We start from the raw sequence: 230,686 nt of genomic DNA on the forward strand, positions 1-230,686 counted from the left end.
AGAAGGATTTCACAGAGCAAAAAAATCGAGATGGATATGGAGATATAAGCTCCGCTGAGCCATTGGAAAATCGACAAAAAGTCGACATGCTCTACGAATTTGCCCAGCTTTACGAGACGCCACTGTTCATAAGCCGGGTATCGCTGGAGACCCATTTCTTCAGGTCCAAATTCGGCAATGCCGCCAACGGTGGGTCCAAACGTCAGGAAGATCAGAACCAGATGGATGAGCAGGATCGTAACAAAACTGGGCTTTTTCTGAAGGTGGGGGCGTAAGAATAAAATCAATATAAATTGGGACAGTCCTCCGAACATGACGGGGATTCCGCTTAGAACCGGCTGGAAGCCCTCTTCAAGGACGGGCAGCAAATAATTGTAGTTTTTCACTTTCAGATTGGCCAAGGATACGAATATCCCCAGCAAAACGACAAAAGGAAGCAATATTCCGGCAGAAACGCCAATGGTCTTGATGCCGTGATTTGCGCTGACAAGACATAACACTAAGAGTACTAATGCGGTGGCAATGATAGGGGTTTGGATCATATAGGTCGACTTTGTCCAATCGATGACCTCTTTTAAGGTATAAAAGGCAAAAGTAAAAAAATATAAACCGGACAAACTCATCGCCAATATTCGAGCCCCTCTGCCGCTGCTTTCGTCAAGTGCCTGCGTGATGGAACGATTGCCGATTTTTTGGATGATCCCGTAAATAAGCAGAACCCAGGGCAGGAATAATACGGCCGATACGATAATGGTGATCCAGGCATCCCGTCCGGATTTCTCCAGAAGCACAGGTATGATCATGACATGATTGGTCAAGCCGGCCGTAAGCATCATAATCATAAACGCCTGATTCGTTGGAATACCGCGAGTTCCTGACATGTGTGATCCCCCAATACAGGTTTCTTCCGTTTAGAGTTCTCGGGGAACAACCAAAATATGCGAGAGAACCCAGCCACAGACTGGATATGAGCATAATTCCATGGCTTCTCTCTTGCCAAAAGGCATTTTTAGGTTGAGATACGCGGTACATAAATCACGGAGGTTCCCTTCATAATAAGGAAAGATTTGAACGAACCCATAACAATAATCTGGAGGACAGAACCGTGAACAAAGGGGCGAAGACGAAGGCAGGGAACTTGAGATGGTGGCAGCTATCGCTGCTGGGAGTTGCATCAACGATCGGCACAGGGTATTTTCTCGGATCCGCTTTAGGTATTCGGCTTGGAGGACCGGCTTTTCTTCTTTCCATTATATTGGCTGCGACAGCCACCTTCTTTGTGTTTGATGTGCTGTCACGGATGACGGCCGAGGACCCTCAGAAAGGCTCGTTCCGAACCTATGCCAAAAAAGCCTATGGCCGATGGGCAGGCTTCTCTACAGGGTGGATGTACTGGTGCTCCGAAGTGTTGATCATGGGGAGCCAGATGACGGCGCTGGCGATTTTCTCTCGCTTCTGGTTCCCTGGCGTTCCAATGTGGATATTTGCGTCAGGTTATGCCGTATTGGGACTGTTTGTCATCTGGATTGGCAACAAAGGCTTCGACCGGCTGGAGAATGTATTGGCTATCATTAAGGTCGCCGCGATTGTCATGTTTCTCATCATTGCTGCTGCCGCCTTGATGGGGTGGTTAAAAGGAGGGTCGAAGCTGCACGTTCCGGGCAGCATGAACGCATTTTTTCCGGCAGGTGGTATGGGCATGTGGTCGTCCCTGATTTTTGCGTTTTATGCCTTTGGCGGAATTGAAGTCATGGGGGTCATGGCGATTCGCTTGAAGAATCCGAAGGAAGCGCCCAAAGCGGGTAGAGTGATGATTCTGCTGCTATCCATCGTATACGTTCTTTCTATTGGCATGGCCGTGATCATGGTGGCCTGGAATCAATTCTCCACGACGAAAAGTCCCTTTGTTGTGGCGCTAAGCTCCTATCACCTTCCTTTTATCCCGCATATATTTAATGCTGTATTGATTATAGCCGGTTTCTCGACCATGGTTGCCTCGCTTTATGCAGTGACCACGATGCTGGTTACCCTATCCGAAGATAAGGACGCTCCCAAACTGTTTTCCAGGAAAAAGTTTAAGCGGGATACGCCCATATATGCACTTTCCCTTACAGCTATCGGATTGATTGTATCCATTGTGTTGTCTCTGCTCATGCCAGGCAAGATTTATGAGTATTTGACCACGGGTGCAGGACTTATGCTGCTGTATAACTGGTTCTTCATTCTCATATCCGCTGGCCGACTCATAGAGCTTACGGTTTGGAGCAAAATCAAAAGATATATCGGGATGCTCTTGATCGCGGCTGCTGTCAGTGGAACCGCACTGCACCCTATGAGTCGCCCGGGGCTTTGGATCAGTATTGGGTTTATCGTGGTAATCGGTCTGGTTGTCCTATGCATGCGCTCCGTGTGGAAGAAATCCGGTCAAGGCCACGCCAGGGAGGCGGACAAACCCAAGTTTCGTCCGAAGCCGGCCCGTTAGAATATGAGTGGGTATAGCAGTGCGAGAGCCCGAATTCCAAAATAAACGCCAAAGACGATTAACGAGATGCCGGAAAGTATGGAGATCAGAGAGAGCGCTCTATTGCTCAAATATCGGCGGAATACACTGCCGAGCGCAGCCATGAACAAATCCCATATCACAACCCCGGCGATGACGGCCACGCTGTAGAGAAACAGATTGGCGGATCCGTTGTCCGCTGCGGTTTTAACGAGAATAGAGCCGTAGATTCCGAGCCAGAACAGGATCGTCATCGGATTGGATACGGACAAGAGAAACCCGGAGAGCATGCTATTCCATAACGAATCTTCATTGCTGTCTTGACTGATCGTCACTTTATTGGCATTCAGGATACTTTCCAGCCCGGAATAGATAAGAACAAAGGCACCGAACAGCCACAGGAAGGTCTGCATGAACGGCGTATTCAGAAAGTGAACAACGCCCAGGTAGACCAGGATCATATAAAGGATATCTGCCAGGACCGCACCGATTCCAAACAACCATGCATGCCAAAACCCTTTCTTAATCCCCTTATCGAGCTGTGCTGCATTGACCGGGCCTACGGGGGCTGATAGAGAAAGTCCCAGAATCATGTAGCTAATAAAAATACTCATTGACTTCCACCTCTCGTCATGAACATGGATAAGAAAGCTTGTACCTTCATGCTCGTACATTCTATTCAGCACCCGGACAAACTAAAACTTATGATTGGAAATTTTTTCTGTCTGAAACAGACCAACAAACCGCGCAGCTCACCTGCGCGGTTTTATTTGAATTCGTTTATTTGGTAGGATATAGATTAGTGTCAGAAAGCAGGTATCTCAGCATTTAATATGATGAAGAAGGGGTCGATCAAGATGAGTTTTCCATTTCGGATTACGGTATTGTCAGACACCCATATGCCAAGAAAAGCGAAAGAGCTGCCAGCCGCACTGCTTGAAGATGTAAGGCATTCGGATCTTATTCTTCATGCTGGCGACTGGTCCAATTGGGAGCTCTATGAACAGCTTAGTCAATATGCTCCGGTGGAATGAGTAGCCGGAAATGTGGACGACGAGCGGATCATAGAACGGCTAGGTTACAAGAAGCTGGTCGAAATCGAAGGTAAACGCATCGGTATTGTGCATGGGCACGGACAGGGAGGAACAACCCCCTCCCGCGCAAGAAAAGCTTTTGCGGACACGGAGGTGGATTGCATCTTGTTCGGCCACTCCCATATCCCGTTTAAAGAACATGTGCAAGGGGTGCTGCTGTTCAATCCCGGTTCTGCCACGGACAAAAGACGGCAGCCCCGGTATTCCTATGGAAGGATACATATCGTGAACGGAATGCTGGAGGCACATCATATTTTTTACGATGAGAAGTGATTGTGATGATAGCAGTTGGTAAAAACAGTAAGGGGTTGCCTGCTTTTGAAATTTCCCGTATGCGGTTAATTAATAGAAGTCCCCGATATGGTAAATCATGTGGATGAGAGGATTGTTATGTTAAAGGAAGAAAAGCATGAGCATGTAATTCAGGTGGGTCTGTCCGGATGGGGAGATCATGACAAGCTGTATGATGAAGGGGCGAGGGCCGCAGACAGGCTGGAAATGTACAGCCGACATTTTCCCATCGTGGAGATGGACAATTCGTTCTATGCCATACCGTCACCGGAACAAATGAATAAGTGGGCAACTGCCGTCCCAGACCACTTTGGTTTTATTGTAAAGGCTTATCAAGGCATGACAGGTCATGCACGCGGCCAGGGCAAGGACAGATACCCTAGCGTCAAAGCGATGTTTGATCATTTGCTCACGTCAGTTGAAGAATTGCGGGCTGCTGACAAATTAAGGACCGTTCTGTTTCAATACCCGCCCTGGTTCGGGTGCGAACGCAAACATGTGGACATTCTGAAGCGCACGCGGGAGTGGATGAAGGATGTACCCGTAGCTTTGGAATTTCGGCATCAGAGCTGGTATGCGCCAGAGTTTCGGGAGAAGACGCTTGAGTTTATGCGAAGCGAGGGCTGGATTCACAGCATCGCCGACGAGCCGCAAGCGGGCATTGGATCCGTTCCGGTCGTGCTTGAGACATCGGGTACAGAGGCTGTGATGATCCGGATGCATGGCCGTAACGCCGAAGGGTGGCACTCCAGCGGTCAGCCCAACTGGCGTGAGGTGCGGTATTTATACCGTTACAGCTTAGAGGAATTGGAGCAGTGGAAGGTATGGATAGAGCAATTGCTTGAGAAGTCGAAGCAATGCTGGATTATATTCAATAACAATTCGGGAGGCGATGCTTCCGACAATGCCAAACAGCTTCTCCAGCTGCTAGGCATGGATACCGGACCTGAACCGCTGCGGCAGATGGACTGGCTGGAAGTGGATATTTTTTCGGATAACTGACTTTAATTGGAATCCTATACAGAGAATTGGAGGAGCGTGAGCAAATCGTCAAGAAATTGACGCAAATTCATCTGTTTCTGAGATCATTATTATATATAAAGGGTATTTTCGGTATTGAGGCCAAGTGTATTATAATGTAATCGTAAGAAAACGTTTATTTAATGTAAAATTAGAAATTCCGTCCTTGAGCAATCAAAATAATCTGACGGAGGGAGTCAGCGATGAAGACCCTTGACAGAATGACAGAGGGACCTTGGCAGAAATATCACGGTCCGAACTTGGGGTACATTCAAGATCAGTATGAGAAGTTTTTGCAAGACCCGCAATCTGTGGAGCCAGGATACCGTGAGCTGTTCGCCAGCTGGGGACCGCCACCATCTTTGGAAAACAATGAAAAGAAAGCGGATTCGCAGGGACAAGGTGTTAGCTATGACCCGCAATTACTGAAAAAAGGGGTAGCTGCCGGCAAACTGGTATGGAACATTAGAACCTATGGTCATCTGGCCGCCGACATTGATCCAATTGGAATTGGAAACGAAGCTGACACGCGTCTGCTTCAACCAGAAAGCTACCAACTCAGCCAAGCGGATTTGGCAGCCCTGCCTGCAGAGATCGTCTGGGAGGAGGCTCCTAGCGATATCAAGAATGGCTTAGAGGCAATCCAGCGGCTGTTACAACTATATACAGGCTCCATTGCCTATGAATTTAGCCATGTTCACGATGAAGAAGAACGCAAATGGCTCAACGAGCAGGCCGAATCGGGGCGTTATTTGTCCGCCATGAGCGTAGAAGAGCGCAGGGGGCTTTTGAAGAAGCTGCTTGAGGCCGAGCAATTCGAGGAGTTCCTGCACCGCACATTCGTAGGTGCGAAACGCTTCTCGGTTGAGGGCAACGAAGCACTCGTACCGCTGCTTGACGAAATCGTTCGCCAAATGGCCGAGGTGGATGTCAACTCCATCCTCGTAGGGATGGCGCACCGCGGTCGCTTGAACGTACTGGCTCATGTACTGGGCAAGGATTACAGTAAGATTTTCTCGGAGTTTATGCACTCTCCAAACAAACATCTCGTTCCATCCGAAGGCTCCATGGGCATTAACTACGGCTGGACAGGTGACGTGAAGTATCATTTGGGTGCGGACCGTTATATGAAGAAGGATGAAGCACGGCAGGTTCGGATTACCCTTGCGAACAACCCGAGTCACCTGGAATATGTCAATCCGGTGGTAGAGGGCTTTGCTCGTGCTGCTCAGGAGGATCGCAGTGAAGCGGGATATCCGAAGCAGGATGTAAACAAAGCGCTGAGTATTCAGATTCATGGTGATTCCGCGTTCCCTGGCGAAGGGATCGTGCCGGAAACCCTGAACTTCAATAAATTGCCAGCGTTCCGTACAGGTGGATCGATTCACATTATCGTGAACAACCGTATCGGATTTACGACAGAAGGCAAGGATTCGAGATCGACTCACTATGCGAGTGATTTGGCGAAAGGATATGAGATTCCGATTATCCACGTGAATGCCGATGATCCGGAAGCGTGTATCGCGGTTGCTCGTCTTGCGAGCGATTATCGCAACAAGTTCAAGAAGAGCATTCTGATTGACCTTGTTGGCTACCGGAAGTATGGCCATAACGAAACCGATGATCCGGAAACCACCCAGCCGCTTATTTATCAGAAGGTGAAGAACCATCCAACCGTCAGCACGATTTATATGAAGAAACTGGTGGATGGAAACATTCTGACCCAAGAACAAGTGGACGGTTTGAAGAATAGCGTTCTGGAGGTCTTGAAGAATTCCTACGAGAGCGTGAAGTCGAAGGATCCTGTTGATCAGATCCTGCTTGGTCTGAACGCGACCGACGGTAAATCCAAGACGGAAGTAGCTACGAATGTATCTGCAGAAGTGCTGCGCGGGATTAACCGCGAGCTCCTGCAGTGGCCGGAAGGCTTTACGGTATATCCGAAGCTTCAACGTATTCTTGAGCGGCGCAGCAATTCGCTCGACGAAGGCCAGAAGGTGGACTGGGGCCATGCCGAAACGCTGGCTTTCGCTACGATTCTTGCAGACGGCAAGCCAATCCGGATTACGGGACAGGATGCCGAGCGTGCAACATTTGCCCATCGTAACCTCGTGCTTCACGATGCGGTTAATGGAGAGACCTTCTGCCCGCTGCACCGGTTGCCGCAAGCTAAGGCTTCGTTCGCGATCCATAACAGCCCGTTGACTGAAGCAGCCGTTGTTGGATTTGAATATGGCTACAACGTGTACTCTCCTGAGACTTTGGTTATCTGGGAAGCGCAGTATGGCGATTTCGTTAACTGTGCCCAAGTTATCATTGACCAGTTCATCACAGCCGGCCGCTCGAAGTGGAGACAGAAGTCCAGCTTGGTGATGCTGTTACCTCACGGGTATGAAGGGAATGGTCCTGAGCACTCCAGTGCAAGACTGGAACGCTTCCTCCAGCTGAGTGGTGAAGATAACTGGACGGTTGCGAATCTGACTTCCGCTGCCCAGTATTTCCATCTGCTGCGCAAACAGGCTTCCCTGACCGAAACGGAAGATGCCAGACCGCTGGTGATCATGGCTCCGAAGAGCTTGATTCGTAATCCGCGCGTGGCATCGCCTGTGAACGCGTTCAGTGAGGGTGGTTTCCAGAAAGTGATGGAGCAGCCGGGTCTTGGCCAATCACCGAAGAAGGTGGAACGTCTTGTTCTTTGCTCGGGGAAAGTTGCAATCGATTTGGAGGACGCACTGGATAAGCAGAAGGATCAGGATCAGTCCTGGCTTCATATTCTTCGTGTGGAACAGCTGTATCCATTCCCGAAAGAAGAAATTTCCCGTGTGATGCAGAGGTATCCGAACCTGAAAGAGATTCTCTGGGTTCAGGAAGAACCTCAGAACATGGGCAGCTGGAGCTTCATGGAACCAAGAATTCGTGAAATTGCACCTAAAGGCACAGAGGTCCGTTACAGCGGACGTCCTGAGCGTTCGAGCCCTGCTAGCGGCTATCAGGATGTTCATGCTTATGAGCAACAGACCATCATTTCTTTTGCCCTTAATCGTAAAACTATAAATCAACAGATCTCATTGGGGAGGTAGCGGCTGTGAGCGAAATTACTGTACCAGCTATGGGCGAATCCATCACCGAAGGAACGATATTCAAATGGCATGTTAAAGAAGGGGATAGCGTTAACATCGGTGATGTGCTGCTCGAGTTAGAAACGGATAAGGTTAATCTTGAAATTAGCGCAGAGTCTGAAGGCGTTGTGGAAAAAATCCTTCGTCAAGAAGGGGAGAATGTAACGATCGGTGAAGTGCTCGGTCAAATTTCTCCACAGGAAGGCGTTGCAAGCGCACCGGCACCGAAGGCTGCTGAAGCTCCTGCATCCGCGCAAACGGAGACTGCTCCGGCACCCGCGGCAGAAGCACCGAAGCCGCAAGCTCCGGTACCGGCTCAGAACGAGGAAGGAGCGGGTCTGACTGCATCGCCATCCGCACGCAAACTGGCTCGTGAACGCGGGATTGATCTGGACCAGGTACAGGGCCGCGACCCGATCGGTCGGATTTACCATGATGATGTGAAGAATCATAATGAAGCCAAGCAGCCTGCAGCACCAAGCAAGTCTGCAGCTTCCACAGCTGCTCCGGCAGCACAGGCTCCGGCTGCTGAGTACGGAAAGCCGGTAGAACGCACTCGCATGTCTCGTCGTCGTCAAACGATTGCGAATCGTTTGGTCGAAGCGCAGCATACGGCTGCCATGCTGACTACCTTTAATGAAGTAGATATGACAGCGATCCTGGATGTACGTAAGCGTCGTAAGCAAGCTTTCCAAGAGAAGCATGACGTAGGCCTCGGCTTCATGTCCTTCTTCACCAAAGCGGTTGTGGGTGCGTTGAAGAGATTCCCGCATCTTAATGCTGAGATCGATGGCGATGATATTGTTGTGAAGAAATTCTATGATATCGGTATCGCGGTATCCGCGAAAGAAGGACTTGTCGTTCCAGTCGTTCGTGATGCAGATCGTCTTGGTTTTGCCGAGATTGAGAAGGAAATCGGGAATCTTGCTGCGAAAGCTCGTAATAATGCCCTGTCCTTGTCTGAGTTGCAAGGCGGTACATTTACGATTACGAATGGCGGCGTGTTCGGCTCGCTGTTGTCTACGCCGATCCTGAATACGCCTCAAGTGGGTATCCTCGGCATGCACAAAATCCAGCTTCGTCCGGTAGCCATTGATGCAGAGCGTATGGAGAATCGTCCTATGATGTACATCGCACTGTCTTATGATCATCGGATCGTTGATGGTTCCGAAGCGGTTCGCTTCCTGGTTACGGTTAAAGAGCTCCTTGAAGATCCAGAGTCGCTGCTATTGGAAGGTTAATATCCGCCCAGAGATGTGCATAAATAAGAAGGCCGTATGGATATAACCATGCGGCCTTCAAAGTATCCAGAAACCCAGGTCATTTTACGACCATGGGTTTCTTTTTGCATTCAGGTAAAGATTCAGCGTGTGCTAATGATGAATCTAGAGATAAAAAAACAACTACTGCCAATATATTTTTTATAAATTTTGAACCAAGTCTCTAAATCTGCCCTCCTATGGGTATATATGTTATATGCTGGCGCCTTTATGGGACTATATTACCTTTGATTTGGTAAATTCAAACATTTTAATATTTTGCGTGGAGGAGTTGATGGGTGAAATGAAGAACAATAAAGCTTTGTGGATTATCTTAGGAGTTGTTGCTTTGTTTATTATTATCTACTTTCTTGCCACAACTAGCTAATCCTATATAATTAGGCTGAGAGTTTTATAGACTAATAAGATAGTCTTTAGTGACTGTCTTCAGAGTTTCGAGAAAGTCCAGGGGACTTTTCGATACTTGATTTTTTATATGGGGGAAACTCATCTTTTAATACAATAATAGATTTAATACGATCTGAGGCTCCTAGTTTTGAGACTATTAAGGAAAAACTTACTACCTGCAAAAAACAGGGGGGTTCTCGACAGCCTGAAGGCCGCATGGACATTGCCATTGCCATGCGGCCTTCTTAACTAGTTCATCATGATTGAGATTTTTTATCGTTTGGATCGGGAAGACCCCGAGGGTTCCAATTCTCAGCCTGAGGCTCCACATCCTGGTGTTTCTTCACCTTGTCCCTTTGTTCCTGAGAGTCATTCTCCCAGACATCCAGACGTCAAGTCATTTGATTTTCATTGGGGTTGAAGTTAACATGGTAACTGAAAGTACACTACATAAAACATGATAAGTATAGATAAATGAGAGGAGAGATAGGCATTATGGCGAATCCATCACAGCGTACGCTGCTCTTTACAGGTGCGTATGCGGAAGACAACCAAAGCGGAGTATGCGTATATGAATTTAACGAGGATAGCGGCGAACTGAAGCTGCTTGATGAGGTATCCGGTATTAAGAATCCGACCTTTCTGAACGTGGACCCGGAAGGCAGACGTTTATATGCCATTGGCGAAATTTCAGAGGATGGCGGTAAGGCTGGCGAGATCATCAGCTTTGAGATTGACCCTATGGCCGGCAAACTGACCGAGCGGAACCGTGTTCGCAGTGTGAGCAGCTCGACTTGCCATATCCAGCGTGATGAAGCGAGCAAGTATCTGATTGTTTCGAGTTATCATGGAGGTTTGGTAGGCCTTCATCCGATTGGTAAGGATGGACAAGCCGGAGAACTGCTGGATGAGAAGAAACATGCGGATCTCGTGTCTGTTGTACGCGAAGATCAGCAATCCAGAGCGCATTCGGCGTTTTACAGTCCGGATGGTAAATACGTGTTCGTACAAGACTTGGGACTGGACAAAATTTTCGCTTACACAGTAAATGAGAATACACAAGAATTGAGCTTTCATGGCGAAACCCAGCTGGAAGCGGGTGTAGGCCCTCGTCATCTGGCGTTCCACCCAAGCGGTGCTTACGCATATGTCATCAACGAGTTGAATTCCAGTGTCACGGTGCTTCGCTACATCCCGAACGAAGGTCGTTTAGAAATACTGGAAACGATATCGACACTGCCTGCGGATTTTGACGGAGAGAGTTACTGCGCCGAGATTGCCGTGTCGGCGGATGGCAAAACGGTGTACGGGTCCAACCGCGGACATGACAGCATTGTCGTATTCTCCGTGCATGAAGATACCGGTCGCTTAAGCCCGGTTCAATATATTTCGACAGAAGGTGGTCATCCGCGTCATTTTACGCTGATGCCTGGGGGCAAGTTCTTGGTTGTCGCCAATAGAGACGGGAATAATCTGGTATTGTTTAATGTGAATCCGGAAGACGGCAAGCTTACCTTTACAGGATATATGGTCTCGCAATCCAGACCGGTATGTGTAAAACCGGCAGTGTTCCAGCTTTAGGCAGCCAAGATTCAGACACCAACTCGTTGGGTTATCTATAATCAGGAAACTTAAACGAGGAGGTTGTGGCAATGTCAACAAATCAACGTTTGGATGGTAAAGTAGCCATCGTTACCGGTGCTGGTTCCGGAATCGGCCAGGCCGCAGCCCTTCTTTTGGCGGAGCAAGGAGCGAAACTGCTGTTGATCGACATCGATCGTGAACGCGTGGAGAAGGTGAAGCAAACGATTGAGCAAGGCGGAGGCGAAGCGCTGACCGGCAACTGCGATATTTCCAAAGCGGAATCGCTGAAGGAATGCTTCAGCCAAGCTGCCGAGAAGTGGGGAAAGATGGACATCGTGTTTGCCAATGCCGGGATCAATGGGACCAAGGCTCCGATCGAGATCATGGAGCTTGATGAATGGGATGCTACGATCAATACCAATCTTAGAGGAACGTTTGCCACGGTAAAATATGCGATTCCCTATTTGAAGGAGCATGGAGGCAGCATCATCATTACCAGCTCCATTAACGGTAACCGGGTGTTTACCGGTTTTGGTTTTTCAGCATACAGCACCACGAAGGCCGGACAGGTTGCTTTCATGAAGATGGCGGCTCTGGAGCTCGCACGTTATAAAATCCGAGTGAACGCCATCTGCCCAGGCGCGATTGCAACTAACATCGATGAGAGCACGATCGCGAAGCCAGAGCTCGACGAGGTGACGATCCCGATTGAATATCCGGAAGGTGACCAGCCATTGGCGGATGGACCTGGGCAACCAGCACAGGTTGCTCAGCTTGTAGCATTTCTTGCATCCGATGACGCTTCCCATATTACCGGTACTGAAATCTATATAGACGGAGCGGAATCCCTCATTCATTGATCTTCCATGAAGACCGATTTGACAAAACCGGGCGTTTTCCTCATAATGAATGAACATATTGTCAAATGGAATAGTGGTGATAAAGATGGGGATGGGGATTGTTGTTGTGGAAATATGCGACAGCAACTTGATGAGTGCTTTGGAGCTTGAGCAACTTGAGGAATTGTATCCCGAAATCGCTGTCCTGCGGGCGGATTGCATGAATCTTTGCGGTCTGTGCAAGCTGCGGCCATATGCACTGGTGAATGGTAAACGTGTATTCGCGGCAACGACGGAAGAATGCGTCGAGAAGATCAAAGCTGCTATCGAAGCTGAACTGGCTGTTTTCCATGATATTTAATACGTCTGAATGCAGACGAGATCGTATAGTAAAAGGGCAAGGAGCGAGTGAATCGCACCTTGCCCTTTCTTTAGTTATAACATTTATGGCCGGGTTGGCTCAGGAAGCATTGTGGCTTGCAGCAACAATCTCTTCACACTCCGCAGAGCAGCAGCCATGATGAAGCTCCTCACACTCTTCGCAGCATACATGCTGCAGGTGGCAAGCGTCATTATCGCAGTTGATATACCGGTCTTCCGGCTTTCCGCAATGGTGGCATTTACCAACGATGACATCCTCGTCCGTTTGATTGATCGGCACGGCAATACGCTCATCAAATACATAACATTTCCCGTCGAACAGACGGCCTTGTACTTCAGGGTCTTTACCGTAGGTGACAATGCCGCCCTCAAGCTGGGCAACGTCCTTGAAGCCTTCCTTCAGCATGAAGCCGGTCAGCTTCTCGCAGCGGATGCCTCCTGTGCAGTATGTCAGGATGGTTTTATCCTTGTGCTCGCTCAGGTTCTCGCGAATCCAATCCGGAAACTCACGGAAGGATTGAACCTCTGGACGTATCGCATTGCGGAAATGGCCGATATCGTATTCGTAGTCATTCCGTCCGTCGATGACGATCACATCATCACGCTGCAAGTATTCATAGAATTCTTGAGGCGCTAAGCGGGTTCCGCTGATCTCATTAGGGTCGAGCTCATCCTCCACCCGGAAGGTAACGAGTTCTTCGCGGTGACGGACAAACATCTTCTTGAAGGCGTGCCCTTCGGAAGGGTCAATCTTAAACACCATGTCCGCAAAGAGCGGGTTGGCGTGCATATCCTGCATATATTGCTCAGTCTGTTCAATCGTACCGGATACCGTGCCATTGATGCCTTCTGAGGCAACCAGGATACGTCCTTTGAGTCCAAGATCTTTGCAGTATTGCAGATGCTCGTCTTTGAACGCTTCAGGGTCCGGGATTTGAACAAATTTATAATAGAGAAGGATCTGATAGTTCTGTTGCTCTGACATGATTTAATCACCTGTTCTTTTATATATTCAGCCATACGTGTACCTATAGAATTGTAGTGAATTCACTCCACATAGTCAACTTAAATGTATAGAAAGTTTGCCATAATATGTGAATTTGAGGGGTTTCACGATTGCAGGAAAGCGGTTATGATGAAGGGGTGAGCTTGAGAACACTTTCAATTATTGGAGGCGTTGAACAGCATGGTACATATCGAGCAAAATGCACTCGTATTGTTTCAAGGCGACAGTATTACCGATTGCGGGCGAAATTACGAGGAGTCGGACAGTTTGGGGCATGGATATGCGCTGATGGCCGCTGCCCGGCTTGGTATGGAGCTGCCTTTGAAAAGGTTGCGTTTTGTAAACCGCGGAATCAGCGGTAACCGGGTTGTCGATCTGCGGGGGCGCTGGGAGGAAGATTGCATTGACCTGGATCCGACATGGGTATCCATTCTGGTCGGTATTAATGAGACCGGCAGGAAGTATAACCGTGGTGAAGCAACGTCCGTGGAAGCCTACTATGAAGGGTATCGTGAGCTGCTTATCCAAACCCGCGAGTTAACCGGCGCGAATTTTATTCTCATGGAGCCGTTCTTGCTGCCTGTTACGGAAGCGAAGAAGGAATGGCGGGAGGATCTGGATCCCAAAATTCAGGCCGTTCGCGAATTATCGCGAGAATTTGAGACGTTGTACGTTCCGCTCGACGGCATTTTTGCTGCAGCCAGCTCCAAGATAGAGATGAGTTATTGGGCATCTGACGGTGTTCATCCTTCCCCGGCAGGTCATGCGCTCATGGCAGAAGCGTGGTTAGCGACGATGCAGGGCCGGTCCATTTTGTAGACGCTCCGGATTATATAAATAATATTTCGTTTAGTTGACATCCCCGGAAGCGTGTAACGTCCGGGGATGTTCTTTATGTAAACCATTACACGCTTTATAAAATCTTGATTGACGAAAACAATTGGGTACATATAAAATGTTCATAATAGACCGTTGTTCAATAGGAACGACTTATTTTTTGACTTTAATGCTTTCGTCTATGAAAGCGGGGAAGCGTTGTCGCTTTATGCAGAAAATTATTGAAGCGGTTAACAAATGAGAGGGGAATCATGATGAAGAGAAAAATGTGGTTATCACTTACACTCTCCGCACTGCTGGTTACAGCGGTAGGATGCGGGGACAAGCCGGAAGGCGGCGGTACGACTCAAACGGGAAGCGGCGGAGAAGCGGAGAAGAAATCCTATAGCATCGCTATTTCGCAGATCGTAGAGCATCCATCCTTGGATGCAACGCGGGAAGGCATTCTGGCAGCACTGAAGGACGCTGGAATTTCCGAGGAAGACAATACGCTGAAAATCGATTACAACAATGCGCAAGGCGATCAAGCGAACAACCTGTCGATCGGCCAGAAGCTGAAGGATACGAAGTCGGATCTGGTGGTCGCTATCGCAACCCCGTCCGCGCAGGCAGTGGCTGAGAACGTGAAGGAAAAGCCGGTACTGTTCGCAGCGGTGACGGATCCGGTTGACGCGAAGCTGGTGAACGACTTGCAGAAGCCGGGTGGCAACGTCACCGGGGCATCGGATACCAACCCGGAGGCAGCTAAACAGCTGATGGATTTCATCAGTACCAACTTCCCGGACGTGAAGAAGATCGGCCTTGTCATTAATGAAGGGGAAGCCAATGCAGTGGTTATGGCAAAGACGGCTGAAGAGGCGCTCGCCGAGCATGGCATCGAGCTGGTTAAGGCGGCTGTAACGAACACATCGGAAGTGAAACAGGCTGCGGAATCGTTAGTTGGCAAGGTAGATGCTTACTATATCACGTTGGATAACGTTGTGGTCAGCGGCGTTGACGCGATTATCCAAACGGCACAAAAGAATAAAATTCCGTTCTTCTCCAGTGACCGCGATACGGTGGAGAAGGGGGCTTTTGCAACCGTCGGATTTAAGTATTACGACCACGGCTATCAGGTTGGACAGATGGCTGTAGAAATCCTGAAAAACGGCAAAAATCCGGCGGACATGGAAGTGACGAAGCCGGATAAGCTGGATCTGATCTTGAACACGAAGGTTGCGGCTGACTATGGTATTGAAGTGACCGACGCCATGAAACAGGAAGTCAAAGACCCGGATAACAACATCATCGAGTAACTGTAAGGCGCGGAGATAACAGCCCGCGCCTTACTTCTTAATCCTTAAGGAGGTCAATGGCATGCTGGATTTCGTGATGAGGCTGGATGGTCCGATTGAATTGGGGCTGCTGTATGCGCTGATGGCACTCGGGGTATATATCACGTTCCGAATTTTGGATTTTCCGGATTTAACAGTGGATGGAAGTTTTACGACAGGCGCAGCGATTGCAGCGATTCTGATTACCAACGGTGTGAATCCATGGCTTGCTACGCTGGCTGCGTTTGCCGGAGGTATGTTAGCCGGTATCTGTACAGGCCTGCTGCATACCAAGGGTAAGATCAACGGTTTGCTTTCAGGCATTATTATGATGATTGCCCTGTATTCGATCAATATGAGGATTATGGGTAAGCCTAATATTTCGTTGAGCCAGGAAGCGAATATCTTCGGATCGATCGATCCGATTTATATTATGTTAGTGATTGTGATCATCGGCAAGCTGCTGCTCGATGCATTCTTCCGCACGGATCTTGGTCTAGCGCTGCGCGCGACAGGGGATAACAAGCGGATGATCCGCAGCTTTGGTGCGAACACGGACACCACAACCATTCTGGGGCTCAGCATTTCAAACGGTCTGGTGGCCTTATCCGGCGCAGTGGTTGCCCAGCAATCCAGTTTTGCCGACATTAGCTCCGGTATCGGTATGATTGTGATCGGTCTGGCATCCGTTATTATCGGCGAAGCCGTTCTTGGAACCGGCTCGGTATTCCGGACGACGCTGGCTGTCGTCTGCGGATCGATCATCTATCGGATTGTCGTTGCCGCTGCCTATGAGATTCCATGGCTTGAAGCTTCAGATTTAAAATTGATCACCGCGATCATCGTCATTATCGCTCTCGTGGTTCCGACCATCAACCGGGCGATGAAGCAGCGTTCACAGGCACGGAGGCGCTCAACCGAACTGTTAGCTACGCAAGGGAAGACAAAAGGAGGTGCGCTCTGATGCTGGAAATGAACCATGTGTCCAAGCTGTTTAATCCGGGAACGGTGGATGAGAAGATTGCCTTGATGGATGTCAATCTTCACTTGAATCCGGGGGATTTCGTAACGGTTATCGGAAGTAATGGTGCAGGCAAATCCACGCTTATGAATATCATTTCCGGGGTAATGAGACCGGATGCAGGCGAAGTGCGCATTGACGGCACTTCGATCGGCCATCTGCCGGAATTTCGTCGCAGTCGCTGGATCGGCCGGGTATTCCAGGATCCGATGGCGGGCACTGCGCCGCATATGACCATTGAAGAGAATCTCGCGATGGCATATCGTAGGGGCCAGTCCCGCAGGCTCAGCATAGGCGTTACAGCCTCCAAGCGGGCGGGCTTCCGCAAGCACTTAGAGCGGCTTGGCATTGGACTCGAGGATCGGCTCCGAGCCAAAGTCGGGATGCTGTCGGGAGGGGAGCGTCAAGCACTAAGCTTGCTGATGGCGACCTTTACGCAGCCGCAAATCCTGCTGCTGGATGAGCATACGGCAGCGCTCGATCCGGCGCGTGCGGAGCTGATCACCCGAATAACCGATGACATCGTGCGCGACATGAAGCTTACCACGCTCATGGTCACGCATAACATGGAGCAAGCCATCCGTCTTGGCAATCGCCTCATTATGATGGATAAGGGACGCATCATTCTGGATGTAGACCAAGAGCGCAAGAAATCCCTGACGGTGGCGCAGCTGCTCGGGGAATTTGAGCAGATTAGCGGCCATAAGTTGTCGGACGATCGTTTGGTCCTTGGGTAAGCATCTTGCGTTGAGACGGGAAACATGATAATGAATATAACGCTAAGCCTTCAATCTTGACAGGCTTAGCGTTTTTCTATACGCTAATTTCTTCCTGGCCAGTTAACTACTGAGGTCGCTTAATGATAGGACTGTTTTCAATTCCATCGCTTTTTGCATGGATTCCTGATAACGTGTTAATGTTGGGTGAGCCACATCTTTAATCCGGAAAAAGATCAAGAGTGTGCTTTAAAAATGCCTGACGACCGCTAGTCTTAAACTAGCGGACATTTGAATGTAGGAGGCTTATTCTTCCATGGTCGTTCGTAAAGAAGATCTACAGATGAAAATATTGTTAGTGGAAGATGATAAAACGATTGCGTCCGGGCTGGAGTATTCGCTGCAGCAAGATCGCTTTTCTACCGTTCTATGCCATGATGTCGTTTCTGCAAAAAAAGTGCTCGCTGAAGATATAGATCAATTCGCTTTATGCTTATTTGATTTATCGCTCCCGGATGGAAGCGGTTATGAATTATGCAAAATGGTGAAAGAGCAACGAGATATTCCGGTCATTTTCTTAACGGCGATCGACGATGAGGTCAATGTCGTGATGGGGCTTGACATGGGAGCGGATGATTATATTACAAAACCATTTCGTATTCGCGAGCTTCTCTCGCGGATCAAGTCCGTCTTGCGGAGATACCATAAGTCGTCTCAGACCCAAGGGATCATTAACATTGACCAGGTTCGCATGAATACGCTGGAAGGAAAAGTGTATAAAAACGGCGCCGAAATTTCATTGACCGCTCTGGAGTATCGCTTATTGTTGATTTTTGGTAACCATATTGGACAAGTTCTGTCAAGAAATCAGCTTTTGGAGCAGATTTGGGACGTGGCAGGCGACTTCGTGAACGACAATACGCTAACGGTATACATCAAAAGACTAAGGGAAAAGCTGGAGGATGATCCGCAGCATCCCACGATGATCAAAACGGTACGCGGTTTAGGATATAAGGTCGGTGATTAGATGCTGCGAAATCGAGAGATTCAGATATTATTGTTGATCATGGGCTCCATCAGTTTAGTGGGGGGCGTTGCCGCTGCTTTCATTTCGTCTGTAGCTGCGGCGCTCGTTTTCATCATGTCTATATTACTTATTGGAAGCAGTCTGTTATTCACGAAATGGAGATACCGCGAACTTGAACAGCTGTCCGTCTATTTGCGTGAAATAAGCAGAGGCAATTATTCACTTGACGCTCGTGATAATCAAGAAGGCGAGCTTAGCATTTTAAAAAATGATATTTATAAAGTGACACTCATGCTATCGGAGCAGCGATCGCTTCTTCAGCGAGACAAAACGGGGCTGACGGATGCCATTTCCGATATCTCGCATCAGCTTAAAACGCCGCTTACCTCCATGACGGTGATGGCAGATTTGCTAAGCAAACCCGACCTGCCTCCAGCGAAAAGAACGGAGTTCACCCGCAATATCCGTATTCAGCTTGAACGAATCGATTGGCTTGTTTCTTCTTTGTTAAAGCTATCGAGAATCGAGGAAAAGACAATCCAGTTCAAAAGAGATCAAGTATTCGTTCATAAGCTTATACAAAAGGCATTAGAACCGGTGTTGATTCCGATGGAAATCAAGGACCAAACGGTTTCCATCAAGGGCGATGACAGCGTCTCTTTTGTCGGTGATTTCAAATGGACGGCCGAAGCGATTATCAATATTTTGAAAAATGGCGTTGAGCACACGCATGAAGGCGGACTCATAGCCATTTCTTTTTCCGAAAATGCGCTATTTACGGAAATTGTCATAGCTGATAACGGAAAAGGAATTCCAAAAGAAGATTTACCTTATATTTTCAAACGTTTTTATAAAGGGAAAAATGCGAGCGAGGGGAGCATCGGCATTGGTCTTGCGATGGCTCAGAGCATCATTGCCAGCCAGAACGGCGTGATCGATGTGACGAGTGACAGCGAGAAGGGTACGCAGTTTCGGATTAAATTTTATAAGCACGTGATTTAGCGGCACTCCGTAAGTGACTGAATTGTCACCTCCATCGTCACTGAAAAGTCATTTTATACAGATACAATGATATTCAACAGATGAACGATGGAGGTACGACCATGCATTTGAAACAACAACGTAAAATTATTTTTGCTATCACGATATTCTACACCCTGTTTATTCTTTATTTTTTGTTTTTCGCTTTCGGCAGAGTAGGTAAGGTAGATCAAATCTCCGAGTACACCTTTATGTTTTTACCTGACAGTTTTTTCAGGGTGCCAAGTCTATCAGATCTTCTACATCCTACGCTGATTGATTTTGTGGGTTTCGGGAACATCGCCGCTTTCATTCCTTTTGGCATATTGATTCCGTTGTTATATCAGACTAGCTTTGTTCGCTTCATGACATTGTTCATCCTATCCATCCTTCTGCTGGAGACGATTCAGGCACTAACTTTCCTCGGCAGCTTCGACATGAACGACGTCATACAGAACTCAACGGGCGCAGCCATCGGATTCGGGGCGTACAAACTTGGCTTTCGTACAAAAAACGACTGGAGAAATATTGCTGCTACGGGTATTTCCAGCGTTGTTTTGATGCTCGGGGTGTGGGGGATCTTCGGGATGGTTGACCAAGCGTTCACCAAAGAGATGGGCCCCTTTGTGGCGATAAACGAATGGAAGGATAGTAACGGCAATCCATCAACGGGAACGAAACCGAACCGTCTTAAGATAGGCGGTCAAGACGTGGAACCCCAATATAATGTGTACAGCATTGAAGGCAAAAACAAGGAAACGTACAGGTACACGTTAGGCAATAAGAAGGAGGTGTACCTCTTTTTGAATTATGGAATTCCCGATCAGGAGGATTCCCGAGGCAGCATTAGGGTTACCGCCCATGGACATGAGTTCCTGACTGTATCTGTAGAAGCCGGACGCCATGAGCCGGATATGAGCTCCATTTATCTCTCTCAGGCCAATGAGCTTACGATAACCATTGAGGGAAATGTAACCCTGTGGGATGTTGGATATAAAGAGATGGTATAAAGCTGGAGTTGAGCATGAAGGGAGGGAGATATGACAATGGAAATTTTAAAGATAGATCATCTGTCTAAAATATACGGTAAAGGCGAATCGGCGGTAAAGGCGCTTGACGATGTTTCCTTTTCGGTTCGAAAAGGTGAATTTGTCGCCATCATTGGCCCGTCCGGATCGGGGAAATCGACGCTGCTGCATATGCTGGGCGGTGTGGATCGGCCGACGAGCGGCAAAGTCCTCGTAGAGGATACGGACATGTATAACTTGGACGAAACGCAACTGGCCATCTTCAGGCGCAGACAAATCGGACTGATCTACCAGTTTTTCAATCTGATTCCCGTCCTGACGGTGGAAGAGAATATTACGCTCCCGCTCTTGCTTGATAACCAAAAGGTAGATAAGAAGCAGTTGGATGGTCTCGTGAAGACTTTGAATCTGCAACATCGCTTAAACCATCTGCCCAATCAATTATCAGGCGGACAGCAGCAAAGGGTGTCGATCGGCAGAGCGCTCATTAGTAACCCTGCCATTATGCTGGCGGACGAGCCGACCGGGAATCTGGACAGCAAGAATAGCAGCGAAATCATCGATTTATTACAAATGTTGAATAAAACTTATCACCAGACATTGATCGTGATCACGCATGACGAACGAATCGCTTTGCAAGCTGACAGGGTCATTTCGATTGAGGACGGAAGGATTGCCAAAGACGAGGTGATTCGCCCTTGAATATTGTCAATAAACTCACCGTCAGATATTTGCGGCAAAACAAGAGACGAACGCTTGTAACCATCATAGGTGTCATCATGTCAGTTGCCATGGTGACGGCTGTTGCAACGCTTGGTTTTTCTTACGTGGATTTAATGAAAAGGCAAACCATCGCGGATGAAGGGGAATGGCATGTCCTATATCATGATGTAAACAAGGAACAGCTTGCAGCGATAAAAAACGATGACGCAACCAAGACCCTTGCGATCACAAACGATCTGGGTTATGCCCCATTAGAAGGGGGACAAAATCCCAATAAACCCTATTTGTTCCTCAAGGCGTATGATGCACAGGGTTTAGCGCAATTTCCGATTGAATTGAGCAAGGGGCGTCTGCCGGAAACCGACAAGGAAGTTGTGATTTCTGAAGCCGCTGCGACAAACGCCAAGGCGAAATATGAAATCGGGGATCGTCTCACTCTCCGCGTCGGCGAACGATTCGAGGAAGGGAATGATCAACCGCTGGGTCAAACCGAATCGCTGCGTATGGTAGATAACGAAAAGAACGAAACGCTGCAACATATTACGACAAGGGATTACACGATCGTAGGCTTCATCAAGCCTCCCGTATGGGAACCGGCGTGGGCCCCGGGGTATACGACCATTAGCTATGTCGATGAAAACATCATCGGGGCAAACGATCGAGTCCATGCAGCGGTAGTTTTGCAAAAAGTCAATCAGTCCTTGTTCGCACATGCAGAAAACCTGGCAGAGAACAACCAGATCGAAACGGTCCAATATCATCACGATTTGCTTCATTATTATGGCGTCTCCAAAAGCGAAGCCTCGTACAGCACGATGTTCTCCTTATCGGTGATCCTGATGGCGGTCATTATGATCGGATCGGTTTCGCTCATCTATAATGCTTTTGCGATTTCCGTCTCGGAACGTTCTCGCCATTTAGGGATGCTTGCAAGCGTGGGGGCTACGAAAAGGCAGAAGAGAAATTCGGTGTTTTTTGAGGGTGTCATCATTGGCTTTATCAGCATTCCCGTTGGGATCTTATGCGGTCTTGCCGGGATCGGCATTACCTTTCAGTTCATTAACGTTATCATTCAAGGGGCTTTAGGAATTACTGAAAGGCTAACGGTAATCGTCACGCCGTTATCGATTTTGATTGCCTGCACTGTTTCGATGTTGACGATCTTTATTTCGACGTATCTCCCGGCCGTCAAAGCATCCCGGATTTCCGCCATGGTTGCGATTCGCCAAACAACCGATGTGAAGCTTTCGGGCAAAAGCGTGGAAACGCCGAAATGGATTCGAAAGCTCTTCGGAATCGAAGCGGAGATCGGATTGAAAAACTTGAAAAGGAACAAGCGGAGATACCATGCTACCGTATTTTCGCTCGTGATCAGCATCGTTCTGTTTTTAACGGTATCATTTTTTACCGGTAATCTGAAACAATCCTTGGCCATGTCGCAGGAAGGTGTCAACTATGATATTGAACTATCATACGGCAATGGAGCAAGAATAGACGATCGATTGGTTCAATCCATTGCATCTCTTTCGGATGTGTCGGAATACAGCGTGATTCATGAGTTGTACAGGAACGCTTGGATCGAGGAAGCGTCCATCGCCGATGAATTGCAGGAGGCGGTCAAGAAGGATAAGAGTATCCTGAAGGACGGAAAATATCCTTATGATATTAAAATCGCTGCATTAAACGATTCGAACCTGCGGGCTTATGCCAAAGCAGTCGGAGCAGATTACGAGTTACTGACGGATCCGGAACATCTCTCCGCCATCGTGATCGATACCATCGATTATAAAGATATGGATACGGGAAAATATGTCCATACGAAGGCTATTCATGCGAATGTTGGGCAAAGTCTCGATTTGACAACGATCGATGAGAAAACGGAAAAAGTGACGGATGTAAGTGAAGTGTACATTGCGGCGTTGACGGATCGATCTCCGATGGGGATGAACTTAGTCGGAACAGGCGGGTTAAATATCGTCATCTCGGAACGAGTCCTAAATCAACTGGCAGACGATAAGAGCGGGGAGTTCGTTCAAACCTTTCTCTATCTGAAAAGTGTGGACCCGCTGAAAACGCAGCAGGAAATCGAAGAAATGAAAGAGCCTAATCTGTATGTGTACAATGTGTACCAATCCAGAAAACAGGAAGAACAGATGATACTATTGATGTCCGTCTTTTCTTATGGCTTTATCGTATTAATTTCAGTGATTTCGATTGCGAATATTTTTAATACGATCTCAACGAGCATCGCTCTTCGAAAGCGGGAATTTGCGATGCTGAAATCCGTTGGAATGACGCCAAAAGGCTTTGCGAAAATGATGAACTACGAAAGTGTTTTTTATGGGGCCAAATCGCTGCTGTTCGGGCTTCCTATCAGCTTCGTCGTGATGTATTTGATCTATATGGCCTTTGCGAACAAATTTAGCTACGGATTCGTCCTCCCCTGGATGAGTATTCTGTCTGTCATTGCCGCCGTATTTGTCATTGTCGGTTCTGCCATGCTATATTCCAGCGCGAAAGTAAAAAAGGAAGACATTATCGACGCGTTAAAGCAGGAGAGTATATAAAAGTAACCGGCTCTGACTTGAAGCTGCAAGGAAAGACAGTGTCAACTATCATTATAATAAAGTCATAAGGGGGGCCTCGTCTTGGGGATCGATGCAATGTATACGAATCTACGTTTTTTAATGCTGCCGGTCATCGTAATTATCGGGATCGAATTCGTTCTAATCATGTTATATTATTATCTTTATTATAGAAAACAACAATCAGAGGGAAAGCCACGGATTCAAATGAACAAGCTTTTTCTTGGCGCCTTGTTCATCGGATATGTTGTATTTGTACTTGAGCTAACTATGTTGGGCCGCGGCAATTCTCATTTCTTGCAGATGAATCTCCATCCATTCAGCGATTATGTTGAAGCATGGAACAAATATTCCTTACGTGATCTTCAGAACGGTATATTTAATATCATCATGTTTATCCCGATGGGAATATTGCTGCCTTTCATCAGCCGAAAATTTAAAGCATTCAAGTGGCTTCTTCTTGTCGTTGTAAGTTCTACGCTCTTTATTGAAACCTATCAGACGCTTTCAGGCGCAGGACTGTTTGAGCTTGCTGATATCATAAACAACACGCTTGGTGGTATTTTTGGATACCAGTTATACAGACTGTCTGCTTCCATTGTTTATAACAAAAGAGTAAGAATGAAAAGCCTGCTGGGAAACCTGGCGATCCCTTTATTGATGGGTTTGTTATTTGTCGGCATGAATATCGTCTACTTCCAGCAGGAGTTCGGAAACCTGGCCATAAACTCGTTTACCAAATGGAATATGAAAGATGTTCATGTAACAACATCCCTTCAGTTAAGCTCGGCACCTGCAGTCGCCCCCGTCTACAAGAAAATCACTCAGCCGGATGGAGTAGAAGCCCTGCTGCAGCAGAAGTTAGGATTATCTGAATTGAAGGTTAAGGATTGGGATGGCGATCGAGAGGTTCTATTGGAAGATAAATCAGGAACACCATATACATTCTATCAATCCGAAGAGGGAAACTGGTCGTTAACCGAGAACAATGATACACCGGAGCGAACTTCATTCAATGACCAAGAACTGCTATCACAGAAGGCCAAAACCATAATGGCCGATCTTGGCCTACTCCCTCAAGACGCTGATTTTACAGCATTGGAGAACGGGGAATTTCAATGGTCCCTCCCGGATAAAGCGGGTCTACACGAGAGTTATTGGACTGGCGAACTGTTACTCGGTCTTAAACAAGATGGCAGTATCTATTCGATAAATAATGGGCTCCAAGAGAATCAATTTATGAAGGAAGTGGATATACTGTCTCCTGCAGAGGTGTATGATCGTATCAAAAATGGTGAATTTCCACAAATCAAAAGAAATGCAATATTAACGGATGATCAACTCGTTATTAAAAAGGGTGACCAACTGGATATAACAGGAATTGAGCTATCGTTCATATATGACACGAAAAACTTCTATCAGCCTGTATACACAGTATACGGTGTATTTAATGGGGATTCGAATTGGTTCACATTAATTCAGGCAAGAAGGAGCTAGGAGAGGATATAGTAAGTAAGGGCCCTGACTTGGTTGAAGTCAGGGCCCTTATTGTTGTCCAACAAAGCGCTTCCGAAAATTTCGGAGCGCTTTTTCTCATCGTGGTGATCAAACTGACGATATATAAATCATAAAGAAAAGTGTTGAATTTGGCATTTTTAAATTGTATTGGTTATTTTTTGTAAAAAAATGACGTAAATAAGTATTGACCGCTGGAATATTAATCAATATGATTAATGTATAGAGAAATATACTAATATTTGGGTTCTGATCCTAAAGGGTGGTGTTAGCTTGGAAATGACAGCCACGATTCGCGAACAAATGGAAGAGTTTCTACATAAGAACGAAATGACGATTAATCGGTTTGCTGAGATATCGGGGGTCAATAGCGGCACACTCAGCAACATCCTGAATGGCAACCGCCCGATTTCCATGCAGCAATTGGACCGGATTACGTTAGGTATGGGTCTGGAAGAGGGTTACTTTTACGAGCTGTATATCGATGAATGCATATTTCATGCTACGCCGGATTGGCGTCGGCTGGGTCCGTTTCTTCACCGATGCGCGGAGCTGGGGAAGCTGAATTGTCTGGACAAGGCTGTCCGGATGACGATGGATAATATCTCTTATTCACCCTTACTCTTTGAAACGGCAGAGTTTTTTTTCAAAGAGGGAAAGCATGAAGCGGCAGTTCTGCTCTACAAAAGCGTGGCTGAGAGTGAACGATTTCAGCATTCGGAAAGGTTGGCTCTGTGTCAGTACCGGTTGTTTGTTTTAGAACTAACGGATGATCAGGATGCAAATTTGCAGGCAGCCGTTTATTTTGAGCCATACGTGGATCGGTTGGATGAGATGTACCAGTTGGATGCGCTTAAAGAATTAGTAAATTTAAATCTATCTTTGCATCGTTGGGATAAGGTTGATGCAATAGCTTTAAAAATGGGTACTAAAGCGACAATTCAATACCAACATATTGGTAAAATTTTCAAAAAGCAAGAAGGACGAAATAAACCACTTATATTTTATATTCTATATTCGCATTTAATTCGAGCAACTGTTTGTTATGAGTGTGGTGATTATGAAAAGGCATTAGAATTTGTAACCTTATATGAAGATCCTACCTGGATTGATGATCCTGATTATGAGGAAATCAGAGTCATTGAGCAGTTTAAAGAGTGGGCTGAGGCAAACAAATATCTATACAAGTTAATGGCAGGAGATGATGATTTACTAGTTGATTATGTAGATTTTATTACTGATAGAGAAGATGAGATATTTTTAGGGCTTTGTAGCATCATGATTGCAGCTAATCGATATCAGTTAGATGTGGACTATATTCTGGATAAGTTTAAAAAATATATTGTTCATAAGGAACAACGAAATCATATTGGAAAGATAATTCAGCAGGTTACAGCAGATCGATATACAAGATTACTCGCTGAACTTGGTATTTATTATCTGAACACTAATCGCTATGAGAGTGGACTTGAGTTTATTTTAGATAGTTTAGAAAACTCGATTAAGATAAATAGTGATAAGGGGATGCTTAGATGTATGGGGGTTTTCGAACAATTTCGTCCTTATTCCACAAACGATCTTCAACTAAAGTATAAATATTTAGTGAAAGATGTACAGATATTAAATAATAAAAAAATAGGAACATCTATTGGTTACCGATGATATTGTATCGCTATGATACTTTGTTCATGGAAAGTTTTCTTTTTTTGGTAATGTCAAGTAGACTCAATTTATGATACAGTAAGGGGGAATATGGGAATATCACCATGTTCCATCAATGAAGAACAACTATCAAGAAAATATTAGTTAGAGAGGTGCAAAAAATAATATGAAAAAGAAACTTGCGTATCTATTTACAATTTGTAGTCTTGTTTTGCTGTTCGAAGTTTCATCAGTAATTATAAATGCTGATCCTAATACTACCCCCGAGGCATCAGTTCATAGTCATGGGTCAGGAACACCTATGAATTCTTACTCTCATGGTGCGGGAACGAGCTAATACATATTATTAATAGATTTAGTCAAAAGATGGTTCCAGACATAATGGAGCCATCTTTATTTGATTAATTAAATTATTGACCTTCCGAATGTAAAATAATAGCATGTAATTAAATATTTATAGTACTAATATTTGTTTTTCCATCTGGGGGTGTTGTTACTTGGAGACGACAGCCACGATTCGCGGAGAGATAGTTAAATATTTGCAGAATCATTGTATGACGATTAACCAATTTGCAAAGATATCGGGTGTCAATAGCGGAACACTTAGTAATATCATAAATGGTAATCGTCCCATGTCTATGCACCAGCTAGACCGGATTACTGAAGGTATGGGGCTGGAAGAGGGGCAATTCTATGAACTTTACATAACGGAAAGCATTTTTCATACGACTCCGGATTGGCGAAGGCTTGGACCTTTTCTTGAGCGATGTGCAGAGCTGGATAAATTGGACTGTTTGCATAGAGCTGCACGAATGACGATGGAGAACATCAATTACGCGCCGATGCTTTTTGAAATGGCGGAGGAATTCTTCAACAGGGAAAAGTATAAAGCGGCGGCATTATTGTATGAATGCGTGGCTGAAAGTGAAAAGTTCCAGCATTCAGAAAGGCTTGCATTATGCCAATATCGGCTCTTTGTAATGGAGTTAAGTGACAATATGGAAGCTAATCTAAAGCTGGCAGTATCTTTTGAGCATTATATTGATAGATTAGAGGATGAATATCAATTAGACGCTTACAGAAAGCTTATTAATGTGAATATTTCTTTTCAGCGGTGGGACACAGTGAAAGTTTTGGCAAAAAAAATGGGTCATAAAGCAAGACTTCAATATAAGAGTAACTGTGAAACCTCGATTATGAGTGATGGACAGGAAAAGCATGTAATTTTTTACATACTATATTCATTTCTAGTTCAAGCGAGTGTCCTTAGTGAGGCGGGGAACTTTGAGGAAGCATTAAGTTATTTGTCTATGTATGAAAACCCGGATTGGATAAAGGCACCTTCCGATCAGGAAAAAATAATTATCAATCAGTTTAAAGAATGGGCAAGAGCGAATCGATACTTATACAGGCTAATGACTGGACACTCTGACGTTCTTTCTGAATATGTAAACTATGTTGAATCCAGACCAGATGAGATTTTTACTGCCTTGTGTAATATTGTTGTAGCAGCAAATCGACATCGCTTCAACATAGATCATATTCTGGAGCAATTTCAGGAGTATCAGACTTATAAACCACAAAGAAACCAACTTGGCAAGATAAGTGAGCAAGTGACGATGAACCAATACGCTCGCCTCCTTACTGAGCTAGGTATATACTATTTGAACACCAAAAAATTTAATCGTGGTCTAACTTTTATTGTGGATAGTTTGGAGTATTCAATAAGAATCAAAAGCGACAGAGGGATGCTGCGGTGCATGGGGATCTTTGAGCAGTTTCGTCAGTATTCTTCCAAAGAAATACAGAAACGGTACAATGATTTGATTAACGATGTTCAAAAATTATCTGTATACGCTTGGAGCCCTCAAGTGTAAAGGGAAATGCTATTTAATAGATTTTTCTGGGGGGTTGTTACTTGGAGACGACAGCCACGATTCGCGGTGAAATAGCTAGATATTTGCAAGAACATGGTTTGACAATAAATCAGTTTGCGAAAATATCAAATATAAACAGTGGATCTTTAAGCGGCATACTTAATGGAAACCGCCCAATGTCCATGAGTCAACTGGATAAGATCACCTCCTGTATTGGATTTAAGGAAGGTCACTTTTACGATAAATATATTTTTGAATGTATATTTCATGCTACCCCTGACTGGAGGCGGCTAGGCACTTTTCTTGAACGATGTGCAGAGTTAGATAAACTGGATTATTTACAATTAGCTGCCCAAATGGCAATGGAAAACATTACTTACGCACCGATGTTATTTGAATTAGCAGAATCATTTTATAACGAAAAAAAATACAACGCAGCGGCAGCTTTGTATGAATGTATTGCTGAATGTGAAAAGTTCCAACACTCTGAAAGGCTCGCCCTTTGTCACTACCGTCTTTTTTTACAAAGATTAAGTGAGAATCAAGAATCTAATTGGCAGGCCGTTGTGTTATTTGAGCCGTACATTGAACGGTTGGATGAAGAGTATCAACTTGCAGCATATGTAGAGTTAATAAATGTCAGCGGTTCATTGGGTCAGTGGGATAAAGTGGATTATTTAGCTGTAAAAATGGGATCTAAAGCCATGACTAGATATCAGAATCAAAAAATTGAGTACTCAGGTAATCATCCATTAGTTTTTTATATCTTGTATTCATACTTAGCTCGAGAAAATAGTTATAGTGAACGTGGAGATTATGAACAAGCTTTGTCCTATACGGGCTTTTACGAAAGTCCTGATTGGATTATTGACCCTACCGAAGATGAATGTAGAGTCATAAAGCAGTTTAGTGAATGGGCTGAAGCCAACCGATACTTGCATTCCATACTGGCGGGAGACTATAACGTTTTGCTTGATTATGTGAAATACATCGAATCAAGAGAAGATGAAATTTTTGTGGCACTGTGTCATATTGTGCTCGCAGCAAATCGACATCGGCTCAATGTGGATTATATACTTGAACGTTTTAAAATATATCTCACCTACAAACCTCAGAAAAACCAAATCAGCAACATTAATGTGCACGTCACATTAAACCAATACACCCGCCTCCTCGCCGAACTAGGGATATACTATTTGAATGCTAAACAGTATGATTGGGGGTTATCCTACATCTTGGACAGCCTCGAGTACTCGATCAGAATCAAAAGTGATAACGGGATGCTGCGGTGCATGGGAATCTTCGAGCAGTTCCGTCAGTACGCATCCGAGGAAATACAGAAACGGTATAATGAATTCATTCGTGATGTCCAAAAATTATCCGTGTATGCTTGGAGCCCGCTTGTGTAGGGCTCTATCTGTGCGTCTACAGGCTAATGTACAACGCTGAATAGGCGACACAATAGCCCTAAAAGCTGCCATGATAGCCTCCCGAGGCTATGGCCTAATGCCCGGGTTTGTGATAAACTCGGATAAGTTTATTTTTACATATCGCATGAAAGTAAGGAGTCCATGTCATGACATCAAGAACATTAATAGATCAAAACACAAATTCCGCAGGGCGCACATGGATGATTTTTGCAGGTATCATCCTTATTGCTATTAACTTGAGAGCGGCGATTACTTCGGTGGGTCCGCTGATCGGGATCATTCGAGAGGATATAGGAATTTCGAGTACATTGGCGGGCATGCTGACGACGCTGCCGCTGTTGGCTTTTGCTCTATTATCGCCGATGGCACCGGCCATGGCCAAAAAATGGGGACTGGAGAATACCCTTTTGCTGAGTATGGTGGTGCTGACATTCGGAATCGGCATACGCTCGATATCATCACCGTATACACTGTTAATAGGTACCGCATTTCTTGGAATGGCCATAGCCGTAGGGAACGTGCTGCTTCCAAGTCTGGTCAAGCGGGATTTCCCGCGGCATATCGGATTGATGACGGGCACGTACTCTGCCTCGATGAACCTGCTCGCCGCGATCGCATCCGGGATTAGCATTCCGCTGGCTACCCAAGCAGGGCTTGGTTGGCAAGGGTCCCTGCTCATTTGGGGTTCATTGTCCGTCTTAGCTCTGATCGTGTGGATCATCCAGCGTCGCAGTTCCGGAAAAACAGCTGAGGTCAGTTCGACTTCTACCAAACAACAGAGTGTGCTGAGGTCACCGCTTGCTTGGTACATTACTTTATTTATGGGACTTCAATCGTTTACGTTCTACGTGAACGTCTCATGGCTGCCCGAGATTCTGAGAAGCCAAGGCATGGATTATAGTGAGGCGGGATGGATGCTCTCGATTCTCCAATTTGTCAGCTTGCCGTTTTCTTTCATTATTCCTGTTCTGGCTGGCCGGAATCCCAATCAGCGTTTGCTGGTGACGATCTCTGCATTATCCATGCTGACCGGATATGCAGGCTTATTTTCCGGCATGTCTTCATTGAATCTGCTATGGGTGATGCTGGTAGGTATTTCAGGCGGGGCCAATTTCAGTTTATCCCTGATGTTCTTCACCCTGCGTACCAAAACGGCTCAAGAAGCTGCCGCGTTATCTGGAATGGCTCAGTCACTGGGTTATTTATTGGCTGCCGTCGGTCCGATGCTGATCGGGTTCCTGCATGATGCGACAGGAGGGTGGAAGGTGCCCCTGGCGATGCTGTCCGCCGTTGTTGTGGTGTTGTTTATCTTCGGTTTTGGTGCAGCGAAACCAGGTTATCTCTCCGTACCGAAAGATGCGAAGCCGGAGGCTTACCGATAGAGGTCATCATGACAACGATGAATACCTGTGAGTAAATAGGGCTTGCTGAAAGCGGAAGCGCGGAATCCACCACTGCTGTCGTTCAGGAAGCTCTTCAATTCCTGGGAGGTTGGGGATTCCTTCCAACGTCCCCCATCTGTAATAAAAGCTTCTGCAATCATGGTATTTTTTTTGCCATGCGCCGTTTGTTTTCTATAATGGTTCTGTACATTGTGTTATCGGAGAGTTGAGTAAACAACCTATGGCCGGGATATGGATTAGCTTCAAGGATCCAAATGTAGCCATTCTTGTCTATGGCAAGATCAACCCCAAATTCACGAGTCGATTTCCATTTATTAACCGTCTCGGCAATGGTAATGGATAGTTGTTTTATTTTACGAGAACAGGCGTCCACTTTGGTTTGGTTATTCTGAAAGAGCTTTAAGAGAACCTCTTGCAATGGTTCTGCATGCCCTCCTTGATGATAGTTGGTCACAAATTTATGAGGAGCAGCTACACGGGCGACCATACCCGAAATGATCCATTTGTCCTCTGGCTTCTGCAGGTATACACGGATATCAAAGATTTCCCCATGGTACTCCGCCATTCGCAGGCCTTTCTGCACCAAATACCGACGCTTTGAATTCCGATATGAATCAATTGCTTTTAAGACAGAGTGAACTCCAACAATCTTCAGACTTGGGCCGCAGCGAACTTCATATCCCCTACTCAATTCATTGACACGGATGATTCCGTTGCCGCCACTTCCGAGATTGGGTTTTATGAAGACGGATGAATATGTTTTCAGCATCCGTAAGATCCTTGAACCTGTCATCCATCGAGTTTCAGGCAAATGTGGACGCAAGATATGATTCTGTAACATTCCCCAATGATCCTTCATTTTTCCAATTGTCATTGAAATCCACCCCTCTTGTTGAATCCCAGGTATAAAGAGCATATTCATCAACCATCCCTGCTGTATAGACTGGTCTCCAATAACTAACAAAAATCAGAATGAGTGATATCAGAGGCCACAACACGGTGCTCTCAATAATGGATCAAACAGCAAGAAGGCATCTCGCAAGATCTAAGATCTTTTGAGACACCCTCCAAGCCGAATCCATTTCATTGGCAGCAGTGCCGGGTGTAAAGCTCGATCTTTCCACCTCAGCTAGAGCAGGAGATGATTAAGTTTATCACTCAACATAAGGACCACGGCAAATACTTTGTTGCGGGTCCGGAGTCCATGGTCGAGTATATATCCACTTTTCTGCAAAACCCAAACATTACGAAACAAAATATCAAAAAGGATGCTTTTTTTGGATTGTAACGAAGCTTCGAACAAAAATGAGCCAAAGCTCGGTTGATGACCGAACTTTGGCTCATTCGTTAATTTCGAACGAGACATTCTTCAGATCGTAGCATTCAAGATCCTCTATAGATTTTACATAGCGTTTACATAAATGGGTAGATTGATAATGAGTATTTGTTATAATCTGAAATTTGATGATGTTCTTTATACCTTGGGATGCACGAATTAACCGTTTCATTTCATTAATCAAGCATATGGGGAGCGATGGATTTTGAATCCGGAGACAGAGAAAGAACAAGTACAAGCTCAAGTCGGCAATAGGCAGCCCTCTGGCAGGTGGCGTGCCCTCGGCGAAACCTGGTGGACCGCTCTACAGTTGGGACTCACTTCATTTGGCGGACCGATCGCACATCTTGGATACTTCCACCAGACTTATGTGCGGCGCAAACAATGGCTTGACGAAAAAAGCTATGCGGATCTGGTGGCCCTCGCCCAATTTCTTCCCGGACCGGCTAGCAGCCAAGTAGGTATTGGTGTTGGGATGATGCGAGCGGGATTATGGGGCGGTATCGTCGCCTGGCTCGGCTTCACGTTACCATCCGTGCTCATGCTCATGATCTTCGCCTATTTAATGCAAACTTTCGATCCCGGCTCGGCAGGCTGGATTCAAGGGCTGAAAATTGTCGCAGTGGCCATCGTGGCGCAAGCGGTTCTGGGTATGGCAGGAAAACTGGCCTCGGGTCCCGTACGGGCGGCCATAGCCTTAATAGCCATGGCAGTTGTTCTGCTGTGGCAGAGTCCCATTTCTCAAGTGACGGTCATCGCTCTGGCCGGCATTTCGGGACTGTGGTTGTTTAGGCGTCAAGTGAACGAAGAAACTGCACCCGAGATCAAGATGCCGATTGGACGGAAAGCCGGACTCTTTTGCTTGGGCATGTTTGTTGTGTTATTAGTGGGTCTGCCGCTCCTGAAAGGGCTGACCGATAATGGTTGGGTAGCCATTGTGGATAGCTTCTACCGAGCTGGGTCGCTTGTATTCGGCGGAGGCCACGTCGTTCTCCCGTTGTTGGAGAGTGAGACGGTGTTGAACGGATGGATGTCCAAAGAGGATTTCCTGACGGGTTACGGAGCAACACAGGCTGTACCCGGTCCGTTGTTTACTTTTGCCGCGTACCTCGGGGTCTTGATCCAGGGGATTCCTGGAGGTGTCGTTGCTACACTCGCTATCTTTTTGCCTGGATTTCTGCTCATCGTAGGGGCAATGCCGTTCTGGAACAGCATCCGTAGAAACCCTAAACTGCAAGGCATGCTGACAGGCATGAATGCGGCAGTGGTCGGGATTCTGCTGGCCGCTTTGTATCATCCGATATGGACATCCTCCATTCATAGTCCGCTTGAATTTGTGATCGGAGCGGGTCTGTTCGGAATGCTGATGTTCTGGAAGAGTCCTCCGTGGCTGGTTGTGATTACCGGTGCATTAGCCGGACAGCTGTTTCTGTGATTCATTGCTTTGGACCTCGGGGCTTTGTGCCGGGGTCTATTTGATTTTTCAGGAGTAAATCACGGCGGATTGGTTAAATATTTAGGGTGTACCTCTCTTCTTGAAGTAGATCTTGATGCAATGAGTTCCTGCTCTTAATTCGATATAGAAATGAGTGGATAAACCTACATGTTGGATACCGAAGTGAAAGATTGTATTATCATTGGCGGCGGAATTGCAGGTCTGCAGGCGGCTATACAGTTGGGGCGGTATTCTGCCTACGATGTCCTGGTGATAGACCGTGGAACGGGGCGGTCCGCCATATGCAAGAGCTACCGCAATATCCTCGGATGGCCGGATGGGGTCGCTGGTGAAGAGCTCAGACGGCGGGGACGCCAGCAGGCGGAATCTGTTGGCGTAACGTTTGCTGCCGATGATATTCGGAAAGCGGGGCGAGATGAAGCGGAGTATTTTGTGTTAACCGGTAAAGATGGAGTTCAGTACAGGGCCAAAACCCTGCTGCTCGCAACAGGCGTGATGGACCGTTTTCCCAAGCTGCCAGGCCTGATGCCCACGCTGGGCACATCCGTCTTTGTATGCCCTGATTGCGATGGTTATGAAATTCAAGATCGAAGGACCGTCGTGATGGGATCGGGGGATCCTGGTGCCAGTATGGCCGTACTGCTATCGGAGCGGACCAAGGATATTCTCTACATCAATCATGAGGGGGAGCCAGCTTCTTCCGAGCATATGTCCCAATTGGCGGAGCTCGGGATTCCGTATATAGAGAAAAAGGTGTCGGAAATTCGTGAGGAGGGTGGCATCCTATCGGCCGTCGTGCTGGAGGATGGGAGCATCGTTCCCGCGGAGCGGGGCTTCATTTCTTTTGGCGGGAATATGATCTATTCCGAATTGGCTGAGCAGCTGGGTGCAGAGCTGGAGCACAACCGTCATGTCAAGACCGATCCAAGGTCCAAAATGACGAGTGTCGAGTTGCTCTGGGCCGCCGGTGACCTGGGCGTCCATTCTGAATTAACCACCGTGGCGATGGGGGAAGGCGCGACGGCTGCGATCTGGATCAACAAGACACTAAAGAAGATGACTAGCGGGGCTGTTACTTGATGTTATAGAAATAGACCCGAATAATTAGAAAACCACGATACGATTCCGTCGATAAACATTCTAAAAAACCCGCCTGATCAGGCACGGCATGAGCAAGAATGGCCGTGGATCAAGGCGGGTTTTGTTAAAAAGTACGCCGATAGGCGTTTACAGACCGAATCGGGCGATATGATCTTCGAGCCTATACTTTTGCAGTAATTCGGTTTGCTTGGGACCGATCAGATCAAAGTGTGGGTAAGGCAGGCGATAATGGATATATTCCGGATTAAGTCCGTTGGATACACACCAGTCCTCAAGGCGCTGGGTGTTCGAGCAGCCTACTTTGGTTACGGTATGGAACTCCGGAAACCGCTTGTCATACCAATAATGGGTCAAAAAAGCGATGTCTCCTTGTGCGACCTTCTGCTTCCATTGCTGCAATTCCTGTCTCGAGATGCCGAATGCCATGTTTGTCTCATCCTTATAAGTGTAATCATGCTTCTCATTATATCAGCATATACTTGACTGCACCTACTTGTTTTCCTAGCATGGCGCTGCCAAATACAAGCGTTACTTCTTACCGTTGATCGGATGGATATCGAAGAGGGGGATACGATATGATACTGGAATCAGCGATACTTTATATCAAACCGGGGCTGGCAAGCGAGTTTGAAAGTGTCTTTCGGGAAGTTTCCGGCGTTCTGTTAACGAAAAAGGGATATGTAAGCCATGAGCTTCACAAGTGCGTAGAGAACCGGGATGAATATATATTCCTCGTCCGTTGGAGCGGTATTAAGGATCGCCTGATCGGCTTCCGCGGACATCCGGATTATAAGCTATGGACTGCGTCTCTGAAGCCGTTTTATGCCCAGCCGCCTGAGGTTAGGCATTATATCGATATCCGGATCGATAGTCGCGAGCAGGCTGAGGCGGAGCTGACTAAACTATTGTTCGCTGACAGCGGGACGGATTCGGTTTCCCAGGAAGAACGGACGACAGAATAATCAGATCTTCAAATATCGGGCGTGTCGCAATAAGGGTGCATTCTCGGAAGCTGTCCTTGGACAGCTTCTTGGCGTCGGAAGTGCGGGAGATCCGTAAATATCCTCCTGGTAACGGAAAGAGAAGCCATATTTGAGGCAATCGGTCTTATTTTGTCCCGAATAACAGGAATTATGGGATGTCATGACGAACTTTGTTGTAAAGTTAAACTACATAAGGAGTGGTTACAATTACTATCGATTATCATGGCGTTCGCCGTCTTGCCGAAGACATTCGAGCAAACGTTTCCAAAGTTATGGTAGGTAAAAAGCAGCTGATTGACAGACTGTTTATTGCCATGGTTACTTCAGGTCATGTTCTGCTGGAAGATGTGCCGGGTACAGGTAAGACATTGCTGGCTAAATCCATCTCGAAATCGATTGATTGCACGTTTAAGAGGGTGCAGTTTACGCCGGATTTGCTGCCGTCGGATCTGAGCGGCATTTACTTCTATAATCAACAATCCACGACGTTTGAATTCCGTCCGGGTCCTTTGTTCACGAATATCCTTCTAGCCGATGAAATTAACCGGGCGACACCCCGTACGCAGTCCAGTCTATTGGAGTGCATGGAGGAACGCCAGATCAGCATTGACGGGGTAACCCATCAGTTGGAAGAACCGTTTCTGGTCATCGCGACGCAGAATCCGCTAGAACAGCAAGGAACATTTCCGCTGCCGGAGGCACAGCTGGACCGCTTTCTGTTCAAACTGAATATGGGATATCCTACTTCGGAGGAAAGCGTGAATATTCTGAAGCGATTTAAAGATGATCAACCCTTGGAGTCATTAATGGCAGTTGCAACGTCTGAGCGGATCGTACAAGCCAGACATATCGTCAGCAAAGTACATGTCAGTGACGAGATGTTATCCTATATCGTTGCGCTTTCCGAGCAATCGAGACGGGATGAAGCGGTTGCCTCCGGGGTAAGCCCAAGGGGCTGCCAAGCCTTATTGAAGGCTGTGCAGGTACAAGCAATCCTGAAGGGCAGGGAGTTTGTTACCCCTGATGATGTGAAGGATCTGGCTGTCCCGACATGGGCGCATCGGTTGAAGCTTCGCGGGACGCTCCACAGCCGCGGCGGTGCTGCAGCAGCGGAAGAAGTGATCGAACGGTTGCTGAAGCAGGTTTCCGTACCGACTGAAGAAGGCATATCGTCGTAGGGGGCGAATAGCTATGGGAGCCTACTGGATATTGTTCATCGCCGCTGTGGTCGTCGTCGTGCAGGGCAAGCTTTTCAAACGGATGGCATTGAAAAGGCTGAACTACAGCCGTTCCTTCAAGGTGTCTACCTGCTATGAGGGAGATTCCGTGGAATTGATCGAAATCATTGAGAACCGCAAAGCATTGCCTGTACCCTGGTTAAGGGTAGAATCCCAATTTCGTTCGGGCCTGGCTTTTGATAACCAATTGAACCTGGATATCAGTGAGGGGCAATTCAATCAGAACCACAAGAGCTTCTTCAGTCTTCTGCCATGGACCAAAATCCTTCGCAGACATCGGATTATCGCTAAGCGCAGAGGTCTGTACAAGCTGGGTACGGTATCGATGACGACGGGTGATCTGGTCGGAATGGAGTCGATTGTGGAGAGTAAGACGTTGTCCGGGGGAATTATCGTGTACCCGATGCCGATGGATGTGTCGGACATGGCCCTCCCGGTCCAGACTTGGATGGGCGAAATGCTGGTCCGAAGATGGATCTTGGAGGATCCTTTCCTGATATCGGGCGTACGGGAATATCGCGACGGCGATCCGCTGAAGGATATTCAATGGAAAGCGACCGCACGGACGGGCACGCTGCAGGTCCACAGGCGGGATACCACAGCGGACAGCCGACTCTTGATCTATCTAAATATAGAGGATCATGAGCAGATGTGGAGCAAAGCGACGCGGCCGGAGCCGATCGAGTATGGCATCCGCCTGGCGGCTGGCATTACAGCTCACTTATTGTCGCAGGGCATGGAGATCGGAATGGGGACGAACGGAACGCTTGGCGAGGATTCAACCGATGAAGCATTCGTCCCGGTTGCAGGCGGCATGACGCAGCAGCAGCTGATATTCGAAATGCTGGCGAGACTGGAGCTGACGCGAAAGGCTTCTTTTCATGATTATTTGGTCCATGAACTGTCCCGGCATGAAGAGGCAAGGGATATCCTTATTCTGAGCACTTACGTCAGCCCTAGGCTGGAAGAGATGTTTCAGCGATTTCGGGACCATGGGCACACGATTCAGGTATTTCCTCTCGATGATGTGCCGTCTCCTGCAAAGGAGGTGTCTGCATGACCTCTCGAGGCACTGGATTTATAAAGGCTATCTTGCAGGGATTCGTGGAATGCGTGCTCTATTTTCCGGCACTCTTTATTCCGGCGTTCTATCTGCTGCCTGAATCGTACCGCTGGGTATGGCCTGCCCTAGTATTTGGCGGGTACTTGCTTGGCTATACAGGTGCGCGATGGTTCAAGCTGGATCGTCAATTTAAGGCAACCTTATGGGCTTGCCTGGTTTCCATTACGGTATCCATCGCATTCATAGGCGTTGATTTGACCCTTGCTTATTTCATCCCTCTGATGTTTATTGCCAGTTATCGCGGAAGTCGAATGGAGCAGGTAAGCTGGAATTTGATGTTTCCGGGGACGTATTTCTTAATAGGCTTGATTTTGTACGGGGTCAGCAGTTTTATATTAAGTTTCATGGATTCGTTCCGTGATGGAATATCATCTCTGACCTGGATGGGGGCAGCGGCGTTAGGATTAACCCTGTTGATTGTCAATCGGCAGTTGGTGTTGGATGAAACACTGCCAGGCAATGATCAGCCCGTATTGGAACGGCGTGTTCTGCGCTACAATCGCTGGTTTATCATCGTATTGCTGCTTCTGGTCGCGGTGGTCGCTTTTCTTCCGCAGCTGCAGCAATGGGTCTCTGATATGGCGCGGGGGATCGCTGCATGGATCTCCGGATGGTTCGGCTCCGGAGCGGAGCAGGCCCCGGAGCCGCCTTCGATGTCGGAGCCTCCGCCCGAAATGCCATTCCTCGATGAAGAAACCAAGCCGCCTAGCCCCTGGATGAAAGTACTGGAGCAAGTGCTGATCTATGGCGTGTTCACCGCTATCGGGATTGGGATTTTGTATGTTCTGTTCAGGTTTGGCAAAGTACTGCCTAACATGTACCGAAGATTCTCTGCATGGATGAACAGGATGATGAACAGACAGAACGTTCAGCCCTCACTAGGTTATGAGGATGAAGTGGAGAATATTGAACATGACCCGGCATCCAAACGACTAAAACGGCTGTTGTCCGGTATGCGTATCGGCGGAAAGTTTCGGGCGGGAGAAGGATCAGAGCATCTGAATGAGAAAATTCGCCAAATGTATCGGATGATACTTTCCCGGAGTATCAGGGAAGGCTATCATTGGAAAGCATCGCTAACACCGCGGGAAACCGAAAGCGATCTTAAGGAATGGGACGGAAGGAAGGATCGTATTCCACAATCCTTGATCGAGCTTTACGAGGAAGCCCGATACGGTACCCGTACCATTACGGAAGAAGAAGTTGAACGGTTACAATTGGATAGGAAGCATACATGAGGAGTGGACATCTTGTCGGTACAAAAAGAAAGCAATGCTGTTATTCACTACGGAGATCCCGCGGTCACCGGGGGAATCTCCGTCTTTGATAAGGAATTTGACAAGCTTTTTTATTACGATGGAACGGATCTGGGTTTAACCTACCAACCGCAAGAGTCCGCGTTTCGCCTATGGGCACCGACAGCGAGTGAGGCCTACGTCCTGCTCTATCCGGATTGGCAGGCAGTAGAAGCCCGGCGAATCGCGATGACTCGTGATGTGAAGGGAACTTGGCTGCTGAAAGTAGGAGAAAATCTTCGAGGGATGTTCTACACCTACCAGGTCCTTATCGGGGATCAATGGAACGAAGCTGTTGACCCCTACGCTGCCGCTGTAGGCGTCAATGGGGATCGTGCTTACATCTTGGACATGGCCTCGACTGATCCAGAATACTGGACAGAAGATAAACCTTCATTCCATAGTCCTCTAGACGCCGTGATCTATGAACTGCATGTTCGTGATTACACCATTCATCAAGGCAGCGGAGTGGAGCATAAAGGCAAGTTTAAAGGTCTAGCGGAGACAGGTACCCGTGGTCCCGGAGGGATTCGTACAGGGCTTGATCATATTGTCGAGCTTGGAGCCACGCATGTGGAGCTGCTCCCGATCTATGATTTTGCAACGGAAAGTGTGGATGAAACCAGGCTTCATGAGCCGCAGTACAATTGGGGATACGACCCGAAGAACTACAATGCTCCTGAAGGCTCGTATGCTACGGATCCGTATGTGCCTGAGGTTCGGATTCGTGAACTGAAGCAGTTGATTCAGACATTCCACGATCATGGTCTTCGGGTCATCATGGATGTGGTGTATAACCATGTATATGACGGGTATCTGATCAATTTCACGAAGCTGGTCCCCGGATATTATCTGCGCTATACGAAGGACGGCAAATTCTCCAACGGATCCGGGTGTGGTAACGATACGGCATCCGAGCGTCCGATGATGCGGAAATTCATTGTGGAATCCGTCCTGCATTGGGTGAAGGAGTACCGGATTGACGGTTTTCGCTTTGATCTGATGGGTTTGCTGGATGTGGAGACGATGAATGAAATCCGGGCGCGCCTGGACCAAATTGATCCGAGTATCATCACGATCGGTGAAGGTTGGGTCATGAATACCGAGCTGGATGAGAAGAAGCGAGCGAATCAGCAGCAGGCACCCGTGATGCCGCGCATCGCTCATTTTAACGACGGATTCCGCGATGCGATCAAAGGGGACATCTTCCAGTTTGATTATAGAGGCTTTGTGAGCGGCGGAGATGGATATGAAGACAAGGTGAAGCAAGGCATCGTGGGCGGCATTCCGTATTCCAAAGATATCAAGGCGTTTGCTTCCGAGCCGGATCAGTGCGTAAATTACGTGGAGTGTCATGATAACCATACCTTATGGGACAAAATAATGCTGTCCACGGAAGGGGAAAATGATGCCATACGTCGCGATATGCACCGGCTGTCATCGGCGATGATTCTGACCAGTCAAGGCATCCCTTTTCTGCATGCTGGTCAAGAGTATTATCGCTCCAAGAATGGAGTGGAGAACAGCTATAATGCTAGTGATGAAGTAAATCGGCTGGATTGGGGTATGGCATCGGAGCACCAGGATGGAGTGAAATACATTCAACGGCTCGTTCAGCTCCGCAAGAAACATCCGGCATTCAGATTGAAGGATGCCGCGTCGATCCGTAAACATCTTCAGTTTGAACCATGTCCCGAGCATACTGTTGCTTTCACGCTTCGTGATCATGCAGGCGGTGATCCAGAGAAACATATTTATGTGCTCTATTATGCAGCACGGAAAGAGTCCTCTCTGGCTTTACCTGAGCTGGGCGAATGGAGGATTCTGCTAGGCGAAGAGCATATTAGGCGTCTAACCCGGGATTCCCTTGTCGTAGAAGGGATCGGTGCGGTCATTTTATCCTGTTAATGCGATACCGGAAGCGAATATTACCAAGAAATGAATAATGCCTGATTCTATGATCATCTGATATGCTGATGGTATCAGATGATAGAATCGAGGCGTCCCTTTGAAGAAATATTTCCTGTCACTTTGTTTGCTGCTGTCATTTACATCGTTTTTTGGACTTTTTCAGGCAGCAGCGGCTCAAGCTCCTAGCCCGACCGATTTTCACGATATCTCGGCAAGCTTTGCCAAAGACGCGATCCAGCGTCTGGCCAAGAAAGGTATCGTAAGCGGGGATGGCACAGGAGCTTTTTTGCCGCGAAATCCGGTGACCCGGGCCGAATTCATGGCCATGATTGCCAGAATGCTCAAGATGGAGCCCGTTCAGAATGACTTGCCCGCGTTTCGGGATGTTTCCCAATCAGCATGGTATTATGGCTGGGTTCACGCGGGACTTAATTTGTCCATTGTTGAGGGGAACGGTTACCGGTTCTACCCCAATGCATCCATAATAAGGCAAGAGGCCGCTTTGATGGTGATTCGTGCCATGAAAGAAAATGGATATATGAACGGAAATACAGCCGGCCAATACATGGATTCTGCTTCCATCGCGGAATGGGCTTGGAATGCCGTTGGCAAAGCGACTGATACAGGCTGGCTGCAAGGGAGTAAGGGACAGTTTCGGCCGCAGGACGCGATCACCCGTGAGGAAACGGCTATGCTGCTGGATCGGATCCTGCAGTCGGGAAATGTGCTGTCCCAGATGAACCTCCAGACGCCTGCAAATATTCATATGGGCTGGTTATATAACGGTACAACGAATCAATACATCTCCTATGCCAAACGGGCCGGATTGAATGTTCTGGTACCGCGCTGGTACTACATGGAAGCTAACGGCAAGCTGACGGACCATACCGACAAGGAGCTGTTGAATTGGGTTCATAACAACAGCCGGCAGGTGTGGGCAATGGTGGGGAACCGCGGGAATGCGGAAGGAACTCATCAAGTTTTAAGCAGCGCACAGTCCCGGAAGTCTGTCGTTGACAGTATTACAGCGAATGTCTCCCGGTATCGATTGGATGGGATCAATATTGATTTTGAGAACGTCATGCCACAGGATCGTCAGAATCTGACGGCCTTTATTACGCAATTATCCATAGAGATGAGGCGGCTAGGAGCTAAATTATCCATCGATGTTTCACCTGATCTGAATACGGATTGGACGGCTGCATTCGATTACGCAGCGCTTGGCACTCAGGTGGACTATATGGTGCTCATGAGTTATGACCAGCACTGGGGTGGTTCGCCAATAGCAGGCTCGGTTTCCTCGGTCCCTTGGAGTGAATCCGCGCTGCGCAAGCTGCTGACTCAAGTTCCGGCTAAGAAGAGCATCATCGCGTATCCGCTGTACACGAGGGATTGGAAGACCGCTTCGTCGGTATCCTCGGAGGACATTAGTTTGGCCGAGCAAGGACATCGCATTCGCCTGAACAAGGCTTCATTAACATGGAATGCCAGCGTGGCGCAGTATGAAGTTGCTTATAGCAGCGGTGGCATTCCGCATCGCATATGGACCGAGGAGTCCCGCTCTTTATCCATGAAACATCTCATGGCGGCCAAATACCATATTGCCGGTTATGCCTACTGGTATCCGGGGGCTGAGACGACGGACGTATGGCAGGCCATTCATAATGCAGAACGTTATGCTTATTATTCGTTCCGGATCTAAAACATCAGATATATTGATTTGAAGACCAACCTCGATGAGTGAGGTTGGTCTTTTTCTACTTGTAAAAAGGTCATTCCGTGATACAATAGTTGGAATTTATATAGAATAATTTTCCTGTAGGAGTGATCACATGACCGTTCGTGCGGAGGGACGTCTGAAGCGCCTGGGCATCAGCTTGCCTAAAGCCTGCTCGCCAGCAGCGAAGTATGCCAATTATGTCATTGTTAACGGATTGATGTATGTAAGGTGTTGAATGGCTTCTCGGACTTGATGCTTGAGGTGTTCGGAGACCAAGGGATTCACGCCAGATCCGTATTCGGAGCCGTATCCTTACGGGATCAGCTGCCTGTCATTGTAGATTCAATCTTTCAAGTGGAGGAATAGGCATGGTATTAGTGTTAAGGGAGCTGCAGGTGAAGGAGGATGAGAGCCTTCTGCTCATGGTCCAGGAAATCGGCCAGGGCGGGAATGGCTTTGTTAATGGTCTAAATAGCGGAGGCATGGAAGAGTTCGTCTCTAAGGTCCAACGCAACTATGAAATGGCCAGAGGCATCGATCTTCCGGATGAGTATGTTCCTCAGACGATATATTGGTTATACGATAACGACAAGCCTGTAGGATACGGTAAGCTGAGACACCGACTGAATGAGAATCTGCTAGAGCTAGGGGGACATATCGGGTATGTCATCAGGCCGTCGGAGCGTGGAAAAGGATATGGCAAGCGGCTGCTGGCGGAGTTGGTCAAGAAAGCCTATGACAAAAACATAAGCCGGGTCCTTCTGACCTGTGATGAATCCAACCTGGCTTCCCGTTGCATCATTGAATGGAATCACGGTGAATTAAGTTCCATTACGAACGGGACGTGTAAATACTGGATTGAGACGGCTGCTGGGCACAAGCTAGGTGGAAGCAATGCCAATCAACACGCGCTTGGAGAGAGATAAGTAGAAGTGAGGAGCGCTCCTCAACTTCTACTTATTTCTTCAACCAGTCGAACATCCGGTTGATCGCCGCTGCATGCTGCAGCGGCGGGAAATGATGCCCAAGACCTTCGTACAGATGGGCATCCGGCTGATGTCCCTGCTCTTGAAGCTTGTCCAGCATCCGGTAACTATGTTCCACCAGGACCTGTTCGTCCCGCGTCCCATGGACAATCAGGACAGGACATTGGATTCGGTCCGCATAATGGATCGGAGACCGGAGAAGGTATCGTTCCGGAAACTTGGTTGGCGTACCGCCAATGATGCGTTTCATCATTCTGCGAAGATCGATTCGTTCATCGTAGGTTTGCGCTAGGTCGGAGACGCCGCTCCAGAGGATCAATTTGGATACATGCGATGACAGGGCGGCTGCCACGGCTGCATTGATCGCCCCGCGGGAAAAGCCTAACAGATGAATACGATTGTTATCTATCCATGCAATGCGCGATAGCCATTCAATTGCGGAGATCACGTCCATCGTATCGGCACCGCCGAATTCATCCCTGCCCTCGCTGCCTTCATTCCCGCGATAGGCTGGAGCAAACACCGCATATCCTTGCGCTGCGAATTCTTCGACCCACTTCAACCTTACCGCGCCAACCCGTCCAATGCCGCCGCGGCAATACAGAACCAGTGGCAGCTTAGGCTCAGTTGACCCGAAGGATCCTTCCGGGACAGTGTCCTTATTCAAGGAGCATGCAAGCGTGCCGGTTACCGTTACGCCGGGTATGGCGTCGACCGCTTCGGACATCTCATGGGTGCTTGAACAGGGCAATTTCGGCGGCAAACCTAGATACCCCTTGACATGTAATCCCTCTGAGACGTAGTCAATATGATAGATCATCGATGTCCTACCTCCTATGCTTAAATCATATTGTATCGTAAAAAGGGCTCTATTCTCAGATGTTGGAGTTCAAGTAAGTATAGTATGTTCTTTCCGTTGAAATCAAGAATGGACTGTGAAAAATTACAATTTGCCAAATGGATAAATGTCTGCAAAAATGTCTTCTCGAGAATATGAAATTCTCATTGTCTTGGCGGTCGTGGCGAAGGGGTTAACGCACCGGATTGTGGCTCCGGCATTCGTGGGTTCAAGTCCCATCGATCGCCCTCAAAGTAAAGTATGCATAATGGGAAGGAGAGCCGAGAGGCTCTCTTTTTTTCATGATTATTTCAAACAGATATAGATGCCAGACCGTACATAAGATGATATAATGAAGTGGAAATCGAGGTGAATCATCATGGCAAAAAAGAAACGAACGTCTCCCTTGCCGCGAACCGAAGCTGCCGATAAACCCGCAACGTTAAAGGATATGCTGGACCCTCAAGTTCTGGCGAAGTTGAAGGCAACGACCGAATCCTTGAAAGCCAATGAAGCCGAGCGGCTTGAGCAGGAAAGGCAGGAACGGGAAGCAGTGCGTAAGGCTGAACAGAAGCGGCGCGATAATGATTTTGAATATTTACTGGAACACAGCGAGATGGATTGGAAAAAATATAAGTGACAGGCGGCGGTATGCTGTCTGTTTTTTTGTTACCACGGTCTGTCTTGTGTGAGAGTACGCCGGTTGATGTGTTTCTTGTAACGCAGGAACTTTCAACTTCCTTGGATCGGTTGTATAATAATGGAACCTATACATTGGACATACATGCGGAGGAAGATGAAAGGATATGGAGCATAGGCAGACTTTAAGGATCGGGATTGGCGGAGGTTCGGGCAGCGGCAAGACAACGCTAAGTCTTACGCTCAAGGAGAGGTTAAGCGAGTACAGGGTGACCATCTTCCATATGGATAAATACTATAAGTCCATTAGGCCCTTGGCCAAGGCACCCTTCACGAATCAAATATTTGAGGATTTTAACCATCCGGATGCCGTCGATATCGAGCGTCTGACCGAGGATTATGATCACGCCGTCCATAGTGGCAAATATGATGTAATCGTCATGGAAGGATTTCTCCTGTATCAATTCGAATATCTTCGGAACACCCTTGATTTGAAACTGTTCGTAGACTGCCCTGCAGATGAAAGAATGCTTCGCAGAAACCGCTGGTTTATCGATAAGGGACATAGCGAGGAAAGGGTGCTTCAGGAATATTTGCAGCTTGTGAGATACAGGCACGATGAATATGTTGAGCCTACCCGCTGGCATGCGGATTTGGTGATGAATAGTTCCTTGACGGGAAATCAAGGCGTCGAGGTTGTGACGGCTTGGATTCTAACCAGATTACTGGAGAACAGAAAACTGCTTTGATAACTGGCGTGCCTGTACGCGGTATCCTAAACATCCTTCCAAGACCTCTCCATATTCATGTGAGGTGTTGATGTCATGCTGAAAGCGGGTTACAATAAGTAAGTTAGTATTCATACTCGCTAGGAGGCGAAAAGAATGAAAGTTGAAATATGGTCGGATTTTATGTGTCCGTTCTGTTATATTGGCAAACGCCGTTTCGAATCGGCACTGGAGCAATTCCCTAATAAAGATCAGGTTGAAGTGGTATACCGCAGCTTTGAGCTTGATCCCAATGCATCGTATAAGGCCGGGGTTTCCATGGATGAGATATTGGCATCCAAATACGGCATGAGTATCGAACAGGCCAAGGCTGCAAATGCCAACGTGACCCAGCAAGCGGCAAGCGTCGGGCTTACTTATCACATGGATCGCGTCATCCCGGCCAACTCATTTGATGCTCACCGCCTGGTTCATTTTGCATCCGGGCATGGTAAAATGAAAGAAATGACGGAGCGTTTGTTCCGTGCACACTTTACAGACGGCGAGAATCTTGGTGATAAGAATCGGTTGGCCGATCTGGCGGCTGAAGTCGGCCTGGAGCGGGATCAGGCAGTGGCTGCGCTCGAGAGTGGCGATTTCCAATCGGAAGTAAGGGCAGATGAATCCGCTGCAACAAATTTGGGAATTCGGGGAGTGCCGTTTTTTGTGCTGGGAGGCAAATACGCCGTGTCCGGCGCGCAGCCGCTGGAAGTGTTCACGGACGCTCTAAATAAAGCTTATCGTGAAGCGAATCCGCTAGTGATGATGAATGATTCCGACAGCAGCGACGGCATGTGCGCTGACGGATCATGCGATTTGCCGGGCAGCGCGAAATAAAACATACACAGCAAGTAAGAGCCCGAAGCATCAGTAAACGATCTTCGGGCTCTATTTTTCCAATTACTAATCATAATACATAGGAGGCCATATGCGGCATCTTCCATCTGAGGAACTTATCCATCGAATTCAGGATTCGGAAACGGATTATATGTTGGATCGAATGAAAGCAATCGAAGGTCGGACCGGAAATCCCGAAGGGGTCGAAATGAAACGCTTCGGCCATGCGCTGTGCTTGTACAGCAAGACGATGCCTTGGCTTTCTTTTAACACGGTGAAAGGACTGCGTTCAGAGGATCTGAATAACTTGGACGATATCATCGACTTTTATCAATCGAGGGACCGCAAATTCCAGTTTGAGATCGTACCCGGCCTGGTGAATCAGGAAGTCCTGACTGCGCTTGCCGATCGCGGATTCTATCAATCGGCTTTTCATAATTCCATGTATATGAACCCGCAAGAGCTGAAGGGGGTGCAAGGTAATGGAATTGTGATCAGAACAATAGACAAAGATGAATTTGAGGATTATGCTAAAGTTCATTGCCGTGGAACAGGATTGCCTGATCAAGGAATTCCATCTGTAGCCGCGAATAATCGTGTATTGTATTCACGCCCGGGATGGAGCTTCTATATCGCTTATGTCGAAGATGAGCCGGCTGCAGCAGGCGTCATGTATGTAAATCAATCGACAGCGTCACTAACATTTGCGGCAACACTCCCGGAGCATCGTAGACAGGGCTTGCAGCAGGAGCTGCTTCGCAGGAGAATACAGGATGCGAAGCTTGCAGGATGCGATCTGATTGCCTCCCAATGTGCCTTCTTATCGCAGAGCCATCGTAACATGGAATCGATTGGCATGAAGCTGGGCTATGTTCGGACGACGTGGACCGAGCGCTAGCCTGAAAGTTCAGAGCAGTAAGGCAGGTGGTGGCAGCCATGCAAGAACATATGGATTTTCTTAATTTGGAGTACTTACGACTAGGCTCTGCTAAACAGAAGCAAGCAGCCATGGTTATAGACGAGCTTAGACTATGGGATCATTTGAAACCCTGCAACCCGATATTGGTGGGTACGATCCCTATTGGGATTGACATCGCTTCAAGCGATCTCGATATCATATGCCATGTGACGGATTTTGCCCGTTTTGAGCGAGAGCTCACGGAGCATTATAGTGAACTTGTTTCGAATTTCACATGCTCATCCCGTACGGTCAACAACGTGGATCGAACGGTAGCGCGTTTTCGGTATAAAGGATGGGAATTCGAGATTTTTGCACAGCCATTACCTTCGACGAAGCAGAATGGTTATCGTCATATGATTGTGGAATACAAGCTTTTGAAGCGACTCGGTGAAACCGCAAGACAAGGCATCATCGAGCTGAAGAGGTCGGGCTACAAGACGGAGCCTGCCTTTGCGAAGCTGTTACATATCACAGGCGATCCTTATGAGGAGCTGCTCAAGATGTATCACTGGCCGGAGGATCGACTGGACGCCTATATTAAATCTTATATGGACAAGGAGAATGGATATGAGTGACAAACAGCAGCTGCTGAATGAGTATTCCGCATGGATCGGCAAAGTGAGAGAATTCGCGGAACAGGAAGAGGGATACTGGAGCACCCCAATTGCAGAGGGGAAATGGGCCGTACGTGATGTGGTATGCCATATCATGCGCTGGGATGAGTATTTTTACAAAGAAGCCATTGCCAAAATTTCCACAGGGGATGCATTGACCGTCCGGCATATGGATTATGACACTTTCAATGAACAGTCGAGGCAATATGCCAAGACGTTATCAATAGAAGCGCTGGTGGATCAGACGATAACCGCAAGGGAGAAGCTGATTCGGGCGATCGAAGCCCTGCCTGAAACGTCATATGAGTTGCGGTACTCGGACGGGGATGGGCATCCCTTTGAGGTAGCGCAATTTATGCGGGATTTCATCTGGCACGACAACCACCATCTGGCTCAGTTGAATCAGGTGCTTCAGTCAGCTAGTCGCAATACTTAGCAGAAATGGGTGAAGTCATTGATTGGCTACTTGGACATCATGTCTTACTTTACAGAGAGCAATCTGGAATGGTTATTAGAACAATTTAGAGCATTAGGCCCTTTACCGGGCATCCTTCTGACTTTTCTGAAATCCTTCATTCCACCGATGCCTACAATCGTGATCGTAGGTGTTAATGCGGCGGTGTATGGGCTTTGGGCAGGGTTTCTTTACTCCTGGATCGGTATGGTGGCAGGATGCTTAACGACCTTTCTCATCGTGCGCAAAATATCCGGTACGGCCCTGATCGAACGCTGGGCGAATAAACCTAAAGTTCAGCGTGGTATGCGCTGGATTCAGCGCAACGGATTCAGTTACGTTTTCCTGCTTGGCATACTTCCCGTAGGGCCGTTTGTCGCTGTCAATGTGGCCGCCGGGCTGGCCCGAATGAACCTGATGTCCTATCTGATGGCTGTAACCTTGGGCAAGGGCATTATGGTGTTCTGTGTCTCTTACATCGGTGCCAACCTGTCCGATTTTATTGCTGAACCTTTTAAATTGTTAGGTGTCCTTGCCTTTATCGTGCTGTCCTTGTGGGTCAGTCGGAAGCTGGATTCATACTTTATAAGGAAACAATCGGTACACGATCAACAAGCAGAGCTCGAGTCCCATTGAATAGCATCATTGCTGAGGAAAAAAACGGACGGTATGGTTCTTCATGACCATATCGTCTTTTGGCATATCTCGATCTCGCCTTTTGCTGTATAATGGAAAAATAGTAATGTCAAAACCAGCATGTTTGAAAAGGGAGTAAGTGTTATGACCAAAATGGCCTCATCCATTCTCGAAATGATACGTATGATGATCATTATGATGATCTTTGTAACGGTTCTGGGCAACATTGAACATGAAATACTGAAGGCCTGGATACCTTGGAACGGACTATATTTCCTGTTCCTGTTCGTGGGGAATGTCCTGTGGTTTCTTGTACTCTACCGAAATCGCCTGCAGTTCAGCGGTTGGTATCGTTCAATCGCGACCCAGCACAAGCTGTCTAGAAATACGACGAGGATCGTCATGGCGCTGGGCATGATCCTTATCGGAGCGCCCATCATGATCACGTGGTTCATTGTATAATTGTAGGACGATCGATACTCCGGCGTACAAGGTCTCCTTGGCACTGCCTTTATCCTCGGCAGCCCCGTTTGACCAATCGCCTGGCCGGCCCATTCCCCGGCCTCCCTGCATTTGACCGCCAAACTCGCCGCCGAATCCGTTCTCCATCTGCCCCTGAGGGAAATCCGGCATCTGGCCTTTACCATTAAGGCAGGAGGTCCCGCAGCTGTCGCAATTGTGGTAGGATGAAACTATAATCGGGAAGAGAATGGACGATGTGTCATGATATATTATGTGGTAGCGCTTTGGAGCGCGGCCGCTGTGCTGCTGTTCAATCAACCTCGGAGCGAGGTGAACCGCTGGGCGGCTTTTTTTCTATGGAGCGCAGGGATCGGCGGCTTGACGGATTTGCTTGCCCCTTCCGGTTTTATTCCGGTTCGGTACGAACCGTGGATACAAGTTCTCAACCATACCCTGACACCGTACGGCGTGTTGATATTTTGCATGGTGTATACCCGCAGACCTCAGCATCATAAGAGAAAACGCGATTTCAAGCTAGGCTTGTTTCTGCCAGTTCTCGCGATGCTGGCACAAGTGCTCTTGACGGAAGATTACCGAATTCATTATGGCTGGTTATTCGTGTGGACGGTTCCCTATTATGTGGCCGCATGTGCCTTGCTTATTCGCGCGTTGTCGCAAGAGATGAATCCGCAAAAACGCAAAAGCATGTGGATCACCACCTGGATTATGGTGCCTACCTTGCTCGGTGTGATGCTGCTGATTAATGTGGGAAATCTGATCTCGCCCGGTTATGATTCATTTCGGTACGTGTCCCTGTTCATTCTGTATTCGATGGGCGTTGCCGTCATCTGTACCTTTGTGTACGGCGTCCTGGGCGTACGCCTGAAATTCGAGCGCGATCCGCTGGATCGCACGATGCAAGCTGTCAGCTCGGGGACATCGATGCTGAATCATACCATCAAGAACGAGATCGGGAAGATTGCGATGAGCACGGAAAACGTAAAACGGCTGCTGCCACAGGACAAAGGCGTTGCCATCGAACAGCTTGAAGTGATAGCGAACTCATCGGAGCATCTGCTTGCCATGGTGGGGCGCATGCAGCAGCAGATGAAGGCATTCAAGCTGGTGGAACAGCCTGTCCGCGTGGATCAGCTGCTTGCGAAGCTGCAGCTCCGCGAACAGGATCTGCTGCGCAGGCATGGTGTTGAGTTAATGGTGATCTGCCGCCAGCGGCCGTGGCTGCTCGCGGATACCGTCCATTTGAAGGAAGCGATCAGCAATCTCATTCGCAATAGTGTGGAGGCGATGCCTGATGGAGGAGTGATCACGTTGACGGTAATGGCAGACCGCAAAGGAGCTGCGATTTCCGTTAAGGATAACGGGATTGGCATTCCGAGAGCGCAGCAGGCACTTGTGTTTGAACCTTTTTACAGCACCAAGGGTCATAAGAAGGATAACTTCGGGCTTGGTTTGTCGTATGTGTATAACGTGATGAAGAAAAGCGGAGGTTCCGTAGGTCTGGAGAGCCGTGAATCGGTGGGTACGGAGATTACGTTATATTTTCCACGTAGTAAAATTATTCGTTTATCCGGGAGGGAAGAAGCTTGAATCGCATACAAATCTTCTTGGTAGAGGATGACCCGGATTGGATTAAATCGATGACCGTTTTTCTAAATGCGCAGGAAGATATGATCGTTGTCGGGACAGCCGAGTCGCCTGAACAAGCAATTGCGATGGCGCAAATCCTCTCCTTTGACATCGTACTTATGGATATTCAGCTGACTGCAGGTCGACTTGACGGGATATACACGGCCGCCGAAATTCTTGAGCGTAAACCGCAGGCCAAGGTCATCATGTTGACCTCGCTGGGTGACGAGTTGGTAATCACGCAATCCTATACGGCTGGAGCTGTCAATTATATTGAGAAGTCGAAGTTTAAAGAGCTCCCGGCAGCGATCCGAAGCGCGGTGCTTCATCCAGGGTCGATGGAGGTGCTGCTCAAGGAATTTGCCCGCCTCAAGCGCGAAGAGCAGTTGCGCGGCTTAACGCCTGCGGAGCGTGAGGTGTTTGATCTGTTGGATGAAGGGTACACCCATTCCCAGATGGAGAAGAAGCTGTTCAAAACCGAGAGCACGCTCAAGAACCAGATCAATAAAATGTTGAAAAAGCTCGGAGTAAGAAGCAGCAAGGAAGCCGTGGAGAAGGTCCGCCGCAAAGGGATTGTGAGAGAGAACGACAACTAGCTTTAGTGCAGATTATGACTGGATCATATAGAAGGATTGGAAGAGGTACTACGAAACGTAGTACCTCTTCTTGGCATGTTCTACAAAAGTGAGGTCTAACGGCGAGTCCCCGGCGGCTGTAAAATAACTTGTAAATAGAGAGGTGTCCAGCTTAAGAAGCTAAAGGACATCCCAAGGGGAGCTGAGCGTATGAAGAGAAATCCGATCTATGTTGAACTCGATATCAAGACAGATATGGATAAGCTGTGGACGTTGACGCAAAGGCCTGAGCTGCATCAACAGTGGGATCTGCGATTTTCCGAGATTCATTATTTACCGGAGGCTGATTCAGACATCCAGCGGTTCTTATATAAAACCCGCATTGGGTTCGGACTGGAAGTTACAGGGGCGGGAGCCACGAAAACGGCTGTCCACCCGAAGACGGGGAATCGGATCTCGGTGCTGCGCTTTGGCTCGGATCAACGCAGCTCGCTGATTCGGGAGGGAAGCGGCTATTGGAAGTATGCGGACAAGGGAAGCGGGGGCATAAGCTTTTCTACCCATTACGATTACAAAACGCGGTTCGGCATGGCGGGCGCCTGGTTTGACCGCTTGCTGTTCCGGCCTATATTCGGCGCGGCGACGGCATGGAGTTTTGATGTGCTGCGTTTATGGGCAGAGAAGGATATTCCGCCTTCGGCAACGATCCAAAAGGTACTCATCCATGCCTTGAGCGTACTTATGCTGGTCATTCTATGGTGTTATGAGGGGTTGGTACCGAAGCTGTTGTTTCCGGAAGCCGGGGAGCTTGATTTATTGAGGCAGTCGGGCTTGGCAGGAGGCCAGGAGGGCTTGGTGCTGATATTGCTCGGCATCACCGAGATCGGAGTCGGATTATTGACGTTGCTCTTTCATAAGAGTCGGTTGTGGTACAGGCTGCAAATTCTCTTGCTGGCGATCTTGATGCTTGGAGCATGGATAACAGACCCTCAATTAATGAAAGCCCCGTTCAATCCGTTAACGCTTAGCGTATCCATGATGGGATTATGCTTCATGGCTTTGCTGTCTTCTGAAGATTTACCGAGTGCCTACCGCCCGGCACGAAGACCCGTCCCCGGGCATAACTCCCGCAAAGGAGGGGAGATGCATGACATCGATCTATGAACAAGCGCTAGGCTTGCAATTTCAAAAGCTCCATCCCAAAATTCGGGAGCGGTTCGGGTTTGACAGCAAGGATCACATCGCTTCGATTGGCGAAGGCATCATGGAAGAGATCTGGTACGCGCCTTGGGCCGCGCTGCCTCTGTATATAGGCACGAAGCGGCATATTATGTTTCCGAATCGAGGAAAAGGGATTCCGTTTCGGATTGAGAACTATGCGTATCGTGACGAATGGGGAAGAGAAACAGTGACGTGGTGTCGCCGCTTTGATTTTCCGGGTATTCAGCGGCGGTTTGATGCCACGATGATCTATAGTGCGCAGCGCAGCCGTGTCGTGGATTATTTAGGGAATAAACAGCACTTGGCGGTCGATCTCCGGATAGCCGCGGGGACTAACGGCGGAATTCGCATTCAATCGGGGGAGCAGAGGTTTTATGAGGGGCTTTTGCAGTTTCGAGTTCCCCGGTGGTTCACCGGAACAGCCGATGTAAACGAATGGTATGATGACGGGAGTCAACAATACCGGATATCCGTTGAGGTGGACAATCCGATATGGGGGCCTGTGTTCCGGTACAAGGGAAGCTTTCAGGCCCGGACCATGGCTGTAGCTGATGGAGCTGTTCCGCTCCATGTGAAACCTCTGCGGGTTGAGGTTAGAGAGTAGCGGTGGTATCGGAGGAGGAGAGGCTGCTGCTCTTGCGCTCACGGAACATTCGGTAGTATAGAAACGAAGATACGACATATAGCGTTCCGGTAATACAAAATGTGATCGCATATCCCCAATAGCTGCCGTAAGTGGTGACGAGTTTAGATTGTACGGGTCCCATGGTAGCCCAGCCCAGCATGAAGGCTGTTTGCGTGACTGAATTGGCGATTCCTCTTCGGTGATCCGGTACGCGGTCGATCAGAATAGAGGACTGTATCGGATTGGCGGCATTCATCAGAGCTTGGCGGAACAGGAAGCCGACCGATGCAATGAGGAGTACGTTCGTGAACCCGGTTAACAGCAGGAAGGGCAAGGATAGGACTTGAAAGAGCACCACGGCCCTAACGGCTCCCACCCGATTCACCAGTGTAGGTCCAATCAGCATCGATACGATTGTCATGACTTGTCCGAGTGATATCAGAATTCCGACAGCTGATAACGATACCGAGAAGCGGTTGGTAAAATATAAATTCAAATAAGGCACGACAAGCCCTGATCCCAGGCCGATTAACAATTGGGCAAGCGCGAACTGACCGATGACTTTGTAATCCCCCAAACCGGAGGTGTTAACAGCTACTCCTGCCTGAGCTGGTTGATGATCCGTAAGCGGTGCATCCAGTGCCTGTATCTCCTCGGCCTTCTGGTCGGTTGTGAACAAGAGCGGGATAAACGCCGCAAAGGTTGCCAGGCCACCTATGAACAGCGCGGTTTTCAAGCTGCCGACCTTGTTCATACCAACGGCCTGCAGGGCATCCGCCAAGAATCCGCCTCCCATGCTTCCGAGCACTTGAGAAGCAAGAACAAGCGAGGCATGGATGCTAAAGATCCGCATGCGAGCCGCTTTCGCCGTGTTTTCCGCTAAAAAGGGGATAGCCAGCACCTGAAAAAAGGAAGCGAACAAACCGGTATATATCGCAAGACCAAGCAAGCTGAACTCGCTTTCCAGAAAAGAGCGCGCGATCAGTCCCGCACCGCTTAACAATGCCCCCAAGACGAGGATTCGCTTGCGGCTGCCACGGTCTCCGATCAGGCCAATCGGAATGAACATCAGTGCCGTTGCCAGGGATTGAATACTGACCACTGTTCCATTCATGGAGTCATTATATCCAAGGCCTTGTATGTACAAATTGTAGAGCACGCTAAACATGCCGGTACCGATCTGATACAGCACGTTAGCTAGAAAAAACAGCTTGATGTTACGCGGCCAAGAATGCATTTCTTTTGCCGACTGTTGAATGAAACCCATGATGATACCTCCTAAATTTTACAGCAACCTCTATTCTAGCAGGTTCAACATAAGGGAGGAAGAAATTTTATATCGGGATGGAGCATGATTGACATGTCATAGACAAAAATATAAAATGTCTATATAAATAACTAATTGAAAAGTGGTGTTTGCATTGGATCCGAACGAGCGTTTCTGGAATGCTTCTATAGATGAACTTAAACAAGGCTATATTGACGAAGGCTCTGTATGGGTATGCCTCCTGTGCGGCAAGATGATTGAGAAAGGGATCATCTACCCGGACCAAGATGTGTTATATGAGTCAGAACGATACATGACTGTTCATATCCGCCGGGAGCATGGCTCCGTGTTTCAGTATCTGTCGGGCCTCGATAAGAAGCTGACTGGACTGACCGAGCATCAGAATCGATTGCTGCAGCTCTTCTATCAGGGTATGAACGATAAAGAGGTCCAACAGGAGCTCGGCATAGGGAGTGCTTCGACGATTCGCAATCACCGGTTTGCCCTGAAGGAGAAGGAAAGACAGTCCAAGGTGCTGCTGACTTTAATGGAGCTGCTGAAGGGAAAGGATGACCATGCACCGGCATTCGTGGAAATTCCCAAGCAGGCCAAAATGGTGGATGAGCGCTACAATGTCACCGAAGAAGAGAGGCAAGCGATCCTGGCCAAGGTGTTTCCCGAAGGGACCGATGGCCCGCTGAAGTCATTTAAGCTCAAAGAGAAACAGAAGTACGTCGTTTTACGAGAAATCGCTGCCCGTTTTAAACCGGATGTCTCGTATTCCGAACAGGAAATCAACGATACGATCGGAAGAGACAATCCCGATTATGTGACCATTCGCCGATATTTAATCGAATATGGTTTTTTGAATCGCAAGGATGATGGAAGCCAGTACTGGTTAACGACATAAACGCTAAGATTAGGAGGTTTTGACGCCATGAATCGCAGACAGGAACTAAATCAAATGTATAAGGAAATCAAGATTGAAGCAGGTGTGTATCAAATTCGAAACACAAAGAACGGCAAGGTATTTGTTGCCGGAACGAATAACTTGAAGACCATGAACGGCAAACGATTCGAGCTGCAGATGGGAACAAGCTACAATAAGACACTTCAGCGGGAATGGAATGAGTATGGTGAGGATGCTTTTGCCTTCGATATTCTGGAGACGATTGAGCCGAAGCAAGATCCGTTCTATGATCTGAAGGACGCTGTCAGCAAACGGGAGGCATATTGGATTGAACAGTTGGAACCTTTTGGAGAAAAGGGGTATAACGCAGAGCGAAAATAAGGCTTTTGTGTGGCGAACCTATGTGTAGGATATGAATTCACATTTCTTTCGTTTGCAATGCGCTGTAAGGGTAAGATATGATGAATTTAGAGGCTTAAATCGCTTCCTTTCTACTTCTTACTACACGAAAGCGAGACGTGAACACGATAATGAGATCCATAGCTTGGGTAACCGACAGCACGAGTACAATCGATCCTGAATTCGCCAAGGAAAATCATATTTATATTGTACCTTTGAGGTTGATACTTGGACAGGAGGCGTACAAGGAAGGAATTGACATCTCGGCAGAGACCTTTTATGAAAGAATGAAAGATGAACCGAAAGTCAGCAGCTCACAGCCTCCAATCGGTGAATTCATCGAATTATATGAATCCCTGAAAGTGAAGTATGATGATATTATCGCCATTCACTGTTCATCCGAGCTCAGCGGAACATTGAATTCATCTATGCAGGCAGCAGAGATTGCCGAGGTACCCGTGGTTGGCATCGATTCTCAAGCGGGAGCGTTTCCGGTACGTGAAATGATCATGTCCGGGATTCACTGGCACAGCCAAGGGGATACCGTGCAGATCATAAAAGATAAAATCCAGTCCATGGTGCAAAACATGTCGTTCTACCTTATTCCGGCAAGCCTGCACCGGCTTCACAGCAGCGGCCGGGTATCCGGTACCCAGCTTCTTCTCAGCAACCTGCTCCGCATTCATCTGCTGCTGCGTTTTGATGAAGGCAAGGTCATTGTGGAAGAGAAGATCCGGACGTTCAAGAAGGCCAAGCAGAGAATGCTGGAACTTATGAAACTGGATTTACAGAAAATTAAAAAGGTCTGCATCATGCACGCAAACAACGTAGAAGTTGCCGAAGAAATCCAGAAGGAAATCAGCGGGGCCCATCCGGCGTTGAAAACCGAAATCATGACCTTTATTCCCGTTGCGGGCATCCATGCCGGCGAAGGCACCATTGCGATGTCGTGGATTAAATATCATCCAGCTTATTCCTAGTTATAGTACAGATCCTGCCTGCAGATACTATCTGCAGGCTTTTGCTTGTTTTTCGATTCTATACGACCTGTGATGGTTGTATATGTAGTAGGAGATGATTCCAAGGAAAGGAATGACGTTCACATGAAGGTGATTATCACGCAAGCTGAGGCGATGCAAAAGAATATTTGGGATGATATCATGCTGATGTTCGGAAGAACGGATGAGGATGAAGTATGGGACACGGAGCAGTTTATATTAACCGAGGAGCAAGCCCGTAAGCTTGGACTGCTTAAATAGGCGAAGAAGGGCCGTTGTCGATGCGGCTCTTTCTTCTTTCTTAGGCGGGCAGTTTAGGCTTGGTTTGGGCTGTAAGGAAATCATGTTATGATGGAAGGACTCTGTGGAACAGAGGACGAATATAATAGTGTGAATTTGAAGGAAGGTGACAAGTTGAAGCGTAGGACAAAATGGATGTGCTTAACGATGCTGGTTGTCATCTTGCTATTAGCTGTGGCAGGTTGCCGGGGCGGAGCCGAATCCGGTAGCCCTGGGGACAACGAACCAGGAGCTTCGCCTTCGGAGCAAGTGCAGGAGCCGCAGACTCCTTCTCCAGATGATGAAGACGGGACACCGCCTCCATCAAGCAGCACGGACAACGAAGGCGAGGACGGGGATTTGCCTGAGAACGAGCCTGAAGATGCGGTAGCTGAGCTTCTGAATAGCATGACCGTCAAGGAGAAGATCGGCCAGCTGGTGCTGGTTGGAATCGAAGGGACTGCCTTGGATGATACCTCGCGCAGATTGCTGGAGGATTACCATGTAGGCGGATTTATCCTTTTTAAGGATAATATCGAGAGCGTACAGCAGTCAGTAGACCTATTGAATGAGCTGAAGAAGGCAAATGCTGTGAATCCTGTGCCTCTATGGCTGAGTATTGATGAGGAGGGTGGACGGGTTACCCGTTTTCCCGATGAGTATGTTAAGCTGCCGTCAAGCGGCAAAGTCGGAAGCAAGGGGGATCTTGCGCTGACGAAGCGTGTTGGCGGTCTTATCGCGCAGAAGGTAGCGGGACTCGGGCTCAATATGGTATTCGCCCCGGTGCTGGACATTAATAGCAACCCGAACAATCCGGTCATCGGTGATCGAGCCTTTGGCACCACAGCAGAAACAGTAAGCGCGCAGGGGATTGCCTCCATGAAGGGGATACAGAAGGATGGTGTCGTTCCTGTCGTGAAGCATTTTCCCGGGCATGGCGATACTTCGGTCGATTCCCATCTCGGTCTGCCTGTTGTTGACCATGATCTAAAGCGTCTGCATGAAGTGGAGCTTGTACCGTTTCAACAAGCGATTGATGAAGGGGCCGATGTGGTCATGGTTGCGCATCTGCTGATGAAGGGCATTGATCCGGATACGCCATCCTCCTATTCGAAACCCGTCATTAACGATTTGTTAAGGGAAGAAATGGGGTTTAAGGGTGTCGTTATAACGGATGATATGACCATGGGGGCTATTTCCGGCAGCACGGACGTAGGAGAGGCTTCCGTGAAGTCCGTCGTCGCAGGGAGCAACATGATTCTGATCGGACATGAATATGCATTGGAAGAAGCGGTCATTCAGGCATTGACCAAGGCTGTTGATAGCGGCGTGATCCCAGGGGAGATGCTGAACGACCGGGTAAGGGCAACGCTTGAATTAAAGCACAAATATCTGCTGAGCGATGAGCCCGTGAAGACTCCCGATGTGAAATCGTTGAATCAGCAAACGAAAGCTGTACTAGATCAGCTCAAATAAACGTAGCATATGTAGTGTAAGAGGATGGTCTTGTACTTGTACGAGGAGGTAATGTCTAGTTCCCCAAGACAAAGACGGACTTGGAGCATATAAAAACCCGATCTCAGGCTGAGATCGGGTGAAATGGACTAGAATATATTAGAAGTTGATATAGTGTGAAAAATATGCTAGAATGAAGGATAAATAACTATTGGCTTAATGTCATAATAACCTAATGCTAGATTAGCATGAAAATATGGGATTGTCAACAGGGGGGCATAGAATGGAGAACCGTCAAAGTGCGGATTTTGCATTGGAACGAGAGGTTACGGATACAGAGAAAGCGGCTAATTCTCCGACAGAGGATTTTTCGGTTCATGACGATCTCTCACTTCCACCAGGCATCAAGATTAGCGATCCGGTTCGCATGTACCTGAAAGAAATCGGTCGGGTTCCCCTCCTTACAGCCGATGAAGAAGTGGAACTGTCCAAACGAATAGAGGAGGGAGATGAAGAAGCGAAACGCCGTTTGGCCGAAGCGAATCTTCGTCTCGTTGTAAGTATAGCAAGACGCTATGCTGGTCGGGGAATGCAGTTCCTTGATCTGATACAGGAAGGCAATATGGGCCTGATCAAAGCGGTGGAGAAGTTCGACTACTCCAAGGGCTTTAAGTTTAGTACGTATGCCACCTGGTGGATTCGTCAGGCGATAACTCGCTCGATCGCTGACCAAGCAAGAACGATCCGGATTCCGGTGCATATGGTAGAGACGATTAATAAGCTCGTCCGTGTCTCCAGGCAGCTCCTTCAGGAGCTGGGGCGCGAACCGACGCCGGAAGAAATCGGTAAAGAGATGGATATCACGCCGGAAAAAGTACGTGAGATCCAGAAGGTATCCCAAGAACCTGTGTCCCTGGAAACGCCGGTCGGCGAGGAAAGCGACTCCAACCTGGGTGATTTCATTGAGGATCAGGACGCATTGGCTCCGGCAGATGCCGCGGCGTTTGAGCTGCTGAAGGAACAGCTGGAGGAAGTGCTGGATACGCTCACCGAGCGTGAAGAGAATGTACTCCGGCTGCGCTTTGGACTTGAGGATGGTCGGACCCGCACCCTGGAGGAAGTAGGGCAGGTGTTCGGCGTTACGCGTGAACGCATCAGGCAGATTGAGGCGAAGGCGCTTCGTAAATTGCGTCATCCGAGCCGCAGCAAACGTCTCAAGGATTTCCTCGAATAAATCCTGGGCACGAATAAAGAGATCATGAATGAATCCCTTGGTTACGGTCTAATGGCTGTAATCCAGGGATTTTTTGCTATTTAGCCAGGATTCCACTCCAGATTGACACCGCCTAAGCAGATGGATCATAATGATGTAACATCCCCACATTTAGTAAGGAATGTTGTGCCTAATGTGAAGAATAGGGAGTGACATGTCTACGATGACTTTACATACATCTGCTATCGACCGATTGTGCAAGCGCAATGTGGAGCTGTCTGCTTTTTCTACGTATGGGATCGGCGGTTCAGCCAATTATCTGGCCATGCCTGAAACGGCAAATGACCTGGCGGATCTGCTGCAGGACTGCAGGAAACGCGGGATGCCATGGTACATCTTCGGGATGGGCTCCAATATCCTGTTCCCGGATGAACCGAACCATGATCTGGTGTTTATATCGCTCAAAAACCTGGTGGATCTTCGGGTGTCAGGAGATAAATGGTACGTTTCATCCGGCGCGCCCATGTCGCTACTGTCCTTGATGGGTTTAATGGGTGGAACGGATTTGCTCGACTTTACTTTTTTGCTGCCAGGCTGCGTAGGGGCCGGCATCTATATGAATGCCAAATATAATGCGCGCCAAATCTGCGATATTCTGGACACGGTTTATTATATCGATACAACGGATTCGAGCTTAAAGGTACAGTCCATTCCCCTGGCGGACTGTTTATTTGCATACAAGCAATCCATTTTCCAGCAGCACCCTTGGATCATAGTTGGCGCCGATCTCAATATTCCGGTCAGCTCGGAGGAGCAGATCAGCATGACGTCCGAACTGCTTACAGAATGGAAGACCCGCGGCAGCCATCCATCATCCTTGCCGTCCTTTTTCTCATTCTTCCTGGGCGAGGTGCACGCGTTAGCAGGAAGAGGAATCGAGACGCCGCAGTCAATGCTTGACATCATCAAGTACCGGACGAGTAAACGCCATTTCGATTACCCGTCCTGCGGTTCCGTATTCAAAAATAATTATGATTATGGGGTAGCCGTCGGCTCGCTCGTGGATCAGCTGAATATGAAAGGAACCGAATATGGCGGCGCAATCATTTCTCCGCATCACGGTAACATGATTCTGAACCAGAAGCATGCCAAGGCAACCGACATCCTGTACTTGATGAATCTGATCTCGGATTCGATTAACAACCATTTCGGATTCGTTCCGGAACCTGAAATTGTACTGGTATAAACACGACCTGAAAATAATCTCTGTAAAGGAATTGGAATAAGTAGAATTTAACGATATAATCAGATAGGTGATCATCTGTTTATCGATATAAACGATGAAATTTATGTTGCGAGAGGGGCATTATATATGGCAAAAACATTAATTTTTGGACACAAAAATCCGGATACGGACACGATCTGCTCTGCTATTGCTTATGCTGATTTGAAGAACCAGCTCGGCCTTTCCGCTGAGCCCGTACGTCTTGGTGACGTTAACGGTGAAACGCAATATGCGCTCGATTACTTTAAGGTAGAAGCGCCTCGTTTCGTTGAGACAGTTGCAAGCGAAGCGCAAGACGTTATTCTCGTGGACCATAACGAGCGTCAGCAAAGCGCAAGCGACATTGATCAGGTTCGCGTGATCGAGGTTATCGATCATCACCGTATCGCGAATTTTGAGACAAGCCACCCGTTGTACTACCGTGCTGAGCCTGTTGGCTGCACAGCCACCATTCTGAACAAGATCTACAAGGAAAAAGGCGTAGCCGTTCGTAAAGAAATTGCTGGTCTGATGCTGTCCGCCATCATCTCGGACTCCTTGTTGTTCAAATCCCCAACCTGCACGGACGAAGATATCGCAGCAGCTCGCGAGCTGGCTGAGATCGCTGGCGTGGATGCAGACAGCTATGGGTTGGAGATGCTTAAGGCAGGCGCCGATCTGAGCGACAAAACCATCGCGCAATTAATCTCCCTGGACGCCAAGGAATTTCAAATGGGCGGAGCCAAAGTGGAAATCGCACAGGTTAACGCGGTCGATACCAATGATGTATTGTCCCGTCAAGCCGAACTCGAAGATGCGATTCAAGGGATTATCGCCGACAAAAATCTTGATCTGTTCGTCTTCGTCGTGACAGATATTCTGAACAACGATTCAATCGCTCTTGCACTCGGTAAAGAGTCCAAAGCCGTTGAGAAAGCATATAATGTGTCTCTGTCGGAGAACAAGGCCCTGCTTAAAGGCGTGGTTTCCCGCAAATCGCAGATCGTTCCTGTTCTGACCGAAGCATTCAATCAATAATATCTGGATGAGTATCAACAAGCCTGACCATCGACTGAGGAATCAGCGGGGAGGGCTTGTTTTTTATTGTGTGTATTTCCGGGTTCATCCATAATTAGAAGACCCTTCAACGCCCACGAATGTTAAGCGCTTACGAAGATTGAAATATTGTAATGAATTTACATCGAATTGACATCCTTTTTACCAAATGGGTTCGTATAATAAAGATATGAATGATAAAATACATATACGTTTCAAATATCCAGGAATTAGGTTAATGATGTTTAATGTACACTAAGTCGGGTTCACGAGCTGAATCTATTTAATAGAAGGATGAAGAGGGAGCGATGAGAAGATGAAGAAGTCGGCTTGGAAATTGGGAGCAATGATGCTGCTTGTACTGATCATGATGACAACCGTTGGCGTAGCCTCAGGCAACAATTATGAGCCGGTTCCGAAAGCTTCGAATCAGGAAGCTGTCTACATCAACGGCCTTGAGATTAGAGACGGCAAGGTCTATCTGCAAGTAGATCCGATTGAATGGTATGAGGGAGAGGAAGCGAATCAGGTATTCCGCGAACGGGAACAGGACCCTGAGATGACGGAAGCTCTGGACGGCTATTATATCATAAACGATACGGAAGAACAGATTGAACTTCCTGTGGCAGGCGATGCAGAAGTGCTGCTTCAGTTGTACGATCATACCGGACGGTATGAGGATGCCCAGATTTCCTGGAACCAGCTGGTAAGTCTGGACAAATTCACGGACATCTACAAAAAGGATGATATCGTAGATATGAAATGGTTTCCATTTCATATCACCGTCGAAGATGGCGTCGTTGTGAAGATGATCCAGCAATACGTGCCTTAAATGGATGATAAATAGAATAAACGGATGATAAAGAGCCGCTCCATTGGTTATTCCTAACCGCTGTAGCGGCTCTTGTGCTGTCCAATGACAACGGTTAAGCGCAAGCGGGTACTTTACCGACTGTGTTTCATCGGTTTGAGTTTACCATTCACCACATCGCTGACGAACGGAGCAATCTTGGATTTGCGCTCCTCGTATTCTTCCTTCGTCAGTTTGCCTTCGGTCAACTTCTGATCCAGTCGCTTGGTGAGTGCCTGGACTTGTTGATCAATGACGGACTGGACGGGCACGCCTTGCTCCTTCGCGATCTGAGCCAATGATTTTCCGGATTGGAGCGACTGCTTGAGTGCTTCCGGCGTCGTCTTCAGAAGCTTGGCCAACTCGACGCTATCCGAGATTAAACGGCCATGACGCTGATGCATCCGCTGCTTATGCCATCCGCCTTTGGCGTCAAGCAGCTTGTCTGCGGCAGCGGAGTAATCGATGGATTTACCCAGTTGCTTCGGATGCGAGGCGATTTTATCCTTCAACAGCTCAACGATCTTGGCTTTCATGGCATCTCTAGATATACCTTGTTCCTTGGCTATTTCCGCGAGTGTCGAGGTTTTGAGTTTATCCTGAAGAACTTGCGGTTCCAGCTTCAGAAACTGGGAGATTGCCTTGAACATATGACCTGGTTTATATTGCCCGCGTTCGTCTTTGGACGAAGGAACAGCCGGTGATTCTGTTTGCTGTCCAATCGGTTCCGCTGAGACCGAGACGGGAAGATAAGCGAGGCCCATGACTACAGCGATGGCGACAAGCACCAGCCGCTTCACTGACTTCAAGTGGGTTGTCATTGTTGTTTACCGCCTTTCTTGATGTTGGTCTTACAGTTCATCATTCTTTCCTGCTAAACTGAAATCATCCTTAAAGTAACCTTAATATAGGATGAAAATACATAAATTTCTGGTCAAATGGTGAAAATTGACCATTCTATGAAACTATCGACTCTTCTCTGCTAATATGGTATCATGGAGTCTTGATAACGTATTAAAGTGAAAAAGCAGTTTGCATATGAAACGGATTCCTATACATCCTGAATATGGCTGCGTTTAATGTCTACGAGGGGGATTTTTTGGTGAAAAAGATAGCATCCGTATTAGCAGGCTTCATGCTTCTATTAACCGTAGTCGGCTGTTCAAGCTCAGCAAGCGATGGCAATGAGCTGGTTGTCGGGATTGACGACAAGTTCGCGCCCATGGGTTTTCGTGACGAGAGCAATGAAATTGTTGGCTTTGATATCGATTATGCTCGTGCAGCCGCCGAGAAGATGGGCAAGGAAATCAAGTTTCAACCCATTGACTGGAAATCGAAGGAGTCCGAACTGAGCAGCGGCCGTATTGATTTGATATGGAACGGCTATACCATTACTGATGAGCGCAAGGAGAAAGTGTTGTTCACCAAGCCTTATCTGGAGAATAGCCAGGTCGTCGCCGTGCTGGCTGATTCGGATATAACTTCGATCAGCGATTTGGCAGGCAAACAGGTCGGGTTGCAGTCGCTATCCTCAGCTGCCGATGCGTTAAGTGCCAATGAGATTCACGCGCAAGTGAAGAAGACCAACGAATACCCTGACAATATGCTGGCTCTGAGCGATTTGAAGAATGGACGCGTAGAGGCTGTGATCATAGACGAAGTCGTGATGAAATACTTCATGTCCAAGGAAGAAGGAACGTATAAGATTCTCGAGGAATCCCTGGCACCAGAGCAGTACGGCATTGGAGTTAAGAAAGGCAACGAGGAGCTGCTTCAAAGTCTGCAAAAAGCACTGGACGACATGAATGCCGATGGTACGGCAGCCAAGATTTCCGAGAAATGGTTTGGCGAAAACAAAGTGTTGAAGTAGGATGTTCCCACAAGGATGGCTATTCATCCTTCCATAGGTATTCCCAGAAACCGGACTTTGACCAAAGGCTCCGGTTTTGTGTTCCCTGCTATGGGTCTACGATATTTTTGAAGAACTTCAAGCATCTCAAGAAGTTTTTCCATTAGGAGTTAAGAGTATATGAGTATGGATTACATCGTTCAAATCGGCAAACCGATGCTGGAGGGCGCACAGACAACGATCCTGTTGTTTTTAATTGCCATCCTGGTCTCGATCCCGCTCGGGTTTGTGTTCACGTTAATGGTTCGAAGCGCAATCAAGCCGCTGGCTTGGTTGGCCAATGCCTATATTTATGTTTTTCGTGGTACCCCGTTGCTGCTGCAGCTGTTGTTCTTTTGCTTCGGGCTGCCGGTGCTGCCCGTGATCGGCGAATATCTCGTTTTGGACCGTTTTGTAGCCGCATCCTTGGCTTTTGTGCTAAACTATGCTGCTTATTTTGCGGAAATCTTCCGGGGAGGTCTCTTGGCGATTGACAAGGGTCAATACGAAGCGTCCAAGGTGCTGGGCCTGAACCGCTGGCAAACGACCACGAAAGTGATTCTGCCCCAAATGTTTCGCGTGGCCCTGCCGGCGGTATCCAACGAGTCCATTACGCTGGTGAAAGATACGGCGCTGCTGTATGCCGTGGCGGTTCCGGAGCTGCTGCACTTCGCCTATACGGCGGTCAATCGCGATTTTACGATTATGCCGTTTTTCATCGCGGGTGTTATTTATCTACTGATGACGCTAGTGTTAACCATGTTGTTTAAGTTTCTGGAACGCCGATTTAAATATGAATAGAAGGACTGTCGTGTAATGGCAATTATCGAAGTAACCCATGTAAAAAAATCCTTCGGCCAGCTGGACGTGCTGAAGGACGTCAGCTTTGAGATCCAGAAGAATGAAGTGATTGCCGTCATCGGACCTTCCGGCTCGGGTAAGAGCACCATGCTCCGGAGCCTGGTGCATCTGGAGGAGATCAACGGCGGCTCGATCAAGCTGCAGGATCAATATCTCGTGAAGGATGGCGTGTATGTCAGCCCGCCGCAGATCAAAGTGATCACAGCCCGGATGGGTATGGTATTCCAGCATTTCAACCTGTTTCCTCATCTCACGGTACAGGAGAATCTGGGGCTGGCGCCCAAACATGTGAAGAAACAATCGAAGGAAGAAGTTAGGTTAAACAGCGCCGCGCTTCTGCAGAAGGTCGGTTTATCTGATAAGGCGGATGTATACCCTGGGAATTTGTCGGGCGGGCAGAAGCAGCGTGTGGCCATTGCGAGAGCGCTGATGATGAATCCGGACATTATGCTGTTTGATGAACCGACATCGGCGCTGGATCCCGAGCTGACAGGCGAGGTGCTGGCGGTCATCAAGCAGCTGGCCGAGGAGCATATGACGATGGTGATCGTGACGCATGAGATGAGTTTTGCCAAAGAAGTGGCAGACCGAATTATCTTCATGGATAACGGACAGGTCGTCGAATCCGGCACGCCGGATCAAATATTTAACCAACCGAAGGCAGAGCGGACCCGGGAATTTTTAATTCGGGCGACGCGTTGAACAGTGACTGGCTCAGAGCCCGATCGCAAGATCGACTTTGGGCCGGTCTTTTTTTGGCGAAAAATAAGGCTGTTTCGTGAAAGCGTTTAAATTACGGGTTGACGGAATCCAGTTTGGTCGATATCATTATTTTAAAGTTTGTTAAACTATTTCATATAAACATCTATAAAAAACAGCGAGGAGCGGAATAAGTCATGAGTCATGTTATTACCATTCATTCGGATGTATCCAAAGGTAAAATTAACCGCAATATTTATGGTCATTTCTCCGAGCATCTGGGCCGCTGCATTTATGAGGGCATATGGGTGGGTGAGGATTCACCGATTCCGAATACGGAGGGGATCCGCAACGATGTGCTGGAGGCGCTGAAACAGCTTAACATACCGGTGCTGCGCTGGCCCGGCGGTTGTTTTGCTGACGAGTACCACTGGAAGGACGGCGTCGGTCCGCGCGAGAATCGGAAGCAAATGGTCAATACGCACTGGGGCGGCGTTGTAGAGAACAACCATTTTGGCACGCACGAATTCCTGCGTCTTTGCGAGCTCTTGGGTTGCGAACCTTACATATCCGGCAATGTCGGCAGCGGTACCGTGCAGGAGATGTCGGAATGGGTTGAATATATGACCTTCGATGGCGTGTCGCCGATGGCTGCGTGGCGTCAGGAGAATGGCCGCGAGAAGCCATGGAATGTGAAATATTTTGGCGTTGGGAATGAGAACTGGGGCTGTGGCGGCAATATGCGGCCGGAGTATTATGCGGACCTATACAGACGCTATCAGACTTATGTTCGCAATTATGGCGATAACAAGATCTACAAGATTGCCTGCGGCCCGAACGTGGATGATTACCGCTGGATGGAAACCGTGATGAGAGAAGCGCATCCGTTCATGGATGCTATCAGTCTTCACTATTACACGATTCCGGGCGAATTCTGGACAGGCAAAGGCGCTGCTACCGGATTCAGCGAACAGGAATGGTTCACCACGATGAAGAAGGCGCTTCATATGGATGAATTGATTACCAGACACTCGGCGATCATGGACCAGTATGATCCTAACAAGCGGATTGGCCTCATTGTAGATGAGTGGGGGACCTGGTTTGATGTAGAGCCTGGCACCAACCCGGGCTTCCTGTATCAGCAGAATACGATCCGTGATGCTTTGGTGGCGGGGTTAACGCTGAATATCTTCCACGAGCATAATGATCGGGTGGTCATGGCGAACATTGCGCAGGTTGTCAATGTCCTTCAGTCTGTCGTTTTGACCGAAGGCGAGAAGATGATCCTGACTCCGACCTATCATGTGTTTGATATGTATAAAGTGCATCAGGATGCAGAACGTTTGGCAACCAACTACAGCGGCGCCGATTACGAGATGGACGGCGAGAAGATTCCGCAAGTATCCGTAACGGCCTCGAAGGATGAAGCTGGCAAAATCCATGTGAGCCTGTGTAATGTGAGCCACATGGAGCAAAGTGATGTGACGATTCAGCTACGGGGATTAAGCGGAGTGGTGTCCAAGATCGTAGGCCAGCAGCTTGCCTCTGATTCGCTGGACGCTCATAACACCTTTGAATCGCCGGGGACCCTGAGACCAGCAGCATTCCATGCATTTGAACAGGAAGGCGACGTTCTGCGTGCGAAGCTGGCACCGATGTCCGTTACCGTTCTCGAGATCACGGCAGGATAAACGAAGGTGATGGCGGATAATCGGTGTAAAGGTTGTCATGACGATTACCAGGTTAACGATGAACAAATTACACGCGTCCTATCATCTCCCATGTTTGCGTCTGACCGGTGCGTGTCGGATGGTGAGTATGACGCCCGTCTGCGTGCGTGCTTCTCTTGCCCAAAGCTGCAAGGGGACACGACGTGCACGCTGTGTGGCTGCATCGTACAGATCACTGCAAAGCTGAAAGACAAGCGATGCCCTTATCCGGGGCAAGACCGTTGGTTTGTTGCCAGTAGCGCTTCATAGCAGATTATAGTCAGGCCTGCTCTCATGGATGGATCGTGGGAGCAGGCTTTTTTAGTATGGGAGACTTCCACATCTTTACAGAAGCTTTTAACCTATGTTATGACTATTAGAAAAAAGATCATCAGGATAGGGTGTGAACATGAAAAGAGGAGGCTTTCTATACTACTGGACCGCGCACTCGAGCATTTCACTGGCAGGCGTTGTCTACATCATGGTACTGACTACCTTTATGTATCAAGAATCCGGATCGGCCTTTATCGCCGCGTTGTTCCCGCTGTTTAACGCAGTCGCAAGGTTTGTCGCCGGTCTTACGGCTCCGCTTGTCATGGAGAAATTCGGCTTCTCCAAGCCTCTGGTAAGGCTTCAAGTCATGAAAGCTCTGTTGTTAACCGCATTGGTCATTGCATTCCCATACATATCATCTCAGGTTTCCATACTATGTATGTTTATCTTGTTCATTGCTTTTACCGAAGGATGGGGAAACCCGCTCATCCAGTCCATGGTTCCGAGATTAGTTGCACCTGACCGATTGGTTAAGGCCAACAGCTCACTATCCGTGACTAGCCAATCCTTGCAGATTGCAGGATATACCTTTACGGGCTTTCTAGTTGTACGGTTTGGACATATGCCGACTTTAATCATGAGCTGCGTACTCATCTGGGTATCCGTCTTGTCCCTTTGGATCGCAGCGCGCTCCATGAAGGCGAAGGAACCGGCTGCAGCTGGACGAGCGAAACCAAGCTGGGAAGTGATTCGTGAAGGCTGGTTTTACCTGTGGAGAAATCCTACATTAAGAATCGTCACGATGATGGATATGATTGAAGGAATTGCTGGAACCATCTGGGTGGGAGCGATCACGCTGGTGTATGTCAAGGAAGTGCTGCATCAAGGCGAAGCTTGGTGGGGATTCATTAACGCCAGTTATTATGTCGGCGCCATTGTGGGCGGGTTGCTAATGCTGCTGCTGTCTTCCTTTATCCAGAAAAATTTGATTCCATGCATGGCTGTAGGTTCAGCGGTGTTCAGTTTGCTTACCCTGTGGTATGGCCTGAACAGTATCCCGATCGTGGCTTTGATCCTGTGCATTGCGATGGGACCAGCCTATCAGCTGCGGGATGTGGCGCAGCAAACCGCGCTCCAATCCAGTGTAAATCAAGAGATGCTGCCGAAAATTTACGCTTCGCGTGATATCTTGCTATCCACGGTAACGAGTTTATCAATTGCCATAATTGGTTTAATTGCGGATACACTCGGCATTCGCATGGTGTACATTGCAGGTTCAATCTGTATTGCGATATCCGCAGGGTTGTCGTTTACGCTCCTGAGATTGCAAAGGAATTCGGCTTTAGCGGCAGAAACGGGCGGCAGCAACTTTTCATAAAAATGTTATAAAAAGAGCCGTACCTGGATCAGCATCATGGGAGACTGATCGTCAGGTACGGCTTTTTCTAAGATATCAGAAAGTATAAACTTCGGAGGATCTGCTGCCTGATATCGCAAAAGAAACTACCGCTAAACGCGGTCTGTTTTCTTTGAGAATACGTCGATAGACGTCTTACTTTCATGAGGTCGTCGCCTCGGATTACCGTCAAACCTTTGCGTTACTTTAGGCTTTGTTCTTCTTGCTAAACAATGAATCAACCGAGAGAAGGCTGCTGCCGCTAAGGGCAAGGTGAACAGCCATTGCCAGCAGCGCTATATCCAATTCATAGCCATTTAGGAAGCCCATGCCCAGCTTGGCCTGGAAAATAGCAACGACAAGCACAACGCCAAGAACAAGGGAGGCAATTCTCGTTCCCAAACCGATAATCAGTGCAATACCACCTACAATTTCGATAATGGCCACAACGGTTGCCATGAATGCGGGGATACCCAAACTTGCGAAAAAGCCCTCGATATTTCCGATGCCGCTCTGGAATTTATCCAAACCGTGAGCCAAAAAGATGACCCCCAGAATAACCCGAATAATAAATGTACCCGTAGAAGAATAACTACGCATGAATGGTAACAGCTCCTTGTTTTTGTTTTTAATTGTTATCAACTAACTTTTGTATAGCTGAAACTATAGATTGTATCATACTCAATTATGCTGTTAATTGTCAAGTAACTTACTAAAAATAATCAAATTCCACTATTTAGTGCCTGGGGCGGTATTCCGTCGGCGACTGTCCGGTCCAGCGACGGAATTGTCTTGAGAAATGGCTGGCTGAGCGAAAACCGAGTTTGTCGGCAATCGCCGTCATTGGCAGATGGGTCGTGACCAGCAGTTCCTTGGCCATGGTGAGCTTTTGACGGCTGATATATTGTCTTGGCGAGATTCCGTATACTTGGCGAAACAGCTTGCTGCATTGGCTGCGGCTTAAATTAAGCTCTTTGGATACCGCTGCGACAGAGATTTCCTCTGTGAGTCCCGAAGATAATTTTTCTTCAATGGCATGCGCCGCATCGACAGCAAGCAAGGAAGACGGTTTATGCGAGCCTGCTGCAGACTGTGTAGACGAAGGCAGCTTGACTTCATCCTGCACCTTCAGAAGTGAAAGTACATCGTGGATGATGAGCAATGTATAGGACTGGAGCAGCAGCCTGTCTTCAAAGGTGAGATTGTATTGGGCTCTCGGGTTCTCCGGGTGAAGCGAATGGGCTGCCGGTTGACTGCGCCGAACGATTCCCTCCAGCTCTTGGACGTATCCCTTCAGATTGCTGTGTTCGCTTTCCTGCTGGCGAATGTGGCGGTAAGGGGCGGCGGACAATAAACTCCGAATTTCCTGATCATCGAGATCAAAATGAACGTTGAAGTATCCATACGGACCGCTCGCCAGATTGGAGGTTTGATGGGGCACCCCGGATTTAATCAGAAGCCATTCCCCTTGCCGCAGCGTGAAGGACTCCCGATGAATTTCCTGCAGGACCGCGCCCTCCAGACAGTACAGCAGCTCGAACAGATGATGATGATGCCTCGGATAACTCCATCCGGGTGGCTGGGAGTCAAAGAGGCATCCTGTTACTTGAAGCGTGTGAATCATATTTGGAAAGCGAAAAGCGATATCCGTCATCTTCAGACTCCTTTGGCATCGAAAATTCCAGTGATTATGCCATATATATTATCATAATAGGAGCTAGCAATTCTGAATATTCGGCACAAAAGGTATAAAGAATGATCCATTTGGAGATTGAGCAGCACGAGCTTTTGATAGATGATGATAATAGAAAGCGAAATGATACGAGCAGGGAGGAAACAGGTTATGAAAGCTCAATTGAAAGCGGTTAATCAACAGTTCGTGCTCGGGGATGAGCCGATCCAGATTCTGTCGGGTGCCGTACATTATTTTCGGATCGTACCGGAATATTGGGAAGACAGGCTGATGAAGCTGAAAAGCTGTGGATTGAACACCGTGGAAAGCTATATTCCGTGGAATTTGCATGAACCCAAGGAAGGACATTTTATGTTTGATGGTATCGCCGACTTGGAGAGATTCGTCCAAATCGCCGGTGATCTCGGGCTGCATGTGATACTTCGGCCAAGCCCTTACATATGCGCAGAATGGGAATTTGGCGGGCTTCCGTCCTGGCTGCTGCAGTATCCGGATATCCACCTGCGGTGCATGGACCCGGTGTATCTGGAGAAGGTTGACCGTTATTATGATGAACTGATTCCGCGTCTGGTTCCGTTATTAACCTCCAATGGAGGTCCGGTAATTGCCATGCAAATCGAGAACGAGTACGGGAGCTACGGAAATGATACGGCATATCTGGAGTATCTGAAGGATGGCTTGATCAAGCGGGGCGTAGACGTATTGCTGTTCACTTCGGATGGTCCCACGGACGGCATGCTGCAAGGCGGAACCGTTCCGGGCGTGCTTGCCACCGTCAATTTTGGTTCAAGAACCGAGGAGGCTTTTGCTAAACTGCGGGAATATCGGGCGGAAGACCCTCTGATGTGCATGGAATACTGGAATGGATGGTTTGATCATTGGCTGAAACCGCATCATACCCGTGACGCGGAAGATGCCGCCGCCGTGTTCAAGGAGATGCTGGACTTGAATGCATCCGTGAACTTCTACATGTTTCATGGCGGAACGAATTTCGGATTTTATAACGGGGCGAATTTTCACGAGAAGTACGAGCCCACGATAACTAGCTACGATTATGATGCCCCTATCTCGGAGTGCGGGGATGTGACAGCTAAATACGAGGCCATTCGCAGCGTGATTGCGAAGCATCAGGGGAAAGAGCTCTCGGATTTCCCAAGTCTGCCTCAGCCCATCAAGAAAAATAGCTATGGTTCGGTTCGCATGACGCATTATGCCGACTTGCTGGAGCATCTGCCGGTTCTATCCGAGCCGGTGAAACGTACGACACCTGTACCGATGGAACTGCTGGGCCAAAGCTATGGCTTCATCGTTTACGCAACGGATATCTCCGGACCTCGTCAAGGAGAATCGCTGTATCTGCAAGAGGTGCATGACCGGGCACAGGTATTCCTGGACGGTAAGTATCAGGGGACGGTTGAACGCTGGAATTCCCAAGCCCTGCAGATCGATGTTCCGGCAGCCGGGGCTCGGCTTGAGATCGTTGTCGAGAATATGGGGCGTATCAATTACGGCCCGAAGCTGAAGGACAATAAAGGAATCACTGAGGGAGTCCGGATGAACAACCAGTTCCTGTATGACTGGAGCATCTATCCTTTGCCGCTTGAGAATCCGAATGCGGCACCGTTTCAACCGCTTGCGGGTCCGCTTGAACAGCGGAATCGCCCTACCTTCTATCGGGGTGAATTCTCGGTGGATGACATTGGCGATACGTTTATCCGCTTGGACGGATGGGGAAAAGGGGTCGTCTGGGTCAATGGATTTAACCTGGGGCGTTACTGGGAACAAGGACCGCAAGCAGCGCTTTATTTGCCTGGACCGCTGCTGAAGCAGGGGCGTAATGAAATCTTGGTGTTTGAGCTGCATCATACCGAAACAGCAAGCATCGAACTTGTTGATCAACCGGACTTAGGCTAATGAGGTGGGTAGTCAAACGATAATAATGAATAAAAGGGAGCCCTCTTGTACTCATGAGAGGGCTCCCTTTAGTGTTCATAGGATTAAACCAATTGCTTACGAACTTTTAAATAACGGTACAGAATGATGCCGAAGAGTGAGCATAGGATGGCACACAATCCGATAAAGCCATAGCCAGCCTGCAGCCCGCGCAGCAATCCGAGCTCTGTCCCGCTGCCGTACATTTGCTTGAATCCGTTCGTGATCGCTCCGATTGCGTAGTTGCCGATAACGCTGCCGACTCCCATCATCGTGACGATGAACGTAATCGCGGTGTCGCTCTCGTTCGGATATCTTTTGGCAATAAGAGCCATGACCGTCGGATAAATCGGAGCAATTCCAATACCGGCAGCCGCAAACAGGAAGGCATAGGATTCCCCGCCAAAGATTGCGACAAACGTACATACTCCGGTCAACGCCGACAGGATGATGATGGACAGCGTGAAGCCGATCCGGTCCGTTATCGGGCCAAGCAGCAGGCGTGCTGCCGAGAAGCAGAGGAAGAAGGCGGACAGCATCCCGGCTGCTGCCGTAGGTTCCCATTTGTATGATTTTTCAAGAAAGTTTACGAGCCAACCGCCAACCGCCATCTCCGATACGACACCGAAGGATAGAATCATGACGACCAGCCACAGCGCGGGATCTTTAACTAATAACTTAAGCGGAGTTCGTTCCGTTTCGGACAGATCGTCACCGGGGAACTTACTCATGAGTGCCGGGATCATCGGCAGTATGGATAACATCAGCATAGCCAGATACATGCCTCGCCAGTCCAGCGTGTAATTAAACACGCTTACGGTCATGAGGCCGGATGCAATCATTGGCGCCACGGTTGAGCTGATTCCGTAGAAGAAATGGGACAGGTTCATCATCGTGCCTGTGTTTCGCACAAAGATCCGGGCCGCCAATATAGCGAGGCCGATCTCCAGCATACCGTTTCCAATGTACATGAAGAAGTAGGACGCGGTAAACATTGGGTAGCTGTGCGACAGGAAGATGAACACACCCGAGAGAGCCATCGAACCGAAGGCAGCCATGCTGACCCACTTGATCCCGATCTTCCGGGTTAACAGCGCGGTGAAAGAGCAGGCAATTAAGTACCCGAGCGCGTTCAGCGATAGCAAGGTACCGATCTGCATTTCATCCAGGTTGAAGTCGAATTGAATTCTTGGAATGGCGGGTCCCTTAATATTTTCCGATATTCCGAAAATGATAAAGCCGAGAAAGATGGTTGCCAAATGAAGGGTGTAGTCTTTGCTGAATTTAGGTTTTGCTTTCGTTTGAAGGTCTGTATTCACGGTTATTCCCCAATCGTCATCGTTGAATTTTACATTGCACTTGTATCGGATATCATCATATCCAGAGCAAGCCGTTGCAGGCCGGCTATATAGTCATGTTCCCACTCGCGAAGCAGCATTTCGGGCAGATGCCGCTTCGGTACGTAGGCGGAAGCCCGGTCTTTAACGGAGAGCAGGGTGGAGGGCAGGAGGTTATGCTCACACCACAGAATGGCATCCGGATTGAGAATCGCGGTGAAGGCGGCGCTTAATCGGCTTAACGCATCGATTTGCTCCTCATCCGGCTCGATGAGACTGCTCATGACGGAACTTTTACGTTCCAATACATCATGAAAATTGTTGTCTTTGCTCATCGGTACATAGCCGATCTCACCCGTGAAGAACGTCCTGCCCCGAACGACGTTTCCATTGATCAGCAGCCCCGCCCCCGGACCATTATGTCCCAGATACACGTATACCAGGGAAGCTTCCTCCGAGCGGCTCAAATTCTGATAGCCAAGCACGGCCGCATTCATGTCATTCTCCACGATGACAGGAATGGAAAACAGGTTCTCCAGGTAAGATTTGAGGTCGTAATCCTGAAATGTCCCGTACAGCGGTACGTGAAAAATGACGCCATCTCGCACCGCAGCCGGCATGCCGACCGCAATCGAGCGGATCTTAGGATAACGGTGGATCCAGCTTCCTAGCTGGGAAGCCAGCGCTTCCGGTCCAAGCTGGAGTATGCCGTCTTCAGCTTTCCGTTCGATCAGATCGCCGTTCCAATTAATAATGGTATATACGCTCTGCTCCTTCTCATAATAAACGGCGAGACCCAGCATATAGTCCGGGTTAAAAGCGTAGCGGTTTGCACGCCTGCCGCCGCTGGACTCATCCAGTCCGAGCAGGGTGACCTCGCCTTCCTGCGCCATCTGTTCCAGAACTTTGCTCACCGTAGGAAAGCTGATGCCGAGCCGATCACTTAGCTCCGCTTTGGTTCCACTGCCGAGCTCCAGCAGGGAAGATCGGAGCGCGCGCCGCACGGCGTATTTCATGGATTGCGGTGTGGGTAAAGCTTCTTTGCGCGTTGTCATCACCACTACCCCTCTTTTTAAACGAGTTTAATAAGTGTCTGGAGATGATTATTGCATATCTCAAATGATGGTGCAAGAACAATTTTGCAGCATGAAATCGGAGGATATCAGGAGGACAGAAAAAGAACGTTCGCAACAAAGGATAATGGATGCGGACGCTCTAATACTAGAAGCAGTATGAGATTATCGCAGAAGCATGATGGTACCGCCGAGGATTGATCGGCATCAGGATCATGGAGAACCGCAGCAGCGTTCTGGGTGCCCTATTATACATGAAATTAGATCAAGGCGGTTGACAACAGTAAGGCTCCATGAGAAAATGTACGCGCGTACATAAATTGCAGGAGGCTTGATGAATATCGCTAGTCGTAAAGAAGTTGCACAGCTTGCCGGCGTTTCGGAAGCAACGGTATCCCGTGTACTGAACGGGGTCGGACCAATCAAGGAGGAGACCAAGCAGCGGGTGCTGGAAGCGGCGGATCAGCTCGGGTATACCCCGAGTGCGCTTGCCCGAAGTTTTGCCCGTCGAAGAAGCGGTAACCTGGGCGTCGTTATGCCCTATCTGCCGAAGGCTCGTATATTCTCCGCTTACTATTTTTCCGAAATATTGAGCGGTATTGGCAGTAAGGCGTTGGAGAGTCAATATGACCTGTTGATGCTGTTCCGCGAGCCTGGCGGTTCGATGGACTACTTGAACCTGTTCCGAACCCAGAAAGTTGATGCCTGCATTATTCTGGGCGCCCGGGATGATGAAAGCGAACGTGCGGCCATCAAACAGTTGAGTGAAGCGGATCAACCCTATTGCCTGATTAATCAATACTTTGACGGTGAGGCGTTTCACGTTATGGATGCCGATCATGTGGATGGAAGCTATCAAGCCGTTCATCACTTGACGCAGCAGGGATTCCGGAAGATTGCTTTTCTGAATGGGCCACCTCAGTATTCCAACAGTCGCGACCGGTTGAAGGGGTACGCCCGGGCACTGAATGAAGCGGGAATCGTGCTGGATGAATCCTTGCTGTTCGAAGGCAACTTCAGCCGCAAAAGCGGTTATGCCGCAGCCGAGTTAATCGCCGGGAAGTTGGACCGGATTGAAGCCGTATTTGCCGCCAATGACCGCATGGCGATTGGACTTCAGCAGGGCCTGCGTGCGTTAGGCATTTCAGAAGAGCGAATGCCTGCTTTTGTCGGGTATGACGATTCGGATGCCGCCGAGCTGTGTACTCCGCCGCTTACCAGCGTGAGAGTTCCGTTCTATGAACTGGGATGCCTTGCTGCGGAGCATGTGCTTCGCATGCTGGACGCCTCCGATTTGCCAGAAGGTACCGTTACGAACGCAGTGCTTCATCGCCAACTGCCAACTCGCCTGGTAGTCCGTGGATCTTCGCTTCATCGAAATCAATGAACCCTTATTCAAGGAGGAATGAAGGATGAAACAATTACGTGTCGGCATGGTTGGTTATAAATTTATGGGTAAAGCTCACAGCAATGCGTACCGGAGCCTTCCGATGTTTTTTCCGGAGGCGCTGAAGCCTGAAATGGTGGCAATCTGCGGCCGCAATGTGTCGGCCGTGCAAGCAGCAGCGGATCAGTTGGGCTGGAGTGAAAGCGTTACCGATTGGAAGGAACTTGTCCATCGGGAAGATATCGATCTGATCGATATCAATGCTCCAAGCGATGCCCATAAGGAGATTGCCATTGCCGCGGCCAAGGCGGGCAAGCATATATTTTGCGAGAAGCCGCTTGCTTTGACCTTGGCGGACGCCAGAGAGATGCTGCAGGCTGCGCAAGAAGCGGGAATCACCCATATGGTCGGGTTTAACTATAGATTTTCGCCAGCCGTAAGACTGGCCAAGAAGCTGATTGAAAGTGGAAGATTGGGTCAGATCTATCATTTTCGCGCCTGGTTTTTGCAGGATTGGATCATGGATCCGCAGTTCCCGTTGGTATGGAGGTTGCAGAAGGAAGTGGCCGGATCCGGATCGCACGGGGATCTTGGCGCTCACCTGATCGATCTCGCCCATTATCTGGTCGGCGATATGCAGGAAGTGATTGGAATGAGTGAGACCTTTATCAAGGAGCGTCCTATTGCCAGCGAAATGACCGGGTTAAGCGCAAAAGGAAGCACAGGCGGTCCCATGGGGAAAGTGACAGTAGATGACGCTACGCTGTTCATGACCCGCTTTGAGAACGGGGCGCTGGGCAGCTTTGAGGCGACGCGCTTTGCTGCGGGTCACCGCAGCACCAACTCCTTTGAGATCAACGGCAGCTTGGGCAGTGTTAAATTCGATTTTGAACGGATGAATGAGCTGGAGGTTTACTTTACATCCGACGCTGAGGACGTTCAGGGCTTCCGCCGCGTATTGGCAACCGATCCCGTTCACGATTATATGGAAGCATGGTGGCCGCCGGGACATACGATCGGTTTCGAGCACACCTTTACGCATGAAATTTTGGAGCTATCGACCGCTATATCGGAAGGAAGGCAGCCTGTGCCCAATTTCGAGGATGGCGTGAAATGTCAGGCAGTGCTGGAAGCCGTTGATAAATCCATTGAAGAGCGCCGCTGGGTGCAGCTGTCGGAAATGTAATCAAGTCATTCGGCCAATCTTAGCCGGACACATAAAAAAAGGAGTGCTATCATGAAAAAGGCTTTAATTGTATGGGGCGGCTGGGACGGACATGAACCCGAGCAGGTTGCCGGCATTTTCGCGGAATTGCTTCGGGATGAGCAATATGAGGTAGAAGTATCCGACACGCTGGAAGTTTTTAATGATGCAGAGAAGCTTCAAGCCTTGGATCTGATCGTGCCGGTATGGACGATGGGGGAAATATCGAAGGAGCAGGTGGAGAACGTATCGCTTGCCGTGCAGAAGGGAACCGGTTTGGCGGGCTGCCACGGCGGCATGTGTGATTCGTTCCGCAACAATGTGGATTGGCAGTTCATGACAGGAGGAAACTGGGTTGCGCATCCAGGCAACGACGGCGTGAAATACCGGGTTGAGATTAAATCGAGCTCCAGCCCGCTGGTAGCAGGAATGCAGGATTTCACGGTGGCCTCCGAGCAGTATTATCTGCATGTGGATCCGGCCGTTGAAGTGCTGGCAACCACTCGTTTTCCGGTTGCGGCCGGACCACACCTGCTGAACAAAGCGGTCGACATGCCGGTGGCGTGGACGAAGCGTTGGGGATATGGACGGGTCTATTACAATTCCCTCGGCCATCATGCCGATATCGTGGAGATGCCGCAGGTGAAGGAAATGATGCGCAGGGGATTGCTTTGGGCTGCTGAAGGCAAAGCGTTGTATTCGGGTTCGGACATGAGTGTGTTTACGGAAGGTCAAGGCTACACAGGCATGGGAGACAGCCAATAAGGCAGAAGGAGACTTGGATCATGAAGAAAGTAAAGGTTGGCATCATCGGCTGCGGAAAAATCAGCGGCATATATATGGAAAACTGCCATAAGTTCGATATCCTGGAACTGACGGCTTGTGCGGATATCGATCGTGCCCGTGCCGAGGAACAGGCTGCCAAGTATAATATCCCGAATGTATACACCACCGAGGAACTGCTTGCAGATCCGGAGATTGAGCTGGTCATTAATCTGACGATACCTGCGCTTCACGCGCAAATTATGCTGGATGCACTGCAAGCCGGCAAGCATGTGTACGTGGAAAAGCCGCTTGGCGTAACCCGAGAAGAGGGTAAGGCGGTGCTGGATATGGCTGCGTCCAAGGGGCTGCTTGTCGGATGTGCTCCTGAGACATTCCTTGGAGCCGGTATCCAAACGGCACTGAAACTCATTGAAGACGGACGCATCGGCAAGCCGATTGCAGCGACCGCATTTATGATGAGCCGCGGACACGAGCATTGGCATCCTGATCCGGAATTTTATTATGCCGCTGGCGGTGGTCCGATGTTTGACATGGGGCCTTACTACCTAACAGCGCTGGTTCAGCTGCTGGGACCAATCCGCCGTATTAGCGGCATGACCGGAACGGCCCTTACGGAGCGGATGATTACCAGTGAGAAGAAACAGGGTCAGAAGATTCAGGTGGACATTCCTACTCACGTGGCTGGACTTATGGAGTTTCATAACGGTGCGATTGGCACACTGATTACGAGTTTTGATGTATTTGGAGGGAGCACGCTTCCTAATATTGAAATCTACGGCACCAAGGGTACAATGCTCGTCCCAGATCCCAACGGCTTTGGCGGCTCGGTTCAATATCGGTTGACCGGAGAAACCGAGTGGACGGAAGAACCATTGCTTCCGGGGTATAACGAGAATACAAGAGGGATCGGCCCAGCGGATATGGCCTATGCTATCCGCAGCGGGAGAGCTCACCGTGCGAGTGGCGAGCTTGCCTACCATGTGCTTGAAGCTATGTGGGGATTCCATGATGCTTCCGATGAAGGCAAGCGCTATGAGATGGTCAGCACCTGTGACATCCCGGCACCGCTGCCGCTTGATTTGCAGAAGTATACGCTTGATCAATAACAGGATGATCTAAAAAGCGGCTTAACCCGAAAGGTCCAAGCGGACCTCGGAGTAAGCCGCTTTATGCTGCGCACGGATACGTCCATCATATAAACGAAGATGATTATTGAGAGCACGTATAACTTACGGTCATTCTTTGACGACAAGACCGAATATTTTGGTTAACGGGATAGCTTGATGCGGTGAAATGATGCATCCTTGAAGATCCTCCAGGGTCACGCCAATATTATGGAAATCCGTTCGGCTTAAGTCGATCCCCGCAAGCTTCGTACCGGAGAACTGCGATTGGTCGATCTGACAATCCACAAATTCCACCTTGCTTAATTCGGAATGATAAAAATCCGACTTTAAGAGCGAGGTGGATTGGAATGACACCTGCTTCATGTTAGCAAAACGGAACGTAGCGTAGTCGCCCGTACAATGATCGAAGACGACATTACGGATGGTGGCTGCCGTCAAGTCGAGCCCCAGAATTTTGCAATGATTGAATTGTACGCGGTACATAATGGCCTCACTGAGATCTACGTTGGACAAGTCGCAATGGTTAAATACCAGATCCGTTAGTTCGGCATGGTGGAGCGTGACGTGCTGGAACGTAACGTTATGGAATATCATTTGATCGAATTGAACCTTATCGGCTGAAATATAAGACAGGGTCTCGTCCTGACAAGTGGATTGAATGAACGAGGATTCATCGTCAACGCCGGCATCGGATAGAATCATAGGCTCAAGCTGTTTGGGGAGCTTGGGTTTCACAATTTTGACTGGAGGGGATGGACTGGCTGTATTGCTGTTGGTATGGTTTTCGCTTTTGGATGACATGATTTCTCCTCCGAACATAGAAATAAGTATAGAGATGAGAACTTATAAGAATAACTTCCATCGACGTACTTTCTCAGAAGACAGACCGCATACACGAGTTCTGAATAAACCTGATTATGTTGTATAGAAGTATATCATGTCCTTATCCGATTGTCCGGTCCCTGGAATTGATGGCGGCGTCCAAGGTTCCGCCGAGCCGATTCGGAGACCATGCCAGCAGACTGACACGGCCATTGCCCGTTAGATCGCCAATGAGAGGTGTCATTGATTCACCGGCAACCCAAGGCCCAAACCGTACTTCCTGCCGCCCGAAGGCGGTTCCCGAGCTATAGAGAACGAGCCATTTCCCTACGATATGTTCAACGAGAATCAAATCTTTCAGCCCATCCCCATCCACGTCACCTAACATCACAGATATGGGTGAACCGATGGAATCTTTGTCAGAATACCAATTTCCGGCGTCCACGAGCTGTTTTCCGCTGCTTAACCAGACCTGGCATGTGCCTGAGTCGGAGTTCCACACAACCAGGTCATCCAGTCCATCGCCATTCACATCTCCTATGGAGGGAATCACGCCTTCACCCTGTACGGAAACCTCATGCTGAATTAGGGGAGAATAAAAATGACACCCGGAGCTATAAGCAATGGCGGCTTTTCCTGTGACAGGGTCCCATAGAAATAAATCATGTCTGCCGTCCCCGTCCAAATCCCCCGTAAGAGCTTTCCAGTCCACGGCTCCAAATTCACAGAGCCAATGACCCGATGGTACTAAACGGCTGCCTGAACCTAAGGCAACCTCACAGATCCCCAGCTCCGCATGCCATACAGCCGCATCGACGCTGCCATCTCCATCATAATCGCCTGCCATCGCAGTTCCACCGGGGTAAAGCGGCCAGTCTGCCAACAGCGGGCGTATATACTGTATGCCATTATGGATTTTAATGGGGGACAAGACCCCAAAAGTAGCGGCGTACCATAGGTTGTTGGCCTCGTCCCGGACGATCCATCGATCCGGCTGCTCTTTCCTCGTGGCGTGCAGAAACTTAGGGCGATTCATGGTCGACCTGTCCTGCCATCGGGTTTCCCTGAAATCCGGTATGAAGGGCAAGATTGAGGTTATGGTCACAAACGATTTACGCTCCCTATTAAAGGACTGAATGATTCTTCTAAGGGGCGAATGCTCTTCATAATGTACAGTGCCGTCAGCAAGGAAACGGATATAGGGGAATTCGAGATAGGGGTGGTAGAAGAACGAGGCCAGTTCACGATCGCCTGTGAAATCCTGTAATGTCCGTTCCATACGAGTGACTTCTTCCTCGATCTTGTCACCTGCCACATAATAAAGCGGAGTGGGAACGTAGATCGTTCCGTTTGTCATCGGATCGTCCGGGGTGTGCTGGAGTGCGGCTCTCCTTGCATCAGGGCTGGAAGGCGGAGATTCATAGAGGATGCCGTTACATATCTCAATAATATGACGCTGGACAGATGAAGCGGTATAATGGGGAGTTTCGTACCAGACCGCTGTAAGACCAGCCGCTTGAAACCTTTTATGAGCTCGTTGTACCCGCTGATAAGCATAGGATTGCTGCAGCTGCCGGAGCGAATGGAGCGCCTCGGGCGGATCATCCGGAGGACAATTGGTGCAACATTCGGGATAAGCAAATTCGAATCCGTCGCCGCTTACCGATTCCCCGTACTGATGCGTATATCCATGAATACCTAGCGAGGCTCCAAGGGCTACCATCCTTCGTAGCAGCCTTGCAAATCGAAGGGGAACTTCATCATGCAGATCATCTATCGATCGATCCACACGGTGCACCGGATCGACATATCGCGGAATGACGGCCAGGTGAAAGGGGATCTGTTGATGATGCAGGAACTGTGCGATGACCAGCAGCTTCGCCTGTTGTTCCTCCGTCTCATACCAGCCGCCCGGTCCGATATCTTCAAGCCGTATCAATGCTTTATTCATCAAGATGCCCTCCTTCCATGGGTAGCTGCTCGGAGTACCGATCTCGATATATGTATGCCGGGAATGGGCATTGCGTCATCAGGGATGAAGCGTTCATAAAAAAGAGGATCGCAGACTGTGTCCGCGAATACATAGAGATTAAGATATGAGCAGGAGGAAGAGGAAGTTTATGCATATTAGACACGCAAATGAACATGATGTTGCAGGCATCGCTAACGTCCACGTGAATAGCTGGAAAACGACGTATAAAGGAATCGTGGATGATAGCTTCTTAGAAAATTTGTCTGCTGCGGATCGGATAGAAGGCTGGCGCTGGAAGCTTGCCAATATGCCGGAGGACGAACAACTGCTGGTCATTGCAGATGAAGATGGCGAGGTATACGGGTTCATGTCTTACGGCACGGAGCGAGAGCAGAAGATTTCTCATGAAGGAGAACTTTACGCGATCTATCTTTTGGAAGAGCTTCAGGGGAAGGGCTGGGGGAAGCAGCTGTTTGCGAGGCTGAAGGAATTTCTGCAAGTTAGAGGATATCGTTCATTATTGGTCTGGGTGTTGGAAGGCAATAAGGCTGAGCATTTTTATAAATATATGGGCGGCCAGGAACTGAAACGAAAAGAGATTGTCATCGGCGGAAAAACACATACTGAAACGGCGCTGCTGTGGAGTTCCATTGACCGTATTCGGTCCTTCTCTTAAAAAGCGCTCCGCTTAAGTTTACATTGGTGAGGGAATCTACTATGATGGAAATATACCCTGGTGGGTAATTGCGATGCTTACAATTGCTTTGCCGACCTGAGGAGGTTCGCATTTGAGTATAATTCCGATAGGTCCTTTTATGGTGAGGGCCGACATTGTGATTTTTCTGATCTGCGCGGCGGCTGGTTTCGCTGCGCTTCGAATTCGTTTGCGTCAGATGCCGGAGCGGGAATGGATCCTGGACACCTATTTATCTGTACTTATCATCGGTTTTATTTCATGGAAATTCGGGATGCTGGTGTTCGATCCGATCCGCACCTTGCAGCATCCGACCTCGCTTATTTACATGACGGGCGGAACGAAGGGGATATGGCTTGGGGTCGTTCTATCCCTGATCTACATAGCTCTGCGCTGGAACAAGAATAGAAAAGATTCAGGTCTACTGCTGAAGTCCGCTCTGTTGTCGGCATTCGCGAGCGGATGGGCCGGGTATGTATTTCAGTGGTTGTGGGCGGACGGGGCTGGTCTAAACTCTTCCTTATTCTATATGCTATTATTCGGTACATTGCTGACGATGAGCTGGCTTCAATTCCATTCCCCTCTCACCCGTTTTCTTACCCTGGGATTAGGGAGAAATGGAGCGGTGCTGCTCATCATAGGCGCTCTTTTCGTGTGGGTAATCTATGACTTCGCTTCTACCTCGGTAAGCCAGCGAGAAGCGATCGTATCTCCGAATGTAGAAGGCAAACCGGAAGCCGTTGCTGAAGGGTTGAAGCCCGGGCTTCGCGCACCGGATTTTACGCTGATGAATCGGGAAGGGCAGGAGATCAAACTGTCCGATTATCGAGGGCAAACCGTTCTTCTGAACTTCTGGGCATCCTGGTGTCCGCCTTGCAAGGTAGAAATGCCTTATATGCAGGATTTTTACGATAAACATCAGGATGAGAACGTGATAATACTAGCTGTAAATATGACGCATCTGGAAAATAGCATGAGTGAGGTACAGTCTTTTGTCGAGCAGAACGGTTTAACCTTTCCTGTCCTATACGACCCGAACGGAGCAAGCACCAGACGGTACGAGGTGGTAGCCTATCCGACCACCTACGTCATCTCGCCGGACGGTCTGATATCTGAGCGGTTTCAAGGCGCGGTTGACGAAGATTTAATGGTTAGAGCCTACCGAAAAGCTAGCGCGATTAAGTGAGGTTAAATGGCGGATTTTTGGAGATGTGGTCACCTATCTCTGCCGCCTTCTCCCCAGGCGGAATATAATACACAAACGCTGGGGAGGGGGAAAATAAGTGCAACCAATACCAATTTCGGCAGAAGGATGCAGAGGTTACGTCGGCAAAACCGTTTGCTGCGTCATGCGTGATGGAAGGGAAGTCGTGGGGACTATTCGCGGTGTACATGATCGAGGTCTTGAACTCGAATTTGCGAACCCATCCGTATTTACATTGTCGACAAAGGGTAAAAAGGGCAAAAAGGGCAAAAAATCTTCGAAATCAGCAAAAGGCGGTGTACAAACGTCCGCATTTGGACCTTACGGCTACGGCGGTGGCTATGGAGGATACGGTGGATACGGCTGGGGAGCCAATGTGTTTGCTTGGGAAGCCATAGCGCTGTTGTTCCTCATTCCGTTCTTGTTTATCTAAACGGGTCATAGACTTTAGATCACTGGCGCAGTGTTTTTATAGAAGAGACAGGTGGGAATATCCCAGTACTGTTTCTTTTTTTTTTGCAAGTCTTATACATTACGTGTGGATTGGGCATGGTGGACGGGTTCAGCGGTTGCATTGGCCATATAACTGGCGTGAATGCGACGAGAAGGCAGCTACCCGCCAGAATTGGAAGCAAGGACCATTCGGCGATGGAGTATCCAAGAAACGTCTGCCATCCGATGGCGATTAATCCGAGCAAATATGCCAGACCGCTAATATGGATGAGGATCGGTTTAACTGCAGGATTGACGGATTTCCTCATAGACAGCCACGCCACAAAAGGGATCGCTTGCAGTGCATGAAACCCTAGTCCGTGCAGCCAGATGATATTGCCGCCGATCCCGGTAAAGCGTCCCGCATTGATGGAGATCCATATGCCGGCTGCAAAAGATACCAGCACCGCGATCATGGCATAACGAATGCCGAGTCCGAGTTCCGGATGGGCTTCTATTACACGCTTGCGGAAGTACTGGGTGCCAAGGATCAGGTAGAACACGACAAGCAGCATCGCAACGGCAGGGAAAATAGTTGAGATGACATGATCAAAGGTCGAGCCGTTCTGAACGAATCGCGGATCGACACCGCGGAAATTTTGAACGGTTTCGGCGAAGTAGGAGAACAGAACGAGCGGAATATAGCACCAGCGGTAGAACGATTTGCTTCGTGGCCTCATACCGGAAACCGGCAAAATGATTGCGGTTGAAACGATGAAGATCCCCAGGGCCGCGTTGAAGGAAAACGCTTTGGAGATATCTCCATCCGGCGAGACAGGCCCTCCATTCAGCAATACCCATATCCCGCATACTCCGGCTAACAAAAACCCGAGCAGCCCCGTCAGCAAAAGCCAAGTCTCCTGCTTATACAGCTTGAACGCCCAGTTCGTCGTTTCACGTGCAAGTTGATTCATATGAATGACACCCTCTCCGTAATGATGAATTGTTTATAATTTACAGGAGAATGGGGGTGACTTTAACGGGCTGGGGATGTAACAGGACCCTGTACCCCGGAATGATCTCTGGGCTGGACTAAAGCCGGGGATGAAGCAAGTGTTATTCAGGATAGGAGAGAAAGGATGCCAGTTCTTTTTTACTAGATTAGCCACTAAGAAATAAACCTCTCGCTTGATTGCTCCTTTCCTGTATACCTACTAAAATTGTAAAATGTGGTTATTCACGCGGTAGAACGGATTAAGTAGGTTATGGAATTGAAATTTGCACGTAGACTGCCTAAAGAGCAGAGGCAGTAAGACAGAAGGGGCGTCCATATTTATGTCCAATCGAATTTTAGTTACACCCGAGCAATTGGAGTACCGCTCGTAGTGTCGATTGTATATTGGATCGGTAAAAAAATATTGAAGGGTTGATATATATGGAACAGCATGATGAAACGGAACAGAAGCTGCTGCCAATTGGATCTGTAGTCAAGTTCAAAGAATGGGACCAGACGCTGATGATCTATGGCCGAATGCAGAACGATTCCAAGACGTTGAAGCGTTGGGATTACGTGGCCTGCTTCTATCCTCACGGGAATCTTACCGCAGATTCCAATATCTTTTTCAACCATAAGGACATTTCGGAAGTTGTCTTTATGGGTTATGTCAATGAGGATGAAATCGCCTTTCGTGCTGCCTTAATGGAAGGAATTGCGAAGGCGGATCAAATGGCAGCCCAGCCGCAGGCTCAGACCCATAGTAAATCGTAAAATAGCAGCTCTGTCTAGAGGTAACTCTGGCAGGGGTGTTTTTTTGTTTGCTACAGATTTATAAGATGGAATTCTGAATATACGCATATAAATCTTTGTTTATTTTTGAAAATACACTATTCAAAGATAAACGGGCGTGATATTATGGGAAACAAATGAAAGCAAATTCATATGGTCAATCGGAGGGGAAACTTCATGGTTCAAAGCTTATGGGAACAGTCAAAGGCACAGCAGGCACAACATACATTGGATGAGCTCGTCTACCGTTCGAATTTGATCGGTTCCGACCGGCGCGTATGCAACTGGGGCGGCGGCAATACATCCAGCAAAACAACAATTCAGGATTTTCGCGGCAAAGACATAGAGGTTATGTACGTGAAAGGCAGCGGATCCGATCTGGCTACCATGAAAGCGGGTAATTTCACAGGCTTGCGCATGGAAGATATTCGGCCGTTATTCGAAAGGGATTCGATGTCGGATGAGGAAATGGTGGCTTATCTGGGGCATTGCATGGTCGATGCGAAGCACCCGCGTGCATCCATTGAAACGCTGCTGCATGCGTTCTTGCCGTTTCAGCATGTGGACCATACCCACCCGGATGCCATTATCAGCTTATGCTGCGCCCATAACGGCAAAGAATTAGCACGGGAGATCTTTGGCGACCGATTTGTGTGGGTTCCTTATGTTCGTCCCGGATTTACCTTGTCGAAGATGATTGCCGAAGGGGTGTTGGCTAATCCGAAGGCCGAGCTGGTACTGATGGAGAAGCATGGACTTGTCACTTGGGGTGATACATCGGAAGCCTGTTACGCGCAAACGATTCGTATCATTAGTGAAGCGGAAGCCTTCATCGAAGCTCGAGTAGATAACGACAAGCTGTTTGGCGGCCGGAAGCATACACCGTTTGCCTCGGAAGTGCGTCGCAGCATCGCTGCCAAAGTGATGCCTGCCGTTCGCGGCGCCGTCAGCGACGTGAAGAAAATGATCCTGTCCTTCGACGATCAAGATGATGTACTGGACTTTGTCGGGGGTGCCGATTCGCCGAAGCTGTCCCAGATAGGCGCTGCTTGCCCCGATCATCTGGTTCATACCAAGGTAGTGCCTCTCTTCATTGATTGGACTCCTGACGCCGAAGATGTGGAAGGTCTTAAGGCAAAGCTTATCTATGGGATTGCTGCTTACAAAGAGCAGTATAAAGCTTATTTTGAACGCAACCATCATGAAGGGGACGTCATGTTCGAGGCGGCTCCACGCGTCATTCTTATTCCCGGTATCGGAATGATCAACACGGGCAAGAGCTGGGCGATGTCACAAGTCAGTGGCGCCCTGTATCATCGGGCGATTGCGGTCATGCGCGGTGCGACGGCTCTGGGCGATTTTGTATCCCTGAGTGAAAATGAATCCTACAACGTGGAGTATTGGCCGCTAGAATTGTATAAATTGAGTCTTGCACCGGCTGAGGCGGAGTTTTCCCGCCAGATCGCTTTTATCACCGGGGGAGCAGGCGGTATCGGAAGTGCCACAGCCCGCAGGCTGGTAGCTGAAGGCGCGCATGTTGTTTTGGCGGATTTGAACCTGGAAGGGGCGCAGCAGGTTGCCGAGGAGATCAACGCAAAATACGGGGAGAATCGGGCATTTGCTGTTAAAATGGATGTAACCGACGAAGAGGCCGTGAAGCGAGCCTATCGAGAAACCTCCATCACTTATGGCGGTGTTGATATTATCGTCAACAATGCGGGCCTTGCAACATCCAGCCCGTTTGACGAGACATCGCTGAAGGAATGGAACCTGAACATGAACGTGCTGGGCACAGGCTATTTTCTGGTTGCGCGGGAAGCCTTCTCGTTGATGAAGACACAGGGCGTTGGCGGAAGCATGGTGTTTGTCGGATCGAAGAATGCTGTCTATGCCGGCAAGAACGTGACCGCATACAGCTCTGCAAAAGCACTGGAGGCTCATCTGGCGCGCTGCATTGCTGCCGAAGGCGGAGAATACGGCATCCGTGTGAACACCATTCTGCCGGACGCCATTCTGCAAGGTTCCGCGATCTGGAATTCGAACTGGAGAAATGAGCGGGCAGCAGCTTACGGGATTGAACCCGATCAGCTGGAAGAGCACTATCGTAAACGCACGACGCTTCTTGTCAACATCTATCCGCAGGATATTGCCGAAGGCATCGCTTACTTTGCATCATCAAGATCTTCGAAGACGACCGGCTGCATGCTGACGATTGACGGCGGAGTGCCTGCTGCGTTTACTCGTTAATCGATTGAAGTTGTGTCGCATCTACCGCAAGGAATCAAGATTTCTTATTAAGATGGGGCGCTGGGTCTAATATGGTCCGGCTATCCTCATCATACGGGAGGATATGTGATGAGGCAGGATGTTGCAAGGAACTTTGAAGAGGCTAAAAAGCTCTATGGGCAGCATGGCATCAACGTGGACGAAATCTTGACGGAGCTTGAGCGCATCAAAATCTCCATACACTGCTGGCAAGGAGATGATGTCCGAGGATTCCTGTTCCGTGATCAGGAGTTGTCCGGAGGCATCTCCGTGACCGGGGAATATCCCGGGGCTGCAGGTACGCCGGATCAGCTGCGGGCCGATCTGGAAAAAGCGATGTCGCTCATTCCTGGATCCCACAAAGTGAACCTTCATGCAATCTACGCGGATACCGACGAGTCCGTTGATTTGGATCAGCTCGAGCCGAGGCACTTCCAGTCTTGGGTGGATTGGGCCAAGGAACAAGGCATTGGTCTCGATTTTAATCCGACCTGCTTCTCCCACGACAAATCGCAGGATGGGTTTACGCTGAGTCATGCCGATCCAGCGATCCGTCAATTTTGGATTGAGCATTGCAAGGCGTCGCGAAGAATCGGGGCTTACTTCGGGGAACAGCTGGGTCAAACCTGTGTAACGAATATCTGGGTTCCAGATGGATACAAGGATATGCCGGTAGACCGAATGGCGCCGAGGCAGCGGCTGAAGGATGCGCTGGATGAGATTTTTGCTGAAGAAATGAATCCGCAATGGAACCTCGATGCCGTCGAGAGCAAGCTGTTCGGACTAGGCTCCGAGGCTTATGTTGTGGGTTCCCACGAGTTCTATATGGGGTACGGCATTCGAAACAACAAGCTGATCTGCCTGGATGCGGGCCACTTCCACCCAACCGAGAGCATTGCCGGCAAACTGTCGTCGCTTGCTCTTTTCACCGATGGACTTCTTCTCCATGTCAGCCGGCCAATGCGCTGGGACAGCGACCATGTCGTCATCATGGATGATGAACTGATCGAGATTGGACGCGAGTTGGTTCGCAATAACCTGCTGGATGTAACGCATATCGGACTGGACTTTTTCGATGCCAGCATTAACCGCATCGCGGCGTGGGTTATTGGCACACGCAATACGATAAAGGCGCTGCTGCGTGCCAAGCTGGAACCCAACGATAGGCTGAAGCAGGCTGAACTTGAAGGTGATTACACGACCCGCCTGGCGATATCGGAAGAGTTTAAGTCCTATCCGTTTGGAGCGGTGTGGGATTATTACTGCGAACGCATGGGTGTACCTATCAGAGAAGAGTGGCTGTCCGAAGTGAAACAGTATGAGCAGGATGTATTGCTGAAGCGTTCGTAAGCATGAGAAGAAACGGAGTACCACTCGGGTTCGTGCCCGATTCGTTGATTTTGATCTGACAAGGAGGCTGGGGAGTGTTGAGCATTCTTGCATTTGATTTGGGCGCAAGCAGTGGCAGGGCCATGCTGGGTCAATGGAACGGCCGTACCATCGACGTAACGGAAATCCACCGTTTCCCGAACGATCCGGTTCGAATCGGCGACCGTTTCCAATGGGATATATTACGGATCTACCACGAGATGAAGCAGGGCTTGCTCCGGTTGAAGGGTCAGCATAACTTGCCGTCGAGCATCGGCATTGATACCTGGGCGGTGGATTATGGTCTCCTGGATCGGAGCGGGGAGCTGCTCATGAATCCGTATCATTATCGGGACGCACGCACAGATGGCGTGATGGAACAGGTCTTCCGGGATGTGCCGCCTGCCGAAATTTTTGATCGGACGGGGATTCAGTTCCTCTCGTTTAACACAATCTATCAGCTGGCTTCATTGCAGCGGCAGAAGCCCTACGTGCTTCAAGAAGCCGAGCGTTTTCTCATGATTCCCGATTTGCTGCGGTACTTCTTGACTGGCGAGATGGCAAATGAATTTACGAATGCTACCACGACGCAGCTGTTTAACCCGCTTTCGGCCAGCTGGGATGATCATCTCTTGAAGTCATTAAATATCCCTCCTAAGTTATTTCATCCTGTTGTTCAACCCGGTACGCTTGTTGGGGCTTTGAGGTCATCCGTAACAGAGGAGCTGGGGATTCCATCCATTCCGCTCTATACGGTTGCAGAGCATGATACGGCTTCCGCCGTTGTCGCGGTTCCGGCACTGGAATGGTCGTTTGCTTACCTAAGCTGCGGTACCTGGTCGCTGATGGGAACCGAAGTCGATCAGCCTGTCATTCATGAACGGGCGAGAGAGCTGAACTTCACGAATGAGGGAGGAGCGTACGGTACGTACCGGCTGCTCAAGAACATCATGGGACTTTGGATTCTGCAGGAATGCCAGCGGACCTGGGGACGGGAAGGGTTAACGTACTCCTACCCCGAATTGGTTAATATGGCGGATGCGGCGCCAGCATTTGCTTGTTTCATTGATCCCGATGATCCTGTATTCCTCCCTGCAGGTGATATGCCGAAGCGGGTAGTGGAATATGCGGCCCGCACGAACCAGAGCGTTCCGCAGGGGATAAGTGCTCTTGTGCGCTGCATAATGGAGAGCCTGGCTATGCAATACCGTTATGTGCTGGAGTTGACTGAGGAATTATCCAGGCAAAAATTTCAGGGCTTGCATATGGTAGGCGGTGGCATTCATAATGAAACATTATGTCAGTGGACTGCGAATGCGATAGGGAGGCCCGTATGGGCGGGTCCCGCGGAGGGCAGTGCTATCGGCAATATGGCCGTGCAGTGGATCGCGCAAGGCGAGCTGTCCGATATATGGGAAGCACGCGCAGTCATTAGAGAGTCCTTCCCGGTCAAGACTTATGAGCCGAAGGATGTTCCCTTATGGGAGGATGCTTACGGAGTGTTCGGTCAGCGGACCGGGAAGCGATAGAATATATGAACAGTAAGGATGGGCGGTATGATGCTGGTTGCAGAACGATATGAGAAAATAGTACAGTTGGTCAACGAAAGAGGGAGCATCCGAGTCTCTGAGCTGAGTCAGCTCTGCGGTGTAACGGAAGAAACGATTCGCCGCGATCTTGACAGGCTGGAGCAGGCAGGGCGCCTGCGCCGTTCCCATGGCGGAGCGGTTAGCGTGAAGGATCAACCGGAAATTCAGCGGTCGCAGCCGGAAATACCGTATGCTGAGCGGGAAATCATGCATGCGCTGGAGAAGCAGCGGATCGCGGAGGAAGCGGTCAAGCGAATCCATCCGAATGATCGCATCCTGCTGGATGCAAGCTCTACGGCTTGGTACATGGCGAAAATCATACCGGATATTCCGATTACCGTGTTGACGAATTCGATTAAGGTGGCTGCTGAGCTGAGCACCAAGGAGAGGGTTCAGGTGATCTCCACAGGCGGCATTCTGGCTCATCGCTCCCTGTCCTTTGTCGGTCCGCTTGCGGAACGCTCGCTGGATGCTTACTACGTGGATAAAGCCTTTCTGTCATGCAAGGGTGTGCACATCGAGCGGGGCCTTAGCGAATCCAATGAGCTTCAAGCGAGAATCAAGCATAAAATGATCGGAATGACGGATGAGACCATTCTGCTCGCCGATGCCAGCAAATTCGGCACGCAGGCTTTTGCGCAGGTTGCCGATCTCTCCCAAGTGAATCTGATCATCACCGATCGCAGCTTGAAGGAAGAGGAAGCGGCACCTTATCGAGCATTGGGCATCAAGATCGAATCTGTATAGAGCAAGCTGCTATAACATATCAACATGGAATCCCCCCGTTCCGGGGGGGTCTTGCTAGAGGCCGATTCTTCGGTCCATATCCTGATGATTAGCGGGGTGAAGAGGTTGAAGATTTCATTATTTGTCACTTGTCTCAGCGATGCCTTGTTCCCGCGGGTAGCTGAATCGATGGCAAGATTGCTGGCAAGGTACGGGGTGCAGCTGGAATTCCCGGAAATCCAGACTTGCTGCGGCCAACCGGCCTACAACAGTGGTTATTGGGATGATGCGCGCATAAGTGCCAAGACGATTCTGGACGCATTTGACGATAGCGACTTCGTTGTGTCCCCTTCCGGCTCCTGCACGTATATGATTCATCATTATCCGGATTTGTTTAAGGACGATCCCATATACCTGGATAAAGCGAAAGCGCTTCAATCCAAATGCTACGAGTTTACGCAATTCCTTGTTGACGTGCTGGGCGTGACCGATGTAGGCGCCGTTTATCCACAAAAGGTAACCTATCATCCTTCCTGTCACGGAAGCCGTCTGCTCGGCGTTAAGGAGCAGCCAATGAAACTGCTCAATCACGTCAAGGGGCTGGAGCTTGTACCCTTGCCTTTTGCCGAGGATTGCTGCGGGTTCGGTGGAACGTTTGCCGTGAAAATGGCGGACATTTCTGGGGCCATGGTGACAGAGAAAAGCGATCATGTGCTGGAGACCGAGGCGTCTGTGCTTGTCGGTCTCGATATGGCCTGCCTGATGAATATTGCCGGCAATCTGCGCCACCGGGGCGAGAAGGTTCAGGTCAAACATTTGGCCGAGCTTCTGTATGAGGGGGTGAGTCTACATGAGCACAGCTGAATCGAAAGCGCAGACAGTTAAGGAACGTGCAGGCTACGCGCTTAATAATGATTTTCTGCGCAATGCGGTGAAGTTTACGACAGAGCGGCTGCGGCTTGGCAAAAAGCTTGCGTCGGAGGAGCATGGCAACTGGGATGCGTGGAGGGAACGGGGACGCCAAATTCGGCTTCATACCATCGCTCACTTGGATTATTACTTGAATGAGTTTGCTGAACAGGCCAGGGCGAACGGAGCCCATGTCCATTTTGCGGAGACGGCGGAAGAAGCGGTCGCGATCTCCCTGCAGATTGCGGAGCACAAATCGGCCAAGTCCGTCGTAAAATCAAAATCGATGGTGACCGAGGAACTGCATCTGAACAAGGCGCTCGACTCGATCGGGGTGGAGGCCGTTGAAACGGATCTCGGTGAGTATATTATTCAGCTTGCGGATGAAACGCCATCTCATATCATCATTCCTGCCATCCATAAGAACCGCTATCAGATTGCGGAGCTGTTGTCCGCAGAGGCAGGCGAAACGCTGCCGCCCGATACGGCGATTATGGCCGGCTTTGTCCGCATGAAGCTGCGCGAGAAATTCCTTGAAGCGGACATTGGCATGACGGGTTGTAATTTTGCGATCGCCGAGACGGGCTCGATGGTATTGTTCGAGAATGAGGGCAATGCCCGCATGGTGACGACGGTGCCAAAGACACAGATTACCCTGATGGGCATGGAGCGGATTATCCCGTCATGGGCAGATCTCGAAGTGATGGCTACCTTGCTGCCGCGCTCGGCGACCGGTCAGAAGCTGACGGTCTACATGTCCGGAATCAGTGGTCCGAAGAGAGAATTGGATGCCGATGGACCGGACGAAATGCATATTATCATCATTGATAATGGACGTTCTCTCCAGCTCGGCGACCCCGAATTTCAGGAGCTGCTCAACTGCATACGCTGTGGCGCATGTCTGAATGCTTGTCCTGTATATCGCCATATTGGCGGGCACGCCTATGGAGGCACATATAGCGGCCCCATCGGTGCCGTATTAACACCGGCCTTGAACAAGAATGTCGCGGAATGGGACGATATCGCCAACGCATCCAGCCTGTGCGGCGCCTGTTATGAAGCATGCCCCGTGAAGATTCCGCTGCATGATATGCTGGTATCTCTGCGCCGCCGGAAGATTGAAGCTGGGCGCGGTGACAAGCTGGAAGCGATGGGAATGAAGGGCTTCTCGGCGATTATGGGGAATGCCAAGCGTTACCGTAGTGTTGTATCCCTTGGAAAGTGGGGGCAGAAATTGGTGGTGCGAGGCGGGGAGATCCGAACGCGGATCGGTCCTTTGAAGGGGTGGAATTCGTACAGGGTAACGCCGAGTCTCCCTAAGGAATCCTTCCGTGACCGATGGCCGGAGATGGAGCAGGATATTCGCAGAACCGCCGGGTCGATGGACCCTGAAATCGCAAACCGATTGAAGGAGCGGCTTCAGCAGCAGAAGACCGGAAAGGGGGAGAATGCCCATGACTAATGTAACCGATCGCAGCTGGCTGAACCGACTTGAAGAACAGTCTCGCAAGAAGCAGGAGCAGTTCATGGATGGAATCGCCGCGAAGCTGGGGAGAGACCGGGTTCGCACCGCCCCGGAGCACCCTTTCCGCGGTGCCCCCGACTTCTGGAATGAATTTGAGTGGCCGCTTGAGGGGAGGATTACACAGTTTACCGCCAACTTTGAAGCGGCCGGGGGCCATGTGGTAAGGCTGAGCAATCGCGAAGAGGTCAGCCGGTTTATCAGGGACAAAGCGAAGGAGATGAGTGCGGCTACGATTCTTCGTCAGCAGGAAGAGGCGCTGGACCGCCTGGGGCTGGAGGAAAGCCTGCCGGAGGCACTTGTTCTCTCCTGGAATGATGCAGCCGACACGGACTGGAGGGCTGTAGCGGCCAGAGCCGATTTTGGCGTCGTCATGGCGGATTACGCAGCGGCTTATACCGGTTCAATTACGGTGAAATCGGCCCCGCATAAAGGCAGATCCGTCAGCCTGCTGCCGACCGTGCTGATGGCTATCATCCCCGTAGAGCGGATGGTTACCCGACTAGGCGAGATTCTGGTTCAGTTCGATCAGGCTGGACGTGAGCAGCTGCCAGCGGGAATCCATTTTATCTCGGGTCCGAGCCGTTCCGCCGATATTGAGAACGATCTTACGATTGGCGTTCACGGACCAGGTATCGTGTACGCCCTGCTGGTTGATTCCTATGAGTATTAACGAATAACACAGAATACAGGATTAGCCCCAAGCGAGAGCAGTTACGACATGCTCAAGGCTTGGGGCTAATTTATGATGATGGATGTATTAGTTTGCAGTAAACTGAAAATTTCGATAAACATCCTCCAAACGCAGTCTGTTTAATGGGAAAGCGCGTCGATAGATGTTTTTCTTCATATGAGGTTATTTGCCTTTACGTGTCAGTTCGGCCAGATGGTCCCATTGCTCATGCGTTACTTCCGCCAAGTCATTGAATTGCCCCGCACCCCTCAGCCATTCGCCGCCATCGATAGTGATTACGTCGCCATTAATATAACCGGCATAATCGGATATGAGATACGCGGCCAGATTCGCTAGTTCCTCTGCATCCCCTACGCGTCTTAGGGGAATGCGGTCGATCATTTTTTGCTCCAGGTCCGGTGTGGGCGATAATCTTGACCAGGCGCCTTCGGTCGGGAACGGACCTGGGGCGATCGCTACCTGACGGATACCGTAAGGGGCCCATTCCACCGCGAGAGAACGTGTCAGCGCAAGCACGCCCGCTTTTGCGGCTGCCGAAGGGACCACGTAGCCAGAGCCTGTCGAGGCATATGTTGTGACGATGTTGAGCATCGTTCCGCTTTTGCCCTGTTCAATCCAGCGTTTGCCGACTTCAAGGGTTGCGTAGAAGGTGCCGTGCAGCACAATGTTTAGCACGGCATCTACAGCCCGAGGGGAGAGACGCTCCGTGGGGCTGATAAAATTCCCGGCTGCATTGTTGACAAGCACATCAATGCCTCCGTAATGCTGCTCTGCGGCTTCAACAAGAGCCGAGATCTGCGCAGGGTCCCGTACATCGCAGCTCTTGTACCATACCTCGCAGCCCTGCTGTCTTAGTTCTTCAGCAGTTTGCTGCAGAACTTCCTCACGGCGTCCGCAGATGGCGAGTTTGGCGCCAAGCCGGGCGAATTTCTCCCCCATGGCGCGCCCCAGCCCCGTGGCGCCTCCTGTGATCAATACGACTTTATTTTGAAGCAAATCGTCAGTGAACGGTCCCATCGATGGTTCTCCTTTCAAGCAGATATGGAGTAGCGTAGCGAATCCTCTGTACACATCCTTTATTGGCAGGCTGCATTAACATCTGGCAACATTGGTGTTGCAACCGCTTACTTCCAGCGTAACATGGTTAACGCTTCCAGTCATCACATTCTTTAAGTGATTCCCGATTGCAACCGGACAAGGTGATGGAGCGAATACCCTCCACTAAAAAAACCTCATTATCCAACGAGGGATATAGAGAATAACATCCAGAACCAGAGAGGCGTTACCAGATGAATTTTCTAACTTGGTTCGTCCGGGCCAGTTAATCTTTCTCATGATATATTTACCTCATTTCAAATGAATTTGTTGGAATTAAAATTCCAAGTGCTTGCAGCTTTTAAATGTCATGATCGTTAATTTCATTATCACACCAACTAGTATTGGAAACAAATGATCTACCTCTCTACCCAATATGTGTAACGATGGCCTGCAATACCGAAAACGAACCCATGATCAGACCGCCTATTATGATGATCACAGCCCTGAATTTAATTTTCAATAAATCAATATCATCTTGTTCTACATCCTCAGGAATTCCATTGAACATTCGTAACCAATCATTATCTGGATGATTGAAGACATACAGGCCGAACAAAACGATCAGAACGTTGACCGTTATGATCAGAGTATAGAGTATTAGTAAATACATTAGATCAACCCCTTAAAGTTAAATACGCAGGAGTCAAATGGAGGTTCCAGTATATGGGGGGGAATGGAATCCGCCTTTTTCAGTTTCAGAATGGGTTTGCTTGGTTAGGTTAATAAGAAATGCTGGTTAAAACGAGACATCGTCGTAAATTCTACATCTTATATATCACACTGCCACTGACCATGGGATTTTGATTACATCACGAGATGAGGAACCTGACATGATTCTGAAATCACTGACGGAGCAGCTGATACTTAAGACGATAACGGGCAGTACTTCCGTGGATATCACGAACCTGGAAACAGATTCAAGAGAGATCCGGCCTGGTGGCCTGTTTGTCTGTGTTCCGGGCTTTAACGTGGACGGCCATGACTATGCCCGGCATGCGATACGCAACGGCGCTGTTGCCATCGTAGCTGAACGGGAGCTGCCAGTGCTTCCAGGAAACGTAACGCGTATAACGGTACCGGATACCCGAAGAATCCTACCGATTCTCGCAAACGCTTTTTTTGGAGATCCCACGCAGCGTTTGAAACTGATCGGAATTACCGGGACGAACGGCAAGACAACGACAACCCATATGGTAGAAAAAATACTTAATGACGCTCACCGCAAAACGGGCATTATTGGCACACTGTACATGAAGATCGGAGATCATATGGAGAAGACGCTGAATACCACGCCGGATACGATCCAGCTGCAGCGTTATTTTCACACGATGGTCACTCATGGCGGGGCCTATGCCGTGTTGGAAGTGTCTTCGCACGGATTGGATATGGGGCGAGTGCGTGGATGTGATTTTCAAACCGTGGTCTTTACAAATTTATCGCATGATCATCTGGACTTCCACCAGAATATGGAGAGCTATCGCAATACGAAGGAGCTGTTGTTCGCCCAGCTCGGTAACAGTAACCGTGATATGCTGAAGAAGGCCGTCCTGAATGCGGATGATGAAGCATCGTCCTATTATGCAAAACGTACATCCGCACAGATCGTAACTTATGGCATTCATAACGAGGCTGATGTTCGGGCGACGCACATTCAAAACATGCGGGAAGGCTGCACATTCCATGTAGAAACGCCATGGGGACACGGCGTTTTCAGTCTGAAGGTGCATGGTGTTCATAATGTGTATAACGCACTTGCTGCCATGACCACTTGTTTGCTGGAAGGGGTAACGCTTGAAGAAATCCGTAGAAGTCTTCACCAATTTGCAGGGGTTCATGGACGATTTCAAGAAATAGAAACAGGACGAAGATTTCACGTGGTTGTGGATTATGCGCATAATCCAGGTGGACTTAAGGCAACTTTGCAATCCGCCAAAGAAATCACTTCAGGCAAAATGATATGCGTGATGGGCTGCCGGGGCGAAAGAGATCGCTTGAAACGTCCGCTCATGGCGGACATTGCAGCTTCGTATTCGGATTATGTATTGTTCACGACAGACAATTCGTTCTCGGAGGATCCGGAGCAGATTATGGCTGAGATGCTGGGTGGCTTAACCTCGCATGAAGCGGGAAATTGGGAGGTTATCCTGAATCGTAAAGAAGCCATTCAACGAGCTGTGGAATTGGCCGGTGACGAGGACAGAATCATTATTACCGGACGAGGACATGAGACCCATTATGTAGCAGGCAGCCAGATCGAATCGTTTAGCGATGAAGATATTGTGTTGCGTTCCTTGCAGGACATGGAACAAGGCATCCAGATGATGACACCGGAGCTATAAAATTACCCGGGAGGTGCTGGATTTTGAAAAGAATGGTGGTTGGGGCAACTTTGATTGCTGTTTTGCTGCTTCTTGCTGCCTGTACACAGTCTTCTCCTTCTAAGGAAGAAGGGAGGCAGGAAGACCGTCGGGAGGAAAAAAATGATTCCGCTTATCAAGCGCTTGCAGAGCAGTTGAGGACACCTTGGTCTATCGATTTTGACGGCGATACGATTTATATCAGCGAGCGAGAAGGAAATATCGTTCAGATCAAGGACGGCACTTTTACCAGACAGTCGGTACATACCGAGAAGCCGGTCGCCCATCAAGGAGAAGGCGGATTTCTGGGCTTTGCGTTAGCTCCTGATTTTCAGAATTCCGGCAAGGCCTTCGCCTACCACACCTACAATCAGGGGGAAAAAGTCATGAACCGGTTGGTCCTTCTGAAGCAGGAGGGGAATCAATGGACAGAGTCGCATGTTTTTCTTGAACGCATTCCCGGCTCCAACGTACATAACGGCGGCAGAATTGCGATCGGACCCGACGGGATGCTCTACGTAACGACGGGAGATTCGGGTGAAGGAGAGCTTGCGCAAAACCAGGAGAGTCTGGCAGGCAAAATATTGCGATTGACGCTGGATGGCAAGGTCCCGGCGGATAATCCGACTGCAGGCTCTTATGTCTATACGTTAGGGCATCGGAATTCGCAAGGCTTGGCTTGGAATTCGGAAGGTGAATTTTACAGCTCAGAGCATGGACCGTCCGGTACACCCGGCGGACATGATGAGATTAATGAGATCACGGCTGGCAGCAATTACGGCTGGCCCGAGATTATCGGAGATGAACAGCAAGAGGGCATGAAATCCCCGCTCTACCACAGCAGCGAAACGGCCATTGCTCCTTCAGGCATCGCTTTTGATGAGGAGGATGCTATGTACGTGGCCACCCTTCGCGGCCAGAAGCTGTACCGATTTCAGCCGGAGAATGCCTTCCTTGAGTTGGTATTGGAGGGTGAGGGTCGATTAAGAGACGTCAAAGTCCATGACGGCAAAACCTATGTCATTACCAACAATACCGATGGTCGGGGGGTGCCCTCCGATCAGGATGATCGGCTGCTGGTACTGAAATAATTCAAAGAATTGTACATGTCTTGCAATTTGAGAGAATAAGATAGGGCAAGTACAATACAAAAAAGGCCCCTTCCTGTATGGAAGGAGTCTGAAGTGGAAATAACAGATATTATGTTTGTTTGGCTTCGGTTTGTTTTCGAATACGGTAGACGCATTTTTTGTCGCCCTTGGCAAGGCACTCGGTACGTTCCACATCTGCCTCCAGCAAGGATTGAAACAGGTCAAGCTCACAGCGGCATGCGTGTTGGTACCGGTTGGCTACCTGGGATATGGGGCAGTTCAGTTCTTCGAGGAGATATTCTTCTTCGTTGACTTTTTTGTAATCCACCATATATCCATTGTCATTCTGCACCTGGGCCAGGGCTGCAACCCGATCTTCGAGCGCATCGGCTTTCACCGTAGGCGTGTACTTGTTCAGCAATGTATCCTTACGCTTGTCGAACAGCCGTGAAATCATTTCATCACCGGCCTCGTCCTGCAGCTCGTTCAGCAGATCGAGTGCAAGCGCATGATAGTTCTTAGGGAAAAAATCTTCGGCGGATTCCGTAAGACTATATAAGGAGACGGGTCTTCCCATCGGTTGTTTCACGGTTCGATAGGTGATGTAACCCTCGCTCTTCAAGCTCTCCAGATGGCGCCGAACGGCCATCCCTGTTATGCCCAGTGCCTCGGTAATGGATTTTGTGCTGAGTTCACCATTTATTTTTAACATTTGCATGATATACTCGCGAGTACTGTATGCGACTTCTTGATCCACTATAATCACCGCCTTGTTTCTCGATGAATGCTTTCTTTTTTAACAAAAAAGGTTAAAAAGCAATATGTCTCATCTTATGTCTTTACTTTCTATAAGTCAACCGGAATGGCTGTTTTGAGGCTATCATCACGCGGTTTATTGACAATTGGCATGATTAACCACATAATTATGATATATTTTAGTATAAAAAGTATAGAAAAATAAGGAATTGATGAAGTTTAAGCTTTTTGCAATGATAGCCAGTCGAATGTTTGAAAGATTATTACACTCGGGAAGGTGGAATACGGATGTACGTTATTGGCTCAGCTTGTATTGAAGAGAAAGCGGGAGAATGCGTTGACGTTTGCCCTGTGGATTGCATAGAAGAAGGAGATGACCAGTTCTATATCGATACCGATATTTGTATCTCCTGCGGGGCTTGCGAAGCGGCTTGTCCGGTTGCGGCCATTTTCTATTTTGAGGATCTGCCGGAAGACCAGAAGCATTATTTCGATAAAGCGGTTGAATATTACAAAAACAAGTAGGGCGCTCCGGTTTGAGTCTATCGGGCGCTTCGGTTTGAGGCTATCCGCTCTGTTGTCCGTCCGTTTCCAGAATGAAATGGTAAGGTAGAAACGGACTCCCAAAGGATCTGCTATCCTCAAACCTCCGCTGGTGGGAAAGATCAAAAGATTAAAGATAAAGAGATAAGAGATTAAAAGATTAATTAAAGATAGAAGACTAGACATTAAGAGCAAGTAAACAAATAAAGGCGGCTAAGATAATTAGTCGGAAAATTGAGCGTTATTAACCTGCTTCATGATAATCAAAATGCGTGTTCTCTATACATAAGCCATCCGGGATCATTTGAGGGTCAACCTCGAATTTATTTCTCGGGTGGTTTAATTCGTTTTAGGCGGATCATGCAGGGAAGCAACTAAAGGACCTGGGATAATACCGAAATAATCATATATTTCCTCCTTTTGAAGCCATCCGGGATGAAGAATGTTCCAATCATTCGTTTCTCGGATGGCTTTATTTATGAGGTGGAACGACGTTGTTATCTACATTTTAGGAGACTCCGTGTTAAGTTGATGTCATGTTGTGCGCGAAGTGTGGTCATCTGTATGTATGCACGAGATTGAATTTCTTTCGCAAAACATTGAAACACTTACATTTCCAGAAACAAAAAAATAATAATTTAAATGTGTCATATATATTGACACATTTACAAAACACGTTTTATTATTAATATCACTGGAGAATAAAAATAATAAATTTGATAATAATCACGGTTTTTTGATGATTTCGGATCGTTTTATTTGGAAAAATGATCTAATTAATCTACTGGTGAAATTAAATAGGGGATGTCTTCATGAAAAAGCATGATCAAGACTTTATGAAGCGGCAGAACAGACTCACAGTATTCCAAATCATCAAGAACGAACAGCCGATTTCAAGAGCAGCCATTGCCAAACAGACGGGAATGAGTCCGACAACGGTCAGCCGGATCGTGTCAGAGCTGACGGAAGAAGGGTACGTTCACGAAACGGAAGAACAAGCCTCGGCCGGACGCGGAAGAAAGTCTTCCTTAATAAGACTGCTGGATACGGCGGTCATCTCGATTGGCGTTGAGCTCGATCGCCATCAAGCCAATATTGGCTTCATCGATGTTCAGGGAAATGTACTGTGCAGCGGAAGTTTTCCGAGATCGTCGGAGGATACGGCAGAAGCCACGGTGGCTCGAATTGCAGACACCATTGAAGAACTCATCGCGGAATGCGATATCGATCGCAGACGGGTGGTGGGCATGGGCGTGGGACTGCCGGGCATCATCGATGTTGATGCCGGGGTCGTCAATTTCTCGGTACAGCTTGGTTGGAAGAATGTGAGGCTTGCCGAGAGGCTCAAGGAATTAACCGGGCTTCAAGCGGTGGTAGACAATGAGCTGAAGGTAAAGGCATTGGCGGAGCAGCTTAAAGGCTCGGCATACGGCTCCAACCGGACGGTTCTCCTTGGGTTCGGTAATGGCGTAGGCTCAGCGCTGATCCTGGAAGGGGAGATTTACCGCGGGGTGACCAATAGCGCGGGGGAAATCGGACACACGACCGTTGATCCTGAAGGTATGATGTGTGACTGCGGAAAAGCCGGTTGCCTCCAAACTTATATCAATATACCGTCCTTGTTGTCGGAAGCCAGCAAGATTCAGCCTGTTCGTACGATTGAGGAACTGTATGCGGAAAGACGGGCTGGAACACGATGGGCGACCTATTTAATCGATAGGGCACTCGCGTATATGGCGATTACAATTAATAACGTCGTCAGCATGTACAATCCGGACAGCGTCATATTGAGTGGTGAGATTCTGGACAAGTTTCCTGAAGTATATGAAGAGATCATCGACCTGTGCTACTCACAGTATATCTGGGAACCGCTTCAGGATTCCTTCACGATTGTCCGCTCCGAGCTTCACGAGCATGGGGTCATCATAGGGTCGGGACTTGTCGCACAGGATCGTTATTTTCGATTGAATTAATACAACTGGAGATCGGGGGAGCAAAATCATGGGATTTGTGCCATTGGTAGAGGAGTATCGCGGAAACGTACTGGAGAACATCCACTACGGAGCGATCAGTGTTGTAGACGAGAACGGAAAGGTGGTTTATGCAGCGGGTGATCCGCATCATATGACCTTTCTGAGATCGGCGGCTAAACCGTTCCAAGCAATACCGGTAATGAAACGCCGGATTGACGAGGTGTACGGACTTACAGGGGAAGAAACGGCCTTGTTTGCCGCTTCCCACCGGGGCGAACGATTCCACATTGATGCCTTGGAATCTATTTTGAAGAAAACCGGGATTCAGGAAGATACGCTACACTGCTGCGCAACTTATCCATTGAACGAGGATGCCAAGGCGCAGCGTCATCGCGATCATGAGGACAAGCGGCGGATCTTCCATAACTGCTCGGGCAAGCACAGCGGCTTGATCGCTTTGTGTAAGCATATGGGCTGGGACGAGAGCACGTATTACAAGCCGGAGCATCCGGTTCAGCAAGAAATCATCGAGACGCTGGCTTATTTTGCTGAAGTTCCGGTTTCCTCGATTCCGCAAGGCATTGATGGCTGTGGACTTCCCATCTTCGCGCTTCCGCTGGACCGTATCGGATACGCTTTCCTTAAGCTGGCTTGCCCTGATTTGATCAAGGACGCAGAGACGGCGGATGCAGCAGCCAGAATGGCAAAGCTGATGAATGAGTATCCGGATATCATTGCAGACACGAAGTTTGTGTGCTCCGCATTGCTCCGGGACCACAATCTGGCAGCCAAGGGCGGCGCCAAGGGTGTGTACGGCATCGGACTTCGGAAAGAACGCTTGGCGATCTCGCTTAAAGTGTCCGATGGCTCCGAGCAAGTATGGCCTTGCATTATCGCTTCCATCCTGGAGCGTCTCGGCTACAGCGATCAGGCTACGATCGACCGGTTGTACGCGCTTGTTCCAAATGAGATTTTCAACGATGGCGGTACGCTGGTCGGGAAGCGACGCGCGGTGTACGAATGGAATGTTTAAGCTGTGAGGAACTCAAGGCGATTGGCAGGATGTTATATGCTGAAGCGGCGAGTGAATCTATAGATATTCACTACATCAAAGGGGGAGTAAAACAATGAGATTCAAAGGTAGAACATGGTCGCTGCTCATGCTGCTGCTCGCATTTACGATTGTTGCGGCAGGCTGCGGCGGAAACAGCGGAAGCGGCAAAGGGGCAAGTGAAGGCGGCGGAGAGAGCAAGCCGGTGACAAAAGATAACAAAGATGTTGTCATTGCGATTAACGCCAACTTCATTACGCTTGACCCTCACAATGCCGGAGACACGCACTCCATTTCCGGTGCACGCACGATGTACGAAGGTTTAATGGGCTTCAACGAGAAAATGGAACTTGTTCCTGTGCTGGCTGAAGACTACAAGATCAGCGAAGACGGCCTGACTTACACATTCAATCTGCGCAAGAACGTTAAGTTCCATGATGGAACGGATTTCAACGCAGAAGCTGTAAAAGTCAACCTGGATCGCATCATGGATGAAAAGAACAACCTTAGAATGCGTAAAAGCTTTTCTACCGTCGCCGATGTTCAAACTCCGGATGACCACACGGTTGTCATCACCCTTAGCCAACCGTACAACGCTTTCTTGAACAAAACCGCGATGGCGCCTATGATCAGTCCGAAAGCGCTCAAAGAAAGTGCTGACATCACGAAGAACCCTGTAGGTACGGCAGCATACAAGTTCAAGGAATGGATTCAAGGTGACCGCCTTGTTGTTGTAAAGAATGAAGATTACTGGCAAGAAGGTCTTCCGAAGGTAGACAGCATTACGTTCAAACCGGTACCGGAGAACGGTTCCCGGATCGCAATGCTGAAGACAGGCGAAGCGGATTTTATCTATCCAATGCCAACCGAACAAGTCTCTGAAGTAGAAGGCGATTCCAATATTGTCATTGATAAGATCGATTCCACCATCGTTCGTTATATTACACTGAACACCATGAAGAAGCCTTATGACGATCTGAAGGTTCGTCAAGCCATCAACTATGCAATTGATAAAGATGCTTACATTAAAGTGGTTAAATCCGGACTGGGTTCGAAGCTGAAGTCTTCCATGTCCTCTATGACACAGCACTACTCCGAGCAATCCGGTTATGAGTATGATCTGGAGAAAGCTAAAGCTCTCTTGGCGGAAGCAGGATATCCAGACGGATTCGAAGCTGAGATTTGGGGAGAGAACGATTCCGAAACGGTAAAAGGCATGCAGTTCATTCAGCAGCAGCTGGCTCTGGTCGGAATCAAAGTGGATCCGAAACCGATGGAGGGTGCTACCCTGTCCGATCAGATTAACTCGGCTGCGCCGGAAAACGCAAAAATTCAAATGTGGTACGTAAGCTGGTCCCCTTCGTCAGGCGATGCCGACGGCGCAACAAAAGGTCTATTCAGCAGCGAGTTCTTCCCGCCGGCTGGTTCCAATACGGCTTACTACAAGAACGACAATGTAGACCAATGGATCAAGGATGCTAACGCATCCGTAAAAGCTGAAGATGCAAAAGAAATCTATGCGAACATCCAAAAACAAATCTGGGAAGACGCTCCTTGGGCATTCCTCGGGGTCGATCAGGTCATCACCGGCAAGAGAGCTTATCTTGAAGGCGTTAAAGCCCTTCCGGACGGATCGATCAGCGTGATCAACGCAGAAGTCAAATAATCAGGCAGCGAAGAGCTTGCTAAACGTATACCTTGTGGTGGGCCGCCTCTTGAATCAATAAGGAAGCGGCCCATCGTATTTTAAAAAGCTGGCATGTTGAAAGGAGGCACATCCTTTGGGAAGATATGCAATTCAGAGGCTGCTGGGTGTTATCCCGCTGTTGTTCGTTGTATCCATTCTTGTATTTATGTTCATTCACCTTATTCCTGGAGATCCGGCACGACTTGTTGCAGGTAAGGATGCCACCCTTGAGGAGATCAACGGGATTCGAGAGCAGCTAGGCTTAAACTTGCCGCTATGGCAGCAGTATGTGAACTACATGAGTGATCTGTTGAAGGGTGACTTGGGTGTATCCGTTACTTCCGGTTTGCCGGTGACGGACATGTTGGAAAGCCGCTTTTTCCCGACGATTGTCCTGACCTTTACCAGCCTTGGCTGGGCATTGGTTATTGGTCTGATCATTGGTATCATATCTGCCGTCAACCGCGGAAAATGGCCGGACTATATCGGGATGTTGACTGCGATATCCGGTATTTCCCTGCCAGGCTTCTGGCTTGGACTTGTACTTATTCAAATTTTCTCCGTTGAGCTGGGCTGGTTCCCGACCGGCGGTGTCGACAGCTGGCAGTCCTATATTCTGCCTTCCTTTACGCTGGGGGCCGGGATTATGTCCATGTTGGCAAGATACTCTCGTTCTTCGATGCTGGAGACGATGCGTGAGGATTATGTCCGGACGGGACGCGCGAAGGGTCTGCGGGAATTCGTCGTTGTCGGCAGACACGCGCTGCGCAACTCCCTGATTCAGGTCGTAACCGTTGCGGGGCTGCAGTTCGGATTTTTGCTGGGCGGCTCGGTTATGGTTGAGACGGTATTCAGTATTCCTGGCATGGGGCGTCTCTTGGTAGACTCGATCGCGTTCCGGGATTATACCGTCATTCAAGCGCTTTTACTGCTGTTTGCAGCCGAATTTATCCTGATTAACCTGATTGTCGATTTATTGTACGGTGTACTGAATCCAAAAATCCGGTATGCATCGAAATAGGAGGGGGAACCCATGAGCGACAATTCAACAGTGACGGTCAATTCCTCCGTACCGGAGGATACGCTTGCGAAGAGTCAGGCGACTGGCAAATTCAAAGCGTTTACGTCTAAATTCATGAAGCAAAAGCTTGCCGTTATATCAAGCGGATTTATCTTGATATTGTTAGTGCTGGCGGTGATCGGTCCGCAAATCGTTCCGTATCCTCCGAATGAGCCGAACTATGATGCGATGATGCAAGGCCCGTCGGCTGCCCATTGGGCAGGCACGGACGAGTACGGCCGTGATATTCTGAGCCGCTTGATCGACGGTACCCGGTTGACTATGGCGGTCAGCTTAAGCGCGGTATTTATATCCGCAGTTCTCGGTACGATTCTCGGCCTGATTAGTGGCTACTATGGCGGCTGGATCGACCGTCTCATTATGCGGGGAAGTGACGTCATGTTCTCATTTCCTGACCTGCTGCTTGCCATCGGAATCGTGGCTATTTTGGGGCCGGGCTTATCCAATGTGGTGATCGCGGTGGCAGTCTTCGGGACGCCGTCGTTTGCCAGAATCATTCGAAGCGTGACACTCTCCGCGAAGGAGTCTTTATATGTAGAGGCAGCACGGTCCATGGGCGCCAAACATAACCGGATTATATGGAAGCATATTTTTCCTGAGACGGTTCCCAGCATCATTGTCAACGTATCGATGAGAATCGGCGGCGCCATTCTGGCAGCTTCTTCGTTAAGCTTCCTCGGACTCGGTGCCAAGCCGACGGAACCGGACTGGGGCGCCATGCTTAGCATGGGGCGCGATTACTTGAGTATTGCACCTCATATCGTGTATTACCCGGGACTTCTCATATTCCTGACCGTGCTTGCATTTAACCTGATCGGTGACGGACTGAATGATGCCCTTGATCCGAAAACGAAAAACTAATAGGGGGGATAGATCGTGACGCAAACATTGCTTGAAGTAAAAGGCCTCAAAACCGAGTTCAAACGCGATGGTTCATCGGTGCTTGCCGTAGCAGGGGTCGATTTTCACATCAATAAAGGCGAAGTGCTCGGACTCGTGGGTGAATCCGGATGCGGCAAAAGCGTGACCTCCCTGTCCATCATGAGGCTCCTTAAAGATACGCCCGGCAGAATATCCGGGGGCTCGGTAAGTTTTGAGGGTAAGGATCTCGTACAAATGTCGGAAAAAGAAATGCGCCGCTATCGCGGAAATGAGCTGGCCATGATCTTCCAAGAGCCGATGACATCGCTGAATCCCGTCCTTCGTATCGGGAAACAGCTGGAGGAATCCATCATGCTGCACTTGGGTTATAGCCGCAAGAAGGCGCGGCAGCATGCCATCGACTCGCTCAAACTCGTGGGTATTCCGCGGGCCGATGAAGTTGTGGATGACTATCCGCACCAATTGTCCGGCGGTATGCGACAGCGGGTCATGATTGCGATGGCGATGTCCTGCAATCCGAAGCTGCTGATTGCTGACGAGCCGACCACCGCCCTTGACGTCACGATTCAGGCTCAGATTCTGGATCTGATGAATCGACTGAAGACCGAGCAGGAAATGGGCATGCTGCTTATTACCCATGATCTTGGCGTCGTGGCCGAAATGTGCGACCGGGTGGTTGTCATGTACGCAGGCAGAGTCGTGGAAGAGGCGACGGTTGAAGAGCTGTTCGAGAATCCTCAGCATCCGTACACCAAAGGACTCATTCATTCAGTGCCCAAGCTTAGACAAAAGGTGCGCCGTTTGGAATCCATTCCAGGGAATGTGCCGGATCTGCGGAACATGCCGAAAGGCTGCAAGTTTGCCCCGCGGTGTCCGTTCGTGATGGAGCAGTGTCTCTCCCAGGAGCCGGAGCTTCTCCCTGTCGCACATGAAGAACATCGTAAGAGCCGCTGCTGGCTGACACAGGAAGGTCACTCGAAGGGAGGAGAAACCGCATGAAAGAAACACCTCTATTAGAAGTAAAGAATTTGCAGAAATCATTCACGGTGAAAAAAGGGTTCTTCGGTACGTCCAAGCAGCTTCGTGCCGTGGATGGAATCTCTTTCGCGATCCATAAGGGCGAAACCTTCAGTCTGGTTGGCGAAAGCGGCTGCGGCAAATCGACGACAGGCCGCTTGGTGACCCGTCTGCTGACGCCAAATAGCGGCGAGGTCCTGTTTAACGGAACGGATATTAGCGGATACAATGAGAATCAGATGCGCCCGCTGCGCAAAGACATGCAGATGGTCTTCCAGGATCCTTACGCTTCCCTTAATCCTAGGATGAAGGTCAAAGAACTGGTCGCAGAGCCCTTGCTCATTCATACCAAGCTGAGCACCAAAGAGCGGGACAAACTGGCTTGCGAGCTGCTGGAGACGGTCGGATTGAACAGCTTCCATGCCGAACGCTTTGCCCATGAGTTTAGCGGCGGTCAGCGGCAGCGGATCGGCATTGCCAGAGCACTGTCCGTGCGCCCGAATCTGATCGTAGCCGACGAACCAGTATCTGCGCTTGATGTTTCCATCCAATCGCAGGTGCTGAACCTGCTGCAGGATCTTCAGGAGGAGTACGGCCTGACTTATCTGTTCATCTCCCATGATCTCAGCGTGGTTGAGCATATCAGTGATCGGATTGGTGTCATGTATCTGGGCGCGCTGGTGGAGACGGCCGATAAAGATACCCTATATGACCGCCCACTGCATCCTTATACTCAAGCCCTGCTGTCCTCGGTACCCGTTCCGGATCCGAAGCAGAAGAAGGAACGGATCATTCTGAAGGGGGATCTGCCGAGTCCGGTGAATCCGCCGACAGGCTGCCGCTTCCATACACGCTGTCCATCCTGCATGGAAGTGTGCAAACAGATTACGCCCGTTTATCGTGAGGTGGAGCCGGGCCATCAGGTGGCATGCCATTTATATGACGAAGAAATCATGAAAAACGCTTAACAGCGTTGATTCTTTTATAAAGGAGGGAAGACCTCGATATGAACATCACAATAGATGAAGCTTCATTGGCAGATACTTCGATTTATGTGGTTTATGAGGGCGAGGAGTCTCATTTTCGTTTAACGGAATCTCGAAAGCATAGCATGAAGCTGACTTGGTTCTATGGCCGCTCCGATCAAGAAGCGGACGATCTCGTTGTTGGAATGGGGCAGCGCTCGAACCTGACGTTGGAGCAAGTGCGCAGAATAGGCGCATCAGCTGCGAGAGCACTGCTCAAGGAATACAAATCAAGCGCAGTACTGATACGCACCTCAATCCGCGATGACCGGGCTTCTTCCCGGATTTCGGTGGAAGAAGAACTTCAGGCGTGGGTTGAAGGCTGGATGTATGGATTATATCAATTCAATAAGCATCGCGGGGTTACGGCCAATCTGCAGGCTCTGTCCCTAAATCTTCGACAGGAAGATTGGCAGGGGCTTTCCCGTGAAGAGATGGAAGCCATCATACGGACGGCAGAAATCCGAATCGAAGGGACGCAGCTCACCCGAGACCTGGTGAATGAATCACCGGAAACGCTAAATCCGGAAGCGTTTGTTGCGGTTGTCGAGGATCGTTTCAAGAAGGCACCCGTTCAGCTTCATGTGTATCGCGGACAAGAGCTCCATGATCGGCAGATGAACGGTCTGATCGCTGTGGGTGCCGGCAGCAAATACGAGCCTGCCATGATTGAGATTTCCTATAATGGGGTGGATTCCGAGAAGGAAAGTCCTCATATTGTGCTCATTGGCAAAGGCGTAACCTTTGATATGGGCGGGATGAACGTCAAAATCGGCCGAGACATCAGCGATGCTCGTATGGATATGGGAGGCGCTGCAGCCGTCGTGGGTGCCATGGATATTCTGGTATCGCAAAAAGCTCCGGTACGAGTAACGGCGCTTATAGCCGTTGCGGATAATTTATCGGGACCGGATGCAATGCTTCCTTCTTCCGTTGTTCATTACCCGAATGGTTTAAGCGTTCAGGTAGCGAATACGGATGGGGAGGGGAGATTGATCATTGCGGATGCGCTGCTGCATGCAGCGAAACTTGGCGCAGATAAGGTGATTGATATCGCAACCCTTACCGGTAATGTCGGAGCTGCACTGGGCTTGGAGATTGCGGGCATCTGGGGTGATCAACAGATTACGGCCGATTTGGTTGAGATCGGTGAGCGTAACGGAGAGCGCCTATGGCCTATGCCGCTGATGGACGAGTACGAATCGGATCTCAGAAGCGATTATGCCGATCTGAAAAATGTGGGTACGTCAACTTTGGCAGGCGCTATAACGGCTGCGCTGTTTATCCGTCATTTTGTGGCGGATTCCATAAAATGGGTGCACATCGATATGGCGGGCACGGTCCAGTATAAAAGGGAATTCCCCCACTCCGCAGCGGGGGCGACCGGCTATGGTGCAAGATTGCTCGCCGATTATGTGGAGAAGCAGTTTCTCCATGCATAAAGAATCAACTTCAGTAAGGAGTGACGACGATGCTGCTTGAAATAATCGCAACATGCATGGATGATGCCATCACAGCAGAGAAGAATGGCGCGGACCGTCTGGAATTAATCACAGCGATAACCGAAGGCGGGCTTACGCCGGGAATCGGGCTTGTTGAAGAGGTTGTGAAAGCCGTTCAGATCCCTGTACATGTCATGGTCAGACCTCATAGCAGATCCTTTGTGTACAACGAACATGATATAGCTACCATGATGGCGGAGGTTAAGGCGATCCGCAAGGCAGGTGCAGCTGGCGTTGTGCTTGGCATGCTGACTCCGGAAGGGAAGATTGACGAGGACTCCTTGGTCAAAATGCTGGAATGGACAGGAGATATGCAAGTCACGTTCCACCGGGCTTTTGATGAACTGAAGGATCAGTTCGAAGGACTGCGTACATTGCAGAAATACCCGTCGGTTACCCGTGTCCTAACGTCAGGAGGGCCGCAGCCTGCACCGCAGGCCATCCCGAGAATTCGGGAGCTTGTAGAACAAACGGCAGGCAGTGAACTTAAAATATTGGCCGGCAATGGTCTGAAGTGGGAAATCATACACGATTTTATCGACCGGACCGGTGTGAGCGAGGTCCATTTCGGCTCAGCTGTTCGGTACGGTCGATCAGGGCTGAAGCCCATCGATCCGGTCGAGCTGCGATCGCTGGCTGAGAGCATACATCAATAGAAGTAGCAAACCTATCGGAAACAGGTGAACAAAAATTGCAAACCGTATGGAATAAACAGCAAGAATTTGTGGTTGGCGTTGACCTTGGGGGTACGAAGATCGCGGCAGCGCTCTTTGATTCCGAAGGACAGCTGCTGAACCGGGAGCAAATGGAGACAGCGGGTGCGCGTACGGCTGAAGAAGTGGTCGCGAGAATTACGAACATGATCCGCAGCGTGTCGGACGGCCACCCTCTTCGAGGCGTAGGGATGGCTTCACCCGGAACAGTTAACAGTAGGGAGGGGATTGTCATTCATGGTACGAATCTGCCGGAATGGACGAATGTCCCCCTCAAAGCCTGGATGGAACGTGATCTGCATACGGAGGTTCAGGTGCTGAATGACGCGAATGCAGCCGCATGGGGAGAGTATGTAAGAGGTGCCGGAAGAGGGTCGACGAACATGGTGTACGTGACGCTAAGCACCGGCATCGGCTCAGGGATCGTGCTGGATGGGAAGCTGTTCCTGGGCAGCAGTTCATTTGCTGGGGAACTGGGACATCATATCATTGATCCGAACGGTCCGCAGTGCAATTGCGGGAGCCACGGCTGCTGGGAGGTATTTGCTTCAGGAACGGCCATCGGCCAGGCAGCATCCCAGCGGATGCTCACCCAGCCCAGCGTAATTTCTGAACTGGCCGCATCTGAGGCGGGAGTGAACGCCAAGCATGTGTTTGAGGCAAAACGACTTCATGACCCCGTCGCAGTAGAGGTCATCGATCGTGCCATCTATTATATGGCGCTTGGACTGGTTAACGTCATTCACAGCTTCAACCCCGATCGCATCGTGATTGGAGGGGGAGTAAGCAGAGCGGGCGATCTTTTATTTCCGCAGCTGCGGGAAATGACAGATAAGCTGGTCATGCCATCCTATTTAGGCACGTACGAGATCGTTCCTGCAGGACTTCGGGATGATGTTGGTTTGGTTGGAGCTGCGGCCTTGTTCCAATAGCATAGGGGTAAAGAGAAGGTTACGGATAGGATAAAGGATGGAATAGAGCTTAGATAGAGAGCGTTCGGATTGGCAACGCAGTTTCATGTTAACCGTGCTTAAGTGAATTAGACAAAAGCCGCCCTTCTGGGGCGGCTTTCCAATTATTCATAGATAGCGGGAAACGGAGCGATCATTTTTTTTCGTAATAAGTCCGTAACATGTGACAGGTGACAGGCGTGAACCGTAAGCCGTCATCCGTTTTCACTGGAGGCGATTTTTTGGTTTCCTGGTTAGGTTTGTTTGTATCCGACAAACAATAAACGGTTGCTCACACTTTCCCGCGATGCCGGCGGAAACCGCCGGCTCCAAACCCGCACGTGGGGTGACCTGTAGACTTGGAGCCGGCGGCTGCCGCTATTCCATGTACTTGGATGCGTCAAACGTAATCATGGACGTATGATTGGCATGTTCAATCAGTGAAGAGAGCTTGGTTACTTCGCGTTCCTTCTTGCGCGCTTGCGCCTGATAAGCTTCCGGATCATATAAAGCGACGTTGAACAGCGTTACGGCACCGTCTCCGCTGCCACGGCTGCTCTGGCGCTCCAGCTTCTTGCGGGAGCCGAGATGGGCAAGCTGCCCGATATTGCTGCGTATCTGCTTGGCCAGCTCGATCGCTTCCATGATGGTCATGTCGGAGCCGTTCCAGCTAATGGTTTGCGTTGTATTGGAGATTGCCATCAGCAAATCCAGCTTTCTGTAATCCGCCGCGGCCGCTTCGATCTCTTCCGTAATGACATCCACGCTGCGCGTAGGGTATTCCGCCGTCTCCCCTTTTTCAATGATCGTGCTGCTGTTGTTCAATCGTTCCGACATCAATTGATTGATGAGACGGTTGATTGCTGCCCGGACAGCCAAAGCTTCTGCCATCGTAATTTGACTCATAAGGGATGGATCACCTCTTTAATTTCATTTCTGATTATGTAAACGCGTAGTTCTGTAAAAAGTTGCTAGATTATTAAAAAAAGCAGTTCGAGAAGGAAGCAGAGTTACATAATTGTCATGACTGTGTGAGATGGTAACAAATATCCGGCAGAAATTCTTCATCTTTACGACAGCTCCAAACATAAAATGATAGATTTTTAGGATATGATTGACAGCATCCTTGCTTGTATACTATATTAAGAGAAGGTTACAAAACGTTAATGAATTTTGCCGAATTTCGTTTGTGAAAACGGGGGAACCGTCTTGGGTGAATTACTCTTGTATAGAGAGTATAGGGAACCTTCAACCGAACCTTTAGCTAACTCCGTAGGCATCGAAGGAGAGAACATATTTTGAAGAAGTTTGTCATCACTTTGCTAGGGTCTGCAATTATTTTTTCTTCTGGTGCCGTATCAGCATTTGCTGATCAACAACCGAATTTTCAATATCAAGTGAAGCAATTGGTAGGAACGCCATACAAATGGGGCGGAACGACCACTAGCGGGTTTGATTGCTCCGGATTTATTCTGTACATGTTTAGAAATTTCGATATGGATCTTCCACGCACATCCCAAAGCCAGGCTAGCGCCGGGGAACATGTGGATCGCGAAGATCTGCGTGTTGGAGATCTGGTATTCTTCAATACGAGCGGCAGCGGAATTTCTCATGCAGGCGTTTACATTGGTGATGGAGAATTTGCACATGCTTCCAGCAGCAAGGGAGTCAGAATCAGCAAGCTTAGCGATTCATATTACGAGCCGCGTTATGTCACGGCACGTCGTGTGTTGAGTCAAGAAAATTATGCGAGACTGGTAGGAAGCGCAAGCTAATTGAATTACATTGCAGTTTAGGGTTCAATACATAATCAGAAAGCCTGACCAAGGGATGTCCTTGTCAGGCTTTCTTTTTTTTAGATATCAGAAAGTATAAACTTCGAAGCTTGTGACTTCCTGATATCGCAAGAAAAACGTCTACTAACTGCGGTCTGTCAACTGTGAAAGTATGTCGATAGAAGTTTTTCTTACTATAAGTCTGTCAATCCCACAGGGGTTGTTCGGTTACTCCTTAACAACAGAGGCATTCACAGCTGCTTCCATCCCGTTATTATAGAGACGGAACAGGCCAAGACGCCAGAAAGCAGCACCTTTCAGATCATAGCGTTTGGCCAAACCGAGCTTATCGTCCACGGAAGTACCGGTTTCGCTAAATAGGCTGATGCCGAGTAGGAGCTTCTGCTTCGGGACACCTGCTTGGAGTGCCAACTGGATCGCTTGGTCCACCAGGCTGTTTGGTTCGGGTACCTGAGATTTGGTTCCGACCGGATTGTACTGATAGGCCATAACGATGAGATCATCGGCGATGGAGGCCAGCGCTTTGTAATCGTAACCTTTATAGGCGCTGTTCAATGGCGGTACCGCTAAGGACAGGGTAATGTCTTTGGGCAATGCTGCCTTCAATTGCTTGACATAATCATTGAGCAGCTTCTGCTGTTTCACGGCATCCAGTTTAAAACCGAGCCCTTCAAAATCAAGCACAACGCCGCCGAATCCATTTTCTGCAACCGCGGATGTGATGCCTTCAATGGACTTTTGGCGCAGGCTGCTGTCGCTCAGGACTTTGGTTAATTCGCCGTTTCCATCTAAGGCATAGACCATGAGGTATGGTTTAATCTTCTGGTCCGCAGCATCAGCAACAATCGATTGAGGTGTCACATCTCCGTCCGAAGCGGGCAGGCGGTATTCGTTACCTTGAAGCGTAAACTGACCTTCACGATCGATGCGGCTCCATCCAAAGGCGACTGAATTCATCGATCCCACGAGATCCAGCTCTTGGTAAGATTCTATGGCATAGAAAGCTCTCAAATGCATCTCGCGCTGCGGCGATACAAGGGAGACCGTGCGAGTTGCCTGATTCCAGCCCACATCGACACCGAATTGGCTGCTGAACGAGCTAAGCGGGATCAGTACACGGCCTTCCCGTTGAACTGGCGGGGCCGCAAGCTTCACTTGTTTTCCATTGACGGTTGCTGTCGTGCTTCCTACCTGAAGTAACACTTCAGTCGATTGGCCTTTCACACTGCCGATGGCCTTTACGGTTTGCGTCTTGCTATTCCAGGTGATTTGAATGCCCAGCGCTTCACCGACCGTCCGGAATGGAACGTAGGTGACCCCTTTGTCTACCCGCGGAGCCGCATCAAAGGTTAGCGTAACATCATCCAGCTTTACCGATATGGCAGGCTCAGCATGTACCTGACCAACATGGGGTGCGGTGCCGAGCAAGGATAAGGCAAGAACGGCAGCGACAGCTGTTTTTCCTATTTGTTTATGCAGCATGCTTTGGTATTTCCTCCGATCCATTAAATAATAGAATGATTTCATAGAATATGGAATTAGGTCTAGCATACGCTAGTATAGCAAAATTTTCATAGAGTTCCAATTCCAAGATGTCAATGTCATAGAATAGATAAGAGTAAGCATGTTGATTTTTTAAACTTTCCGGTATAATAAATGAAGGATTTTATACATAACCTGATGATTACATGCATAGGGGGATAACGCGCGTGTTTAAATTCTGGAAAAACAAAAAGGGTAGGAATAGCGAAGACAACAACTCGCCCATCCCGGAAGAGATGATCGAAGCCGTACCGGATCGGATCATTGAACTAACAGGTCGCGAGGTTCGTCGCAGTGTGGCGCCTGTTCTTGGCATGACGGTGCTTGATCTGGCCGAACGGAATGACGTGGACTGGAACTCTTTTTGCAAAAGAGGAACTTGTGCGCGCTGCCGCTGCATGGTGGCGGAGGGAATCGAGTATTTGTCCGAGCCCAATCTGGCCGAAGAACAACGCTTGGATCCTGAGGAGATCGAAGAAGGATATCGTCTGGGATGCCAGAGCAAGATCGAAGCGGTCGGTCCCATCAAAATCAAGCATGCCCCATACTTTTGACGACATAGAAGGCGGATGCCGTCCATATTTAAAAAATCAGGCAGCCGTACAATGGATATAATCCCCTTCAAGTAGACAGTGCGAAGAAAGAGCACATCCGTTTACTTGGAGGGGATTTTTCATGGGGAACAAAAGTAAGCCACCTTGATAAACAAACTTCGTTTCCCGGGATGTTGTTGAAAATATCTATCAGATTTGAGACTAGCGCCTTTTGCCACATTTTACTAGAATGACTATACTACTAATATCTTGTAAAAAACAGACTATAGATAATTTGCGGAGATACTCAAAAAAACCTCCGCTGCGATCGATCGGTGACCATGGTTTTATGAGTTCTTATCATTACTCGTGGCCGGACCGACCATCAAGGGAGATGTCCTGCTCGCACGAAGCCGCTTTTAAAGGAGGCGACCGTTATGAATTCGATCTGGTCCATCCGAACCGGAATTCGGGATTTCCTGGAGTCTATCTATCGAACTGGCCGGTCCTGGATTGAGAAATATCCGTTTATTAAAACGGCGTATACGATATTTTCCTGGTTGTCTCTAATCCTGTTTGTTTTAAGCTTGTTTTTCGTTAAAGAATCGCGTACCATGATGGTTCAATATTTATGGTCGTTTTATGTACTCCTGCAATTTTGGTTTCTATGCCGAAGCAAAACGATACCGTGGAAGCAGATTGTGCTGTTCGTTCTGGCAGGCGTTTTTCTTGTCGTACCTTTTACGACGCTTACAGTCAATGCTCTCCACGTGCTTTTCGGCGGAAGCACATCTGACACCTGGTCCATTGCCGTGATCACGCCAATTTTCGAAGAATTGTGGAAGCTCCTTCCGCTAGGCATATTTCTGTTGTTCTCGCGTCGAGCTTCCGCTTTGAGTTTAAGCGATTACACGCTCATCGGCGCGGCGACCGGCGTTGGCTTTCAACTGATGGAAGAGCTCTCCCGAAGATGGCTAAGTTCCGGCCCACTTGCGGAAAAGTTCGGCTACAGCTTTACATGGATGGGCGGCGAAACGATCCATTGGGATTTGTTCTCGCTGTTTCCCGGGCGTTTCGAAGAAAGTGTCTTTCCGACGCTGATGACCGTCGGTCATCCTGTGCATACCGCCATGATCGCGCTTGCGTGCGGAATAGCCTATCGGCTGCGGACAAAACTGACGAAATGGGTTTTTCTGTTCCCGGCAATGATGTTGCTGTGGGCCATCCTGGATCACGCGGCTTATAACGGTCAGTATCAGCTGCCGGGTTGGGTGTTACGGCTTCATGATTGGACCGGCAGCGGTTATAAAACTCAGCCGGCCTTCCTGCTGATGCTGCTCGCATCGATTACTGCCGACTATTGGTCGCTGAACAAAATACGAATCCGCCTGCCGTCGCTGCCGAACGAGCCGCTGCTTAATCCGTTTACCGAGCTGTGGAATATGACCCGCTCTTTTTGTCTGGACCGTGGGAAATTCGTATATTGGCTAGGATTTTACCGGGAGCGCAGGGAGCTTGGATTTCATTTGCTTTATGGAAATGAAGAAGCGGCTGGTAGACAGGAGCCTATCGATGCTCGGGTAAAAGCTCTTTGCCAGGCGTTAACCGGACTCGCTATAATTCTGCTCGTGGCCGGTCTGTTCGCAGGCATCGGGGCACACACGAGCGGAGGAGAACCGGCATGTTTCGCCTGCATGTTCGACTCGCTGCAAGATTGGTGGGATCGGCTGGATTGGTATGAACAGGGCGCGATCCTTCTTGGAGCTCTTGCCTTGTCACTGCTGTTCGTTGGATTCTGGCCGGCTTTTGGCATCGCAATGACAGGGATGGGAATCGCCGGGAGCGGTCATGAGATTGCCGGTTATATCCGCGATCCGAAGAAGCTGTTGACTCCCGAAAATGCGCTTTCCGTGGCTGCAGGCATTGTATTAAGCCGAATCCCATTCGGCAAAGCGTTAAGCTGGGCAGGAAAGAAAGGACGCCGCTATGTGCGCAAGCTTCTGGATAAGCTCGGTTCCCGGAAGCCGGATATCGACGTCCCGGTTAAACCGAAACCTCCGAAGCATGACGGCCCGAGCAAGCATCAGGACGATCCCAAGAAGCCGGATGATGATCCCAAAAAGCCGGATGACGAGCCCAAGAAGCCGGATGACAATCCCAAGAAGTCAGATGACGATTCGCCACCGAATAAGGATAAAGCCGATGAGGGGACGGAACAAGATAAGACCATAGGCAGCATCGTTAAGGTTAAAGATAAAACAATATATACGAATCCAGCTGGAAATGAACTTACTTGGGTTGATCAATCTCCGAAAAATATTAATCGAGATATTGACCAATTCTTAAATAGTAAAGACGTTGGTAAAGCAACTGAGGCTAAGGTTGCGGACTTTGTAAGAAATGAAACAGACGTAAAAGCGTATGCACAAAAAGTTATGAGGAGTGATGGTCAAGCTGCCGGTGATTTAGACGTCGTAACAAAAGATGCGATTATTGAAGTCAAAGCATCTATTAGAGCGGTAAAAGTAGATCAATTTAATAAATTTACGGATCCAACTCATGATTTATTCTTTAATCCAGAGAATAAAAAGGTTATTTTGTATATTGATAAGTCATTGAGTAATTTAAGACCCGAACAACAAGCCATGCTGGAAACCATAAAATCTAAAGGTGTTACGATCGTTAACTCACTGGAGAAACTGAAGGGGGTTTTATAAAAGGATGGGGACTTCTGCTTTTATCTTAATGAACCAAAAAAAGTATACACCGGAGCGTCTTTTAGCTGATTCTATTATTTCTGCTTTTCATGCGGATGTAATGCTGAATTTTCATAACAGTAAAAATTATGCCAGCAATGGACAATTGCTTTCTACGACGTTGAATATTAATGATAAGAAAGTAAGAGAAAATAATGAATCGTTTATACTTTATGTAGATGCATTGGATAATCCACAACTTGATTTTTTTTACTATGAGGATGTGGGTTTGGATTCCAATCATAAACTATATCAAGTAGGAACAATTGAAGATATTTTTGGCGTCGAAGAGTTAGTATTTCGATTTATATATCATTATCTCAAAATAAATCCTGACGACTATTTTTGGGTTGCGGATTATGATTGGGTTTACAGTTGGGAAGACGTGCAACAATTAAAATCCCAACCATATGACTCAGATTGGTGTTATAAAAACCCTAGTGATAATTCTGGATAATTATATAAGTAACCAACATACAGAGGCTCATTCCATTTGAACGATGAGGAGGAATGAGCTTTTTTAACTGTCTACAATTATGAATCGCTTTACTCCATGGCCATTTTACTTTGTTCCCGGAACGAGCTCGGCGTTTGTCCGGTAATTTTTTTGAATAACATCGAGAAGTACTTATCGTTGCCGTAACCCACTTGAGAAGCAACCTCATGCACCGGCATTTCAGAATCTGCCAGCAGGCGCTTGGCCTCTTCAATCCGGCGGGATATCAAGTAATTGAAGGGGGAATCGCCGACTTCTTTTTTGAACAGATGGGATAAATAATGCTGACTGACATACATCGTATCGGCAATGTCCTTGAGACTGATGCTCTGGGTATAGTTGGTGTCGATAAAGTGTTTGGTCCGCAGCGCGATCTCGTTCTTGCCCTTCAAGGACTGGAATTGGTGCTTCACATCCACAATACGATAGATTACGGTAATCAATGACATCAGCAGGTTGGTGCTCAGCGTTTCATATCCCAGCACCTGAGAGTCACATTCACGGAGGATCTCGGAAAGATAGCTTTCCACTTTAAAGGCGTATTTCTCACAGGATATGACCGGCTCTACATAGGCCGGGAGCAGCATCCCCTGGGGAACCCCTTCAATGTGAAGCGAATCCACACCGCAGTAGATCACCTTAAAAGGCCCGTCCGTGATAGATCTCTCCTCGTGAGGAATGCCGGGGTTATAAATCGCGACATCGCCTTTGTGGAGTTCGTATATTTTTCCAGCAATAGTAAATTCTCCGCGTCCCTCTACTACATAGATGATCTCGCAGAAATCATGAATTTGCGGCGGTCCATAAAAGAAGTCCTCGTCCACGACCTGCCCGGCAAAGAGCAGCTGTGGATTTTTGATGAAGCGGAAGTGATCGCTTTTGCTATGCGAAATTTCGATCTTTGGCACGTTCTTGTCCCTCCTGGAAAGCAACATCCTCTACCTATTATAATGCATAACACCCTTCGATGCAGAAATCGTTTACATCCTTATCCGGAAAGGTTCACTGTCTTGCTGAAATTAAGATCCGATATAACAAAATAGTGGGTTATCTCTTGCACAGAATAATCTTACAATGATGTCATATTCCTAATAGGGAGGCGTGATTTACATGACAATTGAAAACGATTACAGATGGCGGGACGGATTTCCGAAAATCGGCATTCGCCCTACGATAGATGGAAGACGGAGAGGGGTACGGGAATCTCTCGAGGAACAGACCATGAATCTGGCTAAGGCTGTCGCCGAGATGTTGACCAGGGAGCTCAAATATCCGAACGGCGAGCCGGTTGAATGCGTGATTGCGGATACGTGCATTGGTGGTGTTGCCGAAGCGACTGCAGCCGCCAAAAAATTCAAGAATGCCGAGGTCGGCCTGACCATAACTGTTACGCCTTGCTGGTGTTACGGCACCGAGACGATGGATGTGGATCCTTCCCGTCCGAAGGCGGTATGGGGTTTCAACGGAACAGGACGTCCAGGGGCGGTTTACCTGGCCGCTGTATTGTCGGCCCATGCCCAGAAGGGGCTTCCTGCATTCGGCATCTATGGCGAAGACGTTCAGGATGAAGGGGATACCCAGATTCCGGATGACGTTCAAGAGAAACTTCTGCGTTTTGCACGGAGCGGCTTGGCTGCAGCGTATATGCGCGGACAATCGTATTTATCTATGGGCTCGGTGTCGATGGGCATCGCCGGCTCGATCGTGGACGACAGCTTCTTCCAGGAGTATCTGGGCATGCGGAATGAATATGTGGACATGAGCGAGTTTACCCGCCGCTTGGAAGAAGGCATTTATGACCCTGAAGAGTATGAGCAGGCGCTCGCTTGGGTGAAGGAGAACTGTACGGAAGGAGCGGATAACAATCCGGATCATCTACAGAACAGCCGGGAGCGCAAGGATCTGGAGTGGGAAACTGTTGTCAAAATGACGCTGATCACCCGCGATTTGATGATCGGCAATCCGCGTCTGAAGGAGCTTGGCTTCGAAGAGGAAGCTCAGGGCCACAGCGCAATCGCTTCCGGATTCCAAGGTCAGCGTCAGTGGACGGATCATTCCCCTAACGGAGACTTCCTGGAGACTATCCTCAACTCCTCCTTCGATTGGAACGGCAGACGTTCGCCATATATCGTGGCAACGGAGAATGACAGCCTGAACGGAGTCGGCATGTTGTTCGGATACTTGTTAACCAATACGGCACAGATTTTCGCGGATGTGCGGACGTACTGGAGTCCGGCTTCGGTAGAACGGGTTACCGGCTATAAGCTTGAAGGCAAAGCGGAGAACGGCATCCTGCATTTGATCAATTCCGGCTCGGCTGCGCTGGATGGAACGGGTGAACAGGAGATTGACGGCAAACCGGCCATGAAACCGTTCTGGGAGATCACGGATGAAGAGGTCGATCGCACGCTGAAGGCCACGCAATGGAGACCGGCTAACCTGGAGTATTTCCGGGGCGGCGGTTACTCGACTGACTACTTGACGCGTGGCGGCATGCCGATGACGATGTTCCGTCTTAACCTGGTAAAAGGACTTGGTCCCGTGCTGCAAATCGCTGAAGGTTATTCCGTGGACCTGCCGGCGGAGGTACACGATACGCTCGACAAGCGTACCGATCCAACATGGCCAACGACCTGGTTTGTACCGAATCTTACGGGACAGGGTGCGTTCTCAAGCGTTTATGAGGTCATGAACCAGTGGGGTGCTAACCATGGCGTGATCAGTTACGGACATATCGGAGCGGATCTGATCACCCTGGCTTCGGTTCTGCGTATTCCAGTCAACATGCATAATGTGACTGCCGAAGAGGTGTTCCGCCCGCGTGCATGGGGGATGTTCGGAACGACCGATCCGGAGAGCGCCGATTTCCGCGCTTGTCAGAACTTCGGTCCTCTGTATAAATAAGGTCAATCGAGAGGAGTAGGACATCATGCTGAATATGGAAACTAGAAACGAGCTCTGCAAGTATGCCAAAAAAATCGTCGACAGCGGACTCGTTGTAGGACCGGGAGGAAACATCAGCGCCAGAGCCGGGGACAAAATGTATTTGTCCCCGAGCGGTTTTGCGCTGGAGGAGATTGAACCGGAGCAATGGATTGAAGTGGATATCCCGACCGGCGATATTACCGATATAGGTTTACGACCTTCGTCCGAAGTGCTGATGCATCTGTATGGATACCGGAGCAACCCCGATATCGGGGCGATGGTGCATACACATCCATCCTATTGCATTGCCTTCACGTTGGTTGAGAAGGAACTGCCGGTGATGTTTCCCGACCAGGCGGCATTGGTTGGACGTACGGCCTATATCCCTTACATCATTCCAACGACAGATTTGCTGGCAGATGCCGTCGCGGAGAAAGTGACTTCGGCCAGTTCCATCCTGCTTGGTAATCATGGACTGGTCACAACCGGCCGGAATTTGCGTGAAGCGTATTACCGAACTCAGGTGGTTGAAGAGAGCGCCAAAATTTATCTGAGCGCCAAGGCAGCCGGCACACCGGTGCCGCTGACAGACCAGGAAGTGGATGATATCGCTGCACTGGAGAGCGAAGATTATCGTATTCAGCTTCTGCAGAAGATGAAATAGAAAGATTGTGGAACAGATCCGGTTGTTCAAACTCGGATCGATATAGTACTAAAGGTGAGAAAGGATGCGGCTTATGAGCAAATCATCTGCGGTGCTTGCGTTTGATTTGGGGGCCAGCAGCGGCCGGGCGCTGCTGGGCGAGATCACCTCTTCTGATCATGAATCACCCGGCACGCTAAAGATTACCGAGATTCACCGCTTTGCCAATATACCCGTCCAGATGGGAAAGCATTTGCACTGGAATTTCCCGATGCTGCTGCAGGAGGTTAAGCATGGCATCCGCAAAGCGTTCCAGGCCGGCTATCAACCGGTCAGTTATGGCATCGATTCATGGGGCGTCGATTATGGACTGATTGACCGTAATGGAGAGCTCATCGGAGTTCCTTATCATTACCGGGATCTGCGGACGGAAGGCATGGTGGAGGAAACCTGCGACCAGGTCGGCAGAGAACGTCTGTTTCAAGAAACCGGTCTGCAATTCATGCCGTTTAACACGATCTTCCAGTTAAATGCGATGCTGAAGTCAAAATCCCCGATGCTGGAAATTGCGGATAAGTTTCTGCTCACTCCGGATCTTCTGAACTATTTTCTGACGGGGGTCCAGGCGTGCGAGTTTACTATGGCAACCACTACTCAGCTATACCATGTTACTGAAGGCAAGTGGAATGAACCGTTAATGGAGGAGCTGGGGCTTCCCGCATCCCTGTTCATTGAACCTGTGCAGCCGGGAACCGTGATTGGAAGGCTGCAGGATACTGTGGCACAAGAGCTGGGCGTTCCGGCGATTAAAGCGATTGCTGTAGCATCGCATGATACGGAATCCGCCGTGGTAGCCGTTCCGGCGAACACATTCCGTTTTGCCTATCTTGTATGCGGAACCTGGTCACTTCTTGGAACCGAGCTTCCGGACCCGCTTGTCCATACAGACGTGCTGGAAGCAGACTTCTCCAATGAGGGTGGAGCTTATCAAACCTTTCAATTGCTGAAGAATATCATGGGCCTTTGGATTCTTCAGGAGTGCAAGCGGCAATGGGAGAATCAAGGATTAACGTATTCTTTTGCAGAGCTGGTTGAATTCGCACAGGATGCGGAATCGTTCCGCAGCTTCATAAATCCGGATGACCTGCGCTTCATGAATCCGGCGGATATGACGGCTGAAATTCGGGATTACTGCCGGGAGACAGGGCAACCTATTCCGCATAGCACCGGAGAGTATGTCCAGTGCATCCTGCAGAGCCTGGCCCTAAGATACCGTGAAGTGCTTGAGCGGATGGAGGTTCTTACAGGACAGTATTACGATGGGCTTCATATGGTTGGCGGCGGCATTCAAAACGAGCTGTTATGCCGGTATACGGCCAATGCCATGGGCCGTACGGTGTGGGCCGGACCGATTGAAGCAAGTGCGATCGGGAATATGCTGGTTCAATTTGTGGCGAATGGTACATTGCGCAATCGGGAAGAGGGAGTAGAACTCGTCAAGCGGTCTTTTCCGCTTGCCTGGTACGAGCCTGAGTCCAACGAGAATTGGGAGACAGCATTCCAACATTACAAGACCATTATCGAACAGCAGCAGGTTCAACAGTGAGGTTAAGTGATATTTTAGAGACTGACGGTCTCCTAACGTATCCAAGCCTTATATCTAAATCTGATAGAGAAGGATGTCATACCATGCTAAAAGGCATATCTCATTTGCTTTCGCCTGAGCTGCTGAAGATTCTGATGGAGATGGGTCACGCGGATGAAATTGTGCTCGGTGATGCCAATTTTCCGGCAGCCAGTCATGCCCAGCGGTTGGTACGGGCGGACGGACACGGGATTCCTGCGTTATTAAATGCGATATTGCCGTTATTCCCGCTGGATACGTATGTTGAGTCCCCGGTAGCGCTGATGGCTGTGATGCCGGGGGATACCGTGGAAACTCCGATCTGGGGTGAATACCGTGAGATCGTTCAGCAGTTTCACAGCGTCCCCATAGAATTTGATGAGGTAGAGCGATTCTCGTTCTATGAACGGGCGAAGAAAGCTTATGCCATCGTGTCGACAGGTGAAAAGGCGCTATATGCAAATGTGATCCTCAAAAAAGGCGTTGTCATTTAATTATGCTAAAGACCCCCCGCTGCCTGAACGCAGTGGGGGGTCTTTGTGTGTTTTAAGCCACCACCTGAACGGTGAGGTATAAAACCTCCAGCAAGATCGGTGTGCCGGCCAGGAGTACATCGCCGGGAGAATACAAGGTTAGTGCTTCCGGCGTGAGGGTGTATATTCGGCCTTCCTGAATCATGCCGTTGATATAAACCGTGGAGGTGGTGTTCGGACCGACCTCAATGCTCCGAAATGTATGGTTTCCGTCATCATCCGTAAATTGCTGGGCAGATATGACAAAGGGAGCATCCAGATTAACTTCGGACATCAAGACGTAAAAATAACGAAGCGTGGTCGGCATTACAATGATCTCCGGCACAATCACGCTACCGGGTAATCCTTGGATGCCTGGCACCCCGGGAATGCCTTGAATGCCTGAAGAGCCCTGAGGACCTTGGCTTCCTGGTAGTCCGGGTGTTCCAGGGAAACCTGCAGGACCGTTTGCCCCTTGAGGTTTTTGCTGGACAGACAGATGAGTGGATCTGGAGTGGCGTTTCCATTTTCTGTTACCTGGTGACACGATATGTTTGCACTTGCTCTTCTTAAAACTTCTGCGCTTCGGATGTCTGGCAGGCTTTAGCTTAGGACACCGTTTTCGTTTGATCAAGGGAGTTTTCAGTCTTTTCACCGTCCCGGATGAATGGTATGTACTTAGTTTGTGTCATTTGAGGGAGAATGGAGTGGACATTTATCCTTCCTTCAGGGATAATTCGACCAGATCATTGGTGATTACTCGTGTATGCAAACCTAAGCGAGCCAGACCATAATTGATGCCAGCGTTAAAAAAGCCTTGAATGAGCTTGCTAACTTATCAAAGCGAGTCGCCAACCGACGATAATGTTTTACTTTATTGAAGAAACATTCAATGAGATGCCGTTCTTTGTAAATTTCTTTATCCCATTTTCTTGGTTTGCGGCGATTTTTCTTACTGGGTATCACAGGTGTAGCTGATTGCTGCTCTAACAAATGAAGAATTTGATAGGTGTCGTACGCTCGATCAGCCAACACCTGTTTTTTCGTTAGATCCATCTGTTTTAACATTTCGTAGCCGGTTACCGAACCGTGGCATTGACCTCCTGTTAGCTTAAAGCGCAGGGGATTACCTAGAGCATCAACCACGGCGTGAATTTTGGTGGTTAGTCCGCCACGAGAACGCCCTATTGCTTGCTTGAGGCCCTCCTTTGCTCCCGATCCATGTTGGTGGACACGGACGATTGTCGCGTCAATCATGACGCTTTCCCAATCAGGTTCAATGGAGACATGCTCTAAGATTTTGTCCCAAATGCCGGCGATTTGCCAGCGGCGAAATCGGCTGTAAACGCTGGACCAAGAGCCGTAGTATTCCGGTAAATCCCGCCAAGGGGCACCGGTGCGTGCAATCCATAACATGGCATTCAGCATATGACGATGGTCTTTCGGGGGTCTCCCTCCTTGTGGTTTTCGTTCCGGTGGCAGTAGGTCCTTAATCTTTTCCCATTGGTCGTCACGTATTTCATATCGTCTCATCATACTTATTAATTACCCAAATTATGGGGTCACAGTTTGCATACAGGCCCTTTTGAAAATAATAGGGAGAATGCCAGAGTCAAAACCCATTTAATGATAATGTGGCAGAGCCATATTTTTGTATCCCAACAGAAGAGGAGTGATGATATGCCAGTAATCAAACCTATTATTACCGCTGTCGCAACAGTTCCCGTTGCAACAGGCGGAACGATCACCACAACGGTAACGCCAGCGGTAACCCGTTATTTTGCACTGATTGCTGAGGGGATGATTGGAGCAGACTCGATTACCATGCCGGCAACGAGTTTTGTCGATGATGCCGAAGCAGCCGTTCCCCGCGTTGACAGGTACAGAATACTTTAATGTGTATATTAACGGCATGCTTCAACAACTTGCTTTATCGACATTAACAACCGCCAGCTTAGTGCTTGATACTACGGATGTTCCAGTCGGGATACCGGTTTTATTGGAAATTGCCAGCTTCACAAATACAGCATCCACAACCACGACACTGCCGACGATATCGGCGCCAGTCATTACGATCATTAGTTAACAGCCAAGCAAAAGGGTTTCCCTGCTCAACATGAGAGGGGCAACCCTTATTATGTGATTTCTTAAACAAGGGATAATATCCTATTATTTTACTGTAAGATATTATCCTTGTAATAAATTACAAATATAGTATATTTGTAATATCTTGAAAGCTAGTTAGTTAGGACAAGCTCCTCTTACGCTATTTCTGAATTGAACCCGCTTACAGTGTTTTCGGCTTATGAAATGAAAGCTCCTACATCCAGCGTTTAATACACCTCGATCCTTCAGCACGGCAACACCTTTCATATATATGGATGAATTTCATGACTTGAAAGGAGGTGAACATTTATGTGTATTCTTCGTCATACTTCCTGTAACACAACGGAGCAATGCGGACGTGATAAATTTGGCGTTCGTCTTGAGGTATGGGACTGCGGCAATGGTTCCGAAGAGAGATATACTTGCGGCTGCTAACTTTTTATGAAAGCGCATGCATAAACAGCGGAACTCCTTGTTCCGCTGTTTATATTTAGCGCCGGTTCTCTGGTTTCTTATCACCGTTGAAGAGTGAGGTATCAATTATGATGACGGGTCCATTGCAATTGCAATATGAAAGAGAGACAGTGAACAGCGAAGAAGAACAGCAAGGAGCAGTGTTAGCAAGATATCAATGTCATCGGATGGGGGCTTGGTCTCCCTGGTTGTCGGGAAGGAGAATGAACCGTGTCCATGAGTGCGCTATGCCTAATGTATCTGAGCTTGATTTTTGTGTTTTCGGGAGTGTCGAAACTGTTGTCGTTAGCGGATTTCAGGATGACAATCGAACGATTGCAGCTGCCTGCAGGTCGCTTACCGATTGTACCTGTTCTCATTTGCACCGTTGAGATCGCAGCTGGGGCAGGTTTATTGTTTTCCTGGAGCAGAATACTTGCGCAAATCGCGATTTTTATTTTGCTGGCGGGGTTCGGCTACGCTGTTTACCAAGCCAGGGTCGTGCAGAAACAGGAGATAACGTGCAGTTGCTTCGGCTCATGGTCTAATGAGACCCTCGGCAGGAATACGGTTGTTAAAGTTGCATGCTTAGGTTTATTAAATGCGCTAATTTGGCTTTTTTCAGAACCCGTGAATCCACTCAGTATGCCGGTCCAAGAGGCGGTTCTCACCTTGCTGTCCTCAGTCGGGATTGCCGCTATTTCGTTAATCGCATTGAATGTTTATACTCTTGATTCCATACAGGCGAGGGGAGAATAAAATCTATGGATTTGATTACAACTGTACTCGTGATTCAATATGGCTTGATATTCAGTTTGGCCTTCTTCGTCATGAAGCTGTATCGGCATGTTCGAGAGTTGAAGTTGAGGCCGCAGGCAGCCGTAAGCGGTGATGAGGAACCGACCGTTCCGAAGGAGGGACTAGAGCTCGGCATGCAGATTCCCCGAACAACCTATGTGAGCATGAACGGGGACCCCCTTAATCTGTATGACGATAAGTCCAAAATCCTCCTGTTCACGATGAATCATTGCAATGCATGCAAGGAAACATACGGAGCCATCAAAACGTTCATGACATCGCATCCGGAACTTCCGATTACGTTGTTTCTGTACGCCCAGGATGCCGAGGAGGCTGCTGAAATGGCCAGTGCCAACGGATTAACGGATTTGCAGGTGGTCTGGGCTGATCGGGCTTTGATCGATTCGTTTAAGGTGAACCGGTTTCCGTTGGCGTTCTATTTATCTGAGGAGCAGATCGTGATCAACAAAAGCGTAACCAATTACTTGCATCATTTTGAACAAATGATCAAGCAGCTGCCGCAGGCAAAACCTTCAGCCCTTAACAAATCGGCTTAATGACGAAGGAGGCTCAAGGTTGTACAACATGAAATATGCAAACCTGATGTTTGAGGTTATGAAGCAGGTGTACCGTGTCTCACCACGCATGTTTACTAGATCTACGATGATATATTTACTCCAAGCTTTTCTGCCCATAGCACAGATTTACGTTACAGCTCAAGTCATAAACACCATTACCGGCGTTCTGACCCGGGGCGAAGCTCCAATCAACGCATTATATTGGCTGGTTCTTCAACTGATGGCTATGCTGATTGGCATTGTGCTGGCCTCCCTTCAAAAGTATACCGAGCGAAAGATGAATGCTTATGTCTCCTTCTGGTTTAACCTTCAGGTATCTGAGAAGTTAAGCAAGCTTCCGTTCGTATTCTTTGAATCTCCAGAAAGCTATGATAAGCTGCAGCGGGCTCTGCGCAATCTGAATATCTGCGGTATTAACATGGTGTTCTACATGTTCTCGATTGCACAGAGCGTCATTACGCTGGTCGGTTTGCTCATTCTATTGTTTAGCTTTCATTACATATTGCCTATTGTCATGCTGCTTCTGATCATACCACTGCTGATCATCCAGAAGAAAGAGGGCACTTCCCGATTCGTGGTGATCCATCAGCAGACCGCTTCTTCCAGGATGGCGGCGTATATGAACCAGTTGCTGCAGACGAAGGAAGCGGCCAAGGAAATCCGGCTGTTTCATGCTAAAGACTACTTATTGAACAAATGGCGGGGCATCTATTTTAAGAATACGTATGAAATGCTGGGCGTCGAACGGAAAAATATGAAGAATCGCCTGATCGTGGAATCGGCGGTTACGATTTTTTCTTTTAGTATTTTAGCTGTATTCATATGGATCGGCTCCCGCGTCAAACTAACCATCGGCAGCTATGTCGCGCTCTATCAAGCGGTACAGGACACCCGTTATTCCATACAAAACATCAGTCAGAACATCGGGCAAATCTATCATGACGGTTTGTTCATCCATGAACTGTTTGATTTTCTGGATACGCCGGTTCCGCAAACGGATCAAGCCCTGCCGATGGACACGCCTTTACGGGAAGGAATCGATGTGGAAGGCGTAACATTTCGATATCCGAATCAGGAACAGCCTGTTCTTGAGGATTTGACGATTCGCATCAAGCCCGGAGAGAAGGTCGCGATTGTCGGCGAGAACGGTGCGGGGAAGAGCACCCTCGTTAAAGTTATGCTGGGACTGTATGAACCGACGCATGGCGTCGTGCGTTATGACGGCGTCCCGATACAGGATTATGATCCTGCGAGCTTTCGCAGTAGAGTAACGGCGGTCTTTCAAGATTTTTACCGATATGAATTGACCCTTGAGGCCAACATAGCGCTGCGGGAGATTGATCCGGATGATCGTCAAGCGCATCGCCAATTGAATGATGCCATGGAAAAGGCATCGATGACCTCACTTGCGAAATCGCTGCAGGATGGTGTTACAACCCAGCTTGGAACGCGTTTCTCGGGAGGGCGTGAACTGTCTCAGGGCCAATGGCAGAAGGTAGCGATCGCCCGGGCGTTCTATCGGGATTTCGAAGTGATTTATCTGGACGAGCCGACAGCAGCAGTAGACCCGTTGACGGAATCCGCCATTTTCGAGAATCTGATGTCCATGACCGATGGCAAAACTGCCATATTCATATCCCACCGATTGGGAAGCTGCAGACATGCGGACCGCATTCTCGTTCTCAAGGATGGGAGAATCGTCGAAGAGGGAAGACATGAGGAGTTAATTGAGCAGGGTGCCCACTATGCCGAGATGTTCAACAAGCAGGCTCAATGGTATCGGTAGAATCGTACCTTAAGTTGAAGATTTCGAATGGGGACAGGAGCGGATCAAGAACTATTCTTGGTCCGCGTTTTGTGTTTCGTTGGCGATTAAAGAGATAGCAAGCATAGATCAGGGAAGACGGAAACATACAGGTACCGCTTGGATTACGCATAATAAGAGGAATTTTGTTCCTGAATTCCGAATTAAATAAGGATATAAACAGACTGGAGGCTAAAATATGAAACATTAATCCCCATCACCTACCATAAGGTCAGAAAGATAAGTAGTCAGGGGGACTATATAGGATCATGGATAAAAAAACATGGATTGTGGAAGCAACCATTTCGGATATGCAGCAGGCGATGGCAGAGGGTTGGATGACTTCAGTTGAGCTGGTTCAATTGTATCTGGAGCGGATCGGGTTATACGATGGAATTCTCCGTTCGGTTCTTGAAGTGAACCCTGAAGCGCTGCAAATTGCCGGGGAGTTGGATCGGGAGCGCAAAGACCAGGGAGCAAGAGGATTGCTGCACGGGATTCCCATCCTGCTCAAAGACAATATCGACACCGGGGATCGGCTGCATACGAGCGCCGGCTCCATCGCCCTTGCGGATTCGTTTGCCACGAAAGACTCTTTTGTTGCAGCGAAGCTGCGTAAGGCGGGTGCTGTTATTTTGGGTAAGAGCAATATGACCGAGTGGGCGAATTTCATGTCGTCGACGATGTGGGCTGGATATTCGTCAAGACATGGACTTACGTTAAATCCATACGGCCCTGGCGAAATGTTCATTGGAGGTTCAAGCTCAGGCTCCGGTGCTGCGGTGGCGGCGAATTTGGCTGCAGCGGCCATCGGGACGGAAACATCCGGATCGATTATCAGCCCTTCCAGCCAGAACAGTCTGGTTGGCATTAAGCCGACGATCGGACTGGTAAGCCGGTCAGGTATTATACCCATCACCCATACGCAGGATACGGCCGGTCCGATGACCAGAACGGTGGAAGATGCCGCAATTCTGCTTAGCGCGATCGCGGGAACCGATGATTTGGACGAAGTGACCAAGATAGATCCTCAAAATAGGGTGGAGGACTACACGAAGTTTCTGGATTCGAGTTATTTGAAGAAAGCTCGAATCGGGATTCCCCGATACTACTATAAGCACCTGGATCGGGATAGACTAAATATTGTAGAGTCCGCCATTGAAGTGCTGCGGGATCAAGGAGCCACTATTATTGATCCGGTGGAGCTGCCTTGCCAGGATACCAAGTGGGATGCCAATGTCCTTCGCTATGAGTTCAAGAAATATGTCAATGATTATTTGGCGAACCTAGACGCGTCTCTGCCGGTTCATTCGTTGGCTGAAGTTATCGCTTATAATGAGGCACACGCCGATGCTGCCTTGAAATATGGACAGGGGACATTGATTTGGGCCGAGGAGACGAGCGGTACGCTAACCGAAGCAGAGTATCTTGAGAGCAAGCAGAAGAATAAAGAAATGGCGGGAACGAGAGGGATTGACCATGTTCTGCAGACATATCAGCTGGACGCCCTGCTGTTTCTGGGTAATGAATATGGACCAGATTTGGCTGCCCGGGCAGGGTATCCATCGGTTACCGTTCCCGGCGGTTATGCCGAGAATGGCGTCATTGCACCTGGAGGCTATATTACGAAGGGACCACAGGGCATTACGTTAATCGGGACGGCATATAGCGAGTCCGTACTGATCCAATTAGCTTACGGCTTTGAGCAGGCTACCCAGCATCGGGTTCCACCAAAGCTTTCATCCCAGTCATCAGAGTAAAAGAGAGGTGAAGTTCCATCATGCCGCGCAATTTGGAGTATGTTCCTTACGGTTACGAGCCTCCGAAGCCGACAACCAAAGGGACCTTAATATTCTACGACCTCTTCGAGCAGATCCAGAAGGATTTGGAGCAGGCTGCTGCCATTTTAGAAGAACGGTCATTTGTAAAATTGGTGCTGTATCCGCTGCATGAAGAGACGGCCAGGCGGATGTTCAAGGAGCCGGTTAGCCCTTATTACAAGCGGGAGAAACAGCTTCAGGAATGGATAGAGGAGCATGAAGGATCATCGGTTGTGATTGAACCCTTCGAGTCGAAACGGAAAAAATACACACCGATCGATACCGCGCTTCGTCATCTGGTAGAGAAATACGGAAGTCCCCATTTTCTTATACTGACACCTGAGATGGCCAATGTGTTTGCATCTTTTTCTTCATTCGAGGAATGGATCGTGAAGCTGAGGCTGATTTTGTTGTCCGAGCCGCCGCAGCTTCATCCGCGATTGGAGAAATTTCGCCATCGTTGGGATGTCGCGGGGGAGAAGCGGGAAGATCACTAGAATATAAAAAAATGCCCGATTGTAGATTCACCTACAGTCGGGCATTTTCTATTATGTAGTAGCATTCGTATAAATGGAAAGGACTGCGCCCGAGGGGAACAGTCCTATGTTAATCCGTGTGCAGACCGTTAAATCTCATCGATTCAGGTCCCTACGCGGGTAAGTTTACTTATGATCTTGCGCACGCTTTCTCCAGACAGGAAGTAGGTCCGTTCCAATTCCTCAATGGACCGTCCTTTGCAGTAAGCGCGATACATTTCTTTATTTCGACTTTCGATGCGTTGTTTGGAACCGCTTAACTCTCCCCAGCCGGCTCTTTGCTCGCTCTGTTTCGGTATGTAGAGTAATTCTCCATCTATATACTGTTGAATTTGCTGCAGCAGCTCGGGGGGAAGCACTTCTCTTCCGTTCTTGTAATGGCCCATCGATGCCCTCCTCTTTCTGTATACATATTTAAGCTATCGTTGAGTTTCAAAACAATTGCATTGATCATGCTTGCCCTCCTCCTTTCGTGATATTGGTTTTTTTGGGTTTTTAGATTTTTGGATTTAAAAATAGATATAGGGAGCCCGCAGCGGGCTCCCATTTAACGGATATTCGCTTTACGCGAATACCACCTCACGGATCTGAATCATTGCAATCAGCCTCCTTTCAGCTCATTTCGTCGGCCCCGACTTCTATATTAAGCCATATGTAGGTGGAAATTTGCAAGAGATAAAACAATATTAATTGTTTTTTACCAAAATTCATGGGGTGAATGATCTGTGAAAAGCCCGAAGGGCTCATAGGGGATTTTGATGGTGTGTGACAGGATTATATAATATAGTTACTTCAGAATGCAAAAAAAAGAAGGAGCTTTCGTGTATGTCCAATCACGATCCGCATATTCAGGAGTTAATTACGCTGAAAACGATCGCAGAAACGTTGAACGAGTCCAACGAGCTTGCTCCCATGCTGGACGTTGTTATTGCCAAGCTACTGGAGCTAACGGGACTTACGACCGGCTGGCTGTTCCTGGTGGAAGATCGGGGAACGCATGAATTCGTAGCCAGCCGGAATTTGCCGCCTGCTCTGAACCGGGATGATAACGAACCCATGAGATGTGGCAGCTGCTGGTGCCTGGAGCGTTACGATGACGGACGCTTGAAAAATGCAGTGAATATTTTGAATTGCAAACGTCTGGATAACGCCGTTCGGTATCAGTGGGGCGATACGGAGGGCATAACCCACCATGCAACCGTTCCGCTGCGATCCGGCAGCCGCAGGTTCGGCGTACTGAATGTGGCTGCGCCCGGGAAGCTGCATTTCACCAAAGAGGAACTGGCACTGCTGGAATCGGTAGCCTACCAAATCGGCAGCGCCATTGAGCGCATGCGGCTGTACGCAGCTGAGCAGCGCCGCGCGGATTTGTTTGCCCGGCTTGGGGAATATAGCAGTGCTCTCGGTGCTTATGCTTCCCAGGCGGTTAACCGGGCCGAATTAACGAAGCAAGTCATGAGTTTAATGGGACGTTACTTTGACTGGCCGGTTGCCGTATTACTGGAGCCTATCGGTAATGAAATGACACTGCGTGCCCTATACAGCGGAGGGCAGACGACGCTGCCCCATGCTCAATTTCCACTTCCTGAAACCGCACGAATCCGCTCTGGCAAGGGAAAGGTCTCTGCGGATCCGGTCAGTGCCGAAAACGCGCAGCGGCTTGCGGATTTATTGGTTGAACAGGGATGGATATCCTCCATCACCCGAGCGGTTGCGGTTCCGCTGGCGGCTGCCGGAGACACCTTTTTTGGACTGCTTTTGATAGGGTACGATCATTACGGGGATGCGTACCGGGCGGATATGGAGGTGATCGAGGCACTGGCTGAACATATCGGCATAACCCTTCAGCGCATCCGTCTGGAGGAGAACCGGCGGGAGCTCGCAAGAATGGATGAACGAAATCGTCTAGCCCGAGACCTGCACGACTCGGTAAGTCAAACCCTGTTCTCGTTAGTCATGATGTCCAAGGGGGTGGGGGGAATGCTTGCCGTGGAGCCGCATGAGCAGAAAAGCATGCTGCAGGATACCATCCATGATATACAGTTTTTATCGCAAAGCGCGCTTAAGGAAATGCGGGAACTGATCATGCAGCTTCGCCCACCCGGACTTGAGGAAGGGCTTATGACAGGCCTTAAACAATACGGCGAACGTTTGAAGCTTCATGTAAGTTCACATATCAGCGGGATACAGGACCTGCCCCGGATCGTGGAAGAAGCCTTGTGGAGGATCGGTCAAGAGGCGCTGAATAATGTAAGCAAGCATGCGGATACGAAGGAAGTAACGGTAGTATTAACCCTGCAGGAAAATGATGTTGAACTTCGGATCGAAGATCATGGCCGCGGGATTACCAAGCAACGATTGAACGAGCTGACGCGGGATTCGATTGGGTTGTCGAGCATGCGGGAACGAGCCGAATCGCTCGGAGGACAATTCCGTCTCTACAGTGTGTACAGAGAGGGAACCATCATTGAGGTTTTGCTGCCCTTAAGGGTGAGATCAACAGAGAAGGGGGGGATAACGGATGATCCGATTGTTGATCGCTGACGATCATGCCATGGTACGCCGGGGATTGCAGGTTTTTCTGGCTACGCAGCCGGATATCGAGATGGTTGGTGAAGCAGCGAATGGCGAGGAGACGTTGGAGACGGCCAAACATCTAAATCCCGATGTCGTATTAATGGATCTGAATATGCCAATCCTCAATGGAATTGATACGACCGCACGGTTAAAAAAGGAACAGCCTCATATTAAAGTCATCGTGCTGACCTCGTTTATCGATTATGACCATGTTCTGCCAGCCATTCGGGCAGGCGCACGCGGCTATCTTCTTAAGGATATCGAGCCTGAGGATCTGGTGGCTGCGATCAGGCGCGTGTATGAAGGCCAAGTTGAACTGCACCCGGATGCGGCAGGCCTGCTTATGACGCATGTTACATCGCCGGCGGGAGCAGATGAGACCAGCGGGTCCGGCCATCAGGAAGAGGCTGCGCAGTTGGATAAACTAACCCGCCGGGAGCAGGAGGTACTGCAACTGATTGCATCGGGCATGAACAACAGGGAAATCAGCGAAGCGCTTTACATCACCGAGAAGACGGTTAAAACCCATGTCAGCCATCTGCTCGATAAGCTGGGGGTTGCCGACCGGACACAGGCGGCCATTTATGCGCTCAAGCATGGAATCGTATGAGGATTGCTGTATTTGGCGTACATAACGATCATATCTAAGACTATAGTTGTAGAAGCTCTCAGCCGAAGGCAGGAGAGCTTTTGCTCGTAAAATCACTCCAAATGTTGACGATTTCCATGGCTTGCCTCCTCTACAATGGACTTAACAAAACATTCAATACCAATAAGGGAGGCAGTACCATGAAGATCGTGATTATAGCTGGCAGTAATCGCAAGGAAGCAACAAGTACCGTTCTGGCCAAAGCCCTGGAAGCGCAAATGAATACGTTGTTCGTGGAAGTGAAGCTGTTTAACCTGTATGAAACACCGCTCCCGTTCTATTCACCAGACGAGATATTCAATCGCCATGATGGCGTGCGCGAGCTGCAGCGTCTGTTAATGGAGGCGGATGGCATTATTTTGACGACACCAGAGTACCACGGAGGGATGAGCGGAGTCCTGAAGAACGCTTTGGATCATTTGGGACAGATGCATTTCTCAGGTAAACCGGTTCTATCGGTAAGCTCGGCGGGAGGGGCGGTCGGTGTGAGTTCACTGCAGCAAATGCAGGCTACCATACGCAATTTGCACGGGATTAATAGTCCGGAATGGATCTCCATTGGTGGTTCTCAGCGGACCATTTACGAATCCGAAGCGGCAGAAGGCACGATTGTACTGGATTATCGGGCTAAAGAGGCGCTATCCATCTTTATGGAGCTGGTCAAGAAGGTCAGCGGTAAAGAGGAGGTTGAAACCTCATGATCACTCATTTTGCCGGATTGAAATTAAAAACGGTCTCCATTCAGGGAGTGAAACAATTTTACAACGGACTGCTTCATTTCCCGATTGCAAGCGAAAGTGAGGTTGAGATCGTATTCCAGCCTACACCGGATTTCACGCTCGCTTTTGAAGAAGCGTATGAATCTATAGCTCCTGCCCATATCGCGTTTGAAGTGCCTTATTCCCAGTTTGAATCCATAATCCAGAAGCTCGCAGAGCAGGTACCTCTGTTGAAATGGCCTGATGGGAAAGTGGTCGAACACTTCGATTCCGGTGTGAATGTGTACTTCAAGGATGGCGATGGAAACTTGCTTGAGTTTATCGCGCACGATGATCTGAAGGAAGGGGTACTGGCACCGAACGGCACCTATGGTATCCTGTACTTGCGGGAGGTGGGATTGCCTGTAGAGGATCCGGTAGCCGCAAGATTATGGATGAAGCGGACGCTCGGTTTAACGATCGCCAAGGAGTCGGAGCAATTCGCTTTTGCCATTGGAGGAACAGCCCATGCCGTCGTTGTATCAACAAAGCGCAAATGGATTCCGATTTCGATGTATGCGCTGGCACCAACCCTGGAGATAACTTATGGAGTAACCGATGAACGGTTTCTGGACCGGGTTCGTTCCATTCTGGATCGGCGGATGATGGTTTCGGATAACGAGGATGGTTTGCATTTTAGAATGTATGGTTACAGCATCCGCTTGAAGATCACAAGCTTCCCCAAAGACATTGCAGCCAGGCTGAATCTGCCGAGTGCAATCGAAGGGAAGGAGGTGAATTCGGTCATTAGTGACCGGTTTTTGGAGGATGGTCTTACAGCCTTGAGCCGCGGCGGCGAGGTTGGCTGATTTGAAGGACATGTTGGCGGAGCGTATTTGGCAGCTTATTACATGCAGAAGGAGTTTGATCTGCCGCAAGATGTACTGCAGGGGTTGGCTGCCAATTGCCAGTACTTGCGCAGTCAGCATGAAGATTGGTTCGAGCCCTATCCTCCTGAGCCTGCGCAGCCTGAATTAATGAATCAATTGATGGAAGGACTGCTGCCTAATCTGACGAATTTGAGCACCTCCGGACATGGTGTTACCCTGGCCGTCTTGGGACTGAAAGCATTGCGTGACCGTCCGGATTTACTGACGCCATCTATCGTGAGAGGCTTACTCAAGCTGATGGAGGATGCAGCAGTCGAACACAAGCTTGCTAGGTATTACGAAATCGATGATTATACCAAGCTGGATCGATCGGAAATCACACTCTCGGAAATACCGCCATACCGGAATGCATCCGATCTGGCCAGTCGTGCCTTATCCGAGCTGGATCATGTGCTGCCAGATCAACACGTTGAAGAGAAGTACTACTTTTTTGCAGGTGAGCTTGAGCATGGCATTACCCACGCCCACGCATTGATTGAGCTGGAACGGCTCGGATATGCCCAGCTTGCCAAGCTTGGTCAAAGCAATCATCGGCTGCAAATGAAACTCAACCGTTTAAAGCCACAAGCGCTTGCGAAACAGGGGGTTCAGGCACCTAAAGAAGCTTCGGTTATGGATTCGGCCTATTGGAGTAAACGGTATGAAGATCCGCATGCCATCAAAGTGCCTTATGCCGCACTCGCTCTCCTCCAATATGTGCCGCCTGAACAAAGAGAAGGCATGGAGCGCGATGTGTGTAAGCTGCTCTCGTTGATGAAGTAGGACAAAGGACATTTTGACATTGGTAAAATATGGTGTTAGGCTAAAAATTAGTTGTTAAAAATAGATTGAAATATGCTAAGAAGGCATAGAACTGGAGGGTATCATGAAAGTCGCAATCGTTGTAGGAAGCATTAGAAAAGAGTCGTACAATATGAAACTGGCGGAATATTTGAAGCAGCGGTACTCGGATCAGATCACGTTTGAAATCCTGGGGCTTCGTGATCTTCCGTTTTACGATCAAGACATTGAATTGGACCCGCCTGCGGTTGTCAAGGATTTCAAGGAGCGGATAGCAGCCGCTGATGCGGTATTGTGGATTACGCCGGAGTATAATTACTCCATACCGGGCGTGCTTAAGAACGCGCTCGATTGGTTATCGCGAGTCGATAAGGTCATGAACGGAAAGCCTTCATGGATCATGGGGGCGTCGATGGGACAGCTTGGAACGGTTCGCGCTCAAGAGCATCTCCGGGATATTCTGTTTTCTGTTGGCATTACTTCGCCGCTGCTCCCGAACAATGAAGTATACATCGGTGCAGTACACGAGAAGATGGATGAGGCTGGCAAGTTAATCCATGAGCCAACAATCGGTTTCCTCGATATTGTGGTGAACAATTTCATTACGTGGATGAACACCCGCAAATAAATATGAAGTCATGGAGCCCTTTGGCAGTTGCCTGCCAAAGGGCTTTTCCTGTATATTCACCTCGTAACACGATAGAACCTAAGCATATGGGATTTGCTTATGAACGGGGGAGGCTTTGATTGTATACGATTCTTATTGTGGACGACGAACCGATCGTAAGGGAAGGGATCCGAAACCGGATTCAGTGGGCGGATCATGGCTTTGAATGCATCGGAGATTGTGAAAACGGCAGGGATGCATTGGAGGCTGTCACCCGCCAACCACCTGATGTGGTGTTAACGGACATCAACATGCCGTACATGGATGGCCTGGAGTTGTCCCGCCATATTACGGAACGTTTTCCTAAGACGAAGATCATCATCCTGACCGGGTTTGACGATTTCGAATATGCTCAGCAGGCGGTGAAGCTGCAGGTCACGGATTTTATTTTGAAGCCGGTTACTTCAGCCGAGTTAAGGAAGATGCTTGATAAACTCAAGCTGGAGATGGATGAGGAACACGGACGTACGGAGTACTTGAAGAGGCTCAAATATCAGTTGAATGAGAGCTTGGTCTTGCTTAAGGAACGATTTCTCGAACGACTGGCGTCATCGCCGATGAAGCGATCCGAGATCGAGAGCAAGCTGTCTTATTTCGATATTCCGCTTCCGGGGCCGCTTTACATCGCAATGGCAGCGGATATGGATGAGCTTCGTACGGATGAACAGCACGCCGATAATGAACTGCATGCTTTTGCCTTATACAATATTATGCAAGAATTATTGGCGGATGAGCCCGGTACAGTTGTTTTTCGGTACAAGGAGAACAAGGTTATGACCATTCTGTCGGGCTTTGGGGAGGAGGACCTGCACGCTCGGGCGCAGGAGCTTGCGGAGGAAATTCGCGGATCTACGAAACAGTTCATGAAATTCACGGTCACCCTGGGCATTGGAACGATTTGCCGTGAGATTCAGGACATCCGTTATTCCTGCAGGGCTTCGGAGGCTGCATTAGAATACCGGCTCCTGATCGGCCGCGATCAGGTGGTCCATATCACGGATCTTGAAAAGCGAGGGGACGCTCCTCTCCTGGATGGGATCGAAACCGAGTCAGCGCTAATCTCCGCGATCCGGGCTGGTACGGACTCCGAAGTGAAGACGTGCATCCGGCGGTTGATCAGCGAACTTGGAAGCGCTTCAATTTCGATCGAGCTCTGTTATGTGCGGATCGTACGAGTGATGCTTGCGGTTCTTCAAACTTTGATGGAAATCGGCTGCAATGAGAACGAGTTGATCGGCAAAGAGAAAAGTCTGCTATCCGATCTACATTCTTTTCGGTCCTTGGATGAGATTGAGCATTGGTTAAACGAGGTGTGCGAGCAGGCGCTAAAGGACGTTGCCAAGACGAGAAAGGACTTGACCCGCTCCCAGATGCTGGAGGCGGTCGATTTCATCCAGCGAAATTACGAGGATCCGGAGTTATCGATTAAGACCGTGTGCAGCCGGATCTTCATGAGCACGAGTTACTTCAGCGCTCTGTTCAAAACGCATACCGGGAGAACCTTCGTTGAATACGTAACGGAAGTCCGTATGGAAAAAGCAAAGGAACTGCTGAAGCATTCCTCGATGAAAACCTATGAAATTGCGGCAAAGACCGGTTATCAGGATCCACAATATTTTAGCGTGCTGTTTAAGAAACATATCGGAGATACCCCGACCGAGTACCGAAATAAAATGGCGTCAGACGAGGTAAGGCCATGAAGGCACCGCAGCGAATCAAAACCATTCAGTCCCGCATTGCCAGCTCCTTCGTGATGTTAGTGCTGTTTACGGCGCTGCTGCTGATCTTCATCTCCTATCGGCTGTCCGAATCGGCTGTTCGCGAAACGGCGGAGAGTTATACCTCCGAGCTGATCAATCAAGTGAATGCGAATATCCAAACCTACATTACGGGCATGAAGGACATCTCGCTCGCAGCGATGAACAATCCGAACGTCAGAGAATATCTGGCCTCGGCCGATGAACTGCAGCCTGCGGAACTGGCTATATTGAAAGCGAAGATATCGGAATATTTCCACTCGATTCGGGTTTCGCGCAAAGATATTGCGTCGATTAATATTTTTGGAGCCGGCGACACCTTTATCTCCGATCGGGCGGACGCCGAACTGAATCCCTATATTGCGTTATCGGAGCAGCCCTGGTATCGGCAGGCGAAGGAAAACAAGGGACAGACAGTGATCTCCTCGTCCCATGTACAGCCGGTCATCAAGGGAGAGTACCGCTGGGTTGTATCACTGAGCCGCGAGCTCAGCGGCGTGAATCCTTCGAATGGGCTGGGCATTCTGTTGATCGATCTCAACTTCAAGGTGATTAACGATATGCTCAGCAAGCTGGATTTGGGGAACCGGGGTTACGTGTTTGTGATTGACCGTCAAGGCCGGATTGTGTATCACCCGCAGCAGCAGCTGCTCTACAGCAATTTGAAGACGGAGAGATTAGAGCAGGTCATTTCGGACAAGCAAGGGGGATTTGTCGTGAAGGAGGGCGGGGCAAGCCGGATATACAGCATCAAGGATACGGATTTCGGCTGGAAAATCGTTGGCGTTTTTTATGAGAATGAGCTGGTGGACAATAAGAAGCAAATGCAGCTTTCTTTTGCCATAGCGGGGTTGTTATGTCTTGGCGTGGGCGTGCTGTTCTCCGTTGTCATCTCCCGGAACCTGACGCGTCCGATCAAGAAACTCCAAGAGAAAATGATGGAAGTGGAGAAGGGGAATTTCGATATCCGGGTTCCCGTGGGGCATTCCAGGGAAATCTCCGGCCTGGCCCGCAGCTTCAACGTGATGGTGCTGAAGGTTAAGGAATTGATGGATCAGATTGTGGTAGAGCAGGAAATTAAGAGGAAAAGTGAGCTGAATGCCCTGCAAGCCCAAATCAATCCTCATTTTCTCTATAATACGCTGGATTCCATCATATGGATGGCCGAGAGCAAGAAGCATGATGAGGTGATTCTGATGACATCGGCTTTAGCAAGGTTGTTTCGAGCTTCGCTCAGCAAAGGGAGGGAGATGATACCGATTGCTACCGAGGTGGAACATATAACGAATTATTTAAAAATACAACAAATGCGGTACCAGGACAAAATCCGTTTTGCCCTGGATATCGATCGCGAACTTTACCCGTATCTGACATTGAAGGTGCTGCTGCAGCCGCTGGTGGAGAATGCCATTTATCATGGCATCAAGAACAAGGAAGGTCCGGGAACGGTCACGATTACAGGGAAGTTTCAACATAACCGGATCGAGTTTCAAGTCAGGGATGACGGCATCGGCATGGATCAGTCCAAGGTTGAGACTCTGCTAACGTCCAAAGAAGGCAACCCATCGAGAAACAGCGTTGGGATTGCGAACGTCCACCAGCGGATTCAGTTATATTTTGGAGCGGAATATGGCCTTAGCTATACGAGCGAGCCCGGATCGGGGACATGCGTGAAGGTGCTCATTCCAGCTGTTCTTCCGGAGGAATGGCGGAGCTTGGAGGGGGAGGTGCCATGAAGTCGTACATGAGACTGCGATATATTTTACTGCTGCTGATTTCGGTGCTAATCCTGGGTTATGTCGCCTTTCAATGGTCCAAGGCAGAGCCTGGTGCCAAGAAGATCATCGTGGGTGTTAAAGCACTGGATGAAATTGAATTCTGGCGGGTACTGATTGAAGGGGTGAACACGGCTTCTCGTGAATTCGGTGTGGATGTCTCGGTGGTAGGACCCACCCAGGAAATCGAAGTGGACTTGCAGATCCAATTGCTGGAGGAAGCCATCAAACAGAAGCCGGATGCGATTGTCATGGCCGCCGGAGATTATAACCGCCTTGTTCCCGTAGCAGAGTCCATTCGTAAGGCTGACATCCCACTAATTATGATTGATTCCGCCGTTAATGGTGATTATGCGCAGAGCTTGATCGCGACCGACAATGTGAATGCTGGACAGAAGGCAGGCAAAGAGCTCTCTTCATTACTCCCGGCAGATGCCAAGGTTGCTATCGTCAGTTTCGTACAGGGGACCTCGACGCAGATCGAGAGGGAACAAGGGGTCCGAAGTATTTTGGAGTCGCGCAGCGGCACGGAAATTGTGGGCACTTACTATAGCGAAGGCAAGGAGGAGAGAGCCTATGAAATCACGAAGAAGCTGCTGCTGGAGAGGCCTGACCTGAATGGAATCGTGGGACTGAATGAGCCTTCTACGGTGGGGGCAGGCAGAGCGATTCGAGAACTGGGGCTGGGGGGCAAGGTCAAGCTGGTCGGATTCGACAGCTCGGTGAAGGAAGTCAAGCTGCTCGAAGAGGGAGTCCTGCAAGCCACGATCGTTCAGAAACCCTTCAACATCGGCTATTCAGGCATCAAAACAGCCGTATCCATCATCGAAGGAGACAAGGTGTCACGCAACGTGTACACCGATTCCGTAGTCATCAACAAAGACAATATGTATACCGAGGAGAACCAGAAGCTGCTCTTTCCCTTTGTGGAAGAGTAGCTTCTTCCTTTATGGGGTCCTGTTAACAGATCATAGATTATTCAACATCGATCAGAGAATATTCCATTCCTCCGCAAGGGGAACGCTTTGTACAATGATTCATAAAAGGTGCCAGCTTGAGAGGTGAGGGGTTTTGAGCGAAGTATTGATACAGATGGAAGGAATCACGAAGGGATTTCCGGGCGTGCTTGCATTAAATAACTGCCGATTTGAACTGCTGCGCGGTGAGGTTCATGCGCTTATGGGTGAGAACGGTGCTGGCAAATCAACCATGATGAAAATCCTGACCGGCGTATACCAGAAGGATGCAGGAACGATCACGTACAAGGGGCAGCCCGTGGATTTAACGAATCCGAAAGCGGCACAAGACGCGGGGATCAGCATGATCCATCAGGAATTGAACTTGGCGCCCGATCTGACAGTTGCTCAGAATATATTCATCGGGCGGGAGCCGCGACGAAAGCTCCGATTGTTTCTGGATGAGCAGGCGCTAAACCGACAAGTGAAGGAACTGTTCGAGCGGATGGGACTGGACATGGACCCATCCATCAAGGTTTCGGAACTAACGGTTGCCAAGCAGCAGATGGTGGAGATTGCCAAGGCATTGTCTTATAGCGCCGACGTGCTGGTCATGGATGAGCCTACTGCGGCTTTAAGCGAAACCGAGATTGAGGATTTGTTTCGCATCATTCGTCAGCTTCGAGAAGGCGGAGTTGGAATCGTTTACATTTCCCATCGGATGGATGAGATCAAGCGAATTACGGATCGCATTACGGTCATGCGTGACGGGCAGTACATCGATACGGTATCCACAGCTGAAGTTACCACCCAGGACATTATTTCCAAGATGGTTGGCCGGCAAATCTACGAGACCTCGAAGCCGGAGAGGAGCGCAGGTGAACGTGAGACGGTATTGGAGGTTAAAGGACTGAATCAAGGTCGAACTTTGAAGGACATTAACTTCACTCTGAAAAAGGGAGAAATCCTTGGCATTGCAGGGCTGGTTGGCGCGGGGCGGACCGAGCTTGCCCGGGCGATCTTCGGTGCCGACCGCATTCAATCCGGCGAGATCCACGTTCATGGCCGCAAGATAACGATCAAGGGCCCCCACGATGCGGTGCGCCAAGGGATCGGTTATTTATCCGAGGATCGTAAGCGCTATGGATGCGTTGTCGATCTGGATGTGAAGAGCAATGTGGCTATCGCGTCATACGGTAACTTCGTGCGTCCCGGGGGCTGGATGAGTACGGCCAGGATTCGCGAGCAGGCAGAGGAAATAGTGTCGCGATTGAAGGTCAAAACACCACATGTGGACCAGGAAGTAAAGTACCTCTCCGGCGGCAATCAGCAGAAAGTCGTCATCGGCAAATGGCTGACCCGCGATTGCGACATTCTGATCTTCGACGAACCGACCCGCGGGATCGATGTAGGGGCCAAGAGCGAAATCTACCGTTTGCTGAACGATCTAACGGCACAGGGCAAATCAATCATCATGATCTCGTCGGAGCTGCCTGAAATCCTTCGAATGAGTCATCGGATTCTCGTGATGTGTGAAGGCCGGATTACAGGCGAGCTGGAACATGAAGAGGCGACCCAAGAAAGCATTATGCATCTGGCTACAGCGAGAATGTAAGCCGTTATCCATACACGTCAGGAGGAATAAGCAGATGAACATTCAAATCAAATCGGGTGCGCTGCAGCAAGTGCTGGCTCTAGCCAGCCTGGTCGTTCTCATTCTATTCTTTACGTTCTCATCCAGCAATTTCTTTCAGTTCTCCAATATCGTGGGCATTCTTCTCTCGACCGCGGTGATCGGCGTGCTGGCTTTGGGATCTACCTTTGTCATCATTACCGGCGGCATTGATCTGTCCGTCGGGACGGTCATGACGCTGAGCGGCGTTATGACCGGCGTATGCATCACCTTCTGGGGATTACCGGTTCCTGTCGGCATCCTTGGCGGCATCTTGACGGGCGCGCTGTGCGGGCTTCTGTCCGGAACGGCGGTGGCGAAGATGAAGATCCCGCCTTTTATCGCAACGCTGGCGATGATGATGATCGCCAAAGGACTGGCCCTGATTATCTCCGGAGCCAAGCCGGTCTATTTCAACGACGCGGAAAGCTTTGCCGAGGTGTCCCAAGGCAGTGTGCTGGGCTGGTTGATACCGGGTCTCGATATTCCGAATGCGGTCGTTATTTTCTTCATTGCGGCGGTTGTGGGTTACCTCATCTTATCGAAGACCATCATCGGCCGATATAACTTTGCACTGGGCAGCAATGAAGAAGCGACCCGATTGTCCGGCGTCCATGTGGGCTTCTGGAAAATCGTCATTTACACCCTAACCGGCGCCTTTACCGGCTTGGCCGGTGTCATGATGGCATCGAGGCTGAATTCGGCCAATCCGGCCCTGGGTGCCGGGTATGAGCTGGAAGCCATTGCGGCGGTCGTGATCGGGGGAACTTCGCTCAGCGGAGGGAAGGGGACCATCATCGGTACGGTGATCGGCGCTTTGATCATGAGTGTGCTGACGAATGGATTACGCATTCTGTCCGTGCCGCAGGAGTGGCAAACCGTTGTCGTAGGGTTCGTTATCATACTAGCGGTGTATGCGGATATTTTGCGCAGACGCAAAGCGTAGGGCCTTTGTTAGAGCTGCGTTCCGCGCTAAGTTAGCCGAATGTTAACGGGTTAGAAGCTTCCTTGAATGGAAGTTCTATAGATGTACTATTTTGATAAACAAGGGGAGATGAAGATTATGAAAAAGCTATCCGTATTGGCTCTGATTCTCATGCTGACTGCAAGTATGCTGGCAGCTTGCGGTTCATCCGGCAAGAACGCTGCTGGAACCGACAGTCCAAGCGAGGGCGAATCCGGCTCCGGCTCCGGTTCGGCAGCCGAAGGGGAAATCTACATTCCGATCATTTCCAAAGGCTTTCAGCACCAGTTCTGGCAGGCGGTAAAAGCCGGTGCCGAGCAAGCTGGGGAAGAGCTTGGCGTACGGATTACCTTTGAAGGACCGGAGACGGAATCCCAGGTGGATAAGCAGATCGAAATGCTGCAGGCAGCACTCGACAAGAAACCAAGCGCGATCGGCTTTGCCGCATTGGATAGCCAGGCCTCCATACCTTATCTGAAAAAAGCCCAGGAAAACAACATCCCTGTCATCGCCTTCGATTCGGGCGTGGAAAGCGACATTCCGGTCACGACGGCATCGACGGACAATATGGCTGCATCCGCGCTTGCGGCAGACAAAATGGCGGAGCTCATCGGAAATGAAGGCAAAATCGCGATGGTGGTCCATGACCAGACCAGCGTAACGGGGGTTAGCCGCCGCGACGGCTTTAAGAAGCAGATCGAAGAGAAGTACCCGAATATCGAGATCGTTGACATTCAATATGGAGGCGGGGATCATCTGAAATCGACGGACCTGGCCAAGGCGATGATGCAGGCGCATCCGGATTTGAAAGGGATATTCGGGGTGAATGAAGGTTCTGCGGTTGGCGTCATTAACGCAGTAACGGAGATGAAAAAGGAAGGTCAGATCATCGTGGTCGGATTCGATTCCGGAAAAGCACAGATTGACGCAATCAAGAACGGGACAATGGCGGGAGCCATCACGCAAAATCCGGTCGGCATCGGATATGAGACGGTAAAAGCCGCTGTGGCAGCCATCAAAGGGGAGAAAGTTGAACCGCAGATCGATACGGGATTCTACTGGTACGACAAAAACAATATCGATAGCGACGAGATCAAAGCCGTGATTTACGAGTAAGATGAAATGAAGGGGAGCCCTATATGGGGCTCCCCTAAACGTGACATCCGCTTACGCAGACGCCACCTCCATATTCTGAATCAATTCGTTCAGCCTCCTTTCCGATCATTTGGTCCAGCCGGACATCTATATTAAACCATGGCTGGCGCCGGGAATGAAGTGAATAAACAGGCTTAATTGTTTTTTACCAGGAAGCCTTGTCATGAATGATACCGGGTTTATTTTAACGGATCTGCCCCTCGTCCCACATCCGCTTCCAAATCTCTTCAACCGTTTCTTCAGGTGATAAATCGGAGGTATCCAGCCACAGGCCGATCCTTGGCGTTTCGTCGGTTAACCGCCGGTTCAACTCATGGATGGTCCATACCCCGTAGCCTTTTTTGTCACGAATCAACTCGCGTGCGCTGATGGCATTCTCGGATGGGTTCAGCACAACAACGAAGACAGGAAGGTCGTTTAGCATTTCGGTTATTTGGTGCAGCGCCGGGCCGAGAATGACGTCCTGCAGAACGACATGAAAACCGGCTTCAGCATAGGTTTTGGCAGCGGAGGCGGATAGCTGATACCGTAATGCGAGCTGCCTCTCCGCCTCTAGCGAAGCATCCGGAAGCATTTCTTCTCTGCCCCTGACTATCATTTTCCGAAACGAGTCCCCTCGCAAATGGACCCCGCGTTCAAACTTCTCCGCTAACAGCTGGGCTATCGTCGACTTACCAGAGGCCATGACGCCAGTGACGACGATAACGGCTGGTTGACGTAAATATGACATCGCGTTTCCTCCAATTTTATAGGATTGTAAATGAAGGGGAGCCCTATATGGGGCTCCCCTAAACGTGACACCCGCTTATGCGGATGCCACCTCCATATTCTGAATCAATTCGTTCAGCCTCCTTTCCGATCATTTTGTCCGGCCTGACAATTATATTAAACCACAGCCGGATGTCAGTCGAAAGTGAACAAACAGGCTTAATTGTTTTTTACCAGCCGCATTGAGACAGCATGCTTAACAGAAAAAAATGAAGCAACTAACCCATTGTCCCTCCACATTACTTACTTCCACGTAAGTATCTCACTTATAAGTACGTACTTCCGTAAAGTAAACTGTCGCTCTACAATGATCGTGTAGTCATTAAACAATACATTCATAAGGAGAGATTAACAATATGGAACTTCAATTAGCATTGGATTTGGTGAATATTCCAGAAGCAAAACAAGTGGTGGCTGAAGTAGCCGAGTTTATCGATATCGTGGAGATCGGAACGCCCGTTGTCATTAACGAAGGCCTTCATGCCGTCAAAGCGATTAAAGAGGAGTTCCCTCATTTGCGTGTGCTGGCCGACCTTAAAATTATGGATGCCGGCGGTTATGAAGTGATGAAGGCATCCGAAGCCGGTGCGGATATTATTACGGTGCTGGGCGTATCCGACGATTCCACGATCAAAGGCGCGGTGGCAGAGGCCTTCAAGCAAGGCAAGCAGGTCATGGTGGATATGATCAACGTAAAGGACATTGAAGGAAGAGCACGGGAGATTGACGCTTTTGGCGTGGATTACATTTGCGTTCATTCCGGCTATGACCACCAGGCGGAAGGTAAAAACTCATTCGAGGAATTGGCGGCGATCAAACGTGTCGTTAAACATGCGAAGACTGCCGTTGCGGGGGGCATCAAAATGGAGACGCTCTCTGAGGTGATCCAAGCGAATCCCGATCTCGTGATCGTCGGCGGCGGAATTACGAGCCAAACCGACAAGAAGGCCGCAGCGGCTCAAATGAACCAACTTGTGAAGCAGGCTTAAGTCACAATGAGCAATAACATATTTCAACATGCAGCAGTCATTGCCAAGGAGATATCGGAATCCGTACAGCAGGTCGATGCTGCCCAGGTCGAGGGATTGATTGAACGGATCGCGCAATCCGACGCCATCTTCTTGGCAGGGGGCGGCAGATCCGGACTGATGATCCGGGCTTTTGCCATGAGGTTAATGCAGATGGGATATAAGGTTCATATCGTCGGTGAAACGGTAACGCCGGCGATCGGAGCTCGTGACTTGCTTGTTATCGGTTCAGGTTCAGGCGAAACGCAAAGCTTGGTGTCTATGGCCCGAAAAGCCAAGGATATCGGATCAGCCATAGCAGTCGTAACGGTGAAGCCCGAATCGCGTATCGGAGAGCTTTCCGATGCGATCGTTCAGCTCCCCGGAAGCACCAAGGATCAGAATCAAGATACACTCGTCACTGTTCAACCGATGGCCTCTTTATTTGAACAGACGATGCTGATCGTGCTGGATGCGGTCATCCTGAGATTGATGGAGAAGAGTGAGCTCCACTCGGACCAAATGTTTGGCCTGCACGCCAATTTGGAGTAGGGTGCTGTCATGTGATATTTTCCACTTTGTTGATATAACCGCGACCGTTGTATACTGTAGGGAAGAAGGGGTGATGCATTATGGCAAGTGAAGTCAAACAGCGAATCAATCTGAAGGAAATAAACTGCCATAAAGAGTTAACCCTGGCGGTTATCGGCGGCAAATGGAAGCTGATCATCCTATGGCATCTTGGTTTAGAGGGCGTTAAACGCTTCGGTGAGCTAAATCGAATGATTCCTCATATCACGCAAAAAATGCTGACCAATCAGCTCCGCGAATTGGAGGAAGATCAACTGGTCCATCGTGTAGTTTACCCCGAGGTTCCGCCTCGGGTCGAATATTCGCTCACGCCCTACGGGGAGAGTCTTATGCCGATCTTGAAATTGATGTACGATTGGGGAAAAGATTACGGCGAACAGGTCATCTGGAAAGACGGCGAGTTGCCTGAGAATAAAGACGATGAACATGCAGCGGAACAAGCAGTCGCCCAGAAGCTGTAATTTCTCGAACATGCATGCGAATGCTTGAGCAACGCGATCGTCACAAATTTATCTGGCTGTAATCAGCGGATTCATACATTTCGAGGTTCATTTTGCAAGGAAACCTGTCGTTTTTCAGCAGGGTCCGAGTGACCGCAAGATTCGTTACAAGAACGATTATAGCAATGCAATTATGGAAAAACCCCTTAAACTTAAGGGGTTTTTCTGGCAAGATGATGCTGAGTTCTGAAGAATTAAAAAACGGCGAACAAATAGGTTCGCCGCTGTTGGTTTGCGCTTCCTTGACCAATGTAATTATTGCTGGCTTTCGAGGTATTCAGCGAGTTGATCAAAAGTACCGCCAAATCCTTGTTTCACCATTGGAGCCATTTCATCAAAAGCTGCTTGTTCTTCTGCAGTTGCGTTGACAGGGCCACCCTGCATTGTTAGCGTTGTTTTTCCATCGGCTTCTTCAAGTGTGATAATATTAATAATTTCAAGCGGCCAGCTTGCGTTAAAAGGTGCACGTATAGTGTTACCTTCTTCATCAGAGAATGATTGGATGAATACCAGTTTTTCAGGAACTATGACTTCTTGATATACAAATTTACCCCACATGGCTTGGGTACCATCTGGCGACTTCTGACAACCTAAGAACATACCACCTGGACGTACATCCATTCTAATAACATCTAGTGAAAACCCTTGAGGACCCCACCATTTACCGAAGTGTTCTGGATCCGTCCAAACTTTAAAAACCAGTTCTCGAGGGGCATTGAAAACACGGGTTAGAAGTAAGCCACTTTTGCTTTGCTCGGTCATTTGAATTCCTCCTAATATGAAAGGTTGCGGCTGCTACCCTTTCTTTTGTAATTTGTCTAAATAATCCTCAAGTTGATCTAAGCGCTGTTCCCAAATACCGCGGAACGATTCCAACCATTCGTCCATCTCTTGTAGCGGTTCAGGTCGTAGTCTATATATCCGTCGATTAGCCTCTGCCTGAACTTCTACCAATCCTGCTTCATGCAATATCTTTAAATGTTTGGAAGTCTGCGGCTGCCGGATTTTAAGGCGATCAGCAACCTGACTGACAGTTAAGGGACCGTCTCGTAATAGTTCGACTATCTGCAATCGGTTAGGTTCGGCTAGTGCGTTCAAAGTTGTCTGTTTCATATGACCTTACCCCCGATCTTGTTATTACAACGAACTCGATGCTTGAACTAAAAGTTCTGCTAGCAGCTCATAGTCTGGAGTATCATCTTCTCGAATTTTAAGCCATTTTCGTTCGGGTGGACCATCGAAATTTTTGGGGACTTCTAGATTTGTTGTGTTCATGATCATAAAGGCGATTGCATCTTTTGATGGTGAAATCACAGCTGCATATTGTCCGTTCTTTAGAAAATGTGGTTTTTTGTACTGAATCTGTTCTTCTACCTCCGGAATTGCTTCATGGACCATGAGTCGAAGCTTGTTACTGACGTCTACTTGCCAAGGCAGACTAAGGTTTTCGATGAACGAAATTACTTCTTGGCTCATACCTTGCCCTCCTTATTTGTGAATATTAACCAACGATTGGTTACAATATACCATGATGAGAATATTCTTGTAAAGGAATATTTGGAAATGATTCGTGAGTAGTTTAACCGTATGTTGAGCATCACATGACAGTTTTACCGTGATACGATGTAAGCATAGAAAAGGCGAGAATGACACGCACGGCTGCATGAACGCGACATGCAACCGTGGCGTAGATCTTCTCGCCTTACGTTTTTCGCTATTAATTTTTAATACTGCTCTTCTTCTCTCCTCATTTGGTAGTGATGGTGATAGTGGTGATGGTGATGATGATGGATCATATGATGGCCTGATGGAAAACTATATGGATGAAAATGGGGGTGATGCTCATGACCGTGACCATGACCATGACCATGATGATGAGGTTCTCTTTGTTGAGTTTCTTGAAGGTTATAGTTTTGTTGATTCATCGAATTTCTCCTTTTCGTCTTGAGATAATTCATATTATGTATACAAACGATTAGTGACACTTGACCATAAGAAAATGGGCTACCAAGATAAGTTAAATGGTGAGGAAATAAACCTCCGGTACCTAAGTGCCGGAGGTTTATTTTGCTGACCGGATCATTTTCTGCACGGAAGGATTGACAATTCGCTGAAGGAGATATAATATCATACCGTATAAATCGTAATTATTACGATTAAGGAATGGAGGAAGTTCAGTAGATGAATAACAACAATAAGATTCCAGTTACCGTACTCAGCGGTTACCTCGGATCAGGCAAAACGACCGTGCTGAATCATGTGCTTCATAATCGTGATGGATTGAAGGTTGCGGTCATTGTGAACGACATGAGCGAAGTGAATATTGACGCGGATTTGGTTCGAGGGGAAGGGAGCCTGTCCCGAACGGATGAGAAGCTGGTCGAAATGTCCAATGGCTGCATCTGCTGCACCCTCCGGGAAGACTTGGTGCAGGAAGTTCAGAAGCTGGCACAAGAAAACCGTTTTGACTATATCCTGATTGAATCGACGGGTATTAGCGAGCCCGTGCCTACGCTGTAGATAATAAAAAAGCCCCTCCAAAGGAATTTATCCTTAAGAGGGGCATTATGTTTTTTTATTCAGTTTTCATTTTCTCTGCATATTCAATACTTCGCTCAACAAGGATTTTAATCAATTCTTGCTCTTGAATGCTCGTTTTTACTCCGTATTTCTCTAGAATGCTTTCGGTAATTTCCAATGAAAGTGTCATTTTATCTTGTTTGTCGTTAGCCTGATACAACTTACCAACATGTGTAGCCACTTCATCGGCAATGTCTAATACAAAGTTGGTTTTATTCTTATCAATACCTTTAACGTTAACTACATCTAGAACCAAGCGAACAAAATCAAAAGTATCGCTTACTTGTTCCATCGTTTCTTTGTTAATGATGTTTTTCTTTTTTAAAATTGGAACGACAAATAAACCTGCAACTACTGCTGCAAGCACGATTATAATAATATATAGATCGTTCATAATATCCTCCTAAATATATTTATTTGAATACGCCAGCACGATACAAAACAGTTACAAGCGAATAGAAATCAGCACTTCGACCTTTAGGAGTGTTTACCACAGGATTTCCACACTGATCCTTAAGATTAGTAAGAGCTTCTACAGCCTCTTTAGCATAAGAAGGAATATCCATCACATGTTTATGTTCTAAAGATTCTACACGTTCTTTTACATTCTTAATGGATGCACCTTGTTCTTGAATGCCATTCTTAAGTACGTCTTTACTGTTAGTTAAAGCACTAAGTTCGTTCTTCAGTTCTTTAACAGTCTGTTGTAGTTTTTCAAACTCTTGTTTTTCAGATGAAGTCATAGGCTCATCATCCTCCTTAATATTGTTAACCAGTCGATTGAGTTCTTTTTGGATGGCAGGTAAGAAACCTTTCTTTGCAGCAGCAACTGTATTGCCATCTCCGAAGAATGCAGTACCGGGGCAAGTCTTACGAGACATATAACATCATCTCTTTTCTATTTTTTATATATTCATCTATTTGCTTTCTTGAATTATTTCTGGTGCCATAAATATTGTGAAACGATCCTTGAATGTTTGGATTATGACAGGGGTCACAAAGAGTAATGCCATTATCTACTGCAAATCTAAGTTCGACGCTTGAAGAGAAATTCTCTATATGATGGGCGTGGAGGTTACCACCGCGATTATCTCCGCAACATTTACAGGTATACCATCTCTTTCAAAAACATTTTGTCTCCATTTACTATATTCTTTCGAACTCCTGATTCTATTGAGTTCGTTTTTGGCATCCCCAATCCAATTTGGATTGTTTGCCCCCGTCATTTTTTGTAATCCACATTTACGACATCGAGTTCCTCTAATAAAGTTATGTAAATCTATCTTGCTTACAGTCCCACATGAACAAATATAGGCCATCTTAGTATTTGCATCAATGTAAGATTGTTCTAGCAAAGTACATCCATCCGTTCTTATTAAATATGATACGTGCTTCATCGATGTTGTATTTTTTCTTGTTGCAATATCTTTTTTGACTATGCGGAATATCAACACCCAGGAACTTGTACAATGGTTCAATGTTTTTTCCTTTATCTTCAAACAAGGATCTTGACTAAATAAGAGGGGAGGTAATCACATTCATCGATTAGTCTTGATGACAATTTTCCTTCAATTTCGTAATGGGTGAATAAAAGAGGTTTAATTATTTTTAGTCTATCATGTTTGTCCATACTGCGAGGAAAAAAGTCTTTTGTACCTTTTGGTTTCATCAGTAATCAATTCTCTTTCCTGTATTTAAGTCAAACCAGTGGTGATAGACTATGTGATTTGTATCAACTGTAATATTGAGTTTTTCTGCAAGACAGGCATATAAGTGGACTACAGAGTCCTTTTGCTCTTCTGTCATTTTGTCTCCACCAATATCAAAGTTTCCCACTATTTCAATGCACAAGGAGTTTGTATTTGCTCCTTTTATTCCAGCAGGAATTGCATTTAGGCCACGTCCAAGGCTATAAGCAATTTGGCCTGTCTCTAGGACAGTAAAGTTTTGACCGATATCAACCCAGCCTTGCTTCAAGTGGCTATTTCTCATGCCTTCAAGACATTTAAATGGATCTTGATTCTTACGAGTTGTGTAATTTGGTATCCAAGTGTGGTGCACTTGCAATGTTTTGATTGGTCGTGTAACGGCTTGCTGTTTAAGCCAATCTCTAAATTCCGATTTTTCCATCAGTAGAAAATTTCCGTTTCTAATCATATCTTGCTCCTTTCTAAGAGAGAAGGGTGGGGGAGACTAAATAACTATATCCATCGTTCATCATGCATGCTATAATCTCTTTGGGATGATACTTTCGCAATTGCTTCTAGTAGGGGCTTTTAAGAAAATATCATCCTTTTATTTTTGGTTAAATTTATCTTCTCCGCTTTTCTCCTGTAATACGGTAATCACTTTTTTAAATACTCCAGGAACGCGAAATCCCAGTCGCCCATAATTTTCGGTTATTGAAACAAGTTCATTTGCCAGCCAAAAGTAAATTGTGGCATTCATAACAAAATTCATTTGCATTGCAGTATCAATCTTATGCCCCAAAAAAACTAGGAGAAGCATGAGACCTTTTTTCATAATTCCCCACATTCCAACTTTACTTCTCAATCCTTTGCCTGTTTTAATACTTGCAGCACAGCCTGTAATATAATCGACAGCAAAGAAGATCAGCAATAGTTCGAGCACTCCACTCCAACCTCCAAAAGCATAAGATACAATTGACCCTGTTACTCCGGTTAGAGCATAGAAAAGGGAATGATCCTTGTTTGCTAATATTTTGAATGTGATATTGTCCATTCGTATTCTCCTAACATTTTTAACTTCTCCTTGGTAGTATAAAAATAAAGAGGACTCCTCAATTATGAAGAGCCCTCTAACAAAATTCTATATTTGATATAATTTCTCGATTTCAAAAACCCTTATAAAATAAGGCTTTTTTGTGCGTGAAAAGTTGATGAAATGCCTCTTTTATCAATGAGTAGTTTCTTTCAAAAAACTACTCATTGTACTTGTAAACATCAAACGCTTGGGTTGGTGGTCCAGCGGGAGAAGAAACGATAACAAAATCATTCCCATTGATATTTTCCAAGTAAGCAAATTTTCCGCTAGTCACATCTGCTAAATCAGTGGTGGAATCCGCATTTACAAGCGTGTAATATTCACCTGTATCAATATTTCGCAAAGCGACTCCGAGTTTTTTTCTGTACAACGGAACAGCAATTGTATACAACGTTTCCCCGGAAGAGTTTGTTTGTGTCCAGCCTGCAGGTGTTGGGAACCAACCTTGTTCTGTGTTAGGAATTCGATGTGGCAAGAACATGCCTTTGTTGTTTTTCCTTTCTGACAACGTTTGAACCAAACCTCCATAGGCAGCGCAATAAGATACCGCGGTTCCTAGTCCTGTGGGATGATTTATACCGTTTCCTGATTGCGGATCATTACCAAACGGGCCGAGTAATTCCAGCTCTGTGTAAATGGGTTCCCCTTTTAATGGTTCAGCATAATTTATATCCAGACTTGAATATTTGGGTGGTGTGAAATTACTTCCTAGCCGAATACCGCCCTCGTGGAAATTGGTTGCTGTTTTATGATCGATCGTTAAACCGCCATTCAGAAAAACTTGATGCCGGTCATCCAGCGCTCGAACGGTTATTCTCGACTCTGTATTAACCGGAATGTTTAGGTTTGCCAAATCAACCAACGGAACATAGCTGCCATCGTCAAATGTGTATAGTCGTAAAAATCCCGTCCCTGACCCAGCTCCAGCCATCACCAACATATGACCTAGGTCGCTGTATCGGTACATGATCCACGCCGTTCCATTTACGTCCTCTACTGATGGATTGATGGTAACTGAAAAATCACCGTTATAAAACGACCTCGGGTTAAGTACGTATTTACCCGTTACCCCAGCATTAGGCGATAGTACTCCACCAGCAAGTGTGAACGAACTTTTATCTCCTGTCCAATCGGCATAGTCAGAAAAATTAGAAATTTTAATAGCTGACGTATACGGATCGTCAATACCATCTCGAACGATTTCCCACAATCGTCCAGCGTCTATAATCGGCAAACCGTATTCTTTCGCTAAAACACGACCTGCTCTGTTTACGGACTTTGTAATATCTTGCCGCTGGTCGTAATATTCAGGGTTTTTAGTTGGCAGGATCGTCGTTACATATACAGTGCTGGGTTTTGATGCCCATGTTTGTGATGCATCAACCAGGGATTTCAACCTTTTGTAAAAGTCGTTGTCGGACGTTGCTACCCACGCTTCGTTCATTCCAAAGGCAATTATAAGCAGATCCGGATTAAAGTCCTTGACAGTGTCCAACCAAGACTTTCCGATAACTGACCATGATGTATAGAATGTTGTGTCTGTATTACTTGTTCCTCCAACAAAATTAGGATCAAGTGCATTGCTTATTCTTCTTCCACCCAAAGCAAAGTTTTGAAGAGTGACTGCTGTCCTAGGGAGTTGTTGTTTAAGAGTTCGTTCTAGACGATCAACATACCCCTCAAACGGTAAAACCAAATCGCCACCAGCGCTGATTGAGTCACCCATAACAGCAATTCTTAATGTGCCTATTTCAATGGCTTGCAGAGCGGTTGATAGAGCGTTGTTTGGGATCGCTCCCATATCGTTAATAGCACGGGAATACATCGAAGCCGTTTTAACTTTTCCAGCGGACAACGTTTTTGATTCCAACTGCGCAACATTTTCGTTGATTGCTCCAACTAAACTTTCTTTATTTGTTGTTTGTAAATTTGATAAAACCCCAATTTCATCAGAAACCTGTTTAACCGTTTTAGTGTTCCCTTGTCCTGCGAGTACATCAACCTTGCCTTGTGCTCCAGATGGAGTCTCAGCCCCAATGTCATCAGCTACCAATACAACATTTCCTGATTGATCAGGGCTGAGTCCATTCACTGTTGAAACTGCACCATTTCCATCGACACCTTTAATTGCAACTAATGTCCAAAACTCTCCTTCAGATGGAGTATTGCCCTGAGAAGATTTTATACATCTCCAACTACTTCCGTTATATAGAACAATGTTATTAACATTATAGGGGGTTGTTGCACTATATTGTCCCTTTGAAACAAAAGTATCAACTAAGTTGTTTGCAGATGATGCGGCATCATTGGCAGCAGTAGCAGCATTGTTTGCATTCGCAGTAGCTTCATCTGCATTATTTTTAGCAGTAATTGCACCTTGAGTTGCTTGATCAGCTTCTTGCGTGGCATTATTCGCATTTTGTGCGGCAGTATTAGCAGAATTAGTAGCAGCATTTGCAGTAGCAACAACACTGGTTAAATCCATTAATAGTTGCCAATTGTTTTCGTCAGTTAAAGGATTGTTCTGGTTATTATCAGTTTTAGACTGAAGCATCTTATGATTGTTCTCATCAACAACAACGTCTCCACCGCTATAGTTAGTTTGAGAGGAATATAATCCTTTAAAACTGTACCCAGAGAGTAAGGCCCAATACTCGGTATTTGTTGGTTCATTGCCCTTTGTTGCTTTGATACATATGTAAGAAGAACCTAGATATCTTACTATATTATATGTTTCGTATTGAGTAGTAGGAGAGTAGATACCACCATAGAAGAAGTTGGAGGCCGCATCAGTAACATCTTGCAAAGTTTGTTTAACATCTCCATTTTCTTCATGTGTCCATACTCTAGCAGCACTAATATAATGATTACCCCGCCCTTTGTATGTAGCTGTGACTGTTTTACCTTCTGCAGACGAATGGAAAGATACAATACCTTCTACATAGTCAACGCGATATTCGTTCTCATTTATGTCGCTTTTATCTGTAGGAGGTATTTCAAACATGTTGTTTATTTTTACCTTGTTAAGAAAGACTGGTATCTCATTAAGCTGTATTTGCCCCTTAATTACTTTTCTTGACTCGGTAATATCTATATAGGGGTCATCCGATGTTCCAGCACGGTATTTAGTTATTGTTGAATTTAAGTAATCAAACGCTGACATATGACTCCTCCGTATTGTTTATATGTTCTGTTTTTAAATTAAGACAGTGTTCAAATACTCTAAGAATGTGTTCTGGTCGGCATCTTTTGGGAATGAAATATTTCCTAAAAACCTGTAATCTGAACTCTGTTCGTTACTTTCTTCAATACCAATGAAATAGTGTATATGTGTAGCATTGGTATCTTGGCTAGATACTTCTATGTATCCCAGTTTAAAGTTGTCTGAATTAAATGTATCGGGGAATATAGGAGGAGAGATAGTGCTCTTATCTAAGACTTCTTTTCCAATTATGATTTCTGCCCAATGTATAAGAACTTCGTACATATTGTTATCCTTTCTTTATGCACCGACAAATGACTTTATGTAAACTGATGCATTTATACGTCCCAATTGAGAAGAAGTGAGTTCAATGGTGTGCCATCCTGGTGTTGTGATCCATTGAGTTATATCAATATTTCTATCTGACCCATACATTGTTCCATCTCTCATTGCTCCATCAATAATTACTTGAACTCCAGTTGCATATGTACCCTCATAGATTCCGTAAACTATATCGTGTGAATGAGAGGGCATCGAAATTTGATGTGAATGTGAAGGCATTGATATAGAATGGCTGTGTGAAGGAACCGTTATACCGTGTGTATGAGAGCCTAGACTAATTGGATGTGAATGTGAACCTGATGGAACCCATGTTACATATCCAGCACCGGAAACGGGGTGTGTAGCCAATCTTGTTCCTTCGGCTATACCATGATTGTGTCCACCAGTACCAAAATATGTTCCTTGTGTTTCCGTTCCTCCCGATATATTTTGGGGAGACGTTGAATGGAGGTCAATTGATGCACTCTCAGTCGTCGTCAGATTTATCCTTTCAGATTGGGTTGATGTCAGGTTGATTGTTTGACTAGCTGCACCCTTACTATATGCCCTGAAACGCTCAAGCGAGAAACTAAGTTTAACTTTATCAATCCTAATTACATCGGGATCAATATAGAATTTTAATTTCAATGGGTGAGTAGAGTCCACGTTATCAGCTTCTTGAACGGTGTCAGTAGAGAGAATGCCATCTTGATCAATGATTGTCTTGCCGTTGTCACCATACATCGCCAACCCATATGTATTTGTTTTATACTCTCCCAATAGGACACGAACTTTTTGATTTTTATCTTTAATTGTCAGCAAATTTCCTTCAATTGTAAATGTACCTAAGTCATCGGAGATCAACAGTTTGTTACCCAATAACAGTTTGCCGATTATGCGTTCTGCAATAACGAGATGCGACTGACCATTCCTTTCTTCACTTTTCCACCAACGTATCTTGTTATCGGGCATTATGCGATCAATAAAAATATGGCTACCATTTTTGTTCAATGAGTAAACTTTAATATTACCTCCAACTTCTTCGGAATTGATGAAGAAGAAAGATTTAATAAAAATCTGCTCAAGCGATTCATGATTGGTAATTAAGTGGTAAGCCTTATTCCAAATCTCGTTTGTTTTTATTCCTGCAGAATACAAACCTAAATTATCATCTTCTATTGTGTTATTTATTGGAATGAAGTCATTATAAGGAGAGATTTGAACTACTGTAGACATTTTTTCTGAAACACTGCAAAATATAATGTCAAGGTTCTTATTGTGTATCGAACATTTTTCGTACTCACTTCTCGCTATTGTTGATAATGTGTCAACACTTCTTATCCTGGAACTTTGAAATTTACTCATTATAGAATATGATAGTGAGAGGGAACCTGAACAAAAAACAATATTTTTGTCAATATTAAAAAGTTTAATTCCTTCATTTGAAACTCTATAGGCATTTCCTTTTATACTTGTTGAAATAGCCGTATCAGATCCTACCCATATTTGATCTTTTTTCTGAATGATCAGACAAGAACTCATGAACAATCACGACCAATCTCGATTCTACAGAATAACCTATCGGTATTTACTAATTTATCTATAAGTACTTCAATTTCTTCAATGCTAGGCATCGCTCTATCGCTTTTTATTCGAATGATTTTCCACCCCAAAGACTTTAAATATTCATCTCTGCGGCGGTCTCTTTGAGCGTCTTGATGCCAATATGAGCCATCATATTCAACGTCAATCATTGTTTCATTGATGAATAAAGCGACATCTAAAAATAAGGAACCTACATTATAATTAAGTTTCACTTCATAATTATTCTCTTTAAGTAAATTGAATAGTACTAACTGCTGTGAAGAAGTTTTCACATTTCCGTTCTCTGAAAGAGTCTTGGAGGCCTTTTCTCTAATCTCCTTATTTTGCATTGAACTTTTAAAGCCGTATTTTTTTATATTTGTTTTAATTATTTTTTCTTTGACTTCTTTACTCTGAAACGGATGAGCGGTTCCAAACTTTTTAATTGAAGTGTTTTTGAACTTTTCTTTATAATTATCTGTTTGAGATATATTCTCTACGCCATACTTTTCTTTTATAGATAGCAAAAACTTTTCTTTAATTTGTTCATTTTTCATGGGATTTGTTGCACCATATCTGCTTATGTTTGTTTTTATAGCTTTAAGTCGTACATTTTTATTTTGCATGGGGCTTTCAAATCCGTACTTAATTATATTCGTTTTTTTAATTTTTATTTTTCTTTCTTCTGTCTGTGAGTATAGACAACCATATTTTTTTAGTTGAGTCTCACTTGATTTTTCTTTAATTGCCTTATTCTGAAATACATTCTCAACACCATAAGTAGTTAAGCATGTTTCCTTAAATTTTTTGGGAGAGCATTTCTTACAGCAGTCCTTAGGAGTAATTTCTCTCCTTTTATTATAGAAATAGTAAGTATTCTTCAATAAAGTTTGAACCCCTTCTTCTAAACAATAATCACAGTAAGATTCAACTTCAACGCTGCTGCTTTTTTGTAAATCATCAACTACAACTGTAAAGAAGTCACCTATTTTAGTAAAAGAATATCCCTTGCTAAGATAGTGAGATTTGGTTTTCGAATTCCATTTTATTTGACAGTATTTAGTCTTTAGCATATGATTCCCCCTTAAAGAAGCCACAGCGAATATTGTCTTGGACAACGCCATCAGAAGTGACCGCTGTTTTCCATGTGTTACCGCCATCAGATGAAAGAGCTAATTGCCCATGTTGCAAAATCAAGATTTTGTTGGGACTATTGGGATCTCTAATAATGATTCCTCGCCTTGAAATCTCGACATCTTCATTGACACCAGCTATAATGTCTCGTTTTACAGCATTCCAAGTATTATTGATAATTGTAGTAACATCATCTACCGTAGCCTTGGCATCATTCCATTTATATTTACTCATATCAACGGTATTTGAGGTGCTGGTAACTTTATATAGCTGTTTAATAAATCGCTCTTCATCAGAAATGAGTTCTTCTGCGTTTGTTACAACTACATTTATAGAGGATGATTGATAATCAAAATTAATCTCTGAAATGTGTGCTTTTATGTGTATTCCCAATGCCTCATGTTCAACAGTAATAATGTCTCCAACCATTAGTTTATCTTTATTATATAGTTCTGTTAAAATTTCATAAAAGTTAACGATATCAAGCTGTACTATAATCTTGGGTTCTCTTATTTTTTCAAATGCCTTTTTTGCATATTCGTATAATTCTAAAGGATCTGAAATGTTGTTCTCCACTAACTCTTTTTCAATAATGAATTGGTTTAGCTCTTTCAGTTCATTAGCAGTGAGATTGTTTTCTATCTTCAGGCGATTTCCTAATGATGTTATTTGAGTGTCAACAATTGAAATACTGTCTTTAAGAGTTTTAATCTCTGATTGCTTGTTGTTTATAGCGATTTGCTTCTGGTTCTTCTGGTTAATGAGTTCTTGTGTTGGCTGTCCCGTTGCGTTCGCAGTTGCAAGATTATCCTCAATAATATCTAGCTCATTTTTAAGTTTACTTAGTTCATTATCTTTGACCGATAATTGTTCTTGTAGGCTTGTTTTTTGCTTAAGAAGATTTGCAAACGTAGAACTGTTATTGTTAACGAGCTCATTATACGCTATTAGAGAATTACACAATTCATCAGACATGTAATAGCTATGTTGTACTACTACTCCGTTTTCTTTTTTAAATGGGTACATAAAATAAGAAAAACTTTGAATGAAATTTGATCCTAATGGGTTTACATCTTGAATTGAAATTCCGTCTTTTCCAAAGATTTTGAGACGAGTACAAAACTCATCGGTATTCAATTCTTGAGACACACTTTGCATTAGCTTGCCATACTTGACCTTAAAACCTTTATTCATTCCAAAAGTTTCAGGATCATAAAAACTGATAGTTCGTTCAATCGTATTCCATACAATTAACGCCTGGAAGGTAGTTGCCACTTCATGAACTGCTTCGAATACACTGCCATTAAAATCAAATGAACGATATTTAAGTTCAAATTGTGGATCTACATAGCCAATGTTCCAAATTGTTGCTTTCAGTAAGTCATGTACTATTCGAGTGAGAGTGTAAGAAGTGACACTGTAGTCTTTAATTAATTTACTATCTAACTCAAATCCCAAACCGTAACATTGAACAGATACGGAATCTGAATCATTCATTGACTTAGTTATTTTGTCAATAATGTAATATTCCTTTTGTATTCCCTTTTCAAAGCGGATAATAAAACGCTCTTTCAACATATCAATATGTTTATTTTTAACCATTTTTCCTTGATCTAGAATGTGGATGGGAAGGGTAAATGTAAGCTCACTGTTATTTCCTCTTTTTAATGATTGCTTATCATCATATACCTCAATCAGCCTAGCAATAGTACTTCTTTGCAAGTCCGGCTTACACAAGTAATATCTTGGTCTCTCGATTTCATTAAACTCTATTTCCATACGATATGACTTCTCCCTTAACCAATGTTGATAAATTGATATTTAAATTTGATTTTGCAGTTTCCATGGATCATTAAATAGTTCATGCCTGGAACAAAGTAGGGGAAGGGGCCAAATGAATCATCAAAATGATATGTAAGTGGAATATCTGAGACGATATCTTCTTTATCAGAATCAATCGTAATAATTTCATCATTTACCAGATTTATAACTTCAAATGTATTTCCTCGATTGGACATATTTACAATTTTAATTGAACCATTACCAACCTTCTCAATCACGGTGACAGGCTTGCACAATTTATTCCCTTTGTTTTCTATAGTGATTTCGGTTCCACCAAATGCATTGGTAGACAAGTCATAAATGTTTGACTCATAGATGGGGGAGTATGTGTATGGACTAAGACTTCGCATTTGAATTTGGATATAACCCTGTTTTAAGGTATTATGCAACAAGCTTGCACCACCAGTGTATAAGACGTAATACCATTTATCGATATTATCCGAGAAGTATAATGGTTTATAATAGTGCTGATTTCCAAGCCAGTTTGCCACCCTAAAAAGCTGTTCATCATCAAAATCATTCTCGAAAACAAATGAAAGAGAGATGGTGAATGGTCTCCGTTCGGTTTCAATAAAATATGGAGTATCGCGACCTCGAATTGTAACCTCTTTTATTGTTTGCTCGGGAAGAAAGGATTCTTCTTGCATGCCAACTTGAAGGTTAACATTAATCAAACCCATCTCATCGCTGCGAATTCCGTCATACACGAAGTACAGACTTTCGGCTATGGGCACTTATTTCACCTCAATGTAAAAAAGAGACGCTCCAAGAAACGTCTCCTTAAGATAATTTAAAACTTCCGATTCTTTAATCTATTTTGAATAATTCCAAAGAAGTTATTAGCTCCTTGCTCGTCTCCAATTAGTTTGTCGATGTGGATGTCTAAGTAGACATTTCCAGTATCAGTTGCTAATTGACCTGATCTTTGATTATTGAAGAGAGTATGATTGAAGTCTTTTATTTTGTTTACAATCCCTCTTGTGATATCTACGGCTTTTATAAGATTTGAAGTATCAACCTTATTAAGAATTAATTCCTTTTCATGAGCAAGAAGGAATTTGCCTTCCGAGCCCCAAGAAGGAGTCATTCCTCCAGTCTTGGCAGACATTACAATGTTCTTAATTTGATCGTAGCTTCCATCTGGGAAACCATACTGAGCACGATAGGCATCATTCTGTGAACGAAGAGAGGTAATTTGATCTTGCTTATTTTTAATAGCTTTAGTGTCGGGTTTTTTATCCCGTTGCATTTGGATAACTTCTCTAGTCATGTTTTCTGCTTGTTGCTTATTGCTCAGATATTGCTGCCATGCAGCGTTCTTTTGTTCATCTGAATTGCTACCAGAAGAAGAAGGAGGAAATTTGCCAATATTATCGTAATCATTAGTAAAACCATAGTTAAGATTCTCAAATGCTTGACTCGTTTCGAATGCTTGTTGTTTAAGGAAATCAAAGAACTCAGAGTAACGGCCTTTAATTTGATTGAGTTGTCCCTCAACAATGGAAGCATCCTCGCTCATCAGATTTTGCTTCATATCATAGAAGTATTTTTCATTGTCTAAGATGTCATTATAAAACTGTTCCTTTGCTTTCTTTTCTTTCTCTATGTTGTCGAGATTGTGCTCGTGACTGTTGTCTTCCGCTTTCTTTTCCTGCTCAAGTTGATCGCGCTTAGCCTCCAACTGATCACTTAAGTTTTGCTTACGCAGTTCACGTTCACGATCCTGTCTAAATTTAAAGATTTCATCTTCTTTTGCAGTCAGTTGCTCTTCTAACTCTTTCTTTCTAGCCTTGCCTTCAATAGAATCATCTAATGCCAGTTTGTTGATGTCGTCTTGAATCTTCTGTTGTTCTTTTAGTTTGCTATTTAACTCAGTGTTGTAGTCGTCTTCAGAATATTGACGATCCAGTGACTCCAATTGAGCAGCAATAACGTCCTCGAAAAGTTTCAACTCTTCATTTAAGTTGTTAACTCGTTGTTCATGACGCTTATTTTCAGCGTCAGTCTGTTCTTGATATGCTTTAAGGGCGAGTTCTTTTTCTTTCTCAAGCATTCGTTTGTAATTGTCAATTATTTTATCTGCAGCTGACTCACGTTCTCTTATGATTGTTTCATTGACGTCTTTTATAGCTGCCTGGTAATCCCACCAATTAGTGGACAATTGATTTAAGCGTTCACTTAATTCTTTCTTTTGAGCAATAGTTAACTTTTCTTTTTTCAACTGTTCACGTATTAAATCAGCTTCCTTAGAGGCGAGTTTCTGTTGTTCTTTTAATAAGGGAATTTGATTTAACAGTTCTTTATTGTACTTTTCAGTTCCTTCGGCCATACTTGCTAGTTTTGCATTTGAAAATGCAATTTTATCTCCATATGACGCAATCTGTTCATCAATCTCATTCAGTGAACTTGAAAATAAATCAAAGGTTTTTTTTTGTTTCTGTTCCTGGATATCAAGCCATTTTAGGCTATTTTGTTCCATCAACTTATCAAATTCACCTGAAGTTATTTGCTTTTCCTTAACTAGTTGTTTTAATCGTTCGTTTTGATTGTGTAGCTCATCTTGTTGTTTAGTGAGATAACTAATCTGAGACATTTCTTCTTTACGCCATTCTTTTGATGTCTCAGAGTATTTAGATTGCTTATTCTCAGATCTGTTTATACTATTTTCGAATTTTTCAATTTTGTTGTTGGACTCCACAACAACATCATTAATAAAATCAATTACCTTATTGTAGATAGTGCTTTCTAGAGTGCTGACGGTATTAATAGCATTATTCTTAGCTTCTTCGAGTTCGCTTTTTGATGGAAGTGTAATTTTGTTTTTTGCTGTACTACTCGAAGAAACAGGAGGAACAGTAGAAGAAGAGGAGGTAGTTGTGGCAGTTACAGCTCCACCCATAGCATTGAAGTTGGCTAATACTTTTGGAGCATAGTTTCTAGTCTCTTTAAATGGAATATTGTTTATTTGACCATTCTTTCTCCATTTGTTAACATTGCCTTCACCAGCATTATACGCATAAAGGGCTAGTTCAATATCTCCTTCATACAATTTAACCAACCGAGCAAAGTGAGAGGTTCCACCTTTAATATTTTGCTCAGGATCAAAGCTGTTTTTGACACCTAATCCCTTTGCTGTTTTCGGCATGAGTTGCATTAAGCCTTGAGCTCCAGCAGAAGAGACAGCATTGGAATTAAATCCACTCTCGGTTTGAATGATAGCTGCAATAAGTTTTGGATCTACACCATATTGTGAAGCATAATGGTTAATTATTGACGCATAGTTACCAGACACATTGGTGGGAGAAGAGGAGGTGACTGTACCTGTATAACCCGAAGCACTAGCACTCTTTGAGGTAGTGGTAACCTTTGTGGAAACCAGTTTCTCTGGATTCTTGATTCCATCCTCGTATAGTTTCTTTTGTTCCTTGAGAAGAGAAATCTCTTCCATCAGTGATTTACGATACTCTGCAGAACCTTTTCTGATTTTACTTCGTTTGTTGTTAAGCTTATCAAGTTCCGTTTGGATTGCACGAAGTCGTTTTTGTGTCTCTGTCAGAATCTCATTGGTTTCCGAATAAGTGTCATTACTTTTTTCTTGTTCGCGATTATTTTCTTCAGAAGTGTAAATGAGATCTTGAGTAGCCGCATCTAGTAGACCTAATCGGTTTTCAAGTTGATTGATTGCTTCTTCAGCAAGTAAAAAAGTTGCCTCTGGAATGGGAACAATGCTTACAGAATTTGCAGCTTTCATTGCAAGCAATCCAGCACGAGCGGTATCAATAAAGGCTTTAGCCTTAGCTTTTTCAACACCAACTACAGCTATTTCTTCCTGTTTTTTTACTTCAATGTATTCTAAAATTTGTTCCTTACTTAAGTTAGATACATTAATGTAGTCATCATAAATTTCAATCAAGTCAATCATTGTATCAATTGATACATGATTCGTATCCTTCAATTCCTTTTGGGCTTTGTTGAGTAACTGTATGTTGGTTTTCGACTTGGCAACATTGTCTAATTGAGATTTTAAGGTTAAAACATTATTAGCTAACTCACCAGTTGCTCTACTAGACTCTTTAACGCTGTTTGAAAAGCTAGTTATCACGGATTCAAGTTGGGGAAACTGCTTTTCAAGAGGGGATAAAGTGTTAGAAAGGTTGGTAAAATCTCCAGTGGAAAACATCTTAGAAAGATTCAGATTGTCTTTTGTAATGGCATTAGCTATATCTTTAGATAGTTTTCTGTAGTTTGAAATAATTGAATCTTTGTTGTCTTTTGTTATGTCAACTGAGTTTACATATTCTTGAGCAACTTTATCGAGAATGTTTTTTAGATTCTGATCGTTGTTGGATAAAGAATTCATTAAATCTTGGTTGATGTCTCCAAAACTCGACACGAACTTCATCTTTGCTTCATCGATCTTTGCTTTGTTGGCTGAAATAGCTTCATCAACCTTGGCAAAATTACTATTAATTAACTCTATAAATTTTGTGAAATCGGCATCACTCTGATTGAGTGCAGCGAAAAATTTGTTCGCATCATATTGACCAAAGCCTCGGTCTGCAAATATTTTCTCAATGTCACTTTGAAATTTATCTAATTTGCTTAAATCTTTTAAATCGAAAATTTGGTCTACAGTGATTTTATTGTCTTTTAGAAAATTGCTGACATAATCTGTTGCCGCTTTAGATGCTTCAGCATATTGATGCTCAAGTTGAGACTTGTCTATTTCGATTTTTGCATCAACAATATTTTGTGTTGGTTCTTTTAGAATTTCCGATGCCATCATTGAAAGGGAGTTCTGTTTTGCAGAAAGCAGATCTTTTTCTTTCTGGATTAATCCGTCAATTTCCTGTCCGGTCTTATAAACTGCCTTTCCTTCCTCATCATAATGACTAATGATTGAAGGCATTATTTCTTTCATTTTTTCACGAATCTCAAGTAGTTCTTCTTGCGTCTTATTGCCCGATTTATATTCCTCATTCAAACTTTCCAGTTGTGAAACGTTATATGAGGTATCTGTAATGCTTTCCTTTAGTGTGTTATAACTTTCAGTGGCTTCATCCGCTGATTCTTTGGTTTTGCTGAATAATGCATAGAGTGAAGTCCCTAGTGCTGTAGCTATACCTATCCAACCAAAGGCAAGTTGTAATCCTTTCATTGCTACCGTTGCTCCAGTTGCAGCAGTTCTAAATGCAAACAATCCTTTAGTTGCAGTAGCCATACCTATAACAAAATTAGCAATTGCCTTATGTTTAAAGGTTAGAAAAATTCCGGTTAGCAATAACATTGTTGTCCCTAGATTATCAAGTACTTTGATCAGTGCAGTACCTGAGTCAATTAGAGATTTAAGAAAATCAGAGTTAATGCTGTCGCTCCAAAAAGCATTCGCTGCATTTTTAAACTGTGCCAACTTTCCTTGCATGGATTGTAGATAAACTTCATTCTCTCTTGTAGCACTACCGAATGAATTGAGACCTGCTTCAAGTGAAGCTTGAGCATCTTTCCAGTTTGCAACCATAGACGCAGCAATATTACCTTGATGCTTACCTGCTACAAGCTCGACAAATTCAGCTTGTTGGAAGTCAGATAGTCGACCCCAAACGGAAGCTAGGTCTTCAAATATCTCATATGTGCTTTTAAATGTTTGGTCATCCTTTTTGAGAGTTAGGCCGACAGAAGCGAATTTAGCCTCAAGAGTAGGAAGGAGTTTGGTTAAATCTTCGCCATCCTCACTTACACCTCTAATACGCATAGAAATTGTTTTTACAATTATACCCTGTCTTTCGACATATTTTTTAGGGATTAGACTGTACCATTATCCTTTTAGGATACCCATTGGCAGTCGTTGAGACCTTCCCTTTTAAGGGCTGTGTCTGCGGATCATCCAATCCTTAATATTTTTACTTTACCAAAGACATTACTCTTTGCCACCATATCATTTCTAATATGGTTTAGTAATTAAGGCTCTAAGGAACTTCCCGCATATTCTGGGTTATTCAATATACATTACTGTATAAGGGCACTAAATTAATGCATTGCCTACTCTTGCTGGGTCTTGAATAGTCGTATTTGCAGCTGTGATCATGGCTACCGATTGCTCAATTGTGTTGCCAGCTCCACTTAAACTTGCTGCAGAACGTCTCATTGCTTCACCGATACCCTGTGAGCTAATTGCAAACTTGTTACCAACTTCGTTGTAAATATCAACGACTTTTGCAATGTTTTTACCTTGAACATCTACCTCAACACCGAAACCTTTGATTGTGGCAATTAAAGCCTGCGATGCTTTTTCTGCTGATTCAATGTCACCAACATTCTGATAAACCAGTGTTTCTTTGGCGAGTGCTTTTGCTTCTTGAATCGTATATCCTAGTCGTGCCCATTCAGTTGTTGATTTGACCACATCTAGAGTCAAACCACCAATTGCATCGCCTATACCACGAGCATCTTGGATAAATTGACGGTATTCTTCTGCTGTATTTTCTGTAACCTTTTGGAGGTTGGTCATTTCTGTATCTAATTCATATATGTATTGAATACCATTTTGCAATGCTCTGATCGGCGCGTAGAACAATGTGGCAGCTGCCATCCAGACTGGAAAGCGAGACATAGCTGTTTTCAGAGCTTCTCCAAACCCAACAGTGTGACTTGTTGCTGTCTTAGCATTTGCAGCGACTTGTTTTAATTGTGTGTTTAGTTGATCAAATCTTGATTTAAAATCACCAATACTGCCAACAGATTTCATTTGACCAAGTTGATTCTCGATGCCAACTAGTCCACTACTAACACTTGAATCGTTACCAAATCTACGCTTAATATCTGCAATCTTTGTTTCAGTTTCTGCTAAATTCTTCTGATATTGTTGTTCACGCTTTGCGTTTTGTTGAAGGGCAAGATAATGTGTTTTTTCTAGAGCTTCTTTACGTTCTTTATCAGTTTTTAGTGCTTGATAATGGGCCTTATCAAGAGCCTCTAATTGTTTATAGTGGGCAGCTTGTTCTTTCTCAGTTTTGTCCTGAAGTGCTTTTCGAGTGTTGTATTCCTCTTTTGCGTTTTGTTCTCGTTGCTTATTGATTGCTTGTTCTTGAGCTAGGACATCTTGTTGCCGTTTAAGGTAATCAGTTATCTCATCATAATTTTTAACTTTGCCTGTAGGGTCAGTACGAACATTAATTTTTTGCCCGAGTTCATTTTGATAAGTGTTAGAATAACTTGATACCTGACCATAAGCATTCTTATTAGCTTTTGACTTGGCAAGAGTATAGCCTATGAGTTCTTTTTCAAGCTGTTGTAAGGTCTTAATTTGTGACTCATAACCTTGAGATTCCGCTTGAATTGCTTTTTTATTAGCATCATGGATAACTTTTGTTCGATTGATAATTTCGCCATTTTTCAGGATTTGCTCAGTGGTTTTCTGAATACTACCATCAAGTTTCCGGTGTTCAGTAATCGTTTCTTGAACCACATTGTTTTGTGAAGCCAAAGCAGCATTGAGTTTACCTGTTGATTCAATAAATTTATTGATTGACTTTACGAAGCTTTCATCAACATTAATTTTTAGGTTGAGTTTTTGAAGATGTTTGGATTTGCCAAGGGCTTTAATTGCTGTGTTTATATCACGAAGAGCTAAACCTTGATTTAACTCGGCTGATATGAGTATCTTAAGCTGGTCTGACATGCGCTCACTTCCTTATATGTTGTAAGTGATTATTTATATTTATTTAAAAGAAGTCTTGTTGAAAAAAGGAATTAATAGCGAATCTCTCACATTAACTCGATTGCTATATAATTCATAATTAAAACTGTGGAAATCATCAAGAATACCTTTGTTATCTACATAATGCTCTATAAGTTTTTGACAAAGAAGAGGGCTTTCATGAACATCTTTTTCCCATAGGTATAATATATTGATACCATAATGATTTTTTATGTATTTATTTTTGCTTGAATCTTTTGTTATGCGTTTCGATTGAATATCGTAATTGACCTCTTTATAGATTCTTGGGTCGCAATGCCAAAATGATCCCATAACTTCAATCATCAGGTTGTGTTCAGGGAGATAGTTGTCTATAGAATAGTACTTGCAATCATATTCATTAATAAAGTCTATAGATAATTTACTCAGAATACTGTTTACTGCATTTTGACATGATGTATTCGTATGTTTAAACAAACCTTTATTTAACATTTCTATGGCTCTTTTGGCGCTTTCTTTTTTCCAGTGGGGTTGCTGAGACCAGACTTCCGCATACCAACGTTGACGGCAGTATGTATTGCAAAAATGTCTAGCTTCTTCAGAAACTTTATATCTTGAAACCTCTATTGTGGTGTCACAATAATTGCAGTTCCTTTGTAATTTATTATATCGGTGATGATTTTTACCTCGAATGTTGATACTTTCCCATTTATTTCTGCATTTCGTACTACAGAATTTCGATCCGTATCTTTTATGTTGTGACAGTGCAACATCATAATTCTCATTGCATTGTTTGCATATACAAGTCATCACTGGTGCATATGATCTGTCAAATTTAGATGAACACTCATTGTTGCAGAAATGATATTTGTGTTTGTTGAATTGGTACTGGGTCTTTTCACCTCGTTTTCCACACGAATCACAATTAAATGCAACTCTCCGTTTTTTAGATTCGTGAGTACAAGAAGGATTACAAAAAGTGATCTCACGATCTCTTAACCCTTGAAGATTTTTATAAACTTGCTTACCACAGTTATTACATTCTATTAGCACTTCTACATTGGCGTTTTGAGGAAGCATTTTGTATGCAACCTTAAAGCTATCACCTATTTTTGTATAAGGTATGCCCAATTTAATATAGTAAGTCTTTGATCTGTATGCCCATTTAACTTCCACTTCTTGATCATTTATTACTCCCATCATAAACCTCCTTTTTTTTGACTAGTTCACAAAAAAGACCACACCATAATTGATGCGATCTATTTCAAGAACTATTAAGTTAGAGTAGGGGAGAAGAGGACTAGATAAAAGGATAGTTTCATCAAGAATTAATATTTGTTTTAATTTCAGGTGATGATGAAACAGAACTCTCTAATTGAGCATTTTCAAATTTCTGGACAAGTATCTTGCCAAATCTTTTTGAGGGGAGTTCAATAAATAGGTAACATAGATAAGCTACTGGAATAACTACAATTAACACCAGGAGCTCAAGCTGCCATAATGCTACAGAATTTTGAAATAGGTGAATAAATGAAAGCAAAATTACTGCGTGTACCAGATACAAAGAATATGAAATATCTCCTAAGAAAGTGAATGGTCTTAACTTAAGTATGTTGGACAGTTTCACTATTGATAGCGCACTTATTATTATTAATGCGACACCTAATGTTATGCCCCAATCCGCAATCAAATTCATCCATGGTAAGCCTTGATTTGAAGAGAATATCTTCTTTAATACTTTATCTATACCACCACTATAGCTATAAAATATTATACCTGCTAAAAGCAGTAAGTATTTATGTGCTCTAGTCGATGACTTAATTGAATTGACAATTTTATCTTTGTTTAGAGCCAACAATGCGCCCACAATAAACATACCGATATAATGTAAAGTATAAAAGTAATTTGTTGAAATCGGATTTAGATAAGTGCTTGGGAAGAAATAGTTGAGAGCAAGTGATAGAACAGATAAGAATACGCCTAAAGTAATGTTTATATACCATCTAAACTTCATAATAGCAATTATAATCAACGGGAAAATGATAGATATTCTCATTTCTTGAGTCAAAGACCAGACAACAGGATTAATTGCACTGTCATTAAATTCCGGAACCAAAAGCAATTGACGAAATAGTTCGCCCATTGTTATTGGAGTACTCCACCAATGATTATTGATCATCGAAGCAGAATAGGTGGCATAGTAGAGTAGAAGAGCAAGAATCAGTATTGAGATATATGGAACATAAATTCTAAAAACTCTTGCCGTTAGAAAGCTGATATACTTTTTCCTAGTCTGCTTTAAAAAAGGCAAGGATAATACAAAACCACTTAAAACAAAGAAAAATATAACTGCTTCATGCCCACCCCTTAAAAATCTAAGGGGGGTGATGTTTACGAACTGTATCCAATCAGGAACTTCTGACATAATAAAAACAAAGTGGTAAAAAATCACGCATAGTGCCACTATCCCCCTAAGAGAATCCAATTCAACATATCTTTTCAAATAAATTCCTCCTAATTATTGCCCTGTTTTGTATACATATTGTATCAGGAAAATAATTACTTTTGCAATTAAAATATCTTGATGAATTTATTATTTTTATGAATGAAAATTGGTTGAGGGGAGAGATAGACATGAACAACTTTCATGAATATTGACTAACTTACTATCACTGTAGTTAAGTTTCCGTTAACTATCGTAATTTTATATCGTGTTCCGGTTATTGAGTCAGTTAAAATTACTCCATCTTTGGTTTCAATGGCACTTGGCGTGAAGATGTGGGGATAAGGACTGTAACTACCTAAATCGTCATAAGTGATTTGTGCTCCTGCAATATAAACACCCTCGCCCCGAACACCCATATTAATTCCAGTTAGCTTATTGGAAGACGGTTTACGCAACCTTCCTACAATGCGAGTCCAAGTTCCAGGAACCACAGATCTAGTTTGATCATACATGGATGGTGCGCCACTTAAGGTTAAGCTGCTGCGAAATGAGGTTTGACCAAGGGAACAAACATAAAATTCGAAATTGATGGCACGATTAGAGTCAATAGTTAAAGGATCGGCTCCGCTTGGCTTAAGACGGACATTGTAGGTAGTGCCAGCAGTTCCACCTCCAAATTTCATAACCGTTATTTTATCTCCAAGCAAATCCACCATTTCTTTACTAAATGGAGGAACCTCTGATAGGTCTGATAACTTCCACTGACTCAAACCACTCTGTACTACCCAGCTTTTCTCTTCCTCGGGATTGGCTGCAATCTGTCCGTATCCAAACGGATTTGTAATTTTAGCTCGTACATTTTGTTCTAATGATGACATAGATAAATTAAGGTTTACATTGGAGCCTATATTTTCGTAAACTACATACTCAGGGGTCAGACCTTCAATGGTACCGTTGTTTCCAATACCCCCTAGGTTGTAAATATAAGCAGATCCCAGTTTAGCTTTAAAAAGACCTCCAGCGTCACCTGACCGAATATCAATCTCGGGGAACATTGAACCAAAATATGCGCAATACTTTTGGCGCTCTGCTGAAGGAATTAGATTGCCTGGTAAAGCATAGTTATTGTTGAAATTGACCCCAATACCGAATCCAGTAATTTTCAAATTGTCAGTTTTTGATTTTGGTAACAATTTGATTGCAGCTTCACCAGTTGACTCAAAACGGACAGATTGCATAATTCCAATTAATCCACCCACATTCTGAGCTTGGTTATAATGCGTCAGGTTATCGATGCACTGGTAGAAGCCATAAGGAGAGAACCCCATATGCACCCTCTGCATATTTACTCCAATGCCTCCATAGTAACCTGTGTACAATGTGTTTCCTAAGAGAACACCACAGAAATTACCATTGATTCCTCCACCCTGAAAGAAATAATCCCACGCATTTTTCTTACAATAGACACCTATCAAACCTGACCAGGAACAATCATATGACGATACATGTCCAGTATCTGTATCTAATAGAAGTCCAATTTTAATCCTTCTTGTTCTAACGTTTCGAAAGATTGGCTTAGATTTCCCTGTCACATCAAAAGCAACACAGCCAGGAGCAAACATTTCGTATCGACTTTGATCAAACATAGTTTTATCTATAAAGCCATCCTCAACTAATTTTGAAGTTGTATAGTTTACGTCACCAATGACACTTAGGTTTTCAATGACAACACTATCGCCACCCTTATCGATCCTAAACGCACCTTTTAGATCAGTAAATTCAGTGGGAACGAATTTAATTAAAGTACCTGGTGTTTCAGTATTTATGTATGGCCCGTCACCATAAAGAGATTTGGCCTTAATTTCGATCGTATCCTTGATAGTGTATGTACCTGATGGAATATATACCTGAGCATTAAAATTCGCTAAATTCATAGCATTAATAAATGCTTGTGTGCAATCTGTTTGACCGTCACCAACAGCTCCGAAGTCAACAACATTAATAATTTCTTTCTTTCTTTGCTCAATCCAGTTTTCTTGTTTGGTGACTACAACCGATAGATCTTCTACACTTTTTTGATTTCTGAGTTCGTTAGGAAATAGTCTATCATTATTCATATGTCTCATGCACCGTACTTTCCGGCCCATTTATAATTTATGTCTGGTTCAACAATTACTACTGACTTAATTACGGCATCATTGTCGTCAATTTGAAAACCTTGCTCTGCATCAAGGACATTTTTGTCTTTTCCGTTGACAATCACAGTGCATGCTTGAGAGTTGAGAAAAGAGAATTCATAGTATTTGCCTCTCGGGTTGCTCCAACCTGGATCGATGACTGGAAGTATTTCCTGGTTGGCTGTAGATGCCCCCTTGTCGCTTCTAATTCCTAGACTGATCATTATTTGTTCTCACTCCTATGGCTATATTTGTATTATTAAGGTGTGAGTCATAGGGGCCCTTCTTGTTGTTATCACCTTCAAAATTTAAAAAATGAAAAGAAAAATATTCTTTATTTATAGGGTAGATTGAGTTGGAAATCTTGATGAAAGATGAATTTCATTAACATATTGATTTTTTTATTGAACAGGTTATCTTATTCCAATCTAAGGGATTGGAGGGAGGAGGATCGCCAATTACGACTGGAGAAAAAGTATATGTGTATTGGCTTTGCTGTTTGTGTTGGCTATCAAGTTTATGCTTAAACTCAACAATCTCATTAGGCGTACCCTCAACCTCAATACCATAAATTTTAGCCTTCATTCTCGTCACCTTCTTCATTGTCATCTTTGTCTGTATGTTTCTTTAATTTATCTAAACCTTTCCACTTACGGTCCTTTGCTGTTAAGTCATTGTAAATACGGTACATATCAGTCGAAGACCAACCCACCAACTCAATAATAAAATCGGATTCAAGACCGATGCGGGTCAAATTGGTAACAAGGTAATGTCGAAGTGAGTGAAAATAGAAGGGAACACCAAGGTATTCTTCCCATTTTGTACTCCAACTTCTTACTGTACTCACTTGTGCAGGTTCACCGTTAGACTTGATAAAGATATGGTCATGTTCTTTATTATGCTTCTTCATGATTTTTTCTCTCTCTACCAGCCAAGCACGATAGTAGGGGAGAAACTTATCTTTCAAAATATACTTATGAAGCAACTTGCCTTGCTTACCGAATCCTTTAGTCTTTATCTCCTTGGTTGTCTCAAGAAACATATCTTCAAATGCTGTGTTGTTTTCATCAATAAGTTTTGTTGTAAAGCGAAGGAGTTCAGAAACCCTTGCGCCACTATTGGCAGCGAGAGAAAGGAGGCACGCTTCTTGAGGCTTCTTCAAATCATTCGATAAATGACTAAGCAAATCATCGACTTGTTCTTCAAGTAGAATAGTTTTCTCTCTAACTGGGTTGTTTTTAAGATTGTCGATTGATTTTAAGATTACATTACGGAAGTTAGGGTAAACATCATCAAAGTAGTTCTCAATAAAATTAGAGAAACTACTCAAACATGATTTCATTCTCCCGAACCTCTTGGGGCTCCATTGCAACTCCTCGATCCCATAACTAAAGAAATCCGAAAACTCAATTTTTCTAATATCAACGAAAAACTTGTTGTCATTATGTAATAGATTCCATGTGAAGAAGATGTTTAAGTCACTTACATAACCTTTAATTGTCCCATCAGAGCATTTCATATTTTTATCTTTAATAAATCTATTGACCATCTTTACATTGTCAGGATTAAACTGTTCCGTCAACTTGTCATCAGTAATGATTTTTTTATATGTTTTTCTACCCAATATTGGATCACCAACTTATATTTTTATTTGTGTCTTTCGTATTCGTCCCATTTAAGCAGAACGATCAAAAATAGCATAATAGGCCAAAGAAAAATAATTTGAATAGTTGAGTTTAAAGGGGGCAACTCTCTGTCAACCAAGCAAGTCATAGGCCAAAAAATGCATAGTCCAACTAATGGATAGAGGATTGTTGCCCAAAGTATAAAGTCGATCATTGTTACCTCCCAATCTAATAAAATAACTCTTTTATTGAATCTTTACATTCAATCCTTGCTGTTTAAGCCCTGTGTATAACGCAGCTACGTGTACGTTGGTATTTCTAAGTTCATCTCTAGTTGCTTCAGTAAATGGTCTTGGAATTCCGTTGAACATAAAATCATGCTCATAACCCTGTCCGGTCTCAACAATCTCAGCGACATTTCTCCCGTCATCTGATCTGATGTTTTCTACTGATAAGGTGGTCTCATCTAACATTGTTACTTTCATATTGTCTTCATCGAGCAATCCACCATGTTCTCTATCTCTTTCATACATGGAGGGGTCATAAACTGAATAAACTTCGCTTTCAATGTTTTCTTTCATAATTTTTTTGACAACAGGAGCAACGTTTTCTTGTTGAGCCTTATTTATCTTTGATTGTATCTGATGGAGCACCTTCTCCAGTTCCCTCAAGTTCTTGACTGTTGTCACTTTTCTCAGCTCCTTCGGAAAGAGTGGAGGAGAGAGCAAATTCCCCCAAGATCGCTCCAACGCGCTTACTGTTCTTCTCAAGTTTGTTATATACTTTCTTCAGTTCTAACTCATCAAATTCAGCCATTACTGCTTCCATGATTCCAGTGTCATAAAGTACAGTAGCGATTTGAATAACCTTTTTTAGATCTCGTTGAGTTGGGATTGAAGGCACATCAGAAAATTCGCGTAAAATCAAAGTGTGTAGAATTCCACCCATTCCTCGAATAAAGTCTTCGTCTATATCACCGTTTCTGCTCGCATCCTCAAACAGGCAAAAGTAATCAAAAATTACCTTGTCAACTTTAGACTCTTTGAAAACAGTGTTTATTTTCACTTCAAATCCAATAGCACTGATTGGCTTCGTTTCTTCTAGTTCTTTGTTAAGTCTTTTTAGAGTTTTTAAATCTAGTTTCTGTGTCATCTTATCTTCTCCCTTAACCTTTGTAATAAGCGTTCATTACTTGCTGTGCCCTTAGATCATAGTTATGGTATTTGTAAACATAATTTTGAGCTCGCAAAGCTTTCTGTCTTCGATACTCATGAGACATCTTCAATGCTTCATTGACCATTTGAATCATTTCATCAGTATCTTTAGGTAAATAGGCATGATCATGGAACAGGTATTCTTGAGCTGGGGTCCATGGGGAAACGAGTAGACCACCGCCAATCCCTAAAACTTCATAAGGTCTCATCGAAGTTTGAGTTATGGAATTGTCATCAAGATTTTGACCAATGACTACCTTTGAGGAAGAGTAGAGTAGGGGAAGGTCTTCATATGCCTTATATCCTTTGTAAACACTAGGATATTTACAGAGATTAACTTCTCGTTCGGAGTCAATCCACCAGTCATTGCCGAAAATAGAAATAGCATATTCATGCTCAACTAATGGCAGTACAAAGTCTTTGGTTTGATTGCTTCTGCGCTGATAGTTGTTAGCAACCAAAACAATATCATTTGTTATTTCGGTGTTAATATGTTTATGATATTGTGGATTGCATCCAAACAACATTAACTCTGCCCTTTTTCCTTTGTTCCAGTAGTTGGGCAAACATTCGGCAGTAGTTGTAAATACATAATCAGCAAAATCTGACCAGTAATCGCCTATCCAGTGATCGAAAGGGGTATCTTCTATACTCCAAAATGCGTGAAAGATGCCCTTATCCCTTGTGAACTCAAAAACACCTTCGGCAAAATTCGCGAAGCACTCCGAAAACACCAGATCCGGTTTAAACTCCTCAATTGCTTCTTTAAATAATATAAGTTGTTGCTCTTTTGGTTTATCCCACAAACGATTACTACCTGTCATAACCTTTGTATAATGGCCTAGTCTATCGAAACCAGATTTAATGCCATAAACAATGAGAGGGGCATCATTTGTAAACAGAATTTTAAGTTTTTCAGTCAATCTTAACACCACTCTGTTTGCAATAGTTGTTTATAATATTATGTATCTCAATAAAGCGATTCTCCCAGGTATTTTCTTTTGCATACTCTAGGATGGCATCTTTGTTCTTTTTAGATAAATTTTGTGTGACCGCCAAATCAACCATTCTGAGGAATTCATCTTCATTCTCGGCAGCAAGCACAGCGTCAGGGTAAATATCTGTTTCCGACCATTTTGTAGCAACAGTAACTTTTCCTGCTGCCATATGTTCGAATAATTTAATGGCACAAGCTGCTTGTGTAACTTCTTGAGTTGTGTCGAAAGGCAATAGGCAAACATCTGCGTTAGCATAGTAATTATAGAGTTGATCATGATTTTTGGTGCCTAAGTTGTAAACGTTAGAAGGACACTGTTTACCAAATTCCTTGCCTACAAATACGGTGGTATATTTATCCGCGACCTTCTTTATTAAACGAGTGGATACCCACGACCCAATGGCTCCCGAAAACATGACAATTGGCCCTGGGAGATTTGCATATTCCTTTGGTATTTCAGAATCTCTATGGATGTAAGACTCAGGACATGCATTTCTTATTAGATGAGTATTTGAGTGTTTCTTGCTTCTTAAATCATATAAAAATTGGCTTGAAGTGAGCAGGATTTCTGCTCTGTCTACGGCATTATCTTCGTATTCATACCATTGCGCAAACGAGTCTACGCTGTCATAGATATTTATCTTAGCCCTAACCTGATCAATAAATTCGGCACACTTAGCCCAAGTATAGTAAAAGATATCTACTTTTATTTTTTTGTGTTTAATTAAATTTAGCACTTCTTTGAAATTGTGATAAACAAACACATTTGGCTCCACTTCTTCAGGAGGTAGATTGCTTTGGGTATTGTTGCAGAACACAACTGTCCATCCGTTTCTTGCAAACTGGTTAACTATTTGTTGTGGCCTTTGCTTCAAAAAATCCCAGTCAAGAGTGGGGGGATACAGTAACACTTTTTTCTTCATTTATATACTCCCTTAGTAATTTTTCATTCATGATATGATGACAAAAAACACCTAAATCACAATAGATGTCAAAACCGTGATTTTGGGCCATTTTACAGAAATACGCATCCTCGCCTTGTGGATGAAATCCATATTTTATTGACTTATAAACTTTCTTGCTTAAAAGAATAACCGCTCCAGTTAAATCCACATTGATAAGATGTGGGGAGGGGTCAATATTCTTTATTCGGTAGTTTACTATATGTGAATACTGATTATTTTCTATTAGCTTCATGACATTCGGATATAAGTAGGGTTTCTCGGGAGATACGAGATACCCATTCCATATTAACCCTGATACGATGTCCTTTTGATGATTGAGTAGATTAGTAATAATATCAGATGGAACCAGAATATCTGAGTCTAAAAATAATAGAAAATCGGTCTTTACTTTCGACATGATATAATTCTTTAATTTACTCAAATGATCAAATATATATTTTTTTCTTGATACGATTTCTCTAATATCGCTTGGCATATTACGGTTATACGTATCCAACCTAATTTTCTTATATGAGTTAATATGTGTGTTTTTAAAATCATTTAAAAGATGATACGTATTGTCAGAGCTATCATTAATCACAAACAGTAATTCTATCTTGTCTTTTGGATAATCTATATTTTCAATATGCTTTAGATAATAGGGCAGAATCCACTCTCGATCACGGATCGGTGCAGCGATTGTAATTGTACTCAATAGTTAACTCCTCATGTTGTAAATAATGGAGACTGAAAACCAGTCCCCATTATACTTTATGTTATTATTTTTATTTTATTAATTAAACTACTTGAGACTCATCGTAAATGGTCATAGTGTACATTTCTGTGCTACCAGGAGGCTTGAGGATTTCCATAGGAATATCAAATACAGAAGGATCTCCTTCGGCAGCCATTGTGAGATTCCAGTTGTCTTCCATCTTCGCTTTATTGATTACAATTTGAGCTGCGTAATCTTGCTCGTCAATCGTATTACGCACTAGGCAATCAAGGACAACCTTGTATGTACCAGCGAATTTGTCGGAAGAGATAGTGATTTTCTTCGAATCAGAAGCTGAAGCCGCCTGATAATATGCTACTAGTTTAGTACCGTCCGCAAATTCACCTGCATTAAAGGTTAGTTCTTTGCCAGAAAGGGTATAATGACCAGCTGTTACACTACCAGATACGAATTGAATTTCCTCGCCGTGAGTACCATCTTCGTTCATTTCATACACACTAATTAGTCCATTAGTTGCATTTAGTGGAGTAGCGGTGACAGACGCTTTATCACCAGCAACATTTAAAACTTCTCTTTGGAATACATTTGCTGCACCTTCAACGATATCGTTACCGGACATCATTGCAATTACTTCGTTAGTAAATACTGCGTCTTGAAGTGTTACTCTACCGCCTCGATTACCAGAGAAACCTACGATACGAGCGTTACCACGACCACCCATTGCATAAACGATATCAGCAGTGTTCTCTAAGCCCGATGTTTTAAGGTTTTGGAGTTGGATACGAGCTTTGTTTGTTTTAAGATCATAGAATGTTGCAAGAGCTACCTCTCGAACAGCCCAAGTATTTGGTGTTGTCATACTAATTTATTCCTCCTGTATTTTGTTTGCCCAATGAATGTCGGACATTTTTATATTTTTACCGTCAATGGTTCCAGCATAGATAGCAGTCACTGTATGGTGGTAATTATCAATATTATTGGTGACGTGAAATGCGTTATAGATTTGAAATATATTCAAATCAAATACATTGAATATATTGATCCCATTTTGTTTCCACGCTAAAGCAGACACCATACTCACAAGATCAATTTTGTCTTTTGGTTTGGGTTGCTTTTTTCTATTTTTTAGAATCATGTTAATCATTTCTTGCGCTTTTGAGTTACCAGGTTTGTATTCAGGTCCTTTAGTAATCTTTATATTGTTGGCTAATTGAACTATCTTTTGAAATAATTCAAAGTTAGAGTTATCAAGCCGCAGTTTCTCGCCAACCTGAATATAAAATTCTTCTTGATTACTGATAAGTTCTGTATTATACCTAAAAAACAATTTTAGGGCGGCGAAAGCAGCGTTCCTAAACTCTTCGCTGTGATAGCAGTTTGTAAAGAATATATCGAAATTAGAAACAGAGGGGTGGACTGGATTCTGCAGAGAGTCCTTATCTATCAATAAATACGCCAAACAACTGTTGTATGCTGATAATCCAGTCTCTACAACAGTTCTAAATGAGGGGATATTAACGAATCCAGCACCATCAAGGGGAATAGGGAGGTTTGCCAACAATCTTAGTTCAATGTCTTCCTGATTCATTAAATGCCTCTAATTCGATTCATAGATTTTATAAGCAACATACATTCCCATATACTGCTCATTCACATAGTACTCATCCATTTTGTAAAACTCCGTTTTACCAATTCCCAATCCTCGCTGCTCATTCATTAACTTATCAATTTCAGAGATGATAAAGTCATATCTAAGAAAACCATGGTCGGTTCTTATTAGTTTTGCATGTGTAAATGCATGCAGATAGATATACCCACTTTTAAAGCGGTTGTTTACTTTTTTAAAGTCCCTGAAAGACATAGTAAGATAACTTTTTCCTTCCTCTGCAAGTGAAGGAATACGACTAAAAGGGAAAATATTATTATAGAATAACTCACCTGTGTCTGCTATGTCTGGCTGATCAAGAAAGTTGGGTTCGTTATAATATAGCGCCTTACACAAATCAATGGAATCAGCAAGCCGATACATAATAGTAGTTTTATCAACGCCCAGATTACCTAACCTTGTCAACTGCTATCGCCCCCTTATAAGGCAGACTTAATTTGAATCTTTTTGCTTGAAGAAACCAAACCTACTGTGTCAGTTACAGTCAGTAGAGCCGTACCAATCATATCTCCTCGAACAACACAAGTGTTATTGCTTTGCGATTCAATAACTGCCACTGATGTTGGATTATTATTAATGTCAGTAATTTTGAATACTCCGCTCAATGAAACTGGCTGACCATTATCATAAAATGCACAATAATATGATTTACTACGTGATTTATATATAGAATCATCGCCAGTTATAATAACCGAGTAATTATGAGTTGGGGGAGGTTCAACAATAACACCAATGCTCACTGATACATCCTGATAGGTAATAGATATGGTTGAAGTTCCATCTGCCAAAGCAGTAACTAGTCCTTTTTCATCAATAATACAGATATCCATATTGGAAGAGTTATATGACAGGGTAGGGGAGGGGAGAGGAATCCCATTGTTAGTTACAATAACGTTAATTTGATATGATTCACCAATTGCTAATGAAATGCTTGTTTGATTAAGAATTATCTCATAGTTAGGTTTCACATAATCAGCGATACGAAGCTCCATATTATCCTTGTTAGGATCTATTGTGTCGGATTCAAGAACAAGTTCAACAAGTGGATTTAGGCGATTAATTGATATGACCTTCCATACAGCTTCATCAAAGATGAATCGTTGACCTACAGATAAGGCTTGACTTTCTTCTGTTGATTTAATGGCAATGTTTCTTCGATCATTTAAAAGTGATATTACCTTGCCTTCTGCAATCCCGAAATTAGAAAGATTGTCTGTCAGGAATGCAAAGGGGTACTCAAAGATTGTCCCATATTCATCAATCCACTTTAAGGTAGAAGGGGATAGTCTTAGTTTTCCACTCTTATAGATTTCTCCCATCTCATCGAAATGAGTCACCATCCATAATTGACTATTCCAGTAAAATGAGTCACCAGAAAATAGGTCTTCGTCAATTTTTGTTATAAATCCCTTTAGTTCTTGATTATCGCTATCATCTGTAATGATAATATCAATCAGTTTCTTAGGACTAAATTTCTCTACACGGAAGTAATTAGGCACATCATACATTAATTGAGAGAGTTTTCTCTTTGTTTCTTGAATTCTAGACTCACGTATATTGTCTCCATAAAATGTATCGTGTCTTAAATATTTGTCTTTGTAACTCATCTTAATTCCCTTAAGTCGCTATTGTTGTATGTGTAGTCTAGTATTAGTTTCTCTGAGTCTTTTCTTTTAGTTTCTCTTAGTTCTAATAACTGTCTAAGATGTGCAGCCTGAGAAGTCATAGAGAAGTCTCTAGTGGACAAGAATTGCTTAAGATTTTCAATTGAGATAATCAATGGGTTAAGATACTCGACAACCATCAGTGTTCCTAAGATAAGTACTTCTTCGTCAGTAAGTTCTTCGTGGAATTCGTGATCATCCCTTTTTGACAGGTCTTTTTTGCACTTCCTGAACCTTGGAATACTGTTGAGTAAATATCTGTGCTTCAATTGATCATCACTATCTTGTTCCATAAAAACTGGATCTGAGATCTGACTTAAAAACACATCGTATATAGCATCAAATGAAGTCACTTACAACACCCCTTATGTTGTGGGGTTTAGTGGTTGACCTAAACCTTCTTCAATTGCTTTAATTGTGTGATAATCTGTTAATTCACCTTGCAAAAACTTGTCTCTTGCGAAACTGAAGATAAGAGTTTTTGTATTGGCACTTGATTCTTTAATTGATTGTTTGATCTGTTCAGGGCCTTGGGTAAGGATGTACTCAATATCATCACGGTCAATAGCATTCTTTTGAAAACGTTGAAGATTGAGATATTCGATTACTTCATCATCAAGTACTTTGATCCAACCCTTTTCAAGAAATGCTCGGTTGGAGGAAAGCATAGCACGAAGCTCACTAAGTTCCATAACATCTTCATCGCCATATTGGGTAAATTTCCACACCTGACCTGAACGACCACCTTTATAGATCAAAGTACCATCAACATTACTAGCGATTGGAACAAGTATGTTTTCATCTAGTTTTTTCTTTACTTTTCTTTCTGATTGTTTTGTTTCTTCTTTCTTAATTTGTGCCTGTGATTCTGTCTTTTTAGCGTTCATAGATCTAGCCAAACTATTCTACTCCCCTCAAAAATATTAAGAAGGGGATATACCCCTTCTTTTGTTATGTTTATTTAATATTAAGCTAGAATGTAAACTCCATAATGAGCAGCGCGCTCAACGCCAACACCATACTTCTTACGAACAGTATACTCTTGAGTATCATCAGCATTATGTTGACCAAGAACTTCTTTAATCAAAGCTTCGCCTTCCATTACAAATTTTACAATCTTTTCATTGCCATTAGGAAGAACGAGCAAGAAGTTATTATCAATTGCAAATTCATCCGTTCCGATTTTATGTGCTTGAGGAATGATGCCGAAGGTAATTCCGTCAACCATTTTAAAATATCCATCTTTATTTCGTTCATCTTTCATATCATCAGAAATATACTGAGGAACTGCTTTTTGAACAGCTAGACGAGTACCAATAACCATTGGTGTCATGCCTGTTTGAGCACGAATATGCTCAACTAGTTCATTAAAATCATCGGGATCAAAAGATCCGCTTACTTTATAAGGAGAAGTCAGGCCATTGTATGCTGCTTTGATAGCTGTGAAAATATCATTGGTGATTTCAATTTGAAACGAACGCTCAATTTTATCAATTAACTTAACCCAATCAACTCGACCAGAAAGGAAACGCTCTAGTTCTTCATAGATTTTAACGCCATTCCATTCTGTGTCGATTTGATAAGTTTCATATTGATGGATGCGCTGACGGCGAAGATTATTAGTACCACCAGCAATTTTAGCAACTTCAAAGAGTTCGTCTGTTTCTGGACGGAATTGAAGTTTATCACCAAAAGCTACACTACGATAGTCAACAAACCGATCAAATTGATTTTTAATACCTTCTTCAACACGAACATCTACGACTTCTTCCAGAATTTCAAACACTTCATGCTTGTTTCTCCGGAATTTTTTAGGGTCGAATTTTCCATCAGTACCAGTTAATTTATTTAGAGCTTCACGTAGTTTTTCATTAGCTTCTTCAACAGAGTAATTAGCAACAGATCCTTTTGCCAGGTCTGTAGCTAGATCGATAAGAATATTGCGTTCCATAATTATATGTATCCTCCTAGTAATGTAAATTGTTTTTTAAACAGTCAATACTTTGAATGCAGTTGCGGGTTGTCCATAAAGTTTGCCTTTTTCAATTACTTTTGCGGCAAAACGTGTGCCACCAGACAAGTCAGCAGCAGGAACAAGTTTTGAACTTCCGTTCTTTGGTACAAGATATTGATTGACAACAGAAGTCCCATCAATCACATCGTCAGTGACTGTGATAATATCTCCCTCTGTTAAGTGATAGGCGCGCGCATTGCTGCCTGCCTTATTAACAAAATCAAGAAGATCATCTTTCAACTGATCGTATACAACCTCTGGTGAGGCCACAATTAGGATTTCTTCTTTAGTTACATCAGTTGGAGTTGCTGCTTGAACAGCTTCACGTCCTGCTTGATTTCCAAGAACACAAATTTCACCGTTTTGAACATCTTTTGTAAAAACAACTGTTTCGATATTGCCTGCATATGTAGCTTGCAATTTATCAGTGCGAATAGCCATTAATATAATCCTCCTTAGAATTTAAGCAAAATAAAAAACACACTTTTGGTGTGTTGAAATAATATTAATTATCAAATAGTACATCATAAGACTTGCCAGGCTTTTTATGTTTTGGTTCGTCTGTATTTAGGTCAATAACTGCGGGGTGCTTCTCAAAACTAAATCTCGCCTTCTTTTTGCCAACTAGTGCAAACAATTTATCCTGAAGCTCATCAAGAGAATATTCAGACCTTTTCTCTTTAACTTCTTTCATTTCTTCTTCTGTTAGTTCAGAAGAGAAGGAGGAGAACAATTCTGTTTCCTTGGTTTCTCGTTCTTCTTCGAGTTTAGCTGAATACTGTTCTGACACTTGAGCAAATTGTTCTTGAAGCTCAGTGTATTTTTGAGCCTGATTGGAAAGTTCACTATCCTTTTCAGCCAATTTTATTTGGTATTCGGAGGTGATTTTTTCTTCTGCCTTGGATCTGATATCTTCCGCAAACTTCTTAAATAGTTCTGTAGAGAAATTTGCTTCAGTTTCTAAATCCATTGGAGAATAATTGACCTTAAATCTTTTCACAGATTCTTGGGCAATATTAACTTTGTCACCAGACACAGAGTAGTCAAATCCCACCAGATACCAATTTTCATAATCTTGAGTGATAACTTTGCCATTTTCGGTATCTACGTCTACAAGAGCATATCTAGGGAACTCATATCCATAAAAATCTACCATTCCAAACGTATTAATTTCACGAGCAACTTCCTCAAAGAGTTGGGAACCAGTCAGTGCAAAAGTTTGTTTATCATCATCGGCATTTACCGACTTACCATCTTCATTTGTTTGCGCAAAATCAGATTTAACTTTTTCTTCTAGCTCTTCAAGAGAGAAGTCCTCGTGGTTAATACCTTTTGCTTGCAAATCATCAATTGTTAAATTATATTGGGCAAGCATTTCAAGGATTTTATCCACTTCATTTCCTCCTTGTATATCATTATTTTTGTTTATATCATCCTCAAAAGAGGTTGATTTTGTTAAAGAAAACTTTAATTCACTTACCATTTGATTAAATTCGGATTTAAACTTATCTTTGTCTAATTCATAAGCAATAATAGAAGAACTTTCGAAGCAGGGTTCCACATGTCCCCCTGGATCACTATTCTTACTGATACCAAGAATACACAGGGCAGAGAAGATGAAATTTTGAATCTCATAAGTCTTTTGTCCATCAATTGTTGTATAGCTACCTTTTTGGATTTCAATCTCCATCGACTGATTAAATTCTTGTCCAATAAGCATCTTGGCTTCAGGGTATCGACCAGTCCAAAGAAAAGCATTATCAACAACAAGATACTCATTTTCTTCTCCAGTATCTTCAGTGACTGTCTCCCAGTATACATCTGCACTTTCAGGAATTAATCCGTAAGGAAAGGTTGTATTAACCCATTTGGGCCTATCTCCAGAAACATCAATCTTGCCGCCATGACCACCAAAGTTATCCGCGTCATCATAATATTCTCCAATGATAGGAACATTAAAGATTGAAGGGATAGCATCCATAACTGCTTCTTTAGTGATAAATGTATTGTTTCGATTTAATCCGGTATATAAAACTCTAATCTTACACTTGGAGAAAAGAGGGTTTATTTTTTCAATGTTGGATAATTTAACATTGAATTTTATGATGTTGTCCACATTAATTCACCTCCTTACTCTGAATCATTACTATCAAGATCTCGGGTTTGAGTCCCTTTATCGGAAAGCTCAGTTTCATCCTTCTCAGGAGCTCCACCCTCATCATTGTTCGCATCGCCAGTATGTGTAGACTTTAACGGTATCAACTTATCAGTCAACTGGAGAACTTCATTCTCTAAGAAAGCATTGAGATAAATTGCACTTGGTTGCGAACCTGTAGTTGCCATAATTTCATTTTTAACAGGCATACCGAATTGGGCCTCTTTCAATCTTGCTTCTCGATAACTGTTAGCATTGTGCTCAGTAGTTTTTAAAATTCTTACTCTAAACTTATTCTTTTTTGATTGTGTTTGCTTCAAGTGTTCATTAATCCATCTTTCAATATCTTTAATTAAGATATATGCATCAGATTCATCAGCAATAATTGATGATTTTAATCCGGTACTAGAGTTGCTATTAGAACCAAACAATAACTCTGACACGCCAGCTTCATTCCAATATTGACTCGTTGCTTGCCCAACTTTATTCTTATCAACCGTATCACGATCAAAATTTATTGCTTCAATATCCATCGGAGAAGTCATTAGGCCAACTTGTGGAGGCAGGTTTGCTTCTATGTTGTCATGAAATACTTGAGCAAAATCCTTGTCGATTAGGAAAGAGTTTGCTGATGCATCTTTATCAGTTTTGATTGGAATTTTCTGAAAAAGCAATTTATAATTTCCGATTTCTTCATTATTTTTATTTAAAGATTTGAAATCAGCAATATCTAACAATCCTTCAAATAACGAAACGAAAGGGGGAATAACGTATGTATCTGGATTAGATTTTAAACATATTGCGAATGGAGATTGAATTTTTTGAATATTGGGTTCACTTTTACTAGACAATATCTTTTTATAGACTTTTTGAAATTCTTCAGGATACGTCTCAATCTTATTGGTTGTATTGTTAATAGAAGAGAAATCAAAAGAATAACCTAGTAATCCGGTTGAGGGATCTATAAAAGAGAGCCTACAATAATCAGGATTTAACTCTTGAATGTAAAATCCACTTTTAGTTATCCTTGCAAAACCAAAGAAAATCCCATCTCTATACGTAATCAATCTTGCTTTTGCGAACTCATGCTTGATATTCATTTTTTCAATGTAATCAACACTTTTAAAGTATGTTTTTTTATATTCGTCTATATCAATGTTTTCGGGACTTATTCCATATCCTTCGACTACATAATCAAGATTGAATAGAGTGGCATAGTAATTAATTAAACGCCTGTACTGGGATGAAGTGTAGTACAATTGCCTACTGATGTTCCTCAACTTTTTTTGATTCTCCGCATTGGATATGCCATTTAAATATTTCTTAATATCTTCCTTGGTATAATTACCAATAACACGATTTGATGCCGTTTCAGTATTAAGGTTGATGAGAGCAATGTTCTTAAATACCTGGAGCATTTGATTTTTTATCTGTTGCTCATCAATTTGCTGTTGAGAAATGGTTTCGGTCAACTTCTCACCTCCTTATCGCTTATGATAGATATTTGGTTTTCGCATGAGAAAATACTCGTTGGGGTTTTCAATGACATTCGATTTTTTACTTGTTATATTTTCACGTCTTAAATTTCTTAGATGCCATGCCAACATAGCAATCGTATAGGCCCTGTCATCACCTATCTTACTCTGTTTATCTGGAGGGAGATCATATCGTATATTGCTATTAGTACTCTTAAAAGAATAAATGCTTACCAATTCTTCCTTGGCTATATCAATATTCACTAAAGCCAGTTCTTCATCAAATGATAGTTTATACTGTTTTGATTCTCCGTTAGTATCCAAAATGTTGAGATAGCCTTTGTTGTCATAAGTTTCAGTGAAAGAGATCAAATCAAGGTTCATCATTTCAATTAAAGCCTCAAACATTTCTCGTTTATACTTTTGTGGTGATAGTAATTTGAGAATATTCGCAGCGTTCGGATATTTATGGGCATGGATGCTGTATTCATCATGATCTTTATCAATAAGACCCTTATGTAGAATGCCTTTTGAATCTGTCCAATCAGAAAGTAAGCCATCAGCCCATGCCGAAATCCCAGCTCCACCAGCACCTGCATCTATCATAACAGTATCAATATTTTCATAGTCGGCAGCTTGTGGACCATTATAATCACGCAATATTTGTTTAAAATGGTTAATCTGATCAGGAGTCTTCATGGGAGTCTTCTTTTTCTTTGCAATGTCTGTAAAACATACTGAATTAGATATAACCATTTTATAGCCAACATTCTCATCATAAATTATCTCTGCTGGAGTACAGATGGAGTTATCGTGTTGTCGAGCAGGGTCAATAGCTATTGCGAATCTTTTCTTTCCATCATTGGCCAATACCGGAACTCTTACTTCGGAATTGCGGATGATAGTTGCTCTTTTAATGATTTGATCATCTGAGCCTTCCGTTGTGAATATATTTCTGTATTCTCGCATGGCTTTCTCTTTATTGTCGCGCATTGCCGCGTCAACTGTTTCCTGGGATAGAAGAGAAACCGGATATAATTTTCCATTGTAGGTGGCGCTTATCACCACATCGCAATTAATGTCGGCGACAAAGTAACGACTATCACCCAGAAACATCTTCTTTGAGAAGTCTTTATATTTACGATAAAAGTATGTATCTGTTGATGAAGCAGACGAAGCATATATCAATTGATTAGGGAATTGTTTGGGGTAAAGTGTGACATCAACATCTCCACCCAATCTAAAATCACTGTTCTGCACTGCGAACGGTTCAGAGGTTGTAAATAGTTCGTCAGGAGCAAAACCACTTTCGTCATAGAAGTTTAAATTACTCCGCTTACTCCTGTTGTTGTCAAAAGAGCCATTTAACGAGTTTACTAGGCTACCATTATATAATCTGTATTGAAAAGACGAAGGATTGTGAGTAAATCCATCTGTATTAGCTGCGCTTTTCACTGTTTCATTATAAAAGACATCGGTTAGTCCAGTGAAAGATGCTATCTCTCTTTTAGCGATCTTTTCTATTTTCATGAACATTTCTTGAGACTGAGATCCAACACCTGCAAGGATGTACGCTTGAAAATTTGGTATCAATAATGACTTAGCCATAATAAAAGGAGCACCAAGAGTAGTATTATGCGTTACGGTAAATTTTTCGCCGCATAGATACAGACTGTTAGGACTGTCTACACTGATGCACTTAGTGGGAACACTCTTAACTTTAGTTATAGAGACAATACTTTTATTCTCCATGCGAGAACTGAGGCGCTGTTTTAGTTTTTCATGCTTTCTAGTAAGCTTGAAACAACTTCTTTCTTGATCTGTGTAAAATAAAATACGGTAAGATTCAAATGTTTTACCGCCACATGTATTATATTTCTTTTTTACATTGTGTTTAATTCCCAGTGAAGAGAGTAGCTGAGAAAATTCGCTTATAATTCGGTAGCTCTTTTGAGCGAATTCACATTCACCTGTACCTTTGTTCACAGTTCCATCAGTATCCATTAATCCTCTAAGTAACTCATATCTCTGCTCAATGTCACCATATAAGTATGACTCTGGTATATGTTTATTATTAATCAGATTTAGGTTGCGAAGATTGGTCTTAAATTCATTAGGAAGTCCCTTAGGAGTTTTTCCAACATTTATAGATGGAGTTCTATTTTTATTAAAAATAATATTTGTTCTGTATCCGATCGATTCTATATTGGCGGTCATACTTCTCAAGTCTTTGTGGTCACATGTTATTCGTGTGTCTGCGGAGCTTCCATCACCCAACCAAACACCTAATAAATACGGATGGATAGGGAGATGCTTTTTTGAATAATCTACGGGGTGCACCATTGGAACTCTATATTTGAATTCTTTTCCCTTTCCATCTTTGCGAAAACGCACAAAATTCTCCGACATAGAAGCGGTGTTTATAGTTTTATAATGACTCCATTTTTTAGTTTTAACATTCCATAGGTGATCAGCATCAGCAATGATTTTTTCACCATCTTCAAAGGTTACTTCATAACATGTGTTTCCTAAGAAGATATCTGATACATACGTGACCTTAGTTGCTTTTCCAGTGTCGTCAAGCACATAATCTCCAACTTTAATTTCGCCCATAGTTGTAAATCCTGAAGGTGTAGGGATTTTTGTATCTAAACTAAGCGCTTTCCCACTATTTCTACCCATACACCAAAGTACAAAAGGGGTGGACCAACTATTCATGAATACGTACTTTTGATAATCTAGCAATTCCATTCCGAAGAATTTCTCGACAAATCGTACTGGGTACTTTCTGCCCCAATTGATGACTTCGGCAAGTTTAAGATAACCGTCAATTTTCCGCTGAGACATATTATTTTTTTCCATTATGTCTCACCTTGAGTCTGTAGTTTTAATATTTCTTTCCGCAATTTTCTATTCGCCTCTTCGAGTGAGGCATTTTTTGTCTCTAGTTCTCGAATCATTTCTCGTTGTTGCATTATCATATCTGTGTAGTCATTCTCGTCAAACTGAAGTTGTTTGTAAATACTTTCATTGCTTATATCTGCAACCTGTTTCATACCTTCGCATGTTTCTATATCGAAGAGGTTTACCTCTGCTTCCTCAAACCCTTTTTCTTGTAATTGCTTAATTATGCCTGACAGTGTGCCAGCGCCTTTACTTTTATTATTATTATGATTGACAGATATTCCGTTATCTTTTGCCAAGGCGAGCACAGACTTAAGCATTTTTTCTTTTGTGTCAATAAGAGATTTGATTCCACCAGCATTGGTAGCTACTGACTGAACATCAGAAGAAATAAGAGAGAGTGCTGTATTAATTTTATCTATTTGATTGAATGTTTTAACAATTTCAATTACAGCTGGTAATTTAAAACCATCTTCAAGTGTACTTTCATCTAAAAAATCGACCAATTTATCATATAGTCGCCCTTTATCCTGTTCAAGTTCGGACTCAAAAGGGTCATAACCCAACATTCTTATTACATCGACTTTATTTTTATCATCGATCTTTGTTAATTCATTTTCAATCTTATCTATCACATTAATATTACCGATGTCCTTGTTTTTAACATTACTTTTCCTGACAGTTTCATCACTGTCTTTCCAAGTTAGTTCTCTAAAATCAGCAAGATTCAAATTCTTCATGTATATTCCAAATAGATCCTTATTTGTATTTTTCCATTCCTCTAGAGCTGATTCCCAGAGTTGATAAATAAAAGGCCTATTAATTTGAAGTAACACATCCTTGATTGTTTGAATATTGTTGTAGTCTAGATTTTTCTTCAAACAGATCTTACAGATGTCTATTCTCCCATCAGCATTAAATGAACTGTAAGATACATAGAAATATCTCTGAGTGGATCTAGTTTCCTTACAACTTGAACACGCTTTTGTAGCCGATTCCTGTTTTGCAACAGTCGGTTTCTTAATTCTCATGATTCCACCTTCCATTCAACTCCCATTTTTTATAAAGCAAGAGGGTGGGAGGGAGTAATAGGCCCGTTTAAGATTCCTTAAGGCAGGAACCCCCTCTTACCAAAAATACAAACAACAAAAAAGACGATTTTTTCATCGTCTAGGGAATTCTTTGTACTTTATTCATCTTCTTCATCAACAAATTCAATTTCGTAACCATTCAAATGCATCAAATCAATTTGTAACATCTCAATGTCGGTCTGAAGTTTGTCCAATCTTTCAGATAATGCTCCATGTAGCGATGCTTGTTCCCACAGCGCAAACAAATATTGTTTTAGTTGTTCTTTAGTTTTTGCCTTAGAGCAATGTTCTACATAGTTGTTTAGGATCAAATCTACATTGAGTTTATAATTTGGAATAATTAGAACGTTAGTTTCTCCTGGTATATCCTCATCTGAAAGAAAGGAGGAGGGGAGATAGTTATCTTCTTGGTTCTCGTAATCCTCATTGCTTTTCCAGTATTCATCTTCAGTCAAGAGAACAACCTCCTTTTTGGAGTCATAGGCGTACCAAATTGGTAGGCTTACCTTTGTTTTTATAATTTTATTTTATAAGTACACTCAACCTCTGAACCATCAAGCACTAGATATTTTTGCATTGGTGATGCAAAGTATCTTTTAGAGACCGCATAATCATCAGGTCCCATTAGACTACCGTTTACAATCACCTCGGTTACTCCAAATTCCTTTTCATAATTATGATGAATATGTCCAGAATAAATATACTTTGGAACAAAACCAAGCACTTGAGGGAGATTTTTAGCGGAAGTTGCTGCAGGGTCTAAGTCGCCATGTGCAAACACATGCTTTGCGCCGTCAATATCTTCGATATATAGTCCATCGTTATCACAGACAATTTCAATATTTGAAAACTCTTTGAGACGAGTTTCTAAGAACCAAGGTATAAGATACTCCAAGTTTTCTCTGAAAATAGATTCATTCTTATTACTAATCAGTCTAGAATGATTTCCTATGATGTTGATAAACTTTACTTTTTTATGATGCTTAGAAATTTCAGCAAGTGCTTCAGCCATAGATTCAGCAGCAATCTGAATTTGTTTAATTACATCTTCGCCAGATTGTACCCTAGCAGATACATGAATAGCACCGTGCAATGCATCCCCGAGATTGGCAATGATAATTTCAGAAATATTATTTCTAGAACTATATTGAATTGTTTTTTCAACAAGTTTTTTAAACCGATCTCTAAATATACCGATATTATATGTATTAAGACTGTTTTTGAATTCACTACCCACGTGAAAATCAGACCACAAAGCAATTCCTTTTTTGTTGTTATCTGCTTGAATATAGCGATCGGGTTTTAAAGGTTTTAACTTCTCCAGTTCCTTAATTGCTTTTATTACTTCATCTTTTAGGTGTTCAAATCTTGCTTGTTGACGAATTAAATTCGTATATTCACGCTTTTGATCTTGATATTTAAATCGTTCCTTTTGCAACTGAACAGTTTTATCTTCAATTTCTTGAATATACTCATTATTCTCAGACTTCTTAACACCAATAGAGATGCCGCGATGGAGAAGGTGATATTCTTTTCTATACTTAGACTCGGAAAAATCCTCATTAAGAAACTCATTCATCAAAGAAGCGATGTCATTCCAAGAAAGATCGAGTTCATCTTTGTTTGAACTGATACGTAGAAGGTATTCTTCGTAACTTTCATTCTCAAGATTATGTAATGGAGTCATTCATTCACTCCTCGTCAGAAAGTCCACCAGATGGAATTTCATAATCTTCAATTGGCGCGACTTTAATTTTATCTCCATCGATTGTGATCGTAATTTTATTTGCATTTGGGTACAAATCAAATGCCGACTCTCTGATTTTATTAAGCCCGATAAGTTTTTCTTTATTTGATTCCATACACATTACTCCCTTAGTATTTTTATTTTTAATAGTCTAATTGATCTGCTTTCGTTGCCAATTTACCTCTGAAATTCTGTGTTAAATTACAAACTTTAACGTAGTCTTCATCTTTAAGAAATTCTATATAGGGTACAAACCCACTCTTTTTAGGATTATCCAAATCACATTGCTTATCGTGACCTATAATAACTAATTTGACTTCATCATGTATGCGAGTAAGAATTTTCTTTAATTCTCCCCGAGTAAAATTTTGTGCTTCGTCCAAAACGACCAATTTGTTACCTTCAATATTTGTTCCACGGGCGAACACATGAGACATTGGATAAACCCAAGCAGTACCATTCTTAACATTTTGCATATTGTCTTGGGAAACGATAGCTCTGGTGGGATCTTCATTGATTTTCAACAATGCATCCTTTAAAGGAACAGTGTATTTTTCTTCTTTTTCGAAGACATCGCCGGGCGTATAGCCAAGCACATCCTCTTCAACTGGAGAGAAGATGTATATCAAGTCTCTTTTTAGAAACTTTGCACAGGCAACCGCAAGTGTTGTCTTGCCACTTCCAGCACAAGCATTTACAATAGTTACTTGGTTATCAAATATACTGTCTACGTATATCTTTTGTTCATCGGTTAACTTATTTGCGAAACCAAATAGAAGACAATCCTTGGGCAATGGCATAATAATTACCTCACATTAAGTGGAATGGGGAAGAGGCATACACTGGATGTGTACACCGTTTGGTTTATCTCGCATCTTTGCGATCAATATGTATGGTTTCAGGTAGAGATAATCTCTACATTATTTCTGGTATATTTAAATGAAATTATACTTTTATTAAATGCTTACGGCATCTTTAAGTGCTTTTTTTGCTTTAAACGCTGGAGCATATTTCTCAGCAATTTCAACTGGTTCACCAGTCTGAGGATTACGACCTGTACGAGCTTCACGTTTACGTGCTTCAAAATCACCAAATCCTGCGATAGACACTTTCTCTCTATTTACTAATGCATTGGTAATTTGAGCAAATACTTCTTCAACAACCGCCTCTACATCTTTTTTGTTATACTCAGTTTGAGTTGCCACATTCTTAATCAGATCAGTTTTATTCATATTTTATTTCTCCCTTTAAATTTGATTTTATTTTTTGTTGGGCAGGGCACATAATAGCCTCTTCGCTTTGTATATTAGGATAAGATATGCTCTCCCTTAAATACTATTACGTTTTTCGCATATTTTTACTTTATAAACACAAAAACTCAATGTTAATAAGGGTTTTTTAATGATATGTATTTTTGCTAAATATAGGTTTTCCTTGAAAATGGTCAAAAAAGTCAATGTTTATATGGAAATATGAAAAAAGTCTATTTGCTAACAGATTTTGACCTTTTGTTTCTCATAAGCTCTTTTTGATATAGGTTTCTGTGTTGTTTCCAGCATAATTTGCAAAACCTTTTACTATTGCTAGTTGATTCAATTCTCTCTCCGCAGGTTTCACACTGTATGTATCCATCATTCAAGCCTTTATCAATACTCCTTTTTAAATTCTCAACGAGGACATCACCAAAACACGACCATAATGTTGTCTTAAAACTGCTCATCTTATGCTTGTATAGATATTCAACTAAAACGTCCACCACATATGAAGTGTCGCTATTCACTTCAAGAATCTGATTTCTTATGTCTCCATATATCCATACATTATCGGCTGTACTGTTGTTATCTGTAGGAGCGATTTCAATGAAGCGTTTCTGTAAATCTAGTTCTGTATACTTGTCTATTATTGTGCTATCCAGATCAATATTTTTATCCTTATCGCTTAGTAGAAGTCTATAATCAAACCTCCCTAAATTAGATGCTTTGAATGCTACTCGTTGATTTGGAACCATCGCTCCCAGTCTATTTACAACACTATCGTTAGGAGGCTCAACATTTTTTTCGAGTTTATCTTTTGCTGATATGAAGAAGTGTGGCACTTTGGATCGTGCATATTTAGAAAGTAAGTGTTTCTTTGAGTCTGGAGTAGTTGGTTTATATAAGGTTTTTGCATAATCGATAACGAAGTTATTGATCATGCATTGGATCTTGATAACATCGAGATTAACCTCTGAACTGTTCCATATTTTTGTGATTTCATTACTAATCATCCCTATGTTGCCACCAGTATATGCTGCTATCAGACCTCTATAGATACTTTCATTTGTGATAATTTCTGCTTCGGCTTTCGCCATTTGATAATATAGTGGATAGATGTCCTTCATATTTCTATCAGCGACTTTTACCAATGTTTTATCATTGCAAACAAGTGCCTTATCCCCATCAACATCAAATTGTAGTATCTTACTTATAGGATCATGACAACTAGTGTATAGACTTTTGGTTATAAACCACCGTTTCATTTCTTTACTGATTTTATTTGTACGAACAGCATGTTCACGATAAAGATGTGGGCTGCGTAGACAATCCAGTCTTTCTTGGTCCCCATATAAGCCACAGAACACCTCACCGTTGCTTAGTAAGCCTTTAGGATTTTGAACTCCTAATATTAGGTACTCGCAAAAAGCATATAAGTCTGGACTAATAAACGTGTATTTACCACTCACAGTAACTTTTCCAGCTTTTGCGTTTCTAACCATGCTTCTTTTTGTTTGCTTTAATATCTCTCGACAGTATGTATCGTTAAGTAGCTCTGGGTAAATCTCTAGTGCTCGTTGCATGTAGTTTTTGTTGTTGTTAGACTCTTTAACTCCTAATATATCTAGCATTGTTTTTCTGTCGCTTCCAACATTCAGTATGTTTCGTTTTGTTTTTGCTAGTATGGTGGAGAGTTCATCATCTGTTATGTCTGTTAAAGTCTGCAGCATTTGATAGTTTAATTTGGCATTCCCAATCAACTCTTCTTCTTCATTACACTTTCCAGCTTGACATGAATACTCAATATACTTTGATTTGTACTCATCCCATGACAAATAGTATTTCCACATTTTAAATTGACTCCTAGTAAAGATGACCTCGATATCATCTTTAAGTAAGTCGTATTGCTTCCCGTAGATGTCAGTTACTACGCCATACTTTCGTTCACCATTTTTCTTATTGTTCTCACGAATAAACTTATCAAAAGGGAAGGGAACAAGCAAACCTTTTACCCAAGGAAGTCGAACCATCATACCCTTCTTACTTCTTCTGGGTAAAATCATCCCACATCCATCAGTATGTTCAATTGGAATATCCATTGCTTTTCTTGTGATTTCGTATGTCTTGTCGTCGATAAAGTCCACGATACTTGAAACATTTGTCTCCATATCATCTACAACAATGGCCTTGTTGATATCAAAGTCTAACCAGTGTTCAGTGGCACTGTTGCATAGCGCAAGGTAGGCTAGATATTTATTAATATTTACGCCACCTAAAGCATTAATCTTTTCAACGGTCAATCCGCACATCAATGTGTTGCGATGCTTTAAGAATGTTTTTTCTTTAATAAATACAGTTTTTTTAGTTCTAATTTGTCCTGCACTGGCAGTAAAGCATATGTATTTTTCGTTGTTATAAATAAAACCATTTAGAATAATATGTTCTAGGATGTCAAAATAATATGTTTGTACAACCATAATGTCTGTAGAAACGGATTGGCTTGGTATCCCAAGTATTCTTGTGAGAACTGAATCGAACACTGAGATAATATTCTTGCTTTTTATTTCTTCGCTTCTGAGGTTTCTTATGGGACTTTCTTTAGATTTAAATTCACTATAAAGAGATTCTTTAAGCTTCTTAATTCTTTTATTTGTCAGGGATAGGTATAGGTCAATCTTTAGCTTGGTCTTTTCATCTATATTCTTTTGCTTGTCTCTGATCTTCTTTAAATAGTTTCTAAATCTAAAGTTTTTATTGATAATTCTATGTATTTTCATTTCACAGTCATCATAGAATGCGCTTGTATCCACACTATAAATCCTGACTTGTGTATTTAGATTTATATACTCGTCCTCCTATACAAATATTTAAATTGTATATATTTATCTTTAATGAACTTCTACAACTTGTTTAGCCTTAAATGGTTCTCGATAATATTTCTTCTGTGCCTCATTTTTATACCATAAGAGATCATAGTCAGATTCTTCTTCTATGTATTTGATACAATCATTAATTCCCTTTTTCATTTCTGGTGAAACGTCTCTTTCATCATAATAGTCAATTTCTCCATCATAATATAACTCTTGAAACGTGCGTAATTTATTATATTTACTTTTCAATTTGTCCAATATCTTCTCTCTCCCTGTTTTCGCATTTCTATTGCTTTACTTAAAGTGTTTTTCGTCCCCAAATATACTGTTTTCCCATTAGCCTTGATTTTCACTTCGTATAGATTGTTTTTATTCATATGTATCCCCGAATACCCTGTGTTTGATGTAGATCGTCTATTTCTTGCCTGTTCTTTTGGAGTTGACCATTTACAGTTATTAGGCCCATAATTTCCATTCACATCAATTCTGTCTAATGAATAGATTGCTGAAGGTTTCTTTCCCATATCATTGAAAAACTCCTGAAAACTTTCCAACCATTCCCTGCATACTGTTATTCCTCTGCCGCCATAATTTTTATACTGATTATTTTTAGGATTGCTACATCTTTGAATCATATTATTCCAAGCGCGATATTCAGAACTAATTTTATTTCCACCTTTATTATGACCGTGTTTTGTAACTTTAGCTTTTACTCTTTCTTTATTTAGACATCCACACGAAGTGGTTTGACCACGTATTAAATCACTACCCCATATCACCTTATTATTTCCACAATCACATTCACACAACCACATGGCACCATTCTTTTTGTTTTTTCCATAAAACTCAATTACTTTTATTCTTGCAAATCGTTGACCTAATAAATCTTTTATTTTTCCCAATTTAACACCCTTTCCCAATGCATATAATATTCCCAAAATTACTCTGACTAGTTAAGCAGCAATCTGGGGTATCTTTAATATACCATGATGATTTAACAATGTCAAACATTTAAATATGTTTATTTAATTGACTTTGTTTTATTATAATAGTAAAATGAAAACATACAATATTCGAAAGGAGATTAAAAAATGAATACACTCAAAAATAATGTAGTTGGATTGCATACTGGTTCGGTATATGAGGACATTAGAACGTTCATTGATAAGTTTCAAAGCATACATACACAAATGGCCTACGAACGTCATATAAGAAGCTTTTTTACTTGGTTTGCCAGTGGCAAGACATTGGAAGTGTTAGACAGAGAAGATCTTTATATTAGAAATGCAGACATAATCAAGTATCAGTTGTTTCTGAGAAAACACAGTGCGGACTATTCCAATACCACGATCAATACTATCATGGCAGCCATACACAGCTTGTACGAGTTCTTAGAGATAAATGAATACGAAGTGAATTCTAAGTATGCCAAAGTCGATGTGTTGCCAGATGATTCCGAGGGGGCAGGATCACTTTATTATCACGAAGCCGAGATGATGGCTGATTTGGTGCGGAAACAGCGTAAAGGGCAAGAGAAATCAGCACTAATCAGACTTGCATACACAACAAGCCTAAGAAAAAGTTCGTTATTGGATCTTGAATGGACTGATATTACAAAGAACCCAGAGGATGCGTACTTTTTAGTAACAACTATCGGCAAAGGTGGGAAAAAACACACAGTACCAATTTCTTCGGATCTATTCAAGGAATTGCTTCAAATTAAAGAGCAAGACTATTATCAAAAATATAAAGATAACAAAATATTTCATCTTAGTACTACAACCATTCAGAGTATGATGGATAGCCTAAAAAAAGAGATGGGCATTCCAACAGAAAGAAACATCGTATTTCACAGTTTTAGAAATGTTGCGGCAAGTTATGGAACACTTGAAGAGGTTAAGGATCATTTAAATCACAGTGATATCAATACAACGAACAAATACTATAGACATAAGATGAAAGATTACTCGCAAAGTATTAGTTTGCGAATGGAAGATAGAATTGATGAAGAGGTATTTCAGAAACTAAGTAGAGAAGAGTTGATCGAAGTTATTATGAATCAAAGTGTTGGTGTACTTATCCAAATGAAAAAGGATGCTCAAGCAATTATGGAGGGGAAAGGTGATTTGTAATATTGAATACCATTAAAATTAAGTTTACTCCTGAAAAAATGATGTTTCCGAAAAGGGAAGCGGATAATAAGAATGATTTCAGAATCTATTCTTGTTCTACTGATAATCCAGATGTGATTTTAAATAGTTATGATCGGCTTTCAATTAAAGGTATTATGCAGCGTCTTGAATTGGGGACAGAGTATACCGCTGAAATCACACTTGATAAAATCGACCCTGATTTTGGGGCAACTTACAATGTTGTGATACCACCTTATCAAGAAATACCTGAAACATTGGAAGGGCAGCGCGACTTCCTTGCAACGATGATGACTGAATCACAGTTAAACGAGGTATACAAGACTTATCCTGAAGAGGATGTTATTGACTTAATCCTTAGCAATAGGTTTGACTATCACAAAGTAAAAAATTTTGGTGAGAAAACGTTGAAAAGAATCAAGAGCAGAATTGAAAGCAATATAGAATTTAAAGATATGCTTGGGAAGTACGCACGTTATGGCATCACTTACGATTCACTCTCTAAGCTCAAAGATATTTATGGTTCAATGCAATTAGCGAGTCAGAAGCTAGATGAGTGTCCATATGTTTTAACTAAATTGCCTGGTTTTGGATTTAAAAGAGCAGACAAAATAGCTAGGGCAATGGGGGTAGGTATTAAAGATGAGGATAGAATTAAATATGGTATTCGATATACCATAGAGGATAATGAGCAGCAGGGACATACGTTTATGTACTTTGAAGACTTAATAGAATCAGCTGTTGAAAAATTAGAGGTTGATGAGGGATTAATTCAAGATGTATTAAATAGAACTGATGGATTAATAGATATTGAAGATAAGATATCCTTAAAAAAGACTTATAACGCTGAAAGATATATAGCTGAAACATTGCTTAATATGCAGTTACAAAGTAGGTCGGAGATGTTATCGTTTAATCCTGATGGTTTTATTACTGAAATTGAAACTAAAAATAAAGAAATATTAAAGAATGGTTTGACAAGTCAACAGCAAGATTTTTTTCGCATGGTTCAGCAGAACAAAGTAGGACTACTGGTAGGTTATGCTGGAACAGGAAAAACTCAACTTCAAAAATTCCTCATCGATCTTCTTAAAAAGTTAAATATGACCTATGCATTATTATCTCCTTCAGCACAGGCAGCAAAAGTCACAAAGCGTTATACGGATTTTGATGCTATCACTATACATAGAAAAATAGGTTTTGGTGCAATCCCTGAAGATGAGGAGCAATTCATAATCACTGAAGATTTTGTAATCATTGATGAGTTTGGAATGGCCGATGTCTTTATTCTATCTTCGTTATTGTCTAAGATTAAAAACCCAAAGACCCGTTTACTTTTTGTAGGCGATGACTTTCAATTTCTGTCAATTCAGGCAGGCAACTGCTTGCACGATATGATTCAGAGTGGTGTGCTACCTGTTACTAAATTGGATATTGTTTTTCGACAAGAAGAAGGAGGACTACTTGATGTGGCAACCAAGATCCGCAAAGGAGAGTATTTCTTAAAGGATGACTTTGAAGGCAAGAGGTTGTTTGGTTCTGATTTATTGATTCACTGTGTAAAGCAAGACGAAATGGAGAGAGGATACAGGCATTATTATAACTACCTTCTAACTGAATTTTCCCCTCAGGACATCATGGTGTTATCCCCAACAAAGAAAAACAAATTAGGAACAATCCAAATAAATAAATATATACAAGATATAGTAAACCCTGAATTGACTAATAAACCTGAATATACATATGGAAAGGATAATGAAAATGTTGTTCGTGTAGGCGATTTTGTTTTAAATACCGTAAATATGTATCGAAAAGAAAATATAAATCACCAAGAAGTAGATATTGTTAACGGTGATTCAGGAATTGTCACACACATAAAATTTGAAGACGATAAAAAGAAGAATGGTGAGGATTTGTCGGAGTCTGAAATGAAAGGGATTATTGTTCAATTTGACACTGGTCCATTTAGGATTGATTTTAACAATGTACCACAATTACTGGCTGCCTGGTGTAGAACAGGGCATAAGGCTCAAGGCGACAGTGCACCAGCTGTTCTAAGTGTTGTTGATCGATCTCATAAGTTCCAGGTATCCGCAAACATGCTTTATACAATGCTGACACGCGCAAAGAAAAAGGGAATATTGATTACTCAAGCAGAGACTATTAATTTTGCAATCCGTAAAGTGGAGAGTAAACGAAGAAATACTCACCTTTGTGAACTGTTAAAGCAGGGCGTGATAGTTAATGAGTAAACCACTATTTGTTCATGTTCCAAATAACGTTGTACGAGATGGAAACTTATCCAGTATCGATTTCTGTGTATTTATGAGATTACTGTTCCTGCTGTTTATAACAAACTCAAAAGACACAATAGAAGTGGATATAGCGAAGTTCAAGCGTGTGTTAAACATTAACGACAACAGGACATTAAAGAGCTCCATAGAGAGACTGAGAAAATTAGGATACATTTGTAATAATGTAAAATTTAATAGGCGATCAACCAGCTCTGTGGTTATCAATATGAATAAGATTGACTTGAAGAATAATTTCACACGATTACCAACATCAATATTTAAATACATAGCAGATATTGGACACCCAGGTGTAAGACTGCTCTTTTACTATGAAAGCTATATCAACAGAAAGGACAGCTTGAGATTATATTGTTACCCCTCAAATGAGACCATCAAGGCTGAAACCAAGTTGTCGAATAGAAGCATTATCGAATATAACAAAAGGTTAGTTAAATCAAAGCTGTTAAAGATGACTCAACATGATCCTGAACCTGAATATGATGATATTGGAGAATTGAGTTGGAATAGATGGAATAACCATTATGACGTGAGACTAGAGAATCTTCTTTAGTCTCTTTTTTGATGTCTCAAAACACCTGGTGTTAAGCCTAATTTTCCTAAGTGCAGAAATTCCCACTTAGGGTGCAAGAATTACCAGATTGAAGTGCAAAAATTACCACTCTCAAGTGCAATCTATGCTGCAAAATTTGCACGTAATAAAGATATATATAAAAACATAAATATTAAACATATAAAATCAGTATTTAAGTGGGGCCGGAAGTGCATCGACCCCAGCTTTGGCTGTTGAACTTTTGGCTTGAAATTTGTTTGTTTGAAATTGAAGTATAATCTAATTAGATAGTTAGATGATTTTTATGATAATTAACCATCAATTTTTGATGTCTAGGAGTGAGGTAGGGTATTTATACCTTGTAGATGTGTTGTGTTGTAGTTTCAATGATTACTGATTAGAATTCTGAGTCAGAATCGATGTTTGTGTTGTAGGTATGGTTTAAGCTGTTGTTAATATCCTTGTCTGAAGTTGAACAATATTGGGGATGGTTATAGTTGGTCTGAAATCATGATTAATTAATTGCAAATTGAGAACACGATCATGAAGTAGGGTATTTGGTCGTCAGAGGATAGATATACCTAAATTTCACGATAATTAATCAATGAAATGGATCTTAGAATCGATGTTATGAGTATGAGGTGGTCAACGGATCTAATTTAAATGTACATGAATCTGTGGACATTTTTAACAAATCCGAATATCATTAAACTGTAAGAGACATTTTTCTGGTCAGGAGTGCTAATTTATGTTGCTTACTGTTGAAGATGAAAACAATATCTTTGTTAAGTGCAGAATGTGTGGGAAGCTTGGAGCAGTGGAAAGAGCAGAATGCACTGAATTTGCAACGGGCTATAAATTAAACCGCGATATACAGTGTAGATGTGGACATATTGCAAGTGAAATCATTGTACATGGGAAAGAAAAAATAGATTTTAGCGATATTTCATATGAGCCTGAAGTCAAAAGCCAAGAGCCAGAGCTAATAAAATGTGTGAAATGTAAATCCACTCAACTTACAGCAGGTGATAAAGGATTTGGTTTAGGGAAAGCAGCAATAGGTGGATTGGCACTAGGACCAGTTGGATTGTTAAGTGGGGTAATTGGTAGCAAGAAAACGATGATTACTTGTTTAAACTGTGGTCATAAATGGGAAGCAGGTAAAAAGTAAAATGTGGAAGCGTCCTGATGGATGCTTCTTTTTTATTGTGGTGGTTGGGTTAGAAAATGGTCACGATTAACGGATCAATCGTAAAAGTATATATAGGATAAGGGTTAATTGGTGTTTTTGATGGTCAAAAAGGAGATGAATTCGTGTATTATGGCAGTTTTATCGTAAAGGGCTATATAAAACAAGGGAAAAAGGGGAGAAATGGAAGTGAAATTGATAGAAATGAGGGTATGACGTAAAAAAGTAAGATGAAAAAAGGTAGATGATATAAGGGTAAAATGAGTGTGGTACGATTGCATTTACGATTGCAAAATTGATGAGAATATGTGAAAGTGACGGAAATAAGATATGAGGAGAGAGGGGGAAAGTGGAAAAATAAGTTGGGTGTGTAGATGGAAGTGCTGCCGAAATTTTTGGCAGTTTGACCAGATTTTATACTTTTTTCTACCCCCCATACCCTTTCTAAGTGGTACATAAGATATATTATATGCCATCTGGATAAGGATCAGCTTCTGGATGGTCAACTTTTTTGGCGAATGAAAATTGTAAAAAAATGTTACATTCGACCATGGTTTAAAATAGAATTCTTATTCTCATTCATATGGGACGGTTCCTATCCCATATGTTCGTATAATAACAGGCCGCGTTTTTCTCAACACTTATATGTGTGTAGGTGTATATGTATTTAAGTGTATGTATACAAATTATCCTTTCTCGTATCTTATTGTTTAAATGTATTTACTCTTATACGTATATAATCAAAAGGTAACACACGCAATTAAATATAATACTATTGTCCATGCACATCCTGTACTAATCTGTTACTGGGTATCTTGATACTTATTATTGGTTTATATTATATCTCATCTCAATCTAATTGGTTTTACCTATACGATAATCACTATATCAACCTCAACTATATATATATATATATATATATATTTCATCTGATCTTATACATTACCTTATAGATATCAACTATATTTGTGCACATAACAATAGTATAAACCTATATGATCTACTCTGCACATCTTTAATAAATAAACATATACAAATATAATATATTATGTTAAACTTGAATAGTGTATATCCATTCACACATATAATACATCGTATCACATATCAAAAAAGGAGGAATCAACATAGACACATCCAAATTAAGAAAAGGTTTCACATTTAAGAATTATAAGGAGTTATGCAAGTTCCTTGATGAGCCAATTAAAAACGGAACATCAAAAAAGAAGCAGCTTGATGACTGGTCAATGTATTTTGAATATACTAGGCTTGGCAATAAGTATTTTATTGATAAGGTGTATAAGAAGCCTAGACTTAAACTTAGCAGATATGGATACATAAGCGATATAGAAGAACTAATTCTAGACCTTCTCATTCAAGATTGGACTGGTCAAGCATTCTTACCTAAGAGTTCATTGTTCTATTTACTAAATATGACTCATGAGAATTATAATTTTGGTCGTAAACACATTCCTAAATTAAGTTTATATACTGATATAAGCGAAAAGGAGATATATGAGTTCTATGATCTATCCAGGGACTCATTAACTAGAAGTGTAGAGAATGCTTTAAACAGACTTAATCAAAAGTCACTTGTGATGTGGTCTTATGCAACGACTGTATGCTTGATTGATACTCATGTTACGAGAAATGAATCAGGCCGAGTACAAGCAGTAAAAGACTCATACAGACTAGATGAATACGGAAATAGAATATATAGGTTTGGCATTAATTCAAATGTAAAGAAGATATTTAGAGAAGCAACAAAAGAAGAGGCTCAAGCCATATTAGCTGCAGAACGTAAGGTAATGGATGAGTTAGATTGTCACGATAAACAGGATGTTGTTAAAAAAGGATTATGGGATCGTTATAAAAATATGGTGCAAGATATTACTTTCGACAGTCATAATATTTATTATTACTATAATTCATACAAGATCATATTTAACAAGGATCATGCAGAAAATGCATTAAATGATATAAAGGAGACTGATGATTTAATATTAACAAAAGAAGAAAGACTCAGTAGATTTTTAAATGTCAATAATAATATTAAATCTAAACTGCTTGATAACGGTAAAAATAGGCACGAAAAGGCTAAATCAGAAAAAGAAAATAGTTATAGATCTGAATTAACTTATGTAAAGAACAATAGAAAATTAGTTAAAACTTTAATAGATCAAAACGCTAAAAGTATACAAGAAGACATCGAAAAAATCCAGATAAACAAAGGAGAAAATAATATAAACATTTAAAAAAGTTGGCTTAATCACCTCTATATATTAATATAATAATAAGACTCTTTGAGCCAACTTTTGTTCAAATAAATCAATGTTTATATGGGATTATTGCGTATTCTTGAAACAAAATTTGTATCATATATAGGAGTGCTTTCAGCACTCAAAACCTGTTGGTCGAATGCCTGCGAGCAGCCATCTCGCCCGCATCTGGGCCGAGGGCGTCCCATCTGCAATCTTTAGATCATCTTTAACCGTCTAATACAATGGCGGTTTATTTGCTTGCAATAAATAAACATAAACAAATGTTAAATAATCCTTGTAATTATTAAAAGTAAAGTGTATAATTGACTTATAGGAAATGAGGTGATAACATTATGAATAACGATGAAGTAATATCACTAATCAAAACATTAGCCGAAGAAGACAACTACTACTTAAGAAAACATGCAAGGGAACGAATGACTCAACGAAACATCACAACCGATGATGTCAAGGACATAATGGTAAATGTAAAGAGAATACTTAGAACGGATACTGATAACGAAGACGGTATCACATCCTATAAGATAGAAGGGGGAGCACATGACCACAGACTAGCAATTAAGTTTGATGAAGAACAAGCCATCATAATAATTACAGTAATGGATAAGCGGTAATGAATATTACCGCAATTCCATTCATCAAAGGAGAATATAAAATGAGTAAAACAATAACTAAATGTGTAGAATGCGGATCTAAAGATTTAGTTGAGTTTTTGGATACAATGGAACATGAAGAAAACGGAAAAATTCTTGTAATCGAGAACATCCCAGCGATGAAATGCAATCAATGCGGCGAGGTTTATTATAGCTCTCAAGCAAGTAAATACATTGATAAGCAATTAGCAACTTTTCGTAATGAAGGATTTGAAAATGCTGCAAAGGAAGTAATCAAGAATAAGGGGATTACTCAGGAAGAATTAGGTTCTATGCTTAATGTTACAAAACAAAGAGCGAATCAAATCCTTTCAGATAGCAATTTAGATGTACAAACTATGATCAAAATATCCAAAGTAATAAATGAACCTGTTGAAGTATTGTTTAAATTTAGAAAGATTGATAAGCGTGATAATAAATATTATATTATATGACCGCTCAATAGGCGGTTATTTTTCTAAAAAGGTTCAAAATAAGTAAACTGAACGCTTGACTTATCTTAATAAAACAACTATAATTAAATATATAAGGTTAACAAATAAATGAAGAGGTGAAATCAAAATGAGTCAATCTAAGTTGGCAGTTATGAAGAGTCAATGGCAACGTAAACAATCAATGAAAGATAAAACAGTGTTTGGTAGTTTAATCATAAAGTAATAAAATAAAAATAATTAATTTAAATTATAATGGAGGTAATGAAAATGTACTACGGTGATAAAAGAGAAGCAAAGGTTAAAATCATGGGTAAATTGGTTGAAGCGGGCTGGAAAGTTTATGGTTATACTCCTGATGAGTCTGACTTTATGACAGATTACTATTCTCCTGCTCACTGGTCTGGTATTGCCACAAAGAACGGTTATGTATTGCTTATCGATGTTTATAGTCTTTCCGATTCAGGCCGTGAGATCCGTAAATACAATTATAACAATAAGCAAGCAGTTTCAAATGCACGTATTGAAAAGTTAACAGCAATGATGAACGATGAAGCATCAACAGAAAATGAAAAGGTTTCTTGTGCTACTCTTATCGAAAAAGAACTAGAAAAAGGTAAAGTTGAACCTTCTTACACGGTAGAGGAAGTTTATCCAACATTCACCCACGCAAACCCTAAGGGGACAACTTGGCATATTGAAAAAGATGGTCAAATTATCGCTAAGGGTAAAGGTGTATTCTCCACAAATACATATGATTGGGAAAACAAGGAACTTAGCAGTGAAAAACAAAAAGAAATCAAAATTAATGCATTCGTTGAACGTATTGAAAAGGTTCTGAAGGATTCCGATGCACTGCAACCTGTAATTGTTAAAGTACCTGTTAAAGCAACAAAAATGGTCGAAAAAGATACAGCCCAAGTTACCAATGCAGATATTAAAGAAGGATTCACTTTTATTATGAAAGTTGGCTACACTCAAGGCAAAAGCAAAGGCAATAAATACACTTATGTACAAAATGGTGTATTCTCCAAACTTGGAAAGAATAATAAACCTTCAAAAAGCTTTGATAAAATGTGGAGTCCATCTGTAGAGCGTCTTAATGAATTATTGGGTAAAGGCCATATCGCTATTATTGAATTTGTTGAAGTTGTTGAATATCAAGAGAAAACAGTATTTAAAAAAACAGCACGTAAACAAACAGTTTCTAGTGCTCCAGCAATTGAAACAACAGAAGAAGTAAAAGAAACAGTAAACAACAACTCAGAAGAGAATGAAGTTCTAGAACCTGCAACAAAACGTCAATTATGGGCCTTGCATTGTGCAACGAAAATAGATACCAGAGCAATGAAAATTAGCAAAGCACAAGCATCCGAATTGATTACAAAATCAAAAGCAGGAAACAGTATTATTGAAGAAGTAAAAGCCTATATGAGCACTAATGAAACAACAGCAACAGACAAAGAAGAGTCAAACAATGAAGTAGTTAAACAGGGAACCAAAGAAGAACAAAATCAAGAGCAATACATTAATAAGATTGATAAGCAAATCGAATCATTGCAAAAGAAATTGGATTCTATTTCTGGTGAATATCTAACTAACACCTGGAAACGTCAAAACGAAGAAACATCAAGAGAGGAGAAAAGGAAGCAATATCGCTTTGATATTTCTCTTCTACAATTGTTTAGAGATAAAGCGGCAATCAATGAATTAACACAATTCGAAATAGCCTTGTTAAATAATGCATTCCGTGAAGACATCAGAGGAAGATATAATTCAAAAACTAAGCACAATTTTGATATTAAATATCCTGAAATCGATCCGAAACTAGACCTTGATGGATGGTGGAACCTTGAAGTTCCTAAGCGTCAGAAACGATATAATAAAGCTAATATATATAATACTGAACAATTAACAGAAGCTGTTAACAAATATGGGGAATTAGTAAAAGCAATTGAAACACCAACGAACCCTATTCAGCAGCAAATTAAAAAGCTTGAAAATGAAGTCAAACTAAGTAAAATATCAGGCTTCTTCCCAACTCCTAAAAACATAGTTCAGCGTATGATTGAGTTAGCTGATATTAAAGACGGTGAAACTATTCTAGAGCCTTCAGCGGGAAATGGAAACATATTAGACGGGGTATCACAACACACAATGGAACAAGGATTAAACGTCAATATAGAGGCTCTAGAATGGAACTATAAACTATCCGAGATTCTAGAATTAAAACAATATAAGATAGTGGGTAACGATTTTACTGAATTTAATCCTAATAGCTTATACGACAAGGTTATTATGAATCCTCCTTTTGAGAAAAACCAAGACATTGATCATGTATTAAAGGCGTACGATTGCTTAAAGGATGGTGGTAAATTAGTTGCTATCATGTCACCACATTGGACTTTTGCAAGCGATTCTAAAAGCATTCAGTTTCGTGAATGGCTAAGTGATAAGGGAACATTTGAAAAGCTTCCAGAAGGGTCATTTAAAGAGTCTGGAACGGGTGTAAATACTGTTCTAGTGGTTATTGAGAAGTCAAGTGATGATAATAACGATCAACTAGCCAGTTAGACGATGCAAAACGGTTTGTATTATACTTAAATAAAAAAGAAAGCACAAAAAGTATATAAATAAATATAAACAAACTATTTACATTACATAATTTCGAGTGTATAATATTAGATAAGAAGAACAACAAAGGAGTTGAAACCATGAAAGCACAATATCAATTTCAATGTTTAGCAACTGGAGTTAGGCACACAGTTACATTCCTGGATAAAAATGACCACTCAATCGAGGATCAAGTTAATAAGTATCAGTCATCAAACTTGGAAATTGTGGACTATATTTACTCATCATTATAAGTAAAAATAAGCAAAAACTAATTTGAAATAATACATATTAAGGAGTTTTTAAAATGATGAACTTTAACGAAATGAACACTATTCAAAAGGTTGATTATCTGTCCGATACGCTTGCTGAATGCATTACAGCTGTACGTTATGTTGCATATCATCAAATGAACCAAGGTGAACAACTCCAGGTAAAACAGGACTTTCATCAAGCTTTGAAGGCTGAGAATATCGAATTGACTGATGAAATCATTAAGGCAGTAGAGGAGGAATTCTCTGGATCTCCATTGCCTTCATTCCTTCGTGAGTATGGTTATACTGTTACTCAATCCAGAGAGTTCACAGAAGCTGTGGAGAAGCTTACAGAGGGGCGTAAAGTAACCATCATGAAGTTCAATGACTTTGGTTGGCCTGTTGTAATGAACACAGTTATTGAACGTCTGGAGGTGAAACCATACGCACAATATAAAGAGTCCTTGAAGATTGTTCACAAGCCAAAGCGCAAGAGAACCTCATATTACAATATGATCTTGCCTAACGAGTCACTGATGGTCTTTGATGGTTGGTTGAATATCGATACTGATAAATTAACCAATAACGTAATCAAAGATGATGAGCATGTGACAGTTAAACAATCTAAATTCGGATCGTTTGATAAACAATTTATGGCTGATGCTCTGAACACTGTTGGAGTTAATCCAATTGTTCAAATAAGTTTATAAAATAAAAATAAACAAAATATTGACTAATGTTCGCCTCTTGTGTATAATTGAATTATAAAGTTAATACACAGGAGGCGGTTAGAAGTGGTCTATATAAAAATCACAAAGGCATCAGGGGCAGTTCTCACAGAAGAAATCAGTTCAGAGATAAACAAAAAGGACACTGTTCGAAATGCAATACATAGAGCTAAAGAGATTTATAACGGAGAAGCCTTCTGCAATATTATATATGGGACTGTGAAATATGTTCATGTTATTTCTAACGGTGAAACAGTATATAGAATATCTAAAACAGGATCAAAGAAATTTGAAGTTGCAGTCTAAAAAAAGAGATAGAGCGGAGCCGATCCGCTCAAAGTTTAAATCAAATACTCATTTTATCCAAATGAAAGGTGGAACAGTTATGGAAAGCTACGAGGTCAAATTTATTGAATTTAACGAAGTGCTTTATACAACAATCGTTAGAGCCAAAAAGCAAGCTTTAGCAATCACAAAAGCGGCGGCCAAAATGGAAAGTGAAACAGGTATAAGCGAATTCAGCAAAGTCGAAGTGAAGTATATACCTAAGCGATTGTTATAAAAGCACCACACAAAGAGGAGAGTTGTTCCATGTTCAAAGGATGGATTTCAATACCAAGTGATGTAAACCCCAAAGAAGAACAAGAACAATTAAATAATCAGGGGATTGAAGTAGGTTTTTTCTGTGAAGAAGACTGTAAATTCTATGATTGCACAGTCTCGGAAAAAGGGATGAATGAGCTGATAGATAACTATGGTTATTATGAATGGGATTTAGTATAAAAGAGTGACTTCATCATAAGAGGAGGAATGAAGATGAAAGAATTTAGAGTTGTATACGAAGCATTAAGTAAGACATTGAATGAGCATGTTAATTACTCGCATGATGATGAATTTAATTGGTATTTTGACTGCAATGGTGAGATGTTCAAAGTTAGAAAATATGATGGCGCTGTTCATTATCAGTCTGGTAATAATGCATGGGAATATGATTTTGATTTGTTTTAATTCTGATAAAATTCTTCTTCATTAAAAATTAATGAGAAGAGTGATTTTATAAGGAGGATAATAAAAATGAAACATAGAGAAGTCAAAGGATTTGATGATATCACTGTGAAGTTTGATGTCAGCTATGAAGCTGTTGACGGTAAAAGCTACAGAGTTAATGAAGTTGAAGCAGTTAATGAGTATGAAGCAATCAATAAAGTAGCGCATGAAGTGAACAGGAACAAAAATTTCGGATTCAATTTTAAAGCATTGTTTTCGGGATTCTAAATAAAATTCTTGTTTTACTCAAATTTAATGATAGGAGACGATTCCCCGTGAAAGCAAAGTTGGTGAAAGAAACAAAAGGTCTGACATTAAACACAGTATATAGCGTTGATCTATACAAAGGTAGCTTTGTTGATGTATATGATAAAAATAACTATAAAATAGGAACATGGCATATCAGTAGGTTTGATTTCCAATGAAATGCTTATTTGATAAATAGGAGGTAAATACATATGGGACTTACCTTTCTTGCACAGGCCAATCTATCCCAGCAGCACAAACAGTGTGAAGGATACGGAAAATGTTTTATCTGCGATCAGCTTTCAGCAATCACCTATAAAGTTAATCATCAAGGCAGAGCAATAGAAGAAAGTAAAGAATGTTATTCTTGCAATGAATTGAATAGCTTTAATTAATAAATATAATAAGGAGTGTTTATTTTATGAAGACTATGTATAAAACTGTTACGCTGGCAATTATGCTATTAGTGACTATTAACATCAACCAAGTCTATGCATCAACGAATGAACAAACAATTCAAGCGGCTGTTTCAAGCATTCAGGAAGTTATCTATGATCATAACGCTAAAGTTTATTATGGGCTGTCTAAAGCAGAGCAAGACGGGGGACAATGGGTAATTTATATTTGCGATAAGAAGTATAGCAAAGACTCATTAAAGTGGCTGAATAAGAAATTCAAGAACAAATCATTCGAAATCAGTTATTCACATGACACTAATAGTAATGAATATAAAATAATTGGTCTCAAATGGAGGTGACACCGTGCAATATAAATTGATTAACTGGATCAGAACGGCAGCATGGGAAGGGGCGTTGATCCAGGATGAGAACGGCAATCAGTACTTAACGCATGGTATAAAGTCCTGGAGTCCTGCACCGCATCGTAAGTATGAGGTTGTACCGAACATTAGCAACGAGGCAGATTTCATGAGACGATGGAAAGAAAGCCATCCATATGACAACCTAGTTAAATAAGTATACATAGGAGGTTGTATCATGATAAAAGCATTTGAATGTAGTAGGAATGGCAGACGGTGGAATGATGTTGTCGTCTTAGATACCGACACAAACGACTTCACAACGTTCTGTTATGAGATCGTGAACAGCAAACTAGTTAAGTTCTCAGAGCATACTTCCAAGAATGACGCTCAAGCCTGGATCAAAGAGCGTTCTAAGGCACTCAAATATGAAGAGGTATCAAATGACTTTTTAGATTTTTATGAGCTTTGGAACCCTGAAACGGATCTCACAGAGGATATTATCAGGAAGTACCAGCTATACAGGTATGAGCCTATAACAGCCACTAGAGGATAGAGCGGCGAAAAATTTTGGCCCTACACATGCCATGCATTTCAATTTTTCTGAATGAAAGGTTACTTTCATCAAGATTAAAAAAGCGAAAATGCCATATAACAGTGAGGCATATGTATTGCTCAGAATTCATATAACAGCAGCGTCAATTTAGATCAGGGAGGGAAAGAAATGAATATCAAAAAGCATCTCCAATTGAGAATGCAGTGCTATAATCATTATGCCTGGGTTCATGGGGATTAGTTGTTATAAGATCGATTTATTAATAAAAATACATAAATGGGTGGTAATATTATGAATAGAGACATATTGGAAAGCATAGAAAAAGAGTTACATTTTACTGGTTACGCAAGAAATAAAGTAAAAGCAATGGGAAATGAGATTGCAGATATTACAAGTAAGATTGAGATCTTGTCTGGGATAGTAGGCGAGGATATATTAAAAGAGGATTTATACCGTAACTTCGTACTTCGCCAAAGAAAAGAGATAAAAGATATTATCGCTCAGATTTTTTCTTACTTGCACCTTGAAGATGTTGAGGGTCACTACGACCATGCATTTTTAGAATCTAAGTGAAACAGTATTTCATAAAAGGAGAGATAAATAATGAACAGGGAACTTTATAACAGAAAGATTCCAGAAGGTGTTGCAAATACTCCAGCTTATAAAATAAAGAGTCGAGTAATGGTCTTGAAGGGTGGGAGTGATGCACTACACTTGATGGGGAATATTGGACGTGATGAAGACGATCTAATTAGTGTAAGAGCCGAAGATGAAGAGTATTATATAGGAACGTTCCACGAAGGATTTGGATTTATGGATGTTCACTTCCCTAAAGAGAATGTTAGACAACTTACCAAAGATGAGATTGATAGTCTCAATGCAACGTTCTTTTCCATTAACGGGAAAATATTAGGAAAAAATCGCTATGATTATGATGGATACTGGGTAAGTCAAAGTTGATAAAACAGCTAATTCATAAGGAGGTGAAGCAATAATGGATCATGGTTTAGAGGAACGATTAAACGAACTGAAATTGAACATAAGTGAAAACAAGCAGCAACATGAGATGGCGGGTATATTGGGATCTTTAGGAGTAAGCCCAAAGTACATGACTATGTATATAGATTCAATGAAAAGAATTAATGAATTTGAAAAGAAGGATGATGAAAATTAAGTATGATAATATGATTGCTAACATTTTATCAAAGGAGTTGTATGGTGAAAACAATTGAGGAGTTAGATCTCAGTGTAAGGACATATAATGTAATTAAAACAAATGGTATAAACTATGAATCGGAAATTAGAAAACTATCTCTCAATGAAATTTCTAAATTCAGCAATATACGAAAAAGTTGCATTTACGAACTTGAAGAACTGCTGGATATAAAGTTTAAATGACAATCTATTTTTGTCAAGGACACTAAAAGCAATTAACTTCACATGAAAAGAGGGTGAATTGTGGATCTGTCTACTAAGACATTGTATGAGGTAGCTGAAAAGGCTAGAAAGTATGATGAACTTTTATTCTTATCTTCTCCAGGCAGGGAGCTTCATTGCTCGTTTTGCGCTGCAGGACAGAGTGAAGTGAAGAAATTGATTACTGGGCCTAATGTAGCAATTTGTAATGATTGCGTGGATATGTGCAATGATCTTTTAAATGAATAATTTTATCAGCATATCTAAGGATCTAATATAAGATCCTTTTTTATTTAAATATCTAATTTTATTAAATAAATATATACAAATAAAATATAATGTGATATAATCATCTTATTAACAAATCAAACAGAGGTGACTCACGATGTATGAAGTTGCGGTTTTCGAGAAGGTGTTTGGCAAGTTGATAATGAATACATATAAGTTCAAGAGTGAAGCGCAGATGTTATTATTTAAAAAGATGTGCGAAGAAGATGGAGTTATCGTAATTGTTAGAAAGAGGACTGGTGGAACAGCAGTGACGGTTTGATGAAACTATATTTTTACCATGAATGGGGATGTTTTTATGGGAGATAGGGAATGTCCTATTTGTGAAGAAGATACATTGATAGAACATAGTTTAACTAAATGGAAGTGCTTAAAATGTGGTGAAATGTTCGAAGAGGAATGGCTCGATAAAGATGCAGAAATTGATTGATAAAATGATCCTTTTATAAGGAGTGGTAAATTTTGAAACTAATAGATCTTAAGGAATTAGTTGAGACACTGATTGAGAAAGGACATGCTGAAAAAGAAGCTATTTACACTAACGAAGGGGTTAACTTTACTATTGAAGGATATTCCATTGAAGACGGCAACATCAGGTTTTTCTAATAAAAGAAGTATTTCATAATAAATTTAACGGAGGAATACATTATGTCAGATAACAACCCATTAAAATTACTTTATGGAGAAGAAGCCTTAGAGTTAGCTGTAAAAGAAATAAAGAAGTTAGCAATGAATTCCAATTTCACATTTGACAAAGAATATGTGCAGACAGGCATGTCATTATTAGCAATTAAAGCCAAAGAAACGTTGGATGGCAAGAAACGAAAGTCTAACTTAGAGAGTTTGGTCAGTGAAAGTTTTGGAGAAGCAGCGATATTTAAATTTCAATGTTAATAAATAAATACAATCTAAACAAAACTGAGTAAAATAAGGCTTTGATCAGAAAGGGGTGGAGTTTTTGAAAATCCATTTGAGCCAAGAGGAAGTGCTTGGAATTGTTAAAGAGCAACTAGCATCTCAAGGATTCCAAACAAGTGAAGTTTCTGTTATAACAAAAGATAGTGAAGAATATGAGTATTATGGAATTGGGAGATATGAGGAAAGATCGAAAGTAAAATGCAGGTACTTTGATGGTCTTGAGGCTATTATTAAAAGTGAAAATAAACAATTAAAGGAGATAAAATAAATGAATACATATGATATTATCGTAAATAACGAAGTGGTTGAAACAATTGAGCAACAGGGACGCAGCAATGGGGCTATGAGCTATATTATTATAGATCGAGTATATCAGCTAACATCGAAGTACAAAGCTTTTGTGGAGGTATTTAATCGAGCTACAGGATGTATGTATCGTGTTTAGAAAAGGAGTGTTTAAAGGCCAAAAATTTTTACTCCTAGATCTTAATGGGGAATGGATTGAATTAAAGAAGGCAGCAAAGTATTATGAGGAAGACAAGCTTTATAACAGGAACGAATTGGTAAAGAATTAGATTCTGATTTGATCAAAGGTTTATTTCATGAAGAATATTAAGATCGTAGCCAACAAATGATTAATAATTTATCAAGTGCTGGCTGCAGATAATTATGCTACGATAACGTCAAAGCTAAAGATGAGAGGTGGCGTTATTGATGGACGACATAAAACTTCATAATAAGTTGAATTCTATAGGTAAAACTGCTTTCGTGAATTACTTCGATATACTTAGTAACGACCAGATAACAGACACCGATAAAATTAATGCATTAATGAAGGAATATGATTACGAGGGAGCGTCCATCAGAGTGTCATTCTTTAAACAAATTGCCAAAAGCGGTAACGATAATATAGCTAAGGCATTGAAGTTAATTGAAGAGGCCAAACGGATTGACAAGATAACTCGAATTAAGGCATTTGAGTATAGAATTCATTTAAAATAACTATTTTATATAGACGGAGGGATGATAAGTATGGATGAAAAATATGTTGCATTAGTAAAAAGAATTGAAGAAGAGATCTCAAAGAGCAGAGAAATTGAAAGAAAAGCAAGAGAGAATAATGAGTATGCAAATATGCATATTCACATCCACATTGCTGAAACTTTACGTCAGATCCTCGATGATGTTGAAGATAAGCATTATCGATAAAATGACTGTTTCATTAAAATAGTGATGATCTAAAAACTCAAACAAACTGTGATGGAGGAAGGTGTGATTGGGTGTATAACTATGAACTGCAAAAAGAAGCTAAAGAACGAATGAAAGAAATAGTTATGAAAATGAACGGATTAACAGAAGATGATTTTTTAAATAAATACTTGCATGATGTAATGTTTCACAAAGGTTTTGATTTGTTGGTTGATTTATTTCTGCAAGCAAAATTCAACTAATGTACAGTTCGAAAATCTTATGAAAGACATGTTTCATGAAAAGGAAATTAAATATTTGGAGGCATCTCATGAAGAAGCAATGCTTTACTTATTAAGAGGGAGGAATTTATATGCATCATTATTCAGTTTGGAAGTACACGTTAGAAGTTGATGAGTCGCAAGATATTGATATGCCTAAAGGTAGTGAAATAATCTCTGTAGAAACTCAAGGCGAAAGTATTGTAATTTATGCTTTAGTAAGGCCGCAGGAAGAAAAGGATACGTACAGGGTTCTTGTGTATGGCACTGGTCATGATATTCATTTAAATGTAACCGAGTATAAATTTTTAGGTACAGCTAAATTTGGAAATGGTGAATTAATGTTCCACGTATTTTATAAACGTATTGACTGATGAAATGCAAGTTTGATAAGGAAAGTGATGATGGCATGAAGAAGATAAATTTATATGTAGATGACCTTCGGGATTGTCCTGAAGGTTTTGTTGTAGCTCGTACATATTATGAAGCAAAACATATCCTGGAGACACAAGATGTCTCTATACTAACACTTGACCATGACCTAGGCGAAGATACTGAAGGTAAAGAATTGCCTAATGGATATGATTTAGTTAAATACATTTGTGAACATGGATTAAAAGCAGACAAGATATATCTCCATACCGATAACCCTGTTGGACGTGATAATATGTACAAGACGCTGCTGGCTGCGCAAAGAAGAGGATTTATTAGTGAAGAGATAGAAATTTATCACTATCCAATCACTATCAACAAGTACTCAGGAAAATAATCTTAGTAAAATATAGATTTCATCATAAAGAAACCTGCCAATTATCCGGCAGGTTTTTCTTTTGGGTTATATTTTTCAAACAATCCCATTTTTTCAGCTCTTTTAATTATTTGCATTAGATTGTTCATATCTTCAGATGGGTCATTATTAGATTTGTTACCATCTAACTGTGACTTTAAAGTTTCTATCTGGTGTTCTAGTTTGCCTATTGTTTGTTGCATTAGTAAATATTCGTTTTTGACCTCAAGTAGAGAATTAATAATTGGATCAAAAGGTGTGATGGTATTACTATCCGTTTGTGTTACTGTGATATATAGCTCTTGCTGATTGTCTTGTGTTAAATCCGATTTTGTTTTCATCTTTGCTTTGGTGAAAACATCGTTTCTCTGCTCTTTAGAGGCCTTAATTTCAGCTTCATACTTTTTACGTACTGTACTGTTCCACCTAAATCCGCAAGCTGCTGCAGTGCGTTTTAGACGCTCTCCAACCTCTTCAAAAGCACTTAGCTGTGTGCTCTTATTTTGTATATGACTGATTACAGTTTGAGCAAGCAGAAGATCCTCCTCATAACTCCATTCATCTTTTCTTTTCATACCATAACCTCCATACAATGATCTATTCATATGTTTATCCACTTATTTAACTATTTATTCTCTTTGCTAAAAATTCAGAGGGTAACCAATTTGTCTTGACTTTTAAAAATAGAACATTCGTTCCTGTTGTATATTTAATTATATTTGGTTATAATACAAGTAAGATATGAATAAACATAATGATTCGATATATAAACAGAATTTGAGGAGGATATTACATAAAATGAGTGTCGCAATGATGGATAAGCCAAAAGTAGATGTAAAGCGGTTAGATGTTTGGGTTGCTGATTTGGGGGCAAGAGTCGGCAGCGAGCAAGGAGGTGTTAGACCAATCTGTATTTTACAAAATGATATTGGTAATAAATATTCTCCCACTGTCCTGGTAGCTCCTATGACAACCAGCAAAACAAAAAAGAGAATGCCAACACATGTAAATCTTAGAGCATCTGAGGTGGGACTTGAAGACGATAGCACTGTTCTGGTGGAGCAAATGATTACTATTGATAAATCAAAACTTATGTTCAAAGCTACTGAAATACCTAAAAATATGGGATGGTTAATTGACAGAGCATATATGATTCAAGGTGGAATTAGTTATCAATAACTAGAATGCTAAATAAAGTACTATAAATAAATCGGAGGTATAAATCATGGTTTATTTATTGTTGTAGGAGACCTTTCGGAATTCATATGAGGTCTCCTTTGTGTTTTCTTCCTTTATTTATGTAGGATTAAAAGATCATTAATATCTACATCCAGGACTTCACATATTGCAGCAACGTTTTTTAAAGAAACTAACTTTACCTCATTGTTACACATGCTATTAATAGTGGCCTGTCTTATTCCTGTTCTTCTTGCCAGTTCTCTTTCTGATAAATTAGCCTTCAAAAGGATTTCTTTTAGTTTAATGTCAACCACGTACATAACAAACAATTCCTCCAATTTATTGAAAAGGGTTGACACGTAATATGTATCAAACTATACTAATAATAAGTGATACGCCAAACGTGTCACGTCAACGGCAAATACACTCCTTATTTAGCGGTAAGGTGTATTTGTCAATTTTATACTATCAAATGATATTAGAAATTACAAAACAATTAAAGGATAGTGTTTATAATTTTACAACAAAGATATAGACTTCAGAAGTTTGTTTGTTATGATCCCCAGCAAAAATTGGAGGTATGGAAAGATTTATCTATAACAGCCAGTAGCCCAGAATCACTACAAAATTTTATGGTAAAAGGTTATCGTATCTATGATTCAGTAACAAGGGAAATAATTAATATATCAGATTTAAGGAAATAAGAATAAATGTCGATGTTAACAGATCATTAAAATAAATATATATATAGTTGACATAATTTCATTTGTGCTTTATTATTAACAATAATTAAATATGTCAATAAACCGAAATAACTAATACATAATTTATCTTTTATCAGGGGATAAGTATGTGATTAGTTATTTTTTTGTTTATTTTAGTGTATAATGATAATAGTTATTGAATCTTGTAATTAAATGGAATTGAGAGGTGTTAACAAAAATGAAAAAGGATAGAGAATCGCTTGAAGATAATTTATTACAAGTAATAGATAAAATTAAGCATAAGAGAAAGAATGTCGAAAATATCAATAAAAATTTAAGTTCTTTCGGAGTTTCAACAGGTACTTTCAATGAAATAACGCTTGGCAATGCTATGCTTAGTTCAATGGATCTGAAATTACTCTGCTTATTGTCCATAGCATTACATAATGAGACTGGAGAGAATTCTATTTCTCCATATGACTATTTTTCTGATAATGAAATTAAAAGTGCCAAGGAATATGTGGATAATAATAATGATAGAATTTCTTTACCAATTGAATTAAAAGATACCACAATAATTGAACTTGAAAATTATATAACAAAAATCAAATTATCTTTCTTAGTTAAAATGTTTCACTCTCAGCTTATTACCTATGATTATGAGACACAAAGAAGTGCAAAATATAAAAGAAGTAAAGAGGGTGTAGTTCCTGTACCAGACGTAAACAAGAAGAGCGTTGAAGATATTTCTTCTCACATGCTAAATGAGACTTATTTGGCAGACATGATCACTTTAAATGTTTACTCTGAAGAGGTTGAACCTCTAACTTATGATTCAAAAAATAGAACTTTAATTATTAACGAAGGTGCTACAATTTCAATTCTTGATGGCTTTCATCGACTACAAGCTGGGGTTAAAGCCATATCTGTAAACCCTAATTTAGAATTAGAGTTAATACTCTCTATTAGATCATATGACACTGACACTGCTAAAAAGTACTTCGGTCAAATTAATACTGTTAATGTAGTAAAACCTGAAAGAATAAGGGAATTGAAATCCGAAAAACATTCAGATATAGTTGTAAGAGATTTGCAATTGAAGTCTGATCTTAAAGGAAAAATTGCCTCCTCAACTAGAATAAGTGAAATTGCTGGACAACTTACTACATTTGACATACTGTCTTATTCAATTGATGTAGTGTTTGGCCCAACTACGAAATTAGAAGCTATAGAAGTTTCAGAATATCTAATTGATTTCTTTAACTATTTGGTTGGTTCTTTTGTTGATGAATTTTTGGAAAACCCAAATGACTACAGAAAAACTAATATTAATCACCCACTTATGTTTGCTGGATATGTGCAGATTGCTAAGAACTTCAAAGATGAAAATAAAAACTTAAGGGACTTGAAGAATTTTGTGGAAAGTATCGATTTTAATGATCCAAAATTGCTCGAAATACTTGAAGATAGAAGAGGAATAAACAACAAAAGAAATCGAAATAAATTGATCGATTACTTTAAGTAAAAGAGGGTGAACTAGTAGGATGTCAAACCAAATTTATGAGCAAGGTCTTTATAATGAAGATCAAAAAGAAATGTTTTTAAACAAACTAAACAAAAACACTAGGGCAGCATACGAAAGAGTTCTTAACAGGGCAAAAACCCTTGAGGAACAATTTGAAAAGGATCTTTACGATTTTAATATTTATGAAGTAGAACGACTAATTCATTATCTTAATCCTGGTACTTTGAGCTCAGTCACAGCTTCAGCTTCGATTATACAAACATATATTAGATGGGGAATAGAACAGGATTTACGAGCAAATAATCTTAATCCTCTGGATGCAATAATTGGGGATGATTTTTATGCAAAGTTTATAGATAAAACAAATAAAACTATTTTCAGCAAAGAGGAAATTGAAGATATAACTGGAGGGCTAGTAAATTTCCAAGATTCGGCTATTGTGCAGTGTATCTTTGAAGGAGTTGTAGGAAAGAGATATTCTGAGATCTTGAATCTAACTCGCTCGGACATTGATGAAAGCACTGGAATTGTAACACTTAAGAATGAGATCGATGAAAGCAAAGTAGAAGAAAGAAAGATAAAACTATCTGATGATCTAATTAAAATGTTAATTAAGGCTGCTGAAGAAAGAATATACCATAAAAATAATGGACACCCTAGCGAGAACATTAAAGCACCAACAGCAGACCTTGCTGATAGCGAATTCGTATTTAGAAATGCAATGTTAAATACTAAAGAATCAGGACGAGCAGACTATCATTTGATTTTTAGAAGACTAAAGAAAATAGCCGAGTGGAATCAACAGCCTTATCTAACAGGAATCAATATTAGAAATTCAGGAATGCTCTATATGGCAAGCAAGTTTTATTACAAAAACTATTGTGAACTTGGAAAAACTGAGATAGATGCTGTTTGTGCCCATTTTAATATTCCCAAACTGAAGAATAAACAAGATTATCATACAACAAGATTAAGAAAAGAGTTTTTAAATGTAAGTAAAATTGAAGAATTATATCCGATTGAAGAATAAGTTAAAAACTTATTCTTTTTTTGTTGACATTGATAATTCAAGGTGATATATTTGATTCATAAGTTAATTATATTTATCTAAAAGGAAGTGGGAAACAATGTTTGAAGCATTTATATACATACTTGCATCTTGCTTAGAAGGTGTTGCTTTTTTTGTAATTGCATTCGGCCTTTTTAGAATTAGGATAGCTGAGTACATCAAAGAAGTGATCATTACTATTGTGGTTGTATCATTAGGAACATTCTTACTATCCGATCACCAGCTAGTTGCACAATTTATTCCATTTATAAATCTTATCACACTAATAATTTTCCTTATATTTTTCTTTCGAGTCTCTGTCCCACATACAATATTGATTGTGGTTTCTGGCTATATTGCATGTATGATTCTTCAGTGGGGACTAATTAAAGTTATCGACCTGGTAGCAGGGGTTAATTTAATGGATATTCAGAATAGCATTAGCCTACGTACATTCGTTCAGATATTGAACAGTACTTTAATAATTATAATAAGTATGATACTAAGAAAATTTAGTTTGTGGTTTACCTTCGTACCTTATTCAACATCAATCAATTTTAAAATGACTAAACACAATCTAACTTTATTGCTAGTTGCTACCACAATACTCTTTGTCTTTGGTATGACTCTAAAATACAGCTCATTATTCTTTGGATTTACAATATGGATTATATGTTTAACTACATTGATGGCTATTTCTCTAAGGAGGGAATATCATGTTGATTGATAACTTTGTTTTAAGTATCAGCAGTAAAATGAAAAGTAAGTATCCGTTAGAACTCCCTGAACGTGATGTTCTTGAATATGCTCTGAAATTTATAATCACTAATGTTATTCCAATAATCACAATAATTCTCTATGGCATTGTCTCTGATAATCTAATAAATATTCTGCTTAGCTTAGGAGCCTTTTCACTACTTAGAATGTTTTCAGGAGGATATCACATCAAGTCCCCAGAACTTTGTATTGTAACCTCTATTGCTCTTATAATTTCATTGGGCCAGTTTGGATATCTGATGGCAGATTATATTGTACTTATGAACATTATCTCACTCATATTAGTGATTATCTATGCTCCATCTAATATCCGCAAGCAAACACTTATACCAGAAAAATATGATATGATTTTAAAGTTGATATCTTGTGTTATCATATTAATAAATATATACATTAATAATACATATGTTTCAATATCTATATTAGCACAATCAATTCTTCTCATTCGAC

230 protein-coding genes, 1 tRNA gene, 4 pseudogenes and 1 riboswitch (2 of these 236 only partly in view) are annotated in these 230,686 nt (G+C 44.4%); of the genes and pseudogenes, 160 read left to right on the forward strand and 75 right to left on the reverse strand.

Going from position 1 to position 230,686, the window contains the following annotated elements:
• Positions 1-881: the 5' portion of a GerAB/ArcD/ProY family transporter gene (locus J7E85_RS00275; RefSeq protein WP_215153868.1), read on the reverse strand. Its footprint begins 226 nt before the window's first position; 881 of the gene's 1,107 nt are visible here — the first part of the coding sequence; its start codon is at positions 879-881; its stop codon lies beyond the left edge, outside the window.
• A gap of 224 nt (positions 882-1,105) precedes the next feature.
• On the opposite strand from J7E85_RS00275, the gene J7E85_RS00280 reads away from it, so the two are divergent.
• Positions 1,106-2,482 carry an amino acid permease gene (locus J7E85_RS00280; RefSeq protein ID WP_215153870.1) on the forward strand — a complete coding sequence of 459 codons (1,377 nt, stop codon included), beginning with the start codon at positions 1,106-1,108 and terminating at the stop codon, positions 2,480-2,482.
• Here the strand turns inward: J7E85_RS00280 and J7E85_RS00285 are convergent.
• A complete protein-coding gene (locus tag J7E85_RS00285; RefSeq protein WP_215153872.1) occupies positions 2,479-3,114 on the reverse strand; it encodes a LysE family transporter in 636 nt (211 codons plus the stop codon). The two genes, J7E85_RS00280 and J7E85_RS00285, sit on opposite strands and share 4 nt — an antisense overlap.
• A gap of 243 nt (positions 3,115-3,357) precedes the next feature.
• Here J7E85_RS00285 and J7E85_RS00290 point away from each other — a divergent pair.
• The 7 genes and pseudogenes from J7E85_RS00290 (at position 3,358) to J7E85_RS00320 (ending at position 12,475) form a co-directional block, all read left to right on the forward strand.
• Positions 3,358-3,867, forward strand: a pseudogene (locus J7E85_RS00290) (metallophosphoesterase family protein).
• Positions 3,868-3,984: 117 nt separating this feature from the next.
• Positions 3,985-4,887, forward strand: a complete 903-nt coding sequence (locus J7E85_RS00295; protein WP_251035346.1) for a DUF72 domain-containing protein — start codon at positions 3,985-3,987, stop codon at positions 4,885-4,887.
• A 221-nt stretch (positions 4,888-5,108) separates the two neighbouring features.
• On the forward strand, positions 5,109-7,985 hold the full coding sequence (locus J7E85_RS00300; RefSeq protein ID WP_215153876.1) for a 2-oxoglutarate dehydrogenase E1 component: 2,877 nt from the start codon (positions 5,109-5,111) through the stop codon (positions 7,983-7,985).
• A gap of 5 nt (positions 7,986-7,990) precedes the next feature.
• On the forward strand, positions 7,991-9,265 hold the full coding sequence (gene odhB, locus J7E85_RS00305; RefSeq protein WP_215153878.1) for a 2-oxoglutarate dehydrogenase complex dihydrolipoyllysine-residue succinyltransferase: 1,275 nt from the start codon (positions 7,991-7,993) through the stop codon (positions 9,263-9,265).
• Positions 9,266-10,186: 921 nt separating this feature from the next.
• Positions 10,187-11,272 (forward strand): lactonase family protein, encoded by a 1,086-nt coding sequence (locus tag J7E85_RS00310; RefSeq protein ID WP_215153880.1) that lies wholly within the window; start codon positions 10,187-10,189, stop codon positions 11,270-11,272.
• A 71-nt stretch (positions 11,273-11,343) separates the two neighbouring features.
• On the forward strand, positions 11,344-12,135 hold the full coding sequence (locus J7E85_RS00315; protein WP_215153882.1) for an SDR family oxidoreductase: 792 nt from the start codon (positions 11,344-11,346) through the stop codon (positions 12,133-12,135).
• Between the two features lie 91 nt (positions 12,136-12,226).
• Complete coding sequence (locus J7E85_RS00320; protein ID WP_215154576.1) at positions 12,227-12,475, forward strand: YuzB family protein; 249 nt, start codon at positions 12,227-12,229, stop codon at positions 12,473-12,475.
• A gap of 99 nt (positions 12,476-12,574) precedes the next feature.
• On the opposite strand, the gene trhO is transcribed toward J7E85_RS00320, so the two are convergent.
• Entirely contained in the window at positions 12,575-13,480 is a 906-nt protein-coding gene (trhO, locus tag J7E85_RS00325) for an oxygen-dependent tRNA uridine(34) hydroxylase TrhO (RefSeq protein ID WP_215153884.1), read from the reverse strand.
• A gap of 201 nt (positions 13,481-13,681) precedes the next feature.
• Between trhO and J7E85_RS00330 the strand changes: the two genes are divergently transcribed.
• The 14 genes from J7E85_RS00330 to J7E85_RS00395 all read left to right on the forward strand — a co-directional run bounded on the left by J7E85_RS00330 (position 13,682) and on the right by J7E85_RS00395 (position 31,637).
• On the forward strand, positions 13,682-14,320 hold the full coding sequence (locus tag J7E85_RS00330; protein ID WP_076322084.1) for an SGNH/GDSL hydrolase family protein: 639 nt from the start codon (positions 13,682-13,684) through the stop codon (positions 14,318-14,320).
• A gap of 272 nt (positions 14,321-14,592) precedes the next feature.
• Entirely contained in the window at positions 14,593-15,633 is a 1,041-nt protein-coding gene (locus J7E85_RS00335; protein ID WP_215154578.1) for an ABC transporter substrate-binding protein, read from the forward strand.
• 61 nt (positions 15,634-15,694) lie between these two features.
• On the forward strand, positions 15,695-16,615 hold the full coding sequence (locus J7E85_RS00340; RefSeq protein ID WP_096774428.1) for an ABC transporter permease: 921 nt from the start codon (positions 15,695-15,697) through the stop codon (positions 16,613-16,615).
• Positions 16,615-17,409: an ABC transporter ATP-binding protein gene (locus J7E85_RS00345; RefSeq protein ID WP_076322082.1), complete on the forward strand. Its 795-nt coding sequence runs from the start codon at positions 16,615-16,617 to the stop codon at positions 17,407-17,409. The genes J7E85_RS00340 and J7E85_RS00345 overlap by 1 nt, the downstream gene beginning before the upstream one ends.
• Positions 17,410-17,731: 322 nt before the next feature.
• Positions 17,732-18,415, forward strand: a complete 684-nt coding sequence (locus tag J7E85_RS00350; protein ID WP_215154580.1) for a response regulator transcription factor — start codon at positions 17,732-17,734, stop codon at positions 18,413-18,415.
• A gap of 114 nt (positions 18,416-18,529) precedes the next feature.
• Complete coding sequence (locus tag J7E85_RS00355; protein WP_251035347.1) at positions 18,530-19,417, forward strand: sensor histidine kinase; 888 nt, start codon at positions 18,530-18,532, stop codon at positions 19,415-19,417.
• A 101-nt stretch (positions 19,418-19,518) separates the two neighbouring features.
• A complete protein-coding gene (locus J7E85_RS00360; protein WP_215153889.1) occupies positions 19,519-20,445 on the forward strand; it encodes a VanZ family protein in 927 nt (308 codons plus the stop codon).
• 36 nt (positions 20,446-20,481) lie between these two features.
• A complete protein-coding gene (locus tag J7E85_RS00365; RefSeq protein WP_076322079.1) occupies positions 20,482-21,165 on the forward strand; it encodes an ABC transporter ATP-binding protein in 684 nt (227 codons plus the stop codon).
• The gene (locus J7E85_RS00370) at positions 21,162-23,753 is read left to right on the forward strand and encodes an ABC transporter permease (RefSeq protein ID WP_215153891.1); all 2,592 of its coding nucleotides are present in this window, start codon (positions 21,162-21,164) and stop codon (positions 23,751-23,753) included. The genes J7E85_RS00365 and J7E85_RS00370 overlap by 4 nt, the downstream gene beginning before the upstream one ends.
• A 225-nt stretch (positions 23,754-23,978) precedes the next feature.
• Entirely contained in the window at positions 23,979-25,268 is a 1,290-nt protein-coding gene (locus tag J7E85_RS00375) for a VanZ family protein (RefSeq protein ID WP_251035348.1), read from the forward strand.
• Between the two features lie 291 nt (positions 25,269-25,559).
• Positions 25,560-26,948: a helix-turn-helix transcriptional regulator gene (locus J7E85_RS00380; protein WP_215153894.1), complete on the forward strand. Its 1,389-nt coding sequence runs from the start codon at positions 25,560-25,562 to the stop codon at positions 26,946-26,948.
• Positions 26,949-27,445: 497 nt separating this feature from the next.
• The gene (locus tag J7E85_RS00385; RefSeq protein WP_215153895.1) at positions 27,446-28,825 is read left to right on the forward strand and encodes a helix-turn-helix domain-containing protein; all 1,380 of its coding nucleotides are present in this window, start codon (positions 27,446-27,448) and stop codon (positions 28,823-28,825) included.
• A gap of 41 nt (positions 28,826-28,866) precedes the next feature.
• Positions 28,867-30,234 carry a helix-turn-helix domain-containing protein gene (locus J7E85_RS00390; RefSeq protein WP_215153896.1) on the forward strand — a complete coding sequence of 456 codons (1,368 nt, stop codon included), beginning with the start codon at positions 28,867-28,869 and terminating at the stop codon, positions 30,232-30,234.
• A gap of 167 nt (positions 30,235-30,401) precedes the next feature.
• A complete protein-coding gene (locus tag J7E85_RS00395; RefSeq protein ID WP_215153899.1) occupies positions 30,402-31,637 on the forward strand; it encodes a CynX/NimT family MFS transporter in 1,236 nt (411 codons plus the stop codon).
• On the opposite strand, the gene J7E85_RS00400 is transcribed toward J7E85_RS00395, so the two are convergent.
• Entirely contained in the window at positions 31,628-31,798 is a 171-nt protein-coding gene (locus J7E85_RS00400) for a hypothetical protein (protein WP_215153902.1), read from the reverse strand. The genes J7E85_RS00395 and J7E85_RS00400 overlap by 10 nt on opposite strands.
• Positions 31,795-32,532 (reverse strand): YheC/YheD family protein, encoded by a 738-nt coding sequence (locus J7E85_RS00405; protein ID WP_215153903.1) that lies wholly within the window; start codon positions 32,530-32,532, stop codon positions 31,795-31,797. The genes J7E85_RS00400 and J7E85_RS00405 overlap by 4 nt, the downstream gene beginning before the upstream one ends.
• Positions 32,533-33,199: 667 nt before the next feature.
• Between J7E85_RS00405 and J7E85_RS00410 the strand changes: the two genes are divergently transcribed.
• Complete coding sequence (locus tag J7E85_RS00410) at positions 33,200-34,429, forward strand: chromate transporter (RefSeq protein ID WP_215153904.1); 1,230 nt, start codon at positions 33,200-33,202, stop codon at positions 34,427-34,429.
• A 168-nt stretch (positions 34,430-34,597) separates the two neighbouring features.
• Positions 34,598-35,530, forward strand: a complete 933-nt coding sequence (locus J7E85_RS00415; RefSeq protein WP_215153905.1) for an NAD(P)/FAD-dependent oxidoreductase — start codon at positions 34,598-34,600, stop codon at positions 35,528-35,530.
• A 147-nt stretch (positions 35,531-35,677) separates the two neighbouring features.
• Here the strand turns inward: J7E85_RS00415 and J7E85_RS00420 are convergent, their stop codons facing one another.
• Complete coding sequence (locus tag J7E85_RS00420) at positions 35,678-35,977, reverse strand: hypothetical protein (protein WP_215153906.1); 300 nt, start codon at positions 35,975-35,977, stop codon at positions 35,678-35,680.
• Positions 35,978-36,126: 149 nt separating this feature from the next.
• On the opposite strand from J7E85_RS00420, the gene J7E85_RS00425 reads away from it, so the two are divergent.
• The 9 genes from J7E85_RS00425 to J7E85_RS00460 all read left to right on the forward strand — a co-directional run bounded on the left by J7E85_RS00425 (position 36,127) and on the right by J7E85_RS00460 (position 44,747).
• Entirely contained in the window at positions 36,127-36,513 is a 387-nt protein-coding gene (locus tag J7E85_RS00425; protein WP_215153907.1) for an antibiotic biosynthesis monooxygenase family protein, read from the forward strand.
• Between the two features lie 218 nt (positions 36,514-36,731).
• Positions 36,732-37,712: an AAA family ATPase gene (locus J7E85_RS00430; RefSeq protein WP_215153908.1), complete on the forward strand. Its 981-nt coding sequence runs from the start codon at positions 36,732-36,734 to the stop codon at positions 37,710-37,712.
• Between the two features lie 13 nt (positions 37,713-37,725).
• Positions 37,726-38,832 carry a DUF58 domain-containing protein gene (locus tag J7E85_RS00435; RefSeq protein WP_215153910.1) on the forward strand — a complete coding sequence of 369 codons (1,107 nt, stop codon included), beginning with the start codon at positions 37,726-37,728 and terminating at the stop codon, positions 38,830-38,832.
• Complete coding sequence (locus J7E85_RS00440) at positions 38,829-40,133, forward strand: DUF4129 domain-containing protein (RefSeq protein WP_215153912.1); 1,305 nt, start codon at positions 38,829-38,831, stop codon at positions 40,131-40,133. The genes J7E85_RS00435 and J7E85_RS00440 overlap by 4 nt, the downstream gene beginning before the upstream one ends.
• A 12-nt stretch (positions 40,134-40,145) precedes the next feature.
• Positions 40,146-42,098 carry a type I pullulanase gene (gene pulA, locus J7E85_RS00445; protein ID WP_215153914.1) on the forward strand — a complete coding sequence of 651 codons (1,953 nt, stop codon included), beginning with the start codon at positions 40,146-40,148 and terminating at the stop codon, positions 42,096-42,098.
• A 100-nt stretch (positions 42,099-42,198) separates the two neighbouring features.
• Positions 42,199-43,803 (forward strand): S-layer homology domain-containing protein, encoded by a 1,605-nt coding sequence (locus J7E85_RS00450; RefSeq protein WP_215153916.1) that lies wholly within the window; start codon positions 42,199-42,201, stop codon positions 43,801-43,803.
• A 130-nt stretch (positions 43,804-43,933) separates the two neighbouring features.
• On the forward strand, positions 43,934-44,056 hold the full coding sequence (locus J7E85_RS35050; RefSeq protein WP_483311291.1) for a hypothetical protein: 123 nt from the start codon (positions 43,934-43,936) through the stop codon (positions 44,054-44,056).
• Positions 44,053-44,187: a hypothetical protein gene (locus J7E85_RS35055; protein ID WP_483311292.1), complete on the forward strand. Its 135-nt coding sequence runs from the start codon at positions 44,053-44,055 to the stop codon at positions 44,185-44,187. The genes J7E85_RS35050 and J7E85_RS35055 overlap by 4 nt, the downstream gene beginning before the upstream one ends.
• A gap of 2 nt (positions 44,188-44,189) precedes the next feature.
• On the forward strand, positions 44,190-44,747 hold the full coding sequence (locus J7E85_RS00460) for a GNAT family N-acetyltransferase (protein WP_215153918.1): 558 nt from the start codon (positions 44,190-44,192) through the stop codon (positions 44,745-44,747).
• Between the two features lie 31 nt (positions 44,748-44,778).
• Here J7E85_RS00460 and J7E85_RS00465 read toward each other — a convergent pair whose 3' ends face one another.
• Positions 44,779-45,627 (reverse strand): alpha/beta hydrolase family protein, encoded by an 849-nt coding sequence (locus J7E85_RS00465; protein WP_215153920.1) that lies wholly within the window; start codon positions 45,625-45,627, stop codon positions 44,779-44,781.
• A 193-nt stretch (positions 45,628-45,820) separates the two neighbouring features.
• Here J7E85_RS00465 and J7E85_RS00470 point away from each other — a divergent pair.
• The 8 genes from J7E85_RS00470 to J7E85_RS00505 all read left to right on the forward strand — a co-directional run bounded on the left by J7E85_RS00470 (position 45,821) and on the right by J7E85_RS00505 (position 50,553).
• Positions 45,821-45,893 (forward strand) — tRNA-His (locus J7E85_RS00470).
• Between the two features lie 131 nt (positions 45,894-46,024).
• Complete coding sequence (locus tag J7E85_RS00475) at positions 46,025-46,285, forward strand: YqkE family protein (RefSeq protein WP_076322198.1); 261 nt, start codon at positions 46,025-46,027, stop codon at positions 46,283-46,285.
• A 166-nt stretch (positions 46,286-46,451) separates the two neighbouring features.
• Positions 46,452-47,033: a uridine kinase family protein gene (locus J7E85_RS00480; protein ID WP_215153921.1), complete on the forward strand. Its 582-nt coding sequence runs from the start codon at positions 46,452-46,454 to the stop codon at positions 47,031-47,033.
• A 135-nt stretch (positions 47,034-47,168) separates the two neighbouring features.
• Positions 47,169-47,888 (forward strand): DsbA family oxidoreductase, encoded by a 720-nt coding sequence (locus tag J7E85_RS00485; RefSeq protein WP_215153922.1) that lies wholly within the window; start codon positions 47,169-47,171, stop codon positions 47,886-47,888.
• Between the two features lie 91 nt (positions 47,889-47,979).
• Positions 47,980-48,786 carry a GNAT family N-acetyltransferase gene (locus tag J7E85_RS00490; protein ID WP_215153923.1) on the forward strand — a complete coding sequence of 269 codons (807 nt, stop codon included), beginning with the start codon at positions 47,980-47,982 and terminating at the stop codon, positions 48,784-48,786.
• Positions 48,787-48,824: 38 nt separating this feature from the next.
• The gene (locus tag J7E85_RS00495; RefSeq protein WP_215153924.1) at positions 48,825-49,424 is read left to right on the forward strand and encodes a DUF4269 domain-containing protein; all 600 of its coding nucleotides are present in this window, start codon (positions 48,825-48,827) and stop codon (positions 49,422-49,424) included.
• The gene (locus J7E85_RS00500; RefSeq protein WP_215153925.1) at positions 49,417-49,899 is read left to right on the forward strand and encodes a DinB family protein; all 483 of its coding nucleotides are present in this window, start codon (positions 49,417-49,419) and stop codon (positions 49,897-49,899) included. The genes J7E85_RS00495 and J7E85_RS00500 overlap by 8 nt, the downstream gene beginning before the upstream one ends.
• Positions 49,900-49,908: 9 nt before the next feature.
• Positions 49,909-50,553 (forward strand): TVP38/TMEM64 family protein, encoded by a 645-nt coding sequence (locus tag J7E85_RS00505; protein WP_353049442.1) that lies wholly within the window; start codon positions 49,909-49,911, stop codon positions 50,551-50,553.
• Between the two features lie 354 nt (positions 50,554-50,907).
• On the opposite strand, the gene J7E85_RS33760 is transcribed toward J7E85_RS00505, so the two are convergent.
• Positions 50,908-51,162 carry a hypothetical protein gene (locus tag J7E85_RS33760; RefSeq protein ID WP_251035349.1) on the reverse strand — a complete coding sequence of 85 codons (255 nt, stop codon included), beginning with the start codon at positions 51,160-51,162 and terminating at the stop codon, positions 50,908-50,910.
• A gap of 114 nt (positions 51,163-51,276) precedes the next feature.
• Between J7E85_RS33760 and J7E85_RS00515 the strand changes: the two genes are divergently transcribed.
• The 4 genes from J7E85_RS00515 to J7E85_RS00530 all read left to right on the forward strand — a co-directional run bounded on the left by J7E85_RS00515 (position 51,277) and on the right by J7E85_RS00530 (position 55,062).
• Positions 51,277-52,623 carry a sensor histidine kinase gene (locus J7E85_RS00515; protein ID WP_215153926.1) on the forward strand — a complete coding sequence of 449 codons (1,347 nt, stop codon included), beginning with the start codon at positions 51,277-51,279 and terminating at the stop codon, positions 52,621-52,623.
• Positions 52,620-53,258 (forward strand): response regulator, encoded by a 639-nt coding sequence (locus J7E85_RS00520; protein ID WP_215153928.1) that lies wholly within the window; start codon positions 52,620-52,622, stop codon positions 53,256-53,258. Before J7E85_RS00515 ends, J7E85_RS00520 begins: the two co-directional genes overlap by 4 nt.
• 189 nt (positions 53,259-53,447) lie before the next feature.
• Positions 53,448-54,401 (forward strand): DoxX-like family protein, encoded by a 954-nt coding sequence (locus J7E85_RS00525; RefSeq protein ID WP_215153931.1) that lies wholly within the window; start codon positions 53,448-53,450, stop codon positions 54,399-54,401.
• Positions 54,385-55,062, forward strand: coding sequence for a DUF4166 domain-containing protein (locus J7E85_RS00530; RefSeq protein WP_215153932.1), 678 nt, complete (start codon positions 54,385-54,387; stop codon positions 55,060-55,062). The genes J7E85_RS00525 and J7E85_RS00530 overlap by 17 nt, the downstream gene beginning before the upstream one ends.
• Here the strand turns inward: J7E85_RS00530 and J7E85_RS00535 are convergent.
• On the reverse strand, positions 55,052-56,350 hold the full coding sequence (locus J7E85_RS00535) for an MFS transporter (RefSeq protein ID WP_215153934.1): 1,299 nt from the start codon (positions 56,348-56,350) through the stop codon (positions 55,052-55,054). The two genes, J7E85_RS00530 and J7E85_RS00535, sit on opposite strands and share 11 nt — an antisense overlap.
• A gap of 154 nt (positions 56,351-56,504) precedes the next feature.
• Between J7E85_RS00535 and J7E85_RS00540 the strand changes: the two genes are divergently transcribed.
• The 9 genes from J7E85_RS00540 (at position 56,505) to J7E85_RS00580 (ending at position 64,756) form a co-directional block, all read left to right on the forward strand.
• The gene (locus tag J7E85_RS00540) at positions 56,505-57,260 is read left to right on the forward strand and encodes a DUF2087 domain-containing protein (protein WP_215154584.1); all 756 of its coding nucleotides are present in this window, start codon (positions 56,505-56,507) and stop codon (positions 57,258-57,260) included.
• A gap of 27 nt (positions 57,261-57,287) precedes the next feature.
• Positions 57,288-57,641 (forward strand): GIY-YIG nuclease family protein, encoded by a 354-nt coding sequence (locus J7E85_RS00545; protein WP_215153941.1) that lies wholly within the window; start codon positions 57,288-57,290, stop codon positions 57,639-57,641.
• A gap of 149 nt (positions 57,642-57,790) precedes the next feature.
• Positions 57,791-58,639 (forward strand): DegV family protein, encoded by an 849-nt coding sequence (locus J7E85_RS00550; protein WP_215153943.1) that lies wholly within the window; start codon positions 57,791-57,793, stop codon positions 58,637-58,639.
• 123 nt (positions 58,640-58,762) lie between these two features.
• The gene (locus tag J7E85_RS00555) at positions 58,763-58,918 is read left to right on the forward strand and encodes a hypothetical protein (protein WP_165593394.1); all 156 of its coding nucleotides are present in this window, start codon (positions 58,763-58,765) and stop codon (positions 58,916-58,918) included.
• A gap of 174 nt (positions 58,919-59,092) precedes the next feature.
• A complete protein-coding gene (gene nagZ, locus J7E85_RS00560) occupies positions 59,093-60,412 on the forward strand; it encodes a beta-N-acetylhexosaminidase (protein ID WP_215154586.1) in 1,320 nt (439 codons plus the stop codon).
• A gap of 262 nt (positions 60,413-60,674) precedes the next feature.
• On the forward strand, positions 60,675-61,625 hold the full coding sequence (gene rpoD / locus J7E85_RS00565) for an RNA polymerase sigma factor RpoD (RefSeq protein WP_076322045.1): 951 nt from the start codon (positions 60,675-60,677) through the stop codon (positions 61,623-61,625).
• 202 nt (positions 61,626-61,827) lie between these two features.
• The gene (locus J7E85_RS00570) at positions 61,828-62,850 is read left to right on the forward strand and encodes a UDP-N-acetylmuramate dehydrogenase (protein ID WP_215153945.1); all 1,023 of its coding nucleotides are present in this window, start codon (positions 61,828-61,830) and stop codon (positions 62,848-62,850) included.
• A gap of 126 nt (positions 62,851-62,976) precedes the next feature.
• Entirely contained in the window at positions 62,977-63,906 is a 930-nt protein-coding gene (locus J7E85_RS00575) for a manganese-dependent inorganic pyrophosphatase (protein WP_215153947.1), read from the forward strand.
• A gap of 334 nt (positions 63,907-64,240) precedes the next feature.
• Entirely contained in the window at positions 64,241-64,756 is a 516-nt protein-coding gene (locus J7E85_RS00580; protein ID WP_215153949.1) for a hypothetical protein, read from the forward strand.
• A gap of 113 nt (positions 64,757-64,869) precedes the next feature.
• Here J7E85_RS00580 and J7E85_RS00585 read toward each other — a convergent pair whose 3' ends face one another.
• Positions 64,870-65,595, reverse strand: coding sequence for a hypothetical protein (locus tag J7E85_RS00585; RefSeq protein WP_215153951.1), 726 nt, complete (start codon positions 65,593-65,595; stop codon positions 64,870-64,872).
• Between the two features lie 281 nt (positions 65,596-65,876).
• Here J7E85_RS00585 and J7E85_RS00590 point away from each other — a divergent pair, with 281 nt between their 5' ends.
• From J7E85_RS00590 to J7E85_RS00610, 6 genes are all read left to right on the forward strand, one after another.
• Positions 65,877-66,644 (forward strand): amino acid ABC transporter substrate-binding protein, encoded by a 768-nt coding sequence (locus tag J7E85_RS00590; RefSeq protein WP_215153953.1) that lies wholly within the window; start codon positions 65,877-65,879, stop codon positions 66,642-66,644.
• Positions 66,645-66,803: 159 nt separating this feature from the next.
• Positions 66,804-67,463: an amino acid ABC transporter permease gene (locus J7E85_RS00595; RefSeq protein WP_215153955.1), complete on the forward strand. Its 660-nt coding sequence runs from the start codon at positions 66,804-66,806 to the stop codon at positions 67,461-67,463.
• Between the two features lie 15 nt (positions 67,464-67,478).
• Positions 67,479-68,225 (forward strand): amino acid ABC transporter ATP-binding protein, encoded by a 747-nt coding sequence (locus J7E85_RS00600; RefSeq protein WP_251035351.1) that lies wholly within the window; start codon positions 67,479-67,481, stop codon positions 68,223-68,225.
• A gap of 194 nt (positions 68,226-68,419) precedes the next feature.
• Positions 68,420-69,913 (forward strand): alpha-N-arabinofuranosidase, encoded by a 1,494-nt coding sequence (locus tag J7E85_RS00605; protein ID WP_215153957.1) that lies wholly within the window; start codon positions 68,420-68,422, stop codon positions 69,911-69,913.
• A gap of 90 nt (positions 69,914-70,003) precedes the next feature.
• Positions 70,004-70,201, forward strand: a complete 198-nt coding sequence (locus J7E85_RS33765; protein ID WP_353049447.1) for a DUF6171 family protein — start codon at positions 70,004-70,006, stop codon at positions 70,199-70,201.
• A gap of 139 nt (positions 70,202-70,340) precedes the next feature.
• On the forward strand, positions 70,341-71,582 hold the full coding sequence (locus J7E85_RS00610) for an MFS transporter (protein ID WP_215153959.1): 1,242 nt from the start codon (positions 70,341-70,343) through the stop codon (positions 71,580-71,582).
• A gap of 225 nt (positions 71,583-71,807) precedes the next feature.
• Here the strand turns inward: J7E85_RS00610 and J7E85_RS00615 are convergent, their stop codons facing one another.
• Positions 71,808-72,200 carry a DoxX family protein gene (locus tag J7E85_RS00615; protein WP_215153961.1) on the reverse strand — a complete coding sequence of 131 codons (393 nt, stop codon included), beginning with the start codon at positions 72,198-72,200 and terminating at the stop codon, positions 71,808-71,810.
• 136 nt (positions 72,201-72,336) lie between these two features.
• Positions 72,337-73,254 carry an AraC family transcriptional regulator gene (locus tag J7E85_RS00620; RefSeq protein ID WP_215153965.1) on the reverse strand — a complete coding sequence of 306 codons (918 nt, stop codon included), beginning with the start codon at positions 73,252-73,254 and terminating at the stop codon, positions 72,337-72,339.
• Between the two features lie 189 nt (positions 73,255-73,443).
• Here J7E85_RS00620 and J7E85_RS00625 point away from each other — a divergent pair, with 189 nt between their 5' ends.
• Entirely contained in the window at positions 73,444-75,207 is a 1,764-nt protein-coding gene (locus J7E85_RS00625) for a glycoside hydrolase family 35 protein (protein WP_215153967.1), read from the forward strand.
• Positions 75,208-75,290: 83 nt separating this feature from the next.
• Here the strand turns inward: J7E85_RS00625 and J7E85_RS00630 are convergent, their stop codons facing one another.
• Both J7E85_RS00630 and J7E85_RS00635 read right to left on the reverse strand, forming a co-directional pair.
• The gene (locus tag J7E85_RS00630) at positions 75,291-76,544 is read right to left on the reverse strand and encodes an MFS transporter (protein ID WP_215153969.1); all 1,254 of its coding nucleotides are present in this window, start codon (positions 76,542-76,544) and stop codon (positions 75,291-75,293) included.
• A gap of 29 nt (positions 76,545-76,573) precedes the next feature.
• On the reverse strand, positions 76,574-77,617 hold the full coding sequence (locus J7E85_RS00635) for an ROK family transcriptional regulator (RefSeq protein WP_251035353.1): 1,044 nt from the start codon (positions 77,615-77,617) through the stop codon (positions 76,574-76,576).
• A gap of 352 nt (positions 77,618-77,969) precedes the next feature.
• On the opposite strand from J7E85_RS00635, the gene J7E85_RS00640 reads away from it, so the two are divergent.
• From J7E85_RS00640 to J7E85_RS00655, 4 genes are read left to right on the forward strand one after another with little or no spacing between them, the layout of a single operon-like run.
• Entirely contained in the window at positions 77,970-79,022 is a 1,053-nt protein-coding gene (locus J7E85_RS00640) for a LacI family DNA-binding transcriptional regulator (RefSeq protein ID WP_215153972.1), read from the forward strand.
• Between the two features lie 25 nt (positions 79,023-79,047).
• The gene (locus J7E85_RS00645; protein ID WP_215153974.1) at positions 79,048-80,208 is read left to right on the forward strand and encodes a Gfo/Idh/MocA family protein; all 1,161 of its coding nucleotides are present in this window, start codon (positions 79,048-79,050) and stop codon (positions 80,206-80,208) included.
• Between the two features lie 51 nt (positions 80,209-80,259).
• Positions 80,260-80,991, forward strand: coding sequence for a ThuA domain-containing protein (locus J7E85_RS00650; RefSeq protein WP_215153976.1), 732 nt, complete (start codon positions 80,260-80,262; stop codon positions 80,989-80,991).
• Positions 80,992-81,011: 20 nt separating this feature from the next.
• The gene (locus J7E85_RS00655) at positions 81,012-82,118 is read left to right on the forward strand and encodes a Gfo/Idh/MocA family protein (protein WP_215153978.1); all 1,107 of its coding nucleotides are present in this window, start codon (positions 81,012-81,014) and stop codon (positions 82,116-82,118) included.
• A gap of 129 nt (positions 82,119-82,247) precedes the next feature.
• Here J7E85_RS00655 and J7E85_RS00660 read toward each other — a convergent pair whose 3' ends face one another.
• Both J7E85_RS00660 and J7E85_RS00665 read right to left on the reverse strand, forming a co-directional pair.
• On the reverse strand, positions 82,248-82,940 hold the full coding sequence (locus tag J7E85_RS00660) for a pentapeptide repeat-containing protein (protein WP_215153980.1): 693 nt from the start codon (positions 82,938-82,940) through the stop codon (positions 82,248-82,250).
• A 142-nt stretch (positions 82,941-83,082) separates the two neighbouring features.
• Entirely contained in the window at positions 83,083-84,912 is a 1,830-nt protein-coding gene (locus tag J7E85_RS00665) for a DUF2334 domain-containing protein (protein ID WP_215153982.1), read from the reverse strand.
• 169 nt (positions 84,913-85,081) lie between these two features.
• Between J7E85_RS00665 and J7E85_RS00670 the strand changes: the two genes are divergently transcribed.
• The 3 genes from J7E85_RS00670 to J7E85_RS00680 all read left to right on the forward strand — a co-directional run bounded on the left by J7E85_RS00670 (position 85,082) and on the right by J7E85_RS00680 (position 87,264).
• A complete protein-coding gene (locus J7E85_RS00670; protein ID WP_215153984.1) occupies positions 85,082-85,609 on the forward strand; it encodes a GNAT family N-acetyltransferase in 528 nt (175 codons plus the stop codon).
• 112 nt (positions 85,610-85,721) lie between these two features.
• Positions 85,722-86,813: a redoxin domain-containing protein gene (locus J7E85_RS00675; protein WP_215153987.1), complete on the forward strand. Its 1,092-nt coding sequence runs from the start codon at positions 85,722-85,724 to the stop codon at positions 86,811-86,813.
• A gap of 97 nt (positions 86,814-86,910) precedes the next feature.
• Positions 86,911-87,264: a hypothetical protein gene (locus J7E85_RS00680; protein WP_215153988.1), complete on the forward strand. Its 354-nt coding sequence runs from the start codon at positions 86,911-86,913 to the stop codon at positions 87,262-87,264.
• A gap of 19 nt (positions 87,265-87,283) precedes the next feature.
• On the opposite strand, the gene J7E85_RS00685 is transcribed toward J7E85_RS00680, so the two are convergent.
• Entirely contained in the window at positions 87,284-88,237 is a 954-nt protein-coding gene (locus J7E85_RS00685; protein ID WP_251035354.1) for a hypothetical protein, read from the reverse strand.
• Positions 88,238-88,698: 461 nt separating this feature from the next.
• Between J7E85_RS00685 and J7E85_RS00690 the strand changes: the two genes are divergently transcribed.
• The 8 genes from J7E85_RS00690 to J7E85_RS00725 all read left to right on the forward strand — a co-directional run bounded on the left by J7E85_RS00690 (position 88,699) and on the right by J7E85_RS00725 (position 98,101).
• On the forward strand, positions 88,699-89,031 hold the full coding sequence (locus tag J7E85_RS00690) for a DUF4176 domain-containing protein (RefSeq protein WP_215153989.1): 333 nt from the start codon (positions 88,699-88,701) through the stop codon (positions 89,029-89,031).
• Between the two features lie 195 nt (positions 89,032-89,226).
• The gene (locus J7E85_RS00695; protein ID WP_215153990.1) at positions 89,227-91,296 is read left to right on the forward strand and encodes a bifunctional aldolase/short-chain dehydrogenase; all 2,070 of its coding nucleotides are present in this window, start codon (positions 89,227-89,229) and stop codon (positions 91,294-91,296) included.
• Positions 91,297-91,404: 108 nt separating this feature from the next.
• Positions 91,405-92,664 carry an L-rhamnose isomerase gene (gene rhaA / locus J7E85_RS00700; RefSeq protein ID WP_215153991.1) on the forward strand — a complete coding sequence of 420 codons (1,260 nt, stop codon included), beginning with the start codon at positions 91,405-91,407 and terminating at the stop codon, positions 92,662-92,664.
• Positions 92,665-92,741: 77 nt separating this feature from the next.
• Positions 92,742-94,211, forward strand: coding sequence for a rhamnulokinase (locus J7E85_RS00705; protein WP_215154590.1), 1,470 nt, complete (start codon positions 92,742-92,744; stop codon positions 94,209-94,211).
• A 30-nt stretch (positions 94,212-94,241) separates the two neighbouring features.
• Positions 94,242-95,018 carry a DeoR/GlpR family DNA-binding transcription regulator gene (locus tag J7E85_RS00710; RefSeq protein WP_076322195.1) on the forward strand — a complete coding sequence of 259 codons (777 nt, stop codon included), beginning with the start codon at positions 94,242-94,244 and terminating at the stop codon, positions 95,016-95,018.
• Between the two features lie 105 nt (positions 95,019-95,123).
• Positions 95,124-95,861: a (Fe-S)-binding protein gene (locus tag J7E85_RS00715; protein ID WP_215154592.1), complete on the forward strand. Its 738-nt coding sequence runs from the start codon at positions 95,124-95,126 to the stop codon at positions 95,859-95,861.
• Positions 95,848-97,368, forward strand: coding sequence for a LutB/LldF family L-lactate oxidation iron-sulfur protein (locus tag J7E85_RS00720; RefSeq protein WP_215153992.1), 1,521 nt, complete (start codon positions 95,848-95,850; stop codon positions 97,366-97,368). The genes J7E85_RS00715 and J7E85_RS00720 overlap by 14 nt, the downstream gene beginning before the upstream one ends.
• Positions 97,361-98,101, forward strand: coding sequence for a LutC/YkgG family protein (locus tag J7E85_RS00725; protein ID WP_215153993.1), 741 nt, complete (start codon positions 97,361-97,363; stop codon positions 98,099-98,101). The genes J7E85_RS00720 and J7E85_RS00725 overlap by 8 nt, the downstream gene beginning before the upstream one ends.
• A gap of 183 nt (positions 98,102-98,284) precedes the next feature.
• On the opposite strand, the gene J7E85_RS00730 is transcribed toward J7E85_RS00725, so the two are convergent.
• Positions 98,285-99,139, reverse strand: coding sequence for an SDR family oxidoreductase (locus tag J7E85_RS00730; protein WP_215153995.1), 855 nt, complete (start codon positions 99,137-99,139; stop codon positions 98,285-98,287).
• Between the two features lie 445 nt (positions 99,140-99,584).
• A complete protein-coding gene (locus tag J7E85_RS00735; RefSeq protein WP_215153997.1) occupies positions 99,585-99,830 on the reverse strand; it encodes a hypothetical protein in 246 nt (81 codons plus the stop codon).
• Positions 99,831-100,050: 220 nt separating this feature from the next.
• Between J7E85_RS00735 and J7E85_RS00740 the strand changes: the two genes are divergently transcribed.
• Both J7E85_RS00740 and J7E85_RS00745 read left to right on the forward strand, forming a co-directional pair.
• Positions 100,051-101,559: a UDP-N-acetylmuramoyl-L-alanyl-D-glutamate--2,6-diaminopimelate ligase gene (locus J7E85_RS00740; RefSeq protein WP_215153999.1), complete on the forward strand. Its 1,509-nt coding sequence runs from the start codon at positions 100,051-100,053 to the stop codon at positions 101,557-101,559.
• Between the two features lie 32 nt (positions 101,560-101,591).
• Positions 101,592-102,668: a PQQ-dependent sugar dehydrogenase gene (locus J7E85_RS00745; RefSeq protein ID WP_215154594.1), complete on the forward strand. Its 1,077-nt coding sequence runs from the start codon at positions 101,592-101,594 to the stop codon at positions 102,666-102,668.
• A gap of 109 nt (positions 102,669-102,777) precedes the next feature.
• Here J7E85_RS00745 and J7E85_RS00750 read toward each other — a convergent pair whose 3' ends face one another.
• Entirely contained in the window at positions 102,778-103,425 is a 648-nt protein-coding gene (locus tag J7E85_RS00750; protein WP_076322011.1) for a helix-turn-helix transcriptional regulator, read from the reverse strand.
• Positions 103,426-103,712: 287 nt separating this feature from the next.
• Here J7E85_RS00750 and J7E85_RS00755 point away from each other — a divergent pair, with 287 nt between their 5' ends.
• The 11 genes from J7E85_RS00755 (at position 103,713) to J7E85_RS00805 (ending at position 115,830) form a co-directional block, all read left to right on the forward strand.
• On the forward strand, positions 103,713-103,949 hold the full coding sequence (locus J7E85_RS00755) for a ferredoxin family protein (protein ID WP_015736133.1): 237 nt from the start codon (positions 103,713-103,715) through the stop codon (positions 103,947-103,949).
• A gap of 830 nt (positions 103,950-104,779) precedes the next feature.
• Positions 104,780-105,940 carry an ROK family transcriptional regulator gene (locus J7E85_RS00760; RefSeq protein ID WP_215154001.1) on the forward strand — a complete coding sequence of 387 codons (1,161 nt, stop codon included), beginning with the start codon at positions 104,780-104,782 and terminating at the stop codon, positions 105,938-105,940.
• A gap of 28 nt (positions 105,941-105,968) precedes the next feature.
• On the forward strand, positions 105,969-106,973 hold the full coding sequence (locus tag J7E85_RS00765) for an asparaginase (protein WP_215154003.1): 1,005 nt from the start codon (positions 105,969-105,971) through the stop codon (positions 106,971-106,973).
• Between the two features lie 94 nt (positions 106,974-107,067).
• Positions 107,068-108,657, forward strand: a complete 1,590-nt coding sequence (locus J7E85_RS00770) for a glutathione ABC transporter substrate-binding protein (protein WP_215154005.1) — start codon at positions 107,068-107,070, stop codon at positions 108,655-108,657.
• Positions 108,658-108,772: 115 nt separating this feature from the next.
• Positions 108,773-109,699: an ABC transporter permease subunit gene (locus J7E85_RS00775; protein ID WP_215154007.1), complete on the forward strand. Its 927-nt coding sequence runs from the start codon at positions 108,773-108,775 to the stop codon at positions 109,697-109,699.
• A 12-nt stretch (positions 109,700-109,711) separates the two neighbouring features.
• Positions 109,712-110,620, forward strand: coding sequence for an ABC transporter permease (locus tag J7E85_RS00780; protein WP_215154009.1), 909 nt, complete (start codon positions 109,712-109,714; stop codon positions 110,618-110,620).
• Between the two features lie 15 nt (positions 110,621-110,635).
• Entirely contained in the window at positions 110,636-111,640 is a 1,005-nt protein-coding gene (locus tag J7E85_RS00785; RefSeq protein ID WP_076322005.1) for an ABC transporter ATP-binding protein, read from the forward strand.
• Positions 111,637-112,626, forward strand: a complete 990-nt coding sequence (locus J7E85_RS00790; protein ID WP_194543399.1) for an ABC transporter ATP-binding protein — start codon at positions 111,637-111,639, stop codon at positions 112,624-112,626. The genes J7E85_RS00785 and J7E85_RS00790 overlap by 4 nt, the downstream gene beginning before the upstream one ends.
• Positions 112,627-112,664: 38 nt before the next feature.
• Positions 112,665-114,125 carry a leucyl aminopeptidase family protein gene (locus tag J7E85_RS00795; protein WP_215154010.1) on the forward strand — a complete coding sequence of 487 codons (1,461 nt, stop codon included), beginning with the start codon at positions 112,665-112,667 and terminating at the stop codon, positions 114,123-114,125.
• 29 nt (positions 114,126-114,154) lie between these two features.
• Complete coding sequence (locus J7E85_RS00800; protein ID WP_215154011.1) at positions 114,155-114,841, forward strand: copper homeostasis protein CutC; 687 nt, start codon at positions 114,155-114,157, stop codon at positions 114,839-114,841.
• A gap of 35 nt (positions 114,842-114,876) precedes the next feature.
• A complete protein-coding gene (locus J7E85_RS00805; protein ID WP_215154012.1) occupies positions 114,877-115,830 on the forward strand; it encodes an ROK family protein in 954 nt (317 codons plus the stop codon).
• Positions 115,831-116,226: 396 nt separating this feature from the next.
• Here J7E85_RS00805 and J7E85_RS00810 read toward each other — a convergent pair whose 3' ends face one another.
• A complete protein-coding gene (locus J7E85_RS00810; protein WP_215154013.1) occupies positions 116,227-116,754 on the reverse strand; it encodes a DIP1984 family protein in 528 nt (175 codons plus the stop codon).
• 258 nt (positions 116,755-117,012) lie between these two features.
• Positions 117,013-117,143: riboswitch (cyclic di-AMP (ydaO/yuaA leader) on the forward strand.
• A 3-nt stretch (positions 117,144-117,146) separates the two neighbouring features.
• On the opposite strand from J7E85_RS00810, the gene J7E85_RS00815 reads away from it, so the two are divergent.
• A complete protein-coding gene (locus J7E85_RS00815) occupies positions 117,147-117,623 on the forward strand; it encodes a C40 family peptidase (RefSeq protein WP_215154014.1) in 477 nt (158 codons plus the stop codon).
• A 228-nt stretch (positions 117,624-117,851) separates the two neighbouring features.
• Here J7E85_RS00815 and J7E85_RS00820 read toward each other — a convergent pair whose 3' ends face one another.
• Positions 117,852-119,126: a stalk domain-containing protein gene (locus J7E85_RS00820; RefSeq protein ID WP_215154015.1), complete on the reverse strand. Its 1,275-nt coding sequence runs from the start codon at positions 119,124-119,126 to the stop codon at positions 117,852-117,854.
• Positions 119,127-119,353: 227 nt separating this feature from the next.
• On the opposite strand from J7E85_RS00820, the gene J7E85_RS00825 reads away from it, so the two are divergent.
• The 3 genes from J7E85_RS00825 to J7E85_RS00835 all read left to right on the forward strand — a co-directional run bounded on the left by J7E85_RS00825 (position 119,354) and on the right by J7E85_RS00835 (position 122,932).
• Positions 119,354-119,740 (forward strand): 2Fe-2S iron-sulfur cluster-binding protein, encoded by a 387-nt coding sequence (locus J7E85_RS00825; RefSeq protein ID WP_098746473.1) that lies wholly within the window; start codon positions 119,354-119,356, stop codon positions 119,738-119,740.
• Between the two features lie 416 nt (positions 119,741-120,156).
• The gene (locus J7E85_RS00830; protein WP_251035356.1) at positions 120,157-122,436 is read left to right on the forward strand and encodes a PrsW family intramembrane metalloprotease; all 2,280 of its coding nucleotides are present in this window, start codon (positions 120,157-120,159) and stop codon (positions 122,434-122,436) included.
• A 28-nt stretch (positions 122,437-122,464) separates the two neighbouring features.
• On the forward strand, positions 122,465-122,932 hold the full coding sequence (locus tag J7E85_RS00835) for a hypothetical protein (RefSeq protein WP_251035357.1): 468 nt from the start codon (positions 122,465-122,467) through the stop codon (positions 122,930-122,932).
• Between the two features lie 89 nt (positions 122,933-123,021).
• Here J7E85_RS00835 and J7E85_RS00840 read toward each other — a convergent pair whose 3' ends face one another.
• Entirely contained in the window at positions 123,022-123,879 is an 858-nt protein-coding gene (locus J7E85_RS00840; protein WP_215154024.1) for an AraC family transcriptional regulator, read from the reverse strand.
• A gap of 202 nt (positions 123,880-124,081) precedes the next feature.
• Between J7E85_RS00840 and J7E85_RS00845 the strand changes: the two genes are divergently transcribed.
• From J7E85_RS00845 to fucU, 4 genes are all read left to right on the forward strand, one after another.
• Complete coding sequence (locus J7E85_RS00845; protein WP_215154026.1) at positions 124,082-125,875, forward strand: L-fucose isomerase; 1,794 nt, start codon at positions 124,082-124,084, stop codon at positions 125,873-125,875.
• Between the two features lie 25 nt (positions 125,876-125,900).
• On the forward strand, positions 125,901-126,560 hold the full coding sequence (locus tag J7E85_RS00850) for a class II aldolase/adducin family protein (RefSeq protein WP_215154033.1): 660 nt from the start codon (positions 125,901-125,903) through the stop codon (positions 126,558-126,560).
• Positions 126,561-126,633: 73 nt separating this feature from the next.
• Positions 126,634-128,145 (forward strand): rhamnulokinase, encoded by a 1,512-nt coding sequence (locus tag J7E85_RS00855; protein ID WP_215154035.1) that lies wholly within the window; start codon positions 126,634-126,636, stop codon positions 128,143-128,145.
• Positions 128,146-128,228: 83 nt separating this feature from the next.
• Positions 128,229-128,657, forward strand: a complete 429-nt coding sequence (gene fucU, locus J7E85_RS00860) for an L-fucose mutarotase (RefSeq protein WP_215154037.1) — start codon at positions 128,229-128,231, stop codon at positions 128,655-128,657.
• A gap of 52 nt (positions 128,658-128,709) precedes the next feature.
• Here the strand turns inward: fucU and J7E85_RS34720 are convergent, their stop codons facing one another.
• Both J7E85_RS34720 and J7E85_RS00870 read right to left on the reverse strand, forming a co-directional pair.
• Positions 128,710-129,222, reverse strand: coding sequence for a DUF4183 domain-containing protein (locus J7E85_RS34720; RefSeq protein ID WP_353049443.1), 513 nt, complete (start codon positions 129,220-129,222; stop codon positions 128,710-128,712).
• Between the two features lie 227 nt (positions 129,223-129,449).
• Positions 129,450-130,208 (reverse strand): IS5 family transposase, encoded by a 759-nt coding sequence (locus J7E85_RS00870; protein WP_215154597.1) that lies wholly within the window; start codon positions 130,206-130,208, stop codon positions 129,450-129,452.
• A 147-nt stretch (positions 130,209-130,355) separates the two neighbouring features.
• On the opposite strand from J7E85_RS00870, the pseudogene J7E85_RS00875 reads away from it, so the two are divergent.
• From J7E85_RS00875 to J7E85_RS00900, 6 genes and pseudogenes are all read left to right on the forward strand, one after another.
• Positions 130,356-130,761: pseudogene (locus J7E85_RS00875) on the forward strand (DUF4183 domain-containing protein).
• Between the two features lie 710 nt (positions 130,762-131,471).
• Positions 131,472-131,993, forward strand: a complete 522-nt coding sequence (locus J7E85_RS00880; protein WP_251035387.1) for a MauE/DoxX family redox-associated membrane protein — start codon at positions 131,472-131,474, stop codon at positions 131,991-131,993.
• A 5-nt stretch (positions 131,994-131,998) separates the two neighbouring features.
• The gene (locus J7E85_RS00885; RefSeq protein WP_215154040.1) at positions 131,999-132,589 is read left to right on the forward strand and encodes a hypothetical protein; all 591 of its coding nucleotides are present in this window, start codon (positions 131,999-132,001) and stop codon (positions 132,587-132,589) included.
• 28 nt (positions 132,590-132,617) lie between these two features.
• Entirely contained in the window at positions 132,618-134,396 is a 1,779-nt protein-coding gene (locus tag J7E85_RS00890) for an ABC transporter ATP-binding protein (protein ID WP_215154598.1), read from the forward strand.
• A gap of 287 nt (positions 134,397-134,683) precedes the next feature.
• The gene (locus tag J7E85_RS00895) at positions 134,684-136,174 is read left to right on the forward strand and encodes an amidase family protein (RefSeq protein ID WP_215154042.1); all 1,491 of its coding nucleotides are present in this window, start codon (positions 134,684-134,686) and stop codon (positions 136,172-136,174) included.
• A 20-nt stretch (positions 136,175-136,194) separates the two neighbouring features.
• Positions 136,195-136,731, forward strand: coding sequence for a hypothetical protein (locus tag J7E85_RS00900; RefSeq protein ID WP_215154047.1), 537 nt, complete (start codon positions 136,195-136,197; stop codon positions 136,729-136,731).
• Between the two features lie 143 nt (positions 136,732-136,874).
• Here J7E85_RS00900 and J7E85_RS00905 read toward each other — a convergent pair whose 3' ends face one another.
• Complete coding sequence (locus J7E85_RS00905) at positions 136,875-137,156, reverse strand: CD3324 family protein (RefSeq protein ID WP_006211013.1); 282 nt, start codon at positions 137,154-137,156, stop codon at positions 136,875-136,877.
• 439 nt (positions 137,157-137,595) lie between these two features.
• Between J7E85_RS00905 and J7E85_RS00910 the strand changes: the two genes are divergently transcribed.
• The 12 genes from J7E85_RS00910 to J7E85_RS00960 all read left to right on the forward strand — a co-directional run bounded on the left by J7E85_RS00910 (position 137,596) and on the right by J7E85_RS00960 (position 151,331).
• Positions 137,596-139,314, forward strand: a complete 1,719-nt coding sequence (locus J7E85_RS00910) for a GAF domain-containing sensor histidine kinase (RefSeq protein ID WP_215154048.1) — start codon at positions 137,596-137,598, stop codon at positions 139,312-139,314.
• Entirely contained in the window at positions 139,292-139,957 is a 666-nt protein-coding gene (locus tag J7E85_RS00915) for a response regulator (protein WP_213644340.1), read from the forward strand. The genes J7E85_RS00910 and J7E85_RS00915 overlap by 23 nt, the downstream gene beginning before the upstream one ends.
• 179 nt (positions 139,958-140,136) lie before the next feature.
• Complete coding sequence (locus J7E85_RS00920; RefSeq protein WP_215154049.1) at positions 140,137-140,697, forward strand: NADPH-dependent FMN reductase; 561 nt, start codon at positions 140,137-140,139, stop codon at positions 140,695-140,697.
• Entirely contained in the window at positions 140,694-141,563 is an 870-nt protein-coding gene (locus tag J7E85_RS33770; RefSeq protein ID WP_251035359.1) for a VOC family protein, read from the forward strand. Before J7E85_RS00920 ends, J7E85_RS33770 begins: the two co-directional genes overlap by 4 nt.
• Positions 141,564-141,590: 27 nt before the next feature.
• The gene (locus J7E85_RS33775; RefSeq protein ID WP_251035360.1) at positions 141,591-142,406 is read left to right on the forward strand and encodes a hypothetical protein; all 816 of its coding nucleotides are present in this window, start codon (positions 141,591-141,593) and stop codon (positions 142,404-142,406) included.
• A 103-nt stretch (positions 142,407-142,509) separates the two neighbouring features.
• Positions 142,510-143,052, forward strand: a complete 543-nt coding sequence (locus J7E85_RS00930; protein ID WP_076321982.1) for an NADPH-dependent FMN reductase — start codon at positions 142,510-142,512, stop codon at positions 143,050-143,052.
• 119 nt (positions 143,053-143,171) lie between these two features.
• Positions 143,172-144,791, forward strand: a complete 1,620-nt coding sequence (locus J7E85_RS00935; protein WP_215154050.1) for a response regulator — start codon at positions 143,172-143,174, stop codon at positions 144,789-144,791.
• A complete protein-coding gene (locus tag J7E85_RS00940; RefSeq protein WP_215154051.1) occupies positions 144,788-146,584 on the forward strand; it encodes a cache domain-containing sensor histidine kinase in 1,797 nt (598 codons plus the stop codon). Before J7E85_RS00935 ends, J7E85_RS00940 begins: the two co-directional genes overlap by 4 nt.
• Positions 146,581-147,561 carry a substrate-binding domain-containing protein gene (locus tag J7E85_RS00945; RefSeq protein WP_215154053.1) on the forward strand — a complete coding sequence of 327 codons (981 nt, stop codon included), beginning with the start codon at positions 146,581-146,583 and terminating at the stop codon, positions 147,559-147,561. The genes J7E85_RS00940 and J7E85_RS00945 overlap by 4 nt, the downstream gene beginning before the upstream one ends.
• Before the next feature lie 133 nt (positions 147,562-147,694).
• Positions 147,695-149,194, forward strand: a complete 1,500-nt coding sequence (locus J7E85_RS00950) for a sugar ABC transporter ATP-binding protein (RefSeq protein WP_215154055.1) — start codon at positions 147,695-147,697, stop codon at positions 149,192-149,194.
• Between the two features lie 34 nt (positions 149,195-149,228).
• A complete protein-coding gene (locus J7E85_RS00955; RefSeq protein WP_076321977.1) occupies positions 149,229-150,197 on the forward strand; it encodes an ABC transporter permease in 969 nt (322 codons plus the stop codon).
• 108 nt (positions 150,198-150,305) lie between these two features.
• A complete protein-coding gene (locus tag J7E85_RS00960; protein ID WP_215154600.1) occupies positions 150,306-151,331 on the forward strand; it encodes an ABC transporter substrate-binding protein in 1,026 nt (341 codons plus the stop codon).
• Between the two features lie 223 nt (positions 151,332-151,554).
• Here the strand turns inward: J7E85_RS00960 and J7E85_RS00965 are convergent, their stop codons facing one another.
• A complete protein-coding gene (locus J7E85_RS00965) occupies positions 151,555-152,100 on the reverse strand; it encodes a phosphotransferase-like protein (protein WP_215154057.1) in 546 nt (181 codons plus the stop codon).
• A gap of 394 nt (positions 152,101-152,494) precedes the next feature.
• On the opposite strand from J7E85_RS00965, the gene hxlA reads away from it, so the two are divergent.
• The 3 genes from hxlA (at position 152,495) to J7E85_RS00980 (ending at position 154,197) form a co-directional block, all read left to right on the forward strand.
• Entirely contained in the window at positions 152,495-153,127 is a 633-nt protein-coding gene (hxlA, locus tag J7E85_RS00970; protein WP_076321975.1) for a 3-hexulose-6-phosphate synthase, read from the forward strand.
• Between the two features lie 6 nt (positions 153,128-153,133).
• Positions 153,134-153,697, forward strand: coding sequence for a 6-phospho-3-hexuloisomerase (gene hxlB, locus J7E85_RS00975; protein WP_076321974.1), 564 nt, complete (start codon positions 153,134-153,136; stop codon positions 153,695-153,697).
• Positions 153,698-153,777: 80 nt separating this feature from the next.
• Complete coding sequence (locus tag J7E85_RS00980; RefSeq protein ID WP_215154059.1) at positions 153,778-154,197, forward strand: winged helix-turn-helix transcriptional regulator; 420 nt, start codon at positions 153,778-153,780, stop codon at positions 154,195-154,197.
• Positions 154,198-154,491: 294 nt separating this feature from the next.
• Here J7E85_RS00980 and J7E85_RS00985 read toward each other — a convergent pair whose 3' ends face one another.
• The 3 genes from J7E85_RS00985 to J7E85_RS00995 are packed head-to-tail and all read right to left on the reverse strand — an operon-like array spanning position 154,492 to position 155,712.
• Positions 154,492-154,998: an SRPBCC family protein gene (locus tag J7E85_RS00985; RefSeq protein WP_215154061.1), complete on the reverse strand. Its 507-nt coding sequence runs from the start codon at positions 154,996-154,998 to the stop codon at positions 154,492-154,494.
• 33 nt (positions 154,999-155,031) lie between these two features.
• Positions 155,032-155,349, reverse strand: a complete 318-nt coding sequence (locus J7E85_RS00990; protein ID WP_215154063.1) for an ArsR/SmtB family transcription factor — start codon at positions 155,347-155,349, stop codon at positions 155,032-155,034.
• 24 nt (positions 155,350-155,373) lie between these two features.
• Positions 155,374-155,712 carry a DUF1801 domain-containing protein gene (locus J7E85_RS00995; RefSeq protein WP_215154065.1) on the reverse strand — a complete coding sequence of 113 codons (339 nt, stop codon included), beginning with the start codon at positions 155,710-155,712 and terminating at the stop codon, positions 155,374-155,376.
• A 187-nt stretch (positions 155,713-155,899) separates the two neighbouring features.
• Between J7E85_RS00995 and J7E85_RS01000 the strand changes: the two genes are divergently transcribed.
• Both J7E85_RS01000 and J7E85_RS01005 read left to right on the forward strand, forming a co-directional pair.
• A complete protein-coding gene (locus tag J7E85_RS01000; RefSeq protein ID WP_215154067.1) occupies positions 155,900-156,184 on the forward strand; it encodes a hypothetical protein in 285 nt (94 codons plus the stop codon).
• Between the two features lie 233 nt (positions 156,185-156,417).
• Positions 156,418-156,747, forward strand: a pseudogene (locus tag J7E85_RS01005) (GTP-binding protein); the annotation flags it as partial.
• Positions 156,748-156,811: 64 nt separating this feature from the next.
• Here J7E85_RS01005 and J7E85_RS01010 read toward each other — a convergent pair.
• The 43 genes and pseudogenes from J7E85_RS01010 to J7E85_RS01215 all read right to left on the reverse strand — a co-directional run bounded on the left by J7E85_RS01010 (position 156,812) and on the right by J7E85_RS01215 (position 205,295).
• Positions 156,812-157,210: a hypothetical protein gene (locus tag J7E85_RS01010; RefSeq protein WP_215154069.1), complete on the reverse strand. Its 399-nt coding sequence runs from the start codon at positions 157,208-157,210 to the stop codon at positions 156,812-156,814.
• A 19-nt stretch (positions 157,211-157,229) separates the two neighbouring features.
• Positions 157,230-157,697, reverse strand: coding sequence for a hypothetical protein (locus J7E85_RS01015; protein ID WP_215154070.1), 468 nt, complete (start codon positions 157,695-157,697; stop codon positions 157,230-157,232).
• Positions 157,687-157,911 (reverse strand): annotated as a pseudogene (locus J7E85_RS34725) (hypothetical protein); the annotation flags it as partial. The pseudogene J7E85_RS34725 and the gene J7E85_RS01015, both read right to left, overlap by 11 nt.
• Positions 157,912-158,484: 573 nt before the next feature.
• Entirely contained in the window at positions 158,485-158,973 is a 489-nt protein-coding gene (locus J7E85_RS01020) for a peptidoglycan recognition protein family protein (RefSeq protein ID WP_215154072.1), read from the reverse strand.
• Between the two features lie 138 nt (positions 158,974-159,111).
• Positions 159,112-159,558: a phage holin family protein gene (locus J7E85_RS01025; RefSeq protein ID WP_215154074.1), complete on the reverse strand. Its 447-nt coding sequence runs from the start codon at positions 159,556-159,558 to the stop codon at positions 159,112-159,114.
• 199 nt (positions 159,559-159,757) lie between these two features.
• Positions 159,758-162,763 carry an SGNH/GDSL hydrolase family protein gene (locus J7E85_RS01030; protein WP_215154076.1) on the reverse strand — a complete coding sequence of 1,002 codons (3,006 nt, stop codon included), beginning with the start codon at positions 162,761-162,763 and terminating at the stop codon, positions 159,758-159,760.
• 339 nt (positions 162,764-163,102) lie between these two features.
• Complete coding sequence (locus J7E85_RS01035; protein WP_215154077.1) at positions 163,103-164,665, reverse strand: hypothetical protein; 1,563 nt, start codon at positions 164,663-164,665, stop codon at positions 163,103-163,105.
• Complete coding sequence (locus tag J7E85_RS01040; RefSeq protein ID WP_215154078.1) at positions 164,662-165,780, reverse strand: DUF7487 domain-containing protein; 1,119 nt, start codon at positions 165,778-165,780, stop codon at positions 164,662-164,664. Before J7E85_RS01040 ends, J7E85_RS01035 begins: the two co-directional genes overlap by 4 nt.
• Positions 165,767-167,620, reverse strand: coding sequence for a phage tail protein (locus tag J7E85_RS01045; protein ID WP_215154079.1), 1,854 nt, complete (start codon positions 167,618-167,620; stop codon positions 165,767-165,769). Before J7E85_RS01045 ends, J7E85_RS01040 begins: the two co-directional genes overlap by 14 nt.
• Before the next feature lie 17 nt (positions 167,621-167,637).
• Positions 167,638-168,390, reverse strand: coding sequence for a phage tail domain-containing protein (locus tag J7E85_RS01050; RefSeq protein WP_215154080.1), 753 nt, complete (start codon positions 168,388-168,390; stop codon positions 167,638-167,640).
• 83 nt (positions 168,391-168,473) lie between these two features.
• Positions 168,474-173,435 carry a transglycosylase SLT domain-containing protein gene (locus J7E85_RS01055; RefSeq protein WP_215154081.1) on the reverse strand — a complete coding sequence of 1,654 codons (4,962 nt, stop codon included), beginning with the start codon at positions 173,433-173,435 and terminating at the stop codon, positions 168,474-168,476.
• A gap of 270 nt (positions 173,436-173,705) precedes the next feature.
• Positions 173,706-175,361 (reverse strand): phage tail tape measure protein, encoded by a 1,656-nt coding sequence (locus J7E85_RS01060; protein ID WP_215154083.1) that lies wholly within the window; start codon positions 175,359-175,361, stop codon positions 173,706-173,708.
• Positions 175,362-175,400: 39 nt separating this feature from the next.
• Positions 175,401-176,579, reverse strand: a complete 1,179-nt coding sequence (locus J7E85_RS01065) for a PDDEXK family nuclease (protein ID WP_215154085.1) — start codon at positions 176,577-176,579, stop codon at positions 175,401-175,403.
• A gap of 121 nt (positions 176,580-176,700) precedes the next feature.
• Positions 176,701-177,882, reverse strand: coding sequence for an acyltransferase family protein (locus J7E85_RS01070; RefSeq protein ID WP_215154086.1), 1,182 nt, complete (start codon positions 177,880-177,882; stop codon positions 176,701-176,703).
• 155 nt (positions 177,883-178,037) lie between these two features.
• Positions 178,038-179,942, reverse strand: coding sequence for a glycoside hydrolase family 55 protein (locus J7E85_RS01075; RefSeq protein ID WP_215154088.1), 1,905 nt, complete (start codon positions 179,940-179,942; stop codon positions 178,038-178,040).
• Between the two features lie 5 nt (positions 179,943-179,947).
• Positions 179,948-180,226: a hypothetical protein gene (locus tag J7E85_RS01080; RefSeq protein ID WP_215154091.1), complete on the reverse strand. Its 279-nt coding sequence runs from the start codon at positions 180,224-180,226 to the stop codon at positions 179,948-179,950.
• Between the two features lie 160 nt (positions 180,227-180,386).
• A complete protein-coding gene (locus J7E85_RS01085) occupies positions 180,387-180,587 on the reverse strand; it encodes a hypothetical protein (RefSeq protein WP_215154093.1) in 201 nt (66 codons plus the stop codon).
• Positions 180,577-181,626, reverse strand: coding sequence for a tyrosine-type recombinase/integrase (locus J7E85_RS01090; RefSeq protein ID WP_215154095.1), 1,050 nt, complete (start codon positions 181,624-181,626; stop codon positions 180,577-180,579). The genes J7E85_RS01085 and J7E85_RS01090 overlap by 11 nt, the downstream gene beginning before the upstream one ends.
• 246 nt (positions 181,627-181,872) lie before the next feature.
• The gene (locus tag J7E85_RS01095; protein WP_215154097.1) at positions 181,873-182,316 is read right to left on the reverse strand and encodes a hypothetical protein; all 444 of its coding nucleotides are present in this window, start codon (positions 182,314-182,316) and stop codon (positions 181,873-181,875) included.
• Entirely contained in the window at positions 182,249-182,779 is a 531-nt protein-coding gene (locus tag J7E85_RS01100; protein WP_215154099.1) for a hypothetical protein, read from the reverse strand. The genes J7E85_RS01095 and J7E85_RS01100 overlap by 68 nt, the downstream gene beginning before the upstream one ends.
• A 13-nt stretch (positions 182,780-182,792) precedes the next feature.
• On the reverse strand, positions 182,793-183,764 hold the full coding sequence (locus J7E85_RS01105; protein ID WP_215154101.1) for a CgeB family protein: 972 nt from the start codon (positions 183,762-183,764) through the stop codon (positions 182,793-182,795).
• The gene (locus J7E85_RS01110; RefSeq protein ID WP_215154103.1) at positions 183,757-184,761 is read right to left on the reverse strand and encodes a glycosyltransferase family protein; all 1,005 of its coding nucleotides are present in this window, start codon (positions 184,759-184,761) and stop codon (positions 183,757-183,759) included. Before J7E85_RS01110 ends, J7E85_RS01105 begins: the two co-directional genes overlap by 8 nt.
• Positions 184,724-185,497, reverse strand: a complete 774-nt coding sequence (locus J7E85_RS01115; protein ID WP_215154105.1) for a glycosyltransferase family 2 protein — start codon at positions 185,495-185,497, stop codon at positions 184,724-184,726. The genes J7E85_RS01110 and J7E85_RS01115 overlap by 38 nt, the downstream gene beginning before the upstream one ends.
• A gap of 82 nt (positions 185,498-185,579) precedes the next feature.
• On the reverse strand, positions 185,580-186,377 hold the full coding sequence (locus J7E85_RS01120) for a hypothetical protein (RefSeq protein WP_215154107.1): 798 nt from the start codon (positions 186,375-186,377) through the stop codon (positions 185,580-185,582).
• Between the two features lie 6 nt (positions 186,378-186,383).
• Positions 186,384-187,106 (reverse strand): hypothetical protein, encoded by a 723-nt coding sequence (locus tag J7E85_RS01125; protein ID WP_215154109.1) that lies wholly within the window; start codon positions 187,104-187,106, stop codon positions 186,384-186,386.
• A 9-nt stretch (positions 187,107-187,115) separates the two neighbouring features.
• A complete protein-coding gene (locus J7E85_RS01130; RefSeq protein WP_251035361.1) occupies positions 187,116-187,589 on the reverse strand; it encodes a hypothetical protein in 474 nt (157 codons plus the stop codon).
• 14 nt (positions 187,590-187,603) lie between these two features.
• Complete coding sequence (locus tag J7E85_RS01135; protein ID WP_215154111.1) at positions 187,604-188,791, reverse strand: Ig-like domain-containing protein; 1,188 nt, start codon at positions 188,789-188,791, stop codon at positions 187,604-187,606.
• Positions 188,788-189,201, reverse strand: coding sequence for a hypothetical protein (locus J7E85_RS01140; RefSeq protein WP_215154113.1), 414 nt, complete (start codon positions 189,199-189,201; stop codon positions 188,788-188,790). Before J7E85_RS01140 ends, J7E85_RS01135 begins: the two co-directional genes overlap by 4 nt.
• Positions 189,202-189,213: 12 nt before the next feature.
• Positions 189,214-189,747 (reverse strand): hypothetical protein, encoded by a 534-nt coding sequence (locus tag J7E85_RS01145; RefSeq protein ID WP_215154115.1) that lies wholly within the window; start codon positions 189,745-189,747, stop codon positions 189,214-189,216.
• A gap of 68 nt (positions 189,748-189,815) precedes the next feature.
• Positions 189,816-190,799 carry a hypothetical protein gene (locus J7E85_RS01150; protein WP_215154117.1) on the reverse strand — a complete coding sequence of 328 codons (984 nt, stop codon included), beginning with the start codon at positions 190,797-190,799 and terminating at the stop codon, positions 189,816-189,818.
• Positions 190,800-190,835: 36 nt separating this feature from the next.
• Positions 190,836-191,303: a hypothetical protein gene (locus J7E85_RS01155; protein ID WP_215154119.1), complete on the reverse strand. Its 468-nt coding sequence runs from the start codon at positions 191,301-191,303 to the stop codon at positions 190,836-190,838.
• 64 nt (positions 191,304-191,367) lie between these two features.
• Complete coding sequence (locus J7E85_RS01160; RefSeq protein WP_215154121.1) at positions 191,368-192,978, reverse strand: hypothetical protein; 1,611 nt, start codon at positions 192,976-192,978, stop codon at positions 191,368-191,370.
• 14 nt (positions 192,979-192,992) lie between these two features.
• A complete protein-coding gene (locus J7E85_RS01165) occupies positions 192,993-194,489 on the reverse strand; it encodes a hypothetical protein (RefSeq protein WP_215154123.1) in 1,497 nt (498 codons plus the stop codon).
• Positions 194,490-194,501: 12 nt separating this feature from the next.
• Positions 194,502-197,354 carry an LAGLIDADG family homing endonuclease gene (locus tag J7E85_RS01170; RefSeq protein WP_215154131.1) on the reverse strand — a complete coding sequence of 951 codons (2,853 nt, stop codon included), beginning with the start codon at positions 197,352-197,354 and terminating at the stop codon, positions 194,502-194,504.
• Entirely contained in the window at positions 197,354-198,427 is a 1,074-nt protein-coding gene (locus tag J7E85_RS01175) for a hypothetical protein (protein WP_215154134.1), read from the reverse strand. Before J7E85_RS01175 ends, J7E85_RS01170 begins: the two co-directional genes overlap by 1 nt.
• A gap of 158 nt (positions 198,428-198,585) precedes the next feature.
• Positions 198,586-198,942 carry a hypothetical protein gene (locus J7E85_RS01180; RefSeq protein WP_215154136.1) on the reverse strand — a complete coding sequence of 119 codons (357 nt, stop codon included), beginning with the start codon at positions 198,940-198,942 and terminating at the stop codon, positions 198,586-198,588.
• Between the two features lie 59 nt (positions 198,943-199,001).
• A complete protein-coding gene (locus tag J7E85_RS01185) occupies positions 199,002-200,174 on the reverse strand; it encodes a hypothetical protein (RefSeq protein WP_215154138.1) in 1,173 nt (390 codons plus the stop codon).
• Positions 200,175-200,178: 4 nt separating this feature from the next.
• Positions 200,179-200,349 carry a hypothetical protein gene (locus J7E85_RS01190; protein ID WP_215154140.1) on the reverse strand — a complete coding sequence of 57 codons (171 nt, stop codon included), beginning with the start codon at positions 200,347-200,349 and terminating at the stop codon, positions 200,179-200,181.
• Between the two features lie 28 nt (positions 200,350-200,377).
• Positions 200,378-201,034 carry a PhoH family protein gene (locus J7E85_RS01195; protein WP_215154142.1) on the reverse strand — a complete coding sequence of 219 codons (657 nt, stop codon included), beginning with the start codon at positions 201,032-201,034 and terminating at the stop codon, positions 200,378-200,380.
• Between the two features lie 156 nt (positions 201,035-201,190).
• A complete protein-coding gene (locus J7E85_RS01200; protein ID WP_215154144.1) occupies positions 201,191-201,466 on the reverse strand; it encodes an HU family DNA-binding protein in 276 nt (91 codons plus the stop codon).
• 251 nt (positions 201,467-201,717) lie between these two features.
• Positions 201,718-204,264: a hypothetical protein gene (locus tag J7E85_RS01205; protein ID WP_215154604.1), complete on the reverse strand. Its 2,547-nt coding sequence runs from the start codon at positions 204,262-204,264 to the stop codon at positions 201,718-201,720.
• Between the two features lie 111 nt (positions 204,265-204,375).
• Positions 204,376-204,615, reverse strand: coding sequence for a hypothetical protein (locus tag J7E85_RS01210; RefSeq protein WP_215154145.1), 240 nt, complete (start codon positions 204,613-204,615; stop codon positions 204,376-204,378).
• The gene (locus J7E85_RS01215) at positions 204,603-205,295 is read right to left on the reverse strand and encodes a hypothetical protein (RefSeq protein WP_215154147.1); all 693 of its coding nucleotides are present in this window, start codon (positions 205,293-205,295) and stop codon (positions 204,603-204,605) included. Before J7E85_RS01215 ends, J7E85_RS01210 begins: the two co-directional genes overlap by 13 nt.
• A gap of 153 nt (positions 205,296-205,448) precedes the next feature.
• Here J7E85_RS01215 and J7E85_RS01220 point away from each other — a divergent pair, with 153 nt between their 5' ends.
• From J7E85_RS01220 to J7E85_RS01390, 35 genes are all read left to right on the forward strand, one after another.
• Positions 205,449-206,489, forward strand: coding sequence for a tyrosine-type recombinase/integrase (locus tag J7E85_RS01220; protein ID WP_215154149.1), 1,041 nt, complete (start codon positions 205,449-205,451; stop codon positions 206,487-206,489).
• A gap of 2 nt (positions 206,490-206,491) precedes the next feature.
• A complete protein-coding gene (locus J7E85_RS01225; protein ID WP_215154151.1) occupies positions 206,492-208,759 on the forward strand; it encodes an AAA family ATPase in 2,268 nt (755 codons plus the stop codon).
• Positions 208,752-209,372, forward strand: a complete 621-nt coding sequence (locus tag J7E85_RS01230; protein ID WP_215154152.1) for a hypothetical protein — start codon at positions 208,752-208,754, stop codon at positions 209,370-209,372. The genes J7E85_RS01225 and J7E85_RS01230 overlap by 8 nt, the downstream gene beginning before the upstream one ends.
• 748 nt (positions 209,373-210,120) lie before the next feature.
• Positions 210,121-210,543, forward strand: coding sequence for a hypothetical protein (locus J7E85_RS01235; RefSeq protein ID WP_215154153.1), 423 nt, complete (start codon positions 210,121-210,123; stop codon positions 210,541-210,543).
• A 1,262-nt stretch (positions 210,544-211,805) separates the two neighbouring features.
• A complete protein-coding gene (locus J7E85_RS01240) occupies positions 211,806-212,813 on the forward strand; it encodes a hypothetical protein (RefSeq protein WP_215154156.1) in 1,008 nt (335 codons plus the stop codon).
• 359 nt (positions 212,814-213,172) lie between these two features.
• The gene (locus J7E85_RS01245; RefSeq protein WP_215154158.1) at positions 213,173-213,454 is read left to right on the forward strand and encodes a DUF4258 domain-containing protein; all 282 of its coding nucleotides are present in this window, start codon (positions 213,173-213,175) and stop codon (positions 213,452-213,454) included.
• 41 nt (positions 213,455-213,495) lie between these two features.
• Positions 213,496-213,927 carry a YgiT-type zinc finger protein gene (locus tag J7E85_RS01250; RefSeq protein WP_215154160.1) on the forward strand — a complete coding sequence of 144 codons (432 nt, stop codon included), beginning with the start codon at positions 213,496-213,498 and terminating at the stop codon, positions 213,925-213,927.
• Positions 213,928-214,194: 267 nt separating this feature from the next.
• Positions 214,195-216,498 carry a methyltransferase gene (locus J7E85_RS01255; RefSeq protein ID WP_215154162.1) on the forward strand — a complete coding sequence of 768 codons (2,304 nt, stop codon included), beginning with the start codon at positions 214,195-214,197 and terminating at the stop codon, positions 216,496-216,498.
• A 346-nt stretch (positions 216,499-216,844) separates the two neighbouring features.
• Positions 216,845-217,501, forward strand: coding sequence for a hypothetical protein (locus tag J7E85_RS01260; protein WP_215154164.1), 657 nt, complete (start codon positions 216,845-216,847; stop codon positions 217,499-217,501).
• 84 nt (positions 217,502-217,585) lie between these two features.
• Positions 217,586-217,825, forward strand: a complete 240-nt coding sequence (locus J7E85_RS01265; RefSeq protein ID WP_215154166.1) for a hypothetical protein — start codon at positions 217,586-217,588, stop codon at positions 217,823-217,825.
• Positions 217,826-217,904: 79 nt separating this feature from the next.
• The gene (locus J7E85_RS01270) at positions 217,905-218,081 is read left to right on the forward strand and encodes a hypothetical protein (RefSeq protein ID WP_215154170.1); all 177 of its coding nucleotides are present in this window, start codon (positions 217,905-217,907) and stop codon (positions 218,079-218,081) included.
• Between the two features lie 29 nt (positions 218,082-218,110).
• The gene (locus J7E85_RS01275) at positions 218,111-218,302 is read left to right on the forward strand and encodes a hypothetical protein (protein ID WP_215154171.1); all 192 of its coding nucleotides are present in this window, start codon (positions 218,111-218,113) and stop codon (positions 218,300-218,302) included.
• Between the two features lie 33 nt (positions 218,303-218,335).
• The gene (locus tag J7E85_RS01280) at positions 218,336-218,527 is read left to right on the forward strand and encodes a hypothetical protein (protein WP_215154172.1); all 192 of its coding nucleotides are present in this window, start codon (positions 218,336-218,338) and stop codon (positions 218,525-218,527) included.
• Positions 218,528-218,593: 66 nt separating this feature from the next.
• Complete coding sequence (locus tag J7E85_RS01285) at positions 218,594-218,794, forward strand: hypothetical protein (protein ID WP_215154173.1); 201 nt, start codon at positions 218,594-218,596, stop codon at positions 218,792-218,794.
• A 47-nt stretch (positions 218,795-218,841) separates the two neighbouring features.
• Positions 218,842-218,991 carry a hypothetical protein gene (locus J7E85_RS01290; protein ID WP_215154175.1) on the forward strand — a complete coding sequence of 50 codons (150 nt, stop codon included), beginning with the start codon at positions 218,842-218,844 and terminating at the stop codon, positions 218,989-218,991.
• 33 nt (positions 218,992-219,024) lie between these two features.
• Positions 219,025-219,207: a hypothetical protein gene (locus tag J7E85_RS01295; protein WP_215154177.1), complete on the forward strand. Its 183-nt coding sequence runs from the start codon at positions 219,025-219,027 to the stop codon at positions 219,205-219,207.
• Between the two features lie 26 nt (positions 219,208-219,233).
• Positions 219,234-219,569 carry a hypothetical protein gene (locus J7E85_RS01300; protein ID WP_215154179.1) on the forward strand — a complete coding sequence of 112 codons (336 nt, stop codon included), beginning with the start codon at positions 219,234-219,236 and terminating at the stop codon, positions 219,567-219,569.
• A 4-nt stretch (positions 219,570-219,573) separates the two neighbouring features.
• Positions 219,574-219,786 carry a hypothetical protein gene (locus tag J7E85_RS01305; protein WP_215154181.1) on the forward strand — a complete coding sequence of 71 codons (213 nt, stop codon included), beginning with the start codon at positions 219,574-219,576 and terminating at the stop codon, positions 219,784-219,786.
• Between the two features lie 21 nt (positions 219,787-219,807).
• Entirely contained in the window at positions 219,808-220,125 is a 318-nt protein-coding gene (locus tag J7E85_RS01310; protein WP_215154183.1) for a hypothetical protein, read from the forward strand.
• A gap of 291 nt (positions 220,126-220,416) precedes the next feature.
• A complete protein-coding gene (locus J7E85_RS01315; RefSeq protein ID WP_215154185.1) occupies positions 220,417-220,698 on the forward strand; it encodes a hypothetical protein in 282 nt (93 codons plus the stop codon).
• A gap of 30 nt (positions 220,699-220,728) precedes the next feature.
• Positions 220,729-221,085, forward strand: coding sequence for a hypothetical protein (locus J7E85_RS01320; protein WP_215154187.1), 357 nt, complete (start codon positions 220,729-220,731; stop codon positions 221,083-221,085).
• Positions 221,086-221,119: 34 nt separating this feature from the next.
• Entirely contained in the window at positions 221,120-221,299 is a 180-nt protein-coding gene (locus J7E85_RS01325; protein ID WP_215154189.1) for a hypothetical protein, read from the forward strand.
• A gap of 41 nt (positions 221,300-221,340) precedes the next feature.
• Positions 221,341-221,523, forward strand: coding sequence for a DNA-directed RNA polymerase subunit alpha C-terminal domain-containing protein (locus J7E85_RS34730; RefSeq protein ID WP_353049445.1), 183 nt, complete (start codon positions 221,341-221,343; stop codon positions 221,521-221,523).
• 60 nt (positions 221,524-221,583) lie between these two features.
• Entirely contained in the window at positions 221,584-221,790 is a 207-nt protein-coding gene (locus J7E85_RS34735; RefSeq protein ID WP_215154193.1) for a ClpX C4-type zinc finger protein, read from the forward strand.
• 136 nt (positions 221,791-221,926) lie between these two features.
• Positions 221,927-222,091, forward strand: coding sequence for a hypothetical protein (locus tag J7E85_RS01340; RefSeq protein ID WP_215154195.1), 165 nt, complete (start codon positions 221,927-221,929; stop codon positions 222,089-222,091).
• An 18-nt stretch (positions 222,092-222,109) separates the two neighbouring features.
• Positions 222,110-222,259, forward strand: coding sequence for a hypothetical protein (locus tag J7E85_RS01345; protein ID WP_215154196.1), 150 nt, complete (start codon positions 222,110-222,112; stop codon positions 222,257-222,259).
• Between the two features lie 32 nt (positions 222,260-222,291).
• Positions 222,292-222,435 carry a hypothetical protein gene (locus J7E85_RS01350; RefSeq protein ID WP_215154198.1) on the forward strand — a complete coding sequence of 48 codons (144 nt, stop codon included), beginning with the start codon at positions 222,292-222,294 and terminating at the stop codon, positions 222,433-222,435.
• Positions 222,436-222,477: 42 nt separating this feature from the next.
• Entirely contained in the window at positions 222,478-222,723 is a 246-nt protein-coding gene (locus J7E85_RS01355; protein WP_215154200.1) for a hypothetical protein, read from the forward strand.
• A 64-nt stretch (positions 222,724-222,787) separates the two neighbouring features.
• Complete coding sequence (locus J7E85_RS01360) at positions 222,788-223,015, forward strand: hypothetical protein (RefSeq protein ID WP_215154202.1); 228 nt, start codon at positions 222,788-222,790, stop codon at positions 223,013-223,015.
• On the forward strand, positions 223,016-223,192 hold the full coding sequence (locus J7E85_RS01365; RefSeq protein WP_215154204.1) for a hypothetical protein: 177 nt from the start codon (positions 223,016-223,018) through the stop codon (positions 223,190-223,192).
• Between the two features lie 269 nt (positions 223,193-223,461).
• Positions 223,462-223,749, forward strand: coding sequence for a hypothetical protein (locus tag J7E85_RS01370; RefSeq protein ID WP_215154206.1), 288 nt, complete (start codon positions 223,462-223,464; stop codon positions 223,747-223,749).
• 30 nt (positions 223,750-223,779) lie between these two features.
• Positions 223,780-223,956: a hypothetical protein gene (locus tag J7E85_RS01375; RefSeq protein ID WP_215154208.1), complete on the forward strand. Its 177-nt coding sequence runs from the start codon at positions 223,780-223,782 to the stop codon at positions 223,954-223,956.
• A gap of 71 nt (positions 223,957-224,027) precedes the next feature.
• Positions 224,028-224,198: a hypothetical protein gene (locus tag J7E85_RS01380; protein ID WP_215154210.1), complete on the forward strand. Its 171-nt coding sequence runs from the start codon at positions 224,028-224,030 to the stop codon at positions 224,196-224,198.
• A gap of 110 nt (positions 224,199-224,308) precedes the next feature.
• Positions 224,309-224,590 (forward strand): DUF7352 domain-containing protein, encoded by a 282-nt coding sequence (locus tag J7E85_RS01385; RefSeq protein ID WP_215154212.1) that lies wholly within the window; start codon positions 224,309-224,311, stop codon positions 224,588-224,590.
• Entirely contained in the window at positions 224,590-224,985 is a 396-nt protein-coding gene (locus J7E85_RS01390) for a cyclic-phosphate processing receiver domain-containing protein (protein WP_251035362.1), read from the forward strand. Before J7E85_RS01385 ends, J7E85_RS01390 begins: the two co-directional genes overlap by 1 nt.
• A 41-nt stretch (positions 224,986-225,026) precedes the next feature.
• Here the strand turns inward: J7E85_RS01390 and J7E85_RS01395 are convergent, their stop codons facing one another.
• Entirely contained in the window at positions 225,027-225,578 is a 552-nt protein-coding gene (locus J7E85_RS01395; protein ID WP_215154214.1) for an RsfA family transcriptional regulator, read from the reverse strand.
• 223 nt (positions 225,579-225,801) lie between these two features.
• Here J7E85_RS01395 and J7E85_RS01400 point away from each other — a divergent pair, with 223 nt between their 5' ends.
• The gene (locus J7E85_RS01400; RefSeq protein ID WP_251035363.1) at positions 225,802-226,182 is read left to right on the forward strand and encodes a type II toxin-antitoxin system PemK/MazF family toxin; all 381 of its coding nucleotides are present in this window, start codon (positions 225,802-225,804) and stop codon (positions 226,180-226,182) included.
• Between the two features lie 113 nt (positions 226,183-226,295).
• Here J7E85_RS01400 and J7E85_RS01405 read toward each other — a convergent pair whose 3' ends face one another.
• Positions 226,296-226,502, reverse strand: a complete 207-nt coding sequence (locus tag J7E85_RS01405) for a helix-turn-helix domain-containing protein (protein ID WP_215154216.1) — start codon at positions 226,500-226,502, stop codon at positions 226,296-226,298.
• Positions 226,503-227,124: 622 nt separating this feature from the next.
• Here J7E85_RS01405 and J7E85_RS01410 point away from each other — a divergent pair.
• The 4 genes from J7E85_RS01410 to J7E85_RS01425 form a co-directional block, all read left to right on the forward strand.
• Entirely contained in the window at positions 227,125-228,411 is a 1,287-nt protein-coding gene (locus J7E85_RS01410; RefSeq protein ID WP_215154217.1) for a DNA sulfur modification protein DndB, read from the forward strand.
• Positions 228,412-228,430: 19 nt separating this feature from the next.
• Entirely contained in the window at positions 228,431-229,441 is a 1,011-nt protein-coding gene (locus J7E85_RS01415; protein ID WP_215154219.1) for a phage lytic cycle repressor MrpR family protein, read from the forward strand.
• Between the two features lie 97 nt (positions 229,442-229,538).
• Positions 229,539-230,186 carry a hypothetical protein gene (locus tag J7E85_RS01420; RefSeq protein WP_215154221.1) on the forward strand — a complete coding sequence of 216 codons (648 nt, stop codon included), beginning with the start codon at positions 229,539-229,541 and terminating at the stop codon, positions 230,184-230,186.
• Positions 230,176-230,686 carry the 5' portion of an accessory gene regulator B family protein gene (locus tag J7E85_RS01425; protein ID WP_215154223.1) on the forward strand. The gene runs 26 nt beyond the window's last position, so the window shows 511 of its 537 coding nt (coding positions 1-511); it begins with the start codon at positions 230,176-230,178; its stop codon lies off the right edge, out of view. Before J7E85_RS01420 ends, J7E85_RS01425 begins: the two co-directional genes overlap by 11 nt.

The organism is Paenibacillus sp. ISL-20 (genome assembly GCF_018613005.1).
GTDB lineage: Bacteria > Bacillota > Bacilli > Paenibacillales > Paenibacillaceae > Paenibacillus_AQ.

What these genes read in the sequence shown, in the direction of transcription:
- J7E85_RS00285 (WP_215153872.1), bottom strand. Translation starts at nt 3,114, where the DNA reads ATGAGTATTTTTATTAGCTACATGATTCTGGGACTTTCTCTATCAGCC.
- J7E85_RS00295 (WP_251035346.1), top strand. Translation starts at nt 3,985, where the DNA reads ATGTTAAAGGAAGAAAAGCATGAGCATGTAATTCAGGTGGGTCTGTCC.
- J7E85_RS00300 (WP_215153876.1), top strand. Translation starts at nt 5,109, where the DNA reads ATGAAGACCCTTGACAGAATGACAGAGGGACCTTGGCAGAAATATCAC.
- J7E85_RS00310 (WP_215153880.1), top strand. Translation starts at nt 10,187, where the DNA reads ATGGCGAATCCATCACAGCGTACGCTGCTCTTTACAGGTGCGTATGCG.
- J7E85_RS00315 (WP_215153882.1), top strand. Translation starts at nt 11,344, where the DNA reads ATGTCAACAAATCAACGTTTGGATGGTAAAGTAGCCATCGTTACCGGT.
- J7E85_RS00320 (WP_215154576.1), top strand. Translation starts at nt 12,227, where the DNA reads ATGGGGATTGTTGTTGTGGAAATATGCGACAGCAACTTGATGAGTGCT.
- trhO (WP_215153884.1), bottom strand. Translation starts at nt 13,480, where the DNA reads ATGTCAGAGCAACAGAACTATCAGATCCTTCTCTATTATAAATTTGTT.
- J7E85_RS00330 (WP_076322084.1), top strand. Translation starts at nt 13,682, where the DNA reads ATGGTACATATCGAGCAAAATGCACTCGTATTGTTTCAAGGCGACAGT.
- J7E85_RS00335 (WP_215154578.1), top strand. Translation starts at nt 14,593, where the DNA reads ATGAAGAGAAAAATGTGGTTATCACTTACACTCTCCGCACTGCTGGTT.
- J7E85_RS00340 (WP_096774428.1), top strand. Translation starts at nt 15,695, where the DNA reads ATGCTGGATTTCGTGATGAGGCTGGATGGTCCGATTGAATTGGGGCTG.
- J7E85_RS00345 (WP_076322082.1), top strand. Translation starts at nt 16,615, where the DNA reads ATGCTGGAAATGAACCATGTGTCCAAGCTGTTTAATCCGGGAACGGTG.
- J7E85_RS00350 (WP_215154580.1), top strand. Translation starts at nt 17,732, where the DNA reads ATGAAAATATTGTTAGTGGAAGATGATAAAACGATTGCGTCCGGGCTG.
- J7E85_RS00355 (WP_251035347.1), top strand. Translation starts at nt 18,530, where the DNA reads ATGTCTATATTACTTATTGGAAGCAGTCTGTTATTCACGAAATGGAGA.
- J7E85_RS00360 (WP_215153889.1), top strand. Translation starts at nt 19,519, where the DNA reads ATGCATTTGAAACAACAACGTAAAATTATTTTTGCTATCACGATATTC.
- J7E85_RS00365 (WP_076322079.1), top strand. Translation starts at nt 20,482, where the DNA reads ATGGAAATTTTAAAGATAGATCATCTGTCTAAAATATACGGTAAAGGC.
- J7E85_RS00375 (WP_251035348.1), top strand. Translation starts at nt 23,979, where the DNA reads ATGAACAAGCTTTTTCTTGGCGCCTTGTTCATCGGATATGTTGTATTT.
- J7E85_RS00395 (WP_215153899.1), top strand. Translation starts at nt 30,402, where the DNA reads ATGACATCAAGAACATTAATAGATCAAAACACAAATTCCGCAGGGCGC.
- J7E85_RS00400 (WP_215153902.1), bottom strand. Translation starts at nt 31,798, where the DNA reads ATGATTGCAGAAGCTTTTATTACAGATGGGGGACGTTGGAAGGAATCC.
- J7E85_RS00405 (WP_215153903.1), bottom strand. Translation starts at nt 32,532, where the DNA reads ATGACAATTGGAAAAATGAAGGATCATTGGGGAATGTTACAGAATCAT.
- J7E85_RS00415 (WP_215153905.1), top strand. Translation starts at nt 34,598, where the DNA reads ATGTTGGATACCGAAGTGAAAGATTGTATTATCATTGGCGGCGGAATT.
- J7E85_RS00420 (WP_215153906.1), bottom strand. Translation starts at nt 35,977, where the DNA reads ATGGCATTCGGCATCTCGAGACAGGAATTGCAGCAATGGAAGCAGAAG.
- J7E85_RS00425 (WP_215153907.1), top strand. Translation starts at nt 36,127, where the DNA reads ATGATACTGGAATCAGCGATACTTTATATCAAACCGGGGCTGGCAAGC.
- J7E85_RS00435 (WP_215153910.1), top strand. Translation starts at nt 37,726, where the DNA reads ATGGGAGCCTACTGGATATTGTTCATCGCCGCTGTGGTCGTCGTCGTG.
- J7E85_RS00440 (WP_215153912.1), top strand. Translation starts at nt 38,829, where the DNA reads ATGACCTCTCGAGGCACTGGATTTATAAAGGCTATCTTGCAGGGATTC.
- J7E85_RS35050 (WP_483311291.1), top strand. Translation starts at nt 43,934, where the DNA reads ATGACCGTTCGTGCGGAGGGACGTCTGAAGCGCCTGGGCATCAGCTTG.
- J7E85_RS00460 (WP_215153918.1), top strand. Translation starts at nt 44,190, where the DNA reads ATGGTATTAGTGTTAAGGGAGCTGCAGGTGAAGGAGGATGAGAGCCTT.
- J7E85_RS00465 (WP_215153920.1), bottom strand. Translation starts at nt 45,627, where the DNA reads ATGATCTATCATATTGACTACGTCTCAGAGGGATTACATGTCAAGGGG.
- J7E85_RS00475 (WP_076322198.1), top strand. Translation starts at nt 46,025, where the DNA reads ATGGCAAAAAAGAAACGAACGTCTCCCTTGCCGCGAACCGAAGCTGCC.
- J7E85_RS00480 (WP_215153921.1), top strand. Translation starts at nt 46,452, where the DNA reads ATGGAGCATAGGCAGACTTTAAGGATCGGGATTGGCGGAGGTTCGGGC.
- J7E85_RS00485 (WP_215153922.1), top strand. Translation starts at nt 47,169, where the DNA reads ATGAAAGTTGAAATATGGTCGGATTTTATGTGTCCGTTCTGTTATATT.
- J7E85_RS00490 (WP_215153923.1), top strand. Translation starts at nt 47,980, where the DNA reads ATGCGGCATCTTCCATCTGAGGAACTTATCCATCGAATTCAGGATTCG.
- J7E85_RS00495 (WP_215153924.1), top strand. Translation starts at nt 48,825, where the DNA reads ATGCAAGAACATATGGATTTTCTTAATTTGGAGTACTTACGACTAGGC.
- J7E85_RS00500 (WP_215153925.1), top strand. Translation starts at nt 49,417, where the DNA reads ATGAGTGACAAACAGCAGCTGCTGAATGAGTATTCCGCATGGATCGGC.
- J7E85_RS33760 (WP_251035349.1), bottom strand. Translation starts at nt 51,162, where the DNA reads ATGGAGAACGGATTCGGCGGCGAGTTTGGCGGTCAAATGCAGGGAGGC.
- J7E85_RS00515 (WP_215153926.1), top strand. Translation starts at nt 51,277, where the DNA reads ATGATATATTATGTGGTAGCGCTTTGGAGCGCGGCCGCTGTGCTGCTG.
- J7E85_RS00525 (WP_215153931.1), top strand. Translation starts at nt 53,448, where the DNA reads ATGAAGAGAAATCCGATCTATGTTGAACTCGATATCAAGACAGATATG.
- J7E85_RS00530 (WP_215153932.1), top strand. Translation starts at nt 54,385, where the DNA reads ATGACATCGATCTATGAACAAGCGCTAGGCTTGCAATTTCAAAAGCTC.
- J7E85_RS00535 (WP_215153934.1), bottom strand. Translation starts at nt 56,350, where the DNA reads ATGGGTTTCATTCAACAGTCGGCAAAAGAAATGCATTCTTGGCCGCGT.
- J7E85_RS00545 (WP_215153941.1), top strand. Translation starts at nt 57,288, where the DNA reads ATGAATCGCAGACAGGAACTAAATCAAATGTATAAGGAAATCAAGATT.
- J7E85_RS00550 (WP_215153943.1), top strand. Translation starts at nt 57,791, where the DNA reads ATGAGATCCATAGCTTGGGTAACCGACAGCACGAGTACAATCGATCCT.
- J7E85_RS00555 (WP_165593394.1), top strand. Translation starts at nt 58,763, where the DNA reads ATGAAGGTGATTATCACGCAAGCTGAGGCGATGCAAAAGAATATTTGG.
- nagZ (WP_215154586.1), top strand. Translation starts at nt 59,093, where the DNA reads ATGTGCTTAACGATGCTGGTTGTCATCTTGCTATTAGCTGTGGCAGGT.
- rpoD (WP_076322045.1), top strand. Translation starts at nt 60,675, where the DNA reads ATGGAGAACCGTCAAAGTGCGGATTTTGCATTGGAACGAGAGGTTACG.
- J7E85_RS00570 (WP_215153945.1), top strand. Translation starts at nt 61,828, where the DNA reads ATGACTTTACATACATCTGCTATCGACCGATTGTGCAAGCGCAATGTG.
- J7E85_RS00575 (WP_215153947.1), top strand. Translation starts at nt 62,977, where the DNA reads ATGGCAAAAACATTAATTTTTGGACACAAAAATCCGGATACGGACACG.
- J7E85_RS00580 (WP_215153949.1), top strand. Translation starts at nt 64,241, where the DNA reads ATGAAGAAGTCGGCTTGGAAATTGGGAGCAATGATGCTGCTTGTACTG.
- J7E85_RS00585 (WP_215153951.1), bottom strand. Translation starts at nt 65,595, where the DNA reads ATGACAACCCACTTGAAGTCAGTGAAGCGGCTGGTGCTTGTCGCCATC.
- J7E85_RS00595 (WP_215153955.1), top strand. Translation starts at nt 66,804, where the DNA reads ATGAGTATGGATTACATCGTTCAAATCGGCAAACCGATGCTGGAGGGC.
- J7E85_RS00600 (WP_251035351.1), top strand. Translation starts at nt 67,479, where the DNA reads ATGGCAATTATCGAAGTAACCCATGTAAAAAAATCCTTCGGCCAGCTG.
- J7E85_RS00605 (WP_215153957.1), top strand. Translation starts at nt 68,420, where the DNA reads ATGAGTCATGTTATTACCATTCATTCGGATGTATCCAAAGGTAAAATT.
- J7E85_RS33765 (WP_353049447.1), top strand. Translation starts at nt 70,004, where the DNA reads ATGTTTGCGTCTGACCGGTGCGTGTCGGATGGTGAGTATGACGCCCGT.
- J7E85_RS00610 (WP_215153959.1), top strand. Translation starts at nt 70,341, where the DNA reads ATGAAAAGAGGAGGCTTTCTATACTACTGGACCGCGCACTCGAGCATT.
- J7E85_RS00615 (WP_215153961.1), bottom strand. Translation starts at nt 72,200, where the DNA reads ATGCGTAGTTATTCTTCTACGGGTACATTTATTATTCGGGTTATTCTG.
- J7E85_RS00620 (WP_215153965.1), bottom strand. Translation starts at nt 73,254, where the DNA reads ATGACGGATATCGCTTTTCGCTTTCCAAATATGATTCACACGCTTCAA.
- J7E85_RS00625 (WP_215153967.1), top strand. Translation starts at nt 73,444, where the DNA reads ATGAAAGCTCAATTGAAAGCGGTTAATCAACAGTTCGTGCTCGGGGAT.
- J7E85_RS00635 (WP_251035353.1), bottom strand. Translation starts at nt 77,617, where the DNA reads ATGACAACGCGCAAAGAAGCTTTACCCACACCGCAATCCATGAAATAC.
- J7E85_RS00640 (WP_215153972.1), top strand. Translation starts at nt 77,970, where the DNA reads ATGAATATCGCTAGTCGTAAAGAAGTTGCACAGCTTGCCGGCGTTTCG.
- J7E85_RS00645 (WP_215153974.1), top strand. Translation starts at nt 79,048, where the DNA reads ATGAAACAATTACGTGTCGGCATGGTTGGTTATAAATTTATGGGTAAA.
- J7E85_RS00650 (WP_215153976.1), top strand. Translation starts at nt 80,260, where the DNA reads ATGAAAAAGGCTTTAATTGTATGGGGCGGCTGGGACGGACATGAACCC.
- J7E85_RS00655 (WP_215153978.1), top strand. Translation starts at nt 81,012, where the DNA reads ATGAAGAAAGTAAAGGTTGGCATCATCGGCTGCGGAAAAATCAGCGGC.
- J7E85_RS00660 (WP_215153980.1), bottom strand. Translation starts at nt 82,940, where the DNA reads ATGTCATCCAAAAGCGAAAACCATACCAACAGCAATACAGCCAGTCCA.
- J7E85_RS00665 (WP_215153982.1), bottom strand. Translation starts at nt 84,912, where the DNA reads ATGAATAAAGCATTGATACGGCTTGAAGATATCGGACCGGGCGGCTGG.
- J7E85_RS00670 (WP_215153984.1), top strand. Translation starts at nt 85,082, where the DNA reads ATGCATATTAGACACGCAAATGAACATGATGTTGCAGGCATCGCTAAC.
- J7E85_RS00685 (WP_251035354.1), bottom strand. Translation starts at nt 88,237, where the DNA reads ATGAATCAACTTGCACGTGAAACGACGAACTGGGCGTTCAAGCTGTAT.
- J7E85_RS00690 (WP_215153989.1), top strand. Translation starts at nt 88,699, where the DNA reads ATGGAACAGCATGATGAAACGGAACAGAAGCTGCTGCCAATTGGATCT.
- J7E85_RS00695 (WP_215153990.1), top strand. Translation starts at nt 89,227, where the DNA reads ATGGTTCAAAGCTTATGGGAACAGTCAAAGGCACAGCAGGCACAACAT.
- rhaA (WP_215153991.1), top strand. Translation starts at nt 91,405, where the DNA reads ATGAGGCAGGATGTTGCAAGGAACTTTGAAGAGGCTAAAAAGCTCTAT.
- J7E85_RS00710 (WP_076322195.1), top strand. Translation starts at nt 94,242, where the DNA reads ATGCTGGTTGCAGAACGATATGAGAAAATAGTACAGTTGGTCAACGAA.
- J7E85_RS00720 (WP_215153992.1), top strand. Translation starts at nt 95,848, where the DNA reads ATGAGCACAGCTGAATCGAAAGCGCAGACAGTTAAGGAACGTGCAGGC.
- J7E85_RS00725 (WP_215153993.1), top strand. Translation starts at nt 97,361, where the DNA reads ATGACTAATGTAACCGATCGCAGCTGGCTGAACCGACTTGAAGAACAG.
- J7E85_RS00730 (WP_215153995.1), bottom strand. Translation starts at nt 99,139, where the DNA reads ATGGGACCGTTCACTGACGATTTGCTTCAAAATAAAGTCGTATTGATC.
- J7E85_RS00735 (WP_215153997.1), bottom strand. Translation starts at nt 99,830, where the DNA reads ATGTATTTACTAATACTCTATACTCTGATCATAACGGTCAACGTTCTG.
- J7E85_RS00740 (WP_215153999.1), top strand. Translation starts at nt 100,051, where the DNA reads ATGATTCTGAAATCACTGACGGAGCAGCTGATACTTAAGACGATAACG.
- J7E85_RS00745 (WP_215154594.1), top strand. Translation starts at nt 101,592, where the DNA reads ATGGTGGTTGGGGCAACTTTGATTGCTGTTTTGCTGCTTCTTGCTGCC.
- J7E85_RS00755 (WP_015736133.1), top strand. Translation starts at nt 103,713, where the DNA reads ATGTACGTTATTGGCTCAGCTTGTATTGAAGAGAAAGCGGGAGAATGC.
- J7E85_RS00760 (WP_215154001.1), top strand. Translation starts at nt 104,780, where the DNA reads ATGAAAAAGCATGATCAAGACTTTATGAAGCGGCAGAACAGACTCACA.
- J7E85_RS00765 (WP_215154003.1), top strand. Translation starts at nt 105,969, where the DNA reads ATGGGATTTGTGCCATTGGTAGAGGAGTATCGCGGAAACGTACTGGAG.
- J7E85_RS00770 (WP_215154005.1), top strand. Translation starts at nt 107,068, where the DNA reads ATGAGATTCAAAGGTAGAACATGGTCGCTGCTCATGCTGCTGCTCGCA.
- J7E85_RS00780 (WP_215154009.1), top strand. Translation starts at nt 109,712, where the DNA reads ATGAGCGACAATTCAACAGTGACGGTCAATTCCTCCGTACCGGAGGAT.
- J7E85_RS00790 (WP_194543399.1), top strand. Translation starts at nt 111,637, where the DNA reads ATGAAAGAAACACCTCTATTAGAAGTAAAGAATTTGCAGAAATCATTC.
- J7E85_RS00795 (WP_215154010.1), top strand. Translation starts at nt 112,665, where the DNA reads ATGAACATCACAATAGATGAAGCTTCATTGGCAGATACTTCGATTTAT.
- J7E85_RS00800 (WP_215154011.1), top strand. Translation starts at nt 114,155, where the DNA reads ATGCTGCTTGAAATAATCGCAACATGCATGGATGATGCCATCACAGCA.
- J7E85_RS00810 (WP_215154013.1), bottom strand. Translation starts at nt 116,754, where the DNA reads ATGAGTCAAATTACGATGGCAGAAGCTTTGGCTGTCCGGGCAGCAATC.
- J7E85_RS00820 (WP_215154015.1), bottom strand. Translation starts at nt 119,126, where the DNA reads ATGCTGCATAAACAAATAGGAAAAACAGCTGTCGCTGCCGTTCTTGCC.
- J7E85_RS00830 (WP_251035356.1), top strand. Translation starts at nt 120,157, where the DNA reads ATGAATTCGATCTGGTCCATCCGAACCGGAATTCGGGATTTCCTGGAG.
- J7E85_RS00835 (WP_251035357.1), top strand. Translation starts at nt 122,465, where the DNA reads ATGAACCAAAAAAAGTATACACCGGAGCGTCTTTTAGCTGATTCTATT.
- J7E85_RS00845 (WP_215154026.1), top strand. Translation starts at nt 124,082, where the DNA reads ATGACAATTGAAAACGATTACAGATGGCGGGACGGATTTCCGAAAATC.
- J7E85_RS00850 (WP_215154033.1), top strand. Translation starts at nt 125,901, where the DNA reads ATGCTGAATATGGAAACTAGAAACGAGCTCTGCAAGTATGCCAAAAAA.
- J7E85_RS00855 (WP_215154035.1), top strand. Translation starts at nt 126,634, where the DNA reads ATGAGCAAATCATCTGCGGTGCTTGCGTTTGATTTGGGGGCCAGCAGC.
- fucU (WP_215154037.1), top strand. Translation starts at nt 128,229, where the DNA reads ATGCTAAAAGGCATATCTCATTTGCTTTCGCCTGAGCTGCTGAAGATT.
- J7E85_RS00870 (WP_215154597.1), bottom strand. Translation starts at nt 130,208, where the DNA reads ATGAGACGATATGAAATACGTGACGACCAATGGGAAAAGATTAAGGAC.
- J7E85_RS00880 (WP_251035387.1), top strand. Translation starts at nt 131,472, where the DNA reads ATGAGTGCGCTATGCCTAATGTATCTGAGCTTGATTTTTGTGTTTTCG.
- J7E85_RS00885 (WP_215154040.1), top strand. Translation starts at nt 131,999, where the DNA reads ATGGATTTGATTACAACTGTACTCGTGATTCAATATGGCTTGATATTC.
- J7E85_RS00890 (WP_215154598.1), top strand. Translation starts at nt 132,618, where the DNA reads ATGAAATATGCAAACCTGATGTTTGAGGTTATGAAGCAGGTGTACCGT.
- J7E85_RS00895 (WP_215154042.1), top strand. Translation starts at nt 134,684, where the DNA reads ATGGATAAAAAAACATGGATTGTGGAAGCAACCATTTCGGATATGCAG.
- J7E85_RS00900 (WP_215154047.1), top strand. Translation starts at nt 136,195, where the DNA reads ATGCCGCGCAATTTGGAGTATGTTCCTTACGGTTACGAGCCTCCGAAG.
- J7E85_RS00905 (WP_006211013.1), bottom strand. Translation starts at nt 137,156, where the DNA reads ATGGGCCATTACAAGAACGGAAGAGAAGTGCTTCCCCCCGAGCTGCTG.
- J7E85_RS00910 (WP_215154048.1), top strand. Translation starts at nt 137,596, where the DNA reads ATGTCCAATCACGATCCGCATATTCAGGAGTTAATTACGCTGAAAACG.
- J7E85_RS00915 (WP_213644340.1), top strand. Translation starts at nt 139,292, where the DNA reads ATGATCCGATTGTTGATCGCTGACGATCATGCCATGGTACGCCGGGGA.
- J7E85_RS00920 (WP_215154049.1), top strand. Translation starts at nt 140,137, where the DNA reads ATGAAGATCGTGATTATAGCTGGCAGTAATCGCAAGGAAGCAACAAGT.
- J7E85_RS33770 (WP_251035359.1), top strand. Translation starts at nt 140,694, where the DNA reads ATGATCACTCATTTTGCCGGATTGAAATTAAAAACGGTCTCCATTCAG.
- J7E85_RS00930 (WP_076321982.1), top strand. Translation starts at nt 142,510, where the DNA reads ATGAAAGTCGCAATCGTTGTAGGAAGCATTAGAAAAGAGTCGTACAAT.
- J7E85_RS00940 (WP_215154051.1), top strand. Translation starts at nt 144,788, where the DNA reads ATGAAGGCACCGCAGCGAATCAAAACCATTCAGTCCCGCATTGCCAGC.
- J7E85_RS00945 (WP_215154053.1), top strand. Translation starts at nt 146,581, where the DNA reads ATGAAGTCGTACATGAGACTGCGATATATTTTACTGCTGCTGATTTCG.
- J7E85_RS00955 (WP_076321977.1), top strand. Translation starts at nt 149,229, where the DNA reads ATGAACATTCAAATCAAATCGGGTGCGCTGCAGCAAGTGCTGGCTCTA.
- J7E85_RS00960 (WP_215154600.1), top strand. Translation starts at nt 150,306, where the DNA reads ATGAAGATTATGAAAAAGCTATCCGTATTGGCTCTGATTCTCATGCTG.
- J7E85_RS00965 (WP_215154057.1), bottom strand. Translation starts at nt 152,100, where the DNA reads ATGTCATATTTACGTCAACCAGCCGTTATCGTCGTCACTGGCGTCATG.
- hxlA (WP_076321975.1), top strand. Translation starts at nt 152,495, where the DNA reads ATGGAACTTCAATTAGCATTGGATTTGGTGAATATTCCAGAAGCAAAA.
- hxlB (WP_076321974.1), top strand. Translation starts at nt 153,134, where the DNA reads ATGAGCAATAACATATTTCAACATGCAGCAGTCATTGCCAAGGAGATA.
- J7E85_RS00980 (WP_215154059.1), top strand. Translation starts at nt 153,778, where the DNA reads ATGGCAAGTGAAGTCAAACAGCGAATCAATCTGAAGGAAATAAACTGC.
- J7E85_RS00985 (WP_215154061.1), bottom strand. Translation starts at nt 154,998, where the DNA reads ATGACCGAGCAAAGCAAAAGTGGCTTACTTCTAACCCGTGTTTTCAAT.
- J7E85_RS00990 (WP_215154063.1), bottom strand. Translation starts at nt 155,349, where the DNA reads ATGAAACAGACAACTTTGAACGCACTAGCCGAACCTAACCGATTGCAG.
- J7E85_RS00995 (WP_215154065.1), bottom strand. Translation starts at nt 155,712, where the DNA reads ATGAGCCAAGAAGTAATTTCGTTCATCGAAAACCTTAGTCTGCCTTGG.
- J7E85_RS01000 (WP_215154067.1), top strand. Translation starts at nt 155,900, where the DNA reads ATGAACGCGACATGCAACCGTGGCGTAGATCTTCTCGCCTTACGTTTT.
- J7E85_RS01010 (WP_215154069.1), bottom strand. Translation starts at nt 157,210, where the DNA reads ATGAACGATCTATATATTATTATAATCGTGCTTGCAGCAGTAGTTGCA.
- J7E85_RS01015 (WP_215154070.1), bottom strand. Translation starts at nt 157,697, where the DNA reads ATGTCTCGTAAGACTTGCCCCGGTACTGCATTCTTCGGAGATGGCAAT.
- J7E85_RS01020 (WP_215154072.1), bottom strand. Translation starts at nt 158,973, where the DNA reads ATGATTAGAAACGGAAATTTTCTACTGATGGAAAAATCGGAATTTAGA.
- J7E85_RS01025 (WP_215154074.1), bottom strand. Translation starts at nt 159,558, where the DNA reads ATGGACAATATCACATTCAAAATATTAGCAAACAAGGATCATTCCCTT.
- J7E85_RS01030 (WP_215154076.1), bottom strand. Translation starts at nt 162,763, where the DNA reads ATGTCAGCGTTTGATTACTTAAATTCAACAATAACTAAATACCGTGCT.
- J7E85_RS01035 (WP_215154077.1), bottom strand. Translation starts at nt 164,665, where the DNA reads ATGAGTTCTTGTCTGATCATTCAGAAAAAAGATCAAATATGGGTAGGA.
- J7E85_RS01040 (WP_215154078.1), bottom strand. Translation starts at nt 165,780, where the DNA reads ATGCTAAAGACTAAATACTGTCAAATAAAATGGAATTCGAAAACCAAA.
- J7E85_RS01045 (WP_215154079.1), bottom strand. Translation starts at nt 167,620, where the DNA reads ATGGAAATAGAGTTTAATGAAATCGAGAGACCAAGATATTACTTGTGT.
- J7E85_RS01055 (WP_215154081.1), bottom strand. Translation starts at nt 173,435, where the DNA reads ATGCGTATTAGAGGTGTAAGTGAGGATGGCGAAGATTTAACCAAACTC.
- J7E85_RS01060 (WP_215154083.1), bottom strand. Translation starts at nt 175,361, where the DNA reads ATGTCAGACCAGCTTAAGATACTCATATCAGCCGAGTTAAATCAAGGT.
- J7E85_RS01065 (WP_215154085.1), bottom strand. Translation starts at nt 176,579, where the DNA reads ATGGGAGTAATAAATGATCAAGAAGTGGAAGTTAAATGGGCATACAGA.
- J7E85_RS01075 (WP_215154088.1), bottom strand. Translation starts at nt 179,942, where the DNA reads ATGAATAATGATAGACTATTTCCTAACGAACTCAGAAATCAAAAAAGT.
- J7E85_RS01080 (WP_215154091.1), bottom strand. Translation starts at nt 180,226, where the DNA reads ATGATCAGTCTAGGAATTAGAAGCGACAAGGGGGCATCTACAGCCAAC.
- J7E85_RS01085 (WP_215154093.1), bottom strand. Translation starts at nt 180,587, where the DNA reads ATGAAGGCTAAAATTTATGGTATTGAGGTTGAGGGTACGCCTAATGAG.
- J7E85_RS01100 (WP_215154099.1), bottom strand. Translation starts at nt 182,779, where the DNA reads ATGACACAGAAACTAGATTTAAAAACTCTAAAAAGACTTAACAAAGAA.
- J7E85_RS01110 (WP_215154103.1), bottom strand. Translation starts at nt 184,761, where the DNA reads ATGAAGAAAAAAGTGTTACTGTATCCCCCCACTCTTGACTGGGATTTT.
- J7E85_RS01120 (WP_215154107.1), bottom strand. Translation starts at nt 186,377, where the DNA reads ATGACAACACCAAATACTTGGGCTGTTCGAGAGGTAGCTCTTGCAACA.
- J7E85_RS01125 (WP_215154109.1), bottom strand. Translation starts at nt 187,106, where the DNA reads ATGAATCAGGAAGACATTGAACTAAGATTGTTGGCAAACCTCCCTATT.
- J7E85_RS01135 (WP_215154111.1), bottom strand. Translation starts at nt 188,791, where the DNA reads ATGAGTTACAAAGACAAATATTTAAGACACGATACATTTTATGGAGAC.
- J7E85_RS01150 (WP_215154117.1), bottom strand. Translation starts at nt 190,799, where the DNA reads ATGGAACGCAATATTCTTATCGATCTAGCTACAGACCTGGCAAAAGGA.
- J7E85_RS01155 (WP_215154119.1), bottom strand. Translation starts at nt 191,303, where the DNA reads ATGGCTATTCGCACTGATAAATTGCAAGCTACATATGCAGGCAATATC.
- J7E85_RS01170 (WP_215154131.1), bottom strand. Translation starts at nt 197,354, where the DNA reads ATGGAAAAAAATAATATGTCTCAGCGGAAAATTGACGGTTATCTTAAA.
- J7E85_RS01175 (WP_215154134.1), bottom strand. Translation starts at nt 198,427, where the DNA reads ATGAGAATTAAGAAACCGACTGTTGCAAAACAGGAATCGGCTACAAAA.
- J7E85_RS01185 (WP_215154138.1), bottom strand. Translation starts at nt 200,174, where the DNA reads ATGACTCCATTACATAATCTTGAGAATGAAAGTTACGAAGAATACCTT.
- J7E85_RS01190 (WP_215154140.1), bottom strand. Translation starts at nt 200,349, where the DNA reads ATGGAATCAAATAAAGAAAAACTTATCGGGCTTAATAAAATCAGAGAG.
- J7E85_RS01195 (WP_215154142.1), bottom strand. Translation starts at nt 201,034, where the DNA reads ATGCCATTGCCCAAGGATTGTCTTCTATTTGGTTTCGCAAATAAGTTA.
- J7E85_RS01200 (WP_215154144.1), bottom strand. Translation starts at nt 201,466, where the DNA reads ATGAATAAAACTGATCTGATTAAGAATGTGGCAACTCAAACTGAGTAT.
- J7E85_RS01205 (WP_215154604.1), bottom strand. Translation starts at nt 204,264, where the DNA reads ATGAAAATACATAGAATTATCAATAAAAACTTTAGATTTAGAAACTAT.
- J7E85_RS01220 (WP_215154149.1), top strand. Translation starts at nt 205,449, where the DNA reads ATGAATACACTCAAAAATAATGTAGTTGGATTGCATACTGGTTCGGTA.
- J7E85_RS01230 (WP_215154152.1), top strand. Translation starts at nt 208,752, where the DNA reads ATGAGTAAACCACTATTTGTTCATGTTCCAAATAACGTTGTACGAGAT.
- J7E85_RS01235 (WP_215154153.1), top strand. Translation starts at nt 210,121, where the DNA reads ATGTTGCTTACTGTTGAAGATGAAAACAATATCTTTGTTAAGTGCAGA.
- J7E85_RS01240 (WP_215154156.1), top strand. Translation starts at nt 211,806, where the DNA reads ATGTATTTTGAATATACTAGGCTTGGCAATAAGTATTTTATTGATAAG.
- J7E85_RS01245 (WP_215154158.1), top strand. Translation starts at nt 213,173, where the DNA reads ATGAATAACGATGAAGTAATATCACTAATCAAAACATTAGCCGAAGAA.
- J7E85_RS01250 (WP_215154160.1), top strand. Translation starts at nt 213,496, where the DNA reads ATGAGTAAAACAATAACTAAATGTGTAGAATGCGGATCTAAAGATTTA.
- J7E85_RS01255 (WP_215154162.1), top strand. Translation starts at nt 214,195, where the DNA reads ATGTACTACGGTGATAAAAGAGAAGCAAAGGTTAAAATCATGGGTAAA.
- J7E85_RS01260 (WP_215154164.1), top strand. Translation starts at nt 216,845, where the DNA reads ATGATGAACTTTAACGAAATGAACACTATTCAAAAGGTTGATTATCTG.
- J7E85_RS01270 (WP_215154170.1), top strand. Translation starts at nt 217,905, where the DNA reads ATGGAAAGCTACGAGGTCAAATTTATTGAATTTAACGAAGTGCTTTAT.
- J7E85_RS01275 (WP_215154171.1), top strand. Translation starts at nt 218,111, where the DNA reads ATGTTCAAAGGATGGATTTCAATACCAAGTGATGTAAACCCCAAAGAA.
- J7E85_RS01280 (WP_215154172.1), top strand. Translation starts at nt 218,336, where the DNA reads ATGAAAGAATTTAGAGTTGTATACGAAGCATTAAGTAAGACATTGAAT.
- J7E85_RS01285 (WP_215154173.1), top strand. Translation starts at nt 218,594, where the DNA reads ATGAAACATAGAGAAGTCAAAGGATTTGATGATATCACTGTGAAGTTT.
- J7E85_RS01295 (WP_215154177.1), top strand. Translation starts at nt 219,025, where the DNA reads ATGGGACTTACCTTTCTTGCACAGGCCAATCTATCCCAGCAGCACAAA.
- J7E85_RS01300 (WP_215154179.1), top strand. Translation starts at nt 219,234, where the DNA reads ATGAAGACTATGTATAAAACTGTTACGCTGGCAATTATGCTATTAGTG.
- J7E85_RS01310 (WP_215154183.1), top strand. Translation starts at nt 219,808, where the DNA reads ATGATAAAAGCATTTGAATGTAGTAGGAATGGCAGACGGTGGAATGAT.
- J7E85_RS01315 (WP_215154185.1), top strand. Translation starts at nt 220,417, where the DNA reads ATGAATAGAGACATATTGGAAAGCATAGAAAAAGAGTTACATTTTACT.
- J7E85_RS01320 (WP_215154187.1), top strand. Translation starts at nt 220,729, where the DNA reads ATGAACAGGGAACTTTATAACAGAAAGATTCCAGAAGGTGTTGCAAAT.
- J7E85_RS01325 (WP_215154189.1), top strand. Translation starts at nt 221,120, where the DNA reads ATGGATCATGGTTTAGAGGAACGATTAAACGAACTGAAATTGAACATA.
- J7E85_RS34730 (WP_353049445.1), top strand. Translation starts at nt 221,341, where the DNA reads ATGGTGAAAACAATTGAGGAGTTAGATCTCAGTGTAAGGACATATAAT.
- J7E85_RS01340 (WP_215154195.1), top strand. Translation starts at nt 221,927, where the DNA reads ATGTATGAAGTTGCGGTTTTCGAGAAGGTGTTTGGCAAGTTGATAATG.
- J7E85_RS01345 (WP_215154196.1), top strand. Translation starts at nt 222,110, where the DNA reads ATGAATGGGGATGTTTTTATGGGAGATAGGGAATGTCCTATTTGTGAA.
- J7E85_RS01355 (WP_215154200.1), top strand. Translation starts at nt 222,478, where the DNA reads ATGTCAGATAACAACCCATTAAAATTACTTTATGGAGAAGAAGCCTTA.
- J7E85_RS01365 (WP_215154204.1), top strand. Translation starts at nt 223,016, where the DNA reads ATGAATACATATGATATTATCGTAAATAACGAAGTGGTTGAAACAATT.
- J7E85_RS01370 (WP_215154206.1), top strand. Translation starts at nt 223,462, where the DNA reads ATGGACGACATAAAACTTCATAATAAGTTGAATTCTATAGGTAAAACT.
- J7E85_RS01375 (WP_215154208.1), top strand. Translation starts at nt 223,780, where the DNA reads ATGGATGAAAAATATGTTGCATTAGTAAAAAGAATTGAAGAAGAGATC.
- J7E85_RS01385 (WP_215154212.1), top strand. Translation starts at nt 224,309, where the DNA reads ATGCATCATTATTCAGTTTGGAAGTACACGTTAGAAGTTGATGAGTCG.
- J7E85_RS01390 (WP_251035362.1), top strand. Translation starts at nt 224,590, where the DNA reads ATGAAATGCAAGTTTGATAAGGAAAGTGATGATGGCATGAAGAAGATA.
- J7E85_RS01395 (WP_215154214.1), bottom strand. Translation starts at nt 225,578, where the DNA reads ATGAAAAGAAAAGATGAATGGAGTTATGAGGAGGATCTTCTGCTTGCT.
- J7E85_RS01400 (WP_251035363.1), top strand. Translation starts at nt 225,802, where the DNA reads ATGAGTGTCGCAATGATGGATAAGCCAAAAGTAGATGTAAAGCGGTTA.
- J7E85_RS01405 (WP_215154216.1), bottom strand. Translation starts at nt 226,502, where the DNA reads ATGTACGTGGTTGACATTAAACTAAAAGAAATCCTTTTGAAGGCTAAT.
- J7E85_RS01410 (WP_215154217.1), top strand. Translation starts at nt 227,125, where the DNA reads ATGAAAAAGGATAGAGAATCGCTTGAAGATAATTTATTACAAGTAATA.
- J7E85_RS01415 (WP_215154219.1), top strand. Translation starts at nt 228,431, where the DNA reads ATGTCAAACCAAATTTATGAGCAAGGTCTTTATAATGAAGATCAAAAA.
- J7E85_RS01420 (WP_215154221.1), top strand. Translation starts at nt 229,539, where the DNA reads ATGTTTGAAGCATTTATATACATACTTGCATCTTGCTTAGAAGGTGTT.